The 228,397-nt window shown below is 62.7% G+C and carries 212 protein-coding genes and 1 tRNA gene (2 of these 213 only partly in view); 117 read left to right on the forward strand and 96 right to left on the reverse strand.

The features are described 5' to 3' along the window. Positions 1–723: the 3' end of a response regulator gene (locus JM946_RS05720; protein WP_203166166.1), read on the forward strand. It extends 1,290 nt beyond the left edge of the window; only the last 723 of its 2,013 coding nucleotides appear in the window; its start codon lies beyond the left edge, outside the window; the stop codon is at positions 721–723. A gap of 335 nt (positions 724–1,058) precedes the next feature. Here JM946_RS05720 and JM946_RS05725 read toward each other — a convergent pair whose 3' ends face one another. After that, positions 1,059–3,392, reverse strand: coding sequence for an acylase (locus tag JM946_RS05725; RefSeq protein ID WP_203166167.1), 2,334 nt, complete (start codon positions 3,390–3,392; stop codon positions 1,059–1,061). Between the two features lie 300 nt (positions 3,393–3,692). Here JM946_RS05725 and JM946_RS05730 point away from each other — a divergent pair, with 300 nt between their 5' ends. Next, positions 3,693–5,156: a DEAD/DEAH box helicase gene (locus JM946_RS05730; protein ID WP_203166168.1), complete on the forward strand. Its 1,464-nt coding sequence runs from the start codon at positions 3,693–3,695 to the stop codon at positions 5,154–5,156. Positions 5,157–5,163: 7 nt separating this feature from the next. Here the strand turns inward: JM946_RS05730 and JM946_RS05735 are convergent, their stop codons facing one another. Genes JM946_RS05735 through JM946_RS05745 form a run of 3 tightly spaced genes read right to left on the reverse strand, consistent with a single transcriptional unit; the run spans position 5,164 to position 8,503 of the window. Beyond that, complete coding sequence (locus tag JM946_RS05735; protein WP_203166169.1) at positions 5,164–6,342, reverse strand: ABC transporter permease; 1,179 nt, start codon at positions 6,340–6,342, stop codon at positions 5,164–5,166. After that, positions 6,342–7,070: an ABC transporter ATP-binding protein gene (locus JM946_RS05740; protein WP_203166170.1), complete on the reverse strand. Its 729-nt coding sequence runs from the start codon at positions 7,068–7,070 to the stop codon at positions 6,342–6,344. The genes JM946_RS05735 and JM946_RS05740 overlap by 1 nt, the downstream gene beginning before the upstream one ends. Continuing rightward, complete coding sequence (locus JM946_RS05745) at positions 7,067–8,503, reverse strand: alpha/beta hydrolase (RefSeq protein ID WP_203166171.1); 1,437 nt, start codon at positions 8,501–8,503, stop codon at positions 7,067–7,069. The genes JM946_RS05740 and JM946_RS05745 overlap by 4 nt, the downstream gene beginning before the upstream one ends. Positions 8,504–8,680: 177 nt before the next feature. Here JM946_RS05745 and JM946_RS05750 point away from each other — a divergent pair, with 177 nt between their 5' ends. The 4 genes from JM946_RS05750 to JM946_RS05765 are packed head-to-tail and all read left to right on the forward strand — an operon-like array spanning position 8,681 to position 11,933. Next, a complete protein-coding gene (locus tag JM946_RS05750) occupies positions 8,681–9,454 on the forward strand; it encodes a class I SAM-dependent methyltransferase (protein WP_203166172.1) in 774 nt (257 codons plus the stop codon). Between the two features lie 43 nt (positions 9,455–9,497). Continuing rightward, positions 9,498–10,304 carry a DUF3014 domain-containing protein gene (locus JM946_RS30215; protein WP_203166173.1) on the forward strand — a complete coding sequence of 269 codons (807 nt, stop codon included), beginning with the start codon at positions 9,498–9,500 and terminating at the stop codon, positions 10,302–10,304. 53 nt (positions 10,305–10,357) lie between these two features. Next, complete coding sequence (locus JM946_RS05760; RefSeq protein ID WP_203166174.1) at positions 10,358–11,479, forward strand: hypothetical protein; 1,122 nt, start codon at positions 10,358–10,360, stop codon at positions 11,477–11,479. A gap of 13 nt (positions 11,480–11,492) precedes the next feature. Then, positions 11,493–11,933: a hypothetical protein gene (locus JM946_RS05765; RefSeq protein ID WP_203166175.1), complete on the forward strand. Its 441-nt coding sequence runs from the start codon at positions 11,493–11,495 to the stop codon at positions 11,931–11,933. Positions 11,934–11,942: 9 nt separating this feature from the next. Here JM946_RS05765 and JM946_RS05770 read toward each other — a convergent pair whose 3' ends face one another. After that, positions 11,943–13,103 (reverse strand): DUF3089 domain-containing protein, encoded by a 1,161-nt coding sequence (locus JM946_RS05770; RefSeq protein ID WP_203166176.1) that lies wholly within the window; start codon positions 13,101–13,103, stop codon positions 11,943–11,945. A 263-nt stretch (positions 13,104–13,366) separates the two neighbouring features. On the opposite strand from JM946_RS05770, the gene JM946_RS05775 reads away from it, so the two are divergent. Beyond that, on the forward strand, positions 13,367–14,308 hold the full coding sequence (locus JM946_RS05775; protein WP_203166177.1) for a putative Ig domain-containing protein: 942 nt from the start codon (positions 13,367–13,369) through the stop codon (positions 14,306–14,308). A 50-nt stretch (positions 14,309–14,358) separates the two neighbouring features. Here the strand turns inward: JM946_RS05775 and JM946_RS05780 are convergent, their stop codons facing one another. Next, positions 14,359–15,225 (reverse strand): alpha/beta fold hydrolase, encoded by an 867-nt coding sequence (locus JM946_RS05780; protein ID WP_203166178.1) that lies wholly within the window; start codon positions 15,223–15,225, stop codon positions 14,359–14,361. 156 nt (positions 15,226–15,381) lie between these two features. Here JM946_RS05780 and JM946_RS05785 point away from each other — a divergent pair, with 156 nt between their 5' ends. Both JM946_RS05785 and JM946_RS05790 read left to right on the forward strand, forming a co-directional pair. After that, positions 15,382–16,212 carry an SDR family oxidoreductase gene (locus JM946_RS05785; RefSeq protein WP_203166179.1) on the forward strand — a complete coding sequence of 277 codons (831 nt, stop codon included), beginning with the start codon at positions 15,382–15,384 and terminating at the stop codon, positions 16,210–16,212. Between the two features lie 11 nt (positions 16,213–16,223). Further along, positions 16,224–17,312: a glycerophosphodiester phosphodiesterase gene (locus JM946_RS05790; RefSeq protein ID WP_203166180.1), complete on the forward strand. Its 1,089-nt coding sequence runs from the start codon at positions 16,224–16,226 to the stop codon at positions 17,310–17,312. Here JM946_RS05790 and JM946_RS05795 read toward each other — a convergent pair. Next, positions 17,281–18,114, reverse strand: a complete 834-nt coding sequence (locus tag JM946_RS05795) for an alpha/beta fold hydrolase (protein ID WP_203166181.1) — start codon at positions 18,112–18,114, stop codon at positions 17,281–17,283. The genes JM946_RS05790 and JM946_RS05795 overlap by 32 nt on opposite strands. A 200-nt stretch (positions 18,115–18,314) precedes the next feature. Here JM946_RS05795 and JM946_RS05800 point away from each other — a divergent pair, with 200 nt between their 5' ends. Next, positions 18,315–20,690, forward strand: a complete 2,376-nt coding sequence (locus JM946_RS05800) for an autotransporter outer membrane beta-barrel domain-containing protein (RefSeq protein WP_203166186.1) — start codon at positions 18,315–18,317, stop codon at positions 20,688–20,690. A 1-nt stretch (position 20,691) separates the two neighbouring features. Beyond that, positions 20,692–22,323, forward strand: coding sequence for a caspase family protein (locus tag JM946_RS05805; RefSeq protein ID WP_203166188.1), 1,632 nt, complete (start codon positions 20,692–20,694; stop codon positions 22,321–22,323). Between the two features lie 5 nt (positions 22,324–22,328). Here JM946_RS05805 and JM946_RS05810 read toward each other — a convergent pair whose 3' ends face one another. Beyond that, positions 22,329–23,102 carry an SDR family NAD(P)-dependent oxidoreductase gene (locus tag JM946_RS05810; RefSeq protein ID WP_203166189.1) on the reverse strand — a complete coding sequence of 258 codons (774 nt, stop codon included), beginning with the start codon at positions 23,100–23,102 and terminating at the stop codon, positions 22,329–22,331. A 150-nt stretch (positions 23,103–23,252) separates the two neighbouring features. Here JM946_RS05810 and JM946_RS05815 point away from each other — a divergent pair, with 150 nt between their 5' ends. The 3 genes from JM946_RS05815 (at position 23,253) to JM946_RS05825 (ending at position 24,996) form a co-directional block, all read left to right on the forward strand. Further along, positions 23,253–23,597: a hypothetical protein gene (locus JM946_RS05815; protein ID WP_203166190.1), complete on the forward strand. Its 345-nt coding sequence runs from the start codon at positions 23,253–23,255 to the stop codon at positions 23,595–23,597. 317 nt (positions 23,598–23,914) lie between these two features. Then, positions 23,915–24,313: an MbcA/ParS/Xre antitoxin family protein gene (locus tag JM946_RS05820; RefSeq protein WP_203166191.1), complete on the forward strand. Its 399-nt coding sequence runs from the start codon at positions 23,915–23,917 to the stop codon at positions 24,311–24,313. Then, positions 24,310–24,996, forward strand: coding sequence for an RES family NAD+ phosphorylase (locus tag JM946_RS05825; protein ID WP_203166192.1), 687 nt, complete (start codon positions 24,310–24,312; stop codon positions 24,994–24,996). Before JM946_RS05820 ends, JM946_RS05825 begins: the two co-directional genes overlap by 4 nt. 23 nt (positions 24,997–25,019) lie before the next feature. On the opposite strand, the gene JM946_RS05830 is transcribed toward JM946_RS05825, so the two are convergent. From JM946_RS05830 to JM946_RS05855, 6 genes are all read right to left on the reverse strand, one after another. Next, positions 25,020–26,075 carry a 2-oxoacid:ferredoxin oxidoreductase subunit beta gene (locus JM946_RS05830; RefSeq protein WP_203166194.1) on the reverse strand — a complete coding sequence of 352 codons (1,056 nt, stop codon included), beginning with the start codon at positions 26,073–26,075 and terminating at the stop codon, positions 25,020–25,022. A 1-nt stretch (position 26,076) separates the two neighbouring features. Further along, the gene (locus tag JM946_RS05835; protein WP_203166196.1) at positions 26,077–27,930 is read right to left on the reverse strand and encodes a 2-oxoacid:acceptor oxidoreductase subunit alpha; all 1,854 of its coding nucleotides are present in this window, start codon (positions 27,928–27,930) and stop codon (positions 26,077–26,079) included. Continuing rightward, on the reverse strand, positions 27,876–29,744 hold the full coding sequence (locus tag JM946_RS05840; RefSeq protein ID WP_203166198.1) for an FAD-dependent oxidoreductase: 1,869 nt from the start codon (positions 29,742–29,744) through the stop codon (positions 27,876–27,878). Before JM946_RS05840 ends, JM946_RS05835 begins: the two co-directional genes overlap by 55 nt. A gap of 137 nt (positions 29,745–29,881) precedes the next feature. Continuing rightward, positions 29,882–31,132 carry an alpha/beta fold hydrolase gene (locus JM946_RS05845; protein WP_203166200.1) on the reverse strand — a complete coding sequence of 417 codons (1,251 nt, stop codon included), beginning with the start codon at positions 31,130–31,132 and terminating at the stop codon, positions 29,882–29,884. A gap of 16 nt (positions 31,133–31,148) precedes the next feature. Then, positions 31,149–31,589, reverse strand: a complete 441-nt coding sequence (locus JM946_RS05850; RefSeq protein ID WP_203166201.1) for a copper chaperone PCu(A)C — start codon at positions 31,587–31,589, stop codon at positions 31,149–31,151. 10 nt (positions 31,590–31,599) lie between these two features. Beyond that, positions 31,600–32,496 carry a LysR substrate-binding domain-containing protein gene (locus JM946_RS05855; RefSeq protein ID WP_203166202.1) on the reverse strand — a complete coding sequence of 299 codons (897 nt, stop codon included), beginning with the start codon at positions 32,494–32,496 and terminating at the stop codon, positions 31,600–31,602. A gap of 209 nt (positions 32,497–32,705) precedes the next feature. Here JM946_RS05855 and JM946_RS05860 point away from each other — a divergent pair, with 209 nt between their 5' ends. From JM946_RS05860 to JM946_RS05875, 4 genes are all read left to right on the forward strand, one after another. Further along, positions 32,706–33,245 carry a peroxiredoxin gene (locus JM946_RS05860; RefSeq protein WP_203166203.1) on the forward strand — a complete coding sequence of 180 codons (540 nt, stop codon included), beginning with the start codon at positions 32,706–32,708 and terminating at the stop codon, positions 33,243–33,245. 94 nt (positions 33,246–33,339) lie between these two features. Beyond that, positions 33,340–33,897: a carboxymuconolactone decarboxylase family protein gene (locus JM946_RS05865; RefSeq protein ID WP_203166204.1), complete on the forward strand. Its 558-nt coding sequence runs from the start codon at positions 33,340–33,342 to the stop codon at positions 33,895–33,897. A 30-nt stretch (positions 33,898–33,927) separates the two neighbouring features. Next, entirely contained in the window at positions 33,928–34,386 is a 459-nt protein-coding gene (locus JM946_RS05870) for an NUDIX domain-containing protein (protein ID WP_218042606.1), read from the forward strand. Then, complete coding sequence (locus JM946_RS05875; RefSeq protein ID WP_203166206.1) at positions 34,387–35,709, forward strand: NAD(P)/FAD-dependent oxidoreductase; 1,323 nt, start codon at positions 34,387–34,389, stop codon at positions 35,707–35,709. Here the strand turns inward: JM946_RS05875 and JM946_RS05880 are convergent. From JM946_RS05880 to JM946_RS05895, 4 genes are read right to left on the reverse strand one after another with little or no spacing between them, the layout of a single operon-like run. Beyond that, complete coding sequence (locus JM946_RS05880) at positions 35,690–36,172, reverse strand: YajQ family cyclic di-GMP-binding protein (RefSeq protein ID WP_203166207.1); 483 nt, start codon at positions 36,170–36,172, stop codon at positions 35,690–35,692. The genes JM946_RS05875 and JM946_RS05880 overlap by 20 nt on opposite strands. A gap of 9 nt (positions 36,173–36,181) precedes the next feature. Then, a complete protein-coding gene (locus JM946_RS05885) occupies positions 36,182–37,237 on the reverse strand; it encodes a Gfo/Idh/MocA family oxidoreductase (RefSeq protein ID WP_203166208.1) in 1,056 nt (351 codons plus the stop codon). 30 nt (positions 37,238–37,267) lie between these two features. Continuing rightward, positions 37,268–38,056, reverse strand: coding sequence for an SRPBCC family protein (locus tag JM946_RS05890; RefSeq protein WP_203166209.1), 789 nt, complete (start codon positions 38,054–38,056; stop codon positions 37,268–37,270). Positions 38,057–38,060: 4 nt separating this feature from the next. Further along, entirely contained in the window at positions 38,061–38,651 is a 591-nt protein-coding gene (locus tag JM946_RS05895; protein WP_203166210.1) for an ArsR/SmtB family transcription factor, read from the reverse strand. Positions 38,652–38,948: 297 nt separating this feature from the next. Between JM946_RS05895 and JM946_RS05900 the strand changes: the two genes are divergently transcribed. Next, complete coding sequence (locus tag JM946_RS05900; RefSeq protein ID WP_203166212.1) at positions 38,949–39,857, forward strand: alpha/beta hydrolase; 909 nt, start codon at positions 38,949–38,951, stop codon at positions 39,855–39,857. A gap of 6 nt (positions 39,858–39,863) precedes the next feature. On the opposite strand, the gene JM946_RS05905 is transcribed toward JM946_RS05900, so the two are convergent. After that, positions 39,864–40,745, reverse strand: a complete 882-nt coding sequence (locus JM946_RS05905) for an AraC family transcriptional regulator (RefSeq protein ID WP_203166213.1) — start codon at positions 40,743–40,745, stop codon at positions 39,864–39,866. Positions 40,746–40,898: 153 nt separating this feature from the next. On the opposite strand from JM946_RS05905, the gene JM946_RS05910 reads away from it, so the two are divergent. From JM946_RS05910 to JM946_RS05925, 4 genes are read left to right on the forward strand one after another with little or no spacing between them, the layout of a single operon-like run. Continuing rightward, positions 40,899–41,975 carry an aldo/keto reductase gene (locus JM946_RS05910; RefSeq protein ID WP_203166214.1) on the forward strand — a complete coding sequence of 359 codons (1,077 nt, stop codon included), beginning with the start codon at positions 40,899–40,901 and terminating at the stop codon, positions 41,973–41,975. Continuing rightward, entirely contained in the window at positions 41,972–42,550 is a 579-nt protein-coding gene (locus JM946_RS05915) for a (2Fe-2S)-binding protein (RefSeq protein WP_203166216.1), read from the forward strand. The genes JM946_RS05910 and JM946_RS05915 overlap by 4 nt, the downstream gene beginning before the upstream one ends. Positions 42,551–42,564: 14 nt before the next feature. Then, a complete protein-coding gene (locus tag JM946_RS05920; protein WP_203166217.1) occupies positions 42,565–43,599 on the forward strand; it encodes an FAD binding domain-containing protein in 1,035 nt (344 codons plus the stop codon). Further along, the gene (locus JM946_RS05925; RefSeq protein WP_203166219.1) at positions 43,596–45,728 is read left to right on the forward strand and encodes a xanthine dehydrogenase family protein molybdopterin-binding subunit; all 2,133 of its coding nucleotides are present in this window, start codon (positions 43,596–43,598) and stop codon (positions 45,726–45,728) included. The genes JM946_RS05920 and JM946_RS05925 overlap by 4 nt, the downstream gene beginning before the upstream one ends. Before the next feature lie 2 nt (positions 45,729–45,730). Here the strand turns inward: JM946_RS05925 and JM946_RS05930 are convergent, their stop codons facing one another. From JM946_RS05930 to JM946_RS05940, 3 genes are read right to left on the reverse strand one after another with little or no spacing between them, the layout of a single operon-like run. Beyond that, the gene (locus tag JM946_RS05930) at positions 45,731–46,990 is read right to left on the reverse strand and encodes a DUF3667 domain-containing protein (protein WP_203166220.1); all 1,260 of its coding nucleotides are present in this window, start codon (positions 46,988–46,990) and stop codon (positions 45,731–45,733) included. 40 nt (positions 46,991–47,030) lie between these two features. After that, positions 47,031–48,701 (reverse strand): amidohydrolase, encoded by a 1,671-nt coding sequence (locus JM946_RS05935; protein WP_203166222.1) that lies wholly within the window; start codon positions 48,699–48,701, stop codon positions 47,031–47,033. Further along, positions 48,698–49,657 carry a LysR family transcriptional regulator gene (locus tag JM946_RS05940; RefSeq protein ID WP_203166223.1) on the reverse strand — a complete coding sequence of 320 codons (960 nt, stop codon included), beginning with the start codon at positions 49,655–49,657 and terminating at the stop codon, positions 48,698–48,700. Before JM946_RS05940 ends, JM946_RS05935 begins: the two co-directional genes overlap by 4 nt. Positions 49,658–49,756: 99 nt before the next feature. On the opposite strand from JM946_RS05940, the gene JM946_RS05945 reads away from it, so the two are divergent. From JM946_RS05945 to JM946_RS05955, 3 genes are all read left to right on the forward strand, one after another. Beyond that, entirely contained in the window at positions 49,757–50,968 is a 1,212-nt protein-coding gene (locus JM946_RS05945) for a CaiB/BaiF CoA transferase family protein (protein WP_203166225.1), read from the forward strand. Then, on the forward strand, positions 50,965–52,236 hold the full coding sequence (locus JM946_RS05950; protein WP_322110899.1) for an MFS family transporter: 1,272 nt from the start codon (positions 50,965–50,967) through the stop codon (positions 52,234–52,236). The genes JM946_RS05945 and JM946_RS05950 overlap by 4 nt, the downstream gene beginning before the upstream one ends. A 143-nt stretch (positions 52,237–52,379) precedes the next feature. Next, positions 52,380–54,398 carry a PQQ-dependent dehydrogenase, methanol/ethanol family gene (locus JM946_RS05955; RefSeq protein WP_407700506.1) on the forward strand — a complete coding sequence of 673 codons (2,019 nt, stop codon included), beginning with the start codon at positions 52,380–52,382 and terminating at the stop codon, positions 54,396–54,398. On the opposite strand, the gene JM946_RS05960 is transcribed toward JM946_RS05955, so the two are convergent. Beyond that, a complete protein-coding gene (locus tag JM946_RS05960) occupies positions 54,395–55,672 on the reverse strand; it encodes a peroxiredoxin family protein (protein ID WP_203166227.1) in 1,278 nt (425 codons plus the stop codon). The genes JM946_RS05955 and JM946_RS05960 overlap by 4 nt on opposite strands. A gap of 190 nt (positions 55,673–55,862) precedes the next feature. Between JM946_RS05960 and JM946_RS05965 the strand changes: the two genes are divergently transcribed. From JM946_RS05965 to JM946_RS05975, 3 genes are all read left to right on the forward strand, one after another. Beyond that, entirely contained in the window at positions 55,863–56,258 is a 396-nt protein-coding gene (locus JM946_RS05965) for a DUF4398 domain-containing protein (RefSeq protein ID WP_203166229.1), read from the forward strand. 34 nt (positions 56,259–56,292) lie between these two features. Beyond that, positions 56,293–57,144, forward strand: a complete 852-nt coding sequence (locus tag JM946_RS05970; protein WP_203166230.1) for an OmpA family protein — start codon at positions 56,293–56,295, stop codon at positions 57,142–57,144. A gap of 102 nt (positions 57,145–57,246) precedes the next feature. Then, positions 57,247–57,732, forward strand: coding sequence for a host attachment protein (locus tag JM946_RS05975; protein ID WP_203166231.1), 486 nt, complete (start codon positions 57,247–57,249; stop codon positions 57,730–57,732). A gap of 787 nt (positions 57,733–58,519) precedes the next feature. On the opposite strand, the gene JM946_RS05980 is transcribed toward JM946_RS05975, so the two are convergent. Next, positions 58,520–60,904 carry an ATP-binding protein gene (locus JM946_RS05980; RefSeq protein WP_203166232.1) on the reverse strand — a complete coding sequence of 795 codons (2,385 nt, stop codon included), beginning with the start codon at positions 60,902–60,904 and terminating at the stop codon, positions 58,520–58,522. 138 nt (positions 60,905–61,042) lie between these two features. On the opposite strand from JM946_RS05980, the gene JM946_RS05985 reads away from it, so the two are divergent. The 10 genes from JM946_RS05985 (at position 61,043) to ygiD (ending at position 72,335) form a co-directional block, all read left to right on the forward strand. Beyond that, positions 61,043–62,833, forward strand: a complete 1,791-nt coding sequence (locus JM946_RS05985) for an ABC transporter ATP-binding protein (protein ID WP_203166233.1) — start codon at positions 61,043–61,045, stop codon at positions 62,831–62,833. Then, positions 62,830–63,930, forward strand: a complete 1,101-nt coding sequence (locus tag JM946_RS05990; protein WP_322110900.1) for a sulfate ABC transporter substrate-binding protein — start codon at positions 62,830–62,832, stop codon at positions 63,928–63,930. The genes JM946_RS05985 and JM946_RS05990 overlap by 4 nt, the downstream gene beginning before the upstream one ends. Further along, entirely contained in the window at positions 63,927–64,763 is an 837-nt protein-coding gene (gene cysT / locus JM946_RS05995; RefSeq protein ID WP_203166234.1) for a sulfate ABC transporter permease subunit CysT, read from the forward strand. The genes JM946_RS05990 and cysT overlap by 4 nt, the downstream gene beginning before the upstream one ends. Beyond that, entirely contained in the window at positions 64,763–65,623 is an 861-nt protein-coding gene (cysW, locus tag JM946_RS06000) for a sulfate ABC transporter permease subunit CysW (protein ID WP_203166236.1), read from the forward strand. Before cysT ends, cysW begins: the two co-directional genes overlap by 1 nt. Continuing rightward, positions 65,620–67,755 carry a sensor histidine kinase gene (locus tag JM946_RS06005; RefSeq protein ID WP_203166238.1) on the forward strand — a complete coding sequence of 712 codons (2,136 nt, stop codon included), beginning with the start codon at positions 65,620–65,622 and terminating at the stop codon, positions 67,753–67,755. The genes cysW and JM946_RS06005 overlap by 4 nt, the downstream gene beginning before the upstream one ends. 6 nt (positions 67,756–67,761) lie before the next feature. Continuing rightward, the gene (locus tag JM946_RS06010; protein WP_203166240.1) at positions 67,762–68,436 is read left to right on the forward strand and encodes a response regulator transcription factor; all 675 of its coding nucleotides are present in this window, start codon (positions 67,762–67,764) and stop codon (positions 68,434–68,436) included. Positions 68,437–68,586: 150 nt separating this feature from the next. Beyond that, positions 68,587–69,969 carry an FAD/NAD(P)-binding protein gene (locus JM946_RS06015; protein WP_203166242.1) on the forward strand — a complete coding sequence of 461 codons (1,383 nt, stop codon included), beginning with the start codon at positions 68,587–68,589 and terminating at the stop codon, positions 69,967–69,969. Between the two features lie 4 nt (positions 69,970–69,973). Further along, positions 69,974–70,648, forward strand: a complete 675-nt coding sequence (locus JM946_RS06020) for a response regulator transcription factor (protein WP_203166244.1) — start codon at positions 69,974–69,976, stop codon at positions 70,646–70,648. A 628-nt stretch (positions 70,649–71,276) separates the two neighbouring features. After that, positions 71,277–71,474, forward strand: a complete 198-nt coding sequence (locus tag JM946_RS06025) for a hypothetical protein (protein WP_203166245.1) — start codon at positions 71,277–71,279, stop codon at positions 71,472–71,474. A gap of 78 nt (positions 71,475–71,552) precedes the next feature. Further along, positions 71,553–72,335, forward strand: coding sequence for a 4,5-DOPA-extradiol-dioxygenase (gene ygiD / locus JM946_RS06030; RefSeq protein ID WP_203166247.1), 783 nt, complete (start codon positions 71,553–71,555; stop codon positions 72,333–72,335). 244 nt (positions 72,336–72,579) lie between these two features. Here the strand turns inward: ygiD and JM946_RS06035 are convergent, their stop codons facing one another. From JM946_RS06035 to JM946_RS06050, 4 genes are all read right to left on the reverse strand, one after another. Beyond that, a complete protein-coding gene (locus JM946_RS06035; protein ID WP_203166249.1) occupies positions 72,580–73,050 on the reverse strand; it encodes a DUF4168 domain-containing protein in 471 nt (156 codons plus the stop codon). Positions 73,051–73,213: 163 nt separating this feature from the next. Continuing rightward, positions 73,214–74,191 carry a YcjF family protein gene (locus JM946_RS06040; RefSeq protein WP_203166250.1) on the reverse strand — a complete coding sequence of 326 codons (978 nt, stop codon included), beginning with the start codon at positions 74,189–74,191 and terminating at the stop codon, positions 73,214–73,216. Positions 74,192–74,224: 33 nt separating this feature from the next. Beyond that, entirely contained in the window at positions 74,225–75,148 is a 924-nt protein-coding gene (locus tag JM946_RS06045) for a DMT family transporter (protein ID WP_203166252.1), read from the reverse strand. Between the two features lie 209 nt (positions 75,149–75,357). Continuing rightward, positions 75,358–77,202 (reverse strand): ABC transporter ATP-binding protein, encoded by a 1,845-nt coding sequence (locus JM946_RS06050; RefSeq protein ID WP_203166254.1) that lies wholly within the window; start codon positions 77,200–77,202, stop codon positions 75,358–75,360. Between the two features lie 108 nt (positions 77,203–77,310). Here JM946_RS06050 and JM946_RS06055 point away from each other — a divergent pair, with 108 nt between their 5' ends. From JM946_RS06055 to JM946_RS06095, 9 genes are all read left to right on the forward strand, one after another. Further along, positions 77,311–77,652 (forward strand): hypothetical protein, encoded by a 342-nt coding sequence (locus JM946_RS06055; RefSeq protein WP_203166256.1) that lies wholly within the window; start codon positions 77,311–77,313, stop codon positions 77,650–77,652. Positions 77,653–78,003: 351 nt separating this feature from the next. Beyond that, the gene (locus tag JM946_RS06060) at positions 78,004–79,389 is read left to right on the forward strand and encodes an anthranilate synthase component I family protein (protein ID WP_203166257.1); all 1,386 of its coding nucleotides are present in this window, start codon (positions 78,004–78,006) and stop codon (positions 79,387–79,389) included. Then, positions 79,386–79,991, forward strand: coding sequence for an anthranilate synthase component II (locus JM946_RS06065; protein WP_322110901.1), 606 nt, complete (start codon positions 79,386–79,388; stop codon positions 79,989–79,991). The genes JM946_RS06060 and JM946_RS06065 overlap by 4 nt, the downstream gene beginning before the upstream one ends. A 2-nt stretch (positions 79,992–79,993) precedes the next feature. Continuing rightward, positions 79,994–81,031 (forward strand): anthranilate phosphoribosyltransferase, encoded by a 1,038-nt coding sequence (gene trpD / locus JM946_RS06070; protein ID WP_218042610.1) that lies wholly within the window; start codon positions 79,994–79,996, stop codon positions 81,029–81,031. A 2-nt stretch (positions 81,032–81,033) separates the two neighbouring features. Then, entirely contained in the window at positions 81,034–81,912 is an 879-nt protein-coding gene (locus tag JM946_RS06075) for an indole-3-glycerol phosphate synthase TrpC (RefSeq protein ID WP_203166259.1), read from the forward strand. After that, positions 81,909–82,508, forward strand: coding sequence for a phosphoribosylanthranilate isomerase (locus JM946_RS06080; protein WP_203166260.1), 600 nt, complete (start codon positions 81,909–81,911; stop codon positions 82,506–82,508). Before JM946_RS06075 ends, JM946_RS06080 begins: the two co-directional genes overlap by 4 nt. Beyond that, entirely contained in the window at positions 82,505–83,749 is a 1,245-nt protein-coding gene (gene trpB / locus JM946_RS06085; protein WP_203166261.1) for a tryptophan synthase subunit beta, read from the forward strand. The genes JM946_RS06080 and trpB overlap by 4 nt, the downstream gene beginning before the upstream one ends. Continuing rightward, the gene (trpA, locus tag JM946_RS06090; protein WP_203166262.1) at positions 83,749–84,519 is read left to right on the forward strand and encodes a tryptophan synthase subunit alpha; all 771 of its coding nucleotides are present in this window, start codon (positions 83,749–83,751) and stop codon (positions 84,517–84,519) included. The genes trpB and trpA overlap by 1 nt, the downstream gene beginning before the upstream one ends. 148 nt (positions 84,520–84,667) lie before the next feature. After that, positions 84,668–85,012, forward strand: a complete 345-nt coding sequence (locus tag JM946_RS06095; protein ID WP_203166263.1) for a hypothetical protein — start codon at positions 84,668–84,670, stop codon at positions 85,010–85,012. 9 nt (positions 85,013–85,021) lie between these two features. On the opposite strand, the gene JM946_RS06100 is transcribed toward JM946_RS06095, so the two are convergent. Further along, entirely contained in the window at positions 85,022–86,509 is a 1,488-nt protein-coding gene (locus tag JM946_RS06100) for a putative bifunctional diguanylate cyclase/phosphodiesterase (protein ID WP_203166264.1), read from the reverse strand. Between the two features lie 185 nt (positions 86,510–86,694). On the opposite strand from JM946_RS06100, the gene JM946_RS06105 reads away from it, so the two are divergent. The 3 genes from JM946_RS06105 (at position 86,695) to JM946_RS06115 (ending at position 88,392) form a co-directional block, all read left to right on the forward strand. Continuing rightward, positions 86,695–87,258, forward strand: a complete 564-nt coding sequence (locus JM946_RS06105) for an LOG family protein (RefSeq protein WP_203166265.1) — start codon at positions 86,695–86,697, stop codon at positions 87,256–87,258. Between the two features lie 104 nt (positions 87,259–87,362). Beyond that, entirely contained in the window at positions 87,363–87,734 is a 372-nt protein-coding gene (panD, locus tag JM946_RS06110; protein ID WP_203166266.1) for an aspartate 1-decarboxylase, read from the forward strand. Positions 87,735–87,744: 10 nt separating this feature from the next. Beyond that, positions 87,745–88,392, forward strand: a complete 648-nt coding sequence (locus tag JM946_RS06115; RefSeq protein WP_203166267.1) for a DedA family protein — start codon at positions 87,745–87,747, stop codon at positions 88,390–88,392. Between the two features lie 115 nt (positions 88,393–88,507). Here JM946_RS06115 and ubiB read toward each other — a convergent pair whose 3' ends face one another. The 9 genes from ubiB to dapF form a co-directional block, all read right to left on the reverse strand. After that, positions 88,508–90,145 (reverse strand): ubiquinone biosynthesis regulatory protein kinase UbiB, encoded by a 1,638-nt coding sequence (gene ubiB, locus JM946_RS06120; RefSeq protein ID WP_203166268.1) that lies wholly within the window; start codon positions 90,143–90,145, stop codon positions 88,508–88,510. Between the two features lie 3 nt (positions 90,146–90,148). Further along, complete coding sequence (locus tag JM946_RS06125) at positions 90,149–90,742, reverse strand: ubiquinone biosynthesis accessory factor UbiJ (protein ID WP_203166269.1); 594 nt, start codon at positions 90,740–90,742, stop codon at positions 90,149–90,151. A gap of 1 nt (position 90,743) precedes the next feature. Continuing rightward, on the reverse strand, positions 90,744–91,508 hold the full coding sequence (gene ubiE, locus JM946_RS06130; protein ID WP_203166270.1) for a bifunctional demethylmenaquinone methyltransferase/2-methoxy-6-polyprenyl-1,4-benzoquinol methylase UbiE: 765 nt from the start codon (positions 91,506–91,508) through the stop codon (positions 90,744–90,746). Positions 91,509–91,596: 88 nt separating this feature from the next. Continuing rightward, positions 91,597–91,995 (reverse strand): gamma-butyrobetaine hydroxylase-like domain-containing protein, encoded by a 399-nt coding sequence (locus JM946_RS06135; protein WP_203166271.1) that lies wholly within the window; start codon positions 91,993–91,995, stop codon positions 91,597–91,599. 20 nt (positions 91,996–92,015) lie between these two features. After that, complete coding sequence (hslU, locus tag JM946_RS06140) at positions 92,016–93,344, reverse strand: ATP-dependent protease ATPase subunit HslU (RefSeq protein WP_203166272.1); 1,329 nt, start codon at positions 93,342–93,344, stop codon at positions 92,016–92,018. Positions 93,345–93,449: 105 nt separating this feature from the next. Then, positions 93,450–93,989: an ATP-dependent protease subunit HslV gene (hslV, locus tag JM946_RS06145; protein WP_203166273.1), complete on the reverse strand. Its 540-nt coding sequence runs from the start codon at positions 93,987–93,989 to the stop codon at positions 93,450–93,452. A 244-nt stretch (positions 93,990–94,233) separates the two neighbouring features. Beyond that, positions 94,234–95,136: a tyrosine recombinase XerC gene (gene xerC, locus JM946_RS06150; RefSeq protein WP_203166274.1), complete on the reverse strand. Its 903-nt coding sequence runs from the start codon at positions 95,134–95,136 to the stop codon at positions 94,234–94,236. A gap of 27 nt (positions 95,137–95,163) precedes the next feature. Next, complete coding sequence (locus tag JM946_RS06155) at positions 95,164–95,928, reverse strand: DUF484 family protein (RefSeq protein WP_203166275.1); 765 nt, start codon at positions 95,926–95,928, stop codon at positions 95,164–95,166. Between the two features lie 22 nt (positions 95,929–95,950). Beyond that, entirely contained in the window at positions 95,951–96,775 is an 825-nt protein-coding gene (gene dapF / locus JM946_RS06160; RefSeq protein ID WP_322110902.1) for a diaminopimelate epimerase, read from the reverse strand. Positions 96,776–96,946: 171 nt separating this feature from the next. Here dapF and JM946_RS06165 point away from each other — a divergent pair, with 171 nt between their 5' ends. Continuing rightward, on the forward strand, positions 96,947–97,588 hold the full coding sequence (locus JM946_RS06165) for a nucleotide-binding protein (RefSeq protein ID WP_203166276.1): 642 nt from the start codon (positions 96,947–96,949) through the stop codon (positions 97,586–97,588). Positions 97,589–97,595: 7 nt separating this feature from the next. On the opposite strand, the gene JM946_RS06170 is transcribed toward JM946_RS06165, so the two are convergent. After that, entirely contained in the window at positions 97,596–98,477 is an 882-nt protein-coding gene (locus JM946_RS06170; protein WP_203166277.1) for an NAD-dependent epimerase/dehydratase family protein, read from the reverse strand. Between the two features lie 91 nt (positions 98,478–98,568). Here JM946_RS06170 and JM946_RS06175 point away from each other — a divergent pair, with 91 nt between their 5' ends. Then, positions 98,569–99,090 (forward strand): GbsR/MarR family transcriptional regulator, encoded by a 522-nt coding sequence (locus tag JM946_RS06175; RefSeq protein WP_203166278.1) that lies wholly within the window; start codon positions 98,569–98,571, stop codon positions 99,088–99,090. Positions 99,091–99,131: 41 nt separating this feature from the next. On the opposite strand, the gene JM946_RS06180 is transcribed toward JM946_RS06175, so the two are convergent. From JM946_RS06180 to JM946_RS06205, 6 genes are all read right to left on the reverse strand, one after another. Then, entirely contained in the window at positions 99,132–100,205 is a 1,074-nt protein-coding gene (locus JM946_RS06180) for a 2Fe-2S iron-sulfur cluster-binding protein (RefSeq protein ID WP_203166279.1), read from the reverse strand. A gap of 175 nt (positions 100,206–100,380) precedes the next feature. Beyond that, positions 100,381–101,622: a heme biosynthesis HemY N-terminal domain-containing protein gene (locus tag JM946_RS06185; RefSeq protein WP_203166280.1), complete on the reverse strand. Its 1,242-nt coding sequence runs from the start codon at positions 101,620–101,622 to the stop codon at positions 100,381–100,383. A 5-nt stretch (positions 101,623–101,627) separates the two neighbouring features. After that, positions 101,628–102,686: a uroporphyrinogen-III C-methyltransferase gene (locus tag JM946_RS06190; RefSeq protein WP_203166281.1), complete on the reverse strand. Its 1,059-nt coding sequence runs from the start codon at positions 102,684–102,686 to the stop codon at positions 101,628–101,630. 94 nt (positions 102,687–102,780) lie between these two features. Then, positions 102,781–103,551, reverse strand: coding sequence for a uroporphyrinogen-III synthase (locus JM946_RS06195; protein WP_203166282.1), 771 nt, complete (start codon positions 103,549–103,551; stop codon positions 102,781–102,783). Continuing rightward, positions 103,548–104,483 carry a hydroxymethylbilane synthase gene (hemC, locus tag JM946_RS06200; RefSeq protein ID WP_203166566.1) on the reverse strand — a complete coding sequence of 312 codons (936 nt, stop codon included), beginning with the start codon at positions 104,481–104,483 and terminating at the stop codon, positions 103,548–103,550. The genes JM946_RS06195 and hemC overlap by 4 nt, the downstream gene beginning before the upstream one ends. Positions 104,484–104,503: 20 nt before the next feature. After that, positions 104,504–105,637, reverse strand: a complete 1,134-nt coding sequence (locus tag JM946_RS06205; protein WP_203166283.1) for an AI-2E family transporter — start codon at positions 105,635–105,637, stop codon at positions 104,504–104,506. Positions 105,638–105,765: 128 nt separating this feature from the next. Here JM946_RS06205 and JM946_RS06210 point away from each other — a divergent pair, with 128 nt between their 5' ends. Genes JM946_RS06210 through JM946_RS06220 form a run of 3 tightly spaced genes read left to right on the forward strand, consistent with a single transcriptional unit; the run spans position 105,766 to position 106,832 of the window. Beyond that, entirely contained in the window at positions 105,766–106,077 is a 312-nt protein-coding gene (locus tag JM946_RS06210; protein WP_203166284.1) for a DUF883 family protein, read from the forward strand. Between the two features lie 31 nt (positions 106,078–106,108). Beyond that, positions 106,109–106,534, forward strand: coding sequence for a phage holin family protein (locus JM946_RS06215; protein ID WP_218042614.1), 426 nt, complete (start codon positions 106,109–106,111; stop codon positions 106,532–106,534). A 7-nt stretch (positions 106,535–106,541) separates the two neighbouring features. Then, complete coding sequence (locus JM946_RS06220) at positions 106,542–106,832, forward strand: YqjK family protein (protein WP_203166286.1); 291 nt, start codon at positions 106,542–106,544, stop codon at positions 106,830–106,832. 10 nt (positions 106,833–106,842) lie between these two features. On the opposite strand, the gene JM946_RS06225 is transcribed toward JM946_RS06220, so the two are convergent. From JM946_RS06225 to JM946_RS06255, 7 genes are all read right to left on the reverse strand, one after another. Beyond that, positions 106,843–107,583, reverse strand: a complete 741-nt coding sequence (locus JM946_RS06225) for a LytR/AlgR family response regulator transcription factor (protein WP_203166287.1) — start codon at positions 107,581–107,583, stop codon at positions 106,843–106,845. Between the two features lie 75 nt (positions 107,584–107,658). Then, positions 107,659–108,771, reverse strand: coding sequence for a sensor histidine kinase (locus tag JM946_RS06230; RefSeq protein WP_203166288.1), 1,113 nt, complete (start codon positions 108,769–108,771; stop codon positions 107,659–107,661). An 11-nt stretch (positions 108,772–108,782) separates the two neighbouring features. Next, entirely contained in the window at positions 108,783–109,694 is a 912-nt protein-coding gene (locus JM946_RS31190) for an NAD(P)-dependent oxidoreductase (protein ID WP_218042615.1), read from the reverse strand. Further along, positions 109,685–110,143: a DUF4124 domain-containing protein gene (locus JM946_RS06240; protein ID WP_203166290.1), complete on the reverse strand. Its 459-nt coding sequence runs from the start codon at positions 110,141–110,143 to the stop codon at positions 109,685–109,687. The genes JM946_RS31190 and JM946_RS06240 overlap by 10 nt, the downstream gene beginning before the upstream one ends. Positions 110,144–110,173: 30 nt before the next feature. Next, a complete protein-coding gene (locus JM946_RS06245) occupies positions 110,174–110,512 on the reverse strand; it encodes a P-II family nitrogen regulator (RefSeq protein WP_203166291.1) in 339 nt (112 codons plus the stop codon). A gap of 189 nt (positions 110,513–110,701) precedes the next feature. Continuing rightward, positions 110,702–111,925, reverse strand: a complete 1,224-nt coding sequence (locus tag JM946_RS06250; RefSeq protein WP_407700507.1) for an ammonium transporter — start codon at positions 111,923–111,925, stop codon at positions 110,702–110,704. A 273-nt stretch (positions 111,926–112,198) separates the two neighbouring features. Next, positions 112,199–112,537, reverse strand: a complete 339-nt coding sequence (locus tag JM946_RS06255) for a P-II family nitrogen regulator (RefSeq protein WP_203166292.1) — start codon at positions 112,535–112,537, stop codon at positions 112,199–112,201. 309 nt (positions 112,538–112,846) lie between these two features. Here JM946_RS06255 and ubiK point away from each other — a divergent pair, with 309 nt between their 5' ends. Further along, a complete protein-coding gene (ubiK, locus tag JM946_RS06260; protein WP_203166293.1) occupies positions 112,847–113,089 on the forward strand; it encodes a ubiquinone biosynthesis accessory factor UbiK in 243 nt (80 codons plus the stop codon). Positions 113,090–113,272: 183 nt separating this feature from the next. Beyond that, positions 113,273–114,808, forward strand: a complete 1,536-nt coding sequence (locus JM946_RS06265; RefSeq protein ID WP_203166294.1) for a YifB family Mg chelatase-like AAA ATPase — start codon at positions 113,273–113,275, stop codon at positions 114,806–114,808. Between the two features lie 113 nt (positions 114,809–114,921). Here JM946_RS06265 and JM946_RS30915 read toward each other — a convergent pair whose 3' ends face one another. Next, positions 114,922–115,431 (reverse strand): c-type cytochrome, encoded by a 510-nt coding sequence (locus tag JM946_RS30915; protein WP_218042617.1) that lies wholly within the window; start codon positions 115,429–115,431, stop codon positions 114,922–114,924. A 261-nt stretch (positions 115,432–115,692) separates the two neighbouring features. Here JM946_RS30915 and JM946_RS06275 point away from each other — a divergent pair. Together JM946_RS06275 and JM946_RS06280 are read left to right on the forward strand one after the other, a co-directional pair. Further along, positions 115,693–115,769 (forward strand) — tRNA-Arg (locus JM946_RS06275). A gap of 228 nt (positions 115,770–115,997) precedes the next feature. After that, positions 115,998–117,578, forward strand: coding sequence for a pectate lyase family protein (locus JM946_RS06280; protein WP_203166295.1), 1,581 nt, complete (start codon positions 115,998–116,000; stop codon positions 117,576–117,578). A 48-nt stretch (positions 117,579–117,626) separates the two neighbouring features. Here the strand turns inward: JM946_RS06280 and JM946_RS06285 are convergent, their stop codons facing one another. The 3 genes from JM946_RS06285 to JM946_RS06295 form a co-directional block, all read right to left on the reverse strand. After that, the gene (locus JM946_RS06285; RefSeq protein ID WP_203166296.1) at positions 117,627–118,331 is read right to left on the reverse strand and encodes a PEP-CTERM sorting domain-containing protein; all 705 of its coding nucleotides are present in this window, start codon (positions 118,329–118,331) and stop codon (positions 117,627–117,629) included. A 368-nt stretch (positions 118,332–118,699) separates the two neighbouring features. Then, complete coding sequence (locus JM946_RS06290; RefSeq protein ID WP_203166297.1) at positions 118,700–119,452, reverse strand: sulfite exporter TauE/SafE family protein; 753 nt, start codon at positions 119,450–119,452, stop codon at positions 118,700–118,702. Positions 119,453–119,638: 186 nt separating this feature from the next. Continuing rightward, positions 119,639–120,004 (reverse strand): Lrp/AsnC family transcriptional regulator, encoded by a 366-nt coding sequence (locus JM946_RS06295; protein ID WP_230979455.1) that lies wholly within the window; start codon positions 120,002–120,004, stop codon positions 119,639–119,641. 34 nt (positions 120,005–120,038) lie between these two features. Here JM946_RS06295 and JM946_RS06300 point away from each other — a divergent pair, with 34 nt between their 5' ends. The 3 genes from JM946_RS06300 (at position 120,039) to JM946_RS06310 (ending at position 125,082) form a co-directional block, all read left to right on the forward strand. Then, positions 120,039–120,929 carry a TolB family protein gene (locus tag JM946_RS06300; protein WP_203166299.1) on the forward strand — a complete coding sequence of 297 codons (891 nt, stop codon included), beginning with the start codon at positions 120,039–120,041 and terminating at the stop codon, positions 120,927–120,929. Positions 120,930–120,945: 16 nt separating this feature from the next. Continuing rightward, a complete protein-coding gene (locus tag JM946_RS06305) occupies positions 120,946–121,764 on the forward strand; it encodes a uroporphyrinogen-III synthase (RefSeq protein ID WP_203166300.1) in 819 nt (272 codons plus the stop codon). Positions 121,765–122,124: 360 nt separating this feature from the next. Continuing rightward, positions 122,125–125,082 (forward strand): TonB-dependent receptor domain-containing protein, encoded by a 2,958-nt coding sequence (locus tag JM946_RS06310; protein WP_218042618.1) that lies wholly within the window; start codon positions 122,125–122,127, stop codon positions 125,080–125,082. 20 nt (positions 125,083–125,102) lie between these two features. On the opposite strand, the gene JM946_RS06315 is transcribed toward JM946_RS06310, so the two are convergent. After that, complete coding sequence (locus JM946_RS06315; protein ID WP_203166302.1) at positions 125,103–126,026, reverse strand: LysR family transcriptional regulator; 924 nt, start codon at positions 126,024–126,026, stop codon at positions 125,103–125,105. A 118-nt stretch (positions 126,027–126,144) separates the two neighbouring features. Here JM946_RS06315 and JM946_RS06320 point away from each other — a divergent pair, with 118 nt between their 5' ends. After that, on the forward strand, positions 126,145–126,510 hold the full coding sequence (locus tag JM946_RS06320; RefSeq protein ID WP_203166303.1) for a rhodanese-like domain-containing protein: 366 nt from the start codon (positions 126,145–126,147) through the stop codon (positions 126,508–126,510). Positions 126,511–126,523: 13 nt separating this feature from the next. Here the strand turns inward: JM946_RS06320 and gcvA are convergent, their stop codons facing one another. Further along, entirely contained in the window at positions 126,524–127,444 is a 921-nt protein-coding gene (gcvA, locus tag JM946_RS06325; protein WP_203166304.1) for a transcriptional regulator GcvA, read from the reverse strand. Between the two features lie 138 nt (positions 127,445–127,582). Here gcvA and JM946_RS06330 point away from each other — a divergent pair, with 138 nt between their 5' ends. From JM946_RS06330 to JM946_RS06355, 6 genes are all read left to right on the forward strand, one after another. Beyond that, positions 127,583–128,101: a GNAT family N-acetyltransferase gene (locus JM946_RS06330; RefSeq protein WP_203166305.1), complete on the forward strand. Its 519-nt coding sequence runs from the start codon at positions 127,583–127,585 to the stop codon at positions 128,099–128,101. A gap of 204 nt (positions 128,102–128,305) precedes the next feature. Beyond that, on the forward strand, positions 128,306–128,620 hold the full coding sequence (locus JM946_RS06335) for a LysR family transcriptional regulator (protein WP_203166306.1): 315 nt from the start codon (positions 128,306–128,308) through the stop codon (positions 128,618–128,620). 63 nt (positions 128,621–128,683) lie between these two features. Then, entirely contained in the window at positions 128,684–129,913 is a 1,230-nt protein-coding gene (locus tag JM946_RS06340; protein WP_203166307.1) for a cytochrome-c peroxidase, read from the forward strand. Positions 129,914–129,915: 2 nt separating this feature from the next. Continuing rightward, on the forward strand, positions 129,916–130,989 hold the full coding sequence (locus tag JM946_RS06345; RefSeq protein ID WP_203166308.1) for a metallophosphoesterase family protein: 1,074 nt from the start codon (positions 129,916–129,918) through the stop codon (positions 130,987–130,989). 37 nt (positions 130,990–131,026) lie between these two features. Further along, positions 131,027–131,428, forward strand: a complete 402-nt coding sequence (locus JM946_RS06350; protein ID WP_203166309.1) for a c-type cytochrome — start codon at positions 131,027–131,029, stop codon at positions 131,426–131,428. Then, positions 131,428–131,820, forward strand: coding sequence for a rhodanese-like domain-containing protein (locus tag JM946_RS06355; RefSeq protein ID WP_203166310.1), 393 nt, complete (start codon positions 131,428–131,430; stop codon positions 131,818–131,820). The genes JM946_RS06350 and JM946_RS06355 overlap by 1 nt, the downstream gene beginning before the upstream one ends. A 29-nt stretch (positions 131,821–131,849) precedes the next feature. Here JM946_RS06355 and JM946_RS06360 read toward each other — a convergent pair whose 3' ends face one another. From JM946_RS06360 to JM946_RS06390, 7 genes are all read right to left on the reverse strand, one after another. Further along, positions 131,850–134,954 carry an efflux RND transporter permease subunit gene (locus JM946_RS06360; RefSeq protein ID WP_203166311.1) on the reverse strand — a complete coding sequence of 1,035 codons (3,105 nt, stop codon included), beginning with the start codon at positions 134,952–134,954 and terminating at the stop codon, positions 131,850–131,852. 3 nt (positions 134,955–134,957) lie between these two features. Next, positions 134,958–136,031, reverse strand: a complete 1,074-nt coding sequence (locus tag JM946_RS06365) for an efflux RND transporter periplasmic adaptor subunit (RefSeq protein WP_203166312.1) — start codon at positions 136,029–136,031, stop codon at positions 134,958–134,960. A gap of 2 nt (positions 136,032–136,033) precedes the next feature. Beyond that, entirely contained in the window at positions 136,034–137,446 is a 1,413-nt protein-coding gene (locus tag JM946_RS06370; RefSeq protein WP_203166313.1) for a TolC family protein, read from the reverse strand. A 120-nt stretch (positions 137,447–137,566) separates the two neighbouring features. Then, complete coding sequence (locus tag JM946_RS06375) at positions 137,567–138,226, reverse strand: TetR/AcrR family transcriptional regulator (protein WP_203166314.1); 660 nt, start codon at positions 138,224–138,226, stop codon at positions 137,567–137,569. Between the two features lie 138 nt (positions 138,227–138,364). Further along, entirely contained in the window at positions 138,365–140,170 is a 1,806-nt protein-coding gene (locus JM946_RS06380) for a DegV family protein (protein WP_203166315.1), read from the reverse strand. Positions 140,171–140,293: 123 nt separating this feature from the next. Further along, complete coding sequence (locus JM946_RS06385; protein WP_203166316.1) at positions 140,294–141,121, reverse strand: general secretion pathway protein GspB; 828 nt, start codon at positions 141,119–141,121, stop codon at positions 140,294–140,296. After that, positions 141,121–142,770, reverse strand: a complete 1,650-nt coding sequence (locus JM946_RS06390) for an ExeA family protein (protein ID WP_203166317.1) — start codon at positions 142,768–142,770, stop codon at positions 141,121–141,123. Before JM946_RS06390 ends, JM946_RS06385 begins: the two co-directional genes overlap by 1 nt. Positions 142,771–143,046: 276 nt before the next feature. Here JM946_RS06390 and JM946_RS06395 point away from each other — a divergent pair, with 276 nt between their 5' ends. Beyond that, positions 143,047–143,979 (forward strand): ABC transporter ATP-binding protein, encoded by a 933-nt coding sequence (locus JM946_RS06395; protein WP_203166318.1) that lies wholly within the window; start codon positions 143,047–143,049, stop codon positions 143,977–143,979. Between the two features lie 46 nt (positions 143,980–144,025). Further along, the gene (locus JM946_RS06400; protein ID WP_203166569.1) at positions 144,026–144,799 is read left to right on the forward strand and encodes an ABC transporter permease; all 774 of its coding nucleotides are present in this window, start codon (positions 144,026–144,028) and stop codon (positions 144,797–144,799) included. Positions 144,800–144,925: 126 nt separating this feature from the next. Here the strand turns inward: JM946_RS06400 and JM946_RS06405 are convergent, their stop codons facing one another. Genes JM946_RS06405 through JM946_RS06415 form a run of 3 tightly spaced genes read right to left on the reverse strand, consistent with a single transcriptional unit; the run spans position 144,926 to position 146,243 of the window. Further along, complete coding sequence (locus tag JM946_RS06405; protein WP_203166319.1) at positions 144,926–145,279, reverse strand: nuclear transport factor 2 family protein; 354 nt, start codon at positions 145,277–145,279, stop codon at positions 144,926–144,928. Between the two features lie 9 nt (positions 145,280–145,288). Further along, the gene (locus JM946_RS06410; protein ID WP_203166320.1) at positions 145,289–145,657 is read right to left on the reverse strand and encodes a VOC family protein; all 369 of its coding nucleotides are present in this window, start codon (positions 145,655–145,657) and stop codon (positions 145,289–145,291) included. Positions 145,658–145,688: 31 nt separating this feature from the next. Then, entirely contained in the window at positions 145,689–146,243 is a 555-nt protein-coding gene (locus JM946_RS06415) for a hypothetical protein (protein WP_203166321.1), read from the reverse strand. 270 nt (positions 146,244–146,513) lie between these two features. On the opposite strand from JM946_RS06415, the gene JM946_RS06420 reads away from it, so the two are divergent. Then, a complete protein-coding gene (locus JM946_RS06420) occupies positions 146,514–149,795 on the forward strand; it encodes a S41 family peptidase (protein ID WP_203166322.1) in 3,282 nt (1,093 codons plus the stop codon). A gap of 21 nt (positions 149,796–149,816) precedes the next feature. Here the strand turns inward: JM946_RS06420 and JM946_RS06425 are convergent, their stop codons facing one another. Further along, a complete protein-coding gene (locus JM946_RS06425; protein ID WP_203166323.1) occupies positions 149,817–150,332 on the reverse strand; it encodes a DUF1697 domain-containing protein in 516 nt (171 codons plus the stop codon). Positions 150,333–150,485: 153 nt separating this feature from the next. Here JM946_RS06425 and JM946_RS06430 point away from each other — a divergent pair, with 153 nt between their 5' ends. After that, on the forward strand, positions 150,486–150,863 hold the full coding sequence (locus JM946_RS06430) for an SAM-dependent methyltransferase (RefSeq protein ID WP_203166324.1): 378 nt from the start codon (positions 150,486–150,488) through the stop codon (positions 150,861–150,863). A 43-nt stretch (positions 150,864–150,906) separates the two neighbouring features. Here JM946_RS06430 and JM946_RS06435 read toward each other — a convergent pair whose 3' ends face one another. Then, positions 150,907–151,392 carry a DUF2938 domain-containing protein gene (locus JM946_RS06435; RefSeq protein WP_230979457.1) on the reverse strand — a complete coding sequence of 162 codons (486 nt, stop codon included), beginning with the start codon at positions 151,390–151,392 and terminating at the stop codon, positions 150,907–150,909. Positions 151,393–151,417: 25 nt separating this feature from the next. Here JM946_RS06435 and JM946_RS06440 point away from each other — a divergent pair, with 25 nt between their 5' ends. After that, complete coding sequence (locus tag JM946_RS06440) at positions 151,418–151,921, forward strand: helix-turn-helix domain-containing protein (RefSeq protein ID WP_407700495.1); 504 nt, start codon at positions 151,418–151,420, stop codon at positions 151,919–151,921. A gap of 221 nt (positions 151,922–152,142) precedes the next feature. Here the strand turns inward: JM946_RS06440 and JM946_RS06445 are convergent, their stop codons facing one another. From JM946_RS06445 to JM946_RS06455, 3 genes are all read right to left on the reverse strand, one after another. Further along, complete coding sequence (locus JM946_RS06445; protein WP_203166326.1) at positions 152,143–153,627, reverse strand: glutamate synthase subunit beta; 1,485 nt, start codon at positions 153,625–153,627, stop codon at positions 152,143–152,145. A gap of 115 nt (positions 153,628–153,742) precedes the next feature. Further along, on the reverse strand, positions 153,743–158,401 hold the full coding sequence (gene gltB, locus JM946_RS06450) for a glutamate synthase large subunit (protein ID WP_203166327.1): 4,659 nt from the start codon (positions 158,399–158,401) through the stop codon (positions 153,743–153,745). Between the two features lie 370 nt (positions 158,402–158,771). Next, positions 158,772–159,236, reverse strand: a complete 465-nt coding sequence (locus JM946_RS06455) for a Cif family virulence factor (RefSeq protein ID WP_203166328.1) — start codon at positions 159,234–159,236, stop codon at positions 158,772–158,774. Between the two features lie 245 nt (positions 159,237–159,481). Between JM946_RS06455 and JM946_RS06460 the strand changes: the two genes are divergently transcribed. From JM946_RS06460 to JM946_RS06470, 3 genes are all read left to right on the forward strand, one after another. After that, the gene (locus JM946_RS06460; RefSeq protein WP_203166329.1) at positions 159,482–160,537 is read left to right on the forward strand and encodes an SH3 domain-containing protein; all 1,056 of its coding nucleotides are present in this window, start codon (positions 159,482–159,484) and stop codon (positions 160,535–160,537) included. 412 nt (positions 160,538–160,949) lie between these two features. Beyond that, positions 160,950–161,264 (forward strand): DUF7079 family protein, encoded by a 315-nt coding sequence (locus JM946_RS06465; RefSeq protein WP_456115327.1) that lies wholly within the window; start codon positions 160,950–160,952, stop codon positions 161,262–161,264. Positions 161,265–161,321: 57 nt separating this feature from the next. Beyond that, entirely contained in the window at positions 161,322–161,873 is a 552-nt protein-coding gene (locus JM946_RS06470) for a prolyl hydroxylase family protein (RefSeq protein ID WP_203166331.1), read from the forward strand. Between the two features lie 3 nt (positions 161,874–161,876). Here JM946_RS06470 and JM946_RS06475 read toward each other — a convergent pair whose 3' ends face one another. The 4 genes from JM946_RS06475 to JM946_RS06490 form a co-directional block, all read right to left on the reverse strand. Further along, positions 161,877–162,218 carry a YciI family protein gene (locus JM946_RS06475; RefSeq protein ID WP_407700508.1) on the reverse strand — a complete coding sequence of 114 codons (342 nt, stop codon included), beginning with the start codon at positions 162,216–162,218 and terminating at the stop codon, positions 161,877–161,879. Between the two features lie 32 nt (positions 162,219–162,250). Beyond that, positions 162,251–162,712 (reverse strand): hypothetical protein, encoded by a 462-nt coding sequence (locus tag JM946_RS06480; RefSeq protein WP_203166333.1) that lies wholly within the window; start codon positions 162,710–162,712, stop codon positions 162,251–162,253. Between the two features lie 26 nt (positions 162,713–162,738). Continuing rightward, a complete protein-coding gene (locus JM946_RS06485; protein WP_203166334.1) occupies positions 162,739–163,131 on the reverse strand; it encodes a VOC family protein in 393 nt (130 codons plus the stop codon). 195 nt (positions 163,132–163,326) lie between these two features. Then, positions 163,327–165,210: a tannase/feruloyl esterase family alpha/beta hydrolase gene (locus JM946_RS06490; protein ID WP_203166335.1), complete on the reverse strand. Its 1,884-nt coding sequence runs from the start codon at positions 165,208–165,210 to the stop codon at positions 163,327–163,329. Positions 165,211–165,230: 20 nt separating this feature from the next. Here JM946_RS06490 and JM946_RS06495 point away from each other — a divergent pair, with 20 nt between their 5' ends. Continuing rightward, positions 165,231–167,501 carry a TonB-dependent receptor gene (locus JM946_RS06495; RefSeq protein ID WP_203166336.1) on the forward strand — a complete coding sequence of 757 codons (2,271 nt, stop codon included), beginning with the start codon at positions 165,231–165,233 and terminating at the stop codon, positions 167,499–167,501. Between the two features lie 132 nt (positions 167,502–167,633). Continuing rightward, positions 167,634–168,887, forward strand: a complete 1,254-nt coding sequence (locus JM946_RS06500; protein ID WP_203166337.1) for an MFS transporter — start codon at positions 167,634–167,636, stop codon at positions 168,885–168,887. Positions 168,888–168,954: 67 nt separating this feature from the next. On the opposite strand, the gene JM946_RS06505 is transcribed toward JM946_RS06500, so the two are convergent. Genes JM946_RS06505 through JM946_RS06515 form a run of 3 tightly spaced genes read right to left on the reverse strand, consistent with a single transcriptional unit; the run spans position 168,955 to position 171,863 of the window. Further along, complete coding sequence (locus JM946_RS06505; RefSeq protein WP_203166338.1) at positions 168,955–169,806, reverse strand: TauD/TfdA dioxygenase family protein; 852 nt, start codon at positions 169,804–169,806, stop codon at positions 168,955–168,957. A gap of 45 nt (positions 169,807–169,851) precedes the next feature. After that, a complete protein-coding gene (gene dmpG / locus JM946_RS06510; protein WP_203166339.1) occupies positions 169,852–170,916 on the reverse strand; it encodes a 4-hydroxy-2-oxovalerate aldolase in 1,065 nt (354 codons plus the stop codon). Beyond that, complete coding sequence (locus JM946_RS06515; RefSeq protein WP_203166340.1) at positions 170,913–171,863, reverse strand: acetaldehyde dehydrogenase (acetylating); 951 nt, start codon at positions 171,861–171,863, stop codon at positions 170,913–170,915. The genes dmpG and JM946_RS06515 overlap by 4 nt, the downstream gene beginning before the upstream one ends. 113 nt (positions 171,864–171,976) lie before the next feature. On the opposite strand from JM946_RS06515, the gene JM946_RS06520 reads away from it, so the two are divergent. The 5 genes from JM946_RS06520 to JM946_RS06540 all read left to right on the forward strand — a co-directional run bounded on the left by JM946_RS06520 (position 171,977) and on the right by JM946_RS06540 (position 177,622). Then, a complete protein-coding gene (locus JM946_RS06520) occupies positions 171,977–172,750 on the forward strand; it encodes an aspartate dehydrogenase (RefSeq protein ID WP_203166341.1) in 774 nt (257 codons plus the stop codon). A gap of 110 nt (positions 172,751–172,860) precedes the next feature. Continuing rightward, the gene (locus tag JM946_RS06525) at positions 172,861–173,598 is read left to right on the forward strand and encodes a GntR family transcriptional regulator (RefSeq protein WP_203166342.1); all 738 of its coding nucleotides are present in this window, start codon (positions 172,861–172,863) and stop codon (positions 173,596–173,598) included. Positions 173,599–174,057: 459 nt separating this feature from the next. Then, the gene (locus tag JM946_RS06530) at positions 174,058–175,290 is read left to right on the forward strand and encodes an FAD-dependent oxidoreductase (protein ID WP_203166343.1); all 1,233 of its coding nucleotides are present in this window, start codon (positions 174,058–174,060) and stop codon (positions 175,288–175,290) included. Between the two features lie 11 nt (positions 175,291–175,301). Next, positions 175,302–175,832 (forward strand): cupin domain-containing protein, encoded by a 531-nt coding sequence (locus tag JM946_RS06535; protein WP_203166344.1) that lies wholly within the window; start codon positions 175,302–175,304, stop codon positions 175,830–175,832. Then, complete coding sequence (locus tag JM946_RS06540) at positions 175,832–177,622, forward strand: gamma-glutamyltransferase family protein (RefSeq protein ID WP_203166345.1); 1,791 nt, start codon at positions 175,832–175,834, stop codon at positions 177,620–177,622. Before JM946_RS06535 ends, JM946_RS06540 begins: the two co-directional genes overlap by 1 nt. Before the next feature lie 218 nt (positions 177,623–177,840). Here the strand turns inward: JM946_RS06540 and JM946_RS06545 are convergent, their stop codons facing one another. Both JM946_RS06545 and JM946_RS06550 read right to left on the reverse strand, forming a co-directional pair. Then, on the reverse strand, positions 177,841–178,161 hold the full coding sequence (locus JM946_RS06545; RefSeq protein ID WP_203166346.1) for a non-heme iron oxygenase ferredoxin subunit: 321 nt from the start codon (positions 178,159–178,161) through the stop codon (positions 177,841–177,843). 101 nt (positions 178,162–178,262) lie between these two features. Continuing rightward, complete coding sequence (locus tag JM946_RS06550; protein WP_203166347.1) at positions 178,263–179,303, reverse strand: 2Fe-2S iron-sulfur cluster binding domain-containing protein; 1,041 nt, start codon at positions 179,301–179,303, stop codon at positions 178,263–178,265. 47 nt (positions 179,304–179,350) lie between these two features. Here JM946_RS06550 and JM946_RS06555 point away from each other — a divergent pair, with 47 nt between their 5' ends. The 8 genes from JM946_RS06555 to JM946_RS06590 all read left to right on the forward strand — a co-directional run bounded on the left by JM946_RS06555 (position 179,351) and on the right by JM946_RS06590 (position 186,960). Beyond that, positions 179,351–180,127, forward strand: coding sequence for a 2-keto-4-pentenoate hydratase (locus tag JM946_RS06555; RefSeq protein WP_203166348.1), 777 nt, complete (start codon positions 179,351–179,353; stop codon positions 180,125–180,127). A gap of 40 nt (positions 180,128–180,167) precedes the next feature. Beyond that, positions 180,168–181,340 (forward strand): Rieske 2Fe-2S domain-containing protein, encoded by a 1,173-nt coding sequence (locus JM946_RS06560; protein ID WP_203166349.1) that lies wholly within the window; start codon positions 180,168–180,170, stop codon positions 181,338–181,340. Positions 181,341–181,359: 19 nt separating this feature from the next. After that, positions 181,360–182,196 carry an alpha/beta fold hydrolase gene (locus JM946_RS06565; RefSeq protein ID WP_203166350.1) on the forward strand — a complete coding sequence of 279 codons (837 nt, stop codon included), beginning with the start codon at positions 181,360–181,362 and terminating at the stop codon, positions 182,194–182,196. Between the two features lies 1 nt (position 182,197). Beyond that, on the forward strand, positions 182,198–182,464 hold the full coding sequence (locus JM946_RS06570) for a hypothetical protein (RefSeq protein ID WP_203166351.1): 267 nt from the start codon (positions 182,198–182,200) through the stop codon (positions 182,462–182,464). 2 nt (positions 182,465–182,466) lie between these two features. After that, a complete protein-coding gene (locus JM946_RS06575) occupies positions 182,467–183,279 on the forward strand; it encodes a DODA-type extradiol aromatic ring-opening family dioxygenase (protein ID WP_203166352.1) in 813 nt (270 codons plus the stop codon). 157 nt (positions 183,280–183,436) lie between these two features. Further along, complete coding sequence (locus tag JM946_RS06580; RefSeq protein ID WP_203166353.1) at positions 183,437–184,204, forward strand: sulfite exporter TauE/SafE family protein; 768 nt, start codon at positions 183,437–183,439, stop codon at positions 184,202–184,204. Between the two features lie 129 nt (positions 184,205–184,333). Continuing rightward, the gene (locus JM946_RS06585; RefSeq protein ID WP_203166354.1) at positions 184,334–186,367 is read left to right on the forward strand and encodes a M3 family metallopeptidase; all 2,034 of its coding nucleotides are present in this window, start codon (positions 184,334–184,336) and stop codon (positions 186,365–186,367) included. A gap of 65 nt (positions 186,368–186,432) precedes the next feature. Beyond that, the gene (locus JM946_RS06590) at positions 186,433–186,960 is read left to right on the forward strand and encodes a gamma carbonic anhydrase family protein (RefSeq protein ID WP_203166355.1); all 528 of its coding nucleotides are present in this window, start codon (positions 186,433–186,435) and stop codon (positions 186,958–186,960) included. Between the two features lie 76 nt (positions 186,961–187,036). Here the strand turns inward: JM946_RS06590 and aroE are convergent, their stop codons facing one another. Both aroE and hemB read right to left on the reverse strand, forming a co-directional pair. Then, complete coding sequence (gene aroE, locus JM946_RS06595) at positions 187,037–187,867, reverse strand: shikimate dehydrogenase (protein WP_203166356.1); 831 nt, start codon at positions 187,865–187,867, stop codon at positions 187,037–187,039. 4 nt (positions 187,868–187,871) lie between these two features. Beyond that, positions 187,872–188,885: a porphobilinogen synthase gene (gene hemB, locus JM946_RS06600; RefSeq protein ID WP_203166357.1), complete on the reverse strand. Its 1,014-nt coding sequence runs from the start codon at positions 188,883–188,885 to the stop codon at positions 187,872–187,874. A 70-nt stretch (positions 188,886–188,955) separates the two neighbouring features. On the opposite strand from hemB, the gene JM946_RS06605 reads away from it, so the two are divergent. Continuing rightward, complete coding sequence (locus JM946_RS06605) at positions 188,956–189,558, forward strand: DNA-3-methyladenine glycosylase I (RefSeq protein WP_203166571.1); 603 nt, start codon at positions 188,956–188,958, stop codon at positions 189,556–189,558. A gap of 4 nt (positions 189,559–189,562) precedes the next feature. On the opposite strand, the gene JM946_RS06610 is transcribed toward JM946_RS06605, so the two are convergent. Then, positions 189,563–190,408, reverse strand: coding sequence for a 23S rRNA (adenine(2030)-N(6))-methyltransferase RlmJ (locus JM946_RS06610; protein ID WP_203166358.1), 846 nt, complete (start codon positions 190,406–190,408; stop codon positions 189,563–189,565). A gap of 173 nt (positions 190,409–190,581) precedes the next feature. Between JM946_RS06610 and JM946_RS06615 the strand changes: the two genes are divergently transcribed. Then, the gene (locus tag JM946_RS06615; RefSeq protein WP_203166359.1) at positions 190,582–190,962 is read left to right on the forward strand and encodes a hypothetical protein; all 381 of its coding nucleotides are present in this window, start codon (positions 190,582–190,584) and stop codon (positions 190,960–190,962) included. A gap of 69 nt (positions 190,963–191,031) precedes the next feature. Here the strand turns inward: JM946_RS06615 and JM946_RS06620 are convergent, their stop codons facing one another. From JM946_RS06620 to JM946_RS06645, 6 genes are all read right to left on the reverse strand, one after another. After that, positions 191,032–194,187 (reverse strand): S8 family serine peptidase, encoded by a 3,156-nt coding sequence (locus tag JM946_RS06620; RefSeq protein ID WP_203166360.1) that lies wholly within the window; start codon positions 194,185–194,187, stop codon positions 191,032–191,034. A gap of 348 nt (positions 194,188–194,535) precedes the next feature. Then, positions 194,536–195,471 carry an oxygen-dependent coproporphyrinogen oxidase gene (gene hemF / locus JM946_RS06625; protein ID WP_230979459.1) on the reverse strand — a complete coding sequence of 312 codons (936 nt, stop codon included), beginning with the start codon at positions 195,469–195,471 and terminating at the stop codon, positions 194,536–194,538. A gap of 107 nt (positions 195,472–195,578) precedes the next feature. Next, complete coding sequence (locus tag JM946_RS06630) at positions 195,579–198,161, reverse strand: DNA topoisomerase I (RefSeq protein ID WP_203166362.1); 2,583 nt, start codon at positions 198,159–198,161, stop codon at positions 195,579–195,581. Between the two features lie 62 nt (positions 198,162–198,223). Beyond that, positions 198,224–198,703 carry a DUF494 family protein gene (locus JM946_RS06635; protein WP_203166363.1) on the reverse strand — a complete coding sequence of 160 codons (480 nt, stop codon included), beginning with the start codon at positions 198,701–198,703 and terminating at the stop codon, positions 198,224–198,226. Next, the gene (gene dprA / locus JM946_RS06640) at positions 198,700–199,737 is read right to left on the reverse strand and encodes a DNA-processing protein DprA (RefSeq protein ID WP_203166364.1); all 1,038 of its coding nucleotides are present in this window, start codon (positions 199,735–199,737) and stop codon (positions 198,700–198,702) included. Before dprA ends, JM946_RS06635 begins: the two co-directional genes overlap by 4 nt. A 33-nt stretch (positions 199,738–199,770) precedes the next feature. Further along, entirely contained in the window at positions 199,771–200,931 is a 1,161-nt protein-coding gene (locus JM946_RS06645; protein ID WP_203166365.1) for a LysM peptidoglycan-binding domain-containing protein, read from the reverse strand. Between the two features lie 296 nt (positions 200,932–201,227). Here JM946_RS06645 and def point away from each other — a divergent pair, with 296 nt between their 5' ends. The 6 genes from def to JM946_RS06675 all read left to right on the forward strand — a co-directional run bounded on the left by def (position 201,228) and on the right by JM946_RS06675 (position 208,529). Next, a complete protein-coding gene (gene def / locus JM946_RS06650) occupies positions 201,228–201,764 on the forward strand; it encodes a peptide deformylase (RefSeq protein WP_203166366.1) in 537 nt (178 codons plus the stop codon). A 218-nt stretch (positions 201,765–201,982) separates the two neighbouring features. Then, positions 201,983–202,924, forward strand: coding sequence for a methionyl-tRNA formyltransferase (gene fmt, locus JM946_RS06655; protein WP_230979460.1), 942 nt, complete (start codon positions 201,983–201,985; stop codon positions 202,922–202,924). Then, a complete protein-coding gene (gene rsmB / locus JM946_RS06660) occupies positions 202,921–204,270 on the forward strand; it encodes a 16S rRNA (cytosine(967)-C(5))-methyltransferase RsmB (protein ID WP_203166367.1) in 1,350 nt (449 codons plus the stop codon). Before fmt ends, rsmB begins: the two co-directional genes overlap by 4 nt. A gap of 139 nt (positions 204,271–204,409) precedes the next feature. After that, a complete protein-coding gene (locus JM946_RS06665; protein WP_203166368.1) occupies positions 204,410–204,961 on the forward strand; it encodes a DUF4390 domain-containing protein in 552 nt (183 codons plus the stop codon). Then, the gene (locus JM946_RS06670) at positions 204,943–207,171 is read left to right on the forward strand and encodes a sensor histidine kinase (protein WP_203166369.1); all 2,229 of its coding nucleotides are present in this window, start codon (positions 204,943–204,945) and stop codon (positions 207,169–207,171) included. The genes JM946_RS06665 and JM946_RS06670 overlap by 19 nt, the downstream gene beginning before the upstream one ends. Then, positions 207,168–208,529, forward strand: coding sequence for a sigma-54-dependent transcriptional regulator (locus JM946_RS06675; protein ID WP_203166370.1), 1,362 nt, complete (start codon positions 207,168–207,170; stop codon positions 208,527–208,529). Before JM946_RS06670 ends, JM946_RS06675 begins: the two co-directional genes overlap by 4 nt. 517 nt (positions 208,530–209,046) lie before the next feature. Here the strand turns inward: JM946_RS06675 and JM946_RS06680 are convergent. From JM946_RS06680 to JM946_RS06690, 3 genes are all read right to left on the reverse strand, one after another. Continuing rightward, positions 209,047–209,628 carry an SPOR domain-containing protein gene (locus JM946_RS06680; RefSeq protein ID WP_203166371.1) on the reverse strand — a complete coding sequence of 194 codons (582 nt, stop codon included), beginning with the start codon at positions 209,626–209,628 and terminating at the stop codon, positions 209,047–209,049. Positions 209,629–209,745: 117 nt separating this feature from the next. After that, entirely contained in the window at positions 209,746–211,464 is a 1,719-nt protein-coding gene (gene argS / locus JM946_RS06685; RefSeq protein WP_322110904.1) for an arginine--tRNA ligase, read from the reverse strand. 36 nt (positions 211,465–211,500) lie between these two features. Then, entirely contained in the window at positions 211,501–213,696 is a 2,196-nt protein-coding gene (locus JM946_RS06690; RefSeq protein WP_456115328.1) for a primosomal protein N', read from the reverse strand. Positions 213,697–213,922: 226 nt separating this feature from the next. On the opposite strand from JM946_RS06690, the gene JM946_RS06695 reads away from it, so the two are divergent. From JM946_RS06695 to JM946_RS06705, 3 genes are read left to right on the forward strand one after another with little or no spacing between them, the layout of a single operon-like run. Further along, the gene (locus JM946_RS06695) at positions 213,923–214,558 is read left to right on the forward strand and encodes an RNA polymerase sigma factor (RefSeq protein ID WP_203166372.1); all 636 of its coding nucleotides are present in this window, start codon (positions 213,923–213,925) and stop codon (positions 214,556–214,558) included. Further along, positions 214,552–214,920 carry a hypothetical protein gene (locus tag JM946_RS06700; protein ID WP_203166373.1) on the forward strand — a complete coding sequence of 123 codons (369 nt, stop codon included), beginning with the start codon at positions 214,552–214,554 and terminating at the stop codon, positions 214,918–214,920. Before JM946_RS06695 ends, JM946_RS06700 begins: the two co-directional genes overlap by 7 nt. Positions 214,921–214,923: 3 nt before the next feature. Beyond that, positions 214,924–215,403 (forward strand): DUF3106 domain-containing protein, encoded by a 480-nt coding sequence (locus JM946_RS06705; RefSeq protein WP_203166374.1) that lies wholly within the window; start codon positions 214,924–214,926, stop codon positions 215,401–215,403. Here JM946_RS06705 and JM946_RS06710 read toward each other — a convergent pair. Continuing rightward, positions 215,354–216,073 (reverse strand): 4'-phosphopantetheinyl transferase family protein, encoded by a 720-nt coding sequence (locus tag JM946_RS06710; RefSeq protein WP_203166375.1) that lies wholly within the window; start codon positions 216,071–216,073, stop codon positions 215,354–215,356. The two genes, JM946_RS06705 and JM946_RS06710, sit on opposite strands and share 50 nt — an antisense overlap. Positions 216,074–216,099: 26 nt before the next feature. Here JM946_RS06710 and JM946_RS06715 point away from each other — a divergent pair, with 26 nt between their 5' ends. The 8 genes from JM946_RS06715 to JM946_RS06750 all read left to right on the forward strand — a co-directional run bounded on the left by JM946_RS06715 (position 216,100) and on the right by JM946_RS06750 (position 223,261). Beyond that, positions 216,100–216,921, forward strand: coding sequence for a lysophospholipid acyltransferase family protein (locus JM946_RS06715; RefSeq protein ID WP_203166376.1), 822 nt, complete (start codon positions 216,100–216,102; stop codon positions 216,919–216,921). A gap of 124 nt (positions 216,922–217,045) precedes the next feature. Further along, positions 217,046–217,294, forward strand: a complete 249-nt coding sequence (locus JM946_RS06720) for an acyl carrier protein (protein ID WP_203166377.1) — start codon at positions 217,046–217,048, stop codon at positions 217,292–217,294. A gap of 23 nt (positions 217,295–217,317) precedes the next feature. Next, on the forward strand, positions 217,318–218,106 hold the full coding sequence (locus JM946_RS06725; RefSeq protein WP_203166575.1) for a glycosyltransferase family 2 protein: 789 nt from the start codon (positions 217,318–217,320) through the stop codon (positions 218,104–218,106). A gap of 36 nt (positions 218,107–218,142) precedes the next feature. Further along, positions 218,143–218,595, forward strand: a complete 453-nt coding sequence (locus tag JM946_RS06730; protein ID WP_203166378.1) for an acyl-CoA thioesterase — start codon at positions 218,143–218,145, stop codon at positions 218,593–218,595. Then, a complete protein-coding gene (locus JM946_RS06735) occupies positions 218,592–219,821 on the forward strand; it encodes an NAD(P)/FAD-dependent oxidoreductase (protein ID WP_203166379.1) in 1,230 nt (409 codons plus the stop codon). The genes JM946_RS06730 and JM946_RS06735 overlap by 4 nt, the downstream gene beginning before the upstream one ends. Next, entirely contained in the window at positions 219,818–220,546 is a 729-nt protein-coding gene (fabG, locus tag JM946_RS06740; protein WP_203166380.1) for a 3-oxoacyl-ACP reductase FabG, read from the forward strand. The genes JM946_RS06735 and fabG overlap by 4 nt, the downstream gene beginning before the upstream one ends. Further along, on the forward strand, positions 220,546–221,769 hold the full coding sequence (locus JM946_RS06745; protein ID WP_230979463.1) for a beta-ketoacyl-ACP synthase: 1,224 nt from the start codon (positions 220,546–220,548) through the stop codon (positions 221,767–221,769). The genes fabG and JM946_RS06745 overlap by 1 nt, the downstream gene beginning before the upstream one ends. Positions 221,770–221,938: 169 nt before the next feature. After that, positions 221,939–223,261 (forward strand): AMP-binding protein, encoded by a 1,323-nt coding sequence (locus JM946_RS06750; protein WP_203166381.1) that lies wholly within the window; start codon positions 221,939–221,941, stop codon positions 223,259–223,261. Positions 223,262–223,294: 33 nt separating this feature from the next. On the opposite strand, the gene JM946_RS06755 is transcribed toward JM946_RS06750, so the two are convergent. Then, a complete protein-coding gene (locus JM946_RS06755) occupies positions 223,295–224,317 on the reverse strand; it encodes a chorismate transformation enzyme, FkbO/Hyg5 family (RefSeq protein ID WP_203166382.1) in 1,023 nt (340 codons plus the stop codon). A gap of 144 nt (positions 224,318–224,461) precedes the next feature. Between JM946_RS06755 and JM946_RS06760 the strand changes: the two genes are divergently transcribed. The 5 genes from JM946_RS06760 to JM946_RS06780 form a co-directional block, all read left to right on the forward strand. Then, the gene (locus JM946_RS06760) at positions 224,462–224,761 is read left to right on the forward strand and encodes a phosphopantetheine-binding protein (protein WP_203166383.1); all 300 of its coding nucleotides are present in this window, start codon (positions 224,462–224,464) and stop codon (positions 224,759–224,761) included. A gap of 87 nt (positions 224,762–224,848) precedes the next feature. Further along, positions 224,849–225,262 (forward strand): hypothetical protein, encoded by a 414-nt coding sequence (locus JM946_RS06765; RefSeq protein ID WP_203166384.1) that lies wholly within the window; start codon positions 224,849–224,851, stop codon positions 225,260–225,262. A gap of 19 nt (positions 225,263–225,281) precedes the next feature. Then, a complete protein-coding gene (locus JM946_RS06770; RefSeq protein WP_230979464.1) occupies positions 225,282–226,466 on the forward strand; it encodes a beta-ketoacyl-[acyl-carrier-protein] synthase family protein in 1,185 nt (394 codons plus the stop codon). Next, positions 226,463–227,257, forward strand: coding sequence for a beta-ketoacyl synthase chain length factor (locus JM946_RS06775; RefSeq protein ID WP_203166385.1), 795 nt, complete (start codon positions 226,463–226,465; stop codon positions 227,255–227,257). The genes JM946_RS06770 and JM946_RS06775 overlap by 4 nt, the downstream gene beginning before the upstream one ends. A gap of 21 nt (positions 227,258–227,278) precedes the next feature. Then, positions 227,279–228,397, forward strand: the 5' portion of a protein-coding gene (locus JM946_RS06780) for an NAD(P)/FAD-dependent oxidoreductase (protein ID WP_203166386.1). The gene runs 501 nt beyond the window's last position; only the first 1,119 of its 1,620 coding nucleotides appear in the window; its start codon is at positions 227,279–227,281; the stop codon falls past the right edge of the window.

Consider the following 228,397-nt stretch of genomic DNA (forward strand, 5'->3'; position numbering starts at 1 on the left):
GCCATGCCGGAAGGCGGCACGCTGACCATCGAAGCCCGCAATGTCGGCCGCGACGAGCGCGACGCCGATCTGCCGGAGGGCGAGTTTGTTTTGCTGTGTGTGACCGACACTGGCGCGGGCATGACGCCAGAGGTGCTCGAGCGTGCGCTCGAACCGTTCTTCACCACCAAGCGGATGGGCCACGGCACCGGCCTGGGCCTGAGCATGGTGTATGGCTTCGTCAAACAATCGGGCGGCCATGTGAAGATCATCAGCACGCCGGGCCATGGCACCAGCGTTCGAATCTATCTGCCTCGCACTGACGCTGCGCCATCGGCTGGCGCCGTGGCTGGAGAGGACTTGTCATTGTCCGGGCGGGATCGGACGATTCTTCTGGTGGAAGATGATGCCGGGGTGCGTGCAGTGACTGCAGCGATGCTCAAGGAACTGCAGTTCAATGTCATCGAAGCGGATAACGGCGCGCGAGCTCTGGATATCGTCGATCGGGAGTCGGACATCGATTTGTTGTTCACCGACATCGTCATGCCCGGCGGCATGAATGGCTTCGAACTCGGCCGCCTCGCCCGCGAACGCCGCCCTGAACTCCCCGTCCTCTACGCCACCGGTTACTCCGGCTCCTACGCCGCCCCCGAAAAAGGCGCCGACATGCTGGCCAAGCCCTACCGCGAAGCCGACCTCCGCAGCAAACTCCGCGGCCTGCTCCCTTCTTGCGCTGGCGCTTGAACGCCGGAGAGGTTTGGCGAGGAGATGGGATAGAGAGTTCTCCGGTGCCGCTCTTCAACCGTCACGTGCGCTGAGCTTTGCTCTTTGCTCCGATGTTGCTGGCCGTGACGTTGAAGTGACCTTTCGGCGGCGTCGGGAGTGACCTACCTCCTTCCGGCAGCGTCGAAAAAGAGGGACCTTTTCGTCGCAGTGCGCCCAGGGACGGGACCCTCGGGCGCGCTTGGGCGACCGAGGGGCACGGTGCCGGAAGGAGGTAGGACGCTCCCGGCGACGCGAACCACCGAGCCTCTTCTCTCCGGCCCCGCAGACACCGAGCCGCCGCTCAGCACGCGAAGTCAGCTTCCTTTCAAATCGATACTCCGCGCGGTATCGGCAGCGATTTCAGCCTGGGTGAAGGGCAGGTGCAGCCATTGGCCGGTGGAGTACAGCCGAGTTTGATCGACCGCGAAGGGCGAATCGGCTTCCTCCGATTGGGAATAGGTGAGCAGGCCGCGGGCGTCGAGCTCGCCGGCGTCGGTCCAGGTGACGACCTGGATCCAGCTGTTTCCGGTGATGATGGGCGTGTAGCCCTTCCCGGGCTGGAGTTGCGCTCCGATCATGCTGAACATGCCAGTGGCGTGTGCGCCGCCCGGGATGCCGATCTTTTCACCGTTGCGCTCCGTGTACTGAACCTCACCCCACGGCGCATCCAACGGAATCTGCGCATCTGTGAGCTTCTTCGTGGCCGTGGCCAACGCCTTCATCACGGCCTTGCGCACCTTGGCATCGTCGACGTTGATCTGCCTCGGCGTGCCCACCGGATCCTTCACATCGAACGGCACCTTCCAAAGATCGGGCGTCGCGCTCATCAGCGGCCACGCCTCCGTCCACACCTGCGCGCCGCGGCTTGTGACATTCTGCCTGCGATCCCAGCCGGCCAGCACCTCGCAGGTCTTTCTCACATCCACGTTGCTCGCTTCAACAGAGACCGTCTTCGATTCCCGCCGACACACAGTGAGCACATCATCGAGCACCAGCTCGGCGCTGAAGTTGCGATGACTGAATAGCAGGTCCTGCAAGCGCTGGGCATCGAAGCGGTTCGACTGCTTCGCCTGCAACACCTCGTTCACCATCACCAACCCTGCCCGAGTTCGCAGCGATCGCTCGGTTCTCTCCGGCCCGATGATGGGCGAATAACCTTCCAACGGCTGTTGCGGATTCGACAGCCAGTAACTGTCATTGGAATTGGTCACGTAATCATCGCGCAGCAAATGCGGCTGCAGTTCCGGCGTGAGAATTCCTTTCTGCTGGGCCCGCTCATCGTTGCGCCATTCACAATCGGGCTCTCCTCGCAGCACCACCACGCGCCACGGGCCCCAGCGCTGGACGTTGGCACTGGAGCACGCCTTGATCATCGCCTCATCGACATTCGGCACGACCGACAGATCGGCGTAGAGCGCTTTGCCATGCCGATCCGCCGCGATGGTGTTCACCCATGCCGTGCCCTGGCTGGTCTGCAGAGCCTCGAGCAACTCATCGACGTTCCTGGCCTTCGCGAACTTCAGATACTGCTCGGACGAACGATTGTTATCGAGGTTCGAATCGCGAATCGCATAGGCGCGCTCACGCGTCCAAGGCAAATCAGGATCCTCCAGCACCGGTCCGAAGTGACTGTGATAAGTGGTGCGCTCTGCGGTCTCGATCGAACCGTCCGGCTGGCGCACTTCGACGCTGACCGTGCGAGGCGTGAGCTTGCGAGTGCCATCGCCATAGCGATACGACAGCGGATCCTTGGGATCGAGCTTCAATTCATACAAAGTGAACCGCAGCCCGGTGGATACAGTGTGAGTCCATGCCACATCCTGGTTGAACCCGATGCCGATGAACGGCGTGGTGATCAAGCCCACGCCCATTACGTCCACCTGGTCCGGGATGGTGAGATGCGCCATGTGGAAGCGACTGCCGCCCGACCAGGGATAATGCGGGTTGCCGAGCATCAGTCCCTTGCCGTTGGTAGTGGCGCCCTTGCCGAACGCGATGGCGTTCGAGCCCATCATGGTCACATCTAAAGGCAGCGCTGGCGGCGCCAACGTGACCTGCTGATTCTTATCGGGAGGCGCAGCGTTGGCGATCGCGGCGGGCGACCGACCGACGCCATAGCGGATGCCAACACCGATGCCCATGCGCGCCATGTCCGATGCGTCGATGGGCCTCACCCACGGTTGATTGCGACAGCTCGCTGGCAGCTGTTCACCGCCGTGATCCGTCAGATACCGGTTGTAGCCCGCGATGTAACCCTGCTGCAGAGCCGCCATTTCTGAAGGAATGCGTGCATCCGCGTGCGCGAGCGCTTCATCGGTGATCACGGACTTGTGAAAGATGTCCGCCTCGAGCCGACCTTCCTCCGGGCCGAAGAACTTGGATTGTTCGCCTCGCACGTTCACGAACTCGCGCGCCAGCGTGCACACGGCATCCGTGGCTACTGCATAAGCCAAGCCGTAACCAAGACTGCCCCAGTCTTCCGCCTTGATATGAGGCACGCCGTGCGCGGTCCAGCGTATGTTGACGTTGTAGCGTTCGTTGCTCGCCGTTGCCTCATTCGAAGCGGGCTTGTGACAGCCAACCAGCGCAGCGGTGACGGCGCAGGCCAACAGATACTTGAGCGCCGCAGGACGAATTCCAATTGTCATGAGCAGCTCCTCCCGGTGTATCCGCCATCCTCGCAAATGGGCCGGCGTCGTGCATCTTGAGTTCCGGCAAAGCGACCCCACCCTGGCAGCTCCCCTAGGGAAAAAGCGTCGCCCTGCAGAATTACCTCGTCAACGCGGGCCATTCCAGGTAGAGTGCGCGTCCATCGTCAGCCGCCGTCCGGTCGGCTTCACTCCTCGCGGTCCGTCGGCTCCTCGTTTCGTGTAGCCCGCCTCGATTTGTCTCCCGCCTCACTGGATCCGAAACGCAGGTTTCGGCAGGCTGGTTGAGGAAATGTCTCAATGCCTTTTGCCTCCCTCGGGCTCATCCCCGAACTGACCCGTGCGCTCGCCGATCGTGGCTACACCGCGCCCACTCCCGTTCAGGCGCGAGTGATCCCTGAAATTCTCGCAGGTCGCGACGTGCTTGCCGGCGCCCAGACCGGCACCGGCAAAACCGCCGGTTTCACGCTGCCGTTGTTACAACGTTTGCAATCCGGCACGCCTTCGAAGGCGCCGCGCGTGCTCATCCTGGTGCCGACCCGTGAGCTGGCGACCCAGGTGAACGAGAGCGTTTCCAGCTACGGCAAGTACCTTCGTCACCGCAGCCTGGTGATCTTCGGCGGCGTCAGCATCAATCCGCAGATCGACGCCCTGCGTCGTGGCGCCGACATCCTGGTTGCCACGCCCGGACGTTTGCTCGACCACGCACAACAGCGCACGGTCGATCTGTCTCGCGTCGAGATCTTCGTGCTCGACGAGGCCGATCGCATGCTCGACATGGGCTTCATCGCCGACATTCGCCGCGTCATCAAGCTGCTGCCCAGGCAGCGCCAGAACCTGCTGTTCTCGGCCACTTATTCGGACGACATTCGCGGCCTGGCGCAGAGCCTGTTGCAGAATCCAGCTGAAATCGAAGTGGCTCGCCGGAATACCGCCGTCGACACGGTGGAGCAGCGGGCCTACTCGGTGGCGAAGGATCAGAAGCGGGCGTTGCTGTCGCATCTGATCCACGATGGCGACTGGTCGCAGGTGCTGGTGTTTACTCGCACCAAGCACGGCGCCAATCGGCTCGCGAAACAATTGCAGCAGGACGGCATCGAAGCGGCCGCCATTCATGGCAACAAGAGTCAGAACGCGCGCACGGCGGCGCTCACCGACTTCAAGAACTATCGGATTCGCGCGCTGGTCGCGACCGAAGTGGCGTCGCGCGGTCTGGATATCAAAGAACTGCCGCACGTCGTGAACTACGAACTGCCCAACGTTCCCGAGGACTACGTGCACCGAATCGGTCGTACCGGTCGTGCGGGTGCGACGGGTCTCGCGGTGTCGTTGGTGTCGCCGGATGAATCAGGCCTGCTCAAAGACATCGAGAGGATGTTGCGCAAGCCTGTGCCGAAGGCGGCGCTGCCTACGTTCAAAGCGGCTCCGCCGCCGGCTCGCGGCGAGTCGCGAGATGAGCGCGATGAACGCGAGCCTTCGTCACAACAGCGTCAGCCGCGGCGTGAACAGCGTCCGCAGTCGGCTCAGGGCCAGCAAGCCCGGCCGCAACATCAGCAGCAGAGCGGCGCGCCTCGTCCGGCCGGCGAGGGTCGCCGCCGTCGTCGCAAACGCAACGGCGGCGGTGGTGGCGGGCAGCAAGCTCAGCAAACCCATCAGTCGCAGCAACAGCGTCACTCGCATGGCCAGCGCCCCCAAGGACACGGCCAAGCTCGACCGGCGCAGCAGCGACATCAGCGCGGCTCGAATCGGAGCCGGACGGTTTAGCACTGTCCTATCCCAGGATCGCCTCGCGCTGATACAGCTTGATCGCGAGCGCCACGAGCAGTCCACCCAGGACCAGCGTGGTGCTCGCGCAGATCAAAACATGCAGCGGTGGGATGGTGTCCCCGCGCATCAGGCTTGTAGCCAGCAGATGCTGACTCAAGCTGGGCACCGCCATGAGCGTCGCGCTCGGCTTGGTTCCGCTCACGACAGCAAACATGATGGGTGCGATCGGTAGCATCATCACCACCGACAACCACGACTGCGCCTCACGATTGCTGCGTGTGAATGACGCGACCACCGTCATCAACCCTGCGCCCATTGGAACAAACGTGACCATCACGGCGAAGATCGCCAGAATCACGCGCGGGCCGAAGTTGGCGGACATGCCGAGCGCTTCCAACGGAATGAAGTTGAGCACGACGCCGAAAGTCGCGAGCGTGAGCAGCAGCGAGACCGACATGAACGCCGCCGTCGCCAGCATCTTGCCGACGATCAGCTGAGACCGGCGCACCGGCAACGACAGCAATGGTTCGAGTGAGCCGCGTTCGCGCTCGCCGGCGGTGGTGTCGATGGCGAGATAGAAACCGCCCACCAGCATCGACATGAAACAAAAGTAAGTCATCATGCCGAGCACCAGCAGTGCGCGGCCGGCCGGAGTCGCAACGTCGAGAGTGTGCACCCCGACAGGCTGGATGACCTCCGGATTGATCCCTCGAACCATCAAGCGCAGCGCCGCCAGCTGACGGCCGTACGCTTCGAGCAGTTGCCGGGCCCGGTCGGCGCTCGGTGAAGTCCGACTGTTGGATGTATCCACGACCAATGACAACGGCGCGGATTCGCCGGCGGCCAGCCCTTTGCCATAGTCCTTGCCGATCAGCAGCACCATGTCGTGCTGCCCGGAGCGCACCACATCCATGGCTTGATCGCTGGTGAGTTGCACCTCTTGGACCTGTACGCCGTTCTCGCGCAGGAAACCCACCAGATTGGGCGCGTGATCGACCCCGACGATGGGCAGATCCAGCGGCCGGTCCTGGTTCTCGACCGCGCGCTTCGACACCATGGTCGTGGTCAAACCGAAAATGACCGGCGCGAGCAGCACGCCGAAAAAGAATGCGGAAACGATCACGCGACGGTCGCGCAGATTCTCCAGCACTTCCTTGCGGAACACCGTCCAGATCGCACCCATCACGCCACCTCGTCTTGATCGGCAGCGCGCACGAATGCTTCTTCCAGGTCCGGAGCGCCGGTGGCCTTGAGGATTTCCGCCGGCGTGCCACGCACCACCACACGGCCGTGCGAAATGATCACGATGTCGTCGCACAAGGCCGCGACTTCCTGCATCACATGACTCGAGAACAGGACGCAGCGGCCCGACTCGCGCAACCCTCGAATCAACTCGCGCAACATGCGCACGGCATTCACATCGAGGCCGTTGGTGGGTTCATCGAGGATGATGGTCTGCGGCCGGTGAACCAGTGCGCGCGCCAGACCGACCTTGAGCCGCTCGCCTTGTGAATATCCTTTGGCGCGTCGCTCGGCGACCGCGCCGAGGCCGAGGCGCTCGATCAACTCGTCGATGGAACGCTTGAGCTCGGGGCCGCGCAGACCATGGAGCTCGGCGTAATAGCGAATGTTCTCCCGACCACTGAGATGCGCATACAAACCGCTGGCGTGAGGCAGCACGCCCAGAGAGCGGCGCACGCCCAAGGCGTCGGTGGCGCAGTCATGGCCATCGATGAGCGCGCGTCCCTGATCGGCTCGAATGACCGTGCTCAGGATGCGCAGTGTGGTCGACTTGCCCGCGCCGTTGTGGCCCAGCAAGCCGGTGATGCGGCCGTCGCCGGCCGAAAAAGAAACGTCGTGCAACGCTTGCACCGCGCCGAAGCGCTTTCTCAAACTTTCGACTTGAATCATGGCGCCGGCGCCGAGCGGGACAGCATGAAAGGAGCGGGGCCGACGGTTTTCAGACAGGAGTCGTCGAGTGACTCCACCGCCCCCGCATTGATGAATTGGGCCACCACGCGCGGCATGCAACCGATCGCGATCTGTCCGTGACCTTGGCCCTCGAGCACCAGATGTTTCGATTTCGCCAATCCAGGCAGGATCTGTTCGCCGTAGCGCGCCGGCGTCACCGGATCGTTGCCGCCGGAGAGCACCAGCGTCGGGATGGCGCTGGTCAGCGGCTTGCCAAAGTCCTCATCCACCGGGCCGCGCGGCCACTGTTCGCAAATGATGCGCATCGAAGCCATGAAGCTCTCACCGATATAGGTTTTGGCCAGTTCGGACTGAGACACCGGCCGCTCGCCCCAGCGTGGCGCGTCTTCGCTGCAGACCACGGCGAAGTGCATGCCATACGCGAACTGAGCATCCAGGCTGCGCTTGATCATCAGGTACTGCGCGGCCAGCGCTTGCGGTTGCCCAGCCTGCGCTTCCTGAATGAGCAGAGGCAGCGCCGACATCGTTTCGTCCGAGTAGCTCAGCAAGCGAACGGCCGCGGTGAGCTCGGGCGCGCCAAGTCGTGCTTGTATAGGCTCCGCGCTGAGCGGATCCGGAATGGAAAGCGTCAGCGGATGTTGCTCCACTCGCGTCCGCAGCGAGGTGAAGGTGGTCGCGATGTCCGGGAACACTCGTTTGCAATCCGCGTCCGAGCCGCAGCGTGCGAAGGCGTTGTCGATGGCTGCCTGAGCGTCGAGCGCGATATCCGGTCCCAGCGCCATCTCTGGCGGCACGACGCCATCCAGAATCGCGACTCGCACGCGCTGCGGATAGCGTCGCATGTAGTGCTGAGCGACGCGCGTTCCATAGGACACGCCGTACAGATCCAGCTTCTGATAACCGAGCGCCGCGCGCACATCGTCGAGGTCACGCACGGCGACGCTGGTGGTGTAGTAGCGGGGATCACCCGGCAACTTGTCGAGGCAGGCGCGTGTGATCTCGCGTAGCTGCTTCGGATCGGTGAACGTGATTTCGCTTTCGTCCGGGAACGTGCAATCGAGTCGATTCGATCGACCGGTGCCGCGCTGATCGACCAGCACGATGTCGCGATCGCGCCGGACGCGCGCCAACGCCGGAGCGATGGAGATATAGAAATCGCTGGCCGCCTGGCCGGGCCCGCCGCTGAGCACGAACAGCGGATCGCCAACCGGCTCGAGCCGCAGCGAGGGAATCACCGCCACGTGCAGCCGTACTTGCTTGCCCGCGGGCTGCTCGCGATTCTCCGGCACCGACAGCCAGCCGCAGCGAGCGGCCACGCTGCCGCCCACGATCTCGCTGTGCAGCCGGCAATCTTCGCGGGACAGGCCGCCCGCCTTGGTTTGGAATGCGCTGCAAAAGGCCAGTGTGCCCACCAGGGTCGCCCACGCGCCCAAATTCCGCTGAACTGCCCGGGGATGAGTTGCCGACATCGGGTTCCTGATGGCAAAGGCTCAAAAGCCCGCAATGGTAGACGAGCCGGGCGGGAACCTGTGTGCGCCGATGACGGTCTGTTACATTCGCACGCCCGACCTCATTCCAACGGTGACCTCATGCGCCCATCGTCGTTGCTCGTTGCCGCTGCCGCCGCGGCCTGCATGCTGCCCCTCGCGGGCGCCTTCGCCAAGGACGAAGCCCTGGCCAAGGCAGTCGCCTCCGAGCAGCGCTCGCCGAACTTCGTGGCGCGCGATCAATACCGCAAGCCGCAGCAAGTGCTGGAGTTCATTGGCGTGAAGCCGAACATGACGGTGGTCGAGATCTCGCCGGGCGGCGGTTACTGGACCGAAATTCTCGCGCCTTATCTGCACGACAAGGGCACTTATTACACGGCGGTCAGCTCGCGCGCGGCGGAGAAGTGGCAGCAGAAGCTCGCCAGCGACCCGGCCCGCTACGGCAAGGTGAAGGTCAGCGACGCCAGCGAGCCCGCGCCAGCCGGCTCGGCCGACGTGGTCGTGACTTTCCGGAATGTGCACAACTGGATGAGCCAGGGCACCGCCGACGAGGTGTTCGCCTCGTTCTACAAGGCGCTCAAGCCGGGCGGCATTCTGGGCGTCGAGGAACATCGTGCGCCGGACGATAAGCCGCAGGATCCGAAGGCGGCCAACGGCTACGTGCGCGAGGATTACACCATTCAGCTGGCCGAGAAGGCCGGCTTCAAGCTGGTCGGCCGCTCCGATCTGCTGAACAATCCCAAGGACACCAAGGATCATCCCAAGGGCGTGTGGACGCTGCCACCGACCCTGGCCCTGGGCGAGCAGGATCGCGCCAAGTACCAGGCCATCGGCGAGGCCGACAACTTCCTGCTGAAGTTTCAGAAGCCGCGCTGAGCCCGGCCGCGAATTGACCGGCTGAGCCGGCGAGGAGCCACGAGTGGAAGAAGAAACCAAGAAATGGCTGTATTACGCGATTCCCGTCGTGGTCGCGGTGGGCATCGGCGCAGCCCTGTGGTACGGGCGCTCGCAGCGACAGGCGGAGCAGCAGGCCAGTCAGCCGCCTGCCGTCACACAACCGGAGGAAACGACGCCGGCGACTGAGCCGCCGGTACGCAATCCTTTGGAACAAGCACCGCCGCCGGAGCCATTGCCCTCGCTGGCCGAGAGCGATCCGCCAGTGCAAGAGTCGCTGAGCGGAGTGTTCGGCCGCGCCCTGGATCCGTTCCTGGTGCCGAAGAACATCGTGCGTCACACAGTCGTGACCATCGACAATCTGCCGCGCAAGAAAACGTCGGTGCAGATGTGGCCGGTGAAGCCGATCGGCGGCGAGCTCACGGCAACTCGCGATGGCGAGGAGCTCACCTTGAGCCCCGAGAACTACGCGCGTTACGAGCCGGTGATCAAGATCGTGCAGAACACCGACACGGCGCAGCTGGTGGCCATGTACAAACAGTACTACCCGTTGTTCCAGGAGGCGTACGTCTCGCTGGGCTATCCCGACGGCTATTTCAACGACCGCCTGGTCGAGGTGATCGATCACCTGCTCGCCACGCCGGAGGTCCCCGGGCCGATCAAGCTGAGCCGTCCGAGCGTGAATTTCCAGTTCGTCGATCCGCAACTGGAAAACCTTTCTTCCGGTCAGAAACTGCTGATCCGCATGGGCAGCGCCAATGCCGAGGTGGTCAAGGACAAATTGCGCCAGCTGCGCGACGCCATCGCCAAGCAGGCGCCGCCGCCCGGTTGATCTCGTCCGGCTGGCGCCGTTGAACAAGCGTCATCGAAGACAGGAGCGTCGTCATGAGCAAAGTCGTTCTGATCCTTGGCGCCACCACGGTGGGGCTCGGGCTGGCCAGTCTGCATCTGGTCAATCAGTTGCGCGAGGGCAACGCGACGATTGCCGAGCTGCAGGAGAAAGTGGCTGCGCTTGAAAAGCAGGAGCCGGTCGCGACGACCCCGATCTTCTCGGTGATGCCGACGGATTCGATTGCCGCCGCAGCCGTGGTGCAGTCGGCGCCGCGGAAGGAAGAGCCGAAAGTCGCAACCCGAGCGGCGGGGCAGGCCAGCGTCGCTTCTCCAGTCCCGACGCACTTGCCAGGGCGGGAAGATGCGATGCGCGCCATGCGCGAACATCGCGAGCGTGAGCGCCAACTGATGCAGGATCCCGAGTATCGTGAAGCGATGCGCCTGCAGACGCGAAACAATCTGGCGCGTCAGTATCCCGGCGTGGCCGAAGAGCTGGGGCTGGATCGGCGCCAGGCCGACGAATTCTTCGGCATGCTCGCCGACCAGCAGATGCGCACCAACGAAACGATGAACCCGTTCTGGGAGATGCAGCCGCCGGGCGAGAATCCCGATCCAGCCGCCATGCAGGAGCGGCAGCGCAACTTCCAGCAGACCGCCGCCGAGATGCAGCGGAAAAACGAAGCCGAGCTCGTGGCGCGCTTCGGGCAGGAAAAGGCGCAGGCCTGGAAAGAATATCAGTCGACCATGGGCATGCGCTTCCATCTGGACGACATGCGCAGCACCCTGGCGGCGCAGGGCGTGCCGCTGAACGAAGAGTTGAGCAAGCCGGTGCTCAAGGCGCTGGCCGAAGCGCAAAAGGCCGAGCTCGAGGCCTATAACGCCACAGCCAGGCAGAATGCGGCGGGCTCGCAGCGGCTCGCGGCCGGCGTGGCTTTCGAGTCCACCAACATGGACTGGCATATCGAGCACACCAAGAAGCGCAATCAGCGCATGCTCGACGCGATCGCGCCGTATCTCACCTACGAACAGCGCACGGCCATCGAGAAACAGCAGCAGGCGCAAGTGAAGTTGCAGGAGGCCCAGATGCGCCTCATGCGTGAGCGCGGCGATAGCAATCAGATTCGAGGTTTCTTCAGCGGCAGCGGCAGCGTCCAGCTCACGCCTGTGCAGCCGTAGCGGTAAAACTTCCATGCGTAATCCATTTCTGGCTTTGATGACGGTGACGCTGCTGACCTCGGCAGCCTGCAGTAAACCCGAGCCGACGGCGCAGGCTGCGCCGCCTCCGCCGCCTGCACAGTCATCGGATACCGAACAGCTGGGTCAGCCGGCCGATCCTCGTTTCATCGGCAAGATCTGGGTCTCGACCACGCCAGGGCACTCGCGCGGCTCGCTGTTGATCTTCTTGCCGGATCGCTCGCTGCTGATGGATTCCTGTTTCGACACCTACCGCATCTCGAAGTGGGGCGCGGACGGCGATCGCATCCGCTGGATCGAAGACACCATTCCGATCCAGGCCACGATCTCCATGCCCGATGAAAACAATCTGAGCCTGCAGCTCGCCGGACAGGACCGGGTGCAGACGTATGTCACGGCGAGCGTGCCATACGTCTGCCCGGACATGCCGCGCTGATTTGCGCCGCTAATTCGCCAACTTCGGCCGCGTGATCTCCCGCTTCGGCGGGTTGGCCAGATACTGCGCGACCCGCAGCTCGGCGTTCTGGCGCAGGTTCATGGCGAACAGGTGGTAATCGTAGATGTGATAGTTGTCGCGCCCCATGGGCCGTGACGAGTAGTGCGCCGAATGGATCTCGCGCACCAGTAACATTCCATTTTCGCATCGCGCGTCGGCGACGCGCGGTTCGACGATCGGTTGGGCGTCGATGAAGTCCTGCGGCAGCGCCTGCAGATCCGCGAGCGTCCCCTTGAACGTGCCGGGATAACTCACGCCGCCCAAATTCAAATCCGCCGCAGCCGGCGCACCGTCGGTCTTCCACGTAAGCGGATTCACACAGATGTTCTTGCTCGTGTCCGCGTACTGTTTGGCGTCCGGGCCTACCGCGTTCCACGACACCATGCAGCCGGTTTGTTCGGCGGACTCGCACACTGGCACATCGGGCGCCGACCTGGCCAGAGCTTCGGCATCCAGACTGAAGCCGATGGGATAGGCGGCCACCAGCCGGTTGCGCAGATGCGTGCCGGTGATGCGCCTCTCCAGCAGCTTGCTCAGATGCGCCGAGCCCTGGCTGTGCGCGGCCAGCACGAAGGGGCGATCGCGGCTGTAGTTTTGCAAGAAATAGTCGAAGGCGCGCTCCACATCGTTGTAGGCGAGCTGCAGCGCCGAGGCGCCGCTGCCGGATCGATCCAGAAAAGAATAAATCGTGGCCTGGCGGTAGCGCGGCGCGTAAATGCGGCAGCAGCTGTTGAACACCGAGGCCTGGCCACGCATCACGAACATGTCGGTGAGCTGATTGACTCGTGCGTCGTCCACCGATTGATTCCAGTTGTCCGTGCCGAAGTAAGTGGTCGGATGGATGAAAAACACATCGACCGCAGCGCTTGCCTGCTGATCCATAACACCAATTGCGGGTAAGGCATCTGCTGAGTCGACGCGATTCGGCAGCGCTGCCCAACTCTGCTCGCGCGAGTAATCGGGCGAGGCGGGGCTACTGGCATGCCTGAAAGGCACGGCGGGTTTGAGCTTATTGAAAGCCATCATCATGCGGATTTCGTCGCGATAGATATAACTTGCCGCGCTCGCGAGCAGCGCGATCGTGAGCGCGCCGATCAGTATTTTTTTCATGTTTCATCTCTGCGATTTGTTTTGTGACATTGCAGTGAATGCATTTGCAGACACTGTCTGAACGTTACGACATTTTGCACAAGCTGAATTCTCATCGTTAACTGCGCCCGCCCACAGAGCGACACTCCGGCGCATCGACAAGCTCCATGCATGCGATGGCCGACCAGGACGAGTCAGGCAGAACGGCAGATCGCAGCTGTGGGTGAGCGCTGCATCGCATGCGTAGCGGTGCAGCTCCCGTGTCATACCCGCGAGGATTGTCCATGCGCATTTCATCCCTGCGCGCACCCATGTTGGGTGCGTTCGCACTTTTTTTTGCCGCCATTTGCGCGCTCACTTTGCTCAGCAGTGTGGTCGAGGCGGCGCCTACTATTTCCGGCACGCCGAAGACGCGGTTCGGCGTCAATGGCTGGTATAGCTTCCAACCCGCCGCCAGCGATCCAGCCTCGAGGTCGCCGCTGCGTTATTCGATCGTCAACAAGCCGTCGTGGGCCAAGTTCTCGGTGCAAACGGGACGTCTCGAAGGTGCCACGCCAGCGCGCGCCGGCACGTACTCTAACATCCGTATCTCGGTGAGAAGCAGCACTGGCACGGCCAGCCTGCCGCCGTTCTCGATTCAAGTGTATTCCCCCACCGGTGGTGACAGCGGCAGCGGCTCCAACCGTCCTCCGGTCGTGAGCGGCACGCCGGCGACTTCGATCACCGCCGGCAGCGCCTACAGCTTCCGCCCCACGGGCTCCGATCCGGAAGGCCGCACGCTCACCTGGTCGATCTCCAATCGTCCGAGCTGGGCCGCTTTCAACACCAGCACCGGCGCTCTGACCGGCACGCCGAGCGCCTCGAACGTCGGCACCTTCTCCAACATCGTGATCTCGGCGAGCGACGGCGCCAATCGCACCTCGCTGCGGGCCTTCAACATCGCCGTGACCGCCGCGGGCAGCAACAGCGGCTCCGCGTCGCTGAGCTGGACCCCTCCGACCACCAACACCAATGGCACGCAGCTGAGCAATCTGGCTGGCTACCGCATCTACTACGGCACCAGCCCGACCAATCTGTCGCGCACCGTGCAGCTCAGCAATGCTGGTCTGACGCGTTACGTGATCAGCGATCTGTCGCCCGCGACTTATTACTTCTCGATTCGCGCCTACAACTCGTCGGGCACCGAGAGCTCAGGCTCGAATGTGGTGACCAAGGTGGTTCGATAATACGAGGTACTCGCCCTGGCGCCTCCGGCGGGAGAGCAGCTTCACGCGGGTCAGGGTTTGCGGCGGGACAGCCAGTCGATCATGGTATTGCTGACTGTCTCCGCCGCATCCTGCTGGACGAAATGATTCGCGCCAGGGAGGGTCATGATGGTCAGATCCTTCTCGACCCATCGCCACGTGCCATCCAGCGCGCCGGGCAGCAAGGCCTGGTCGTCCAGGCCATGGAACATCAACACCGGCGCCTGCACCTTGGGAAAGGTGAAGTTCGCCGGCGGCGGTGGCGCGTCGGGCTTGGGATAATTCGCTTTGTAATAATTGAGCATGGCCTCCACGTCCGATTGCTGGAAGGCCTGCAGATAACGCGGCCGCGCTTGCAGATCGGTCACCCACTGCGTCAGCCGCTCCAATGAGATCGATTGGTGCGCGTCCGGCTGCTGGAAGTTGAACGCGTACTGGCTGTTCTTTTTCTGCTCGGGATTGGCGGCGATCTCGCGGGCGATGCCGGCGGGATGCGGCAGATTGCAAATGATCAGCAGGCGCGTGATATCCGGTCGGCGCATCGCGACGTTCCACGCCACCGAGCCGCCCCAGTCGTGACCGACGATGACTGCCTGGTCGACTTTCTCAGCCTTGATCACCGCGGCGATGTCGCCGACCAGCGCAGGCATGGCGTAGTTCTCCACGCCCTTGGGCTTGTCGGATAAGTTGTAACCGCGCAGGTCCACGGCCGCCGTGCGATAACCATGGTCGGCCAGTGCGCGCATCTGTTTGCGCCAGGAATACCAGAAGTCGGGAAAGCCGTGGATCATCACCACCAGCGGACCCTGGCCGAGTGCCGCATAGTGGATCCTGACGCCGTCGGCATCGGCGTATCGGTGCTCGACCTGATCCCAAATATCCGTGCTGTCCGTGGCCATCGCGGTTCCCCCGTTTTGTTCGGGCCGACTATATAACGGCGCAGCGCAAGTTACTGCCCGACAGTTGGACCGTGTCCGATACGCCTCGCGGCGCCGCTATGCTCGCTGTGCGGATCGGGCCTATGATGGCGCATCGTCTCACTCGTCGGAGCTCGTATGTCACTTCGCGGCAAGACTCTTTTCATTTCGGGCGCCTCACGCGGCATCGGCCTGGCCATCGCCTTACGCGCCGCGAAGGATGGCGCCAACATCGCGATCGCGGCCAAGAGCGATCAACCGAATCCGAAATTGCCCGGCACGATTCACACCGCAGCCGAGGCCATCGAGGCTGCCGGCGGCAAGGCGTTGCCCATGCAGGTGGATATTCGCGACGAGAACGCGGTCGCCGCCGCGGCTAAGAAATGCGCCGAGCGTTTCGGCGGCCTGGACATCCTGGTGAACAACGCCAGCGCCATCTCGCTCACCGGCACGCTCGAAACGCCGATGAAGCGTTTCGATCTGATGTTCGGCGTCAACGTGCGCGGCACGTTCGTATGCTCGCAGGCGTGCCTCCCATATCTGCAGGAGTCCGCCAAGGCGGGGCGCAATCCTCACATTCTCAACCTGTCGCCGCCGTTGAGCATGAAGCCGCGTTGGTTCGCGCCGCATGTGGCATACACCATGGCGAAGTACGGCATGAGCATGTGCGTGCTCGGCATGGCGGAAGAATTTCGTCGCGACGGCATCGGTGTCAACGCACTCTGGCCGCGCACTGTCATCGCGACCGCCGCTCTGAATGTGATTGCGCTTGCCGATCCCAAGCGCGCTCGCAAGCCCGAGATCATGGCGGACGCGGCGCATGCGATTCTGACGCGCGACCCACGCAACTGCACTGGCAACTTCTTCATCGATGACGAAGTGCTCGCCAGCGCGGGCGTCACCGATCTCGATCCGTACGCCGTTACGCCGGGCAACAAACAGTTTCAGCCGGACTTTTTCGTCGACTGATCGATTCAACGATGACGGCACTCGGCTTTGTACTGGCGATGGTATTGACGATGGGCGACTCGACGCACGCGCAAGCTTCGGCGGACAAGAAATGGGGGACGTTGGACGGCGCGCCGCCGCTGGTCATCGCTCATCGTGGCGCCTCGGGTTATCGGCCCGAGCACACGCTCGCGTCTTACCTGCTGGCCATCGAATTCGGCGCCGATTATATCGAGCCGGATCTGGTCGCGACGCGCGACGGTCATTTGATCGCGCGCCATGAGCCATTGCTCGACGACACGACGGATGTGAAATCACGACCGGAGTTCGCTGCGCGCCGGAGCACGAAGACGCTGGACGGAAAGCAAGTCGCCGGGTTCTACGCCAGCGACTTCACGCTCGCCGAGATCCGCGAACTGCGAGCGGTGCAGGCCAATCCGGCGCGCTCCAAGGAGTACGACGGCATGTACACCGTGCCAACCTTCGAGGAGATCCTCGATCTGGTGGAACGGGAGTCGACGCGTCGCGGGCGGCCGATCGGCATCTATCCGGAAACCAAACATCCGGCCTTTCATCTGGCCCTGCAGTTGCCGTTGGAAGATCGCTTGATCGATGCCCTGAATCGGCGCAACTTGAATCGGGCCGGCACACCGATTTTCATTCAGTCGTTCGAAAGCGCCAACCTCCAGTATCTGCGGAGCAAAACCGAGCTGCCGCTGGTGCAGCTGATGGACGAAGGCTCGCTGATCTACGATGCCAGCGGCAAGCGAGTGGTGGGCGTTCACATTCCGGATTACGGCGATCCTCGTGGTGGGGAGCGTCCCAGCAGCTTGACCGAGGTGGCGAGCTATGCGTACGCGATCGGTCCGTGGAAGCGGCAAATTCTGCGGGATGTCGGGCAGCCCAAGCTGCTGACCACGACGGCAATCGAACAAGCGCACGCGGCCGGCTTGCGTGTGCATACTTATACATTCAGAGATGAGCCTGCCACGCTCGCGCCGGAATATGAGAACGACCCGCTGAACGAGTACCGTCGCTTTTTCGAGCTGGGCGTCGACGGCGTGTTTTCTGACTTCTCGGATACCGCGCTCAAGGCGCGCGCGCAGTGGCAATCTCGCTGATGCCGGGCCACTCACGCACCCAACAGCAAACGTGATCGAACCCTTCGACGGTTCGCTGTCGTGCTTCGGGATAACGCGAGAAATACCTGGCAGTGGTCGCCGCGGGCACCACCGAATCATTCGCGCCCCGCAAATGAAACTCCGGCCAGGGATGCGGGCGCTCGCTCAATGCGGGATTCAGGGACTGTGACATCGGCAGATACCCGTGATGCTCGGTCCAAGCGTCGGTATCGAGATTGGCGGCGACAGTCACCACGGATGTGACATTCTCCAGACGCTCTGCAATCAGCACCGCTAGCGCGCCCCCACCGCTGTAGCCGACGAGTGAAACATTCGCAGCGCCGATCTGGCGCTGAGCTTCCCGCGCCGTGGCCGCCATGCTCTCGACGATCTGGGGCGAATATCTCGCGCCCGTCCAGAGTTCCACTGTGCACTTCTCTGGACGAAGGCCGTGATAGCACGGGCGCGTTATGTATGCTGCCGGTCCCGGCGAGCGGATCATCAGTTCCAATGCAAGCGGCTGTCGCGTAGTGGGATCGGCGCTGGGCGTGCGACCGTCACTCCAGGGAAGGCCGTCGCTCTCCAGAAAAATCGTCAGCGCCGTGGCAGAGGCGAGCCGGTCATTGCGTTTGAGATAAACAAGACTTGGGAACTCGCCCGAGGAAACATGAACGATCTCGAGGCCGGCAGCGCGGGCTCGCCGGTCGAGCAGTTCCCCGGGCGAGGCGCAGCCGCCGATGATCGCCGCGCCGGCGATGACCAGCGGGGCGAGCACGTGCTTAAGGGCAATGCCGAGGCTCATGACATGCGATTGCGACGGACATCACAACGGAAGTCAACTTCCCGGAGCAGAGTGGCCCCGGGCACTCCTGCCGAACGCGATTCGTAGTCGGGCTAAAGGTCCATTGTCGCCGCGCGATTCTGGCTGATAAATACGCGCGGCACGGAGTGCAGCGTTTCCGCTGGCCATCGAATACCAATACCAAATCGGGAGAGCTTGCGATGAAGGTGAGGGCGCTCGGGCGAGCGGGAGGCTCGTTGGCGGCTTGGATGAGCGGTGCGGCGTTGCTGGCCATGGCGCCACTGGCACACGCGGTGCCGCCGACGTTCAGCAGCTCGGTGAATATTCCGATTCCCGCGATGGGCGATGCGGTGATCGTGAACCTGCGCCAGGCCGGCGCGGTCAGCGGCTCGGCGCCAATCTCCATCGACACCGGTCAAGGCGTGGTGCTGCTCAATGGCGAGCCGACCGCGCTGGCCATTCAGCCATACGATCCCCTCGGCGGCGATACTGGCTCGGTCTGCGTGATCGTTTTCAACGTCGAATACTCGCCATCGGCCGGAGACACATTGACGGCGCCGTTGACCGCGGCCAACGGTCAACAGGAAACCGGTTCGACCGGCTTTCCGGGCATCCAGATCGTCAACGCTCCGGGGCCCGGGATCGTGACTCCCGGCAACGAACAACAAGAGGCTGCCTGCGAGGATCCAAATCAACCGCCGGTCGTCGCCATCAACGGCGGTAGTCGCGCCGTAAGCGACACGGACGGCGCGCCGGGTGAAAACGTGACATTCGCTGCGACCGCCAGCGATCCCGAAGGCGAGTTGCTCCAGTTCGCTTGGTATGTCGATGAGTCGGATGAGCCCATCTCGACGGCCCCGAATCCGACTATTGCGCTTCCCGACGGTGTTTCGCGCGTGCGCGTGGTGGTCACCGACCAGAGCGATGGCGCGGGCGAAGATGAAGTCACAATCACGGTCGGCAACGCGACCGGGCCGACGGCGAACGCAGGTGGCGATCGCACTGTCGCGGATACCGACGGTGAGAACGGAGAAGACGTAACCCTCGATGCGAGTCTGTCCACCGATGCGGACGGCGCGATCGTTTCATATCGCTGGTCGCGCATCACCGATGGCGAGAACGAAGAGTTGCTCGGCACGAGTGCGTCGCCGACGCTGCAGGTCCGCTTGCCGGACGGCGACAACCTGATCCGCCTGCTGATCACCGACAACTCGGGTCTGCAGAGCGCCGACAGCGTCACTATCACCATCGGGGCAGGCACGATCACCAGACTTTCGGAGCTCCCCAACCTGTCGCCGAATCAGCGGCGCGTGGCGGTCGCGTTGGATCGTATCTGCGGTGAGCTGCGAGATCTGTCGAGCGACGAGGGGGCGGCGCTGACCGCCGATCAGCAGGACCTGCTGGTTCGCTGCAATGGCCTGCAGATCGCCAACACCACTTCGAATCAGGTCGCGGCGCTCGAAGAGTTGGTCGCGGACGATTTCGCCGTCGCTCGCACTCAAACTTTGTTGTTCGCCAACACCCAATACGCAAGCGTGATGGATCGTTTGATGGCATTGCGAGGTGGCGCGCGCGGGCTGAGTCTTGCGGGCCTCAACATCATCGTCGACGGTAAACCTGTGCCGCTGGCGCAGTTGCAGGACATGGTGAAGGGTCTGCTGGGCGGCGGCGCCAGCGCCGACGAGCCAGGTGGCTTGCTCAGCGACAAGTGGGGCATGTGGGCGCGCGGCAACTTCAGCTTCGGCGATAAGGATCGCAGCGCCAATGCGCCGGCCTTCGATGCCGATCAATGGGCGCTGGTCGGCGGCCTGGACTACCGCTTCAACGACAAGTGGGTCGGCGGACTGTCGCTCGCGTATGGCCAATCGACCATCGAGTTCGACCCGCGCGAGGAGGGCGGGCTCGATACGGACACCTGGGCCGCCTCGCTGTATGGCTCCGTGTACGCGGCGCGTGACTTCTATTTCGACGCCATCGTGAATGTCGCCAACGCCAAATACGGCGCCGATCGCAATATCACCTATGTGGATGGCACAGGCCTGGTGAACGTCGATGCACACGGCGATACCGATGGCATGACGTATAGCGCGGGAGTTTCTGGCGGCTATGACTTCCTGATCGGCGGGCTAACCCTCTCGCCGAACCTGGGCGTGTTCTACATCGACGCCACTATCGACAGTTTCACCGAGAGGGGCGCGGGCGGCCTGAACCTGATCTACGACGAGCAAAGCTTCCAGTCGTTCACGGGCAATGTCGGTTTCCGCGCCACCTATGCCTGGAATCTGAGTTGGGGCGTGCTACTACCTCACCTGCGTGTCGACTACGTTCGCGAATTCAAGGACGATGTCGACGTCTTCGGCGTGCGCTTCGCTGCCGATCCGAATGCCACCAGCACTCCGCCCATCCTGGTGGAAACCGACAATCCAGACCAATCGTACTGGCGCCTGGCCACTGGCATGTCGGCGCAGTTCATCCACGGAATCTCGGCGTACGTCGAGTATCAGCGCCTGGAGAGCTTCGAGTTCATCAGCTTCCAGGACGTGAGCCTGGGCCTGCGACTGCAGAGAAGCTTCTGATATGAAAATGCATCATCTGCCGAAGACTCTGGGCCGCGTCGCCGCGTTGCTGGCGCCCGGTCTGCTGGTCATGGCGTCAGCTGCGGCGCCCACGGACAGGGCGACCCACGGCATGGTGAAGCGCTCCGAGCTCGAAATCGTCGATTGCCTGTTGCCCGGCCAGGTGCGCCAGCTGGGCAACCGCAGCTTCCTGTCACAACGCCGACCGATCCGAACCACCGCGTCCGAATGTTCGATCCGCGGCGGGGAATACGTCGCATACGATCGTGCCGACTTGCAATCCGCGCTGCGCATCTGGCTGCAAGCTGCCGAATCGGGCGACGTCGAAGCGCAGACCAACGTGGGTGAAATCTACGAACGCGGCATGGGCGTGGAGCCTGACTACGAAGCGGCCGCGATGTGGTATCAAAAAGCCGCCGATAAAAACTACGCTCGCGCGCTGTTCAACCTGGGGACGATGTATGAGCAGGGCCTGGGCGTGCCGCAAGACGGGCTCAAAGCATTGAACCTGTATCGACAGGCGTGGGGCGTGCCCGAAGACAACATCATCTACGCCTCCGCCGCGCAACGCGAACAGGACGAGTTGCGCAAAGAACTCGAAGGCGCCATCGCCGAAAAGGACGGGCAGCTCGAGCTGCTGCAAAGGCAATTGAAAGAGCTGCAGGCGCAACTCGCCAGGCAAGCTTCCGCGGATCACGCCGTCGAGGACAGCAACAAGGAGATTCAGGCGCTGAAGAAATGGATCGAGCAACTGCAAGCCGAGCGCCGCAAGAACACTGAACGACTGGCCGGCATTCCGAGGACGCGGACTCCGCGAGGCACGACTGAGCTCGCGCAGCTGCCGCCGACCGCGGACGAGCGAACCCTGGCGGGCATGAACTTCGGTCGCTACTACGCCATCGTCATCGGCAATCAGAATTATCAGAGCATCGAAAGCCTGGCCACGCCGAAAGCGGACGCGGAGCGCGCCGCCCGCATCCTGGCCGATCGTTACGGCTTCACCGTATCGATTCTCGAGGACGCCAACGACATCACCATGTTGAAGGCCATCAACGATCTCAACGCGGTGCTCAAACCGGACGACAATTTGCTCATCTATTACGCCGGCCACGGCGCACGTCTGCAGAGCGGCAGGAGCGAGGCGGGCTACTGGCTGCCGGTGAATGCCGAGGCGCCGCCCAAAGATACGTTCTGGGTGCCAAACGAGCAGATCACCGGCCATCTCGGCCGTTTGCCGGCCCGGCGAGTGCTGGTCGTGGCCGACTCCTGTTATGCGGGTTTGTTGTCCACCGATCCCAGTTATCTGTTCCTGAACGACAAGGTGAGTTACTCGCAGGAGTACATCAAGTTCAAGCTGCCCAAGCGCGCGCGGCTGCTGCTTTCATCGGGCGGCGACAAGCCGGTGCTGGACGAGGGCAGTGGCGGCAATTCGGTGTTCGCGCGTGCGTTCCTGGACGAACTGGAGAGTAACCAAGGCATTCTCTCCAGCCCCGAGCTGTTCAGCCGGATTCGCAAGCGGGTCGAGGTCGCTGCGCAAAACAACAAGTTCGTGCAGCGGCCGGAGTTCAAATCCATCAAAGGCGCGGGTCACGAAGTGGGCGACTTCTTCTTCGTGCCGCGCTCGCGGAGCTGACCGGTTCAGCCTCGGCCCACCACGCCGCCGCCGTCGATGACGATGGTCTGGCCGGTCATGAACGAGCCGCTCGGCCCGGCAAGGAACACCGCGGCGCCGGCGATCTCGTCCGGCTCGCCGATACGACGCAGCGGATACGCCTTGACGGTGTGCTGATACACCTTTGGATCTTCCCACAGCGCTTTGGCGAAATCGGTGCGGATCAGGCCGGGCGCGATGCAATTGGCGCGAATGTTTTTCGGGCCCCACTCGGCGCACAAATTGCGGGCCAACGCCATGTCGGCGGCCTTGGACAAACCGTAGACACCGAGCGTGGGCGAGCCGATCAGACCCGCGATGGAAGAAATGATGATGATGGAGCCGCCGCCCCGCTGCGCCATCTGCGGCAGCACCATGTTGCACAACCAGAAGTTGCTGCGCACGTTGCTGTTCATGACTTTGTCGTACGCATCGTCCGGCATGTCGATGGACGGACCGTAGTAGGGATTCACCGCGGCGTTACACACCAGCACGTCGATGCCGCCCCAATGTTGGCACGTGTCGTCGACCAGCTTCTGCAATTCTTCTTTGCGACTGATGTTACAAGCGAGCGCGATGGCTTCGCCGCCCTTGTCCTTGATGGCTTTGACCACTTCCTCGCACGCATCGAGCTTGCGACTGGTGACGACCACCTTGCCGCCATGTTCCGCCATGCGTTCGGCGATGGCGCGGCCGATGCCGCGACTGGAGCCGGTGATCACCGCGACCTTGCCAGTGAGATCGAACAGAGATGAAGTCATGACGTTCCCCAACGGTGCTTATCGAGTGTGTCTGTTGTGAGCACGATCATAACGAAGCGCCCGCGCAGCTCCTACCGCGAAGCTGAACAGACCACCGTTAAATGACAGATTGATGTGAGTTAATGCGTCAAGTTTCGTCGAGCGCACTGCATGCCGGAAATTGCGCAGCAATTGCGTGGAACTGTGCGCCCTGTCGCTAAACGGCGGCAGCCTCGTGCCGATGTCTTGTACGACCACTGCGGAACTGCCTACGCGAGCGGAACGTTCTTGGATCGGAAAGACGTAGAGGTTGTTATGAAATCCACGCAGCAATGGGGCAAGCATCTCCGCGATCTGGTGAACGCCAGCCTGGATCCGATGGTCTACGCTTTACAGTGGGCGCACGATCCGCGCTGCCTGCAACAGGTGGGCGCCAAACATCGGCGCGTCGGCGCACCGATTGAACGTAATGCTGCGGTCTGCCGCTTGTGGTTGACTGCTCGCGACAGAAGCTGAAAATCGTGCCGGTCGGTCACGCCATTGCTGGGCGAACCGGCCGTTAACTGAACGATCGTTCGCGAAGCGCGGCAGGCAGGCTGCGCTTCGACACCTCCCCAAACAGTCAGCCTTCAAGGATCGAAGCTTTCTCTGTCGTCCCGACTCGACCCATGAAATAGCCATGCGCGGCTGCGCCTGGTCTCGCGGTCTAATCGCGATCTAATTGCGCCCACCGAACCGACGCCCAACAGGAGTGGATCATGTCGGAAACCTTGCTATGGAAATCAGTCCATCAATGGAGTAATTTATCATTCACTCCATTAGAGGACTGCGATATGTACCAGCCACGTAGTCTCGAGCGCTCCGGCTTCGATCCGGACGAGTTGGGAGCCACCGCGCTGACGGCGTTTTTCAATATCACCGCGGCATGGCGCCTGGGAGCGGAGGAAGAGCGGGTTTTGCTGGGCTCACCGCCTCGGTCCACCTTCTTCAAATGGAAAAGCGATCGAGCGGCGCGCCTGTCGGCCGATACGCTCGAGCGCATCAGCTATGTCATGGGCATCTACAAGGCTCTGCACATCCTGCTGCCGACGCAGGAAATGGCCGATGCCTGGGTGAAAAAGCCCAACACCGCGCCCGGCTTCGGCGGCAAGCCCGCGCTGGAGCGCATGCTTGGCGGTCGGGTAGTGGACCTGGCGGATGTGCGCCGCTATCTGGACGCGCAGCGCGGATGACGGCCGGGCCACGCGCGGTCACGCTCCGCTGGCAAAAGATTTACCGCATCGTCGCGACCCGGCATCCGCCGGTAAACGTGTTCGAAAGGATTCTGCCGGCCCGACAAATGGAACTGGGCTGGTTCATCGAGGGCCTCACCAACGATCGTCTGCGCGACGAGAGCGGTGAAGCGCCCGTGATGCCGGATTCGGATCGGGTTTACGGTCCGGGCGCGAGCATCGTGATGGCCACGTTCACTCACATCGGGTTTCCAAGCCGCTTCAGCGACGGCAGCTACGGCGTCTACTACGCCGCCCATTCCTTGGAAACTGCCATCCGCGAAACGGCGCATCATCGCGGGAAATTCCTGGCGGCCACGAATGAGCCGCCGTGCGAAGTCGACATGCGCGCTTACGTCGGCCGCCCGTTGCAACCGTTCCTGGATGTTCGCGGCCCGCGCTTCGATCATTTACATCACCCCGACGACTACGCCACGTCGCAGGCTTTCGCGAAACCACTGCGCGATGAAGGTCACTGGGGGTTGGTGTACAGGAGCGTGCGTCACGAAGGCGGCGAGTGCATCGGCGCCTTCAAGCCTCAAGCTGTCAGCATTCCCGTGGCAGGCGCGGCGCTCGCTTATGTGTGGGATGGCGAGCGCATCACCAAGATCTACGAAAAGTCAGAAGTGTTGTTCGAGCTCTGAAGGGCCGCCCGGCCAGGGGCGGCTCAGCGATATCGTGCCAAGATCTTTTCCAGCCCCTTCGACCCCGGGCTCAGTTGCTGGTACGACAGCTGATTCACCGGCGTCGTCGTGGTGCCGTTCATGTCGTGAAACTCGGGGCTGCTCTCGTCGATGTAGATCAGCCCGGTGACGAACTCGTTCTGCGCCAACTTGTCGCGCAGATAGTTGAAAGCCTTGCCCCGATGCGTCGGGTCGTAGGAGGGATCGAGCTTTCTCAGCAGCACGCGGCTGCCATCATGCAAGGCGATCGGCATCGCATCGCCTTCCGCATACTCCGCGGTGATCTCGCGCGCCGGCGGAATGAAATCGGCGTGCACCACCTCTTCGTAGTTGTCACGCACGAACTCGTAACTCTTGGTGGAGCCTTCATGATCGTTGAAGGTCACGCACGGTGACAGCACGTCGATCAAGGCGAAGCCGCGGTGCTTCAAGCCAGCGATGATCAGCGGCACCAATTGTTCCTTGTCGCCAGAGAAGCTGCGCGCCACGAACGTGCCGCCGAGCGTCAGCGCCGCCAGCACCGGATCGATCGGTGGCTGCAGATTCGCCTCGCCCTTCTTGGCCTTGGAGCCGATGTCGGCGGACGCGGAAAACTGTCCCTTGGTCAGCCCGTACACACCGTTGTTCTCGATGAGGTAGAGCATGTTCAGATTGCGGCGCATGGCGTGCGCGAACTGACCGAAGCCGATGGACAACGTATCGCCGTCGCCCGACACGCCGATGTAGTAAAGATCCTTGTTGGCGGCGATCGCGCCGGTGGCGATCGACGGCATGCGCCCATGCACCGAGTTGAAACCGTGGCCGCCGCTGACGAAATACGCCGTGGTCTTGGACGAACAGCCGATGCCCGACAACTTCACCAATTGTTCCGGCCGCATCGACATCTGCCAGCAGGCTTCGATGACGGCCGCCGTGATCGAATCGTGGCCGCAACCGGCGCACAAGGTGGACATGCCGCCTTCGTAGTCCCGCCGCGTGAGCCCCAGCTCGTTTCGCGGCAGACCGGGGTGCGCGACCTTTGGCTTGGCAATGAAACTCATATCAAACTCCCACGGCCAATCGCTGTTCGGGGGCGGAGGCCAGCACGCCAGCGACGATCGCGGTCGACGAGATCGGCAGGCCGCTGTAATGCAGGATGGAATGCAGTTTGGATTTCTCGACCGCTGTCTCCAGCGTGAGCAGAGCGCGCAGCTGAGCGTCCCGATTCTGCTCGACTATGAAGATCTGGGAGTGAGCGGCGAGGAAATCTTCGACCTCCTGGCCGAAAGGAAAGGCACGCACTCGCATGTAGTCGATCTGCACGCCGCGATGTCGCAGCAGATCCAGGGCCTCGCGGACCGCGCCGTCACAGCTGCCGAGTGACACGATGGCGAGACTGGTTGAACCCCGACTGTCGATCACCGCTTTGGGCACCAGCGTTTTCGCGGTCTCGAACTTGCGTTTCAGGCGATCGAGAACGATCTGATATTCAGTCGAATCTTCGGTGTAGCCGCCGTACTGCGTGTGACCCGAGCCGCGCGTGAAATACGCGCCCTTCGGATGCGTGCCGGGAAGCGTGCGGTAGGGAATGGCGTCGCCATCTTTGTCCAGGTAGCGATAGAACTTCTCGATCTGTTCGAGCTGCTCGGCGCTCAACACCTTGCCGCGATCGGGTCGATACTCGTCGTCCCATTTCAAAGTCGGGCACATCCAGTCGTTCATGCCGATGTCCAGATCGGATAGCACGAACACCGGCGTCTGCAGCCGCTCCGCGAGATCGAAGGACTGGGCGGCCATGTAAAAACATTCCTCCGGGCTGTTCGGGAACAGCAGCACGTGGCGGGTATCGCCATGAGAGGCATAGGCCGCGAGCATCAGATCGCATTGTTGAGTGCGCGTCGGCATGCCTGTCGACGGGCCCACGCGCTGAATGTCGAAGATGACCGCGGGCACCTCGGCGTAGTAAGCCAGCCCGATGAACTCGTTCATCAACGAAATGCCCGGGCCGCTGGTTGGCGTGAACGAACGCGCGCCGTTCCAAGCCGCGCCGATGACGGCGCCGATTGCGGCGAGCTCGTCCTCACATTGCACGATCACGTAATTGCGCTTGCCGGTCTCCGGATCGATGCGCCACTTCTGACAAAAACCTTTGAAAGCATCCATCAGCGAAGTCGAAGGCGTGATGGGATACCACGCGCCGACCGTTGCGCCGGCATACATGCAACCCAGCGCCGCCGCGGTATTGCCGTCGATCATGATGTGATCGGCCGTCTTATCCATGCGCCGCACCTTGAGCGGCAGCGGACAGGCAAAACGTTCCTTGGCGTAGTTGTAGCCGAGCTCCAGCGCCTTGAGGTTCGAATCCAGCAGCGACTTCTTGTTCGCGTAGCTCTCGCCGAGCAGTGTACGCATCACGTCCAGCTCGATGTCCAGCAGCGCACCCAGCACACCGGCGTACACGATATTCTTGAGCAGGATGCGAGCGCGGACGCCCTGGAATGTTTCGTTACAGATGCGGGCCAGAGGCACGCCGAAAATGGTGATGTCGTCGCGCTTGAGCAGTGCGGGCCGCGGCCAGGTGGAGTCGTAGAGCAGGTAGCCGCCAGGGCTCACTTCCCTCACGTCTTTCGCATACGTTTCGGCATTCATCGCCACCATGAAGTCGATGCGACCGGAACGGGCGACGTAGCCGTCACGCGAGATGCGGATCTCGTACCAGGTGGGCAGGCCCTGGATGTTGGAAGGAAAGTAGTTCTTGCCCATCACCGGAATGCCCATCCGGAATATGGATTTCATCAACAGCGTGTTGGCGCTGGCCGAGCCAGTGCCGTTCACGTTGGCGAGCTTGATGACAAAATCGTTCAGGCGATCCGGCGTGTCGGTGCTGGCCGAGTTGCTGGCTGGGGCGTGCTGCATGGAGAGGTCTCGTCGCTCGCATAAGGAATGCGGATTTTGGATTTCTGCATATCCCACGCCGCTGTCGGGCAGCGCTCGGCGCACAGTCCGCAATGTACGCAGACGTCTTCATCTTTGACCATCACCCGCGCCGTATGTTGCAACGGACCGGAAACGAACAGCGGCTGCGTCGCGCGCAGCGTCGGCGCTTTCAAGCGCTGGCGAATCTCCGCCTCCGTGCCGTTGACGGTCATGGTCAGACAATCGACGGGACAAATATCGATGCACGCATCGCATTCGATACAAAGCCGGGCATCGAATACGGTCTGCACATCGCAATTGAGGCAGCGTTGCACCTCGGCGGCGGCCTGTTCGGCGGTGAAGCCCAGCTCCACTTCGATGTTGATCTTCTTGAAACGCTCCTTGAGGTCGACGTGCGGCATCAGCCGCCGCTCCAGCGGGTCATAGTCGTTCTTGTAGGCCCACTCGTGCAGGCCCATCTTGCGGCTGGACAGCTTCAGGCCGCGCGGCGGCCGCTGGTTCACATCCAGCCCCTGACAATATTTATGCAGCGAAATCGCCGCCTGATGCCCGTGCTCCACCGCCCAGATGATGTTCTTGGGACCGAACGCCGCATCGCCGCCGAAGAACACGTTGGGCCGGGTCGACTGCAACGTGGTCGCGTCCACCTTGGGCACGTGCCACCGATCGAACTCGATGCCCAGATCGTTTTCGATCCACGGAAAGGCATTCTCCTGACCGATGGCCAGGATCACGTCGTCGCACGGGATGAATCTTTCGCCGCGCACGCGCTCGCCGACAATCCGGCCCCCTTTGTCGAGTGGGGCGTCGAGATCGTAGTCCATGAGATCGAACAGCATGCCGGCGAGCTTGCCGTGCTCGATCACGAACGCCTTGGGCGCGTGATTGATCACGATCTCGACGTTCTCGGCTTCGGCGTCTTCCAGTTCCCACTCGGACGCTTTGAAGAAGGCGCGCGGCTTGCGGGCCATGACTTTCACGTCGCTCGCGCCGAGGCGCAGCGATGTGCGGCAGCAATCCATCGCGGTGTTGCCGACGCCGATGATCAGCACGCGTCGACCGATGGCTTTGATGTGATCGAACGCCACCGACTCGAGCCAGTCGATGCCGATGTGAATGTTGGCGGCGGCGGCCGGGTCGGTGCGACCCGGCAGCTTCAGATCCTTGCCCTTGGGCGCGCCACTGCCCACGAAGACGGCGTCGAACTCACCGGTGGCGAGCAGTTGTTTCATGCTCGTCACCGGTGAGCCCAGACGCAGATCCACCCCCAAATCGATGATGTAGCCGATTTCCTCGGCCAGCACCTGCTCCGGCAAACGGAATGACGGAATATTAGTGCGCATCAGTCCGCCCGGCGTGCGCCACTTCTCGAAAATGGTCACGTCGTAGCCAAGCGGCATCAGATCGTTGGCGACCGTCAGCGAGGCCGGCCCCGCGCCGATGCAGGCGATGCGACGGCCGTTTTTCTGGGCCGGCGCTTTGGGTAGGAACGGACGCACGTCGTCGCGATGATCGGCAGCGACGCGTTTCAGACGACAGATGGCGACCGGCTCGTTATTCGGCGCGGGTTCGACGCGGCCGCGCCGGCAGGCGGGCTCGCACGGACGATCGCACACCCGTCCGAGAATGCCCGGGAATACATTGGATTCGCGATTGACGAGATACGCCTGCGTGAACTGCCCCTGGGCAATCAGGCGGATGTATTCGGGAACGTCAGTATGGGCCGGGCAGGCCCACTGGCAATCGACGACGCGATGATAATAGTCAGGATTTCCAGTATCGGTCGGTTGCACCGCTACTCTTAGCCCCCTATCACGACGACACTGCGCCGAAACGTTGCCGGCGCCGTGGAAATTCGATCGGTAAGCTAGGGTATACCTATGAGAACCAAACCGCCACCGAACGAGTGACCCGCAACGGACTAGGTTGGCTAGGTCATGAACTCCGGCGTCATGACGGGATCGAGAATGCGTCGTCGGCTGTCGAGCGACAGACCCTCCCAATGCACTTTGTGAACGGCTGCCGCCCGCAGCTGCGCATCGGTGACGTGGCGGACGATTTCAGTGGCGGCCGGCGGTCGATCGGTCGAGAGTTGGCGGGTTCGGCCTTGCTTCAGGATTTCGTTCACGGCGGCCAGCACCTGGTTGTTGTTGGTGAGCGCGCCGTGATTTTCCTGAACGAACCAGGTCGCCGCGCCATCCCAGAGCGCGCGCGCCAACGGCACGGTGCCATCGCCGTCGCGTCGGATCGAATATTCGAATCCCCCATCGCGCAGACGCAATGAAGTGACGGTTTCCTGATGTGTGCCGACGATGACCGCGCAGCGTTCATCCGGCGGCGGCATGCGCCTGCGCACTTCGGCCGCGTGCGTCAGCATGGTCGCGTCCGGCACCAGATCGTCCTGTGGCCATTGTGCAGGATCGAACAAATCGGGATCGTCGGGCGCCAGCGCCGACGGCAACATCTGATAGAGGCCGGGCAACGTTAGAAACACCGCGCGAGCCAATGCTTCGGCGCTGTTGTGATGATCCAGAGCGGCGATCTTGCGCACGGTCGGATATGCAGCGCGCAGCGCTTGCGCCGGCGCGAACGAACCTTGATTCGGCGCGCCCAGCTGCACCACTTTGCGGATGCGTCGTTGGCGATCGAGAGTCAGGGCCATGCGGGCGACCAGGCCGCCCATGCTGTGCGCCACGATATGAACTTCGGGCGCGTCCGCAGCTTCGACGGCGCTCAGCAGCGCCTTGGCCAATGTTTCCAGATCGGCGCGCCAGTCGAATGGATGAAACACCGGACGGAAGCCGGCGATCTCCAGCGACAGGCGCAGCTTCAGATAGCCGGGCAGCATGACGCCGACGGCGCTCAGTGATGCGCCGTTCGGCAAGGCCAATTGCGACAGCCCGCCCTCGGCAATGGCAGTCGGATGCAACCAGAGCAGCGACGTGGTTTCGCCCTGCAATGAACCGAGCCTGGAGCCCATGATTCCAGGCAGCACGAAAACCACTTCGCCGCGCTCGTTGCCGCGAGTGGCGGCGAGTTTCGCCAGTTGCGCCAGCTCGCGATACTGGAGCTCGCCAAAGTACGCGCTCAGCAGCGCTGCGTGCGCGCCCGATCGCAGCAGCGCAACGATCTGGTCTTCATGCAAATCGGCCGGGCTGGGCAGGGTGGGGGCGTGGGTCATGTGTGGCTAAACGCCGCTAGCGTGTGCCGGGTTCGACGACCAGCACTTGTACCGTGCGCGTTCCGGCCTTTTCGAACTGCAGCACCATGGGAAAGCGCAAACCGGCGGGCAGCGGTTGCCGCAAGCCCATCAGCATGAAGTGCGCCCCGCCCGGAGCGAACTTGAACGGCTGGCCGGCCTCGAGCGGCGCCGTCGCGAGAGGGCGCATCCTCATCATGCCGTTCTCTTCGCTGCTGGTGTGCATCTCGATGTGATCGGCCACCGTCGTGGTTGCCGAGAGCAACGTGTCCGCCTCGGCGGCGGTGATCTCCATGTATGCAGCCGCGACCGTCGCGCCGGCCGGTGTCGCATTCGACCACGCGTCGCTCACCACGATCGGCTCACGTACGGTTTGGCCGCAAGCCGTCGCCACGAGCGCGAATAATGTGACAATGAGCTTGCGTCGCAGTTCGATCATTCATCCGTCCTTATGCTCGTTCCGCCATGGTCGTCTTGATGACGTCGCACATGGCGTCGATCGCCTGAATACGCGAGGTGCTCTTGCGCCAGACCGCGCCCACGGTGCGCGTCGGCACCGGCCTTGCGAATTCCTTCACCGCCAACCCCTGTCCCGAGCCGAAAGGCCCGCGCGTCGCAAGCTCCGGCAGCAGCGTGACGCCGAGACCAGCCGCGACCATCTGTCGCAACGTTTCCAGACTGGTGGCGCGATAGTCCTCGTTCTCCTTCACATCGATACGGCTGCAAACGTCCAGCGCCTGATCGCGCAGGCAGTGTCCGTCTTCGAGCAGCAGCAAGGTCTCGCCCGTCAGATCGTCGAGCTTGATGTGAGCTCGCTTCGCCAGCGGATGAGTAGTGGGCGCCGCGACCTTGAAGTCCTCGTGGTACAGCTCGCGCGAATCCAATCCATCCATGGGCACGGGCAGTGCAAGGATGGCGACTTCGATTTCGCCGTCGCGCAGCTTTTCCAGCAGCTGCTGGGTCTGATACTCGTACAACATCAGCTTCAATTGCGGCAATTGCTTGCGCAGCCGGCGCGCCACCAGCGGCAGCAGATAGGGCCCGATGGTGGGGATCAGGCCGAGCTTGAGTTTTCCGGATAAGGGGTCATGTTCGTTGCGGGCCAGCGAAATGATCTCGTCGCTCTCCTGCAGGATGCGACGCGCCAGCGGTAGGATCTTGGCGCCGGTCTCGGTGAGCGTTACCCGTCGCGGCTGTCGCTCGATCAATTGCACGCCCAGGTAGTTCTCCAGCTTTTTCAGCTGCGCCGACAGGGTCGGCTGGCTCACAAATGAGCGCTCGGCGGCCTTGCCGAAGTGCTTGGTGTCGGCGAGGGCCACGAAGTAACGCAAGTCGCGCAGGTTCATGGCGACGCAACCTGTGGTGTGTAAAATAGGCTCATAGGTTTAGTCTATCAAAAATACTCAAACAATCGATTGGCGATTGCGGCCCCAGTCCGCATAATTGCATCCGTCGCCTTGAGGGTGCTCGCCAACGAGCGCCTTGGGGGCACATTGTTGTCAACCGCGCCCAGCTTCGTTGCCAGCGCTAAATTTTGTTGATGGAGGAGTGATACATGTTAGGTGTCGGACAAAAATTCCCGCAGTTCTCGCTGACCGGCGTGGTGTCGAACGATCTGAACAACGCGTTCCAGCCGTTCGATTCGAACAGCTCGGCCGGCAAGTGGAAGATCGTGTTCTTCTGGCCGAAGGACTTCACCTTCGTCTGCCCGACCGAAATTGCCGCGTTCGGCAAGTTGAACAAAGAGTTCGCCGATCGTGACGCCGTGGTGTACGGCGTGAGCACCGATTCCGAGTTCGTGCACCTCGCGTGGCGCAAGGACAAGGAAGAGCTGCGCGATCTGCCGTTCCCGATGCTCTCGGACATCAAGCGCGAGCTGACCTCGGCGCTTGGCGTGCTGGATGCGGAGGCAGGTGTGGCGCAACGTGCCACGTACATCGTCGACCCGCAGGGCGTGATCCGCTTCGCGTACGTCACCGACTTGAACGTCGGCCGCAGCCCTGAGGAAGTGTTGCGCGTGCTCGATGCTCTGCAGACCGACGAGCTGTGCCCCTGCAACTGGAAGAAGGGCGAGGACACGCTGAAGGCTGCCTGATGGCCTGAAGCGAGTTTCGCTATGACTCGTTGATCGAAATGGGCGCCGGCGCGGAGATCTTCTGCGCCGGCGCCTCACCCACCGGAGGATTGGTATGTCTCTCGAAACGATCCGCGATCAGCTGCCGGATTACGCGCGTGATCTGAAGCTCAACATCGGCAGCGTGCTGACCCCGCAGGGCGCCCCTGGCCTGAGCGAAAAACAGATTGCCGCTGTCGCGCTGTCGACGGCGATCGCCGCCCGCAACCCGCATCTCACCGAAGCCATCGAAAGCTGGGCCAGAACCCACCTGGACGATGCGCACGTGAACGGTGCGCGTGCCGCGGCTGCCATCATGGGCATGAACAACATTTATTACCGTTTCCTCCATCTGGTGGAAGACGGCGAGTATTCGACCATGCCGGCCCGGCTGCGCATGAACATTATTGGCAACCCGGGTATCGACAAGCTCGATTTCGAGTTGCTGTCGCTGGCCGTATCCGCGGTGAACGGCTGCGGAATGTGCATCACCTCGCACGAAAAGAAGCTGCGCGAAGGCGGCATCAGCCGCGAACAGATCCAGAGCGCGGTCCGTATCGCGTCGGTCATTCACGCCGTCGCGGGCGTGCTGGAATATCACGCGGCCTCGGCCGCCGCCGCTGCCAGCGTGTGAGAATCCGGACTGGCGGCTATACTTGCCGCCATGTCCCCCCGCCCCACGAGATTGTCCGCTGGCGTGGTCGTCGTTCGCGAAACCCGCGAGGGGTGGCTCTACCTGTTATTGCGCGCTTACAACCATTGGGATTTTCCCAAAGGCATGGTCGAGCCGGGCGAGGAGCCGCTGGCCGCCGCGATCCGCGAAGTCCGTGAAGAAACCCTGATCGAGGATCTGGAGTTCGCCTGGGGCGAGGTTTACACCCAGACCAATCCCTACAGCCGCGGCAAAGTGGCTCGTTATTACATAGCCAAAACTCGCACGAGCGAGGTCTCCTTGCCGGTGATCGAAGCACTGGGCCGCGCCGAACACAACGAGTTCCGTTGGGTGGATCAAAGTGCTGCGCTCCGACTGGTTTCGCCGCGCGTCGCCCCCATTATCGAATGGGCGGCCGGCTACATAGAGCCACGCCAGAGCACGTTGGATGTTGGTGAGGCTTCCGCATAAATGGCCAGCAAGCAGGTCGTCATCGTCGGCGCCGGATTTGCCGGACTGAATGCCGCGAAGCGGCTGGGGAACGTGGAGGGCGTCGCGGTCACGGTCATCGACCGTGAAAATCATCACCTGTTTCAGCCGCTGTTGTACCAAGTCGCGATGGCCGCGCTCAGCCCGGCAGACATCGCCGTGCCAATCCGCAGTCTGCTGGCCCGCTATCGGAACATCCGGGTTCTGAAGGCCACGGCGCAAACCATCGATGTCGCCCACCGCAAAGTCGTCACCGACGCGGGCGAAATTCCATACGACTATCTGCTGTTGGGCTGTGGCGCCCAGCACGCTTATTTCGGTCACGAGGAATGGGAGGCGCACGCCCCCGGACTCAAGACGCTGCCGCAGGCCACCGAGATCCGACGCCGCGTGCTCGAGGCATTCGAGACGGCTGAGCGAGAAACGCGTGCGGAAGAGCGTCGTCGCCATCTCACATTCATCGTCATCGGCGGTGGTCCGACGGGCGTGGAGCTGGCCGGTGCCATCGGCGAGATGAGTCGCTACACGTTGGCGCGTGACTTTCGCAGCATCGATCCGCGACAGACGCGTGTGATCCTGGTCGAAGCGGGTCCAAGAATTCTCACGAGCTTCGATGACAGGCTCGCCGCGCGCGCCATGCGCGATCTGGAATCGTTGGGCGTGCAGGTCTGGACGAGTGCGCGCGTCACTGATGTAACCGATGAGGGCGTCGTGGTTGGCAGCGAGAAAATCGCCGCTGCCACTGTGCTGTGGGCTGCCGGTGTGCGAGCGGCCGATATCGGCCGATCATTGGGCGCGCCGGTCGATCCAGCTGGCCGCGTCATCACCGGCCCCGATCTCACCATCGAAGGACATCCCGAAGTCTTCGTGCTCGGCGACATGTCGAGCCGCGCCGGCCCGAACGGACGATCTTTGCCCGGCGTGGCTTTGGTCGCCATGCAGGAGGGCGTCTACGCGGCGGACATCATCAGAAAAGAAATCCGCAAAGGGGCGCAAATATCGCGGCCCGCATTCAAGTACGTGGACCTGGGTCAGATGGCGACCATCGGCCGCAGCCGCGCCATCAGCGAGTTCCGTGGCCTGAAGCTGACCGGCGTGCCCGCGTGGTGGTTCTGGCTGCTGGTCCACATCTACCGACTGAGCGGCTTTCGCAATCGCTTGTCGGTGCTGGTGCAGTGGGCCTGGTCTTTCATGACGTTCGGCCGCGGCGCGCGTTTGATCGTCGCCAAGGACTGGCAGTCGTATCCTGAAGTAGCCGCGGCGCCGCCGGCCTTCGAAGCCAAGGTCAATCGCGGAAATTCTTGAACTGCAGCGGCAGCTCCAGCTTGGCGTTGCGCGCCAGGCGGATCACTTCCTGCAAATCGTCGCGACTCTTGCCGGTGACGCGCACCTGCTTGTCCTGAATCGCGGCCTGCACTTTCAGTTTGGAATCCTTGATCAGGCGCTGCAGCTTCTTGCCCAGCTCCGCATCGATGCCTTCGCGCAAGGTGACAACCTGGCGCGCCGTCTGGCCGAGCACCACCGGATCTTCCACCTTGGTGCAGGCTACGTCGATGCCGCGTTTGGACAACTTGAGCATCAGGATGTCCAGCATCTGCTTGAGCTGGAACTCAGCCTTGGCCGTCATGGTCACGACCAGATCCTGCAGTTCGAACCTGGCGTCCGTGCCTTTGAAATCGAAGCGCGTGCCGACTTCCCGATTGGCCTGGTCGACGGCATTGCTCACTTCGTGGGCATTGAGCTCGGAGACGATATCGAAGGAGGGCATGAGATCACTTCAACGGCTGACGAGAGGCGCGGCGGGCTGCAGGTCGATGCGGCAACCCATGGCGCTGCTGGTGAGCGCGGCCTCGATGATGCGAATTGTGTCATAGGCGTCCGCGGCTGACACCGGGACGGGCCGGTCATGTTCCATCGCCTCGCGCACGCCTTCGTAGAACGAAACCCAGCGGCCGGTCTCGGGTGTGACTACCTGGCGCTGCCCGGTTTCGCCATACACCAGCGTGCCCCATTGTTCGGCCGGCTCGACGCCGAAGAAATGCTCGTTGGGTTCGGCGCCGGCGCGCAGCTGCGCCTCTTGCTGATCGAGGCCGGCCTTCAGATACGAGGCGCGCGCGCCATTGACGCGATACCGATACCCGCCGTCCGCGGTGAGCAAACTGACGCCCAGTGTGATGCGCAACTTGCCCTTGCCCATCAGGATCTCGAAGCCATCGACGGTCACGCTTCTGTCACGCTGCGTGAACGCATTGGCGTACAACCATTCCGGCATGCCAAACAGCACCACGACCTGATCGATCAGATGCGTGCCGAGATCGTAGAGAATGCCGTGCCCGGGCTCGTCGCGATCGCGCCAGCGATCCGAAACTTCCGGCCGGAAGCGATCCCAGCGTGCGTGATATGAATTGATGGCGCCGAGCTGGTCCGCCTCGATCAGCTTCTTCAAGGTCAGGAAGTCGCTGTCCCAGCGCCGATTGTGAAACACCGCGAGCTTGCGTTTGCAGCGATCGGCCAGCTGCTCCAGGTCGGTGACTTCCAGAGTCGTTGCCGCCACGGGCTTATCGACCACCACGTGTTTGCCGGCGCGCAATGCCGCTGCAGCTTGGGGTGCATGCAGCGTGCTCGGTGACGAGATCACCACCAGATCGATGTCATCGCGCGCGAGCAACTCGTCGGCCGAGCCGAGCACGTCGACATCGCCCAGATATTCCTGTGCCGGCTCGGGCCGACTGGTGACCACCGCCGGAATGGAAAAGCCGGCGGCGCGCAACAGCGGGGCATGAAAATACCGACCCGCCACCCCGAAGCCGAGGATGCCTGCTCGTAGTGTCATGCGGTGAGTATATCGCCACCGCTCGGCGTGTCAGGCCTCCTGAATCCACTGCAGCCATTTCGGCTGGCTCGCGGCCACCTGCGCCTCGGCGCCGTCACCGTAATAAAAGGTGCAGACGCTGGTGTTGATGCCTTGGTCCGTGTCATAGGCGCCGATGATCGCGACTCCGGGAGCGGGCGAGTCCAAGCGCAACGTGACCGAGCGCATCTTTCGATCCTGCTGGATGCGTTCGACCACGCCTGAGAGTTTCTCCGGATGCGAGATCTCCCAGCGCTCGCCGACATGGGCGCGCCCGAGACCGAGCCGGTCCATCAACTTCGACCAGGCCCCGAGTTGATCGGTCTGCACGCTGTGCATGACCTGGAACGACGCCGCCTTGTTTCCAGAATAGTGGCCGAGATACAGGCGCAACACTTCGATGAAGCCCACCCAGCCCCTCTCGAAGCCCTCCATCTGATCGTCCCAATCGTCGTTGGAACTGAACAGCGAATGCACCATGCGCACCACGCATTGACCACCCGAGCGGCTCGTGATGGTGATCTCAGTGGCGAGCGGCGGCGCGCCTTCGCTCCAGTCGCGCTCTACATAGGAAAAGAAACGGGGCGGCTCCCATCGGGTGACTTCGCCGCTAGAGATCACTTCGGGACCGAACTGAAACTGCAGTGCGCCGCCGACTCGCTCTTCGATGCTGGCCTGGGAAAACCAGGCGGTGTAGCCGGGGCCGGTGGCCAGCGCCTGCCACACCTGCTCAGGCGTGCCCGGCACGGTGAAGTGCATTTCGACCCAATGTTTACCTGTCTCGTCTTTCTTGACGGGCATGGCGTCAACCTCCGGATTCCTTGGGTGCGGGATACGAGGCAACCACCAGACGATGGGGGCGGCCCTGAGGCGCCGACTCGTCGTGATAACGCGCGGCCAACGTAGTGATGGCATGTGCGAGATCGTTGGTGAACGCGGCGCGCTCCGCGGGTGACTTGAAACGGATGACTGTGTCGATCGAAAGCGTGGCCAGGCGTTTGTTACTTTTGCGCGCTCCACGCCATAAAGAACCGACCTCGCGCACGATGCGAGCCGCAAGTGCAATGAGATAAGTAGCCGATAGCCGATCGCTACTGCGCTCGGGATCGGCGGCGATCGGGCCCAGGGCCACGGGCGATACGACATACGACGCCGCGGTCGCGACCATGACGCGTTCTTTCAACCCGCCCCATTGGCGTTCTTCGGCCCATTCGACCAGATCGTGTTCTTCGAGCGCATGCAGGTGATAGTTCACCTTCTGGCGCGCGATGCCGATGCGCTGAGCCAGCGCCGCGGCCGAGGAAGGAGTCACCAGTTCCGCCAGCATGCGGCTCTTGATGGGATCCAAAGCTACGGCGGCAGCCGCCGGTGCTTCGATGACTTCGAGATCGAGCATGGGCCTAGCTTGCCGTGACAATTTTTTTTGTCAAGGGCGGCGGAATCGACGCAACGTCAGCATCGAGCCGGTTGGGTCAGGATCGGGCCGGCCTCGAGGAATGATCCCGGGTAGTCTGGTCCTCGAGCCATTCTGCCCCATCGCCGCTGCGGCGAATTTGACGCCACCATGACATTCACTGCCGATCGTGACGCTATATCGCGTCTAACATTCGCCGCCGTCTTCGCTGTTACTCCGGTGCTCGCCGGCATACCTCAAATTGCGCGGGCCGCGGAATCACCGGTCATCGAGGCCGCGGTGAATCGAGTCGCATTCGATAGCGACGGCATCGAGCTGATCGGCGACTTGTATATTCCCAAAAACGGTCGGGCCGGCCAGCGGCGCCCCGCCATCGTGATCGTCGGTTCGCTCACTTCAGTGAAGGAGCAGATGTCAGGACTGTATGCCCGGCGCCTCGCGGAGCAGGGCTTTGTCACGCTGGCGTTCGACTATCGCAACTTCGGCGAGTCGGGCGGCGAACCGCGACAGTACGAATCGCCCCGCCAGCACGTCGCGGATATTCGCAATGCCGTCTCATTCCTGAGCACGCATGCGACAGTCGATCCGGGGCGCATTGCTGGGCTCGGGATTTGCACTGGCGGCGCGTATATGGCTGTCGCGACGGCCACGGAATCCCGCATCAAGGCTTTTGCCGCGGTCGCCAGTCACCTTGCCAGCGAACAAACGAATTTAATGCTCTACGGCGGAGAGAGTGGTGTGGCAGCACGTCGACAAGCCGGCCGCCGCGCAATGTCCCGATACCGCTCCGACGGACACGTCGAGTATTTGCTGGCATACAGTAACAAGCCAGGCGACGCCACGGCCTCGCACTCGGGGCCGATGGAATACTACTTCGATGCCTCCCGCGGCTACATCTTGCCCTGGACCAACCGATTCGCGGTGATGTCGTGGGAGGAATGGCTGGACTTCGATGCGCTGAGCGCCGCGCCGAACATCCGTGTTCCCAGCCTCGTCATCCACGGCGACAACTCGGCGCTGCCGGGCAATGCAAAGACGTTCTTCGAAAAGCTTGGCACGGAGGCGAAGCAACTGGTGTGGAGCAACGAGCCGCATTTCGACTTCTACGACCGTGACGCCTCGAAGCGGGCCGCAGAAGCGGTTGCAAAACATTTCCACCAGGCGCTGGCGAGCGAGCCGCGCACGTAACCTCGATCAGCGCTGCCGATACATCGATGGATTCACGCCCACCAACTTGCGAAACACCCTTGTGAAGTAGTTTGGACTGGTGAAGCCGACGCGCAACGCCAGATCGATCACCGCAATGTCCGGTTCGTCGTTCAAGATTTGCACTGCGCGGTGGATACGGCGCTGATTGATGAACTCCAGCGGCGTCGATCCGCAGGCGGCGCGAAATGCCCGGTGAAGATAGCCTTCGGAGTAACCTAGCAGCGCCGCGATGTCGGCGATCCGGACCTGCAGGTGCAGCCGCGCTTCGACATAGTCGGTCACGCGCCGACGTTGCCATTTCGTCAACCCGTGCGCTTTCTCGTGTGTGCAGCTGGACGGTCTCAAGTATCGCCTGAGAATATGCTGGCCAGCCGCCGCCGCCATTGTCTGGCAGTAAACATCGTCGAGGCATCCATCCTGCGCACAGGTGCGCTCGAGCTCGCGCAGCAGTGCGAACAGGAAATCGTCGCGCACGTTGCTGATGCAACCGCCGCCAGTGGCGACTGCCGCCGACTCTCCCGAAAGCAAGCTAGCGACGATCGCCGGATCGATCGACAGCGAAGCCCATCTGGAGCGGACTTCCTGCATACGAAATCGTCGCTCGCAGTTCGCCGGCACCAGCGAAATCATCCCGGCACGATCCGCGCCGCTGTAGCGGTGCCCGCAGTCGCTGCGCACCTCGAGCCGCTGCGCACTGCCCTGTAGCGTTGCGAAGATCAGATACTCCGGGACCCGGATGGTGCCTTCCACGATGGGTGTGAGCGCCCGTTGCGCCATGTCGAAGGACCCGCCTTGCCACGAGAAATGTCGCCAGTCGCTCGCCAGCGGCTCCACCCGACGCACACGATTCATTTGATCGACACGCATGAAGGTCCTTTCGACGCCGAAGCAACGATCTGCCTCGGCCGCGGCGCTGAACGGTGAGTAACGGGTGGCTGAGGTCAGGATCGGGTGCGCCATCGCACACCGGCCATCTTACTGTAGGGCTCTTGCCACTGCATCGAGTGCCGGAGTTTGCCTGTGTCGAATGGCGCCAAGTCCACTGCCGATCGCACGTTCTCCACCGGAGCGCACGTGAGTCGTCGCGCTTTCCTCGGCGGAACACTTGCATCCGGCCTACTCTCCGCCGCGCCACTTACGGCGCTTGCGCAGGAGTCCAACACGGTTACCAAAACGGCTCGCCGCATCAATACGCCGCTGCCGGCGATCGGGCTCGGCACCTTTCTCACATTCGACGCTCTTCCAGGCCAGTCGCGCGCGCACCTGGCGGAAGTGATGCGACGATTCTGGGCCGCGGGCGGGCGCGTTATCGACACCTCGCCGCTCTACGGCATGGGTGAAGTGAACGTCGGCGACTTCGCCGCCGCACTCGGTATCGGCGATCGACTGTTCATCACCAACAAAGTCTGGTCCACCGGCGAGTTCCTGGGTGACGACAGCCACGCACGTCGCAGCCTCGACGTTTCAATGCAGCGTCTGTGGCGCGAGCGCATCGACGTCATGCAATGTCACAGCTTGGTGAACGCCGACGTGGTGGTGCCGCTGCTGAATGCGTGGAAAGCGGAAGGGAAGATCGGGCATGTCGGAGTATCCCACCACGAACCCGACTATTTCTCGGCACTCGCACGCTGGGTGCAGAGAGACGACATCGACGTCGTTCAGGTGCATTACTCGATCCACACGCGACAGGCCGAGGAACGCATCCTGCCCGCTGCCGCTGAACGCGGCATCGCAGTGCTAGTCAACATGCCGTTCGAGAAGGCCAGGCTGTTCAGCATCGTGGCTGGCAGAGCGCTGCCTGATTTCGCCAGGGAGATCGGTGCGGAGAACTGGGCCCAGTTCTTCTTGAAATGGGTGGTCTCTCATCCGGCAGTTACGTGCGCTTTGCCGGCTACGTCGAATCCGGAACATCTCAGTCAGAACATGGGTGCACTTCGCGGACCGCTACCGGATCGCGAGATGCGCGCCCGAATGGTCCGTTACATGGAATCCATGCCCGGCTTCGCCACGCTTGCAGCCATGCCACCCTATCCAAACAAGCAGTACACGGGCGTTATCACACGGGCGCAGCGGGCGCTCAGGAAACATCAACAATGACCGATTCACTCTCCAGACGAGAATTTCTCGGCGCATCTGGCGCGGCAGTCGGCGTCGCATTGACGCCAGCAGGCGCCACGGCGGCCCCCAAAGGACGCACGGCTGAGCGCATGGTCGACGTGACCTGCAACGTGAACGGCCGTCCTGTCTCGGCTCACGTTGAAGCGCGCACCACGCTGCTCGATCACCTTCGGGAAAGAATGGACCTGACCGGCACAAAGAAAGGTTGCAACGAAGGCGCCTGCGGCGCCTGCACGGTGCTGGTCGATGGCAAGCGTATGAATGCCTGCCTGATACTGCTCGCCCAATGCGAGGGGCGCGCGATCACGACTGTCGAAGGCATCGCGCAGCCCGACGGCAGCCTCCATCCCGTTCAACAAGCGTTCATCGATCACGATGCATTCCAATGCGGGTTCTGTACCCCGGGACAGGTCGTTTCAGCGGCCGCTTGCATCGCCGAGGGACACGCCACCAGCGAGGCGAGCGTGCGTGAATGGATGAGCGGCAATCTGTGCCGCTGCTCGGCGTATCCACAGATCACCGCGGCCGTGCTCGCCGCTGCTAGACGGGCGTGAACGAGGCAGCCAGCATGCAAAACTTTTCTTATGTTTCTGCCGCGCGACCCGAGGAAGCCGTGAAGGCGCTGGGCCGCGGCTGTGCATTCATCGCGGGCGGCACCGAGCTGCTGAATTGGATGCGCCTGGGTATTGCGACTCCGGACACGCTCATCGATATCGGCGGGATGGAAGGCCATTCGCGGATCGAACGCACAGGCGACCACTTGATCATCGGGGCGCTCGCGACCTTGAACGAAGTCGGCGAACATCCGCTGGTCCGCGCCCATGCGACCGTACTGGCCGATGCATGCTTGAAGGCGGCTTCTCCACAGATCAGGAATCGAGCGACCCTCGGCGGGAATGTTCTGCAAAAGACGCGATGCGCCTATTTCCGATCGGAGACTCCGCTGCCTTGGGGTTGCAACAAGCGCTCGCCAGGCTCGGGCTGCGCAGCCCGCGACGGCTTGAACGAACTTCACGCTGTGCTCGGTTGGGCCGATCATTGCGTGGCAACGCATCCATCGGATCCTGCCGTGGCGCTCGCATGCCTCGATGCGAGCGCCGAAGTGATGGGCAAGCGCCGACGCATGCTGCCGATGACCGATTTCCATGTGAGCCAGGTGGAAGCGCAGGCGATGTTCAAAGCGGCGGGCACGGGTTCGCTGTTACCTGCGCATGAAGCGCAGATCGAAACGCGGCTGGCTCGCGATGAACTGATCCTGGCCTATCACATTCCCATCCATGACGGCGAACGCTCCGCCTATTTGAAGGTGCGCGAACGAGAGAGTTATGAATACGCACTGGTTTCGGCTGCAGCCACGGTAGCTCTGGATGGTGGATTGATTACGCGCGCTCGCATCGCACTCGGCTCGGTCGCGCAGAAGCCATGGCGGCTGGTCGAAACGGAAGCGGCCTTGATCGGTCGGCGCCTGGTGCGGGAAGAAATATCGGCGGCGCTCCGGACGCTGTTCGAACAGGCTCGCCCGCTTGCACATAACGAGTACAAGGTGCAGCTCGCGGCGAACGCCGCGTTGCGGGCCGTGCTCGCAGCAGGAGGCGTATCATGATCGGCCGCTCGATCACCCGACTCGAGGGGCACGCGAAAGTCACCGGCAAGGCGCGTTACGCGGCCGACAACAACCTGGCTCGGGTACTGCATGCTGTGCTCGTCGGCGCACCCATTGCGAATGGCAGAGTGTTGTCGATCGACACCGAAGCGGCGCAGCGGGTGCGCGGTGTCGTACGAGTATTGACACATTCAGACATGCCGCGGTTCGGCGCGGTGTCATTTCCATCCGCCATTCTCAAGCTGCCCATGCAGGACGATGTGATCAGGCACGAGGGCACACCGGTCGCGATCGTGCTCGCCGAATCTCTGGAGAGCGCCGAAGAGGGTGCCGGCGCGGTCGTGGTCCGCGCTCGATCGGAGTCGCCCCTGGTGCCTCGCGACAGCGCAGGCGAAACGCCCGTTCGTATGGGTTTTGGAGAAGATCTGAACAGAGGTGACGTTCCAGGCGCGTTGCAACGGGCAGCGCACCGAGTCGAGCAGAGATTCATTCAGCCCGCCCGTCATCACAATCCGATGGAGCCCTCGGCGACGGTGGCGGAATGGTTCGGCGACACGCTGTTTCTTTACGACTCGGTCCAGGCAGGCTTCAATCTGCCGCCGGTGATGGCCGCCGTTTTCGGCATCGATGCAAAGAATGTGCGAGTCATCGCTCCTCATACCGGCGGTGGATTCGGTTGCAAGGGCTGGGTGTGGCCGCACGAGATTCTTGCGGCGGCGGCGGCGCGAGTCGCCGGGCGGCCGGTCAAGTTAGTGCTTACGCGTGCGCAGATGTATGCGAACGTCGGCTATCAGCCCCTGGTGCGACAGGACATCGCGCTCGGCTGCGATGCGGAAGGCAAGCTCGCCGCGCTTCGTCACGACGTGGTGAATACCACCTCCATCGTGGAGACCTGGACCGAAGCTGCGACCGAAATTTCCAGAGGCCTGTACGCGGTCCCGGCGTTGCAACTGACGCAGCGTGTGGAACGAGTGCATGCGAATCTGCCGACCGCGATGCGGGCACCCGCCGAAGGACCTGGCAGCTGGGCGCTGGAGAGCGCAATGGATGAGCTTGCACTGCTGCTGCGAATGGATCCTCTGGATCTGCGGCTCGCCAACTATGCGCAGACCGATCCGGTTCACGGCAAGCCCTGGTCCTCGAACAAACTGCGAGAAGCCTACGCCGAAGGTGCACGTCTGTTCGGCTGGCGCGAACGTGGGCAGCTGCCTCGTCACGATGGACCTTGGAGGATCGGGTTCGGAATGGCGGCGTGTACGATGACCACCTTTCGTCATCCGGCGGCGGCGCGCGTGCGGCTCCAGGATGACGGCGGGGCTGTGGTGGAAGCCGGCACTCACGATATCGGCACGGGAACGACAACCATCCTTCCGCAGATCTGCGCGGACACGCTCGGCATCGATGTCGCTCGCGTCTCGATCCAGCATGGCGATACCACGTTGCCCGACGCCGGTCCGGTGTACGGATCCTCGGCAACCATGGGGGTCGGCAGCGCAGTGATGCTGGCGGCGCGAGACGCGCTGGCCAAAGTCGCACGACTTGCGAGAGAGCCGGTGGAAACCCTCGACTTCGCAGCGGCCATGCGCAGGATCGGTGTGGCCGAGATCGTCGGTGACGGACGCTTCGCTCTGCCCGGCAATGCCTCATTCAATGCCGACGGGGCGGGTACGCCGGATGCGATGCGCACCTGGGGCGCCGTGTTTCTGGAGGTCGGCGTGGATCCCGACCTGGGCCTGGTGAGATTGCGTCGCGCAGTCGGCAGTTACTCGGCGGGCCGCATCGTCAATCCGCTCACCGCCCGCAGCCAGATCACCGGCGGCATCATCTGGGAATGGGGCAAGGCGACCATGGAGCAAAGCTTGCAGGAGCCGCGGCATGGGCGATGGCTGGCCAAAAACCTGTCCAATGTCGCGATCCCAGTGAATGCAGATATTCCTGCGGCGATCACCGTGCATTTCGTCGAAGAGCACGACGAACACGCCAGTCCCTTGGGCGCCAAGGGGATCGGAGAGCTCGGTGCGACCGGCGTCGCGGCGGCTGTTGCCAACGCGGTGTTCGACGCGGTCGGCATCCGGGTGCGCGAGCTGCCGATACTGCCTTCCAAGTTGATCCGCGACCTGTCGAGTTGAGGTCAGCCGGTCATGCCGAGTGCCAGCAACAGGATGCCGAACATGATCAGCACGAAAAAGATCATGATGCTCAGCAGGAACAGCCTCAGCCACGTGCCAAAGCGGGACAGGCGGTACGCGTAGCGCAGTTGCTTGTAAAGATGCAGAGGCGGAATGACGGCAAGTGCGGTGCCCCAGATGGCCGCGCTGATGCCGAGCGTTGCAGCCAGCGACAGCAGCACCACGAACAGCATCATGAAGCTGATCGAATACGTGATGAAGACGGCGTGGTCGTAGGCGTGAATGTCCCGTCGCCAGAAAAACAGCAGCCACATGAACGGTACGCTGAGCGGGATCAGCGCCCAGGAATATTTGTAACCGGCGGTCTTGAGTTTGTAGGCGACCAGCGCGGGATTGTCGCCAGCGTCTTTCAAGGCGTCTTCGATGCGCCCGAATGGGCTGGCGGTCGCGGCGGCTGAATTGTCCGCGGACGCTGGATCGTCAGCAGCTTCCCCAGACGGCGCCGACTCGACGGCCGGTGGCTCGATCGGTAACTCGTTACCCTCCGCGATGGCTTTGGCGCGCTCCACCTGTCGTTGCGGAAACTCGGCCATCCGGCTCATGTCGCCGGAGAGCATCGCGTCCATGACTTCACGCGCCGACAGCAATCCGTTGAGATCTTCCAGCGTCTTGGTGCGCTCCGCGGCGGACAAGGGCTGTTCCTGGAGTTTTTCCTGGAGCGCTTCGATCCTGTCGTCGAGGTCGTCGATATTGGTGACGATGTTCTCTCGATATTGCTCCTGAATGCCGAGCGGATCGTCCGGCACGGTCATGGTGTCGCTGGTGAAAGGGAACACCGCGAACATCACGAACACCGAGAACAGATACAGCGCCATGGGCGAGACGAACTTGGCGCGTTCGCCGTCGATGTACCGTCGCGTCAGCCGGCCGGGGCGCAGGAACAGTTCCGGAAGCGTGTTCCACACCTTGCCTTCGAAATGAAATACGCCATGCAGAATGTCATGGCCCAGTGACAGCAGGCTGCGATGAGGATGCGCGGTCTGTCCGCAGCTCGCGCAATATGCACCGGCGAGCTCGGCGCCGCAGTTTAAGCAGGCGGCATGTCCTTCTTTTTTGCGGCCTTCATTGTTGGGGCTCTCTTTGCCAGGGCCTTCCCCGCTGTGGCTTTCTTTGCTTTGGGCTTCGCCCGCGGCAGGTTCGACGGCGCGCGCCACAACGCCGCCGGTGATGACATCCGCCGCTGCTTCCCCATGTCCTTCCATGGACCGAAATCTACCACTTCGCGCAGCCCGAAGCCTGTGCTCAGGTTCGGTCGCTGCCGAACCGCACCTGTCCGTCCACCAGGGTGCTCAACACCTTGGCCCGCTCGATCTGTTCGGGGGCGCAGCGGGTGAGATCGGTATCCAGGATGACCAGGTCGGCCAAATAGCCGGGCGCGATCAGGCCGAGGCGATCTTCCTGAAAGCCGGCGTAAGCATTGGCGGTCGTATACGCGGTCAGCGATTCCTGCACGGTGATGCGCTCTTGCGGCACCCAGCCGCTGGGATTCGCACCGTCGATGGTTCGCCGAAGCACGGCGGCCGAAATGCCCAGCAATGGATCCATCGGCGCGACCGGCCAATCCGAACCGAACGTGACCTTGGCCTTGGCGTCGAGCAGCGAGCGGATCGCCCAAGCGCCGTGCAAACGCTCCGGCCCCAGCGGCTTGATGGCCCAGCGCCCATCGTCGATGACATGGTACGGCTGCATGGACGCAATCACGTTCAGCCTGGCAAAGCGGGGCACGTCGCTGGCCAGCAGATGCTGAGCGTGCTCGATGCGGAAGCGACGGTCGCGGGCGCCGTTCTTCCGCATGGCTGCCTCGAACATGCCGAGCACCTGATCGTTCCCTTCGTCGCCGATGGCGTGCACCGTGATGTGCAAGCCGGCTGCGTCCGCGCTCAGAATCAGTTCGCGTAACTTCTCCGGCGGCGTGCGATAGATACCGTGACTTGCCGGATCGTCCGCATATGGTTCGCGGAACACAGCAGTGCGGGATCCAAGCGAGCCGTCGACCAGACCTTTCAGCCCGCCCCAGCGCACCCAGTCGTCGCCGCGTCCTTCCGCCTTGACCAGCGCATCGAGCTCGCGCCAATCCTCCAGCGGCACGAAGGAATAAAACCGCATGCCGACTTTGTGCTGCTGGCGCAAACGGCGCAACGAATCGTGCGTGACCCAGTCGAGCTCGGTCACATGCACCTGTGTGACGCCCTTCGACAAAGCATGCGCTGTACCCACGCCAATCGCTGCGTCGATATCGGCGTGGCCAGGCCGAGGAATCACGCCATCCAAAAGATTCTTGGCTTTGTCCTTGATCAGCCCGGTGGGCTCGCCGTGCGCATCGCGCATGATCAAACCGCCTTCGGGATCGGGCGTGTTGCGATCGATGCGAGCCAGTTTCAGCGCCAGCGAATTCAACAACGCGACGTGCTGATCGAGTCTCACTACCGCCACCGGCGTGCCGGGCGTGACTGCATCGATCCATTGCTTCGAGGGCAGTTCGCCGCCCCACATCTGTTCGTCCCAATTGCCCCCTTGCAGCCACTGGCCGGGTCGGAGCGCCTTGGCAGCCTCCGCGATGCGCCCGACGAACTCCTCGCGTGTCTTGGCGGTGCGCAGCTCGGGCGAGCTCAGTCCGAAAGAAGCACGCAGGAAATGCGTGTGATTGTCGATGAATCCCGGCATGACGAACGCGCCACGCAAATCGACGAGGCGTGTGCTTTTGCTGGCGAGCTTGCGGACACGCTCAGAATCGCCGACGACTGCTACGCGATTGCCAGAGATGCCGATGGCGCCGGCGAGCGGAACATCGCGCTGACCGGTCCAGACCTTCGCGTTGATATAGGCGAGATCGAGTGGCCGGCCCGCCGCGACGAGCTGGCGCGTAGCGAGCAGCGCACCCGTGCCCAACAGCACGTCACGTCGATTGATCACAGCAGGTCTCCTGGCGTCGGCGTGCCGTTGATGCTCGGTGCGAGAAGCTTGGCTTGTGCGTCCAGCTCTTTTAGAAACAAACGCGCCGCCGGGGATAGCGAACGCGCGGCATGCGTGACGATGCCGATCGAGCGCGCCACCGTCGGATTGCGCAGCTTACGATACGCGAGTGTCGGCGAATCCAACTGCGCCAACGTGAGTCGACTGAGGGCGCTGATGCCCAGCCCGGCATTCACCAGGCTGCCGATGGTGGTCGGCTGTTTGCAATTGAATAGCGGCTCGGCGGCCACGCCGGCTTCTTCCATGGCCCGATCGATCATCGCGCGCAGGCCGGTTTCCGGGGAGAGAATCACAAAGGAGCGAGTCGCGAACACGGACCAGTCGTGCTCCTCACGATGCGAGAGCATGTCGTCGTTGCGACAGACCAGCACGACCTCATCGCGCAACAAGGGTCGATAGCGCAGGTCGCTGCTGATCGGCGGCGGTGTCGACAGTCCGATATCGGCGCGACAATCCAGCACCGCACGATGCACTGGCGTACCCACGTCCTCCCAGATTTGGATGCGCACGTCCGGGTGACGCTCGCGATAGCTCACGATCGTGCTTGGCAATAGCAAGGCGGCGACCGACGGGAACGCGGCGATTCGCACTACGCCCTGACGACCGGCGACGAAGTCGTCGAACTCCGCGAACACTTCCTGATATTCGTTGATGAGCCGGCGCGCCAGTGGTTCGAGCCGCTCGCCCGCTGGCGTCAGGCGCAGCTTGCGGGTGTCGCGATCGAACAGGCGGGTGCCCAGTTTGCTTTCGATCTGCTGGATGGTGCGGCTGAGCGCCGGCTGCGATACGCCGAGCGCCTCGGCGGCGTCGCCGAAGCTGCCGGTATCGGCCAGCGTCAAAAATGCCGAGAGTTGTTGCAGGTTCAGGCGCGATTGCATCGAGACGAACTGTTTCATGGTCCGTCACGGATCGGCAATACCTTTCAGCCCGGCTATGCATAAATAACCGCCGCTGCATTGCTGTCCCGGCGGGCAGCGGCCGTATGCTCAGCCGCTATGATTCCTCTATTGGCAGGCACCCGGATCCTGGAGCTGAGCGCGGTCGTCATGGGCCCGTTCGCCGGGCAGATCCTTGCCGATCTGGGCGCCGAAGTGATCAAGGTCGAGCCCATTGACGGCGATGTGGCTCGGGCTTCGCAGCCGCAAGGCAAGGACATGCCCGGGGGCATGGGCGCGCTGTACGTCAATAACAATCGTAACAAGCGCGCGCTCGCCGTCGACCTCAAGAGCGACAACGGCAAGGCCATCATCGGCAAGCTGCTCCGGCGCAGCGATGTCTTGCTGCACAACATGCGGCCGGACGCCGCCGATCGTCTCGGGCTGAGCTTCGATGCGGTCGCTGCCATCAATCCGCGGTTGATCTATTGCTCGGCCATCGGTTTCGGTCAGCGTGGCCGCTATCGAGGACGGCCTGCGTTCGACGATGTGATTCAGGCCGCGGCCGGGCTTGCCGGCATCGCCGAACACAACGGCGAAGATCCGCGCTTCATTCCCACTATTCTGGCGGACAAAGTCGGGGCGCTGCATGCCGTGTACGGTATCCTCGCCGCCCTGGTCGCCCGCGCGAACGGGAGACAGGACGCCTTGCGGGTCGAGGTGCCGATGTTCGAAGCGTTGACGTCTTTTGTTCTCAACGAGCATCTGGCCGGGGCCACGTTCCAGCAGGACGGCAAGGTGGGTTACTCGCGCGTGCTGTCGCGGGACCGACGACCTTATCGCACGCGGGATGGCTGGATCGCGGTGCTGCCGTACACCGGTGAACAATGGCGGCGCTTCCTGATCGAGGCGGGCCGTGAAGATGTGTTGAACCTGCCCTGGTTTCATCAGGCGGACGGCCGCCAGGCCAACATCGATTATCTGTACAGCGTGATCGCTTCAGTGTTGCCGCAGCGTTCGTCGGCGAGCTGGCTGGAGTCGCTGTCGCGGCTGGATATTCCGTGCTCGCAGGTCAATCGGCTGGACGACCTGCTGCAAGACCCGCATCTGCACGACGTCGGGTTCTTTCATGTGAGCGAACATTACCCGCCCGGCATCAAGCGCATGCTGCCGCAGCCGGTGGTGTTCGGCGGCGTAACTGCCGAAGCTGATATCCCGCCTCCAACGTTGGGCGCGGACACCTGGGACGTGCTGAGCGAATGCGGTTACTCGACAGCGGAGATCGATGACATGCTGACTCAAGGCATCGCCCGCGGACCGGCCCGATCGTGAGCTTCGTCCTCAGTCACCGGCAGCGGCTCGCCGCCATCGCCACGGGCTCGGCGGGCAATCTGATCGAGTGGTTCGATTTCTATATCTATGCGTTCACGGCCTTGTACTTCGCCGCGAGCTTCTTTCCTGAAGGAGATCGCACGGCGCAGCTGCTGAACGTGGCGGGCATTTATGCCGTGGGCTTCCTGATTCGCCCGGTGGGCGGCTGGTACTTCGGACGTTTTGCCGACCGTCACGGCCGGCGCGCCGCGCTGGTGGCCTCGGTCCTGATGATGGGCGCGGGCTCGTTGCTGATCGCGGGATTGCCAACCTACGAGAGCATCGGCGCTTGGGCGCCCGCATTGTTGTTGCTGGCGCGGCTGATACAAGGGTTCTCGACCGGCGGACAGTTCGGCGCCGCCGCCACTTATTTGAGCGAAGTGTCGGCCGATGCGCGTCGCGGCTTCTATGCTTCATTCTTATATGTCACTTTGATCGCGGGCCAGCTGTGCGCGTTGCTGACACTGGTCGCCCTGCAGCAGGTGCTTGAAGACGCCGAGCTGCGTGCTTGGGGCTGGCGCATCCCGTTCGCCATCGGGGCGGTCATGGCCTTCGCCGTGCTGTTGATGCGGAATCATTTGCACGAGACCACCGACGCCAAAGCGACCAAGTCGCCGGACGCGGGCAGCCTGCTCGCGCTGTTGCGTCACCCGAAGGCGCTGTTCATCGTCATGTCGTTGACCGCCGGTGGCGGCCTCTGCCTGTACACGTTCACGACCTATATGCAGAAGTTTCTGGTGAACACCGCCGGCATGGACATCAAGACCACCAGCAACGTGATGCTCGCGGCCATGCTGGGTTTCATGCTGTTGCAACCGGCCATGGGCGCCTTGTCCGATCGCATCGGGCGACGCAAATGTTTGTTGCTGTTCGCCGGCTTGATGACCTTGAGCGCCGTGCCATTGCTGACCGCCCTGTCGAACGTGCAGGACCCGGGCGTGGCGTTCCTCCTGGTGCTCGCGGCGCTGGCCATTCTGAGTCTGTACACGTCGATCAGCGGCTTGTTCAAGGCTGAGTTGTTTCCGCAGCACATTCGTGCACTCGGCGTGGGTTTCGCGCATAGTATTTCCATCGCCATCTTCGGTGGCTCGGCCGAGTACATCGCCTTGCTCTGCAAGCGAGCGGGACACGAGCAGGTCTATTTCTGGTATGTAGCGGCGATCTGCGGCGTGGCGTTCGTCACCGCCTTGTTCATGCGGGAGCCGCGTCGTGTCAGCATGATGGATTGACAGTGGAATCCACCCAGGGGCGCAGCGTGCGTTGGACGATTCAGGCTTTGCTGCTCGCGAGCGCACTGACTCTCGCCAGTTGCGGCAAGCGCGAAGAACAGCCAGCGCCGAACGCGGCTGCTCCAAAGGTTACCGCAGAAACCATCTATGGACGCGTCGATCAGGCGCGCGTCGTTGCGGCCGATGCCGAGCCGCAAAACTGGTTCACCACCGGGCGAACTTTCTCCGAAGAGCGTTACTCGCCGCTGGATCGAATCAACGTCGGCAACGTTCAGCAGCTGGGCTTTGCCTGGGAATACGACCTGGACACTCAGCGCGGCCTTGAAGCGACGCCCGTGGTGGTCGATGGCGTGCTGTTTACCAGCAGCAATTGGAGCAAGGTGTACGCGCTGGATGCGCGATCCGGCCGCGAGCTCTGGGCCTTCGATCCGAAAGTGGACGGTCAATGGGCGCGCAACGCCTGCTGCGACGTGGTGAATCGCGGCGTCGCCGTCTGGCAGGGCAAAGTCTATGTGGGCACGCTCGACGGCCGCTTGATCGCGCTCGATGCGAACACCGGCAAAGAGTTGTGGAGCCAGGATACCTTCATCGATCGCTCGCGTTCCTACACGATCACAGGTGCGCCGCGCATTGCGTCGGGCAAAGTGATCATCGGCAATGGTGGTAGCGAGATGGGCGTGCGCGGTTACATCACTGCGTACGATGCCGAGAGCGGTGAGATGGCATGGCGCTTCTTCACCGTGCCCGGCGATCCGAAGCTGCCGTTCGAACATCCGGAGCTCGAAGCAGCCGCCAAGACTTGGGATCCCAACAGCCGCTGGGAAGCAGGCGGTGGCGGCACGGCGTGGGATGCGATGGCTTACGATCCCGAGCTCAACCTGTTGTATGTGGGCACTGGCAACGCGAGCCCCTTCCCGCAGTCGATCCGCAGTCCGAAGGGCGGCGACAATCTTTATTTGAGCTCCATTCTCGCCATTCGTCCCGATACCGGTCGCCTGGCCTGGCATTATCAGACCACGCCGGGCGAATCGTGGGACTACACGGCCGTTCAGCACATGATCCTCACCGAGCTGCAGATCGGCGGGGCGACGCGTAAAGTGCTGATGCAAGCGCCGAAGAATGGTTTCTTCTATGTACTGGATCGCGCCACCGGCGAGCTGTTGTCGGCGGAGAAATATGTCGAGGTGAATTGGGCCAGCCACATCGATCTGAAGACCGGCCGGCCGGTGCTCACCGGCAAAGCCGATTATTCCAAGGGTCCCAAGCGCGTCGCGCCGGGTCCTTTCGGCGGTCACAACTGGCATCCGATGGCGTTCAGTCCGAAGACCGGGCTCGTCTATATCCCGACCCTGGAGCGCACGGCGTACTTCGCGGCCGATCCCGATTACAAATATATTCCGCGTCGTTCATTCAACACCGGCCGCTTGCCCGCCGCCGAGTACCTGGCGCAAGTGAACGATCGCGCGGTGATGACGCGCAGAGGCGCTTTGAAGGCGTGGGATCCCGTCGCGCAACGCGAAGTGTGGCGTGTGGACTATCCATGGTTTTACAACGGCGGCTTGCTGGCGACCGCCGGCAACCTGGTGTTCCAGGGGACCACGGATGGATATCTCAAAGCGTACGCCGCGGATACGGGCAAGCTCGCCGGCGAAGTGTTCGTGGGCACGAGCATCATGGCCGCGCCGGCGAGCTACGCAGTCGACAATGAGCAGTTCATCGTCGTTCTCGCCGGCTATGGCGGCGCGCAGCTCGATGAGTTTCTGGAAGGCTCGGCGGCGCGCAAGTATGGCAATGCCGGTCGCATCATCGCTTTCCGACTCGGTGGCGGCAAAGTGCCGGTGCCGCCGGAGAAAGACTGGGATGCAAACATTCCGCCGCTACCGCAGCGGCTGCCGGCCGACACCGCGAAGCTGGAGCACGGCGCGTTGTTATTCGCACAGCATTGCAGCGTTTGCCACGTGCTCGACGACGAGCCCAGCGGTTATCCCAACCTGCTGCGCTTGCCCGCTTCCAGGCACGCCATCTTCGATGAGATCGTGCTGCGAGGCGCGCTGGCCGGTCGAGGCATGGCCAGCTTCGCCGAACAGCTGGATGAGGCGGATGCGCACGCCATCCACGCATATCTGATCGACGAAGCCTACAAGATCCGTGGCGAACCTTAGCCCGAGACTGCGCTTGCGGCGGGCTCTGCCAGCAACTCATCGATGAGCGCGCGAAACTCCGACACGTACTCTTCGTAATGCTTGCCGGTGGCCGGGCCCGAAAAGCCAACGTGAATGTCACGTACGGTGCCGGCGCGGTCCACCACGATCGTGGTGGGATAACCGTAGATTCCGGTCAGCGCAGGCAGAGCTTTGCTGGCCTCATCGGTATCCGAGACACCCGCGATCAGCGTCGTGAACTCGATGCCAAGATCCTTGCGATAGTTGCCAACAGCGCTGGCCGCACGCTCGAACTCGCCATGCCGCTCGAACATGAGCGCGATGATCTCTACACCCTTGGGCTGATACTCACGATAGAAAGGCACGAGGAACTCGGCCTCGTCATGACAATTCGGACACCAGCTGCCGCCGAGCGTGACCACCACCACCTTGTCCCGAAACTTCGGGTCGTGCAGCGAGACTTCATTGCCGTTCAGGTCCTTGAAGGTGAAGTCGAAGCGGGATGACTGGTCCTGCAGCTCGGTGCTCGGTCCCTTGCCGTCCAGCGTGGCATCGTCGTTGCGGTGCGCCCTGACCTTCGAGTGCGAGGCCAGCCCCTGCCACATATCGCCTTCGAGTTCGCCGTTCGCGTCGACTTTCAGCTTATATAAATAAGCGAGGCCGCCCGCGAAGGTGGAGAGCTGCGCTTCGTCGCCGTGCGCCTGGCCTTCGAGAAAACGATGATCGCCGGTCGGCGTCATCACCGTGCCGGTGATTCGATCGTGCTGTTGCTCGAAGATGGCGACCGCCGGCGAGCTCTTGCCGTCGCTGGTCAATGTCATCTCCCAACGGCCGGCGAAATCGGCATTGTCGGTGACCGCATCTTTGTAGAAGCGATAGGTTTGATTGCGCTTCGCGCGAAAAGGAATCACCTGTTCCTTGCTGGCGTCCTTGATCAGTGTGACGTTTCCTTCCAGACGGTCGCGATACATCGTGGCGCGCAGGGTGTTTTCGTAACCTGGAAATACCGCGCTCAGCTCACCATCGGCGAGCGTCACATTGTCGACGCGTGTGCGTTCGGTCGCATTCACTAAGTACAAAGCGAAGCGACCGTTCTCTCGTGCGACCTCGAGCCGGAACGGCGCTTCGCCGCCCGGCAATTCCAACGAGGCGCGATACACGCCGGTTTGTGGTGCTTCCACCGGCTTACCACAAGCGCCGATCACGGCGAGGCCACCGGCCAGCAATACGCGTGAGCACACCGATCGGGCAGCTTCCCAAGCCACTGAGTTCATGGATCCTCCGCAGGGTTGGCGTCAGTGTCGGGCGTCTGCCTTCGAACTGCAACCTGCAGCGATGTCCGGTACGTGAGTTCCCGATGTGGGCTTGACACGATTTGAAACAGTGGATCTCGCAAGCGGAACCGCGCTGACGAATGGCGCGTTTTCGGACCACTAAACGGATCACGACGACGTGGAGGCGAATATGAGAACCCCGAATTTCCGGGCCGGACTGCCAATCCTCGGTGCACTGGCTCTGGGTGTGCTCGCGGGTTGCAGCAGCGTATCCGAGGTCACCAAGGAGCGCGTCGCTCGCAGCGAAACATCTGTGCAGCAGGCCGAGCAAACGGTGGGTCGCTCGGAAGCGGGCGCGATCGAGCTGCAACGAGCCAAGGATCATTTGGATCAGGCCAAGGCGGCGCTCGACAAGGAGAATGGCCGGCAAGCAGAACGTCATGCGCAGCTGGCGCAACTCGACGCGGAGCTGGCGCTGGCGAAATCACAAAGCGCGGCGGCGCGTAAGGCGGCCGACGAGGTGCTGGCCAGCATTCAACAGTTGCGTCAGGAAGCGGCCCGCGGCGCCGTGGCCAGCGATCAGTGATGGTTGACTGCAAGTTAACCAACGGAGAATCACGATGAAACGTTCATATAATGTGTTGATGACGGTCGCCGTTGCCGGCCTGCTGGGCGCCTGCAGCTCGACGCCGGATCGCATCGAGGACCTCGAAGTGGCGCGCGCGATCGTGCCGCAAGTCGAAGCCTCGCCACGCGCAGGCGTAGCGGCCACCAATGTTTCTGAAGCGCGCAAGTCGCTGGATCGAGCCAATGCGATGGCGGACAAGGGCGGCAAGCTGGCGGATATCGAGTACGAAGCACAGATCGCCGCCAGGAACGCGCAGATCGCCAATGAGAAGATTCTGGCTGCGCAGGCGCGTGAAGAGATCGAAAAGGGCGAGGCGGAACGGCAAGCTGTGCTCGCTCAGGCGCGCGATGCCGAAGCGCGGCGCAATGCGGCTGCGGCACAGTCTGCTCAACAGCAGGCGCAAATGGCTCAGCAGCGTGCGACGACGCTGGAGCAGGAGCTGTCCGAGTTACGTGCCAAGAAGACGGATCGCGGCATGGTGCTGACCTTGGGCGACGTGTTGTTCGACACCGGTCTGGCTACGTTGAAGCCGGGCGCGTATCTCACCATCGATCGCCTGGCGGATGTGCTCAAGGAAGCACCGGATCGTAAAGTGATGATCGAGGGTCACACCGACAGCGTGGGCACTGACGAATACAACCAGGGTCTGTCCGAGCGTCGCGCGGCGGCTGTGCAGACGGCGTTGCTCGAGCGAGGCGTGCGTTCGGAGCAGATCACGGCCTTGGGTAAAGGTGAATCGGTGCCGGTTGCAAGCAACGATAACGCCGCGGGTCGACAGCAGAACCGTCGCGTCGAAATGATTTTTACCGACAATCAATCCCAGGTCGCCTCTGACGTGGAGTAGTCGGTCTCCATGGCGAGGACATTCCCCGCCGTTCCAGTCACCTCCTCCCTCGGTCGAGGGAGGGGGTGTCGTTGTTTATTCGTCTTCTAAAAGGAAGCAGTCATGAATGTACGCATTGTCGTTGCCGATGAACGTCAGGCGAGCTTTTACGACGCCGTCACTCCCAAGGCGCCGCTGATGGAGCGCGGTTCGCTGCAAAACGAGCGGGGCGGCCGGCGAGACATCGATTTAGAAACCGACCGCGCGGGTCGTCGCTACGGCGGTACTTCTGGTGTCAGCCATGGCAGCGGCCAGGTGCAAGGCCACCATCACGGCGTCGATGGGGAGAAGAGCACTGTACAACATGAGCTGACTTTGTTTGCTAAAGAGGTGGCGAGGAAGATCGAGACCGATCGGGCGAGGAATGAGTTCGATAGGTTGGTGTTGGTGGCCGGGCCCAAGATGTTGGGTTTGCTGCGGCAGTCGTTGTCGAACCCTACGCAGTCGATGTTGGCGGGTGAGATTTCCAAGGACATCCTCCATCAGGGGCCGGAGGTCATCTTGAAAGCTGTTCCTATCGAGGCGTTCGAGACGTTTCGGATGCAATAGTCGTTTGTTGTTGTGCCGCCTTCGGCGGCGTGACAGAGGGCGCCTTCGGCGCGTTCTCGGAGCGCAGAGGCGTCGGTGGCTTGCGCCGTCCGAGGTGACCTTTCTCCTTCCGGCACCGTGCTCCCCTCGTCCGCGCAAGCGCGGTCGAGGGGTCCCATCCCTGGGCGCACTGCGACGAAAAGGTCCCTCTTTTTCGACGCTGCCGGAAGGAGAAAGGTCACCTCGAACGTCGCCTCTACGTGGGTGGCAGCTTCACGAGGCTCGGCTGCCCTAGCCAACGCCTGCTCAGCGGCTCGCCGCAGGCGAAAGAAAGTACATCTCGATCTTTCGAGTCACGTGCGGGCGAGCGTTCGAGGTCACCTCGAACATCGCCTCTACCTCGGTGGCAGTTTCAAGAGGCTCGGCTGCGCGAGCCAACGCCTGCTCAGCGGCTCGCCGCAGGCGAAAGAAAGTACATCTCGATCTTTCGCGTCACGTGCGGGCGAGCGTTCGAGGTCACCTCGAACATCGCCTCTACCTCCGTCGCAGTTTCAAGAGGCTCGGCTGCGCGAGCCAACGCCTGCTCAGCGGCTCGCCGCAGGCGAAAGGAAGTACATCTCGATCTTTTGCGTCACGTGCGGGCGAGCGTTCGGGGTCACCTCGAACATCGCCTCCACCTCGGTGGCAGTTTCACGAGGCTCGGCTGCGGGAGCCAACGCCTGCTCAGCAGGCTCGCGCGCGAAAGAACGTACATATGAATCTTTTGTCACGTGCGGGCGAGCGTTTGAGGGAGGCCTTTTTGCTTGGGTTAGCGGGGCACCCAGAGGAGGGCTAGGGTGCGGATGTCGATGTCGGTTTTGCGGGGTTTGAGGGAGATTTGTTCGATCGGCACGTTGGCGGGGTCGAGGTCGGCGCGGAGGCGGGTGACTTCTGATTCCAGTTCGGCTTGTAGATCAGCGAGACGCTGTTGCAAGACTTCGCGGTTCTCTTCGGCTCGGGTCACGTCGCTGTTCTCTTTGCCGAGGCGGCCGGCGCTGCGGGCGGCGCTGCCGATGCGCTGGGCGTTGCCGACGCTGATGGCTTTGCGGCCGAGCAGCGCGCCGAGGATGGAGGTGCCTACGGAGATGGCGGCTTGCATCTTGTGCTGTGACACATCGGCGCGTTCGCGTTCGACGCGTTCGTCGGCACGGCGCAGTTGATCCTGCAGGGACGCGAGCTTCGGCGCATATTTCTTACGCAGCTTCTCGATTTCACCATCGCGCTTCTCGCGCAGAGCAAGGCTGAGCTTGGCGCGGAAGTCGCCTTCGCTGGTCGCGGGCGCGACGGCCTGGCCGACGGTGGGGCAATGGAAGAGGGGCAACGTCACTGTGGAATAGAGATAGCTGACGAGCTCCTTCTGCCAGGAACGATAGTTCTGAGCTCTCAGGAACGCTGCGGGCGTCTTTGCGTAGTGAACGTTCTGCGTCGGCGCGGCGCTGGATAACTGACCTTGCAAGTCGGCGTGCGCATGGATGTCTGCCTGCGACCAATCGACGTCTGTTTCATTAGAAGCCAGTGGCGCGATCAGCGAGCGCGTTTCCCATACATCCAGACCGGCCGCCTTGTCGACGAAATGCAGCCGCGCGGTGCCGAGCACGCGAGGATAATAGGTGACGCCCGGCTCGTCGGATTCGAGATAGAGCTCGCTGACTCCAGCCGGAACGACGGGCTTCTCTTCCGAGCCGGCACGAGGTGTGTCCGAACGTGCGGAGACGGGCGCGGCGATGGTTGAGGAGGAAATGGCCGGCGCGCGAGACAGCTTGGCGATCTCCTGCAATGTCAGCGGCCCGCGAAGGTACGACAGCGTCCAGCGAGTCCGAAACAGCACCGGCGCGGCGTCGTGCACGTTGCGCATGAGGAACACGCGATTGCCCAGGTTCGCCAACAAACGTTCGAGCTGCGCTTTATCCAACCCTTCCCCAGCCGCCCCAAGCAAGCCTTCGATGACGCGCGCTTTATCACGCTCGGTCTGCAAGCGACCAATGAACCACGTGCCCGCGTTCGATAGGCCCTTATAGTCGAGGTCCACAGGATTCTGCGTCGCCAGCACCACGCCCAAGCCGAACGCGCGCGCCTGTTTCATCAACGTGAGCAGAGGCAACTTCGAGGGCGGCATCGCGCTCGGCGGGAAGTAGCCGAAGATCTCGTCCATGTAGAGCAGGGCACGCAGGCTCGACGTGCCCGACTGCCGCCGCATCCACGCGATGATTTCTCCAAGCAGCAGCGTGACGACGAACATGCGCTCGGCATCGCCGAGGTGTGCAATGGAGATGACTGAGATGCGCGGCTTGCCCTCGGCCGTGAATAACAAACGTTGCACATCCAGCGGCTCACCCTTCATCCACGGAGCGAAGCTGGGCGAGGCGATCAGGTTGTTGAGCGCCATCGCCAGCTGCATGCGCTGTTTCGCAGGATAGAAAGTTTCCAGGTCGAACACGCCCAGCTGCTCGAACGGCGGCTTCTGCACGCCTTGAATGAGCGCAGCCAGGGTGAGATCGCGACCCGAGCTCCAGGCCTGTTCGAACAAGCTGGTGAGCAGAATGTGTTCGCGACTCTGAATGGGATCGGCTTCGATGCCGGCCAATCCGAGCAATCCACCAACCGTTGCATTGACACGCTCGCGCAGCGCGCCGGCATCGAGTCGCTGCTCTTCCGAAGGTGCGGCGAAGGACTGGAGCACCGACAGCGGCCGGCCTGCTTCACTCCCCGGTGTGTAGATCGCGATGTCGACAGCGTCGCGGAAGCGAGCGATGCGTGCGCCGTCCTGTTCCCAATCGCCCAATCCCTTGCGCCAGGTTTCAGCCGTTTGCGCAGCCGCGGCTTCAGGCGACACGCCTTGACGGGCCGCCGCTGCCGTGTCGATCCAAGGCGCGAAGTCTTCGGTTCGCAGCGAGGGGAAGCTCAGCAGCAGATTGCCGAGGTCGCCCTTGGGATCGATGGCGATGGCCGGCACGCCGTCGATGGCCGCTTCCTCCAGCAATGACAGACACAGGCCGGTCTTGCCGCTACCAGTCATGCCGACACAGACCGCGTGCGTTGTCAGATCGCGTGAGTCGTACAGCAGCAGATCGGGCCGGTCCGCGCCGCGTTCGGCGTCGTACTCGCGGCCAAGATAGAAGGATCCGAGGGCTTCGTAAGAGGGCAAGGTCGCCATGAAGAAAATGCTCGATGAGGGGTCGGCGCTTCAGAACTTTCAGCGATGAGACTGCGTCGTTCGCGTCTGACGTTATAACCGCTTTGTAACCCGTCGATTACTGACCTTATCACTGCCGGCCGGTAAGCTCCGGCCGCTATGTCCATCACGCTCGATCAAGTCACCAAACGGTATCAGGGATCGCCGGTAGTCAACGATGTTTCGCTGGAAGTCGGCGAGGGCGAGTTCTACGTCCTGCTCGGTCCCAGCGGCAGCGGCAAGAGTACCTTGCTGCGCGCCATCGCGGGCCTGACCGGCGTCGATCACGGTCGCATCGCTCTGCACGGCAACGATGTCACGCACGTCTCGGCGCGGCAACGGGGCGTCGGTCTGGTGTTCCAGAATTATGCGCTGTTCCGTCATATGACGGTGGGCGAGAACATCGAGTTCGCGCTCAAGGTCCGTCGCATGAAGGCGGCCGAGCGCCGCGAGCGTCGCAAGGAGTTGCTGCGTCTGGTGGCGCTGGAAGGCATGGATGATCGCTTGCCGACGCAATTGTCGGGTGGTCAGCAACAGCGCGTTGCCGTCGCGCGCGCATTGGCGCACAAGCCGCCGGTGTTGCTGCTCGACGAGCCGTTCGGTGCACTCGACGCGAAGATCCGCGAAGAGCTGCGACGAACGATTCGCCAGGTGCAGCGTGAATTGAAGATCACCACGGTGCTGGTGACGCACGACCAGGAAGAAGCTTTCGCGCTGGCCGACCGCATCGGTGTGATGAATCTCGGCCGTCTGTTGGAGAGCGGCAAGCCCGATGAGTTGTACGCGCGACCGGCGACCCGCTTCGTAGCGACCTTCCTCGGCGCGGCCAATCTGTTGTTGGCGCGGCAGACCGAGCAGGGCATTCGTTTCGGCACGACGCCGGTCAATGCGCGTCGCGTCGAGAAGCTGGACGGCGGTCGCGAACAGGAAGTGGTCGCGGTGCTGCGTCCCGAAGAAGTCGAGCTGGCGCCGACGAGGGACAACCTGCGCACCAACTTCATCGCGAACGGCATCGTCGAAGAAGCGGTGTTCACCGGTGCGCTCGAGCGCATGCGGGTGCGCATGGCGGACGGCGCCGCGAACGCTCACATCGGAACTCACAGCTCGAACGGCCATCACTCGCCCACCGCGTTGCTGGATGTGACTCGCACTCAGCACGAACAGCGCCTGTTCCCAGTGACCATCGGCCAGACGGTGGCCATTGGCGTGCGTCGCATTCACGTGCTGCCGACGCCGCTCTCCAGTTACACCGCGTATGGCGCAGACGAGGCTGCCTGCGAACGGCTGGCTCAGCATCCTCTGCTGGTGGAGCTGGCGAATCGAATGAAGACGCGCATCATCAAGCGCGTCGAAAGCGCGCTTGCCGCGGGCGTCGCGACGGCCAGTGCGCCGGTGTCGGGCGTCGCCGTGATCTCGGGCGGCCCGAACTCGGCCGAGCAACTGCAGTGGTTGTTGCAAAACGGCGCAGGCGAAGTGCTGGTGCTGCCCACACATTCGGCGTCTCCGCAACGTGTGTTGATTCACTGGGCCGAGGATTCGGCGCGTCGTTCGACCCTGGCAGTGGCTGCCAGTCTCTTGCGTCACGTGGCTGCCGAGGCGGTATACGTCGGCATTCTGCCCGAGGGCAGTGGCGAAGCGCAGCGTCCTTTCGGTGTGCGCACGCTGCTCGATGCGCGCTCCGAAGCACAGGCCGTGCATGGCTTGGAAATGCGGACGGAGTTGCGCTTCGGCGCGGCGGCCGAAGAACTTCAACGTCAATTGTCGGACTCGGAGGCCCCCATGTTGATCCTCGGCGTCTCGGATCCGGCGCAGTTGCGTCACACGTTCGGCGCGTTGTTCGCCGCTGGCGCGCCCTATCCCTTGATGGTCGTGTATCGGCCCGGCAGGGACAGCGAAGGAGTGTCGGAATGATCGGCCCGATGATCAAAAAAGCAAAACTCCTGGCAGGTATCGGTCTGCTGGCCATGCTCGCCGGTTGCGGCGGCGGTGACGATGCCGGCCGCGTGACGCTGCTCAACGTCAGCTACGATCCGACGCGCGAGTTGTATCGAGAGATCAACGAAAGCTTCGCTCAGCAATGGGAGAAAGAACATCAGCAGCGCGTGACCATCAAACAATCGCACACCGGCTCCGGAAGTCAGGCGCGCGCCGTCATCGACGGACTCGACGCGGACGTGGTCACCCTGGCGCTGGCTTACGACATCGATTCGATCCAGACCAAGGGCAAGCGCCTCGGCGCCAACTGGCAGAAGCGGCTGCCGGACAACAGTTCGCCTTACACCTCCACCATCGTGTTCCTGGTGCGCGAGGGCAATCCCAAGCAGATCAAGGACTGGCCGGATCTGGTTCGCAACGGTGTCGCGGTGGTGACGCCGAATCCAAAAACTTCCGGAGGCGCACGTTGGAACTATCTGGCGGCGTGGGGCTCGGTGTTGCGCACCGAGCTGGGTGGCGACTGGTCCAAGCTCGACGATCCGTCGGCGGAACAGCAGGTCGCGGCCGCGGAGAAGAAAGCAGAACAGTACGTGAGCGCGTTGTACAAGAACGTGCCGGTGCTGGACAGCGGCGCGCGTGGAGCGACGAATACTTTCGTGCAGCGAGAGATCGGCGACGTGCTGCTCGCTTGGGAGAACGAAGCGCTGCTGGCGATCAAGGAGCTGGGCCCGGACAAAGTCGAGATCGTGGTCCCGAGTGTCAGCATTCTGGCCGAGCCGCCGGTGGCCGTGGTCGATACGGTGGTCGATCGTCGCGGCACACGGCAGATCGCGGAAGCGTATCTCAAATATCTGTACACGGAGCCCGGTCAGCAGGCCGCCGCCAGACATTACTTTCGGCCACGCAATGCCGCGGTTCTCGAACAGTACAAGGACCAGTTCCCAGCGCTCGAGTTGTTCACCATCAATCAGGTATTTGAGAGTTGGGCGACGGTGCATGAGCGGCACTTCGCCGACGGCGCGATGTTCGATCGCATTTACGGCATGGCCAGTGCCGGGAGCGATCGTCGATGACATTTCGGCAGCCGTCGATCCTGCCGGGTTTCGGCCTGACGCTCGGCTTCTCGACGTTCTTTCTGTGCGCGATCGTGCTGTTGCCGCTGGCGGCGCTGGTCATGAAGACCGCGACCATGGGCTGGGACGATTTCATTCGCGTGCTCACCGATCCGCGCGCGGTGGCGTCGTACCGGCTGAGCTTCGGCGCATCGCTGCTGGCCGCAACGTTGAACAGCGTGTTCGGATTCATCATCGCCTGGACCTTGGTGCGTTACGAGTTTCCCGGCCGCAAACTGATCGATGCGCTGATCGATATGCCGTTTGCTTTGCCGACCGCGGTGTCGGGCATCGCGTTGACGGCGGTGTTCGCCGAGAACGGCTGGATCGGCCAGTACCTCGCGCCGTTCGGGATCAAGGTCGCTTACACCTGGATCGGTGTGGTGGTGGCGTTGACGCTGATCGGGTTGCCCTTCGTAGTGCGCTCGGTGCAGCCGGCCATCGCGGAAGTACAGCGTGATCTGGAAGATGCGGCTGAAACACTCGGCGCCGGCCGGATCACGATCTTCCGTCGCATCGTTCTGCCAACCGTGATGCCCGCCCTCGCGACCGGATTCACATTGGCGTTCGCGCGTGCCGTGGGCGAATACGGCTCGGTGATCTTCATCGCTGGCAACCTGCCGATGCGCACGGAAATTACGCCGCTGCTCATCGTCATCAAGCTCGAGCAGTTCGACTACGCGGGCGCGGCGGCGCTCGGATTCATCATGCTGACCATGTCGTTCGCGATGTTGTTGTCCATCAACCTGCTGCAAGCCTGGGGCCGTCGGCGACTGGTCGCCGCGGGACGCTGATGGCCGGCGGTCCTTCCAAAGAAGTGTTGGCGGAAATCGCGAGCCGGCCGGGCCGCGACACCGTCGTCTCGTCCATCGTCAAGTATGTTTTAGTCTTGACGTCGCTGGGCTTCCTCGCCGCGCTGTTGTTCGCGCCGCTGGCCACTGTGTTCATCACGGCGCTGAGCAAGGGCTGGGAGATGTACCTGGAGGCGTTCAAGGACGAAGACACGCTCGCGGCGATCCGGTTGACCTTGACCGTGGCGGCCATCGTCGTGCCCATGAACACCATCTTCGGCATCGCCGCCGCCTGGGCCATCGCCAAGTTCGAGTTCCGGGGCAAGAGCTTTCTGATCACCTTGATCGACCTGCCCATCGCCGTGTCGCCGGTGGTATCGGGTCTGGTCTATGTGTTGCTGTTCGGCGCGCAGGGCTGGTTCGGCCTGTGGCTGCAGGAACGTGACATCAGCATCATCTTCGCCGTGCCGGGCATCGTGCTCGCCACCATGTTCGTAACCTTCCCGTACGTGGCGCGCGAGCTGATTCCGTTGATGCAGCAGCTGGGCAACGATGAGGAAGAAGCCGCAATCACGCTGGGCGCGGGCGGCTTGATGACATTCTTCCATGTCACTTTGCCGAAAATTCGCTGGGGCCTGGTGTACGGCGTGATCCTGTGTAATGCCCGCGCGATGGGCGAGTTCGGCGCCGTCTCGGTGGTTTCCGGCCACGTCCGCGGCCTGACCACGACCATGCCGCTGCATGTGGAGATCCTGTATCAAGAGTACAACTTCGTCGCGGCTTTCGCGGTAGCATCGCTGTTGACCTTGCTCGCGGTTCTGACGCTGGTAATCAAGTCCTTAGTGGAGTTGAAGAGGAAGTGATAGATCGCTTCTTCTCATATGTGATCGACCGCATTCAGCAGTTCATCGACGGGCTGCAGATCGATACCTCGCGCGCGAGTCTCGGGGTCTGGATTGCGGCCATCAATGTCGCCATCGTGCTGCTGCTGGTGGGTGGCATTTCGATCTCCGCGATCGGCTCGCTCCGCGACCTGGCCGATCAGCAGGGCAAATCGCGGGTGCAGCTGGCGGGCGCGATGGCGCGCGAAGATTTGCGCCGTTACGGCGAAGACGCGCTGACTCACGCCAAGGCGGTGGCGGATCGCCAGACCCTGCAACGACTGCTCGCCGATCGTCGGGCCGCCACCATCGGGCCGTATCTGCGGCGCTCGTGCAATTCGGACACCATCACTTCGTGCGCCGTGTTCGAACGGGACGCGCTGGTTGCACAGGCCGGTGTCGAGCTGCCGTGGGAATTGATCGCTTCTTCTGCCGCCGAGCAGGGCGAACGTTTCATGGCGGTGCCGTTGGGCTCGCCCTATGCGCTACTCGGCGCATCGGCACAGGTCGGCGGTGCCACCGAGCGTCGTCTTTACGTTGCACGCCTGCTGGATCAGAAGCTGGCACAAACGCTCACCGAACGCGTGGGCACGCAGATTCGCCTGATCAATTACCGGGTGTTCATCGAAGATCGCAAGGTCACCGATTTCAATCGGCTGCACTCGGCCGGCCTGTCCGACGGCCGCTCGGCGGTGGCGCGGCTCGAAGATCAGGATCTGTATGCCGCGAGCTTTCCGATTTTCGCGGTGTCGGGTGAAGCCATCGCGTTCCTCGAAGCCCGACTGCCCTCTTCGGAAATCGACGCGTCGGTCAGCGGGCTGGCCAAGCGTCTGCTCGGCACCGCCATCGTTCTCGCCGCCCTCGCGGTATTGGCCGGCGTCGTGCTCGGCCGTCAGGTAACCGGGCCGGTCTCGACCTTGACCGACGCGGTGGAAAAACTGGGTCACGGCGATTTCTCGACCTCCATTCCGGTGGGCGGCACCAAAGAAGTCGGCAAGCTCAGCCGCACCATCGAGGACATGCGCAACAACCTGATCGAGCTCACCGGCACCCTGCGCCGGCGCGAAGCCGAGGCGCAAGCTGTGCTGAGCGGCATCGTCGAAGGCGTGTACGCCGTCGACAAGTCTCGAGTCATTCGTTACTTGAATCCGCAGGCAGCGCAGTTGCTCGGCGTGCAAGCGCATGAAGCCATCGGACGCTTCTGCGGCGATGTGCTGAAGCCGTGCCGGGACGTGGATGGCGTGCGGCCGTGTGAAAACAATTGCCCCATCGTGCGCGCGCGGCTGGAAGGCAGTTCCCAGGCGACCGAACGTTTGCAGCTGAGCGAGGGCGCACCGCGCATCACCATCATCACCAGCTCCAGCCCGGTGGACGACTTGCAGGTGCAGGTGATTCGTGATGAAACCGAGCTCGAAGGAGTGCGTCGGGCACGGGATTCGGTGCTGGTGAATATTTCTCACGAGTTCCGAACGCCACTGGCGGCGCAACTCGCCTCGATCGAGCTGCTGCGCGAAGGCTTCGACACCATGACGACAGAACAGCAAAAAGAGCTGGTGCTGTCGTTGGAGCGGGGCGCGCTGCGCTTGACCCGCCTGATCGATAACCTGCTGGAAAGCGTCCGCATCGAATCGGGTCAGCTCAGCATCCGGCATCAGAGCGTGGCGCTGGCTGAAGTGATCGAAGATTCCGAGGCATTGATCGGCGCGTTGTTGACGCAGCGTCGCCAGCGACTGGCAGTGAACCTGCCCGAGGATTTGCCCAACGTCGATGGCGACGGTCCGCGTCTGACTCAGGTGTTCGTCAATCTGCTGGCCAACGCGAGCAAGTTCGCGCCCGAAGACAGTGTCGTACGCATCGGCGCGGAGCATACCGGCGAATTTGTGACCAGTTGGGTCGAGGACGAAGGGCCGGGCGTACCGGAGATCGAAAACAATTCGATCTTCGATCGCTTCTATCGCAGCGGCGGCGAGGAACCCGAGCCCGGCGGCCTGGGTCTGGGATTGTGGATCGTGAAATCCATCGTCGAGCGGCACGGTGGCAGCATCGCCGCCCGGCGCACTGCCGAAGGCCGAACGCGTTTCGAAGTAACACTGCGACTCAGTGGCGATCTCTAACAGTCTATGAAGATTCTATCCGCGGACGATGACAAGGACTTGCTGGCGCTGATCGCCTTCACGCTGTCGCAGGCGGGCTACCTGGTCATCAAGGCCGGCGATGGCGTGCAGGCGCTGCGAGCGTTCGAGAGCGAAGGGCCGGACCTGGTCATTCTGGACATCAATATGCCGGGCGCGTCGGGCTTCCAGGTGTGCGAGGCGATCCGCACCAAGTCGCGCGTGCCGGTGATGATGCTCACGGTGCGTGGCGAAGAGGAAGATCTGGTGCGTGCGCTCGAGTTGGGCGCGGACGATTATCTGACCAAGCCTTTCAGCCCGCGGACTTTGCTCGCGCGTGTCAAAGCGCTGCTGCGTAGGGCGGGGATGGAGAATACTGCTCCACTTGTCGCCGGCCGCATTCGACTGGATGTCGACGAGCACACGGTGCAGGTCGGCTCGAATGCGCCACTGCGCTTGACCAAGCTCGAATTGCGTTTGTTACAAATGCTGATTGCGAATGCCGGTCACACGGTGAGCTCCGATCGGTTGCTGATGCAGGTGTGGGGGCACAAAGGCTCGGGCGATCGGCAGTTGCTCAAGCAGCTGGTGCATCGCCTGCGACACAAAATAGAGATCGATCCGGCTGCGCCGCAGATGCTGCAGACCGCGCCGGGCGCGGGCTACAAGCTGGTTGTCGATTGAATACCGGCGTTGCGCCTCCGACCTGGTTATAAATGGGTTGCACACCGATAGCGTCAGTCACGCCATTTCGTGACTTCGACGTTACAGACTTGATACCGCCATTTTCCTAGTCTGAGCTCCCCGAAGCCGGGAGCAAAAGATTTGGCGGGATTGCTGAGAACCATAGTCATTGTCGGCGGCGGATTCAGCGGCACGGTGCTCGCTGCCAATCTGCTGCGTCGGCCACCGCCCGGGCCGACTCGACTCGTGCTGATCGAGCGCGCGGATGAAGTGGGGCGCGGCGCCGCCTACGCGAAGCGTGCCTTCCCCTATCTGCTCAACGTGCCGGCAAGCCGTATGTCGGCGAACTCGGCTGCGCCCAACGAATTCCTGGAGTTCGCCCGGCGTCGCATGCCCAAGGCGAGCGGCGAAGGTTTTCTGCCGCGACCGCTGTATGGCGAGTACTTGGGCGAGGTGTTGCTGGCCGCGCAGCTGAGTGCGCCAACAAACATCCGGCTGGAGATCGTCAAAGGCTCGGTCGTCAACCTGCGTCGACTCGAGCGCCATGTGCCGTTGCAAGTGGAGCTGGAAGATGGCCGCCGCTTCACGGCCGATGACGTCGTGCTTGCGCTTGGCAATCCCAAGCCCGCGTCGCTCGCCGCGGCCAGAGATGTTCTGACTCATCCGGCGTATGTCGCCGATCCGTGGGCCGTCGATCTGAAGTTCAATCGAGACCAGACCGTGCTGCTGATCGGCACCGGTCTTACAGCGGCGGATATCATCAATGTCGCTTCGGCGGATCCGCAGCGAGTGCCGACGCTACACGCGTTGTCTCGTCACGGCCTCGTGCCACCCAGGCAGACGCCGTTTCGGCCCGATGCATTCAACGGCGATGGCAATGCGCTGCTGCTGGCAGCTTCGACGTCGCTGCGTCGGCTGACCAGCTCGGTGCGCTTGCTTGCCCACGAGGCCGAACGGATGGGCGGCGATTGGCGCGAGGCGATCACGTTCGTAAGAAACATGGCGCCCACGATCTGGCAACGACTCCCGGAGCGCGATCGTGTGCGATTTCTACGGCACGTGCGCGCGCATTGGGATATCCATCGGCATCGCTTGCCGCCGGAGATGAACCAGAAGATCGAAACGCTGAGAAATGTACAGCGTCTCACCATCCACGCCGGCCACATCAAGGAAATCGTTCCGCGCGGGGATCGCATTGAACTGATCTGGCGGCCGCGTGGCCAGCAACGCATGCGAGCTCAGCAGTTCGATCGGGTGATCAATTGCACTGGTCCCGACTACGCCATCGCGCGTTCGTCCGATCCGCTGTGGCGCAGCCTGCTGCAGTGTGGATTGTGTGTGCCCGATTCCCTGGGCTTGGGATTGCGAACTGGGCCGAACGGCGCGGTGATCGATGTCGACGGCTGGCCCGGTCCGCACTTGTTCTATGTGGGGCCGATGTTGCGTGCGGATCATTGGGAAGCCACCGCCGCTCATGAGTTGCGCGGCCACGCTGAAAAACTGGCCGCGCTGCTAGCTATGGAGCGGCGTTGACGCCATGAGGATTCTGATTGCCGATGACGATGCCGATTTGCGTGCGCTGATTGGATTCACGCTCATGCAGGCCGGCTTCGATGTCAGCACCGCCGTGGACGGCGAGAGTGCTCTGCAGGCATTCCAGCGCGATTCGCCGGATCTGGTGCTATTGGCCGTCAACATGCCGGAACCGAATGGTTTGAAGGTGTGTCGCGAAATTCGTGGTCGCTCGCCTGTGCCCATCATGATGTTGACAGTGCGCGATGTCGAAGAAGAGCTGATCGAAGCGTTCGACTCGGGCGCGGATGACTACGTGTGCAAGCCGTTCAGTCCGCGCGCGTTGCTGGCTCGCGTGCGTGCGTTGATTCGACGTTCGGAACCGTTCGAAGGTGGAGCGATGTCGGTCGGCAATATCCGCCTCGATCCGGACCAGCGCACATTGCAACTCGGCATGGCGCCGCCACTGCGACTCACACCGCTGGAGTCGAAGGCGCTGCAACTCCTGATGGCGACGCCCGGCCGCACGGTCACCGCCGAGAAGTTACTGCTGCACCTGTGGGGCCGCGCTACTGCTCGCGAGCGCCGCACGCTGAAACAGCTGATCTACCGGTTACGCAACAAGATCGAAGTGGACACTTCGTCGCCGGAGTTGCTGCGGACCACGCCGGGCGCTGGCTACAAACTCATGGTCGACTGAGATCGGGGTCGACTGCCATCAAGTCGTTATTTGTTCATGCGCTGAACCGCGCAGCGGGCCGGATCGCCGGAAAGTTGACCGCGCCATGACCGTGCTTCGACTGACCGCATGACCGGCGCTGCGTAGATTGCCACTCAGCGGTGCCGCGATCGAAAGCGTCGCGTCCTGCGGGCTGCAAGCCAACTCCCCCCTGGGCGAGCAGTCATCCGTTCGCCCTCTCGTCTCGAACCCCACGGCGACGGGAGGGCATTTTTCCAGCATGGAGGTCCACGATGCTGTTCGATTTGCGCGATGTGACTCGTCGCACGACTGCAGTTGAGAATGGAAGGCGTTCGCGGAGGATCTGGCTATGGCGCGGATGAAACAGATTCTCCATGCGCCGCCGCCGCCGCGAAATCGCTATCAGCAGCGAGGTTTGACCGGCGGTGTCGCCTCGGCGGCAACTCTGCCCGCTGCCCTCGTTGCTCATGAGCCACATGCGCTGAAAAAGCGCGAGTGGTTGCCTGTAACATGCTTGTTGTACGCTGCGTCGACAGTTCCCAGTGACGGGAACTGGAGACACCCTGAAGCCGTTACTTTGCGCGCGCTCAGCGGCGCTTAACCGGACCGGGTCCGGGGAGCAGCAGTGATGAACAACAAAGCCGATACGCAGTCCTGGTTGGAGTGGCAACAGGCGGTCGTGAAGCTGATTCGTGAAGACTTCAGTGAAGTGCTGACACAGGTTGGCGAAGAAGACGTGGATTGGGACGCGTGGCGCCCACTCTACGATCAGGGATTGTCGCCGCGTGACGCGGTGGCGGACGCCTTCCTGTTATTGCCCGCTTGAAGTTGGCGTCGTTGGCGCCCGTAGCAACTTGGGTTGCCGCGTTCAATACTGCAAGCTCTGTTACGACGGAGCTGCCCAGTGAGTGCATTCCAACGTCTGCCCGCGATCTTTTTCGGGCACGGCAATCCGATGAATGCGCTGGCCGACAATGTATACACGCGCGGCTGGCGCCAAATCGGTGCTTCAATTCCCAAGCCGAGAGCGGTGCTTTGCATCTCTGCGCATTGGTATGTCCCGTATACAGGAGTGACGGCCATGCCGTCGCCGCCGACCATCCACGACTTCGGTGGCTTCCCGCGCGAGTTGTTCGAGGTCCAGTATGCAGCGCCGGGCAGCGCCGAGATTGCTGCCGAGATCCGAGACGTGATCGGACCGAGCGTGCGGCTCGACGAATCCTGGGGCTTGGACCACGGCACATGGAGCGTGCTGTGCCATGTGTATCCGGACCACGATGTGCCCGTCCTGCAGCTAAGCATCGATGAGATTCTGCCGGCGCGTGCGCACTATCGAATAGGCGGCCAACTGGCGGCCTTGCGAGAGCAGGGCATTCTGCTCATCGGCAGCGGCAACCTAGTTCACAACCTGCACGCTTACGGCTGGGGTCGGCGTGTGATCGAACCGTACGACTGGGCGGTTCGCTTCGAGCAGCAGGCGCGCGAATGGATGCTGGCCGGAAATCATCAGCCGCTGATCGATTACGAGAGTTTGGGTCAGGACGCGGCGCTTGCCGCGCCAACGCCCGATCACTATCTGCCGCTGCTGTATGTGCTTGGCGCGCAGTTGCCGGGAGACGAAGTCACGTTTCCGGTGGAAGGTGTCGATGGTGGATCGATCTCGATGCTCACAGTGCAACTAGGTTGAACAACGCCACCGCGCGTTTCAACAACGCCACCCCCGCTCACATGGAATGTGCCCCGCCGCCCTGGCGGCAGCTCGGCGAAAAAACCGCGCTTTTTTTTTGCACGAGCGCGGCTCGTCGCGACAGGGAAGTCCGATCAGCCGCCAGAAAAAAAGACAGCCCGATGTGAGATTTCACATCGGGCTGTCCGGTGCAGGAGCCGGGCGACGCTTCCAGTTCGCCGCCCTGACTGGGGCCGGGTGGCGCTTAGCCGCCGCCCTGACGTTCCTGCAACTTCGCAGCGACGCGCTCGCGCACGTCAGCGTTGGCCGTCATAGTTTCGACAATCTGGTTGAACTCATCGACGTTCAATCCCGACTTCTCCACCGCCGCAATCATGTCCGATTCGGCATTGGCCTTCACTTGATCCGCTTGGGCGGGATCCTCGGCGGTCTGCAGATCCGTAGCAGCCTTCTCTTGAATCGTCTGCACCGCTACATACGCGTCGGCGAACTTCTCGATTTTCTCATCGGTGATATTCGCAGCGGCGGCGCTGTCGCTGCCCGGCGCCGGAGTGGCGCGATCCATTTCGCTACCCGGAGGCATCTGCGATTCGGTGGCTGGCGACGGATATTCCTGAGCCGGCGGTGCAGGCTCCTGGACCTGCGCCCATGCCGCGGGGACTGCTGCGGTCGCGGCCAACAACGCGGCGTGAATCAGTTTGGAACGTAAAGTCATGAGACTCTCCTCATCTTGCGGCATCTCGCTTTCGGAATACCGCAAGCGCGAACGAGGTTCCGTGCGCGCGATTTTTTTAAAGATGTTTGTCGTCGGCTGCCGACGTGTCAGCAGCCACCGGACGCACGCATGAGCGATTCGGCCGCACTCGAATGTTGCGATATCAGGCGCTCTTCACCATCGCCATCACTTGACCGACATCGAGCGTGTTGGCTTTGTGCTGAATCTCGGGCGAATACTGACCTTGCAGTTGCTTCGCCTGACCAAGCAAGGACTGATACGTTTGTTGAATGAGCGCTGCGTTCATTTGGCGACCGCCCGAGTAATAACGCTTGGCGAGTTGTCCGAGCGCATACGTCGTCGCGAATGACATCGCTGCGCCCGCCGTGACACGACCAAGCCCGCGCCCCAGACCGCCGGCGACGCTGCCTAGTAAGCCGCCGAGCAACTTGCGCCCGAACTGTTCCACATACTGCGACGTGAGACCGACGCCGGCGGTGGCGATGAACTCACGAATGTGACCTTTGTCGAGCTGAAATCCGTAGGCCTGGCCGATGCGATACACCAGCTTGACCTGCAACGGAATGATGGCCATGGTCGCCAGCGATTGCGGCAGAAGCTCGATGGCGCCATTCACGATCGAATGATTGAGGATGTACTTATCGAGCTCGGCGTCGGACATCGTCGCTTGCCGCGCACCGCCGCTCGCTGACTGCGCCACCGACGTTGCGGCTGCGGCAGCGACGGGTGTGTTCGGCAATGGCGCATCGGCGAGCGCTGCAGCTTCTTTCTCGATCTCCATTGTTTGTTTGACGTCGAGACCGAGCGCCGCGCGCAGCTCTTGCAGGAACGTCTTCTCGGCGTCGCTGGCGACGGCGTCCGCATCGCAGACACACACCGCCATCTCATAGGCGAGCTGCTTGTGCGTCGGATCGGTGAGTGCCGCCGCCGCCTGGGATAAGTCCACGCGCTTCAACAAGACGCTCTGGTAGATCTGCGCCAGCTGCGGCGAACCTGCCTCGCCGGCGAGAGACTGGGCGATGCGCTTGATCTCCTCACGTTCGCGCTCGTCCTTGTCGCCGTCGCTGAATGCGGCCAGCAACGCAATGGTCAGAACGGCTTCTTGTTCACGTGCATTCATCGCGAATCACCTGTGCGTCGTTGAACGGTGGGCTTAACGCTTGGTGGTGCGAGCCTGCTGACTCAGCGCTACGCCGCCGAGAATCAACGCGCCGGCGACGGCCATGCTGAGCGTGAGTGGCTCGCCCAGGAACACCCACGCCCAGATTACGCCGAACAGCGGCACCAGATAAGTCACCGTCGACGTGCGAGGCGCACCGATCCGATAGAGCAGTCTGTAGAAAAGAAAATATGCGATGCCCGTGCACAGCACGCCTAACATGATCGCCGACAACCATGAGAGCGCCGGTATCGGCGTGCTCGGCCAAGTTGCCACAGCGAGAGGCGCGACCACGATCGATGCGCATAGCACTGTGGCGGCCGCGACCGCGCTGGGGGGCAGATCGTGAAGATAGCGCTTGGTGAAGTTGGCGCCAAAGCCATACAGGACGGAAGCGAATACGCCGGCGAGTGCGGCGGGCAATACGCTGCCGCCGGAAGTCTTGCCGCTTGCAAGCACGGCGACGCCGACGAAGCCCGCAAGCAAACCAAGCGCGCTACGCTTGCTGATTTTCTCGCCGAACAACATGAACGCTACGAGACTCGTGAACATCACGACGGTTGCGTTGCTGATCGCGACCACGCCTGCAGGCGCGCGTTGGGCGGCCCAAGCAAACAGCACGAACGGCGCGGCCGAGTTGATCACGCCAATGCCGAGCAATCGCAACCAATGCGATCGGGTCAGCTGGCTCCTGGCACGTAGCAGAAACGGCAACAGGATCAGTGCGCCCAACGCCAGGCGCACTTCCACCAGTGCGAACGAGCCAAAATCTTTCGCGGCGATGCGCATGAACAGGAACGAGCTGCCCCACACCGCGCCAAGCAGCAACAACTCGGCCGGCGTCAGCCAGGCGCTGACTGCAGGGGCAATGGGATCGACTGCGGTCGAGGACCGCACAGTGGGTTCGGAGCTGGCCATTGGATTGACTAAGAGATGATCCGGAACGCGACCGGGGACGTTGGCGACGCGCCCTCACTGGCGCACCGGGCGAGAGCGACTCGCCGCAAGTAGATAACATTTACCCTGGGTGCTGTCACGACGTTTGCCCGATATCGGCTCGCGCCGCGCCAGTCGAACAGTTTTTCTGATGCAGCGACTCCCATCTATTACTTTGAGCTAACGATACGTCATCGATAACCGGCCGCCTGCAACGAGAACAAATGCGAGTAATGGCCGTTCAAAGCCATCAGCTCGGTGTGGCTGCCGCGTTCGATGATGCTGCCGTTCTCGATTACCACGATCTGATCCGCCATGCGCACGGTGGAAAAACGATGCGAGATCAGGATCGCGATGCGCCCGCGCGTGAGTGTGCGGAAGTGCTCGAAGATCGTGGCTTCGGCGCTCGCGTCCATTGCTGAAGTCGGTTCGTCCAGCACCAGGATGTCGGCACGCGATCGCATGAATGCGCGTGACAATGCGATTTTCTGCCATTGACCGCCGGAGAGCTCGCGACCGTCGTTGAACCACTTGCCCAGCGGTGTGCGATAACCTTCGGGCAGCGTGGCCACGATTGCTGCAGCCATGCCTTTCTCGCCTGCGTCCCGCCAGCGCGCTTCATCTTCGAAGTGCTGTACGTCACCGGCGCCGATGTTCTCGCCGACGATCAGCTGGTAGCGCGTGAAGTCCTGGAAGATCACGCCGATGCGATCGCGCAGCGCCGCTTCATCCCATTCGCGCAAGTCCTGGCCGTCGAGCAGGATCCTTCCCGACGTCGGCGTATATAAGCGAGTCAGCAGTTTGATCAGCGTGGTCTTGCCGGAGCCGTTCTCACCGACCAGCGCCAGCGATTGTCCGGGTCGAATGTGCAAATCGACGTTCACCAGCGTGGCTTGCTCGGCGCCGGGATAGGTGAAGCTCACGTTCTCGAAACGAATGCCGTCGTCGGGCTTCGGGCCGCGCACCGCCGCGCCACGATAGTTATCGACCGGCGTCTCCAGATAGTCGTACAGCGTCGACAGATAAAGATTGTCTTCATACATGCCACCCACCGCCGACAGGATGGCCGAGACCGCCGACTGGCCCTGCCGGAACAGCATCAGATACATCGTCATCTGACCCAGCGTGATGCGAGTGGCAATGGCGGACAGCGCGATCCACGCGTAGGCGCCATAAAGCGTCGCGGTTGCGATCAGCCCGAGGAAGAAGCCCCAAGTGTCGCGCTGGATGGTGAGATTGCGATCTTCGCGGTACAGCTTGCTGAAGATGTCGCGATAGCGCTGCAAGAACAACGGACCCAGGCCGAACAGCTTCACTTCCTTGGCGTGGTCTTCGCGCGCCAGCACCGTTTCCAGGTACATCTGCATGCGCGTTTCCGGCGAGCGCCACAGGAACAGCCGGAACTTGTCGCCGGAAAATTTTGCTTCGGCCAGGAACGCCGGCAGGCCGGCGAGGATTAGCAGCACCACTGCCCAAGGCGAGAAGCGCAACAGCAGCGAGCCGAAGCTCAACAGCGAAATCGCGTTCTGCAGCAGGCCGAACGTGCGCGTCACCAGCGACAGCGGTCGGGTCGACGCTTCGCGCCGCGCGCGAGTGAGCTTGTCGTAGAAGTCGGAGTTTTCAAAATGCGACAGTTCGAGCGTCAACGCCTTTTCGAGGATCATGACGTTGACTCGCTGGCCGAGCTGGGCTCGTAGCAGCGACTGGCACAGGTTCAGTCCGCGCTGAGCGCCAGCGATGGCTGCGACCAGCGCGCCTTCGCCGGCGACCAGCAGCAGTGCCTGGTTTGTAAAGGTTTCACGCGCGGTGGGATCCGCTTGAATGGCGGCCACGACGGCATCGACGATGAGTGCACCGACATAGGCGACCGCCGCCGGCAACGCACCAGCAACGATCGTCAACAGCGCGAACGCTATCGTTAGCGGGCGACTGGTGGTCCATACCAGCTCCAACGCTCGAGTGCTGTACGCAAACACGCCCGCGAAACCGCGCGCCAGTTCAGGTTGAGTGTTGAGAGGTCGACGCAACGAGCTCATGAGCGCCTTTGTAATTGTCTTGTCATCTGCAGCAGCACAGAATCCGAATAGTCGTTGCGCGACTCGCCGCGCTCACCCATCCTCGCTTGTTCATCGAATGGTCATCTCATGAGTCATCCCGAGGATCGCTTTCAGCTGGAAACCGGCCTGTACAGCCGGGACGTCGATACGCAGCGCTTGAAGAAGCTGGACTTGAACGACCTGTCCATTGCCGAGACCGGTTCGTACCCGCGCCCGCCCGGCCTGACGGATCCTAACGACCATTCCTCGACAACCGACGGCAACGTTGGCAACTCCGTACATGGTGCCACCCCCGGCGCACTCAAGCCCGAGGACCTCCAGGCTCCGGAGGCCCTGCCGCCGCGCAAGCCCCTGGACCGCAAGCAACTCGAGGAGTGGCGGGCACTGCGCAAGCGTGTCGAGCCGGACTCGGGCCAGACCGGCGACTGACATGAAAGAAGCCCGCTTCGTCGCCGAAGCGGACGCTCGCGGTCGTACGAAACATTCAACAGATTTGCCTTGACAGCCTGCGCCGCCGGCTTCCGCGGACCAGATTGCATACAAGGAAGTTGACTCGCGCTTGGGCGGCCGGTAATACTCACCGGCATGATCGACGCGCTCGCAATTCATCGCTGGTGGTGGCGACCCTCACAGGAGAGGGCCGCTGGAGCTTGCCGGGCGTAACAAACACACACTAGCCAAGCATCCAAAGAAACCCATCTCCGCGCACCGATCCGGAGATGGGTTTTTTATCGCCCCTCGACGGACCGCAGAGCAGAGGTCAACGCCGAGGACAGTTCCGTGCAACCACCCTTCGACATCGCCGCAGACCTGGACACGCCAGTCTCGGCCTATCTGAAGCTCAAGCCGTTCAAGCCGCGCTTTTTGCTGGAAAGCGTCGAGGGCGGCGAGCGGCTGGCGCGTTACTCGTTCATTGGCTTTGGCGATTGTCTGGAGGTGCGGCTCGACGAGCGCGGGCTGAGCATCGACGGGCGACTGGGGCCTCCGCCGCAAACCCAGGCCGAACTCTTGAGTGCATTGCGCAGTGCGTTAGCGCGTGCCCCGCAGCCCAGTCCGCAGATTCCCGGCGTGCCGCTGCCCGGCGGTCTGGTCGGTGCGGCCAGTTACGATCTGGTGCGACGCTTCGAACGACTGCCGCCGCGCTCGCCACTCGCTGAACCCACCCCCGAAGCCCACTATCTCGCGCCTCGCTCGTTGCTGGTTTTTGACCACCTCACTCGCGGCGTTGCTCTGTTGCACGCGGGCAGCGAATCCGAACGCGTGGCGCTGCGCCGCGAAGTGGTCAAGGCGCTGCGCGGGGCGATCCCGTCCAGCGACAAGAAGATCAAGTACGCGCCCGCGGTCGGTAGCCTCACCGAGCAGCAGTACATCGAAGGCGTGCATCGGGTGAAGGAATATATTGCGGCCGGCGATGTATATCAGCTGGTGCTGTCGGTTCGCTTCTCCGGCCTGTGCGAGCTGGAGCCGTTCGAGGCTTATCGCGCTCTGCGTCTGCTGAATCCTTCTCCTTACATGTACTTCTGCGAGCTCGGGGATGCCACCATCGTCGGCTCTTCGCCCGAAGCGTTGGTGAAGTTGTCTCGCGGCCGTGGCTCGATGCGTCCTATCGCGGGCACGCGCCCGCGAGGTCGCGACTCGGTGGAAGACGCGCTGTTACAAAAAGAATTGCTCGCCGACCCGAAAGAAAATGCCGAGCACATCATGCTCGTCGATCTGGCGCGCAACGATCTGGGGCGGGTGGCCAAGGCCGGCTCGGTGAACGTCAATCCCTATCGCAGCATCGAGCGCTACAGCCATGTGATGCACATCGTCAGCGGTGTGAATGGCGAGCTCGCGCCCGGCAAGGACGCGTTCGATCTGTTTGCTGCCGCGTTTCCCGCGGGCACCCTGGTGGGAGCGCCGAAAGTCCGCGCCATGGAAATCATCGACGAGCTGGAGCCGGTGCGCCGTGGTTTCTACGGCGGCACCGTCGGGTACTTCGGCCATGGCGGAGACATGGATCACGCCATCACCATTCGTACCATGGTGTTTCGCGGCGATACCTATAGTTTTCAGGCTGGCGCCGGCGTGGTCGCGGACAGCGTGCCGGCTGCCGAATATCAAGAGGTCCTGGCCAAGAGCGCGATCGTGCGCCGGGCCCTGGCGCTCGCGGAGGAGGGGCTGTGAGCAATCAACCAACAGCGCGTCTGCTGCTGATCGACAACTACGATTCGTTCACTTACAACCTGGTGCAGGCCTTCATGGTGCTGGGCGCCCAGGTGCTGGTCCACCGCAACGACAGCATCACGGTGGATCACGCCAGGTCGCTCAAGCCCACGCATCTGTGTATTTCGCCCGGTCCCGGCACTCCGTATGACGCGGGTGTATCGATGCGCATGATCGAATCGTTCGCCGGCGAGATTCCGATATTCGGCGTCTGCCTCGGGCACCAGTCGCTGGTGGAAGTGTTCGGCGGCAAAGTAGTGCGCGCCGGGCGACTCATGCATGGCAAGACTTCACTCGTGCATCACGATGGTCAGAGCATCATGAAGAACATGCCCGAGCCGTTCGAAGCCGGCCGCTATCACTCGCTCATCGCGCAGCCAGAGACGTTGCCCGATACGCTGGAAGTCACGGCGCGCACCGACGAAGGCGAGATCATGGGCGTGCGCCACAAGTCTCTCAACATCGAAGGCGTGCAGTTCCATCCGGAAAGCGTGCTGACGCCGCAGGGCCCGGTGTTGATGGGTAACTTCCTGCAACAACGTTCCGGCCAGCGAGCGGCATGACCATGCGCCAGACCTTGGAGCGATTGCTCGATCGCAATCATCTGAGCGAACAGGAAGCCTCGGAGCTGCTGGTTGCATTGACCGATCCCACACTGGCGCCGGCGATGGGTGGCGCGGTGCTCGCAGCGTTGCGAGCCAAAGGCGTGACTGCCGATGAAGTGCGCGGTTTCGCCAAGAGCATGCGCAAGCTTGCGCGTCGCCCCGAGTTGCCCGAGGGTGGCCCGCTGGTCGACATGGTCGGCACCGGTGGCGATGGCTCGGGCAGTTTCAATCTTTCCACCGGCGCGGCGTTGCTGGTTGCGTCGATGGGCATTCGCGTGGCGAAGCATGGCACCAGCTCGGTGTCGAGCCGCAGCGGCAGCGCGGATGTGATTCGTGCACTCGGCTTGAACTTGCCGCTCGATGAAAAGGCCGCGGGGGAATGTCTCGGCGCGACCGGTTTCACGTTCTTCTTCGCGCCTCACTACCATCCCGCCATGAAAGCCGTGATGCCGATCCGGCAGGCGCTGGGCGTGCGCACGGTGTTCAACATTCTGGGTCCGCTGTCCAATCCGGCCGAGCCGGAGTTTCATTTGATCGGCGCGTATCACATCGATGTCGCCGCATTGATGGCCGAAACGATGGCGGGCATGCCATTGAAGCGGGCCTACGTCGTGCACGGCGCATCGGGCTGGGATGAAGCGACGCCGATCGGCCCCTTCACATTGTTCGACGTGACGCCCGGCAAGGTGGTGCGCACCACGCGCAGCGCCGAGGAATTCATGCTCCCCGCCTGCACGGTCGAGGAGCTCAAAGGCGGCGATGCGGCTTATAACGCCGAGCATCTGCGCGCCGTGTTGGAAGGCCGGGAACAGGGCGCCCATCGCAATGCGTTGATCTTGCAGGCGGCGCTGGTGCTCGAATTGCTCGGCAAAGCGGCTTCGGCGCAGGATGCCGCACAGATGGCGCAGGATGCGATCGAAAGCGGCGCCGGGCGGCGCCTGCTGGAAAAATTGACGGCTTTCGGCCGGCGCCAGAGCGCCGAAAGCCAGGGGCGCTGATCATGTCCGGGCTGCTGACTCAAATGACTCAATCGAGCCTCGACCGGCTCGAACAGGCGCGTGCACGCGAATCCGAAAAAGCGTTGTGGGCACGGGTTTCTGATATGCCGCCGGCGCCGGCGCTGCGCTTGTCGCCCGAAGGATTCGACATCATCGCCGAATGCAAGCTGCATTCGCCGTCGGCGGGTGACTTGTCCGCCAACACCAGCGATGTCGAGAGCCGGGTCACCGACTACGCATGCGGTGGCGCTTGTGCTGTATCGGTGCTCACCGAACCATTGCGCTTCGGTGGACAACTCGAACATTTGACGCGGGCCGCGCGGGTGCTGGCGCCGCACGACGTGCCGGTGATGCGCAAAGACTTTCTTGTCGATCCCTATCAAGTGATGGAAGGTCGCGCCGCGGGCGCGGGCGGTGTGCTCGTCATCGTGCGCATGCTCGACAAGAGTCGAATCACTGCGCTGCTCGATTGCGCGGCGATGTTGAAGATGTTCGTTCTGCTCGAGGCGTTCGACGCGGCGGATCTGGAAGTGGCCAGCGAAGTGTTGGCGCAGCGACGCGGGCATGACGAACAGATCCTGGTCGGGCTGAATTGCCGCGACCTCGACAAGCTCACGGTTGAATTCTCACGATTGTCCGAGCTCGCCGACAGCATGCCTTCCGGCTATCCGCCAGTGGCCGAGAGTGGCGTCCTCACACCAGATGACGTTGAAAATGCCGTGGGCCTGGGCTATCGGGTCGCGCTGATCGGCACCACGCTGATGAATTCGCCCAAGCCGCGCGAGCTGCTCGGCAAGATGTTGGCCACGGGTCGGCAGACGGCGATGAGCTTGACGACCCGCAAGCTGCGCATCGCCAAAGGCGAAGCGGTCGAGGAATGATTTGGGTCAAGGTTTGTGGGCTCACGACGCCTGACGCCGTCGCGGCGGCGGTCGATGCCGGCGTGAACGCGGTCGGCTTCGTGTTTGCCGAGTCGAAACGCAAGGTTACCGCTCAGCAGGCGGCTGAGCTCGCGCGCGATGTGCCACGTCACATCGCGCGTGTCGCCGTAATGTTACATCCGTCGCAGGCGGAGCTCGACGAAGTGTGGTCGCAGTTCCGGCCCGACGTACTGCAAACCGACATCGGGGATCTCGCCACCTTGCGAGTGCCGGCACAGTTGCAAGTGACGCCGGTCGTGCGCGCGGGGCGGGAGTTGCCCGGCGCCTTGCCGAACCGGTTGTTGTTCGAAGGGCCGGTCAGCGGCGCCGGAGCAACTGCGGATTGGTCGATTGCCGCCAGGTTGGCGACGCAGACGCAGTTGATATTGGCCGGTGGCCTGAAGCCATCGAACGTTGCTGAGGCCATCGCGACGGCGCGGCCGTTCGGCGTCGATGTGAGCAGTGGCGTGGAAGCAAGGCCCGGCATGAAGGATCCGACGAAGATTTATGAGTTTGTCCGCAAAGCGCGCGCGGCGGACGACGGAGCAACGCAATGAAACATTCCCTGAGCAAGACTGAGCAGCAGACTCTGCTCGCCAACGTCCAGCAGGACGCTTATCCCGACGAACGCGGCCGCTTCGGTCCGTTCGGCGGTCGTTACATTCCGGAAACCCTGGTGCCGGCGCTCAATCGTCTGCAGGAGGGCGTCGATCGCTACTTGCGCGATCCGGAGTTCCTGCGCGAGTTTCATGACGAGCTGAACAACTGGGTAGGTCGCGCAACGCCACTGACGTTTGCGCGAACCCTGTCGAAGCAGTGGGGCGCCGAGGTCTGGTTCAAGCGCGAGGACCTCGCCCACACCGGCGCACACAAGATCAACAACTCCATCGGCCAGGTGCTGCTGGCGAAGAAGCTCGGTGCGAAGCGCGTGATCGCGGAGACCGGCGCCGGCCAGCACGGCGTGGCTTCTGCCGCCGCGTGTGCACGACTTGGCATGCCTTGCACGGTTTATATGGGATCGATCGATATGGAGCGCCAGGCACCCAACGTCGGTCGTATGAAACTGCTCGGCGCCACCGTCGTGCCGGTGACCAGCGGCGATCAAACATTGCGTGCCGCCGTGGACGAGGCGCTACGCGACTGGGTGTCGGATCCCAACGGCACTTATTACTGCTTGGGCTCGGCCATCGGACCGCACCCGTATCCATACATCGTCCGTGAGCTCCAGTCGGTCATCGGCCGTGAAGCTCGCGTGCAGATTCTGGAGCGCACCGGCAAATTGCCCGACCTCGTGGTTGCGTGTGTCGGCGGCGGCTCCAACGCGATTGGCATGTTCCATCCGTTCGTCAAGGACAAGGAAGTGCAGATGCTGGGTCTGGAAGCCGGCGGCAACGGAGCCGGCCTCGGGCAGAACGCGGCGTCGATCGCTTACGGCACGCCGGGCGTCCTGCAAGGTTGTTTCTCTCTGCTGCTGCAGGATGAGAACGGCCAGATTCAAGAAACACATTCCGTGTCGGCGGGTCTGGACTACCCCGGCGTAGGTCCCGAGCATGCGTTGCTCGCGAGCATCGATCGCGTGAAGTATGAAGCAGTGAACGACGACGAATCGCTCGCGGCGCTGGCTGAATGCTGTGCGGCCGAAGGCATCCTGCCCGCCATCGAATCGGCGCACGCCCTGGCCGGCGCGAAGCGCTACGCGCTCGCCAATCCGGGCAAGCGAATCCTGATTTGTCTGTCCGGCCGCGGCGATAAAGACATGCCGACGCTGCAACGTACTCTTTTGAAGGATGTCCTCTGATGCCCGCCCGTGACTCTGTCAGTACTGCGATCCGCAACCGGCGAGCGACCGGTCAGCCGGCGTTGATTGCATACATCACCGCGGGCTTCCCCAAGCGGGAAGGCTTCATCGAGCAGCTGAACGCCGTCGCTGCCGTGGCCGACGTGGTCGAGATCGGCGTGCCGTTCACCGACCCGATGGCCGATGGCACCACCATCCAGCGCTCCAGCCGCGCGGCGCTCGAGCAGGGTGTGTCGTTGCGCTGGATTCTGCAGGAACTGTCGCGCGCCGAAACAAAGCCACAGGCTCCGCTGCTGTTGATGAGCTATCTGAATCCATTGCTGGCCTACGGCATGGACACGTTGCCCGAAGACGCCGCTCGCGCCGGCATCGCCGGTTTCATCGTTCCCGATCTGCCTTATGAAGAAAGCGACGAATTGCGCAATGCGCTGGACGCCCGGGGCCTCGCTCTTGTTCAGTTTGTGACTCCGGTGACTCCGACCGAGCGCATGCAGATGCTCTGCGAGGGCAGCGGCGGATTCATTTACGCGGTAACCATGACTGGCACCACTGGCAAGAACGTCGCCGTGCCCGAGGAAGTGCTGGAATATTTTCAGCGTGTCAAAAAGATCTCGCCGGTGCCGGTGTGCGCGGGCTTCGGCATTCGCAGTCGTGAACAAGTGCAACGGCTGACTCCATACATCGACGGCGCCATCGTCGGTTCGGCATTGGTCGAAGTGCTGGAGCGTGGCGAGGATCCCGCGAAGTTTCTGCGCTCGCTGCGAGACTGAAGTTTCCTGAACGCGTGGCGCGGCTGTCGCAGTCGCGCCACGGTAAATCGTCCAGTTGCGCTTCCGCGTTTGCTGTCGGAACAATCCGGCTCGCTGTTTCTTACGTAACGTCAGCGGGTTCAAGCCGCGCCCAGTGGAGGCAGGCGGGATGAGTTCCAAATCTTGGTTCGCGCGCTGGTTTCGAGGGAAACCGGAAAAAGCACCCCAGCGCCCTGCGGCCCCTACCAATCCCTATCACGCCGTGTCGGTCGTGCCGGGTACCGATGCATGCCCCGCGGCGTATCGATTTGCAGGTCAGCGGTATTTATCGCGACAGGCGCCGCGTCTGCCGCTGCCGAGTTGCGACGTCCAGAATTGCAACTGTCGTTTCAAACATCACAAGGATCGCCGCTCCGGGCCGCGTCGGCACAGCGATTGGGGCATGGTGATGGCGGGCTATTCGGGCCAGGAACGCCGGCACACGCGCGGGCGGCGCTCGACCGATGAGTATTAGTCGCCGCTCTCAGTTGCTGACTTGGCGAGAGAACGCCGACAGCCGACTTTGGGTGCGGAGCATGTCGGCCTCGGTCAGCTCGGGACGTTCAGCGCGCATCTTTTGCAACAACGCTTCGAATGCCGAGGCCGGCACCGCCGGACTGCAGTAATAACCTTGATATTGATCGCAGCTCAACTCGCGCAGGAAGCTGAGTTGCTCAGCGGTTTCGACACCTTCGGCAACCACGCGCAGGCGCAGGTTATGCGCCAGCGAAATGATGGCTTTGACGATGGAGGCGTCGTTCGGGTTCGACATCACGTCGCGCACGAAGCTGCGGTCGATCTTGAGCTTGTCGAGCGGGTAGCGGCGCAGATAGCTCAGGCTGGAATAACCGGTGCCGAAGTCGTCGATGGAGATGTGCACGCCCATCGTGCTGAGGATTTCCAGAATGGAGGCTGATTTTTCCGCGTCGTCCATGATGGCGCTTTCGGTCAGCTCCAGCTCGATGTAGCCGGGCTGCAGCTGCGCCTCTTCGATGGCCGAGCGCACCACCGCCACCAGGTCCACGTGCCGGAACTGCTTGGCCGAGAGATTCACGGCGACGCGCACCGGCGACATTCCCGAATCGATCCAGGAGCGCACCTGGCGGCAGGCCTGGCGCAGCACCCATTCGCCGATCGGCACGATCAGACCGGTGTCTTCGGCGATGGGTATGAAAACGCTCGGCGGCACCAGGCCGCGTGTCGGATGACGCCAGCGAAGCAACGCTTCGGCGCTACGAATGCGGTTGGTGGCGATGTCCACCTTGGGTTGATAGTGCAGCTCGAGCTGGCCCAGTTCGAGCCCGCGTCGCAGATCGTTCTCCAGCGACAGCCGCTCGTCCGCGGCGTTGGACATTTCCTGCGCATAGAAACGATAGCTGCCACGGCTGGCGGCTTTCGCACAGCGCAGCGCCATCTCCGCCCGTCGCAGCAGCAGCTCGAACGAATCGCCGTCGAGCGGATACATGCTGATGCCCATGGTCAGCGAGGTATGGATATCGAACGAGGCGATCACGAAGGGCAGACGCACGGCCTCGGTGATTTTCTGAACGAGCGCTTCGGCGTCGAGCGCTCCGCGCAGCCCTCGAGCGATGACCGTGAATTCATCGCCGGCCAGGCGGGCCAGGACGTTGTTGCTCCCGAGCACGCCGCGCAGCCGCTCGGACAAGGCCAGCAGCAATTCGTCGCCTGCCTGATGGCCGAGCGAGTCGTTGATGGGTTTGAGCCGGTCGACGTTGAGCACGATCAGCGCAAATTCCCGGTCGGTGCGCTGAGCTTCCACCATCGCCTGTGCGGCCACGCTGGCGGCGGCGCGTCGCGTCGGCAGGCCGGTGAGATAGTCGGCGCCGTCCCGCCGCCGTAACACTCGCTCGCGGTGTAGTTGGACCGCGAACCACGTGGCGATGATCGTGGGCGCCACGAGGACGGCGATGATCGGCAGGTACGCCAACCAGTGTTGAAGAGTCCCTTGCATGTAAGCCGAGAGTCCTGTCCCGCGGCCGCGGGACGTCAGTTGAACATATCGGGTTCGGCTCAGCGGGCTTGAGCACTGCTGCTCCAAAGAACACTGACGCCGGCCGTACAAGTGTCGAAGTGTGCGCTGGTTCGCACCGCTCGTCGTCTCGATTAACGTAATCGGGCCTCGGTTAGAATCGCCCGATGCGCTCAATCTGTGTGTTCTGTGGTTCCAGCCCGGGCAACCGCCCGGAGTATCTGCAAATGGCCCGCGCGACCGGTCGCCTGATTGCCGAACGTCAGCTCACGCTGGTGTACGGCGGCGGCAAGGTGGGGCTGATGGGGGCGATCGCGGATTCGGCGTTGGCGGCCGGCGGCCGTGTGATCGGGGTGATTCCCCAGATGCTGCTGGATCGGGAAGTCGGCCACCCCGGGCTGACCGAGCTGCACGTGGTCACGACCATGGCGGAGCGTAAGTTGCTGATGGGCGAGCTCTCCGACGGCTTTCTGACCTTGCCGGGCGGCATCGGCACCATGGACGAGCTGTTCGAGGCCTGGAGCTGGACGCAGCTGGGGCTGCACGGCAAGCCCAGCGGGCTGCTCAATTACCAGGGGTACTACGACGCGCTGGTCCAGTTCCTGGACCTGGCGGTCAGCGAGGGCTTTCAGCGGCCCCGGCATCGCGCGGCGCTGCTGGTGGATACCGAGATCGAGCCGCTGCTCGATCAGCTGCAGGCTGCGGCCAAAACGGCGCCTCCGGCGCAGTAATTCAGCTGACACCTGTCACCTTGACACTCGGGGGCCCAGACCTCAGCCTTCGGCCGCCGGTCGAACCCCGAAAATCCGGCCATTCGTCTACCGAGAGGGTCTAAATGCTTCGTACCATGCTCCAGGCCAAGCTGCACCGGGTGCGCGTGACCCAGGCCGATCTCGACTACGAGGGCTCCTGTGGCATCGACGAAACGCTGCTGGAAGCCTCCGGATTACGTGAGAATCAGTACATCGAGCTGTACAACGTCAACAACGGCGAGCGCTTCTCGACCTACATCATCAAGGCGCCCCGCGGCTCGGGCGCGATCGCGCTGAACGGCGCGGCGGCCCGCAAAGCCATGGTGGGCGACCTGCTGATCATCTGCGCCTACTCGCAGTACACCGAGGCCGAGCTCGAGAAGTACGAGCCGGTGGTAGTGCTGGTGGACGACCAGAACCGTCCGCGCATCAAATCGCTGCGCGCTGCGGTCTGAGGCGTCGAGCATGGAGCTGATCACCTGGTTCGTCGATTTCATCCTGCATCTCGACCAGCATCTCATCGATCTCATCGCCGACTATCACTACTGGGTCTACGCCATCCTGTTCGTGATCATTTTCTGCGAGACCGGCGTGGTGGTGACGCCGATTCTGCCGGGCGATTCACTACTGTTCGCGCTCGGCGCGCTCGCCGCCGTGGACGACACGGGCACCTTGAATGCGCCGGCGTTGTGGGTGCTGCTGATGATCGCCGCCTGGCTGGGCGACGCAACCAACTATCGCATCGGCAAAGCGGTGGGGCCGCGGGCCTTCAGCGGGAACATCCGCTGGCTCAAGAAGGAATATCTGGATCGCACGCATGCGTTCTACGAGAAGTATGGCGGCAAGACCATCGTGCTGGCTCGCTTCGTTCCCATCGTGCGCACGTTTGCACCGTTCGTCGCCGGCGTGGGCGCCATGAACCGGGCGAAGTTCTTCACCTACAACCTGCTCGGTGGCTTCCTGTGGGTGACGATTTTCATTTGGGGCGGTTACCTGTTCGGTAACGTGCCTTTGATCAAAGAGAACTTCGGCGTGGTGACGATTCTGATCATCGTGGTGTCGGTGATGCCGATCGTCTGGGAGATGCTGCGCCCCAAGCCGGCAGACGCATAACGCCTCCGCGGGTTTTTAACTGGTCTGTGCCCGACACGGACACGGAGAAGAGCCGAAGAACGCCGTTCTTCGGCTCGGGTTCGCGAGAGCGAATAAAAGAAAACTTGTGGCGGCGTTATTTGCGGAGGGTCAGCAGGCCCACCAGGCTGGCGCCCAGCATCGTATAGCCGAGCCACTCCGGCCCGGACCCGGTAGCGATCAGAATGATTCCGCTGAGCGCGCCGATGGCGGTCACCAGGGTGACATCGCGACGCCGCCCGTCCTCGCGAATCGTGATCTGCAGGCGCTCGATCTCTTTGTTGTCGACGGGAACGCTGAACCTGCCGTCCGAGGCGCGCTGAATCGCGTTCCCCACCAGCGGCGGCAACTGATGGATCGCCTGCAGCATATCCGGCAGCTGCTTGCGCACATCCCGCACCAGCGCCCGCACGCTCCAGCGTTCGGCCATCCACTGCCGCAACAGCGGCTGAGCGGTCTTCCACAGATCCAGGTCCGGATAGAGCTGCCGACCCACGCCCTCGATCTGCAACAACGTTTTCTGAATCAGCATCAGCTGCGGCTGCATCTGCGCATCGAAGCGCTGAGCCGCTTCGAACAGGCTGATCAGCACCTGGCCGAAAGAAATCTCTCGCAGCGGCTTGTTGGCGATCGGCTCGCACACGGTGCGCACCGCCGATTCCAGTTCGTCGACGCGAACGTGCGCCGGAATCCAGCCAGAATCGATGTGCAGCTGCGCGATGCGTCGGTAGTCGTGCTCGAAGAACGCCAGGAAATTCTCGGCCAGGTAGTGCTGGTCGCGCGGCGCCAACGTGCCGACGATGCCGAAATCGACCGCGGCGTAACGCGGCTGATCGGGATTGTCGAGCAGCACGAAGATGTTGCCCGGGTGCATGTCGGCGTGGAAGAAGTTGTGACGGAACGCCTGCGTGAAAAAGATCTCCACGCCGTTCTCGGCCAGCCGCTGAATGTTTGCGCCACGCCGCTGCAGTTCCTCCACGTCGTTGATGAGCACGCCTTGAACGCGCTCCATCACCATTACGTTGTGACGCGTGTAATCCCAATAGACCTCGGGCACATACAGCAGTCGTGAGCCGGCGAAGTTACGGCGCAACTGCGCCGCGTTCGCGGCTTCACGCTTCAGGTCCAGCTCGTCGATGATGGTCTTTTCATACTCGCGAACCAGCTCGACCGGGCGCAGCCGGGGAGCATCGCGCCAGTAGCGATTGGCCAGATCCGCCAGCGCATACAGCACTTCGACATCGCGCTGGATCAGCTGACGAATGCCAGGCCGTACGATCTTGACGACGACTTCCTTGCCGTCCTTGAGCTGCGCGCCATGAACTTGCGCGATGGTCGCGGCAGCCAAGGGTTCGGTATCGAAACGTGCGAACACGTCGCTCGTCGGCCGCTCATACGCGGCTTCGACGATGGCCCGCGCCGCTTCCTTCGAGAACGGCGGCACGCGATCCTGCAATTTCTCCAACTCGTCGGCGATGTCTCGCGGCAGCAGATCGCGCCGCGTCGATAACGTCTGACCGAACTTCATGAAGATCGGCCCGAGCTCCTCCAGCGCCAGGCGCAGCCGCTCGCCCCGCGTCAGCGAAGCTTTGCGACGAAACCAGGTGTTCGGGGAAAGATAAAACGCGAAGCGGACCGGCCGGAACAGATGCGTGGCCAGGATGATCTCATCCAGGCGATGACGCACCAGGACGCGTTGAATCTGCAGCAGCCGGGAAAGAACTCTCAGGCGCATGCTTCAGCCGCGCTTGCGTTCGAGCAGCGCCAGACGCGCTTCGAAACGGTCCACGTCGTCACGCAGCTTGTCGACGCCGGCGATGAATTCATCGGCTTCAGTCCGGCTCGGCGCGTCACGACCTTCTTCCTGTAAATATTCGGAGACGTTCTGCGCGAATGTATCGGCTGCCCGACGTGCGAAGCCGAGCGCCGAGCGCGCGGCATTGCCGACTTGATGAGCGGCAACGTCGCCGATGACGCGAGACAACTCTTCTTCCAGATCCGGCCGCGCCTGCTTGAGCAATTCACTGAACGTCTGCGCGACTTCGGCATCGCCGTGTATGTGCACCGAGCCGGTTCGCAGCGCCGTTTCCGGCGCTGGACCCGCCATGCGCAGCAGTGACAGCGGCGTTCCGGAGAGTGTCGCATTCGGTGTGCCTTCGTAGGTCGTATCGAGGCACATCTGCTCGCCTTGCGCTCGGAAGAAGATGCTCAGCGGCATGCCTTCGACGTGCAGCGCCAGCACTTTGGTGTCCAAGCGACGGCACAGCGCACGCGCCGCCGACGACGCAGCGATGTTTCTATTGAGCAGCGATTCGAGCGGCGTCAGGCGCATGTCAGAACCTATAGCCGCGGTGCAGGGCGACGATGCCGCCGGTGAGATTGTGATATTTGCAGTTCTCGAGGCCCGCCGCCTGCATCATCTCGATCAATTCCTGCTGCTTGGGGAAGCGGCGGATGGATTCGGCGAGATAGCGATAGCTGGCTTCGTCTCGCGCCACGACTTTGCCAAGCCACGGCAAGACCGAGAACGAATACGCGTCGTAGAGCGGTTTCAAGCCTGGCGCGACGGGATGCGAGAACTCGAGGATGAGCAACTGACCGCCGGGTTTGAGCACCCGTTGCATGGAGCGCAATGCTGCCGCCTTGTCGGTGACATTGCGTAGCCCGAAGCCGATGGTGACGCAATCGAAGCTGCTGTCGGGAAACGGCAGGCGCTCCGCGTTGGCGAGCGAATAGCGCACGTTATTCACGAAGCCGCGATCGGTCATCGCGTCTCGGCCTGCTGCCAGCATGGCGGCATTGATGTCCGTATGGATCACCAGGCCGGTTTCGCCCACCTGTTTGCACATGCCGGCGGCAAGGTCACCGGTGCCGCCGGCCACGTCGAGCGCCCGCTGCCCGGGACGCAGACCGGTCTGCGACAGGGTGAAATGCTTCCACAGCCGATGAGTGCCCGCCGACATCAGGTCGTTCATCAGGTCGTAGTTGCCCGCGACCGATTCGAACACGGCTCGAACCCGCGCCTGCTTTTCGGCCACCGGCACTTGCTGATAGCCGAAGTCGGTGGTCGAGGATGAGTTGGGTGGGGTGTCGCTCATGGTCGTCGCTAACGGTGACGACGCATTTTAGTCGAGTTTCGAGGCCGGCGCTTGAGTTGGACTCGAATCCGCGGCCCGCCGCCGCGCTTTATCGCTGCGGCGGTTTCAGAGAAAACGCCGGCTTTTTCGGCAGCACGGTCGGATAGGCGATGCCCAATTCCTGCAAACGCTCCAGGTAGCTCTGCCATTTCTGCGCGCGGTCCCGACCGAGCTCGTACAGATAGCCCCAGGTGTAGAGCCCGGTGTTGTGGCCGTCGTCGAAGACCAGCTTCACCGCGTAATTGCCCACCGGTTCGACCTGGGTGATCACGACGTCGTGCTTACCCAGCTGCAACTGTTCCTGGCCGGGGCCGTGCCCGCGCACCTCGGCCGAAGGCGAGAACACGCGCAGGTATTCGTACGGCAGCTCGAACACCGAGCCGTCGTCGAAGCTCACTTGCAGTACGCGCGACTTGGTGCGGGACTTGATGTTGGTCGGATGCGGCATGGCTTCTGAAACCGAGGGAGTTACAGAATGTACCGCGTCAGATCTTCGTCCTTCACCAGCTCGCCGAGGTGTTTGTCGACGTATTGCTGGTCGATGGTCAGGCTGTAGCCGTTGCGATCGGCGGCTTCGTACGAGAGCGCTTCGAGCAATCGCTCCAGCACGGTGTGCAGACGCCGTGCGCCGATGTTCTCGGTGCGCTCGTTGACCTGATACGCGACTTCGGCGATGCGCCGCACGCCGCTGGGATCGAACTCCAACGTCACGCCTTCGGTAGCCAGCAGCGCCTTGTACTGCGTGCACAGCGACGCGTCGGGCTCGGTCAGAATGCGAATGAAGTCTTCGACCTTGAGCGCGTCCAGTTCGACGCGAATCGGGAAGCGGCCCTGCAGCTCCGGAATCAGATCGGAAGGCTTGGACATGTGGAACGCGCCGGACGCGATGAACAGGATATGGTCGGTCTTCACCATGCCGTGCTTGGTGCTCACGGTGCTGCCTTCGACCAGCGGCAACAGGTCGCGCTGCACGCCTTCGCGCGACACGTCCGCGCCATGCGTTTCCTGGCGACGCGCGATCTTGTCGATCTCGTCGATGAAGACGATGCCGTTCTGCTCGGCGTTTTGCAGAGCGCGCAGCTTCAGGTCCTCCTCGTTGATCATCTTCGCGGCTTCTTCGTCCGTGAGCAGCTTGAAGGCTTCGCGAACCTTGACCTTGCGAGTCTTGGTGCGTGAGCCGCCCAGGTTCGAGAACATGCTCTGCAACTGCTGAGTGAGATCTTCCATGCCGGCCGGCGCCATGATTTCCACGCCGACCGGCAGGGCGCGCACTTCGACTTCGATTTCACGATCGTCGAGCTGGCCTTCACGCAGCATCTTGCGGAATTTCTGGCGCGTGTCGCCGTCGCGAGGATTGGGTTCGGGCTCGGGGGTGAAGCCGAGCGATTTGGGCCGCGGCAGCAGTGCGTCGAGCACGCGTTCCTCGGCGGCGTCCATGGCGCGGTGACGGACCTTTTCCATTTCTTCTTCGCGAGTCATCTTGACCGCGACGTCCATCAAATCCTTGATGATCGAATCCACTTCGCGGCCCACGTAGCCGACTTCGGTGAACTTGGTCGCTTCGACCTTGATGAACGGCGCGCGCGCCAGGCGCGCGAGGCGGCGCGCGATTTCGGTTTTGCCGACACCGGTTGGGCCGATCATCAGAATGTTTTTCGGCGTGATTTCCGCGCGCAGCGCTTCGACGACTTGCATGCGCCGCCAGCGGTTACGCAGCGCGATGGCGACGGCGCGTTTGGCGGCGCCCTGCCCGACGATATGTTTGTCGAGCTCTTGAACGATTTCTCTCGGGGTCATGGACATAAATGGAAGTGACTGGTGACTAGCGACGGGTGACTATGGCGCCGTGGCGGCGGCATGCGCCGAGCCATTTCTGACTGTTCATTAGTCATTAGTCACCAGTCACTTCAACTCCTCGATCGTGAGATTCCGATTGGTGTAAATACAAATATCGGCCGCGATGTTCAGCGCCTTTTCGACGATGCTGCGCGCGTCCAGCTCGGTGTTTTGTAATAACGCTCGCGCGGCGGACTGGGCGAATGCGCCGCCCGAGCCGATCGCCATGATATCGTCTTCGGGCTCGATGACGTCGCCGTTGCCGGAAATGATGAACGAGGTCTTGTTGTCGGCGACGCACAGCAGGGCCTCCAGGCGCCGCAGGCTGCGATCGCTGCGCCAGTCCTTGGCGAGCTCGATGGCGGCGCGGGTCAGGTTGCCATACTGCTGCAGCTTGGCTTCGAAGCGCTCGAACAGCGTGAAGGCGTCGGCGGTGCCGCCGGCGAAGCCTGCCAGCACTTTGCCGTCGTACAGGCGCCGCACTTTGCGAGCGTTGCTCTTCATCACGGTGTTGCCCAACGAGACCTGGCCGTCGCCGCCGATGCAGACAGTGCCGTCGCGGCGGACGGCCAGGATGGTGGTTGCGTGTGGTTGGTTGTCGCTCATTGCATCGCTTTCGAAAACTGTTTTGTATCGCCTGCGTTCGACGGGCCTCGGTGTCTGACGCGTCGACGGCTCGAGCCAAGAGGCGTCGGTGGCTTGCGTCGCCCCGGTGGGGATATCTCCTCCCGGACTGCGACGCCGATGCCTTCGCGGCGGAGTTGGCGCCAAGAGTTCGGCGTTGAGGGGCGAAGGATAACTCAGCGCGGCAGCCAGCGACCTTTTGTCTCGATTCCCCTGCCAAGCCTCTTCAGCCCTTCTTGCGAGCCCGAGGATGTGCCGCATCGTAAATCTTGGCGAGGTGGGCAAAATCAAGGTGGGTGTAAATCTGAGTGGTTGCTATGTTGGCGTGGCCCAGCAGTTCCTGGACGCCGCGAAGGTCCTGGCTGGATTCCAGCAGGTGCGTGGCGAAGGAATGGCGGAACATGTGGGGGTGAACGTGGACGCCCAGGCCCTGGCGGCGGGCCCACGCGGCGACTTGTTTCTGGACGGAACGCGGGTTGATGCGTTCACCCTGAGCGCCGACGAAGAGGGCGGTGTTGCCGATGCCGGCGACTTTGGTGCGCTCCTGCAGCCAGCGGGTGATGGCTTCGACGGCGTGGCGGCCGACGGGCACCACGCGGGTCTTGCTGCCCTTGCCGAGCACGCGCACGGTGCGATCGGCGAGGTCGATGTCGGTCAGATCGAGGCCGACCAGCTCCGACAAGCGCAGGCCCGAGGAATAAAACAATTCCATCATCGCCTTGTCGCGCACGCTCAGCTGTTCGTCGGTGCGAAAGCTGAGCAGCCGATTCATCTGATCGACGTCGATCGTGGCGGGCAATCGTTTTTTGGCTTTGGGGGCTTGTACGTCCGTCGCCGGATTCAACTTCACCGCATTCTCGCGCAGCAGGAAGTTATAGAAGCTTCGCAGAGCGCTCAGTCGGCGTTGGATCGAGCGGGGTGAGGCGCCCTGGCGATGCTCGGCGGCGGCGAACGATCGGACCAGTTTGTCGTCGACGCCCTGCCAGTCGGTGACGCCTTGGGCGTCGCAGTGGCTGACGAAACGTTTCAAGTCGCGGCGATAGTTGGAATCGGTGTGCGGCGACATGCGCCGCTCCACCGACAGGTGTTCGAAGAACTTGGGTAGCCAGGCGAGCGACGACTCGTCCATCCATCGATACTCGCTTGGCCCGGGCGGTCAGGCGGCCGCGACGGCCTCGCTCACCAGGTCGCCGATGCGAGCCAGGAAGTCGGTGCTCATGGCGGGATGGAAGCGCTGTTCGTCCGGGCTGCCGATGGCGAGCACGCCGAAGCCCATTTCGCGCCCCAGTGGCACCAGCGCCGCGGAGCCGATTTCGACGGTGCCCGCGCCAAACAGAAAGTCACGTTGACTATCGCGGATCTGGCCGCAACGGGGCCGCGCCGATTCGAACAACGTATCGAACATTTTCAGCTCGGGTGCGGCAGCATCGATCATGCGCAGGTGACGGCTGTCGATATTCGAAAAGCCTGTGGGACGAGTCGGCGCCAGCAGCAGCAACCATTCGGAAGCGCCGAAGTCTTCGCGCAGCGAGGTCTCCATGGAATCCAGCAGCGCAGAGGCGCTACGTGCGCGCACCAGTCTGCAGGCGAGGCGATGAATCTTCGCCGCCAGCACGTCGTTACCACGCGCCACATCGATCAGTTCGCGCAGCCGGGATTCCAGTGCTTGGTTCTTTTCTCGCAACGCCGACACCTGGCGCTCGACCAGCGACACGGTGGCGGTGCCACGACCGTGCGGCAGCTTCAGCTTGGTCAGCAGCGCGGCGTGACGTTCGAAAAAGTCGGCATTGTTCTGCAGATAATCCGCGATCTCGGTTTCGCTGGGCCCTTTGGCGGCGGCGGGGTGGCCGCTCGAGCCGGTGGCGCTCATCGGGGTCGCGAGATTTTCTGCGTCGACACCGCGGACCGGAGTCTTGCTCATACAGGGGCCTCGATTCTGATTTTCAAAGTTCCACCGTCCCTTCGAAGACGGTGACCGCCGGGCCGGTGAGCCAGAGCGCCTGATCGGGGCCAGGCCAGCGAACCACCATGCGCCCTCCCGGCGCGTCCACCTGCACTTGCTCCTGCAGCAGTCCCCAGCGGCGGCCAACCGCCACCGCCGCGCAGGCCCCGGTGCCGCAGGCCTGAGTTTCGCCCACGCCGCGCTCGAAAACTCGCAGCCGGATGTGAGTCGGGCTGACCACTTCCATGAAGCCGACGTTGGTCCGCTTGGCGAAGCGCGGATGATTTTCCACCGCGGGTCCGAGCGTGTCCACGGCGGCCTCACGGACCGACGGCACTTGCATGACTGCATGCGGATTGCCCATCGAGACCGTGCCGATCTGCAACTCTTTTTCGTCGACGCGCAGTGGATACACGTCCGCCTCACGGTTGGCGTCGAAGGGCAGCGACTCGGGCGCGAAATTCGGTACGCCCATGTCGACAGAGACCAGGCCGTCGTCGCCAAGTAAGCCATTGACCTCGCCACCGGGGCTGTCCATCCGGACACGCGCCTTGCCGATCCTGCGGGCGACCAGGCTGGCGATACAGCGTGCGCCATTGCCGCACTGTTCGACCTCCGAGCCGTCGGCGTTGAAGATGCGATAGAACACATCGAAATCGGCCCGGCTGGGCGGCATCAACACCAGCGCCTGATCGAAGCCGATGCCGGTGCGGCGGTCGGCGAGGCGGCGAAAAGCTTCGGCGGAGGGCAGCTCGGCGCCGGCCGGAGCATCGAACACGATGAAGTCGTTGCCCAGGCCGTGCATCTTGGTAAAAGACAGGCGCATGGGCCAAGCATACGTCACTTGACGCGTTTTCTGCAGCGTCGGGCCGTGACAATTGGCGAGGCTGCCTTTAAGTTACCCGCCATTTATTCACAACAACGCGAAATCCAGCACAGCCGGGCCGCAATCTCGGGCCCAAGATCCCGATTTGTTACCGGCAAAGCGAGGACGGTCATGCGCCACGTGATGGTAATGAACTCCAAGGGCGGCAGCGGCAAGAGCACGCTGGCGACCAACATCGCTTGTTACTTTGCGAGCCAGGACAGCAAGGTGACAATCGCCGACTACGATCCGCAGAGTTCCAGCCTCGACTGGCTAGCCACGCGCCCCGAAGATCTGCCGCGCATCTCGGGTGTGCCGGCGTTCGATGAGGGCATACGAAACGTGTCGCGTGACACCGACGTGCTGGTGATCGATGCGCCGGCGCGGACGCACGGCTCCGAGATGAATGAGCTGGTCCGGCGCGCCGAGACCATCGTCATCCCGGTGCTGCCTTCGCCCATCGACATGAAGGCCTCGCTGCGCTTCATGGAAGAATTGCTGGAGCTGGGCAAGGTGCAGCGTCAGCAGGCCCGTCTGGCCATGGTGGCGAATCGCGTGCGCGAGAACACGCTGCTGTTCGATGAGCTGGAGCAGTACCTCGAGAAGCTCAAGGTGCCGTATCTGGGTCAGCTGCGTCAGTCCACCAACTATCTGCGCGCCTATCAGCGCGGCATGGGCATTTTCGAGCTGCCGGAGTATCTGGCCAGCCCGGACTGGGAGCAGTGGAAGCCCATCACCAAGTGGCTCGACAGCAAGAAGAGCCAGCCGAGCTGAGCTCGACTCAGCCCTCCAGACTGGCGCGGATCCCGGCCACCGGGTCTGCGTACCGCAGCTTTACGCCCAGGTGTTTGAGCATGCGATCGTTGCCGACCCGGCGCGACTCGTTGAGGAACGACAGGCGCTCGGGGCTGAAGGTGAGCTGAGCTTCCTCCATGGTCACGCGCGGCGGCTTCGGCAAACCGGTCAGCTCCGCCACCATATCGATAAAGGTGGTCGCGCTGATCGAGGTGCCATCGGTCACGTTGTAAACCCCTCGCGCCTCTTTGTTCATGATCGCCGCCTCGCAGGCCGTGACCAGATCGTCCACATGGATGCGATTGCTGATGCCGGCATCTTCCGGGCGCACCACCGGTTCGGATTGGCGCAATCGTTCCAGCGGTAGCCGCTCCGGACCGTAAATCCCCGGCACTCTCAGCACCACACGCCGAACGCGGCGCTCGTGGCACCAGACGCGAGTCATCTCTTCGGCGCTGACCCGCCGACGAGCGCGATCGGTCCTCGGCATCACCGGAGTGCTTTCGTCCACGAAGCCGCCGCCTGCGTCGCCATACACACCCGTCGTGCTCATATAAACAAACGTTTTCGGCGGCACGATGGCCAGTTGCAGGAAGCGATCGAGCCTGAGGTCGCTTTCGCCGGTGGCTGGCGGGGGCGCGAGATACACGATGGCCTCCTGATCCAGCCGTTCGGGAATGCTGGCGCCGGCGCGCACGCGATCCAGATCGATCACCACGGGCTTCAGGCCCTGGCGCTGCAACGCCGCCGCCTTGTCGTTCGAGCGAACCAGCGCCGCGATTTCGAAGCGGTCGCGCAGGCGGGCGGCCAGGCGTTGGCCGACGTAGCCACACCCCGCAATCAACAGGTAGGGACGGGCCGGGCTCATGCCTGCCCTCGCAAGCCCACCCACGGCTTGACACGTCGTCGCTGCATACTTAGATTTCAGAAAAGACAGAAATAACGGATAGGTCGGACCGATGAAGCTTACTCCCACCATGCATCGCTGCGTGCTCCATTGGGGCGAGATGGCCAGTCGCTGGGGCGTCAGTCGCTCGGTGGCGCAGATTCATGCCTTGCTGTTCATGGCTCCTTCGCCGCTGACCGCGGACGAGATCGCGGCAACGCTCAATATCGCGCGCTCCAATGTCAGCGTCAGCATCAAGGAGCTGCAAGCCTGGGATCTGGTCGGCGTGACTCATCAACTGGGCGATCGGCGGGATTACTTCCAGGCGCGCAAGGATATATGGGAAGTGCTCACCATGATCATGGACGGCCGTAAGAAGCGCGAAATCGATCCGACGGTGCAGATGTTGCGTGAGTGCTCCGCCGACGCCAAGAAGGATCACGACACGCCGGAGCAGGTGAAGCAGCGCATCAGCGACATGCTCGAGTTTCTCGAGGAAGTGTCGGGATGGTACGACCAGATCCGCGCCATGCCTCGTCCCACCCTGCTGAAGCTGATGCGCATGGGCACCAAGGTGGCGAAGGTGGTGACCTGAACGAGCTGGATCCCCTCTGACCAGTCAGTAGTCACCAGTCATCAGTCACTTCTCGAGAGCGCGCTGCCGACTTTGGCGAGCACGTCGGGTGCGAAATCGAAGGAATCGAAGAACAGATGCTCGGCCGGCAACCCTCGCTGCGTGAACTCGTGACGGATGGTTTCGACCATCACCGGCGGCCCGCTGGCGTACACATCGAAGCGCGACAAGTCGGGATGATCCGCCAGCGCGGCGGCATGCACGTAACCAGTGCGACCGGTCCACTGATCCTCTACGCGAGGCGCTGACAGCACGGGCACGTAGCGAAGATTGGGATGTTCGACGCGCAGTTGTTCGATGTGCGCATCTTCGTAAAGATCTGAAGCGGCCTGCGCGCCCCAATAAAGATGCAGCGGCCGTCGGTCGCCCACTTCCAGCAGACTGTGCAACATCGAACGTAGCGGCGCATAGCCGGTGCCGCCGCCGATGAGCAAAGCGGGTCGAGGCGATTCCCGGCGGAACCAGAACTGCCCGAGCGGGCCTTCGATACGCAGCAACGATTTTTCCAGCGTGCCGTCGAACAGTTGCTGCGTGAACTCGCCGCTTGAAACACGACGGATGTGCAATTCCAGCATCTTGCCCTCGCCGGGCGTGCTCGCGATCGAGAAGCTGCGACGCCGGTTCTGCGGCAGCATGATGTCCAGGTACTGGCCCGGCGCGAAATGGAAATATTCGCTGGCCGGCAGGCGCAGGAACACGGCCATGATGTCGGGCGTCAGGCGCTGCAACCGTTCTACACGACAGGGCAGACTCTTGAGTACGATTTCCGGCGCGGGCGGCCGGATCTCGCGTACTTCGACGGTCAGATCTTCGCTGGCGGCGTGCGCCTGGCAAAGCAGGGCATAACCGTCGCGCTCTTCGTCTTCCATCAAGCCCACCGGTCGGCCCGAAGGATAGTTCACCTGTCCAGCGCGGATGCGCGCCCGGCACGACGAACAATGCCCGCCCTTGCAGCTGTGAGGCAGATTCAAACCGGCGCGCAAGGCGGCGTCCAGGATGGTTTCCCCGCGCTCAACGGTCAAAATCTGCTGTGACGGCAGCAGAGTGACACGCGCATAGGGACGAGCGACGGACATTATAAAACTCGGGATCGGGCATCCTGCCACGACCCTCGTGCGAGCAGGGCAAAAGGCGCGACTTTTGCCCGCTCGCTCGCCGCCTGCGGCGGCGGGGTACGTCCGTGTACCCGGGCGGTACTTGATGTGTAATGTTTCACGGTCTGGTCCGACGCGCCGATAGGCCTCAGTTAAGCTAGCTTCTCCGCCGGTCGGTGAGTCTGCGTTCCTGGAAGCGGCGGGCGCGGATTTTGGGAAGGTTGGCCTTGCGGCCGACTGCGAATGCGAGCGCGTCGTTGAGCGCTTTGAGCGAACGCTCGCGCTCACCGAGTTGATCCATCAGGTTGGCGAGCAGCTGATAAGCCTCCAGCCGCGGACGGATCGCAATGCTGGTTTCGAGGAAGCTGCGTGCCTTGCCGTACAGCTCCGCGCGAGTTGCGAGCTGCGCGCAAGTGAACAGCAGTGCGGCATCGTCACTGTGCTCCGGCAACCAGGCTTCGGCTCGATCCAGCGTCTTCAGCGGCTGATCTGTCTCCAGCTCGCCGTAGGCAAGCACGGCAGATTCATTCCATTGCTTGTTGATGCAATCGCGCAGCGCCGCTTCGGCCGCCTCGTGATCGCCACAAGCCATCGAGGCGCGCGCATAAGCCACCACGATCTCGGGATGCCTGGCCAGCGATTTGGATGTTTCTTTCCAGGCGGCGCGCAGTTCGGTGAGATCGCACTTGCTGCCCGCCTCCTGCAAGCGATCCAGATGCACTTGCGCCACGGTTTCGTCGACCATCGCGGCGGTGATGCCGCGAGTGCTGCGAAGACGCGGCTCCAGCGCCTGCAGCTTCTGCCAATCGCCGGTCTGTCGATACACCCGGGCGAGCAACAACAGGCCGCGCGCGTTTTGTTCCTTGGTCGCTTCGAGCTGCTCGAGCGTCGCCAGCGCGGCCTGCATCTGCTTGTGCTTCAGCAGAACTTCCGCTTGCATGATCAGCGCCGGCGCGCGGCGATCGCCGGAAACCTCCAGCGCACGGGCGAGCCATTCATCGCGTCGATCCGAGGCGCCCTGCAGATCGGCGGCACGCGCGGCGGTCAGATAATGTGCTGCGGGAGATTCCGCCTCACGCACATGACGAGTCAGCGTGTTCTCGGCAGTTTCCCAATTGCCTTCCGACAATTCCAGAATGCCCTGGGCGAAGCTGCGGCGAGCGCGCTCCTGGCGACGCGCTTCCTGAGCGGTTTTCCAGGAGCGCCGCGCGGTGAAGATTCTGATCAGCAGCCGGACCGCGAAATAGGCCGCCGCCAGCACCAGGACGAAGGTGACCGCGGACATTTCGATCAAACGTCCGGCGAAGCGCAGCGCCACGTAGCCCGGATCGCCCAGCACGATGTTGGCGAGCAGACCGGCGACGATCATGGCCGCAGCGATATACAGGCCGCTTTTCATCGCGGTTACTCCGGACCTCGACGTGACGGCATCATCCGGCGCAGCGCGTTGATCGAGTTGGTGACGTTGGGCAAGGTGGGATCGATGTTCACGGGCTCCAGCGCCTGCACTTCGGCAAGCAGAGCCTGCGCGCTCGGCTTGGAGAGATCGAAGAAATCGCCCAGCGAACGCCGCGCGGCGGCCAGCGCCGTGCGATAGGCCTGCTCATCGTGGCGAGCCACGGCATTGCGGGCCGCGAACAGCAACAGTTGCAGATGCTGGCGCCGGAGCACCGCTTCTTCCGCGGTGATCACCCGCCCGGACAGATCGTCCACCCGGCGCATGACGATCAGGTTCGCGAAAGTCTGGCCGATCATGGCGCGCGCCCGAGCAAACATTCCGTCCGGAAGCTGGCTGCGATCGAACGCGCTGCGTTCGGTAACCAGAATACCCTTCACCGGCGCTTCAGCGGCGCGCTCCTCGGCGCTGCTGAGCCGGGACAGAATGCCGGTCGTGTCGGGCCGTTGCACGGCGCGCAGCGCCTGCAATTCTTTCGCGATCTCCTGCCGGACCGAGGCGAACGAGGGATCGCGCAGCGCGGCCAGTCGCAGGTCGGCGGACTCCAATGCAACGATTGCGGTTTCGATGTCGCGGTCGAGCGTGAGCCGGCGTTGCGCCAGCTCCAGAAGAAACAATGCCTCGGCGCGGGACCAGGCGCGTTCCGGCCCTTCGGCGCGACCACGCAGCTCCTCGACCGACGACGCCAGCTCCTGCAACTGTTGAGGCGCGTCGTTGAGCGAATCGAGACGCCGATTCAGGTCCCGATGCGCCTGTCGCTCGCGGCTGGCCTGACTCTTCAACTCCGCACGCAACAGATCCCGATCGACGTTGGCGGCGGCAATCGCCGCATTTGCGGTATCCAGCCGGTCCCGCATCGAGTCGAGCCGTACCAGGGTATAGCCGGCGGTTGCCAGAGCGAGCACCGCGATAGCCGTGGTCAATCGGCTGTAAGTGTGCGCACGACGGGTCCTCGACGAATCGCCGGGAACAGACGAGCTGATGGTTTCCGGACCGGTCTCGGCCATAGAAGAATGCGCTGTGATCGACGTCGCTATCGTAACACGCAGCGCACTTGGACTTTCAGGAGGCCCTCATCGATGCTGACGTCGAAGCAGTACGTCAGGCCACCCGAGCACGCGTTCGCCAACGCGCCATTGCCCCGATCATGGACGCATCGTCGGCGCCGTTCGCGACCAGCATCATGCCGTTCAAGCCCGCAGCCTGCGCCGCTTCGGCGATCCGGCGGCTGGCGACCAGCAACGGGGTCTTGGCCAGCAGCGTGCGACCGCGGTCGGACAACATCCCGATCAGGTTATGCAAAGTTTCAATGCTGGTGGCGGTGACCACGTCGATACCTTCGCTGTCCCAGCGAACTTCGAGCGCATCCCGGGTGGCAGGGTCGATTGTGGGACGAACGCGCTGATACACCTCGCGAGTTTCCACGATCATGCCGCGCGCTGTGAACGTATCGCGCATCAGTTCGCGGCCGCCGATACCGCGCACGATCAACACCCGAGCGCCGCTTGCCAATGTGAGATCGGGATGGGCCAGCAAGGCCTCGCTGTCGAAGCCGGCTTCCGGAACGATGTCGGCGCGCAGCGAGGTTTGGGCGAGGGCGGCCGCGGTTGCTCTGCCAATCGCCGCCACGCGAGCGGTCGGACTTTTCTCGATCAGATGCACGCCGTGAGCAACGGCGTTCACGCTCGCGAAAATGATCAAGTCGTGTCCGCTCGCGATCTCGGCGGTCTGAGCCACGATCTCCACGGCGGGGAAGGCGATGGCAGTGCCGCCTTGGCGGCCGATCTCTTCACACAGTACAGCGGCTTGTGGCGCCGGCCGCGTGACCAACACGGTGAGATCGGCAAGCGGTGGCATGACTTTGGGAATCATGGCGACTCCTGCCGCAGTCGTTCGAGCAATTGCCCGGCGCCGTCTTTCAACAATTCTTCCGCGAGCCGCACGCCGATGGCCTCGGCATCGTCGATTTTGCCGAGGTGCGAGCCGCGATACATTTCGCTGCCGTCAGGTGAACCGATCACACCGTGCAGTTGCAAATGATCGCCGTCGAGGGTGGCGAAGCCCGCGATCGGCGACTGGCAGCTGCCTTCCAGACGTTGCGCGAACGAGCGCTCGGCGACACAGCATTGCCACGCCTGTGTGTCGTTCAATGCGCGCACATAAGCGATGTTGCGTGCATCGTCGGAGCGACACTCGATGCCGATGATGCCCTGACCAACCGCCGGCACCGAGCGGTCGGCAGCGAAATATTCGGTGATACGGCTTTGCAGCCCGAGGCGAATCAAACCGGCGGCGGCCAGAATGATCGCGTCATAGTGCTGTTCATCGAGCTTGCGCAATCGTGTGTCGACATTGCCGCGCAGAGTGATCAGCTCCAGATCCGGGCGGGCATGTTTCAACTGGCACTGACGACGCAGGCTCGAGGTGCCGACGCGCGCGCCTTGCGGCAGGCTCTCGAAACTCCCGTAGCGAGAAGAAACAAACGCATCGCGCGGATCGGCGCGAGGCAGCATCGCAGCCAGCACGAATCCTGGTGGCATCTCGCTGGGTACGTCTTTCATGGAATGCACGGCGATGTCGGCCCGATGCTCCGACATGGCCAGTTCCAGCTCCTTGATGAACAGACCTTTGCCCCCGATGTCGGCCAGTGGGCGGTCGAGGATGCGGTCGCCCTGCGTGGTCATGGGCACCAGCTCGACATTGAGGCCGGGGTGTTTGTTCCTGAGCAGGCCGGCCACGTGCTCGGCCTGCCACAGCGCGAGGCGGCTCTGTCGCGTGGCGATGCGCAATGTATGTTCGGCCACGTGTTCGGATGGATGTGTACTCATGAGCTCGATTGGGGCGAAGATTCCGCCGACAGGGCCATGGCTTTTTCCGTGCGCCGCATTTCGAGCCTGAAACGAATCAGCGCGATGATCAGCGCGAGCACCACCGGCCCGAGGAACAGGCCGATGGCGCCGAAGCCGGCCAGCCCGCCCAGCACGCCGATGAACACGGTCAGCGTGCCCACGTTGGCGCGGCCTGACACCAGCAGCGGCCGGACCACATTGTCGACCAACGACACCAGCAGCGCACCCCAAATCAACAAGAAGATGGCCGCGCCCCAACGCCCTTGCGCGGCCAGCACCAGCACCGCCGGGCCCCAGACCAACGCCGTGCCGCCAACGGGCAAAAGCGACAGCAGGGCGGCGATCACCGCGAACACCAGGGGGGAGGGGAAGTTGATGATGAGGAAGGCGATGCCGACCAGCCCGCCCTGTATCAACGCCGTGAGACCCGTGCCATACACCATGGCGCGAGTGACGGCGGCGAGGTGGTCGAACAGCTTGGCCTTGTGCGCCTCGGCCATCGGGATCAGCTCGCGCAGCGTGCCGATCATCTCGGCGCCGTCGCGCACGAAGAAGAACAGCATGAATTCCATCATCACGAAGCCGACCACCGTGCCGACCGCGCCCATGAACGCGCGCCCACCGAGAGATGCGAGCGATTGCAGCGTCTCGCGGGAGCCTTGCGCGATCCAGCCCTGGATCTGCGCCAGATCGACATCGAGCGTGTCGTTGAGCCAGGCCAGCCGGTCGCGCACCCAGGGAACATTCGCCAGATTCAGCACGTTCCCCTGGGTCTGGTCGGCGACCGTGGTCTGCACGATCTGCAGCAGATCGCCGACCTGCGCCGCGAACGCCGCGCTCAGCGCGGTCAGCGGGCCGATGATGACGACGAACGTGAGCACCGTCAGCAGCGCCGCCGACAATTGGGAACGACCTCGTAACCGGGCGGCCAGCCGCACATGCAGCGGGAACAGCAGAAACGCGATGAATATCGCCCACAACAGCGGACCCAGGAAGGGCTGGACGATTTCGAACAAGGCCAGGCCCAGCACCAGGCACGTCGCCAATGCGAATGTGCGCGCGTAGAACCGATCGCCTGCCGGTACGATGCGTGGCGGCGGTTGAGTCATGTGACGGTCCGTTCCGTGTGGCCGCAAGGCTGCGGCAAAGGCCGCCATGCTAGCACCGCCGACCGCTCGCCGGTTTGTCGCTGGTTTGTTTATCCCCTACCATCGAAGCTCGAGAAGAGGAACGACTCATGAATGCCCAACCCGAAGTGTCGACCGACCAGCTGGTCGCGGATCTGAAAACCGTCGTGGAGGATGCCGAGGCGTTGCTCAAGGCCACCTCGACGTTGACCGGGGAGAAGATCCAGGAAGTGCGCGCGCGCGCTGAAGAGTCGCTGCGCCAGGCGCGGGTGCGGCTGACCGAGGTCGAAGAAGAGGCCATGCGTCGGGCGCGCGAGGTTGCCGAAGCAGCCGATGAGTATGTGCGCGAGAACCCGTGGCAGTCGGTCGGCATCGCCGCCGGTGTCGGCTTGGTGTTGGGGCTGTTGCTGGCCCGTCGCTAACCGAGCGCTCGCTCTCACCAGCGCCATGGCCGTGCAAACACACGATCCGCGCGTCGAGCCCCGAGGTTCGCACGAAGCGCCGCGACCGGTCGCCGGTCTGTTTCAGTCGCTGAACCAGTTCGTGGCGACCCTGGTCGCCATCGTGCACACCCGGCTGGAGCTGCTGACCACCGAGCTGCAGGAAGAAGTGCGGCAGGTCGGCGGCATCCTGCTGTGGGCCTTCATAGCGGCGTTCGCCGCCATGATGGGGCTGTTCCTGGCGGCGCTGGCGGTGATCTTCGTGTTCTGGGACACGCACCGGCTGGCGGCGTCGCTGGCCATGATCGGCCTGTTTGTCGCGGTGGCGGTGGTCAGCGGCTTGATCCTGCGGCACAAGCTGAGCACCAAGCCGCCGCTGCTCGACGATACGTTGGCCGAGCTGGCCAAGGATCGCGATCAACTTCGGGCGCGCCTGTGAGGCGTTTGTGAGCAGCGAACGTTTCAATCAGCTGGTCGCCAAACATTCCAACCTGCGGCTGCGCGCAGCCATGCAGCGTCGCGAGCTGGGCGCGACGATGCACGACATCGAACATCATCTCAGCGGTTTGGATCGAGGCATCGGGGCCGCGCAACGCCTCATCAAGAACCCGGCGGTGATCGTCGGCGGTGTGGCGCTGGTTGCGCTGATCGGCCCGAAGCGACTGATGCGATGGGCGACGCGCGGTGCATTGGTTTATTCCACGGCGCGACGTCTCATGCGTATGCGCCAGGGGTGATCCGCGAGGCCTAGTGGCTTTCGCCCCGAATGCGCCTGAGCAATTCGGAGGCGTGACGGCGGCTCACTTCCAGCACATCGCCGCATTCGCGAACTCTGACGACGTACTGTCCCGAGTCGGTGCGCTCTACGGCGGAAATGTATTTCTCCGCGATCAAGGCATTGCGGTGGATGCGCAGAAAGTCCGGCGCGAACTCCTCGGCCAACGATTTGAGCGATTCGTCGATCAGACTTTCACCGCCCTTGTGGCGCACCGTCACGTACTTCTGATCGGCGACAAAATAATAAATATCCGGCAGCGGAATCAGCTTCAGGGTCTCGCCCAGCCGGGCGCAGATCTGTTCGCGACGATGTTCGAGGCGGGCCGTCTCGGCCACCTTCACCAGACGATTCGGTGAAATGCGAGCGGCGTGCCGCAGGGCGTGCGCCAGCTTCTCTTTGCGCACGGGTTTGAGCAGGTAACCGACGGCTTCGGTTTCGAACGCCTCCACGGCGTATTGATCGTAGGCAGTGGTGAAGATCACGGCCGGCGGATCTTCCAGCGAGTCGATGTGGCGGGCGATCTGGATGCCGGACAGTCCGGGCATGCGCACGTCGAGCAGCACCACGTCGGGACGCAGCTCGCCGCAAGTGGCCAGCGCCACTTCGCCGTTGTCGGCTTCGCCGACGACCTCGCAGTCCTCGATTTCGTCCAGCAGGCGTCGCAGGCGCTCACGCGCGGGCGCCTCGTCATCGACAATTAACAGACGCATCTGTCTAAGTTACCGCCCCACTAAAACGGCAAGTCTCCGAGGGCCTGCCTTCATATGACATTCTCGTCGACCCGTCTAGCCGTGCACCAGTTCGTCGCCAGCATACGGAAAGATCAGCCGGGCGCAAAATTCCCCCTCCCGCTGTTCGGTCTCCACCCTGGCGCGGCCGGGCCAGGCCAGCTCCAGGCGCTGACGGATGTTTTCCAGCGCCATGCGATTGCCCTCGCGATTGGCGTAGCCGGACTGGCTCAGGATGGGATTGCGCACTTCGATGTGCACCTGGTCGTTCTGGCGCCGGCCCACGATCGATACCTCGCCGCCTCGCGGCAGCGTTTCGACGCCGTGATAGACCGCGTTCTCCAGCAACGGCTGCACGATCAGGCTCGGCACCATGGCGCGCATCGGCAGATCGTCGACGTCCCAATGCACCGTCAGTCGATCGCCCAGACGCAGTTGCTCGATGCGCTGGTGCGTGCGCGCGATCTCCAGTTCATCTTTCAAAGAGATGCGTGCGCTGGCGTCGCTCAGGCTGGCGCGAAACAGATCGGCGAGGTCTTCGACCGCTTGCTCCGCGCGTTCCGGAGAGGAGCGCGTCAACGCGGCGATCGTGTTCATGCTGTTGAACAAGAAGTGCGGTCGAATGCGCGCTTGCAGGGCGCGAATGCGAGCCAGCGCTTCCTGCTCGATGCTGCGTTTCCATTCGGCGCTGACATAGAAATATCGCAAAGCGAGCGCGCTCACGATGAAGCCGACGCCGATGTTTCTGAGCACGAAGCCGGCATGCTGACGCGGGAAAAAGCCGGGCCCGTCCTCGCCCAGATTGCCGGTGACGAACTGACCGACCTGGAACACGACTTCCGAAACCAGGCCGATGGTGGCGACCAGCAACGCGACGGCGATCATGGCCGCGCGCGACGCCCGCATGGTTTGCAGCCACGGGCGCGCACGGCACAGCACGGCGGCGCAGGTCAGTCCGATCCACAAAAGAAACAACGAGCTGCCGGCCAGATCGGCCCAGAAATTCTCGTGCAGCGCCTGGCGTGCGAGCGCAATCACCAGCGCCACCAGTTCAGCGATCAGCACCACCGCGAACACCGCGGGCGAGGCGCAGAAATCCGGCAGGAAAAAGGTAGGCGCCTTGGTGGCGGGCGGCGACGGGACGCGGTTGTCGGAGGCGGAGGCCGCCATGGCGCGGACGGTTATGGCTTTTGTCTCGGCACGCCGCCGTCGCGGGCCGCGGCGAACAGCGCGTCCTTCAGACGGAACAACGTGGAGATATCCTCATCGCCATGACCTTGCTCGATCAGGCGTCGGTAATGCACCAACGTCATTTCGATCAAGGGCAACTGCACGCCGTGGCGGGCGGCCATGGCGCGGCAGATCTTCAGATCCTTCTCGTGCAGCTTCACGCGGAAGCCGGCGGGATAGCTGTCCTTGAGAATGTTCGGCGCGCGATTTACGAAATACCAGCTGGAGCCCGCGCCTTTACCGAGCGTGTCGATCAGCCGATCGAGCGGCAGGTCTTCGGACTTGGCGAACGCCATCGCTTCGGCGACCGCCTGAATCACGCCCGCACACATGATTTGATTGGTGGCCTTGGCAGCCTGGCCGGAGCCGCTCGCCCCGAAATGCGTGACGGCCTTGCCCATCGCTTGCAGTACGGGCTGCGCACGTTCGAAAGCTTTTTCATCGCCGCCGACCATGACGGCCAACGTGCCGTCGCGGGCGCCTTCGGTGCCGCCGCTCACTGGAGCGTCCAGGAAATACGCGCCGGCGGCATTCAATCGGTGAGCGGCCGTGCGCGCCGTATCGGCACTCACGGTGGAACAATCGATGACGATGGTGTCGCGCTTGATAGCCGGCAGCAGCTCGTCGATCACCGCAAGCACATCGGCATCGGCCGACACGCAGGTGACGATCACGTCGCACAGCTCGGCGAGCTCGGCGGGCTTATCGACAGATTTGCAGCCGGTTTCCTGGGCGAGGGCAGTGGCTTTTTCAGCCGTGCGGTTCCACACCGCGCTCAACAAGCCGTGCTTGTGGAGATTGCGCGCCATGCCCAGGCCCATGGCGCCCAGGCCGACGAATCCTGCGCGAAGGGTCACTGGCACATCACATCCATAGAAGCTTTAGCGGAGGCGCGGGCGGCGTCGAGCTCGGTGTCGCTCAGGTAGCGACGCTCGCCGTCCTTGCCTTCTTCATACAGCCGCTGCGAGGTCATGTATTTATCGTAACGCTCGCGCGCCTTGATGCAACGCTCGGCCTTGTCCTTGGCGCTCAGCTCATTGGCGGCGCGCTGCTCGGCGCTGGCGTTGGCTTGGGCTCGCGAGCTCGAGGCGGACTGGGCTCGTGCGGCCTGCTCGGCTTCCTGGCGCTCCTGCACGGCCACGATATCGGTCCTCTGAGACTGCACATTGAGCCGTTCGGCCGGCAGTGAGGGCGGCTTGTCGGTGTACTGCACGTTGCCCTTCTCATCGATGTACTTGTACACATCGGCATAGGCCGTGCCGGCGGCCAGCGGCGCCGCGGCCACACTCAGCAGCAACAACAGTCTGATCATGGCTGTCTCCACAAACTCAAATCGCCCGGCTCAAATGGCGCGCGCGTCCGTCTCGCCGGTGCGAATCCGTACTGCATGGCCCAGAGGAATCACGAAAATCTTGCCGTCGCCGATGCGGCCGGTGTTGGCCACCGAGACGATGGTCTCCAGCACCTGGTCGACCCGGTCGTCGTCGATCGCCACTTCAATCTTGCACTTGGGCAGGAAGTCGACCACGTACTCGGCGCCACGGTACAGCTCAGTGTGCCCGCGCTGACGGCCGAAACCTTTGACCTCCGTCACTGTTACGCCAGCCACGCCGGCCTCCGACAGCGCCTCTCGTACCTCGTCCACTTTGAACGGTTTGATGATGGCGACGACCAGTTTCACGCCGGAGGGCCCACGGACCTATGTAAAGAACGGCGGCAGTGTAACAGGACGGCTCCGGAGCAGGGATTCAGACAGTCCCTGGCATGCCCCAGGACTGAGGACTGGATCACGTTGTAGGACGCGCCTTATCGGCCTCGCAAAAGAAAACGGGCGCCGTAGCGCCCGTTCTCCTCCCATGCCGGAACCGCTCTATTGCAGGTTGTAGCCGCGCTCGTCGTGCAGCGACAGGTCGAGGCCTTCCTCTTCCTGCTCCTGGCTGACCCGCAGGCCGACCAGCGCGTCCACGATCTTCAGGATGATGGCCGTCGCGACGGTGGTGTACACCAGCGTGAACAGCACGCCCTTGGTCTGCACCCACAGCTGGCTGGCGATGGTGGCGCCCTCGGCCGGCTCCCACACGCCGCCCATGCTCGGGAAGGCGAAGATGCCGGTCAGGATGGCGCCGACGATGCCGCCCACGCAGTGAACGCCGAACACATCCAGCGAGTCGTCGTAGCCGAGAGTGCGCTTCAGCTTGGTCGAAGCGAGGAAGCAGAGCACGCCCGCCGCCACACCGATGATCAGCGCTCCCGCCGGACCGACCGTGCCCGCCGCCGGAGTAATGCCGACCAGGCCCGCGACCGCGCCCGAGACGATGCCGAGCAACGAAGGTTTACCGTGAGAAATCCACTCGGCGAACATCCAGGCCAGCGCCGCCGTGCCGGTGCAGATCTGGGTGACGAGCATCGCCATGCCGGCGCTCGAACCCGCGGCCACTGCGCTGCCGGCGTTGAAGCCGAACCAACCCACCCACAGGATGGCGGCGCCGATCATGGTCAGGCCGAGGTTGTGTGGGGCCATGCTGACCGTGCCGTAGCCTTTGCGCTTGCCGAGCAACAGCGCGGCGACCAGGCCGGCGATACCCGCATTGATGTGCACCACCGTGCCGCCGGCGAAGTCGAGCACGCCCCAGTCCCACATCAGCGCGCCGTCGCCGCTCCACACCATGTGCACCATCGGCGCGTAGCAAACGGTGAACCACAGCACCATGAAGATCATCATCGCGGAGAACTTCATGCGCTCGGCGAACGCGCCGACGATCAGCGCCGGCGTGATGATGGCGAAGGTCATCTGAAAGGTGACGAACACCGACTCGGGAATCGTGCCGGTAAGCGCGTCCAGCGTGAGCCCCGACAACATCACTTTGTCGAAGCCACCGACGAACGAGGAGAAGTTGGTGACGCCTGCCTCCATGCCGGTGGTGTCGAACGCGAGGCTGTAGCCGTACACCGTCCATAACACCGTCATCAGGCCGGTGATGGCGAAACATTGCATCAGCACCGACAGAATGTTTTTCGAGCGCACCATGCCGCCGTAGAACAGCGCCAGGCCCGGGATGGTCATGAACAACACCAGCACTGTGGCGGTGAGCATCCAGGCTGTGTCGCCGGAATCCAGCGTCGGCGTCTCCTCGGCGGCGGGTTCGGCTGCTTCAGCGGGCGCGGCAGCTTCGGCAGCCGCGGCTTCGGCGAGCGGAGCGTCTTGTGCCAGCGCCATGTCGGGCGTAGCGACTATCGCGAACGCGATAAGCGCGAGGCTCCACAGGTAAGTGAGCACGCGGCTCGTTGCCAAGGGTTTTTTCACTGTCGTTCTCCTACGGAAGAGATAGATCGTTGTTGCGCCAGGTGCTGCTGTTGGGAAACGAGCTCAAACTGCCTCGACGCCGATTTCGCCGGTGCGGATGCGCACCGCTTGCGCCAGGTCGATGACGAAGATCTTGCCGTCGCCGATTTTTCCGGTGCGGGCGACGTTGGTGATGGCCTCGACCACTTGCTCCGCAATCGAATCGTCCACCGCCAGCTCGATCTTGGTCTTGGGCAGGAAATCCACGCGGTACTCGGCTCCGCGATACAGCTCGGTGTGGCCGCGCTGACGTCCGAAGCCCTGCACCTCCGTCACCGTGATGCCTTGAACCCCGATATCCGCGACGGCCTGTCGGACGTCATCGAGCTTGAAGGGCTTGATGATCGCGGTGATCAACTTCATTGCATTGCGGCTCCGAGTTCATGGGCGCGTGCTCGGGGCAAGTCGTGACATCGTCGTAGTAGGCTCCCCGCTCCCCGAGCGCGCCGCATCGGAAATGCATCTTCTGTGCCACGAATTTGTGCAAGCAAACGAACGCGGCTGTCGCCGCCAACCGACCCGAGGCGCACTCCGCTGGTGCGAAAAATCCGGCGCTTTGCTTCAACTCGGAGCAAAATGCGTCCCGGGCCGGGCCGTCCTCGTGCACAGTCGCCACGAACGGGCGATTTTGAGGCTTAATGGCCCCCTCGATTTCCTGCTTGGAGACTCTGCGTGGATCCGCGCTCACTCGATGAACTTGCCCGTCGCCTGTCGTCCGTCGTGCCTCCTGGCGTGACAGCGTTGCGCCGTGACCTGGAAGAGAACTTCAAAGCCATATTGCAGGCCGGGCTGAGCAAGCTCGATCTGGTGTCACGGCAGGAATTCGACGTGCAGGCGGCGGTGCTGCGTCGGACGCGCGAAAAGCTCGAAGCGCTCGAGGCCCGACTCGCGGCGCTGGAAAAGAACAATCCCTAACGCATCTGCGCTGTCCGCGGATGTTCGGTTAGGCGGCGATTCGCTCGCTTAACGCGCCTGCCATTCCCTCGCCATGTGATCCAATCGCTCGGGCCGCGAATGTTCGCGGCCCGAGTGAATCGCGTCCACGTCGCGCCGAGTTGCCGGTTGGCGATGTGGGATGAATGTCGAGGAGAGCCAAGGATGGCGATGGCGACTGTATTGAGTCGCGCGCAGCACGGTATGGAAGCGCCGTTGGTGCGCGTCGAATGCGATCTTGGCGTCGGTTTGCCGCGGGTCTCCATCGTGGGCCTGGCCGAAGCGGTGGTTAAAGAAAGTCGCGATCGCGTTCGGGCCGCCATCGAGAACTGCAGGTTCGTTTGGCCCGAGGGGCGCGTCACTGTGAATCTCTCGCCGGCCGACTTGCCCAAGGACGGTGGCCGCTACGATCTTCCCATCGCGCTCGCCATTCTGCTGGCCTCGGGTCAGCTGCCTGCGGAATCGCTGCGCGATTGCGAGTTTTATGGCGAGCTCTCGCTGAGCGGCGAGGTGCAGTCGATGCAGGGCACTTTGCTCGCGGCCGTCGCCGCTGCGCGAGTCAATCATTCCGTGATCGTGCCTCGTGCGAATGTCGCCGAGGCAGCCTTGGTGACGGGATGTCGAATCGCGATCGCATCCAATCTTCCCGACATGGTCAATCACGCCACCGGGAAGGCGCCGCTACATTTCATCATCGGTGCGGCTCCTCCGTGTGCTCGTGTTCTCGAGGCCGATCTGTGCGAGGTGCGCGGCCAGCAAATTGCCAAGCGAGCTTTGGAGGTTGCGGCGGCCGGTGCGCATTCGTTGCTCTTCATCGGGCCGCCCGGCACGGGGAAAAGCATGCTCGCGCAGCGCCTGCCTGGCTTGCTGCCGCCGATGAGTGAAGACGAAGCGCTGGAAGTTGCCGCCGTGCGCAGCGTGGCGCGGCTTCCCATCGACACGGCGCGGTGGCGAACGCGGCCATTTCGATCTCCGCATCACTCTGCGTCGTCCGTGGCTCTGGTTGGCGGCGGCTCCCGGCCGCGGCCTGGTGAGATTTCACTCGCGCATCATGGCGTTTTGTTTCTTGACGAGTTGCCCGAGTACGAGCGGACCGCGCTCGAGGTGCTACGCGAGCCGCTCGAAACGGGAGTGATCACGATCTCGCGTGCGGCTCATCAAGCCGAGTTCCCGGCTTCATTCCAATTCGTCGCTGCGATGAATCCCTGCCCATGCGGTTACCTCGGCGACGAACGCGGCCTGTGTCATTGCACCGCCGAGCAAGTGCGGCGCTATCGGACTCGTTTGTCCGGGCCCTTGATCGATCGACTCGATCTGCACGTCGAGGTGCTTCGGATTCCTCATCAACTATTGCGGGCGGAGGACGCGACGGCCGAAACGAGCGCCACGATCGCGGCTCGTGTTGCTCGTGTTCGCGAGCTGCAGCTGACTCGTCAGGGCTGCACGAATGCGCGGCTGAAAGGGCGAGATATCGACCGCGTCTGCCATCCGACGAGTCGCGGTCGACAGTTCCTGGACCGTGCCTCGAACAAACTGGGGTTCTCGGCGCGCGCCTATCATCGAGTGCTGAAAGTCGCGCGAACGATTGCGGATCTCGCAGGGGCTTCTGACATCGATACGCCGCACATCAGTGAAGCGCTGTCGTTGCGAAAACTGGATCGAACTGTGCCGGCGATGACCGGGGATTCTTCGCGCGTTTGAACTGCGTCATCGGTGCGCTCGAGCGAGCATTCGCTCTAGCGCTGTCGAGGCGGAGACTGGCGGGTCGACGCGAGGTCGCCGCGGCAGTCGCGGCGACCTCGCAAGAGGCGGGATTACTTCGAGCCGGCGATCATGTAGTCGACGGCATTGATGATGGACTTATCCGACAGATCGGCGCGGCCACCCTTCGGCGGCATGAAGCCGGCGCTGCCCTGGAAGCCTTCGATGGCGTGCTTGTGCAAGGTTTCGGCGCCCTTGGCAATGCGCGGGCCCCAGGCAGCCTTGTCGCCCATCTTCGGCGCACCGGCCACGCCGGCCCCGTGACAGGCCAGGCAGGCCATGTTGAACACTTCCTCGCCGCCCAGATCCTCGGCCGGAGCCGCGGATGCCGCCGGCGTCGGCGCGAGCGCCGAGTTGTCCTGGCCCGCGATCGCCACTTTCGCCACTGGCTGAATGCGTTCAGCCACCACGGCCTGATTGGCCGGATCGGAAACGACGTGCTTCTCCTGGGTATTGGCGGCGACGATGCGCGCCAACACATATAGAAGGACCGCAATGCCGACCAGGACACCGAGAACCAGCATGAAGGTGTCAAAGAACTTTCTATCGTGCTCGGCGCTCACTTCGGCTCCAACAACAGGCTACAGGGCGAATTCAAGCCACATGGCAAAACGGCGCGCAGTATAGCGGCGTCGCCCTTGCCGATAAACTCAGCAGCTTAACTCCCTGAAAGTTAGCCACTTCCCGTGCCGCGCTTGGGCCTAGCCGCGAGGCCAGCTATGATGCGCGCCCCACTCGCCGCCGCCAGCCACCTGTCACGGTGTCGGCCCCGGCCTGCCTCGCAGGCCCCAAGCTCGGGTGGTGACTGCTACACTCCTCGCAACGCGCCCGTAGCTCAGCTGGATAGAGTACTGCCCTCCGAAGGCAGGGGTCACTGGTTCGAATCCAGTCGGGCGCGCCATTCCCTCGATCACGCCTCAGAGGTCGGTCGGCCGATGGACGAGCGGCCGTTACGAGCATCGAAGATCCTTCCTGCTTCATCGCCCATTCCGTTGGCCACAGGTCTTTAGGATTCTGGCCTTGGCTTGCGGTCCACGCGGCCTGAGTATCGGATCGATCGACCACCTCATGAGTGCCGATCGAGATTGACTCATCCATTTGCAGGGAAATGCTTCGCACGGAGTGAACGATGCAACGTAGGGATCTATCCAAAATTCTGATAGCGTCCGCGGCCGGTTCCGCACTGTTGTCTGCAGAGGCGAAGGCTCAAACTTGCACCCCGGCGTGCTATCCGAGGACGCAGTCAGAAATCGATGCGATGGTGGTGCCAACGGATTTGTCGTATCCACCTGGAGACGTCAGGCGGTACGGCGCCGTTGCGTATCAAGGTCCGCCCGCTGCCATCACCAACCAAACGGTAGCTTTCAACCGGGCGATCGCGGCGCATCCGGCTGAGGTGTCCGTGCCAGCTGGTGAGTTCTACGTCAATCTCACCATCACGACTTACGGGGTGCAGATTCGCGGTATGGGACGCGAGCAGACCACGCTCCGAAATTTCGCGAACGCGGCGATCATCACGATAGACAACAGCGTCAGCGACATTCGAGGCTTCGTCCTCGAAGGCGTGTATCTCCGCAATCGGGACAAGAACTCCTACACCTCTGCCGACGGTATTCACGTGCGCGGCGTTTCGGCGGAACGGCTATGCGACTTCCTCTCGTTCAAGGACGTCTACATCTTTCAGATGCGTCATGGCATCCATCTGGAAGGTCGAACCATCTGGAACACCTTCGATCGAGTGGTCGCGGTGGAATCGATCGAGAATGGCCTGTATCTGAACGGGACGAACAATTGCTCCGTGCAGAAGTTCGTCAACTGTCGATTCGCCGCCAACGGCCAGAACGGCGTGCTGGTCAACCACGCATTCAGTGACCTCGCAACCGCGTGGTCGTTCGATACCTGCAACTTCGAGCTGAATCTCAAAAACGCTATTCGAATCACCGGTACCCACGGCATCCAGTCGTGGTCGTTCACGAACTGCTATCTCGAAGAGAACGCGAGCGCACTCGCAAGCGGCTCCCTCGCACCGAGAAAGTCTCATGTGTTCATCGACTGCGAGTACGCAATGGGCGTGCAGTTTCAGGCGTGCACCATGTATGGCAATGCAGGCCTCGTGGGCCCGGACTGGGCCATATACGTCGATGCGGGCGTTCAGTTCGTGGGCGGGTCGGTTCAAGACTGTCGGTTTGGCGTGACCGCGCAAGGTGCGATTCATTGGCCAAAGAATTGCCTGATCGGCGCCAATCACTACGAAACCGGCACGCTGAGCTTCCGGCGGACACAAGGATCGGTCGATCTCCGAGAGTTGGGGCTGGTCCACAGCTGGACGCCTACAATCGCTTTCGGCGGCTACGCCGGTGCGCTGGCCTACACGAACCAGAGCGGCTGCTATTCAATCCATGGTGGCGTGCTGAACGCGACGTGTTATGTGTCCATGAGTGGGAAAACTTCGGCTGTCGGCCAGGCACGGATCGTCGGCCTGCCCCTTGCTGCACGAAGCAGCATCCCGAACCTCATCGTCACCGCGGCACTGTCTGGCGACGGCTTTGCCGTCGGTCCCGGTGTGCAAATCGTTGGTAGGGTCCACCCAGGTCAATCAGCCATCGACCTTCTCAAATTCGAGAACGGAACGCTGTCACCGCTGACCGATGCGGAATTCGGCCCATTTGCCGCCCTGTCTGTCACGGTTCAGTATCATTTGGGCGACTAGCGGGACTGGCGTCGCTGGTATTCGACCAGCGACGCCAGTAACCAACATTCAGGCCGCGAGTTTCTTACGGCGGCGGCCGGCGAGCAGCAGACCCGAAAGGCCGGTGAGCATGAGGAGCAGGGTCTCGGGCTCGGGGATGTTGTAGCTGTTGTATGAGATGCGACCGGCGGCGATGGCGCCGGCATCGAGGCTGGCGCCATAGACCACGCGAGTGATGGCGGCCTGGGCCAGGGTGAGCGAGCTGGCGAACTGACCCTCGCCAATGATGGAGCCGACGCCGGCGGTGCCAAGGAGTTGGCCGGCGGCATCGAAGGCGTAGAGCGTGCCGCCGAGGCTGTCGCCGAACCCGCCGACGATCTCGACGAAATCGGTGGCGACATCGAAGGTCAGCTCCAGGAAGGAGAAGCCTTCATCGCAGAATGAGCTCATCGGCTGCCCTGATACAGACGCCGCGTAGCATCCATAACCGGTGCTGATCTCGGTCAAAGCGCCGCCGAACGGAGAGCCGATGCCGGCGAAGTAGCCGGGCGGGGTCATGCCGCCGGGATTGTGAGCCGAGCGCACGTCGTAGCTGCCGATCTGCACCGGACCGCCAGGGGGCGAGGCGATCATTTGCAGATGCAGCCCTGGCGACAAGTCGGTGAGATTGGTGCCCGCCGCGTAGTCGTATGCGTCGAAAGTGACCAGCGTTGCGTTGGCAACGCCACATACGAACATGAAAGGGATGAGTGCGAGCACTCTCAGATTGGCCATGCTGTTCCTCCTGGTCCTCATGCGGGGTTTGCTGGCGGCCGTCCGCGTTGTAGGTGGAAGTCGTAAGCCCCGCGAATCAATGCTTCCAGTCGTTTCCGATTGCAGTTTTCGCGCCGCACCCACGCGATTATGTTACCGAACAATCGGCTAGCGGACAGCAAGATCGATGACCCCGGCTCCACCTGTAAAACCCTTCGACGTCCAGCCTGTTTAATGCACCCGACGATGCGGGTCAATTGCCCACATATTCGTAATGGTCGGCCTTATTCGATTCAGCTTCGGCGTCGCCTGGAGTGAATTCCGGCGCAACTGTTCGGCCCGATCGGCGCTCGTGATGAGCCTCAGGAAATGAAAGGCCGAGCTAACCCTTATGAGCGGAAGGCGCCCCGCGCGATCAGGTGCACGGCCAAAGCGCACAGCCCGAGAAAGAACCAGCGGCGGAATCGCTCAGGCGAGACACGACGGCGGATCTGACCGCCGAGCATCATTCCGAGTAGCGCGGGAACGATCGCGACCATCGAACTGGAGACGGATTTCATCTCGAATGCGCCGTGCCAGAGCAGACCGAGCGCCAGAGCTACAGTCGACACGGTGAACGACAGCCCGAGCGCCTGTATCAGTTCGTCACGAGCCAAACCCAGGCCAGCAAGGTAAGGAACCGCAGGCACCACGAAGGTGCCGGTCGCGCCAGTGATGAATCCGGTGATGACGCCCACCAGCGGACCAGCCCATCTTTGCGTTGCGGCCGACACATGGATGTGAAAGTTGCAGAGTCCCGCCGAAGCGTAGAGCAACAACGCGCCACCGAGCGCGACACTCGCCTCGGCTGACCCGGTCGATGCGATGACGTCTGAGGCAATGACCGTGCTGATGAAAATCGCGAGCAGCAGCGGCCATAGGCGTCGAATGAGATCGTCCAGACGTGGGCCTTCGGCGAGTTGCCATACATTCGTGATGAACGAAGGCAACAACAGGATGGCCGCAGCCTCGGCCGGCGGCATCGCCAAACTGAGCAGGCCCATCGCAACCGTCGGCAGTCCCAGGCCGACCACGCCCTTCACCGCGCCGGCCAACAGAAAGATCAGCGCGACGTATGCTGTGGAGGACGTGAGAACGCTCATCTCTCGAGTGTCACGCGTCTGCCCGCGGACTCACAATGTGAATCTCCCAAAGTCTGGCGTCGGCAAATACGAAAGCCATCGCATCGGTTGCCGCCGAAGTGGCGGCGCGCCCGGCAATTGGTCGGCGTGCAAGTCGGTCGGTCCGGGCACACTCTGGCTGCTCGACATCGAAGCCGTCGCGGTGGCTCAACTGTCCTTGTCGCGCTTCAGGATCAGCGAAGTGGTGACGTCGATCACGTCGGGCAGCGTGGCGATACGGTCGCGGGTGGCGTTGAGCTGCGACGTGGTGCGCGACTCGATCTCGACGGCCAGGTCGATATCGCCGCTCAACGAATAGCAACGACAGACTTCGGGCAAGGCAGTGATGGCGGCGACAGTGCGAGGCGCGGGTGTTTTGGCCAGCTTGAGCAGAAGCAGGGCGGACAGCCGATCGGCATCGGCGACGCGCGCGTGATAACCGAGAATGACACCGGACTCCTCCAGCTTCATCAAGCGTTCGCGCACCGTGCTGCGCGCCAGTTTCACCTTGCCGGCGATGGTCTTCAGCGGCATCCGAGCATTCGTACGCACTAGCGAAACTATTTGCATGTCAATCGCATCCATCGTCGCACTCCGCTGCCTGCAGTTGGCGGCCGGCATTCTCGTGATCCACAGTGCATCGGCGCAACAGGCGAACCAGCCGCGTCGCTGGACGCCGGCGGCGATTGCGTCGTCCGGCTATGAATCTTCGCCGACCTTCACGCCGGACGGAAAAGAGATGTACTTCCTCAGCGCGGACGCCAGCTTCAGCAAGTACCGCATCATGAGGTCTCGATGCGAGAACGGTGCGTGGACCAAGCCCGAGACGCCGTCGTTCGCACAGTCGCTGCCGGTGATCGAGGCGGACCCATTCGTGACGTATGACGGCAAGCGGCTGTACTTCATTTCGTCTCGCCAGGATCCGAAGCACGAGGACTTCGACATCTGGTACGTGGAGCGCAACGCCGGTGGCGATTGGAGCGAACCGCAGCGCCTGCCGGAACCGGTGAATTCTTCAGCCTCCGAGCTGTTGCCGAGACAGGATCTGCAAGGTCGTCTCTATTTCGGATCGGCGCGCGAGGGTGGGCTCGGCCAGGGCGACATCTACATGGCCACGGCCGCCGCCGACGGCCGTTGGCAGGTTGAGAACCTCGGTCCACCGGTGAACACGCCGGCTTTCGAGTACGAAGCGGAAGTGTCACGCGATGGCGGCACCATGGTGGTGGTCGCGAACCGAACCGAGCGTTCGCATCTCTATCAGTACAAGTGGCGCGGCGGACACTGGGTAGAGATCGGCGAGATTCCCGCGCTGGCAGAGCATTTTCAGGTCGGCCCTTTACTGTCACCCAGTGGTGACCGCCTGCTGTTCGCCCAACGCGATGGCGAGCGCTCCGGAGAGATCTTCCTGATGGACCTCGCGCCCAATGCCGGCGAGGTCTGGCCTCCGCGATGCCGTTGATGGTATAGCAGGAGGAATGGCAACACTCACCGGTCGCACTATTGCAGTCCCCGAAACCCGGGAACTGGACGTCTTCTCTTCCATGCTGGAACGTCGCGGGGCGACAGTCTTGCGCTGTCCCTTGGTGGCGATCCTCGATGCACCGGATCCGCAACCGGTTCTCGAATGGCTGCGCGCTTTCAATGCAGGCTCGTGCGACGACCTGATTTTGCTGACCGGCGAAGGCTTGCGTCGACTGCTCAGCTGCATCGACAAGAACGAGCCCGCATTGCGCGAACCCTTCGTGCAACGGCTGGGCGCCATAAGAAAGATCACCCGGGGCCCCAAACCGGCACGCGCGCTGCGAGAGCTGGGCTTGAAGTCCGACGTCGCGGCGGCATCGCCCACCACGCAGGGAGTGATCGAGTCGTTGCGAGCGGAGAACCTGCAAGGTCGCCAAGTCGGAGTGCAGTTGTATGGCACCGAGCCCAATCGGCCGTTGATCGAGTTCCTGCAATCGGCCGGCGCACAGGTTCTCTCTGTCGCGCCTTATGTTTACGCCGACAAAGTTGCCGATGACGCTGTTCGGGATCTCATGCAGCGAATGGCTGCCGGCCAGGTCGACATCATTGCCTTCACCAGCACCCCGCAAGTGGAACGTTTGTTTTCGGTCGCGCCGCTCGAGCTGGTGAAGGCGGCATTCGAAAAAACCGAGGTGGCAGCGATCGGTCCGGTCGTGGCCGATGCGCTGAAACGACACGATATCCCGGTGCGCCTGATGCCCGAGGATTCGTTCTTCATGAAGCCGCTCACCACCGCCATCGAACAAAGCATCGGCACACGCACCGAGAGTTGAAAAGAAAAGTCAACGCGCTCGCGTGAGCGCCTCATGCGAGCTGATCGCTATTTCACACGTGACATTGTGAGATCGCCGCCGCTCGTTCCGAAGTACAGAAATAAAAATAGAAACGTGCGCGGCTTTGCAATGATTTCTTAAGCGCGTTGACCCTCGCTGACACAGTCACGTACAACACCCCGAGTGCTTCACACAACTTGGCCGTGACAGCGGCCAGGGAAGACACACGAAAAAAGTTCGCGGCGACCACGAGCCAACGCAATGAGTGCGTGGCGTGGATCCTGCGAACGCCTGAAGACGGAAACATTCCGAGCGGTGTTCGTCGAGCGGCGGGCACAGCTGCTTCTAGTGGGGGACAATATGATTCCGAGTCGCAGTCCGTGGATCCGGCGCGTTCGCACGCCCCGCAATCCAGTCGCCATCGAAAACAAGCTACGCGCCAGCGTACGCAACGTGCTCGCAGGTTCGCTTCTGCTGAGCAGTTTCGCAGTGCCTGCCCAGCAGTCCGGCGCGGTGGAAGAGCTGGAAGTCGTGGTGGTCACCGGTTCTTACATCGAAGGCACGGCCGAGGATGCGGCGCTGCCCGTCGATGTTTTCACCGCCGCAGATCTGCAGATGCAAGGTTCGCCGTCGATGGTGGATCTGGTGAAATCGATTCCGGCCGTGCAGGGCGTGCTCGGCGAATCGAATCAGTTCGGATCGGCGCAATCGACCGGCAGCAGCAATATCAATCTCCGTGGTATCGGCGCTGTGCGAACCCTGGTGTTGATGAACGGCCGACGTTTGGCGGGATCGCCCACCGGCAACGGAGTGGACACCAACCTGTTGCCCATGGCAGCGATCGGTCGAATCGAAGTGCTCAAGGACGGCGCCGCTGCGACCTACGGCTCCGACGCCGTCGCCGGTGTCGTCAACTTCATCACCAAAACCAACGTCGAAGGTCTGTCGTTGGACGCTTCGTACAGTTACATCGACGGTTCCGACGGCGACTACAGCGCCAACGTGCTGTGGGGCCATCGTGCGGACACGTGGAACTTCATGGTCGCGGGTGGCTATCGGCATCGTTCCGAATTGAACACCACCGACCGCGATTGGGCCGTGCGCAGCTTCGATGAGAATCCGCAAGGCGGCTACTCATCTTTCGGTAACCCTGGCAAATACAACGTCACCGCCGGTCCGACCACGGACGCACAGATCTTTCGCGATCCGGGTTGCGCCGCGTTGGGCGGATTCGGGATCGATGACGAAGGCTGCCGCTTTCAGTACGTCACCTTCGACAATCTGACCGAGCGCGAAGAGCATTATCAGCTCTACACCGAGTTCAACATGGATATCGGCGAAAAGACCGGTCTGCACATCGAGGCGCTGTACGCTGTGCACGATGCGCCGGAAGAAAATTCCTCGCCTTCCTACGGTCCGCAGCAAGGCGCGAATCTGACAGCGACGCCGACCCGCAATCTTGTTTCACCGAACTACATCGTGCCGCTCAGCAATCCTGGCTTGCGGGCCATCCTGCCGCTGCTCGACGCTACCGATCGCGCGGCGGTGGAAGCTCGGCGTTTCGTGGTCGCCAGCGGCCTGCAGTGGCGCCCATTGGGTAACGGCGGCAATCCGCTCACTGGAGAAGGCAAGAAGGATGAGCGACTGTTCGACGGCTTCCGCGTCTCGGCCAGCCTCGACGGTGAGTTCGGCCCCAACATCGGCTGGAACACCGCGGTGACTTACAGCGAGAACACTCGCGAGACCAATACACCCGACATTCTTGCGTATCGTTTACAGCTCGCGCTGAACGGCCTGGGCGGACCGGACTGTCCGGCCGGCGCCACGGCGGGCTCGGCGGGATGTTTGTTCTTCAATCCATTCTCGAACGCGTTCGCGGGCAACCCTTCCACCGGCCGGGTCAACGATTTCAACTACGATCCGTCGCTGGCCAACAATCCGGCCGTGATCGATTGGATGTTCGAGGACAACGGCTGGGAAGACACCGCCTCGACCCTGGCGGTGGACCTGGTGTTCAACGGCGAGCTGTCATGGTCGTTGCCGGGCGGCGCCGTCGGCTGGGCGGCCGGCGGTCAGTATCGCGACGAAGGTTTCGAGCGCAAGGTGAATTTCTGGACCGACATCGACCAGAATCCGTGCGTCGACACGCCCATCAACGGCAACACCGGCTGCGACACGCAATTCGGCGTGTTCACGTTCTTCGGTCCGTTGCGCAATCAGGACTTGAGCCGCGACGTGTACGGCGTGTTCGGCGAAGTGAATCTGCCGTTGTTCGAATCGTTACAGGCGCAACTGGCGGTGCGTTACGAAGATTACGGCGGCCTGGTCGGTTCGACCACCAATCCAAAGATCTCGTTGCGTTGGCAGGCGCTCGACTGGCTGGCGCTGCGTGGTTCGGCGGGCAGCACCTTCCGCGGTCCGCAACAGACCCAGTTGCTGGATGGCTTCAGCACCACGCTGGTTTATACGGGCGTGAATCGCGGCTACAAACCTTACGACAACTACGGCGATCCGGATCTCGATCCGGAAGAGGCGGACACTTTCAACGTCGGCGCCATCGTGCAGGCCGGTGACTTCAAGGCCTCGCTGGATTACTGGAATTTCAAGTTCAAGAATCCGATCGGCACCGAGGGCGGCACGGAGCTGGTGGCGGCGTTCTTCGGCGTGGATCCGGGCGATCCGAATTTCTGCGACGACCCGGCCTACGACAACCTGCAGCAGCGCTTTACGTTCACGCAGGATGCGTCCGGCAATCCGATCTGCAGCGCCAGCACGTTGACGCGCACTCGAGTCAATGTGATCAACGGACCGGAGGAGCGCATTTCCGGCCTCGATGCGAGCCTGTCGTATCTGTTCGATGGCTGGTTCGGCGGCGAGCTGCTGGTCGGCGTAGACGGTTCGTACACTTTGAAGTACGAGCGCGATGCGCTGTTCGTGGAAGGCATCTTGATCAACGATGCCGACGACTACGCCGGCACTCGCGGCGGCGCCGGCCTGGGTTCGTTGCCTGAGTTGCGCGGCTCGTGGTACTTGGATTTCAGCTCGGGCAATCACGCCGTGCGCTGGACTTCACGCTACATCGACGGTGTTACCGATGTGCGCTCGAGCGTGCCGGACGGCTTTCGAGAAATCGGCTCGTTCCTGACGCACGATCTGGTCTATCGCTTGCAGTTGCCAGGCGAGACCACCTTGAGCGCGGCGGTCATCAATCTGACCGATCGCGATCCGCCGCTGGCGCGTCTGGACCTGAGCTACGACCCGTTCATCGGCAATCCATTGGGTCGTTACTTCAAGGTGTCCGCGATCAAACAATTCTGATGGGGCAAGTCGCTGGTCGCTCAATCCTCGAGCGTCCAGCCCTTTTCCCAAGGCGGCTCGGGCCCGAACGTGCTGGCGACGAAGTCCACGAAGGCGCGCACCTTCGGCATGAGATTGCGCCGCTCGGGATACACGGCATGCACGGCGATCTCGGGCGGGCGGAACTTGCACAACACCGGCTTCAACTCGCCCGAGCGCAGCTGATCGCCAAGATAGAAGGTCGGTAGTTGAATGATGCCGCCGCCGGCGATCGCGGCCGCGCGATTCACCAAGCCATTGTTCGAGTGGAGAGTGCCGTTGACCGGCACCACGTGCTCGCCGCCTTCACTGTCCGTGAAGCGCCACTCGCGTGGTGCGCTGAGTAATGAGTAAAGAATGCAGTTGTGTTCGAGCAGATCTTCGGGCCGCTCCGGCGTACCGTGCTTGGCGAGATACGAAGGCGATGCGCAGATGACCTGCCGCGTGGGTGCGATCTTGCGAGCGATGAGATTCGAATCGCGCAAGCGTCCGATGCGAATCGCCACGTCGAAGCCTTCTTCCACCAGATCCACCTGCCGATCGTCCATGTTCAGCTCCACGGTCACGCCCGGATAGCGCTCCATGAATGTTTGTATGGCGGGGCCGAGTTGCAGGATGCTGAAGCTCATCGGCGCCGATACTCGCAACGTGCCGCGTGGCTCGGTTTGAAAGCGCGCTACTTCCAGTTCGGCGTTTTCGATCTCACGAAGCGCACTGCCGCTGCGGCGGTACAGCTCCGAGCCTGCTTCGGTGAGACTGAGGCGGCGCGTGGTTCGATTCAGCAGACGCGCACCGAGCTTTTCTTCCAGGCGAGTCACTGCCTTGCTGACCACGGGCTGTGACATTTCCAGAGCCTCCGCGGCCGCCGTGAAACTGGACAGCTCGACCACTTTGACGAATACGGCGATGTCGGTGAGATTTTGCATTTGGGGCGATTCGCGGAATAAATCCCATGCCGCCAGGGCCGATGATCCGGCACCGGGGCATGACTAACGTAGCACTCCTCCGGTCGGGCGTCGCCCGGCTGACTCCAAAGGTGCTGCCATGTCTACCCAGGATACTCGCCAGGCGCGCGACTTTTTTGCTCAGCGGCTGGCCTTTCTCACCGGCCCGTACGAGCTCAATGGACAGATCCGTCGCAACGAGCCGATCACCATCGTCGATGTGCGGCTGCCCAGCGATTATCAGGCCGGACACATTCCGGGCGCCATCAATCTGCCGCAGGGCAAGTGGCACACGCTGGCCGGCATTCGCAAAGATAGAACGGCGGTGCTGTATTGCTACAGCCAGACCTGCAAGCTGGCCTCGGCCGCTGCCGTCGAGCTGGCATCCGCCGGCATTCCCGTCGTCGAGATGGAAGGTGGCTTCGAAGCCTGGGTGAAGAACGAGTTGCCAGTGGAGCGTGCCTGAGCACCCAGTCCACTCATTGCGGTTCGAGCCGCTCGCCCTCGGGCGGCGGAAACTGGCTGCACACTTCGCGAAGCCAGTTGCGGAACCGAATGACCTTGGGCACTTCGAAGTTGTGGGCCGGCGCGACGAAGTAATAAGAGTTGTGTTGGCGCACGCTTTGGCCGGACGGCCGCACCAGGCGGCCGGAGGCAAGGTCGCCTGCCACGAGCGACCATCGAGCCAGTGCCAGGCCGTGGCCTTGTTCGGCCGCCGCCAGCACCGAAGCGGAGTCGTCGAGAATCGGACCACGCTCAACACGGGTCGTGTCGCCGCCCACGCGGCGTAACCAGTCGATCCACGGCTCGCTCGCACTGTGCAGCAGCGGGTACTTGTTGAGATCTGCCAGCGTATTGATGGCGCCGAGCTTGGCGAATAGCGCGGGACTCGCGACTGGAAACACCCAATCGTCGAGCATCTTCTCCGATTGAATCTGCGGCCAGCTGCCCGAGCCGTAACGGACGGCGGCGTGGAAGTCGGTCTGCATGAAATCCACCAGCTCGCGGCTGGCGCTGAAGCGCAGGTCCACTTCCGGATGCTTCTGGTAGAAATCGCCGAGTCGCGGCAACAGCCACTTCTGCAAAAACGAGCCGAGCAGACTGATGTTGAGCAACCCGCTGCTGCGATCCAGGCGCAGTTGATCGACCGCGCGCGTCAGCTCACCCATGCCTCGTTGCACGCCGGGCAGCAAGCGAGCACCCTGTGGCGTCAGTCGAACCGAGCGGCTGTGGCGCACGAACAGGGGAGTTTCGAGAAACTCTTCGAGCGCTTTGATGTGGGAGCTGACCGCCGCCGTGGTGACGTTCAGGGACTGAGCCGCCCCGGTGAAACTCAAATGCGCGGCCACGGCCTCGAAGGCGCGCAGCGCATTGAGAGGCAGTTTGGTGTCAGCGCTCATCGGTCGGCCGCTTTGTTCAAAATTCTTTTAATCCATGAACCCGAACGCCACGGGAATGCTTGGATACGGCTCGAAAATATATCGATTCACTTAATGATGCAAGGTACGATGCCCAGGCTGTGAAGTAGGGAGACCGTCATGACCGACCTGCACATTGCGCCCGCCACGCCGGCCGACGTGCCCATGATCCTGCAGCTGATTCGCGAGCTGGCCGAGTTCGAGCGCCTGCTGCACGAAGTGACCGCCACCGAGGAGCAATTGCGCAAGGTGCTGTTCGGCCCGAAGCCGAGCGCGGAGGTGATCATGGGCCGGCTGCAGCCGGGCGGCGAAGTGGCCGGCTTCGCGCTGTTCTTCCACAACTTCTCGACCTTCCTGGCCAGGCCCGGCATTTATCTCGAAGACTTATATGTACGGCAGCAGTTTCGCGGCCGCGGTTTCGGCGAGCAACTGCTGCGCCACCTGGCGCGGCTCGCGGTGGAGCGCGATTGCGGTCGGCTCGAGTGGTCGGTGCTCGATTGGAATCAGCGGGCCATCGACTTCTATAAAAGCCTCGGCGCCGTGCCGATGAATGAATGGACCATGTATCGCGTGACCGGCCCGGCCCTGCAAAAGCTCGGCGCTGCAATCGCTGCTGTCGATGACGGCGATCGGAAATAACTAACGATAAACGATCGCCGGTGCATTTACCGTGCTGGCGGCCGACACGGGCGGGGTGTATTTTCTGGCGCGAATCGGGGCGGAGCGTCGACCGGAAGTCGGCGTCGTTCCGATCGAAGGGGTTTACTAATAATTCGCGCCACGTTCGCGCGCTTCGACTCAAGGTCGGAACGAGGTCGAGCGTGCTGGACCAATGAGGCTCGCATGTCCATTCGCGCCTTACGCTACCTGCTCGCCCTGGCCGAATGTTTGAACTTCACGCGCGCGGCCGAGCGTTGCTCCGTGACTCAATCGACACTCAGCATTCAGCTGCGCAAGCTCGAGGAATATCTCGGCGTGCGTTTGTTCGAACGCGATCGTGCTCATGTCGCGCTCACCGAAGACGGTCGCAAAGTGTTGCGCTTCGCTCGCGTCGCCGTGCGCGCGGCCGATCGCATCGTGGCTGTCGGCCGCAATGGCCGCTCTCGTTCGGGGGCTCTTATTGACGAGATCAATTGTCAGCGCTCGCCCATTGATTAGACTTTGTCTAAGTTAACCATAGGGTTCGGCTGCTTCAGAACCGAACGAGCAGGGGAGACCAGCATGGGACCGCCGATTCAGACCGTGCGCGTGGCGACGTGCGCCAGTTTCTTGTCTGGCCTTTTGATGGCGAGCGCCGCGATGGCGCAGCCATTGGGTTTGCCGCCGGTGCCCATTCCGCCCGATAACCCGCAGACGCCCGAGAAGATCGCGCTCGGCGACAAGTTGTTCAACGACAAACGCTTCAGCAGCACCGGCGAGGTGAGCTGCGCGACCTGCCACGATCCCAACAAAGCCTTCACCGATAGTCCGCTGACGGTGTCGGAAGGCATCAACAAACTCACCGGCACGCGCAACTCGCCGACGGTGATCAATGCCGCTTACTCCAAGCTGTTCTTCTGGGACGGCCGCTCGCTGGACATGGAAGACCAGGCCCAGCATCCCATCGTCAATCCGGTGGAGATGGGCCTGGTCAACCACGATCCGGTGTTACAGATCGTGCGCACCGATCCCGACTACGTGGCGCGATTCAAGAAAGTCTTCGACAAGCAAGGCGAGCAGATCACGATGAAGGAAGTGCAGCAGGCGATCGCCAGCTTCGAGCGCACCATCATCGCAGGCGATTCGCCGTGGGATCGCTGGTACTACGGCGGCGACGAGAACGCCGTGAACGAGCAGGTGAAGCGCGGCTTCAACGTGTTCCTGACCAAGGGGCGTTGCGTGTCGTGTCACGCCATCGAACAGGATTACGCGCTGTTCACCGACAATCGCTTCCATAACATCGGCGTGGGCGTGAATCGCATTCAGAACGAGATCCCGCAGTTCGCGCCGCAATTCCTGACCGCGAAAGCCGCGGGCACCGACGTCGACAAGGCCGTGCTGACCAATCCGAAGGTGTCGGAGTTGGGTCGCTTCGCGGTGACCGAGACGCTCGACGAGATCGGCGCCTTCAAGACTTCGACTTTGCGCAACGTTGCGGTGACCGCGCCGTTCATGCACGACGGCAGCCTGAAGACGCTGCGCGACGTGGTCGAGCACTACAACAACGGCGGCGTCACCAAGAAAGACGATCCGGTGAACGACTTCCTGAGCGGCGGCATCCGTCCATTGAACCTGACCGACGACGAGATCAGCGATCTGGTGGCGTTCATGGAAGCGCTGACCAGCCCGCAGTTCGCCGCGCAGAAGGCGGCCTCGGCCAATCCCGTGTCGTGCAACGTGAAGACCGCGACGGTCGCGGCCAGCCCGGCAGTTGAGACCGCACGCGCTGTAAGCGGCGGAGAGGGGATGTAATCATGGACATCAAATACGATCGCCGCAGCTTTCTCAAAACCTCCACGGTGAGTCTCGGCGCGACCGTGCTGCCGCTGACCATGGTGGAGCTGGCATTCGCGAAGCCGAGCGAGAACTTCACGTTCGCGTACATCTCGGACTCACACATTCAGCACATCAAGGGCACGCAGTTCGTGCGCAACTGGGATCGCGGCCTGATTCGCGCGGTCGCCGAAACCAACCTGCTCACGCCCAAGCCGGACTTCATCATGTACGGCGGCGATCTGGCGCAGATGGGCACCAAGGCCGAGCTCGATCACGGCGCGGAGATCCTGTCCAAGCTCAACGGCAAGGTCTATCACGTGATGGGCGAGCACGACTATTACCTCGACCTGGGCGCGTACTGGTCGAAGCTGTTCGGTAAGCAGTACTACAGCTTCGACCACAAGGGCGTGCACTTCGTGGTGTTGAACAGCATCCTCACTTACGACGACTGGACGTTCAATCGCTGGCCCACCGCCGAGCAGCGCATGGCCGAGATGGCCGGTCTCGACAATCCGAATGGCTCGCCGTTCATGGTGGGCGAAAAGCAGCGCGCCTGGTTGAAGAAAGACCTGGCGAAAGTGAAGAAAGACACGCCGATCGTGGTGTTCTCGCACTCGCCGCTGCAGAAAATCTACAAGGGCTGGAATTTCTGGACCGAGGACGCGGAGCAGGTTCAGGCATTGCTCGCGCCTTTCGACAAGGTCACGGTGTTCTACGGGCACGTGCACCAGATTCAGTACAACCAGGTCGGCAACATCGCGTTCACGTCTGCGATGGCGACCGCATGGCCTTGGCCGTATCCGCAGAGCTACGCGCAGGCCGAGCAGCTGTTGCCCAAGCTCACGGTGCAAATGAATCGCGCCGATCCGTTCTTCGAGCGCGACGCGACCGGCTGGCAGTTCATCGACGTGCACAGCGGCCGCGCCAATGCGACGTTCAATCTGTACAACAACACCACGCGCACCGTGGCGTTCGATGCGCAGGCCGGACATCCGAAGGACAAGACCTATCAGGATCCCGACAGCCGCATCCCGCCCCAGACCCATTACTGATCGGCACCGCTGCAGCTAACGACGCCAAGGTACCAACATGAAAATCGCATCCGTCATTGCTTGTGGAGTGCTGGCTTTGGGCGCGGCCGGTGCGGCCCACGCCGACGAATTCACCAAGGAAGATCTGGCTCGCTGGCAGGAACAGTTCGACGGCGTGGTGAAGGAAGGCCGCAATCTGTGGACCAGCCCGGACATCGGCAAGAACGGCGTGGTGTGCGCGCAGTGCCATCCGAACGCCGCCAACACGCATCCGGAAACGTACCCCAAGTTCCAGAAGCAGTTGGGTAAGGTCGCCAACCTGTGGGAGATGGTGAACTGGTGCCTGCGCAATCCTCTGGAAGGCGACCCGATGGCGGCCGACGATCCACGGATGACGGCCATGCTGGCCTACATCGCATGGGAACGTCGCGGCGTGAAGCTCGAACCGGGCAAGCATTGATGTTTACTTCGCGCTCACTTCTGGCAACCGCGGCGTTAGCAATCGCCGCGGTCTGCCACGCTGGTGAGACGACGCCTCGGATCGATCAAGCCTCGCTGCTAAAGCGCATCGACAAGAACGACGCCTCGACCGTCATTCTCGACGTGCGCACGCCTGAAGAGTTCGCCAAAGGGCATGTGCCTGGGGCCATCAACATTCCTCATACGCACCTGCCCGCACGTATCTCCGAAGTCGCCGACGCGGCCGACAAGGACATCGTTCTCTACTGCGCGACCGGCATCCGCTCTGAGCAGGCCGCTTCACGTCTGCGTGAGAACGGCTTCACTCGCCTGCTGCACCTGGACGGCGATATGGAAGCCTGGGAGAAGCAGAAGCGTCCGCTAGTCAAGTAGTTACTCCGCCAGCGGGCACCTGCCCATGATCATGGCGTCTCTGGGGAGATCTGACCGGGCGCATCGCTCCTAGCCGGTTCGACAGCGGGCTTCTTGGCCTCGATGGTCGGCGGAATCAGTTTGTACATCACCGGCGTGACGATACGGGCGATCAGCGTCGATGAGATCAATCCACCGATGATCACCCACGCGAGCGGCGAATACATACCCGCATTCTGCAGGGCCAGCGGCAGCAGGCCGCCGATGGCGGTAGCGCTGGTCAATAGAATAGGCAGGAAGCGAATCTCGCCGGCGCGCTCGATGGCTTCATCCAGGGGCATGCCTTCGGCTCGCAATTGATTGGTGAAGTCGACCAGCAGGATCGAGTTCTTGGTCTCGATGCCGATGAGCGCGATGAAGCCGATGGTGGCTGTGAACGAGATGCTGTAGCCAGCGAGTCCCAGCGCCAGGATGCCGCCGGCGATACCAAACGGCACCACGCTCAACACGATGAGCGTGCTCTTGAAGCTGCCGAACTCCAGCACCAGTACCGCGACGATGCCTAGCAGCGCGACGATAGTGGCTGCCTGCAGGCCGCCGAAACTTTCGTTGCGACTCTCCAGTTCGCCACCGGGAACATATGAATAGCCGCGCGGCCACTGCATCTCATCGAGCCGGCGCAACACTTCGCTGGTCACTCGATCGGTGTTGTAGCCGTTCTGAACCTCGGCGTTGATCGTAACGGCGCGAGAACGGTTGTAACGATCGATCTGCGTCGGCGCCGTGGCGAACTCGACCTGCGCCAGCTGGCTCAGCGGCAACGTCGCGCCGCTCAGCGTTGTCACGCGCACCTGATCGAGCGCCTGGATGTCAGCCCGCTCGGCGATCGGAGTGCGCACCATGATGTCGTACTGCTCGCCGTCGGTTTCTTTGTAACGGCTCGCCGGAATGCCGGCCACCGCGAGTCGCACGGCGCGATCGAACTCGATGGCCGGTACACCGAACAGCGCGGCCTTTTGCGAATCGATCTTCAACTGCAGGTTGGTGCGTTTGATGCGCACCGGGTTCTCGACATCGCGCGTGCCCGGAGTTTCCTTGATGATCTGCTCGACGCGCGTCGCAAGCCGATCCAATTCGTCCAGCTCCGGTCCGACCACACGGATCGCGATGGGCGCGGTGATGGGCGGGCCATTCTGGAATTCCCGCACGTAGATCTGCGCGTTCGGATAACGTTTCAGCTCGCGGCGCAGCTCTTCGAGCTTCTGTGGCGTCTCGGTGGTGTCGTATTCCTTGAGCTTGACGAAAATGTCGCCGTAGTTGCTGGCGCCCTCGTTGCCGAACTCGTTGTAATAGATCTTGGGGTTGCCGCGCCCCAGGTTGGTGAAATACGACGCCACCTCCGGCATTTCCGTCAGCCGACCTTCGACGAACTTCAGCGCCCGATCGGTCTCGGCCAGGCTGCTGCCGTCCGGCGTCTCGACCGTGATGATGAAGTTCGGCGTATCGGCCTTCGGAAACAGGCTGAAGCCGATCAAGCCGCCGACGCCGATCATGATGACCAGGCAAGCCGCCAGCGATCCCCACACCGTGAGCCTCGGCTTGGCCAGCGCCCGATGCAGCAAAGGCTGATAGAAACGATGAATGCTCCGCTGCACCCACTGCAGCAGTCGATTGCCTTCGGGCTTCTCGTGCTTGCTGAGAATGCGGCTCGCAAGGAACGGAATGATGGTGAGTGCAATGAGTAGCGACGCCAGCACGGTGGACAGCACCGCCGTCGGCAGCACGCGAATGAACTTACCCGACGCTCCCGACAACATCATCAGAGGCAGGAAGGCGAAAATAATGGTCGCCGTGCAGCCGAGGATCGCGAGGAAGATCTGGCGGGTCGCGAGAATCGCCGCCTGCGTGCGGGAATGTCCCTCACGCAGGAAGCGTGCGATGTTCTCGACCACCACGATGGAATCGTCCACGAGCAGGCCCAGCGCCACGACGAAGCCCGCGATGGAAATCTGATTCAGCGAGTAGCCGACCATGTGCAAGGTCGATACGCCGATCGCCAGCGACAGGGGAATCGAGATCATCACGATGCTCGCGGCGCGCAGCCCGAGCGGCAGCAGCGTGATCGCCACCAGGCCGATGGCGATGGCGAAGTCCGTGGTCAGCCGATTCAAGCGCGTGGCGACGTTCTCGGACTGATCGAAGCCAAGCTCGAGCTTGATGCGCTTGGGCAGTTGCTGCTCGAACTTCTCGGCAGCGGCGAGAATGCGCTCGCGCACCTCGAAAATGTTGTAACCGTCTTTCTGGTTGGCTGTGACAAACACCGCGCGCTTGCCGTTGAACCTCCCGATATACGTGTGCTCCTGCGTGTCCCAGTTCACTTCGGCGATATCACGGATGCGCACGGTCTGGCCGTCGACCGCGGCGACCACCGTGTCGCGTACTTCGTCCAACGATTCGTAGCTGCCAGAGGTCTTCACGCTGAAGCTGCGGCTGCCGATATCGATGGCGCCGCCGGGCACCGTTGTGTTCTCGCTTTGCAACGCCTCGATGACGCGGCTTGGCGCCAGCTTCAGCTCGGCCATGCGAGGCAGATCGAGAGCGACACGCAACTCACGCGCGGGATAGGCCCATGTTTCAGACGTGCGCACTCCGTCCACTGCTTTGAGGACGTCCTTCAGATCGCGCGCCTGATCTTCGAGCTCGCGATACGGAGCATCCTCCGACACCAGCGCGAACTGCACGATGTTCACCAGGCCGGGGTTGCTCTTGCGAATCTCCAGGCGCGTCAGCTCGGCCGGCAGAGAAGGGCGCAGTGCGTTGATCTCTCGCACCACCTCGTCATATTTCTTCTCGGCGTCGGCGGAGCTGTAGAACTCGGTGAGCAGCATCGCCAGGCCGTCGTTGCTGAACGACTCGATCTTCTTGATGTCGTCCAGCTCGCTGATGCGATCCTCGATGGGCTTGACCACCAGCCGCTCCACGTCGCGCGGCTCGGCGCCGGGATAACCGACGATGATCTGATAGATCGGAATCGGAAAGTAAGGATCTTCCTGCCGGGGGATGCTCAGGAACGAAGAGACGCCGAGCGCCACCAGCATGGCGAACGCCACCAGCGTGAATTGGTAGCGCTTGATGGGAAATTCCAGGAAGCTCATGGGCTACTCCCGGTTGGCGGCCACGGGGGCATCGACCAGAGTGACCTCTTCCCCGTCTTCCAGATATTGAGCGCCGTCGGTGACGACGTGCTCGCCGGCCTGCAGTCCTTCGTTCAACGCCACGGCCTCGCCTTCGATGAAGGCAACTTGCACCTCGCGCCGCCGGGCATGTTTCTGATCGAGCACGAACACGCGCGCGGTACGACCGTCACCTTCGACGATTGCGCCAATGGGCACATAGACACGCTCGCCGGATTTAGCGGTGGACGGTGTGATGGTGAGCTTCGCGACCAGACCGCTCTTGAGCGGCAGATCGGTGGGATCGAGCGAGACTTCGATGCCGAACATGCCGCTGCCCGAATCGGCCGCGCCCGACACCTCCGTGACTTTGCCGGTCAGAATCTTTCCGGGGAGGGCGTCGAGGCGGATCTGCGCTTCGTCGCCCAGCTTCACTTGCACGATCTCGCGATCCGCCAGTCCGGTGCGCACCACAAATCCTTTGTCCTTCGCGCCGAGCACCAGAATGGGATTGCCCGCCTGCACCAGCTCGCGTTCTTCGGCGAGCCGACGCAGGATCGTACCGTCATGGGGCGCGACGATAGTTGCGTAACTCCAGTTGAACTTGGCGGAGTTCAACGCTGCTTCGTTGACCGCCAGCTGCGTGCGCAGATCTTGCAACTGCTCCAGGCTGATCACCTTGTCGGCATACAGTCGCTCTCCGCGTTCCAGATCGCGACGCGCTTTCTCATAAGCCTGCGATGCCTGCTCGACCTCTGCATCGATTTCCGCCTGTTCGATCTCGGCCAGCTTCTGGCCTTTGCGCACTTGATCGCCCTCGGAGACCGACAGGCGGCGAATGACGCCGCCGACCTTGAACGAAAGCCGGATCTCGTCTTCGTTGGCGAGCAGGCCGTTGGTGCGAATGGATGGCGCGGCGGGGCCAGTGACGGCGGGCGAGGTGCGAACGCGAGCCAGCTCGACGGGTTGCTGATCTTTCGCGGTGCTGTTGCAGCCGGCGATCGCAAGCAGGCTCGCGGACAGCATCAGCGGTGGGAGGATGCTAAACAGGCGCGGCATGATCAAACTCCTGGATCGAGCGGGATGTCTCCCGTCGAGGTCGCATATTCCAGCTCGGCGCGGCGTGCGAGCACGTTGAAACGGGTGAGGTTGTGATTCAGTTCGGCGCTGGTGAGCGCACTGCGCGCGTCGATGAACTCGACCTGGCTGATCACGCCTTCGTCGCGCTTGCGGCTCGCGATTCGGAACGCGGCGCGAGCCGCATCCGCACGCGCGGCAGCGGTCGCAAGCGAATCTCGCGCCGTGATCAGCCGATCGTATGACTGTTGCACTTCGAGCCGGATCTGCTGCGCGATCTCTTCCTGTCGCAACACGAGCTGTCTCTCGGCAGAGCGGGCCTGATGAACGCGAGCGGTGTCGCCGCCGCCATCGAAGATGCGCCAGGTGAAAATCAGCGACGCCGTGCCGAAGTTATAACCTTCGCCGAAACGATACTCTTCGCCCTGCGTGCCGGCATCGACACCCAGCGACAGGGTTGGCCATTTTTGCTTGCGAGCAATGCGAATCTGCTCCTCGCTGGCGCGGCGCAGCTGTTCTACTTGCGCGATTTCCGGGCGCCGGTCGAGCGCCATGGACCACAGTTGCTCGAGTGCGGCCTCGCTCGCGCCAGCATTGTTGGGCGGAGATGTCGGCTCGATCGGCGATTGCAGCTGTCGGTTGAGCAGGAAATTGAAATAGCTTTGGGCCTGAGTGGCCAGGTTCTGGGCTTCGCGCTTCTGTTGTTCGACGTCGAGCAGCTCGGCTTTGGCTCGCAGCACCAGGTCCTCGGTGATCTTGCCGTTGCTGAACAACGATTCGTTGACGCGCAGGTTTTCACGGAGCAGCGCTTCGCTGGCAGCAACGATCTCGACGGAGCTGCGCGCCGTCAACCAATCCACGTAAGCGACTGTGATATCGCGACGTAGCGCGCGAGCCAAGGCCATGCGATTGAAGCTGCTCGCATCCAACAAGGCGCGCTGTGCACGAACGGCGGCAGGAATGGCCGGAGCATACAAAGGCTGACGCAGCACCAGCCGGGTGTCTTGCTCTTCTTCTCGCAGGAAGGGAACGGATTGATCGGAGATCTGCGGGAAGCGCGCCGGCTGGCCTTGCGCCACCAGCATTTCATTCAGCGTCGAGTAAACGGGGTTGAGCGCCGTGCCGATGGGAATGTCGATCACACGACCGCCGTCGGCGCGCGTATATCGGGCCTCCAACGAAAGTTGGGGAAAGAAACGGGCGCGCGCCTCGGCGAGCGCCTGCGCCGTTTTGTCCACTTCCAGCGTCTGGCTTTGCAAGGCGAGGTTGCTTCGTAGCCCCTCGGCCACGTAGCTCGACACCACGGTGTCGAAGTCGCTTGCCACCGGCGCCTGCGCGTTCGCCGCGCAAGCGTTCAGGCCAACGCCGAGTATCGCCAGGTATCGCGCCGCTCGCATGATTCAGCCGTCCAGCGCTGTGGACGAGGTTGCGAGGGTCCGTGCTGCGCGATTCATGCGGTCTCCACAGTTGTTCAGTAGTTAGACAAGTGTCAAAAATTGCCCAAATAAAAACCAGGGCTAACCGGCCAGATCCGGCTGCTTGCCGGCGAGCGTGTAACGGATCATTGCGATCGCCTGCTGCGTCAGCTGAGTCACACTGATCCCCGCCTCGGCCAGCGGCAGAGCCTTGGTGATCGCGATCTGAGTCAGCCCATGAGTGAAGCCCCACAGCACTCGCGAAGTGACCGCGAGGTCGCCGATATCGGCGCGAATGCTCCCGTCGCGCTGGCCCGCTTCGAGGGAGGCGACCACCACTGCATGGACTTTGTGGCCCATATTCAGCACCGCGGCTTCGGTCGAGCCTTGCTCGGGAGTTTCGGTGGCGCGGTATTCGAGGCGCGCGCAAGCATCGAAATAATGAGGAAATTCCAGACCAAAGGCCATATAGGCCCGACCCATCGACTCGATCTGGTCGATGCCGATCCGGGCCCGCGAACTGGCCTCTTCGAAGCGACTGCGCAGCACTTCCATGGCGCGCTCGGTGATCGCCAGCAGCAGCTCGTTCTTGTCCTTGAAATAGACGTATACCAGCGCGCGGCTCAGCCGCGCCTTGCGGGCGACGCTGTCCATGGTCACCGCATCCCAGCCCAGATCGCGATACAAAGTCTCGGCGGCGTCGACGATTTCAGTGCGTCGGCGGTCTTTTTCTTCCTGGCGGCGATCGGCGATGTAGGACATGGAGGGTATGGTGAGCCTGCGTTGACACAGTGTCAATAACTAAATCGATGTCTTGAAGTGTGCGCCGGCATGATGACCAGCCCCATCGAGATGGGATGCCTTATGTGCAGCTCAACCTGCGCGACGGGAATACGCAGATTACGACGATGGAGCAGGCTGCACGCCAACGACGAGCGTACCCGGCCCGCCGTGCACGCTGAGCGTGCTGCCGAGAGGCATGACGTACGCGCTCTCGATCTTCGAATGCGCACGCCGCAACTGCTCCAATAGATCATGAGCTCCGGCTTCAGCATCCGCATGGCCGATGCCGACTCGATACGACTCGCCCCGCTTCATCCTTGAAACGATGAATCGAACGAGCTTATCGGGCCGATTGCGACGACCGAACAACATGCCGGCCGGAGCGATGCGACCGTCTGGGTGGGTCGCCAGCACCGGCGAAAGGCTCAGCGCATTCGCGATAGATCTGACTGCAGGCTTCACGCGCCCACCACGAACTGCGTATTCCATGGAGCCGATCAGCGCGTACGTACGAGTGAGCGGAATCAATTTCCGAATCGTTGCCATGATCTGATCCGCATTCAAGCCTTGCGAGGCTAGCTCGGCAGCGCGAATCGCAAGCAATCCTTGTCCGATGGAAACATTGAATGAATCGAGCACCTCGATACTGTTCGAGCGCTGCACCCAACCCGCCGCGGACTGCGCGGCATTGTGGGTGCCACTGACTTTTCCCGTGACGTGGATGGAAATCACCGAGTCGAAGTGCGAGGCGAGGATCTCGAACTGTCGACGGAAATCGCCAGGCGGCGGCTGAGAAGTCTTGGGATGTTGGGGATTACGCACCAGTTCGGCAAGAAACTCCTGCGCCGACAAGCCGACCTTGTCCAGGTAGCTCTGCTCGCCGAACTGAATCCGCAGCGGCACGATGTGAATGCCCAGTTCATCCAGCAGCTCGTCGGGGATGTCGGCCACCGAGTCGGTGACGATAGCGACACGCCGTCGCCGATCATGCGCCGCCTGCTGCTGGCGCTGCATATCGTCGGCCTTCTGCGCCGTCAGCACGCCGAACTGACTCGCCACGAAGAAGACTTCGGCAGGGTCGTTGACGTGAATGTGAATCTTCGCTTTGCGCGCGGTTCCAGCGAGCACCAATGACGAGCCCAGCGTGGCGAGTTGTTCGCGTAACCGGCGACGATCGATGTTGTCGCCGGTGATGGTGCACTCGGTACAGAAGCGATGCGACAGATCGTGCACTTCGCCGGCTGTCACTTCGTTATCCGCAGAGTGAATGAGAGCTTCGGCAGGTTCCGCGTCCACGTCCTTGTGCAGATGTTCCAACATGCCTTCGAGCAGATCCACGAAGCCTTGCGCGCCGGCATCGACGACACGCGCCGCGCGCAGCTCTTCCAGCTGCTCGGCCGTTCTTTGCAACGATGTGCGGGCTTTGTGGAGTGCTTGCGAGAACAAGCTCAGATAGTCGTGCAGACCGGTGGCGGCAAGACGAGCCGTCTCGGCGGCGAAGTCGGTGATGACGGTGAGGACTGTTCCTTCTCTGGGCTCGGACAGACTCTCGCGTGCGTAACTCGCGCCGTTTGTCACTGCGGTCGCGAACTGAGCTGTCGATAGCGCTGCATGAGAAGCGGCGCTGTCGCCCATGCCTAGAAGGAACTGCGCCAGGATCGCGCCGGAGTTGCCACGAGCGCCGTCGAGTGCAGCGTCGGCTGCGCGAGCCAACGTGGTTCCAGCGTGATCGTCGGCGGCGCGCCGCAGGCTGGTCAGCACGGCGCTCATGGTGAGCGCCATGTTGGTTCCCGTGTCGCCATCGGCCACGGGAAATACATTGATGCGATTCAGATGCTCCCGATCGGCGAGCAGGCGTTGGATGCCGGCTCGCAACAGGCGGCTCAAGCGGGCGCCGTTCAGTTCCAGAACAGGTTGGGACATGCCACGCCGGTTCGTGGCGTAAGGCTGCCAGGATTCATTTCGTAAGGCCCACCCCTAGCCCCTGCCGTTGGGAGGGGCAACCAGAGAAGGGGAACAGCTCCGGTTCCCCGCCGCGGGGTAGGGCTATTGTCTTGGCAGCAGGAAGCGCAGGCCGCGCTGATTCAGCACCACGCCCTCGGCGATGATGCGTTCCACGGTCGGGCCTTCCTTGAGCGTCTCGCCCTCCACGTACTTGCGCATGTTCACGAACACGAAACGTTCGCTCGGGTTCGCAGCATTCACGTGGATATCCAGGTGCAAGTCGGGCAGGGTGGTGCCGCTTGCGGTCAGATCGTTGAGCGTGGGCAACATCTCATTCCCAGCCAGGGCCCCGGCAGCCGGCGCATTCGCAGGCGTGCGTGCTTCGAAGGCTGCACCTGAAGGCGCCGGCGAAACCGCGGGTGGCTGGATCTGCCGAACCATGGGCGAACGGTCGGGCACCATCGCCGCACCGGCCAGATTCGGATTGGTCGATGGATCGGCGTAGGGATCTACCAGTCCTGCTTCGTCCGCCAGAGAGCGGACCGACGGATCGGTCGGCACCAGTTCGGGCTGATAGTGCCGCGAGGCTTGCGGCTGCTGATATTGATACTGCTGAGCGGGCGCGGGCGGCGCAGGATTATAACTTTGCTGAGGCGCGACCTGCGCAGGCGGCGGTGCGACGTTATAACTTTGCTGAGGTGCGGGCGCCTGAGCCTGCTGTGGCCGCGCTGGGGCCGGCATCGCATCGCCATCCCGGATCAAAACAAACAACAGGATACCGAGATTGACGACCAGCAGCGCCGCCAGGCCCACGGCCCACCAGGGCCGCTCGGTGCGACGGCGCACGATTCTCACGTCCGCAAGCGAAGGCCCGAGCTGCCGTTGCCGCTCGTTCTCGGACTTTTTCAAGGCGTCGAGGATGAAGCTCATCAGCTCGTTCCCCGCGCCGCCGCCACCAGCAAGGGCGAGCCCGGCGTGTTGCCGAGTGCGTCCAGCACGATTTGCGTCTGCACGCCGGCGATGCCGTCGACGTTCAGGCGATACTGACGCTGAAAGTCCTCGACCATTTTCACCAGATCCTCATCGAAATAATCGCTGGCCGGCTCCACGTCCTCTTTACCGGCCACGGTATTCAGTTGCGTGCGCAGCCAGCGCACGCCGTCACCCCGCATGCCCGCGGATAACGTGGACGCTTTCACTTGCGGTCGCCACAACACCAGGTATTCGCCCGACCATAGTCGCGACACCGAGGAGATCGACACCATCTCGGTCTCGTCCGGCAAGTTGATCTTGGCCGTGTCGCCCACCAGGCCGGACACCACCACTTGATGCGCATTGCCCTCATCGTCGAACAAGGTCAGGATCGCGGGTCGATTCAACGTGCGCAGCTCCGCCCAGGAGCCTTCCTGATACACGCACGACAGCCCCTGCTTCTTGGCCTGATCGCAAGGCCGGCCGCCTTTGGGCATGAACTTGCCGCCCCACAAGGCGAATAGTTGCCCGAAAGCGCTCTCCGTGTTGGTCATGCCGCGCTTTTCCAGCAACACTTGCGCGACATCCTGCGGGCGAGACACGACCGGCAACTGCACCACCGGCGGTGTGACTTGCGCGACCTGCACAGGAGCAGGTTCGGCCGACGCGGCCTCCGCCACCGACGGCGCCTCGAGCTCGACATTGCGAGTGAGCTGCCACACGCCAAGCGCCAGACCCAAGACTGCAACACTGCCGGCTGAACCGGCCAGCAGTTTCATCCACGGCGGACTGAACGACCGGCCATACACCTCGCCGGCCGCTTCTCGGATCATGCCGGGGCCGATTCGAGGTTGTTCCTGCGTGAACGCGCCGAGCAGCGCACGGTCGCAAATCACATTGATGATGCGGGGAATGCCGCCGCTCAGGCGATGCACTTCGCGCAGCGCGGCGTTGCTGAAGATCTCGCCGTTGGCGCCCGCCACCTTGAGTCGGTGATTCACATACGCTGCCGTCTCGTTACGAGACAAAGGCGCGAGGTGATAGCGCCCGGTGATGCGTTGAGCCAGCTGACGCAGCTCGACCCGATCCAGAACTTCACGCAGCTCCGGCTGGCCGATGAGGATGATCTGCAGCAGCTTCTGCGAGGCCGTCTCCAGATTGGTGAGCAGGCGCACCTGTTCGAGCGTGGCGGGCGTCAGGTTCTGCGCCTCGTCGACGATCACCACGATGCGGCGGCCCTTGGCGTGCGCCTCGAGCAGGCGGCGATTGAGCAGATCCACCAGGTCCTTGATGCTGGTGGCGTCTTCATCGCGCATGAAGATGCCCAGCTCTTCGCAGATCGTCAGTACAAACTCAACCGGCGTTAATTGTGGATTGAGGATCACCGCCACGTCGGCGTGGCCGGGCATGCGCTCCAGCAGCGAGCGCACGATGGTGGTCTTGCCGGTGCCCACTTCACCGGTGAGCTGAATGAAGCCGCCGGCCTCGGTGATGCCGTACAAAAGATGCGCGAGCGCCTCCGCATGCCGCTCGCTCATGAAGAGGTAACGCGGGTCCGGCGTAATCGCGAAGGGCTTCTCGCCCAGGCCAAAAAAGCTTGTGTACATGCTGGGTTGCGTTATCGCAAGGCCGTCATGATGCGCCCTGGAATGGTACCGTCAAGCGAATCGAGGGCCAAAAGCCGTCGCCGCTCCCCAAGGCCCCATTCGCTCGAGCGGCCGCTCCGGTGACAGTATGCCGATCAGCGGCCGGCAGGTCGCCGCGGGCACGACTCTGGTGACCGCCCGCGCCTTGCTGGCCCGCCCCTGGACCGATACCCTTCGCAGCCACTTTTTCCATTCCGATCAAGGTCGTCGCCGCCACCTTCCAGCGGCGCCCAAGCCATGCAAGCACTGACGTTCCAGCAGCTGACCAAGACCTACAAGAACGGCGTTCAGGCGCTCAAAGGCATCGATCTGGCGGTGGAGGAGGGTGACTTTTTCGCACTGCTCGGCCCCAACGGGGCCGGCAAGACCACCGCCATCGGCATCGTCACCTCATTGGTCAACAAGACTGGCGGCAAAGTTCACGTGTTCGGCCATGACATCGACACCCAGCTCGCGGCGGCCAAGTCGTGCATCGGTCTGGTACCGCAGGAAATCAATTTCAACCAATTCGAAACCGTCACCACCATCCTGTTGAACCAGGCCGGGTTCTACGGCATCCCGCGGCAGGTCGCCTCCAAGCGCCTGGAGAAATACCTGACCGCTCTGCAGTTGTGGGAGAAGCGGAACGCGGTGTCACGCACGTTGTCCGGCGGCATGAAGCGCCGTTTGATGATCGCTCGCGCGTTGATGCACGAGCCGCGATTGCTGATTCTGGACGAGCCCACCGCGGGCGTGGACATCGAAGTCCGCCGCACCATGTGGACGTTCATGCGGGACATCAACGAAGCCGGCACCACCATCATCCTGACCACGCATTATCTCGAAGAGGCGGAAAATCTGTGCCGGCACGTGGCCATCATCGACAAGGGCCGCATCATCGAGAACGATCGCATGAGCCGGGTGCTGCGCAAACTGCAGACCGAAGTGTTCGTCTTCAACCTGCGCAACCCGATCGCGGCGCCGCCGGTGTTGCCCGGCTATGCGGTGAGCATGCCCGACGATCATTCGCTCGAGATCGAAGTCTCCAAGGACCAGAGCCTGAACGACATTTTCTCGCAGCTGTCGGCCTCGGGCGTGGACGTGCTGTCGATGCGCAACAAGACCAACCGACTGGAAGAACTGTTCATGCGGCTGGTGAATCAGAAAGAAGGTCAAGCCGCTCATGGATAAAGCCGTGAACTCCCCGACCAGTCTCGCGCCTGCCACGCAGGAGCCGATGCTGTTGAAGACCAACATCGTCGGTTTCAACACCATCGTGATTCGCGAGTTCAGCCGCATCATTCGCATCTGGGGTCAGACCATCGTCCCGCCGGCGATCACCGCGACCCTGTATTTCGTGATCTTCGGCAGCCTCATCGGCAGGCGCATCGGGGACATGGGCGGCTACACGTACATTCAGTACATTGCGCCCGGCCTGATCATGATGTCCGTGATCACCAACTCGTATGGCAACGTCGTATCCTCGTTCTTCGGCGCGAAGTTCGGCAAGCACATCGAGGAGCTGCTGGTGTCGCCGTTGCCCGGCTGGTTGATCGTGGGCGGCTACATGATGGGCGGCATCATGCGCGGCCTGATCGTCGGCGGCGTGGTGACCATCATCACTCTGCTGTTCACGCACATGAAGATATACAACGTGGGCGTGGTGATCTCCGCGGTGCTGCTGAGCTCGATCGTGTTCTCGCTGGCCGGCATGATCAACGCGGTGTTCGCCAAGAACTTCGATCAAATCTCGTTTATTCCGACCTTCGTGCTGACCCCGCTGACCTACCTGGGCGGCGTGTTCTACACCATCACGCTGCTGCCGCAGTGGGCGCAGCACATTTCTTATGCCAACCCGATTCTGTATATGGTGAACGCCTTCCGTTACGGCTTCCTCGGCGTCTCGGATGTGAACGTCGGGCTGGCGTACAGCATCATGATCGGGGCCGCGGTCGTCCTATATGTAAGCTGCGTCTGGCTGTTGCATCGAGGGGTCGGCACGCGCGAGTGACCGCTGCAGCTCTTCTCATTCCGGATCTTCGTAGAACTCGATCTGTTGTCACCGTCGTATTTCCAGGTGATGACAGCGAGCCACGGCAGGCGCGTTCGTCCGGCGGGCGTCACACTTGAGAGAAGTTCAGACCGGGGTCTGTTGATGAGCGACCAGCTGCCAGGTCGTTCGACGAACATACGTGCTGCTGATCAGCGCGGTATAGGGCGCAGTGCCTTTGCGTCGGGCTGCCACTTTATAAACAACGGTAGCAGCGTCCTCGCTGAGTTGAATCACCTTCGGATCGTCGATCTCGAATGACTCCCACGGCTGCGCGCCCAAAGATTCCAATATCCGCTCTCGCCCTTCGATTCGCATGCCGCCAGGAAATAGCATCACCGCATCCTCGCGGAGTACGCTTGCATAGAACTTCCGGCCCGCGTCGCCGGCGGTGGCGAGGGCGCGCCAGCCTTGCTGCTCGAGTTCTATGAGCTCATGCATGTGACTGACTCAGCTGGTGCTGATGACGATTCCGTTGCCTTCGCTATCGCATAGCTGCGCGAAGGTCTGGCCAGGGTTCCAGGGAGCCTTGCTCGGTTCTTTGGTGAAGACCACGCCACGCGCGCTGAGCTTCCGGTAGGCGGCCTCGACGTCGTCGGCGATGAATACTAGACGCGGCATGTCCGATTTGACTTCGCCGGTCTGCTGCGTCAACAGGATGCGAGTCTCGGCGCCGGGCACGGCGAGCTCGATCCAGCGCCAGTCGTCCTTGTACGGCGCGTCCTGGGCCACTTGCAGGCCCAGCTTCTCGGTGTAGAAATTCAACGCGCGATCCTGATCGGCAACGGGCAGTTCGGCAAACTTCACGCACTTCAACATGCGACGGCTCCCGAGCGGTTGACGAGCGCAGTTATAGACCGTCTGACCGTTGCGATCCAGCCGGACGCTCGCGCCCGCGACTTCCTGTAGGCGGCTGCTGATCGCGCTTTCGCTGCGGCGCTTGCTCGGAGGAACAATCCGCAGAACGATCGATCTCGCGGGCCAGCTGGTGCGCCGTCATCATCCCCTGGCCGCTGAGGATGCAAAGATAGGTGATGACCATGGCCGGCATCAGCGCGAACGCAACGGCCTGCCAGCCTCGCTTCACTTTCACGCGCCTGAACACTTTGTGCCCTGGCGGCGGATAACGACGTGTCGCGATCGCATGGATGGACGTGCGGGCGGTCAACATGACCAACAGGACCGCGCCCGCCAGCGGCGCGCCGACCAGCGCCGCATACAGCAATATCGTGGAAGCAGGCACACCGAAAACCGCTTCGCAGGGCGCCTCGGGCACGAACGCTTTGAAGCCAGGCACGACCCACCAATACAGCGCTGCAAGCAGCAGCACACAGAGCACACCATGCACGAGCACGCGTCGGCGGCGCTCCTCGGGCGAGTAGCGGGGGGCGAACTCTGGTTCCATGATGGCAGCCATTCTCCGTCGACGCGGGATCGGTCGACCTGCCGATCATAAACACTCCCATGCGGCCCTTATATCCCGACCATCCCTCGACCGGTTGCAACCTTTCGCCCGGCGCCACCGTCCAACCGGCTCTGGCGCGATAACGAATGGCGAGCCTCGATCTGGACCATGGATGCGACCCTTCGGCAGCAGCGCCGGCTGTCGGGCGGTTGTGCCGCGTCGTTATCATGCGGACCAGGCGGATCACGGAATGGGTAAATCGGAGATTTCATGAAACATACCACGCTGCTTGCGGTGCTCGGTCTAGCCCTGGCGCCGCAAAGCTACGCAGTAGATGCAAGCAATACACGAATGCTGTCCAGTCCGGCTGTCCACGGACGGAACCTGGCTTTTGTTTGCGATAGCGACATCTGGTTGACCTCGGTGACCGGCGGTAGCGCGAGACGTTTGACGCACGCGCCCGGGCAGGAGTCGGCGCTGCGCTTCTCTCCGGATGGTCAATGGCTGGCATTCAGCGCCAACTATGGAGAGAACACCGATGTTTACGTGATGCCGGCGCAAGGCGGAGAGGTGCGGCGCCTTACCTGGCATCCGGGGCGCGATGTCGTGGTCGGGTTCACGCCGGACGCGCGGGTCATGTTTTATTCCGAACGCGGACGATTCGTGCCGCAGACCACCCAACTCTATTCGGTCGCAGTGAGCGGCGGCGTCCCGGCGCGCCTGCCAGTGCCGGTGGGGACCAAGGCGGCGCTGTCCGCCGACGGGCGCACCCTGGCATACACGCCGGCTCGTGAGGTGTTCCGCCAGTGGAAAAACTATCGCGGCGGCACGCAGAGCCGCCTCTGGCTGATGAACATGGCCGATTATTCCGTGCAGGAAGTACCCAAGCCGGCGGGCGGGAGCAACGATACCGATCCGATGTGGATCGGCGGCACGTTGTACTTCAATTCGGATCGCAACGGCGAATTCAATCTGTTTCGCAACGATGCCGGCGGCGCGACTCAGCTCACGCAGCTGAAGGACTTCCCCGTGACCGAGCCGACCACCGATGGCTCGGGTGTCATCGTGTTCGAGCACGGCGGATATCTGCATCGGCTGGACACGCGTGACAACAGCGTGCAGCCCATCCGTATCTCGGCGATCTCCGATCTGATCGAAACGCGCCCGCGTCTGGCGAGCGACTTGAAGTGGGTGCGGGAGGCGGCGGCATCGCCGGATCTCAAGCGCATGGCCTTCAACTATCGCGGCGAGATCGTCACGGTGCCGGCAGAGAAGGGCGATGCTCGGCAGCTCACCCGCTCGACCGGTGCGAACGATCACTCGCCGGCGTGGTCCGCTGACGGCAAGCTGATCGCCTGGTTCTCCGACGAGAGCGGCGAATACGAGTTGCTGGTGGGCGAGCAGGACGGCAAGGGCAAGCCGCGGCGCTACCGGCTGTCGGGCGCGGGCTTTTACGATCAGCCGTTGTTCTCCCCCGATGGCGCACGCATTGCCTATCGGGACAACAGTCAGTCGCTGTGGGTGATCGAACTGGCCAGCGGCAAGAACATCAAGATCGCTTCGGAGCCGGTGTACTCGCCGCTCAATCCGATGCGCGCCAACTGGTCGCCGGATTCGCGCTGGCTGGCTTATACCGTCCAGGCGGCGGGGCTGATTCAGACAGTGAATGTTTGGTCGGTGGAGTCGGGCCGCTCGATCCAGGTGACCGATGGCATGTCGGAAATGCTCCAGCCCGTGTTCGATCCGAACGGCGAATTCATGTATGTGCTGGCGTCCACCGATGCGGGCCCGGTGAAGGATTGGTTCTCGCAGATCAACATCGACAGCCCGGTGCGCTTCGGTCTGTATGCCATCACGCTGCGGCAGGAGGGCCCCAGCGCGGTGCCGCCGCAAAGTGACGAAGTCGATCTCACGGCGCTGGCGCCTGCTGCGCCGGAATCTGCGGATAAAGCCAAAGAGCCCGCGAAGAACGACAAAGCCAAGGACGCCAAGAAGCCGCCGGTCGTGCGTATCGATGCCGTTGGCATCGAAGATCGCATCATTGCGTTGCCTGTGGGCGTCGGTGCGCGGCACAGCCTGCGCGTCGGTGCGAGCGGTGAAATCTATTTCATCGAAGGCACGGGAGCGACGGCGCAGGAAGCCATGAGCAATCCTGGCGAGCTGAAGCGCTACACGCTCGAGAAGCGCGAGATGAAAACCCTCGCTCGAGGGGTGGTGGATTTCCATCTGTCGCGCGATGGCAAGCGCATCGGGTATCGCGTCGGTCAGGACTGGTTCGTCACCGACGTTGCGGACGAATTGCCTCAGGGCAAGGGCAAGCTGGCATTGGACAAGGTCAGTGTCGCCGTGGAGCCGCGCGCCGAATGGGCGCAGATCCTCGACGAGGCATGGCGGATCAATCGCGATTACTTCTATGCGGACAACTTCCACGGCGCCGATTGGCCGGCCATGCGGGAGAAATATCGCGCGTTCCTGCCGCACCTGACCACGCGCGCCGATCTCGAGCGGGTGATCCAGATGATGCTCAGCGAGCTGTCGGTGGGTCACAGCTATCAGACGCCCGGCGATCATCCTTTCAAGCCGGCCAAGATCAGTGTGGGTTTGCTCGGCGCCGATTATGAGATCGAGCGTGGCCGTTATCGCTTCAGCAAGATCCTTGGCGGTCTGAACTGGAATCCGGATCTGCGCTCGCCGCTGCGGGCCCCCGGCGTGTATGTGAAACCCGGCGAGTATCTGTTGGCGGTGGATGGCGTCGAGCTGCGCGCGCCGACCAGTGTGTACTCGCTCTTCGAGAACCGGGCAGATCGACAGGTCCGGCTCACCGTCGGCCCGACCCCGGACGGGAAGAACGCTCGTGATGTTGTTGTCGTGCCTGTCGCCGATGAAACCACGCTGCGTTACATGGACTGGGTGGAAGGAAACATCCGGTATGTGTCCGAGAAGAGCGGTGGTCGGCTCGCTTACGTGCACGTGCCGGATACCGCCAACGGCGGGCACACGATGTTCAAGCGTTATTTCTATCCGCAGTCGCAGCGGGCAGGCCTGATTCTCGATGAGCGCTTCAACCGCGGCGGCCAGATCGCGGATTACTACATCGACGTGTTGCGCCGACCGCTCATCGCACATTGGAAGATGCGCTACGGCGGCGACTTGATCAGCCCTCGCGGCGCTTTGCTCGGTCCGAAGGTGCTGCTCGCCGAGGAGAATGCAGGTTCAGGCGGCGATCTGCTGCCGTGGATGTTCAAACGCTTCGAGCTCGGGCCCATCGTGGGCAAGCGGACTTGGGGCGGTCTGGTCGGCATTCTCGGCTTCCCGACGCTGATGGACGGTGGCAGCGTAACCGCGCCGAATATCGCGTTCTGGAACGAAGAGGGCTATCGGGTAGAGAACGAAGGCGTGGCGCCCGACGTGGAAGTGGAACAGTGGCCCCACGAAGTCAACGCCGGCCGCGACCCGCAGCTCGACCGTGCCATTGAGATCGCTCTGGCGGAGCTGGAGAAGAATCCGCCGCCGCCCGTGAAGGCGCCGCCGTTGCCGGTGCGGGTTAGATAGAGCAGGGAGTGCGCGGCTGAGTCAGGCAGTCGCGCACTTCTTTACTGTGTCCAGCGTTCGCGTGGTGATGTCTTTGCCGAACGTCTTCTCGAGCAGGCGCATGAACTCGGGCGATCCTGGGTGGGGCACATAGGATGTGAGCACTTCCTGGCCGCGAATGGCCAGAATCCTGGCATCGCCCGATTTGATCGGCAGTGACAATGTCGACGTGTAAGGCTGGCGCAGAAACGTGATGACGTGTTTCGATTTCGGCGGCAGTTTGAACGCACTGTACGGGTCGGCGTCGATCAGCGCTCGGAGAGATTCGACCGAGCGCACGATCGTCATGAAGGTGCGATCCAGGTTTTCCTGCATGGCGTTCTCGGCCTGTCGCGCCAACGTCGCCTCCGCCTTTGCGGAAGCATCGAAAACTACGTTGCCGCTGGCCAGCACGGTCTTCACATTCGTGAAGCCCGCGCCTTCGAATGTTCGCTTCAGCTCGGGCATCTTCGCGTTCATCGGGCTCACACCCCGGAGGAAGGCAACGTAGCGCGGCATGTGGATCTGTTCCTGATCAGCGGTCGCTTATCTTAGTATGAGAGGCGCCATCCGGCATTCCGGCGCACGGATCGTTTGTGCGACAACGAGCTCGCGGCTTCAGGTGCGTTTCTTCTGTGCGGACAAGGTGTGGGGCATCGCTGGGAAGGAAGTATGAGCGAACGGCTGCGAGCGATTGTTGACGATCTGGATATCCAGGCGAGCGATCGGGTGCTCGAGATAGGTTGCGGCCACGGGTTGGCGGCGGGGATGGTCTGCGAGCGGCTGCGCTCCGGCTGTTTGGTAGCTATCGATAAGTCGAAGAAGATGATCGATGCTGCCGTACGTCGGAACCACGCGCATGTGGCTTCCGGTAGGGCGCAGTTTCACGTGACCGACGTGGTGGATTACAAACCCGGTCGCCGCAAGTTCAACAAGATCTTCGCCGTGCGCGTCGGTTTGTTCCATCGCGATCCTTCCCTGGCTCGTTCCTTACTCGAGCCATGGCTCGCTCCCGGTGGCAAGATCGTGCTCGTCTACGACGAGCCGTGAGTCGAGGTACTCAGCGCGTCCCTTGCTGAGCTGTCGACAAGCTCTAGCCAAAGTAGCTCGTCATGCACCCGGTGGCCCATAAACCCAGGCCGAACACCGCATGAGTGATCAAACTCTGCAGTCGTGCGGAAGTGGGATTCGGCGTGCGTGACGCCGCGATGCCCGCGCCCATGGCGGGCTGCATCACCAGGAACGGCACGAGCACCGTGGCGAGACCGAACGTCAGTGCTGGCATCAACGTCGGGTGGCTCAGCCATTCGGATCCCCCGATCCACACGAGCGCCGCTGCAAACACGACACCTGTGAGGTAATGAACAACCCATCCGAGTACTCGCTCGCCAGGCACCGGCGAGGCCGTCGCGATCCGATCATGTCGAAACTTGCCGTGCGTCATGTGACCTACCCATCGTCCGACCAGTGCATAGTCGAGCGGCGGCATGCCTAGCAGCCGCTTGCGGACCAGGCCCCAGAGATCCATGACGATCGTGGCGCCGACGCCTATCGAAACCACTGACAGCAGGTTGCTCAATGTATAGCTCTTCAAAAGCTTCGCGATGCTTGGCAGAGTGCCACTTCAAGTCAACTTGAGGTCAAGAGGAATGGATATCGCTGAGGTGGCCAGGAAGTCTGGCGTTGCCGCGTCGACGCTGCGGTACTACGAAGAAAAAGGCCTGATCGCCTCGATCGGCCGTCACGGGCTGCGCCGTCTGTTCGCGGATTCGGTGCTGGAGCGACTGGCGTTTATCTCACTGGGCCAGTCCGCCGGCCTGTCCCTGGACGAGATCGCCCGAATGTTCGCTCCCGACGGCAATCTGCGCATCGATCGCAAACTGCTTGCTCTCAAAGCCGACGAACTCGACGCGACGATTCGAAAACTAAGCGCCATGCGCGACGGCCTCCGCCACGCCGCCGCCTGCCCCGCCCCAACTCACATGGAATGCCCAACCTTCCGCCGCCTGCTCAGCGCTGCCATCTCCGGCGCCGCTTCGAAACGGAAGCTGAAAGCACCTTCGAAGAAACACCCGCCCAGCCGTTCACGGCGAACGCGTCGGCTTTGAGGCCGCGCAGGATCCGTGGCGGCAGTGCAGTCAGGCGGAGGCTCAGCTGGCGATCACGTAGCCTGGCAAGCGGACATCGAAGCGGACATAGATGCCGTCCTCGATGAGGACGCTACAGCCAACCCAGCTCCGCAATCGCCATCTTGCACCTCCACGTCCGCTTTGGAGTCTACAAGCGGAGGAGGGGGCTGGTAAGAGCCCCCTCTTCTTGTCAGCGAAATTCAGGGAAGCTCCGTCGTTCCCATCAAATATCGATCGCACTCACGCGCGGCGCCGCGGCCTTCGTTGATGGCCCACACGATCAAGCTCTGGCCGCGACGGCAGTCGCCGGCGGCGAAGACGCCTTTGAGGCTGGTGTTGAACTTGCCGTGGTCGGCTTTGACGTTGCTGCGAGCGTCGGTCTCTATGGCGAGATCTTTCAGGAGCATCTGCTCCGGGCCGAGGAAGCCCATGGCCAGCAATACCAGCTGAGCCGGATAAACCTTCTCCGTGCCCGGCACTTCGACCGGAACGAATCCGCCCTTGTCATTCTTCTGCCACTCGATCTGCACGGTGACCACTTCCTTCACCGCGCCTTGATCGTCGGCATTGAAGCGCTTCACGGTCGTGAGATAAGTGCGCGGGTCGGAGCCGAACTTGGCGGCGGCTTCTTCCTGACCGTAGTCCATCTTGTAGACCTTGGGCCACTCCGGCCAGGGATTGTCAGCAGCGCGATCCACCGGCGGCTGGGCCATGATTTCGATCTGAGTGACGGATTTGCACCCGTGGCGCATGGCGGTGCCGACGCAGTCGGTGCCCGTGTCGCCGCCACCGATGACGATGACGTCCTTGCCGCGAGCATGGATCGACGCGTGGTCCGCGCCGCCGTTCAACAAGGCCTGCGTGCTGCCGGTGAGATATTCCATCGCGAAATGGATGCCCTTCGACGATCGGCCTTCGACAGGCAGATCGCGAGGCTGAGTGGCGCCGGTGCAGATCACGATCGCATCGAAGTCGCGCAACAGCAACTGCGGCTCGACGTTGTCGCCCACGTTGGCGTTGCAAATGAACTTGATGCCTTCCTTTTCCATCAGCTTCAAACGCCGTTCGACCACTTCACGCTTGTCCAGCTTCATGTTCGGAATGCCGTACATCAGCAGACCACCCGGGCGGTCGGCGCGCTCGAGCACGGTCACGCTGTGACCGGCCTTGTTCAGCTGTGCGGCGGCGGCGAGGCCCGCGGGGCCGGAACCGATAACGGCCACCTTCTTGCCGGTGCGAGTCTTGGGCGGCTCGGGCAGCACCCAGCCTTCTTCCCAACCCCGATCGACGATGGCGTTCTCGATGGTCTTGATGGTGACGGGAGGATTGTTGATGCCCAGCACGCACGACCCCTCGCAAGGCGCCGGGCACACGCGACCGGTGAATTCCGGGAAGTTGTTGGTCATGTGCAGGCGGTCGAGCGCTTCGCGCCACAGCCCGCGATAGACCAGATCGTTCCACTCCGGAATCACGTTGTTCACCGGACAACCCGAGGCCATGCCGCTGATCAATTTGCCGGTGTGACAGAACGGCACACCGCAATCCATACAACGCGCGGCCTGGTGGCGCAGCCGCTTGTCTTCCATGTGGTGATGAAATTCCTTCCAGTCCTTGACGCGCTCCTGCGGCGTGCGATCGACCGGCAGCTCGCGCAGATATTCGATGAACCCTGTTGGCTTACCCATGACGAGATTGGCTCTTAGCTAAATGATGAATGCGACGGTCAGACTGCGAGTGCGCGCGCGTCGCCGCGTTTGAGCGGGACACGCACGCAGGCAGTCGCAATGGCCTGGCTCTTCATCAGTTACCTCCCACGCGCGCCGTGTCCTTGGCGTTCTCTTCGAACGCCACCATGATGGCGTCGTCACCGGTGAGGCCTTGTTCGTGGGCGCGCTGGATACAAGCCAGCATGCGCTTGTAGTCTCGCGGCAGCACGCGCACGAATTTCTTTACCATGTCATTCCAGTTGTCGAGCACCTGTCGGGCGCGGCCGCTCTTGGTGTAGCCATAATGGCGCTCGATCATCGCGCCGACGGCCGCGATTTCCTCCGGCTCTTCCAGCGGGCCGACATCGACCATTTCCTTGTTGACCTTGGTGTGGAAGTCGCCGTGCTCGTCGAGCACATACGCGACGCCACCGGACATGCCCGCGCCGAAGTTACGACCGGCGGGGCCGAGCACGATGACGCGTCCACCGGTCATGTACTCGCAGCCGTGATCGCCAACTGCTTCGACGACAGCGTGCACGCCGCTGTTACGAACGCAGAAGCGCTCGCCCGCCATGCCGCCGATGTACGCCTCACCGCTGGTCGCACCGTACAGCGCGACGTTGCCGATGATGATGTTCTCGTACGACTTGAAGGTCGAACCGGCCGGCGGGAACAGGATCAGCTTGCCGCCCGACAAGCCCTTGCCGAGATAGTCGTTGGCGTCGCCTTCCAGATAGAAGGTCATGCCACGCGGCAGGAACGCGCCGAAGCTTTGGCCCGCCGAACCCTTGAAGCGAATCTGGATCTTGTCCTCGGGCAGCCCGGCCGAGCCGTACTTGCGAGTGACTTCGCTGCCCGTGATGGTGCCGACCACGCGATTCACGTTGCGAATCGGCAACTCGGCCACGACCTTCTCGCCACGCTCGATCGCCGGCTTGCAGAGCTCCAGCAGGTGAGTCATGTCGAGCGACTTTTCCAGCCCGTGATCCTGCTCCATCTGCTTGAACCGCGGCGTGTTCTCGCCCGACTCCGGCTGATACAGCAGGTTGCTGAAGTCCAGGCCCTTGGCCTTCCAGTGATTCACAGCCTTGCGTGGCTCAAGACGATCGACGCGGCCGATCATCTCGTCGACGGTGCGGAAGCCGAGCTGTGCCATGAGCTCGCGCATTTCCATGGCGATGAAGCGCATGAAATTCACGACGTGCTCCGGCTTGCCCGCGAACTTCTCGCGCAGACGCGGATCCTGAGTCGCGATGCCGGCGGGGCAGGTGTTCAAGTGACACACCCGCATCATGATGCAACCCGTCGCCACCAGCGGCGCCGTGGCGAAGCCGAATTCTTCAGCGCCCAGCAGAGCGGCGACGATGACGTCGCGACCCGTCTTCAGCTGACCGTCAGTCTCGACAGCGATACGGCTGCGCAGATTGTTCATCACCAGCGTCTGGTGAGTCTCGGCGAGACCGAGTTCCCACGGCAGACCGGCATGAGCAAGTGACGTTACCGGCGACGCGCCGGTGCCACCATCGTGACCGCTGACCAGCACGACATCGGCGTGCGCTTTGGCGACGCCAGCCGCAACGGTGCCAACGCCCACTTCCGCCACCAGCTTGACGCTGATGCGGGCGTGACGGTTCGCGTTCTTCAGGTCATGAATCAGCTCGGCCAGATCTTCGATCGAGTAGATGTCATGATGCGGCGGCGGCGAAATCAAACCGACGCCGGCAGTGGTGTGACGGGTCTTGGCGATCCACGGATACACCTTGGTGCCAGGCAGCTGGCCGCCTTCACCGGGCTTCGCGCCCTGCGCCATCTTGATCTGAATCTCGTTGGCGCTGACCAGATATTCGCTGGTCACGCCGAAGCGGCCCGACGCGACCTGCTTGATCGCCGAGTTCTTCGAATCGCCGTTGGGCAGCGGCTTGAAGCGCGCCGGGTCCTCGCCGCCTTCGCCGGTGTTGCTCTTGCCACCGATACGATTCATGGCAATCGCCAGTGTCTCGTGCGCTTCCTGGCTGATCGAGCCGTAAGACATCGCGCCGGTCTTGAAGCGCTTCATGATGTTCTCGATCGGCTCGACTTCCTCGAGCGGAATGGCGTCGCCGAACTTGAAGTCCAGCAGGCCGCGCAAGGTGCACAGGTTGGTGGCCTGCTCGTTGACCAGCCGCGAGTATTCCTTGAACTGGTTGAAGTTGTCGTTGCGGACCGACTTCTGCAGCCGATGGATCGACTCGGGATTGAACAGGTGATATTCGCCATCCGCGCGCCACTGATACTGGCCGCCGACCGGCAGCGTGTGACGATCGGTGGGGCGCTCGGGGAACGCGGCGCGGTGACGCACCAGCACTTCCTGCGCGATCACGTCCATGCCGATGCCGCCGACGCGCGAGGCCGTCCAGGTGAAGTACTCGTCGATCACATCCTGACGCAGACCGACGGCTTCGAACACCTGCGCGCCGCGATAGCTCTGGATGGCGGAAATGCCCATCTTCGCCATCACCTTGATGATGCCCTTGGTCGCGGCCTTCACCAGGTTCTTGCAGGCGGTCTTGTGATCGATGTTGGTCAGGCGCTCGTCGCGGATCATGCTGTCGATGGTCTCGAACGCGACGTATGGATTGATCGCGCTCACGCCATAGCCGATCAGCAACGCGAAGTGATGCACTTCGCGCGCTTCACCGGTTTCGATCACGAGGCTGACGCGCGTGCGCAGGCCTTCGCGAATCAAGTAGTGATGCAGGCCGGCGACCGCGAGCAGCGCCGGAATGGGCGCGAACTCTTTGTTCACACCGCGATCGCTGAGGATCAGGACGTTCACTTCCTCTTCCTCGATCATGCGGCGGGCCATCAGCCGGATTTCTTCCATCGACTTCACCAGGCCCTTTTCGCCGCGAGTCACGCGGAACAGGCTTGGCAGCACGCCAACGCGCAGATTCGGCAGATCCATCCGGCGCACCTTGGCGAATTCCTCGTTGGTGAGAATCGGCCACTTCAGTTCCAGGCGACGACAGTCGGCCGGCTGCGGGTTCAGCAGGTTGCCTTCCGAGCCCAGGCGCGTTTCCGCCGAAGTGATGATCTCTTCACGGATGCTGTCGATGGGGGGGTTGGTGACTTGCGCGAACAGCTGCTTGAAATAGTCGTACAGCAGGCGCGGCTTGTTGGACAGCACCGCCAGCGGCGTGTCGTTGCCCATGGAACCGACGGCTTCCACACCATTCTGTGCCATCGGCGCGAGGATGATGCGCTCGTCTTCGAACGTGTAGCCGAACGCGACCTGACGTTGCAGCAGCGTATCGTGATCCGGCGCCGGCACTTCCGGCGCGGGCGGCAGATCGTTGATGTGCACCAGATGATCGTTCAGCCACTGGCGATACGGACGCTCGGTGGTGATGGTCTTCTTGATCTCATCGTCTTCGATGATGCGACCCTGCTCGGTGTCCACCAGGAACATGCGACCGGGCTGCAGCCGGCCCTTGATCAGCACGTTCTCGGGCGCGATCTCGAGCACGCCGGCTTCGGACGCCATCACCACCAGGCCATCCTTGGTCACGTAATAACGCGACGGACGCAGCCCGTTGCGATCGAGCAGCGCGCCGATCTGCTTGCCGTCGGTGAACGCGATCGCGGCCGGGCCGTCCCACGGCTCCATCAGCGACGAGTGATATTGATAGAACGCGCGCTTGGCGTCGTCCATGGTCTGGTGATTCGACCAGGGCTCGGGAATCATCATCATCATGGCGTGCGGCAGCGAGCGGCCGGCCAGCACCAGCAGCTCCAGCGTGTTGTCGAACATCGCCGAGTCGCTGCCGTTCGGATTGATGATGGGCAGGATCTGCGGCATGTCTTCGCCGAACGCTTCGGACTGGAACAGCGCTTCGCGAGCGTGCATCCAGTTGGCGTTGCCGCGCACGGTGTTGATCTCGCCGTTGTGAGCGACATAGCGATACGGGTGCGCCCGATCCCAGCTCGGGAACGTGTTGGTGCTGAAACGCGAATGCACCAGCGCGATCGCAGTCTCCATGCTCGGATCCTGCAGATCCGGGAAGTAGGGTCCGAGCTGCTCGGTCAGCAGCATGCCTTTGTAGACGAGCGTCTTATAAGAAAGGCTCGCGACATACCACGAGGCTGCGCCCTCCATGGTCGAAGTGCGGATCTCGCTGTAGGCGCGCTTGCGAATCACATACAGCTTGCGCTCGAACGCGAGCGCATCCGGCAATGCCGGATTGCGGCCGATGAACACCTGCCGCATATACGGCTCGCACGACTTCGCCGTATCGCCGAGCGAGGAGTTGTTGGTCGGCACCGTGCGCCAGCCGAGGACAGTCTGACCTTCGGACTGCACGATCTGCTCGAAGCGCTCTTCGATGCGCCGACGCAGCGTCGGATTGCGCGGCAGGAACACGATGCCGCAGCCGTAGTGCTCGGGCTCGGGCAACTCGATGCGCGATTTCTTTGCCGCCGCCACCAGGAACTGATGGGGCATCTGAATCAGCACACCGGCACCGTCGCCAGTATTGGTTTCCGCGCCGCAGGCGCCGCGGTGATCCAGATTGGTCAGGACCTGCAGGCCCTGTTGCAAAATCTTGTGCGATTTTCGGCCTTTAATGTCTACGACGAAGCCGACGCCGCAAGCGTCATGCTCGTAAGCGGGATCGTACAGACCCTGCTTGCCTGGACGGGTGGTGCGCCCCTTCGTCAGGGCAACCTCATTCACAGCCTCTTCCTTGGAGGCCCCTTCAGTGCCGTTTCTCATGTTGGCCTACCGTTAACCATCGTCGGGAAAATCGCACCTGTCCATGCCTGTCGACGTGAGCGACGCGCATGGTCAGGGCCGCACTTCGGATCCCTCCAGGAATCTGGCAGCGACAGCACTGCATCCCAAGAGGCGCTCCGGCGCGGGACCGTCGCCGCGGCGCGCGGCGTCAGATCCTCGGTGTCGAGCACCGCGATCACGGTCTAAGTCTTTGATTCAGTAGGGCTGATTCGCGAAGGTTGGCAGCGCGTAAGGCCGGCCAGGGCCTCGACGCGGACAAGCGCGTTGAATACAACCCGAAGGAATGCCAGCCATATTACAGAGTGAGGTCCCTGCGTCAATGCGGCGCGAAAGGCAAGTACCGTGGCGGTTATTTGCGCATGACCTGGACGAAGGTCACTTTCCAGTCGCCGGCCTCGCGGCGCAGGGCGATCCTGAAGGTATGCAGGTCGGCCGCGAGGTCCCATTGCCTGGTGGCGGCCGCGTCGCGACCGACCATTCCGACCAGCACCTGCGCACGCGCTTCGCCTTCGCTCGGGAAGGTCAGATCCTCGATGCGCGTGAGCAAATGAATCGACTGATTGGCGATGAAGTAGCCGCGCAGGTAACGGGCCACCTCTTCGGGCCCCATCCCGTCGGCGCCGCGATAGTCCTCGGACACATGCTCCATCACGTCGCCGACATCCCGGTTCTCCGCGGCCAGCTCCATCTGTTCGATGACCGCCCGCACCTGCTGCTCGGGTGAATCTGCGTCCCCGCATGCAGCGAGCAGGCCTAGTGACATGAACAGCAACGCAAATACGTTGATCTGGGAAACGGTTCGCTGAATGCGCATGCAGGCCTGGGGCAGTGTACTGAAGTTGCATTTACCAGCCGCGAAGCGGGCTGGAACATTCGATGACTATGCTGGACCGCCACGACTGCAGGCAACGCCGCGCGTCAGGATCTGTGCGCTTGACCCGCTTCCGGGTGCATGCTCAGATCGATCGACGCCCGACAGCTGCAACTGGCCATGAATAAAGCATTACGTAGCGTCGGTGCGGCGCGCGCGCCTGTGTGCACATCCGTTGGGAGGATTTTATGAAGTCGGTATCTGCCCATGTTTCAGGGGTGAAATCGTCGGGCGTGCGCGTGGCCGCCGCGTTGTTGCTGAGTCTGCCGCTCGCGGCGGGCGCGCAAGGCTTGTTGGGCCAGAAGAAAGGCCAGGGCGGCAGCGAGATTCAGGGTTCGGCCGGTCCCGGCGGCTCGCAGGGCGCCAACGGCCTGGAACATTGCGATAAGCCGATGGGCGCGATCGCTGTGGTCGAGCCGCAGGACTACGTGTCGCAGTCGCTGTCGCGTTACGGCCTGCAGTCGCCCACCGGTTTGATCCGCATGATGGTGCAGCAGTCGAACTGTTTCATCGTCGTGGAGCGCGGCATCGGCATGCAGAACATGATGCAGGAACGAGCGCTGCAGGAGTCGGGCGAGCTGCGCCAGAATTCGAACATGGGCGGCGGCCAGATGGTCAGCGCCGACTTCGTGCTCACACCTGCTGTGGTGTTTTCGGAGAACGATGCCGGCGGCATGGGTGGCGCGCTCGGCGGCTTGCTTCCCGGTTCCAGCGGGCGCGTGCTCGGCGCGGTCGCCGGCGGTTTGAAGTTCAAGGAAGCTCAGACCAGCATGCTGGTCACCGATTCGCGCACCGGCGTTCAGGTCGCGTCCGCTGAAGGCAGCTCGAAAAAAGCCGACCTGAAGCTCGGCGGATTGGCCTTCGGCGGCGGCGCAGCCGGCGCGCTCGGCGGCTACACCAAGACCAACGAAGGCAAAGTGATCGCCGCCAGCCTCATGGACAACTACAACAACATCGTGCGCTCGGTTCGCAGCCAGCCGAGCCTGCAGCGCGATGTGGGCACGCTCGCCGAAGAGGCGGGCAGGAAGACCAAGGGCGGCGCCGTCTTCAACGAAGGCGATACCATCGTGCCGAAGCTCGGCAACCTGAAGGTCTACGCCTCCGCCAGCGATTCGTCACCCACCGTCGCGACCCTCGCCAAGGGTGAAGAGATGATCTTCATGGGCGAGGAACAAGACGGCTACCTGAAGATCGAATCCAGCAACGGCGGCGGCTGGGTCAAAAAGGTTTTGGTGACGCGCTGACGCGCGCTACGGAGCGAAGCCGGGCGGGATAAGATTCCGCCCGGCTTTTTTATTTCTGCTCTGTGGTTGATTTGCTCCTTGGCTACTGTTGGAACAGCGACAGATCGTTGATACGAACGGAACCGTCCTGCTTGGTCGCCACCAATGGGAGAGGGGAGCTACAGTGAACCCCGCCAGCGGAACCAGAGAGTTCGCGTTGCGCGATCCGGACGGTTACGACGTCATGGTCAGTGCGCTTAGCTGAGCGTGAGTATGCGTAATTTGCTGGCACGGATCTGGAGCTCACGGAGCGATGGTTCTGCTCCGTCATCGCTCTTGAGCGATCCAACCTCCAGGCACGAGCTGAGTCGTCGACGAGAAGCGTGGGTGCTTCTATCGGATCTCTGGCTCGACACGGAAATCAACCGAATACCTGGCGCGCTCACTCGCGCAACTTCCGTACTCGGTGGAACAACTGGACGAGATCTGTGTGTTCGAGGTCGGTCCTGTCTTGTTCTCGAACCTGGAAAGCGTTGCAGGCGAGTGGGCGGGATTCGATCCGAGCTGGCTGGAGCAGGAAATATTGAAAGCCATGGCCCATGTCGAGTCCAGAGACAGGGCGTGGCGGCGCAGAAAGCGAACCATGCATATCGCCGGCGGCACATGGCAGGAAGTGCGGACCAAGATCGAGCAGATCCGCAACCAGGCGGCCCTCAATATATCTCTCGATCGGCCGCGCCCGGGCTGACTCGACGCGTATGCTGGGCCGACCCCCAGACGTTCATCGACATATCAGGTGGCCGCGATGGAAAAGCAGGCCCTTGCACCCGGCATCTTCACAATCAGTGACGTCCTCGGCGCGGATGAATGCCGCCAGCTGATCGCGCGTGCCGAACGGCGAGGTTTTCATGCCGCCACCGTGGACGCGATCGATGGGCCGCGGCTGGACAAAGACATGCGGAACAACGATCGAGCGATCGAGGATGACTTCGATCTCGCGCGACGGCTTTGGAGTCGAGTGCGAAAATTCGTGCCTCGCACGCTAGGCACGCGCGTGCGAGGGCTCAACGAGCGCTTTCGGTACTATCGATACACTCCCGGCCAGCGGTTCGACTGGCACTTCGATGGCTCCTTCATCCGCCCGAACGGGGAGCTGAGCAGGCTCACGTTCATGATCTATCTGAACCAGGAGTACCAAGGAGGCGAGACGCGTTTCGAGTCCGTATCGGTCGTCGGCAAACCGGGCATGGCGCTGCTGTTCGAGCACGAGCTCCTGCACCAGGGCGCCGAGGTCACCAGCGGAATCAAATACGTGCTTCGCTCCGATGTCATGTACAGCGGCTGGAAGCAGATTTGAGCATCACGACGCCGGGTCGTATTGGAAGACGCGCAGTTCCTGGGCGCAACGGCATGCCTTTGCGATCCGCGCAGCCCATGCGACTGCCTCGTCGCGCGAGGGCACTTCGAGGATGGTGAAGCCGCCATTCAGCTGGGGCGCCCATGGATAGCCGCCCTCGGCGAACGAGCCGTCAGCCGAGACGAGCACGGGCGCCACGCTTTCGTCGATGCCGCCGCCGAAGACGTAGACACCAGCGACCTTCGCTTCTTCGATCACGGCATGGGCGTCGTGGACTACCGCATCCCACTCGCCGTCGGGCACGACCATGGCGGCGCTGGGAAAGGAGATCAGGTATTTGGCCATGATGATATTTCCTTGAGAATCGATGACGGTTGTCACGCGAGCATCGATGCTTTGTCGTTGCGTGTCGGAACCCGCCGTGTGTTGGCCTCTGGCGGTGGTACTGGCGGCGGCGGTGTCCACATTGCGCAACTTCCGTCCGCCGCTTCGAACTGCCGCAGCTCGACGATGGCGCCGATGGCGATTTCCCGGCTACCCATTCCAAGATGACCGTAGCGGCCCTCGGGGCCAACCGTGGCGTACACGCGAGCAAACATGACTCGGCTATGACCGTCGCCCGGTATTCCGGTCATCATCTCTGCAAAATCATCGGGAACAGCCGTAATCCACCATTTCTCATACGAAGTGTTGGGTAACGGCACGAAGAACGCCTCTTCGAAACCCCACCTGATGCAGCCGCTGTATTCGATGGGGTCATCGGGAATCGCCGTGGCGCTCCAAGCCACACCCGCGCAGCACGCAACGACCGCGCCGGCCAGCAGGAGATGGCGTTTCATGGCGCGGGCTCCCGAGCTCAACGATCCTATTTCACGCGATAGATCGCGCAGAGCTTGTGCCCGTCGGGATCGCGAACATAGGCCAGATGCATGGGGCCCAAGCTGCCCTCGCGCAGTCCCGGCGGGTCTTCGATGGAAGTGCCGCCGTGGGCGAGTGCTGTGTCGTGGAATTCTTTGACTTGCTCCGGCGAGTTGCACTTGAAGCCGATGGTTCCGCCGTTTGCAAACGTCGCCGGCTCATCGTTGATCGGCTGGCTGATACAAAAGGTGCTGCCGTCGTGTCGATAGAAAAGTCGGATGTGACCGGTAGTTGAGACGTTTCGCAGCGGTTCACGCGCCCCCAGCAATCCGAGCACAGCGTCGTAGAAGCGCTTCGAGCGCTCGATGTCATTCGACCCGATCATGACGTGATTGAACATGTCTTCGCCCCTCGAAGGTCCCGATGTCGGGCTCTGGTTCGCCCTGTTGTGATGAGCGGGATGATAGCACTCGAGGCGGCCGAACATGGACCGTGCTGGCGGGGCGATCCTTCCCTGAACTTCCCATGGTGCTTCGCTGAAGCCGCCGAGGCGACGTGCGATTGCACGCGCCTGGGCAGATGAAAAGCGCGGCTACTACCTCGGCGCCCGAATCCAATCCAACCGGTCATCCGGCTCCTTCTTCGGCGACGCGCTCACCCAATTCGCCGCATCGTTCACATCACCCTTGCCCGTGTACTTCGCGTAAGCGGGGTAGGGGAACAAAGGCCGGGTGCGAACCACCCCTTGCGGGCCGTTCTGTGTGGCGACGACACGATCGGGCGCCTGGCCCTTTTCGACCCACTTCACGATCTCCGGCAGCAAGTCGAATGTATTCGGCGCGTCGCCGCCGCGGCAATGGAACATGCCTGGCACCATGAACACGCGGAACCACTCGCGCACTTTCTCGCCGCCGCCCTGCCGCGATGTCACGTGAGCGTAGTAATCGAGCAGCGCCATCGGCGACACGCCGGCGTCGGCCCAGCCGTGATAAACGATGAGTTTGCCGCCGCGCTGCTCGAACTTACGCAGATCGGGCGCTTCGAACGGAGCGACGGGATCATACAAACGCGCCATCTGTTCGGTCTTGGCTACGTCGGTGTCGAAGTCGAAAGTGCGATAGTTGTAATCGGCCGGCGGATTGGTCGGGAACGCGAGATAACGCAAATAGCCTTCGGCGAGCGAACGGCGGCCCGCGCCACTCCAGGAGAGCTCGCTGCCATAGGGCGTGGCGCCAGGCATCAGTTTCTCGCCGCGACTGTTGACCGGTCCACTGTACAGAGCCTTGGCGCTTGCGACCTGTTCGGCCGTCAAGCAATCGGGGCCATCGTCTTTCTTGCACTGAAGCCTGACCGGATCGAACTTGCATGCGCGCGGATCGGTGAGAATCCCATCGACGAGCCCGTCGAGTTTGTCACACGCCTTCATCACGCCTGCGTTCAGCACGGCGAGCTTTGCGGGCGTGAACACTTCGGAGCCATCGTCGCGCAGCAGCTTCTGAGCATCCCAATTGTTGGCGATCGCCCCCAAGCGGCCAGGGAAGGCGGGATCGCCCGCGATGATGCCGTCGAAATCCTCGGGATAGCGCTGCGCCTCTGTAAGACCTTCACGACCGCCGGTGGAACAGCCGCGAAAATATGAGCGCGCCGGCCGCTTGCCATAGTAACGTTCGGCCAGTGCCTTACCGGCAACGGACATCAAATGCGTGGAACGGCCAGCGTAATCTTCGCGAAGCGCAGGATCGCTTCCCCAGATGGGATCTTTGATCGCGTGCCCGACGTGCCCCATGTTGTGAGCGGCGACGACGAAGTTGGCCGCGAGCGCGTCGGCGCAGTTGTTGATGTTGATCACGCCGCAGAAACCGCCGCAGCCCACCTGAAAATAGCGGCCGTTCCAGCTCTTGCTCGGCAGTCGCACCTCGAACTGAATCTGCGGCTGGATATATCCGTTGACCGCGCAATACTCTCCGGTTCCGTCGCCGGCCGGCACCATCCTTGCCGAAAGCACGGACAGCGGCGCTTCGAAACTGTTCTTAAAATCTTCCTCGACCAGCCGCTCGCATTGCATCGCGCCGCCGATCTGAGCATCGAGCGCCGCCACCGGAGCAGCTGGCTGCGATGCGTACGCGCCACCGCTCGCAGCAAGTGGCGCCACGGAGAACAGGACATGGACAAGGATTTTCATCGTGGACTGCACGGGCTTTCCTCTCGACGGGCAAAGTTGAGAATTCTTTTCGCCGGGCCGGCGTAAGCGCGATGACGGTGCATGAACTGTGCGCCTGTGCACCATCTTCGCCGCGTTCCCGGCGTGAATCAGGCTTGAATTATTACGGCCTGCCTCTCTATGATCGTCATACATCATACAAAAATACCATCGTATTATCGGTTCGAATGGTGGTATGCAAGTTGCATTGCCCAGGTTGCCTGGGACGCAGTATCGGAAGTTGACGCGTGTGGGGATCGTGATGCCGCAAGGGATCACTTAACTTTTGAGGAGCTTGCATGAGATTCAGCACTACCCGGTCGGTTGGCGGGTTCGCCCTGCGGATGAGCCAGGCCGTGGCGCTGGCAGCGGCCGCGACGGTGCCGGCCGTCAATGCGCAGGAGCCGGTCGTGGAGGAGATCGTCGTTACCGCCACCAAGCGCGAAACGACCATGAAGGACACCCCGGCCGCCATCGCGGCGGTGAGCGGCGATGCGATTCGCGAAAGCCAGGCGTTCTCGTTGGAGAGCTTCACGCGCTTGGATCCGTCCATCCAGGTCAACAACCGCGGCGTGGGTGACAACCAGATCATCGTCCGCGGCATCTCCTCGTCCGGCAAGCCCACCGTGGGCCTGTATTTCGACGAAGCCGTGATCACCGGCCTCGGTCTCGACGGCGGCAGCGACAATCAGCCCAACATTCAACTGCACGACATGGAGCGCGTCGAAGTGCTCAAGGGTCCGCAGGGCACGCTGTTCGGCGCGGGCTCGATGAGCGGCACGGTGCGCTTCATCACCAACAAACCAGATCTGTCACGGAGCTCGTTTGGGTTCAGCGGCTCGGCCGCCAGCGTCAAGGACGGCAACGAGCTGTATCAAGGCGAGTTCATGGCCAACGTGCCGCTGATCCAGGACAAACTGGGCGCGCGCGCGGTGGTGTGGGGCGATTCCGGCGGCGGTTACATCGACCAGACCAGCTCGGCCGGCTACGCCGAGAACGTGAACGATCACAGCATCTGGGGCGGCCGGCTGATCCTGGCCTCGCAAGTGACCGATGCGCTCAAGGTCACGGCCACCGGTTTGTATCAGGAGAGCGAGGCCGACGGCTCGCAATATTTCGAGTTCGGCCAGCCCGATTATCAGAATATTTCTCCCACGCTCGAGCCGTTCGAGGACGAGACCCGGCTGTTCAGCCTGGTGGCGGATTACACCACCGGCTTCGGTGTGTTCACCGCGACCACCTCGTACATGGATCGCGAGCTGTACTTCTCTCGTGACAGCACGCCGACCGCGCGCTTCTTCGGCGTGCCGTTCGATCTCGCGTATCACCAGGGCCAGGAGATATCCAACTGGTCCTCGGAAGTGCGTTTCGCCTCGACTTTCGATGGGCCGCTGCAGTTCGTGGCGGGTGCGTTCTATGCGGAGCTCGAAGCCGATAGTCAGAATGCCGCGCTGCTGGTGTTCGACGATAGCGGTGTCGCTACCTGCCGCTTTCACAACGACTGCGTCGCCAACGGCTTCGCCTCCACCGACATCAATTCGGCGCTCGTCGAGACCAACATCGATCAGCTCGCGCTGTTCTCCGAAGTCGAGTACAAGTTCTCGGAAAAGTGGACGGGCACGCTCGGCGTTCGCTACTACGACGCAGACATCTTCGAAGGCAAGATCGAGACGCAGGAGCTGGCTCGGCCGCCGCAGGCGGAGCCACGAGTGCTGCTGGCTGAAACGGTCAGCGAGGACGAAATCAGCTACAACTTCGCATTGTCGTATGCGGCCACCGACGATACGACCTTCTACGCGCGTATCGCTTCGGGCTTCCGTCCTGGCGGCGTGAACGATTGGCGCTCGGCCGCCGCGCGCGGCGTGTCCGTACCGGCGAAGTACGATTCGGACACGCTGTGGAACTACGAGTTGGGCGTGAAGAGCTACATGTTCGATCGCGCGCTGTACACCGAATTGTCGGTGTATCGCATCGACTGGTCGGATCAGCAGATCTCATTGCAGGATCCGAACGCCATCTTTGCGTACATCGGCAACGCGGGTAAGAGCTTCGTCAACGGTGTGGAGCTGCAGATCAATGCGCAGCCCACGGACACGCTCACTCTGAGCATCGGCGCGACGTACACCGATTCTCGTCTGTCCGAAGACATGCCCGTGCCGCCGATTCCGCCGCCGACGGAACAGGACCCGAATCCGACACAACCGCCATACGGCTTCGAAGGCGACCGCATTCCGTATAGCCCGAAGTGGGCATTCGCAGGCTCGGCGCAGTACGAGATTCCTTTCTCGTCCGACGTGACCGGCTATGCGAGCACCAACTTCAACTACCGCAGCGTCTCGTACACCGCGTTCAACCGCTCGTTCGGCGCGACCAACTATCAGGAGCTGGACAACTACTTCCTGATGGGCGTGCGCTTCGGCGTGCGTTACGGCGCATGGGACACCAGCGTCTTCGTCGAGAACGTCACCGACGAAGTGCCGGATCTCGGCTTGCGCGTGACGGGTGACGGTTATCGCGTGTACACCGCACGGCCCATGACCGCAGGTGTGCGAGTCTCGACTCGTTTCTAATCCGACGGGAAAATGCGGCGGCCACTCCCACGAGGGGTGGCCGCCGTTCGTTTATCTATTGCCAGCCGCGTTACAACCGATGAACGTGGCGCTGTGGCGATCCAGCATCGGGCCGTGCCTGCGTCTTCGTGCATGACTGAGCAGAAAATCTTCTTGCGAGGCTGGCTGACCGTGGTGGTATGCCTGCTGGGCATTTCTACCGGGCCGGCAGCCTTCGGGCTGGCGTCGTTGTTTCTGCTGGGCGGGCCGCTCGGCGAGGAATTTGGCTGGAGCCGCACGGCCATCAGCACTGCCGTGTCGGTGATGATGCTGTGTACGGCCTTTTCCCTGCCGTTCATGGGCCGGCTGGTGGATCGCTTCGGCGTGAAGAAGGTGCTGGTGCCGTCCATCGTGGTGTTCGGCCTGTGTTTCCTGGCGGCGTCGATGATTTCAAATTACTGGCAGTTCATCGCGCTGTATGTGGCGATGGGCACGATCGCCGTGGGGACCAACAGCGTGCCTTACATGCGAGTGTTGACGGCGTGGTTCGACCGTCGGCGCGGATTGGCGATCGGTATTGCCGGCAGCGGCACAGGCCTGGGCTTCGGTTACGTGCCGCTCGTCACCGAACAGTTGGTTTCACACTTCGGCTGGCGGGGCGGTTACTTCGGGCTCGGTTTGATCATGCTGTTGTTCACGCTGCCGATGGTCGTGTTTCTGTTGCATGAGAGGCCGCAGACGGTCGGCTTGCACCCGGATGGAGCAGCGTCCGACGAGGCCGCCGCGCATCCAGCCGCGACTGGCGATTCGCTGAATCAAGCCATGCAGCGACGTGACTTCTGGAGCTTGATCGTGATCTTCGCCGGGCTCGCGTTCGTGCTGTACGGCTTGATCCCGCACATGGTGCCGATGCTCCAGGATCGCGGCGTGCCGGTGAATCAGGCGTCGTGGCTGGCGTCGGCATTCGGCTGGGCCGCGTTCGGCGGGCGTCTGCTGATTGGATTTCTGGTCGATCGCTACGACGCGCGACGCATCGCCTTCGTATTCTTTTCCTTGTCGGCTATAGGCCTGGGGCTATTGTCGGTGCCGATGCCGATCTGGGCGTTCACGGTCGCGGCGATCATGCTGGGCCTGAGCCTGGGCGCGGAAGTCGACATGCTGGCGTATCTGACGAGCCGGTACTTCGGCCTGGCGAATTTCGCCCAGATCTTCGGCGTGATGTTCTCGGCTGTGATGGTGGCCATGAGCCTGAGCCCGCTGGCGTTCGGCGCCGTGTACGACTACACCGGCTCATATAAATCCATTCTGGGTCTGGGCGTGCCGCTGTGCCTGCTCGCAATCGTGTTGGTGCTGATGCTGCGGCCGTACGGCGAACGCGCTCGCGGCGGACCGATCTCGGTGACTTGAGCTCGACACAAAAAAGAGGCCCGGGGTTCGCCCGGGCCAGCCTCAAGCAAACATTTGATTTCGGGCGTTACGCCGATTCTTTCGGACCGCCCTTGTCGGCGATCTGCACGCGGAAGCCCGAGCGCAGCTGCGGGTAGTAATCCCAGATCGCCAGGTGCTGCGTGCAGCGGTTGTCCCAGAACGCTACCGAATGCGGCTCCCAGCGGAAGCGCACCTGGAAGTACGCATTCTCGCAATGATGGAACAGAAACTGCAGGATCGCGGCGCTCTCCGCCTCCGGCACTTCGTTGATGCGCGCAGTGAAACCTTTGTTCACGAACAGGACCTTGCGGCCCGTCACCGGATGAGTGCGAATCACGGGATGCACGGCTACGGGGAACTTGCCGTCCGGGTTGAAGCGACCGAACGCGAGCTTGCCGTCGTGAGTCGCGGTGAGGCCTTCGAGATAAGCCTTCATGCGATCCGAAAGCGCATCGTAGGCGGCGTACATGCTGGCAAAGACTGTGTCGCCGCCCATGGTCGGCAGCGTGTGCAAATACAGGATGCTGCCCATCGGCGGAATCGTGGCGCAGGACATGTCGGTGTGCCATTCCTCGCCCGCGACGTGCTTGGAATTCGCGTCCGCCTGCAGCTTGCGAACTTCCGGATGATCCGGCAGCCCCTGCAGTGCGTGGATCTGCAACTCGCCGAAATACTGGCCGACGCGCTTCAACGACGGCGGATCGAGCTGCTGGTCGCGGAAGAAAATCACCTGATGATCGGCCAGCGCCTGGTTCAGGTCTGCGATCTGTTGAGCGGTGAGCGGCTGCGACAGATCGATGCCCGAAAGCACGGCGCCGATGGTCGGCGTGAGCCGGTCGGCCCTCAAGGTCTGATAACTCTGGCTGGGCGGGACGGCGGGCTTCGGATTGGCGGCCATAGGCATCTCGGACTTCAAAAGAACTGAATTGATCTACGACTCGAGTTACGACGCTAGTTTGTTGGCGCGGATGGCAGTGTCTTCGACGGCGGCGTCACGGGCTCGCACCAGATCGAGCGCGACGTCGGTGATCATGTCCTCCTGACCGCCGACCATGCGACGGCGGCCGAGCTCGACCAGGATCGTGCGCGTGTCGAGCCCATACATGGCCGCGGCTTTTTCCGCATGGCGCAGGAACGAGGAATAAACGCCGGCATAGCCGAGCGTCAATGTTTCCCGGTCGACGCGCACCGGTCGATCCTGCAACGGTCGAACCAGATCTTCGGCCGCGTCCATCAGCTTGAACAGATCGCAGCCATGCTGCCATCCGTAAACATCGGCAGCGGCAATAAAGACTTCCAAGGGCGCGTTCCCGGCGCCTGCGCCCATGCCGGCGAGGCTCGCGTCGACACGGATCGCGCCGTTCTTCACGGCCAGAATGGAGTTAGCGACGCCCAGGCTGAGATTGTGATGTGCGTGGATGCCGCGCTCTGTCTCAGGCTTCAACACGCGATCGTATGCCTGGAAGCGCGCGGCGGTGTCATCCATCGTCATCGCGCCGCCTGAGTCGGTGACATACACACAGTGCGCACCGTAGCTTTCCATCAGCTTGGCCTGCGCGGCGAGCTGCTCGGGCGGAATCATGTGGCTCATCATCAAGAAGCCGGAGACGTCCATGCCGAGCTTGCGTGCGTATTCGATGTGCTGCTGAGAAACATCCGCTTCGGTGCAGTGAGTGGCGATGCGCACGGAACGGACGCCCAGATCGAACGCGTGTCGCAGATCGTGCACGGTACCGATGCCGGGCAGGAGCAGGGTCGTGAGCCTGGCGTGTTGAATCACGCTGGCCACGGCTTCGATCCATTCCCAGTCGGTGTGCTTGCCGAAACCGTAGTTGAACGACGATCCGGCGAGGCCGTCGCCGTGTGCGACTTCGATCGCGTCGACGCGCGCTTCGTCCAGCGCTTTGGCAATCGCTTTGACGTGATCGATGCCGTACTGATGACGGATGGCATGCATGCCATCGCGCAATGTCACATCTTGAATGTACAGTTTGCTAGTCGGGCTCATGCAGCGATCTCCGCAGGGAGATTGAGCGCCACGCGCTCGGCGGTGCGCAGCGCGGCGGAGGTCATGATATCGAGATTCCCTGCGTAGGCCGGCAGATAGTGAGCCGCGCCCTCGACTTCGAGGAACACGCTGACTTTGAGACCGACGAAGGCGGCGTCCACGTCTTTGAACGGCAGCTTGACGCCGGGGCCGACGCGTTCGAACTGCACGCGTTGTTTCAAGCGATAGCCGGGAACGTAGCTCTGGACTTCGGCGACCATCTTCTGCACCTCGGCTTCGATGGCGCTCTCATCGGCGAGTGGCGTCAGGCAATACACGGTGTCGCGCATGACCAGCGGAGGCTCGGCGGGGTTCAACACGATAATGGCCTTACCGTGCCGCGCCCCGCCTACCTGTTCGATGGCTCGTGCCGTGGTCTCAGTGAACTCGTCAATGTTTGCTCGGGTACCCGGGCCGGCGGAACGGCTGGCGATCGACGCGACGATCTCCGCGTACAACACCGGCGTGACTTTACCGACCGCTGCGACGACGGGAATCGTCGCCTGCCCGCCGCAGGTCACCATGTTCAGATTGGGCGCGCCCAGATGTTGCTCGCCGTTGACCGGCGGAATCACGAAAGGACCGATGGCGGCGGGCGTCAGATCGATGAGTGTCTTGCCATGCGCACGGAGCACGCTGTCGTGATGTTTGTGCGCGCCGGCGGAAGTGGCGTCGAACACGATGCGCACGTCCTGAAATTCCGGCATGGCCAGGAAACCGTCGATGCCTGCCGAGGTGGTCGCAACACCCAATCGCTGGGCGCGCGCCAGGCCTTCCGATTGCGGATCCACGCCGACCATCGCCGCCATGTGTAGCGTGCGACTGGTGCGCAGGACCTTGATCATCAGGTCCGTGCCGATATTGCCGGAGCCGATGATCGCTACTGGGACGCGCTCTGTACTCGCCATGCCGGGTGTCCGGGTGAAGGAAGGCCATTAAGGTAGTATGATCATACAATATTATCAAATACGACTTGGTGGTCGGGCGGAGGCGGCGGATGCGACCTAATGTTCAGCTCGGGATGATCGGCTTCGGCGCCATCGGGCGCGAGATCATGACGACGCTTTCCAGGCTCGGCGAGACCGGGACCATGAAAGCAGTGCTGGTCCGGCCCGGGCGCGAAGCGCCTGGCGCCGTTCACGAGCTGCCGGCCCTGATCGCCGCTCGTCCGCAGGTCGTCTTGGAATGCGCGGGGCATTCGGCGGTGAAGCAATTTGCCGGGCCCCTGCTGCGTGCGGGCATCGATGTGATCATCTCGTCTGTCGGGGTGCTGGCCGACGACGAGGTCAGGCGAGAGCTGCTGGATGCGGAACAAGGTGGCGGGCGGGCCTTGCTGCCGGCCGGGGCGATCGCTGGCCTGGACGGGTTGTTGGCCGCGCGGCTGGCCGGCCTGGAGGAGGTGACCTACACCTCTTTCAAGCCGCCGCATGCCTGGCGAGGCACGGCGGCCGAGCAGGTGCTGGATCTAAACCATTCCGAGGCCGAGCGCGAATTCTTTGCCGGTTCGGCGCGGGAGGCGGCGCTGGCCTATCCCAAGAACGTCAACGTGGGCGTGGCCATCGCTCTGGTCGGCTTGGGAATGGACGCGACGCACGTGCGTTTGGTGTCGTCACGGAACGTCACCGATCCGCTCGGCCGTATCGAAGCGAGCGGCGCGTTCGGGAATTTCCGTTTCGATATTTTCGCGCGCGCGGCCGCGGATAATCCGAAAACTTCGGCGCTGACAGCGTACAGTATCCTGCAATGTGCCCGCCTCGGCGGCGCCTTGCCCATTGCCGGGCTATGCAGCCAGTGACGCCAGCATTCCCAGCATTTTTTTGCCGCCGGGTCCGCTCGCGCGCGGTGTTTCTTTTCGCGCCGCGCAGCTGGCGTAAAATCAGCGGCCAGCAAGCTTGAGGAAAGGCCTTGGAATACCAGGATCTAAGAATCGTTGAAAATCCGACGCTGGTGCGCGAGCACGCGCTGGACAAACTTCGCAACGCCATCAGTCGCGGCTTGTATCCGCCCGGCATGAGGCTGGTCGAGCGCGAGCTGTGCGAGGCGCTGGGTGTCAGCCGTACGTCGGTGCGCGAGGCGTTGCGTCAGCTGCAGGCCGAGAATCTCATCGAGGTCGGCAAGCGGCGCAATATCACAGTCGCGGTGGTCTCGGCGAAGGACGCCGAAGACATCTATCTCATGCGCGAGATGCTCGAGACGCTGGCGATCAAGCGTTTCGTGGCGCTGGCGGATGACAATGCCATCAAGAAGCTGGTGCGCATTCACAAGGACCTGCGCAAGGTGCTCAACAAGGGCGACGTGCGCGAGCTGGCCATCATGGCCGGCGAGTTCTACGAGACCATTCTCAATGGCTCCGGCAGCAAGGTGATTGCCGACATGGCGCGGCAGCTGCTGACGCGCGTGAACTATCTGCGCATGCGGGCGATGGCGGAGCCGCATCGGCTCGAGGATGGCATGCATGAGTGGGATCGGTTGATCGAGGCCATCGTCGAGCGCAATCCCACGGCTGCGGCGAAGGCCATGGGTGAGCATCTTGCCAATGCTCGGCGGGCGATTGTCGCCAAGCTTCAGCAGGAGGAAGAGGCTGCCGCTTCTGCTGCTGCCGTTCCCGAACGCGCTGCCGCGGCGACTCGCCGCTCCGGCTAAAGAGGGCCTCGGTGGCTTGCAGCGCCAAGGCGGGATATTCCTCCCCGGCACCGCTGCACCCGCCGCGCCTGCGCTGTCGCGCGGCGCGTTGCTTGTACATCCGTGTAGCGCTAATGGGCCGACATCCCTGTCGGTCCCATTTGCCGGGGAGGAGATACCCCGCCCTGCCGCTGCCGACACCGCCGCTGCGTATTCACGCGCGCCCCGGACGGTGCGATACCGTCGCGACGGATTGAGGCTTTCCCAACGCTGGCGATACAGCAGCGGCGATGCCGCTGGTCCTGGATCAGGCGACGAAGCACGTTTCCGCGGAAACGTGCGGGCGGCGGCCGCAAACTCTGGCCTCCGCCTCTTCGGCCCGCAAACTCCGAGGACACGGTGCGAGACGTATGATTCTATGTTTGTCATACAAAGTCCGCTTGGCTACACTCGGGGCCAACATCAGCGGAAGCTTGATTCATGGCCAAAGAGCGGGGCGGAGAGCGGGTCATCATTGTCGGTGCGGGGCCCATCGGCGCCATCCTGGCGTATGCGCTCAGGCAGCGAGATATCCCGGTTCTGCTGATCGAGGCGCTGCCGGCGCCGGAGATTGATTGCCGCGCGGCCTCGTGTCATCCGCCGACCGTGGCGATGCTCGACGAGTTGGGCTTGCTCGAGGACGGTCTCGATCAAGGGCTTGTCTCCCCAGTATTCAACTATCTCGACCGCGTCACCGGCGAACTGATCGGCCGCTTTGACATCGGCGCCATGCGCGACCGGCCGGCGCATCCGTATGTACTGCAGTGGGAGCAGTACAAAATCGTGGGCACCGTCCTGAAGCGCCTGGAGAACGACCCCGACGCCGAGATCCGCATGTCGACCCGCGTCATCGCGATCTCCCAGGACGCAAACAAAGTCGAAGTGACAGTGACACTGCCCGACGGCAGCAGCGACGTCTTCTCCGGCAGATATCTCGTCGGCTGCGACGGCGGCCGAAGCACCGTTCGCAAGCTCGCGGACATCGAGTTCGAAGGCTTCACCTGGCCGGAGCGCTTCCTGAAGATCGATACGCGCTTCGACTTCTTCGGGCTGCGCCCCGAGCTCACCAATCGCAATTACTTCTCCGACCCCGACGAGTGGCTCAACTTGTTCAAAGCGCGCGGCGCGAGCGGAGAAGGCATGTGGCGCGCCGTGAGCCCGACGCTGCCGGAACAAACCGACGAAGAGCTGCTAGCCCCAGACGCCGTGGAAGCGCGATTGCAGAAGTTCTGCCCGAAGCAAGGCCGATATGAAATCGCCACCATCGCGCTCTACAAAGTCCATCAGCGAGTCGCCGCGACATTCAACAGAGGTCGCGTACTGCTCGCCGGCGATTCGGCGCATGTGAACAATCCGGTCGGCGGCATGGGCATGAACGGCGGCATTCACGACGCCATGAATCTGGCCGACAAGTTGCAACAAATCTGGTTCGGACGCGCCGATGCGCAGCCGCTGCTCGATCGCTACACGCGCCAGCGTCGCAAGGCGCAGGTCGACTACGTGCAGGCGCAGAGCATTCAGAACAAGCAAACACTCGGCGAAAAGGATCCCGCCGAGCGCAAGCGCAAGCTGGACAGCATCCGCCGCCAGTCCGCCGAGCCCGAATTGCACGATGCCTTTATTCGCCGCGCCTGTCTGATCGACAGTCTGCGCGACGCCAACGCTACTCTTTGAAGGACCGCGCCATGGCCATCGCACGCCATCCTCGTCCGCCCGAACTGGTCGGAGTTCCGCTGGAGCAGATCATGGAGCGCTACGTCGCGCGCTTCGCCGATCGAGTGCCGGACTGGAATGCGTTTTCGGATGCAAACATTGAAGGCTATCGACGCGCGCAACATCGTTTCGTCGGCGCTGGCGCGTCCGGCAAGCACGACGACAGCAAGGTGGTGCCCGCGGGCAATTTCACTTTGTCCATCATGTTGGTGCCACCAGGGCAGGGCAATGCGCCGCATACCCACGAAGTCGAGGAAGTATTTTTCGTCCTTCAGGGTCGCTGCGTAGTGTTCATCGAAGACGAGGACGGTCGGCGCGTCAGCAAAGAGCTGCAGCCGTGGGAAATGATCTCCTGTCCGCCCGGCGTCATCCATGGCTATGTGAATGAAACCGACGAGCCGGTGTATCTGCAGGTGGTGTTGGGTCGCGGGCGGCCCGAGACCGCGGGCTTCGTCGATCAGGCGCTATTCGAGAATCGCGACGCGCATTTGACGCGCAAGTGATGTTCACGACACGGCCGGAAATCCGCGGCACGTTCGGCGTCGTTGCCTCGACGCATTGGATTGCCTCCGGCGTTGGCATGTCGATGCTCGAGCGAGGGGGCAATGCCTTCGATGCGGCGGTGGCCATTGGCTTCGTGCTGCAAATCGTCGAGCCGCATCTGTGCGGGCCCGCGGGCGAAGTGCCGATCATTTTCAGATCGGCTCGCGATGACAAACCCACCGTGTTGTGCGGCCAGGGAGTGGCGCCCGCCGCAGCGACCATCGAGCGCATGCGCTCAATGAATCTCCAAATGGTGCCCGGATCGGGGTTGATCGCGGCCGTCGTGCCAGGATCGTTCGACGCTTGGATGACGTTATTGCGCGATCACGGGAGCATGCGGCTCTCCGATGTACTGGAGCCTGCGATCCATTACGCAGAGGCCGGGCACCCATTGTTGCCCGGAGTGTCCCGCGCGCTGGCGGATGTTGCCGATGCATTCCGAAAGGAATGGCCGACGTCCGCACCGGTCTGGCTGCCGAACAACGAGGTGCCCGCGCCGAATCAGTTGTTTCGCAATCCGATGCTGGCTGCGACGTGGCGACGGATTCTCGACGCAGCCGGCGATGGTACGCGCGAACAACAAATCGAGCGCGCTCGAGCGGCTTGGTCGAGCGGTTTCGTCGCTGAGGCGATCGATCGTTTTTGTCGCACGCAGGAGTTGATGGATGCGAGCGGTCAGCGCCACAAAGGTTTGCTGACCGGCGATGACATGGCGCGCTGGCAGGCGACATATGAGCCGCCACAGACATTCCGCTATGGCGAATGGACCTTCAGCAAGACCGGCCCGTGGGGGCAGGGGCCGGTGTTGTTGCAAGCACTCTCGCTCCTTGCCGGCTTCGATCTCGAGAAGATGCCAGCGAGCGAGCCGGAGTTTGTGCACGTGGTGTTGGAGGCGCTCAAGCTCGCGTTTGCCGATCGCGAGGCGTACTACGGCGATCCAGATTTCACGCGTGTGCCACTCGATATCTTGTTGAGCCAAAGCTACGCGGCGGAGCGTCGCAAGCTGATCGGCGACCGAGCCTCGCTCGAGTTGCGGCCGGGTGTGGTGCCTGGGTTCGAAGCTCAGATCGAGAAGTGCTTGAGCACGGTGCGTATCGCTACGAACGAGAGCGCCGGGCTCGGCATTGGTGAGCCTACGATGATGCATCTGAAGCCCACGTTGAAGCCGGGCGACACCGTGCACTTCGATGTCATCGATCGCTTTGGCAACATGGTTTCGGCCACGCCATCCGGCGGCTGGCCACAATCTTCGCCGACCATTCCCGAGTTGGGGTTTGCGCTGAATACGCGCGCGCAGATGTTTTGGTTGGAGCCCGGCTTGCCGGGCAGCCTCGCGCCGGGGAAGCGCCCTCGCACGACGCTGACACCCACATTGGCGGTGCGCGACGACGGGATGTCACTCATTTGTGGCACGCCCGGCGGCGATCAGCAGGATCAGTGGCAGCTCATCCTGCTGCTTCGGTACATTCATCACGGGCTGGGGTTGCAGCAGGCGATCGATGCGCCTTTGTTTCATAGCGTGCACTTCCCGGCGTCGTTCTATCCCCGCGAAGCTTTGCTCGGGACAGCTGTGTTTGAAGAGAGCTGCGGGGAGAAGGTAATCGCCGAGCTACGTCGCCGCGGTCACAAAGTGAAGATCGCGCCAGAATGGTCTGCCGGCAGGCTCACTGCCGCCGCCCGAGGCCCCGATGGAATTCTGCACGCCGCCGCCACACCACGTCTGATGCAAGCCTACGCCTTAGGCCGCTAGACAACTTGGCCGCGGCCCAACGCCGCCACACCAGTTGAGCAAGCCTACGCCTTAAGCCACGAGCCGACCCGGTTACGGTCGCACGCCGCCACACCACCTCGTTGCAAGCCTCGCCTTCTGCCGCGGGCGGCCCGGCTACGGCTCCACGCCGCAGTCTCTTTGCCGGCGCAACAACTTTGAAGAATCATTCGCGGCGGCGTTATGAGTCGCGCTGCCTCTCACTTCAGCAGCAAATAAACTTTGCCGTCAGCAACTTCGATCGGCCAGGTGCGCAGCGCCTGCTTGCACGGCAGGCTCTTCGCCTTACCCGAGCAAACATCGAAGCTGCCACCGTGCAGCGGACAGAACACGATGTTCCCTTGCAGCCGCCCTTCGGACAGCGATGCGATCGCATGGGTGCACTCGTCATCGACCGCATACAGCTTGCCGTCGACATTGCACACCAGAATGGGGTCGAGTCCCTCGGGCTGGATTTTCAGCATGCCGCCGGGCGCAACGTCACCCGCCTCACACAAAAGGCGTCGATCGACAAGAGTCATGGCGGCTCGTTCGCAGCTCACTGCAGCACCCTACAACCGGGAATGGTTGTAGTATTGTCATACAAAGTCTGCGCAGTCAACCCGACCTGGCCGGGAACCGCTTAGCCTCCGGGCTGGAACCGCTCAGCGCGAATCGCTCCGGCCGGAACTCCGTGCGCGCTCAGTGTTTTGCGCGCGGCGTCGACCATCGGGGGAGGGCCGCAAAGGTAGCAGACAGTGTCGGATTCAAAGTCGGTGGGATCTAGAAGCGAAACGGCAGTGCCGCTGCGTAGAGCGCCTTCTGCACCCTCCATAACGGCGATGCGCACTTCCAACTCAGGCATGGACGCGGCCAGGGCCGCCAGCTCTTCCACGTAGAACAAATCCTGCCGCCTAGTGCAGCCGAAACACAAAAGCGCCGACGCCCCGCGACCGCGCAGCGAACGAATCATCGACAACACAGGCGCGAGCCCAGTGCCGCCGGCAACGAATACGTGACGGTGCGCGCGATCATCGAGCCCGAAGGAACCGAGCGGCGCCTGTAGTCGAACACGATCGCCGACTTTCGCAGTGTCCTGCACCCAACGTGACATTTTCCCGTCCGGCACCAGCCGGATCATCAACTCGATCAGCGGCAGTTCTGCAGCTGTACTCGCAATGGAGTAAGCGCGCGCCTCGCCCACGCCGGGCGCCGCCAAGCGCACGTACTGGCCGCTCTGAAAAGTGAGCCCCTCAGCACGATCCAGCTTCAACGTAAGTAACGCCACTGACGGCGCGGCCAGCCGCAAGTTGAAGATCACTCCCGAATGCTTGGCGGGCAGGGAAGGCGCCGCGTTCAGGGGATACGGCATCTCGAACGTCGCATCTGAGCTCAACCTGGTAAGGCACGCGGGCCGCAAACCCTCCGCCAGCTCGTCCGCATTCACCGGGACTTTGCCCGTCGAATCGACGACCGTCGTTCCGTCCACGCACTGGACCACGCAGCTGCCACAGCTCCCGGTGCAGCAGTCATAACGCAGCGGCGCATCCACGGCGAGCGCGCCCTCCAACACGGTTTGCCCGGCTTCGACGGGGACCGACAACTCCGCGCCGTCCTGAAAAATCAATCGCGCCCGATGCATTAAGTAACCGCCGCGCTTCCGGCCGACATGGCCGTGTTGCATGATTATCATACAATCATATAACGTTGCTGCAGCAAGAGGGCGAACCAATGGATTCGAGAGTCGGCGAAACCGCGCAGGCTTTGCTGGATGCGTACAGCGGCGCGCTGCTGCCTCCGATCCGCAGTCGATTCGATGCGGGCGACACGCGCGCAGCCTATGCCGTTCAGCAGGCGCAGGTGTCGCACTGGATCGAGCAAGGCCGCCGGCCCGTAGGTCGCAAGATCGGCCTCACCTCGCCGGCGGTTCAGAAGCAGCTCGGCGTGTCCGAGCCGGACTTCGGTCAACTGTTCGCCGACATGGTGTACGGCACGGGCGAGACGATTCCCGTAACCCGCCTGCAGCAGCCGCGCGTGGAAGCTGAGATCGTTCTGATCTTGTCGCGTGACCTGGATATGGCGCACGCCACCGTGGCGGATGTCATCGCGTCCGTGGGTTGCGTGTTGCCCGCGCTCGAAGTCGTCGGCAGTCGCATCGCCGATTGGAAGATCGACATCGTCGACACCATCGCCGACAACGCGTCATCGGGCGTGCTCGTGCTCGGCGGGCCGGCGCGACGCCTGGAAGGTCTGGACCTGGTGAACTGCGCGATGACGATGACATTGAACGGCAAGACCGTGTCGAGCGGTTTCGGCCGTGATTGTTTGGGTGGTCCGCTCAACGCAGCCGTGTGGCTCGCACGCCGCTCGCGTGAATTGGGCCGGCCGTTGAAACAAGGCGAGCTGGTGATGACGGGCGCGCTCGGGCCGATGGTGTCGATCCAGGCGGGCGACGTCGTGCACGCGACCATCGAGGGCATCGGCCAGGTTGGCGTGCAGTTTGCTTGATTGGAATCGCAGCAGTTTTCGTTCGAGGATGCAGTAGATCATGAGTGATGACGCGCAAACCCCGGAAGGCGTCCGCCCCGAAGTTGCCGCAGCGGTGGGCGACTGGCGCGCCTACGTGGAAGCCAAGATAGGCTTCCGCAATCACTGGTATCCGGTGCGCTTTTCCAACGAGCTGGTGGAAGGCCAGCTCATCACCGTGCAGGTGCTTGGCGAGAAGCTGCTGTTGAAGCGCATCGATGGCAAGGTGTATGCGATCCGCGATCGTTGTCTGCATCGTGGCGTGCCGCTGTCGCGCAAGCCCGATTGCTACACCAAGGACACGATCACCTGCTGGTATCACGGCTACACCTATCGTTTCCAAACGGGCGAGCTGGTGAACATTCTCGCCGTGCCCGACAGCCGTCTCATCGGCCGTCGCAAGATTCAGAGCTTCCCGGTACAGGAAGCCAAAGGCCTGATCTTCGTCTTCATCGGCGATCTCGACCCGGTGCCGCCGCTCAATCAGGACGTGCCGCCCGGGTTCCTCGATGACGACGTCATGATTCTCGGCAAGCATCGCGTCGTGAACTCGAACTGGCGGCTGGGTGCGGAGAACGGCTTCGACGCGCTCCACATCTTTATTCACAAAGACACCACGCTGCGTCACTTCCGCACGTTCAACTTCCCCATCGGCCACACGCCGCTGCCCGGCGCGGTGAAAACCGTTGAAGACGCCGACGGTCCGAAAGGTGTCATCGACGACTTCGCTCAACACAAGCCGATCTGGGATGGCGAGATCGATGGTCGCGTGGTGGTGCGAGGTCCGCGTTCCCAGCAGGTGCAGGGCACCTCCGCGTCGGTTGGCACGTCGATCTGGTTGCCGGGAGTGTTGAAAGTCGAATCGTTCCCGATGCCGGGGCTGACTCAGTTCGAGTGGTATGTGCCGCTCGACGCCAAGACTCATCTGTACGTGCAAACCATCGGTCAGCAGGTGCAGACCGACGAGGAGCGCACCGAGTTCGCCAACAACTTCGAATCCATCTACAAGCCGCACGGTCTGGACGGCTTCAATGCCGACGACATCTGGGCACGCGAAGTCACCGAGCCGTTCTATGCCGACGACTATGGCTGGGTGGATGAAATGTTGTGCGAGCCCGATACCACGATTCTCGCCTGGCGCAAGCTGGCGAGCCGCGCCAATCGCGGCATTCAGACTCCCCAGGATCTGCGCTGATCGAGCCCCCCATCGGACCATGAGCAGAATGACCGAATTCACTTCGCGCTTCGTCGATACCAACGGCATCCGAACTCACTACCTGGAAGCCGGCAGCGGCCCGACGTTGCTGCTCATGCACGGTGGTGGCGCTGGCGCCGACGCTTATGGCAACTGGCGTGAATGCATCCCGATCTTGGCCAGAAAATTTCGGGTCATCGCGCCGGACATGGTCGGTTTCGGACGCAGCGACAAACCCTCTCCGGACAGCTACACCTACGATCAGCCGGGGCGCAATCGTCAGCTGGTGTCTTTGCTCCAGGCGCTCGACATCGACAAAGCATTTCTGGTCGGCAATTCCATGGGCGGGGCGACTTGCATCGGTGCGACCCTGCAATGTCCCGAGCGCGTGGCGCGGTTGGTATTGATGGGCAGCGCCGGTCTGCCCATCCCGGAAAAACCATCACCGCAGTTGCTCCACAACTTGAACTACGATTTCACGGTGGACGGCATGCGTCGTGTGATCGCAGGTCTCACGTCGCCGAGTTACACGCCGCCGGAAGAGCTGGTGCAGTATCGTTACAACCTGACTCATGAGCCGGGCGCCAAGGCGGCGCTCGCCGCCGTGAACGCGGAAACGCGCAAAGGCACGTTGAATTATCCGGAAGACGAGCTGCGCAAAATCAAACAACCCGTGCTGGTCGTCAACGGCAAGCAGGACGGCGTGTCGACGCTGGCGCGCGCCTATCGATTCCTGGAGCTGTTCGAGAACAGCTGGGGTTACATCGTGCCTCACTGCGGTCACTGGGCCATGATCGAACGCACTGCGGATTTCTGTGGCGCCGTCGAACGCTTCCTGACCCAGCCGGTGAACTGACGTGGCAACCGCGCCGCAGGGTGTGCATGAGCTCATCGAGCATTTGATCGAGACGCCCGGCGATCGCGGCTTGATTCGGACCTCGCCGGACGTGTTGTTCGAGCGCTTCGGCATCTCTGCCGACGTGCGCGAAGTGCTGCGAACCGGCGGGCGCGATGACCTGGCACGCCTCGGGATTCATCCCAACCTGGTGATCAAATGGCTGATCTGGTCGGGCCGGCCGACCATGCCGTTCTTCCCCATCGACTATTACTTCGCGAGGCGCTGACCATGGGCAAGATCGTGGGCGCCTTCGCCATGTCGCACGTGCTGGGCTCGCCATTTGGATTGGAAGAGCAGGCCGAGCGCGTGTTCGTCGGCATGAAGGAATTGGGTCAGCAGCTGTGCCAGACGCATCCGACCTTGCTGGTGATCATCACCAGCGATCATTTGAACAACTTCCGTCTCGATCAGCCCATGCCGTTCGCCATCGGTACGGCCGACAGTTATACGCCCTATGGCGACATGGGTTTGCCGACCGAGCCCATTCGCGGTGACGCGGCGTTCTCGACTGGCTTCGCGATGTTTGCTGTCAATCACGGCTTCGAGTTGGCCAAGCCGCCGCGCTTGCGGCCGGATCATGGCGTGATGATTCCACTCGGCATGGTGGATCCGAAACGCGAGTTGCCGGTGGTGCCGCTGTATGTGAATACGGTTTACACGCCCGCGCCGACGCCGCAAGAGAGCTGGCGTCTCGGCGAGTTGTTGCGCGCGTATGTCGCCGAGCACTGCAAGTCCGAAGAACGAGTCGCCTTGCTGGCCGGCGGTGGATTGTCACATTGGCTGGGTGTGCCGGAGGAAGGTCAGGTCAACGAAGCCTGGGATCGCTGGTTCATGGACATGCTGGCCTCGGGTCAGGGGGCTGGATTGTCCAAGCTCACCAATGAGCAGATCCTCGCGGATGCTGGCAATGGCGGCTTGGAAGTAAACTCCTGGATCGCCCTGGCGGGCGCCATTGCGGGCGCGCCCGGCGAATGTTTGTTTTACGAGGCGATTCCAGCGTGGGCGAGTGGCATGGCGGGCATGGCGTTTCGGGTGCAGTGAAGGCGCACAACGCCGCCACAATGTTTTCAAAAAATTTCTTCTCAAGAACAACATCCGTTCGCGCACGACCGGCACTTTTTAGGATGCAAGACACACCCTCCACCTGCCTTTCGTTCAAAAAGCGAGGTCGCGCCGTCATGGCGCGAGCAGGTAAGCAATGACGTCCTTCGACTTGTTGATCGCCGCGCTGGCGGCGGTCGGCGCTGGCGCCATCAATGCGCTGGCGGGCGGCGGCACGTTGATCAGCTTTCCGGTGCTGGTGGCGCTCGGGGTGCCGCCGGTGGCGGCCAATATCACCAATGCGGTGGCGCTGTGCCCAGGCTACTTCGGCGCGACCATCGCGCAATTGCCCAATCTCAAGGGACAACGGCGCCAGCTGCTGTTGCTGGTGCCGGTCGCCGTGCTGGGCGGTCTCGCCGGCGGCATGATCCTCGTGCACACCGGCGAGCGGACCTTCACCGCGCTGGTGCCGTGGATGATTCTGGCGGCAGCGCTGCTGCTCGCCATCCAAGAGCCGGTGAAGAAGTTCGTCGTCAAACGCCTGTCGAATCCCGAACACAAGCATCACACCATGGCGCTGTCGGCCCTGCCCATCGCCGCTGCGGCAATCTATGGCGGCTTTTTCAGCGCGGGCATGAGTGTGCTGCTGCTCGCAGTGCTCGGTCTGACGCTCGATGATTCGCTCACCCGCCTGAACGCGCTCAAGCAAGTGCTGGCGTTCAGCGTCAACATCGCGGCGGCGGTGTTCTTCCTGTTCTCGGATCAGGTGGTCTGGATCGCCGCGGCAGTCATGGCCGTCGGTGCGCTGATCGGCGGCGCCCTGGGTGGCAAGCTGGCGGGCAAACTGCCGCCGGCGGTGCTGCGCTGGGTGGTCGTTGTCGCAGGCGTCGCGATTGCCATCGCTTACTGGGTGAAATCCGCGTAATCATCCCCACACTCGCGGCAGGCCGCCCTCGGAAGGGGGCGGGTGTCATTGGACTGCCAAGCTCCTTAAACTCGGCAGTCCGCTGTCCCGCATCGGGACAGGTCCCAGCCTGTTGGATCCGGGGTCCCTATGACTGCTGCCCATGTGACTGCTGCTCACGACCATCGGCAAGATCTGCCGGTATTTTCTTCGATCAAGCCCGCCGAGGTGGAGGGCAAGCTGCGCGCCTTGCTCGACAGCCACCGGGCGGAGCTGGAGCGCTTGCTGACCACCGAGACGCCCACTTGGGATTCGGTCATCGTGCCGCTGGAAGAAATGCACCACCGGCTGTCACGGACCTGGTCCCCAGTCGGGCACATGAACGGCGTGGTGAACACCGACGAGCTGCGCGCTGCCTATAACGCTTGCTTGCCGTTACTTACGGCCTGGAACACCGACCTCGCGCAGGACGAGCGTCTGTATCGTGCTTACGAAACCGTGCTGAAGAACGAAGGCGCGCGACTCACTCCGGGACAACGCAAGCTGCTAGAGAATGGGCTGCGCGATTTCCGCCTCGCCGGCGTGGCGTTGCCAGCGGACAAGAAGCAGCGATACAAGGAGCTGGTCGAACAGCTGGCCACCCTGCAATCGAAGTTCGACGAGAACGTGCTGGACGCCACCAATGCGTGGTCACGACACGTCACGGATCAGAAAGAGCTCGAAGGATTGCCTGCTCCCATCGTCGAGCGCGCTCGCGCCGCCGCCGAAGCGAAACAGCTGAGCGGCTGGCTGTTCCCGTTGGACGCGCCGAACTATCAGGCCGTGATGATGCACGCCGCGCACGAGCCGCTGCGTCGTGACTTCTATCATGGCTGGACCACTCGTGCCTCGGATCAAGATGGCAACGAGGGCAAATGGGACAACACCGCGCTGATGGATCGAATCCTCGGGGTCCGTCACGAGATCGCCAACATCGTGGGGTTCCCGAACTACGCCGAATATTCCCTCGCCACCAAGATGGCGTCGTCCGTGCCCGAAGTTCGCAGCTTCCTGGAACAGCTCGCCGACAAGAGCCGTCCGGTGGCGCAGCAGGAGTTCGACGAGCTGACCAGGTTCGCGGGCCACGAGCTGCAGGCCTGGGACGTCGCCTACTACTCCGAGAAGCTCAAACGCGAGCGCTTCGATCTGTCCGAAGAAGCGCTGCGGCCCTACTTCCCGCTCCCGCGGGTGTTGTCCGGGATGTTCTCGGTCGCCGAACAGCTGTACGGCGTGACGATTGCCGAGCGCACTGGCGTGGACCTTTATCATCCAGACGTTCGTTTCTACGACATACTCGATGCCGACGGTTCGCGTCGCGGCAGCTTCTACGTCGATTTGTATGCTCGCGCCAAGAAGCGCGGCGGCGCGTGGATGGATGAATGTGTCGGCCGCAAGCAATTGGCGGGCGCCACTTCGCTGCCGGTCGCCTACCTGGTCTGCAATTTCATGCCGCCGGTGGGCTCGCAGCCCTCGTTGCTGACGCACTACGAAGTCGTGACCATGTTCCATGAGTTCGGCCATGGCCTGCATCACATGCTGACGCGGGTCGACTACCCGAGCATCGCGGGTATCAATGGAGTCGCTTGGGATGCGGTGGAGTTGCCGAGCCAGTTCATGGAGAACTTCGCCTGGCGTGCCGAAGTGATTCCGATGATCTCCGCGCACGTCGAAACTGGCGAGCCATTGCCGGAAGCGGAGCTGAATCGGTTGCTGGGCACCCGCACGTTCCAGGCTGGCATGCAGAATGTGCGTCAGCTCGAGTTCGCGCTGTTCGACCTGCGTATTCACAGCGAATTCGTGCCGGGCGCGCCGAGCAAAGTCTCGCAGACACTGAATGAAGTGCGTGAGCAAGTGGCGGTCGTGAAGCCGCCGGCGTTCAATCGTTTCGCGCACAGCTTCCAGCACATCTTTTCAGGCGGGTACGCGGCCGGGTACTACAGCTACAAGTGGGCGGAAGTGCTTGCGGCCGATGCATTCAGCGCCTTCGAGGAAGGCGGCATCTTCAACCGCTCGGTCTCGTCCAAGTTCCTGTCGTCGATTCTGGAGCAGGGCGGCAGCCGGGATGCGATGGAGGCGTTCGTGGAGTTTCGTGGGCGCAAGCCGACCATCGAGCCGTTGCTGAAGCAGTTGGGGCTCGCTGCCTGACGCCGCCGTTGTTTCATTTTTCTTCCTGAGGAACATGCGGCGCGTTCAGCGCGCCGCGGTGAGTCGTGAGTATCGAAACCTATAAAGGCGTTGCGCCGACGTTGGGCGCGAGAGTGTTCGTCCATCCGTCGGCGGTGGTCATCGGCAAGGTGACGATCGGTGACGACTCGTCAGTGTGGCCGACAGCGGTCGTTCGCGGCGACGTGCATTCGATTCAGATCGGCGCGCGGACCAGTATTCAGGATGGCTCGGTGCTGCATGTCACGCACGATGGTCCGTATGCGCCGGGTGGCCGTGCTTTGATCGTCGGCTCCGACGTGACGGTGGGTCATCGAGTCACATTGCATGCGTGCACCATCGGCAACAGGTGCTTGATCGGCATGGGCGCGATCCTGCTCGACAACGTGGTGATAGAGGACCTGGTGATGATCGGCGCCGGCAGCCTGGTCCCGCCGAACAAGGTGCTCAAGAGTGGCGGTTTATATGTTGGCAGTCCCGCCCGCCGCGTGCGCGAGCTGACCTCGAAAGAGATCGAATTCCTGACCTATTCGGCCGCGCACTACGTCAAGGTGAAAGACGAGTATCTGAAGTGACTGCTGGCGCCGCAGCTATGCGACGCCACTGCGGAAGCGGCGTTGATGATCTATCTGATCAGCAGCGTCAGGCACATCAAGCCTGCGCCTTGATGGCTTCGAGCACGGGCTTGGTATCCGGCTTCACGCCGCGCCAGAGCTGAAAGGCTTCGGCGGCCTGCTCGACCAGCATGCCCCAACCGGTCTCGGCGCGGCCGGCGCCTATGGTCTTGGACCAGCGAGTGAAGGCAGTGTCGCCTTTACCGTAAGCCATGTCGTAACAAAGCGTGGCGGGGCCGATAGCGCCGCGAGGAATGGGCGGGATGTCGTCCTGGAGGCTGGCGGAGGTTGCATTCAGGACCAGGTCGAACGTGCCGTCGCTGATTTCTTCAAACGCGCAGCCGCGCACTGTGCCGAGCAGCTCGAACTCTTCAGCCAACTCGATAGCGCGGCCTTTGTGACGATTCGCGATCTCGATGCACTCCGGTGCGGCTTGCAGCAGCGGGCCTAATACGCCGCGAGCGGCGCCGCCTGCACCAAGTAACAAAATGCGCGTGCCTGCGATGTCGAATCCGAGATTGCGGGTGAGATCGGTCACGAGCCCGGCGCCATCGGTGTTGTCGCCGAGCAAACCATCGCTTCTCCATGCCAGCGTGTTCACCGCACGCGCAATCTCCGCGCGCGGTGTGCGATAGCGAGTGACGATGTTCGCGGCCTGCTTGTGAGGCACGGTGATGTTCAAACCTTTGCCACCCGTGGCGAAGAACGCGCCAACGTCCCGTTCGAAATTCTCCGGCGTGACCGCGAGGCGCGTGTAGCTCATGGCCTGGCCGGTCTGCTTGGCAAACAGCCCGTGAATGAAGGGCGACCAGCTGTGCTGGACCGGGTAGCCCACCACTGCGTAGCGATCGACGCTGATGTCGTTCATGGGACTATCTCGCTTCTTTGAGCCAGGCCGCCGCCTTCTTGGCGAAATAAGTGAGAATCCCGTCCGCACCGGCGCGGCGAATGGACATCAATGTTTCCAACACGATGGCGCGCTCGTCCAGCCAGCCGTTGCGAAACGCGGCCATCTGCATGGCGTATTCGCCGCTCACCTGGTAGACGAACGTGGGCGCGCCGAACGTGTCTTTGATCCGGCGCACGATATCCAGATAGGGTAGGCCGGGCTTCACCATCACCATGTCCGCGCCTTCCTGCAGATCGAGCGCCACTTCACGGAGCGCTTCGTCTGAGTTGGCCGGATCCATCTGATAGTTGTATTTGTTGCCCTTGCCCAGATTGCCGGCGGAGCCGACCGCTTCACGGAACGGACTGTAGAAACTGGACGCATATTTCGCCGCGTAGGCGAGGATGCGCGTGTTGGTATGGCCGCCCAGTTCCAGCGCTTCGCGAATCGCGCCGATGCGGCCATCCATCATGTCGCTGGGGGCAACCACGTCTGCTCCGGCTTCGGCATGCGACAACGCCTGTTTCACCAACGCCTCGACGGTGATGTCGTTTACCACGTAACCAGTAGCATCCGTGATGCCGTCCTGGCCATGCGAGGTATACGGATCGAGCGCCACGTCGGTGATCACGCCCAGCTGCGGCACCGCTTTCTTGACGGCGCGCACGGCACGTTGCGCCAGCCCTTCGGGATTCCAGGCTTCCTTGCCGTCATTGCTCTTGGCCGCAGGATCGGTCACCGGAAACAGCGCCAGCGCCGGAATGCCGAGCTCCACCAGCGATTCGGCTTCGCGCACCAGCTCATCGACGCTGACCCGCTCGATGCCGGGCATGCTGTCGACCGCCTGGCGACGGGACTGGCCCTCGATCACGAACATGGGATAGATCAGGTTGTCGGCGCTCAGCGAGGTCTCACGCATCAGGCGGCGTGAGAAGTCGTTGAAGCGCATGCGTCGCATGCGCGTGCGGGGGAATTCTCCTGACTGCAAATTGAACATGACAGATTCCGGCCGGGGTGGCTGCCAAACTATGGACCATCCAAGTCTACACCCGTTGCATACTATCCCCATGGCCGCCAGAGAACCGATCAGAGAACCCACCCGCTGCACCTGGCCGCTCGGCGGCAACGACCTGTATATCGAGTATCACGACAAGGAATGGGGGGTGCCGGCCTGGGACGAGCGCACTCAGTTCGAGTTCCTGATCCTGGAAGGGGCGCAGGCCGGGCTGTCCTGGTCGACGATTCTCAACAAGCGCGAGGGCTACCGCGCGGCCTTCGCCGGTTTCGACCCTGAACGCATCGCCAAATTCGGCAAACGCGACGTGGCGCGGCTGATGAAGGATCCGGGCATCGTACGCAATCGGCTCAAGATCGAAGCCACCATCGGCAATGCCAAGGCCTTTCTGGCCTTCCAGGGCGACTTCGCCAAGCATCTGTGGAGCTTTGTCGGCGGCCAGCCCATCCAGAACAACATCGCCGAGCACGGCAAGGTGCCCGCCACCAGCCCGGAGTCCGACGCGCTCAGCAAAGACTTGAAAAAGCGCGGTTTCCGCTTCGTGGGCAGCACCATCATCTATGCCCACATGCAGGCCACCGGCATGGTGAACGATCACCTCACCAGCTGCTTCCGCCACAAACAATGCAAGGCGTTGGGGAAAGCGCCGCGTTAGTCGTTCATTCCGGAACGAGCCAGCAGATATTCACTCCGCCGGCGCCATCCTCGGCCAGGGCGGCGTGCGCTTCACGCAATGCGGGCGCGATCTCTTCATCGAACTGCCACGGTGGATTCGCGATGATCAGGCCCGAACCGTTCAGCCCGAGTGGCGAATCGGCGGGCCGTACGTTGAGCTCCACCAGCAGCAATTTACGCAGACCGGAGTTTTGCAGCGACAGGTGCAAGCGCTGCGTTTCGCGGCCCAGCTTGATCGGATACCACAGCGCGAATGTTCCGTTCGGCCAGCGGCTCAGGCCGAACAGCAGCGCCCGTTCGACCTGAGTGAATTCATTCTCCGATTCATAAGGTGGGTCGATCAGCACGAGCCCGCGATTCTCGCGCGGCGGCAGATAGGTTTTGAGAGCCGCGTAGCCATCGCCGCACACGACGGACACGCCTCGTCGGCCACGCATGGCTTGATCCAGCGCCTGCGCTTCCGCGATCTGCTTCTCCACGAACACGACTCGATCGCCAGTCCGCAGCTCGCGCGCCGCAAGCACCGGCGAGCCGGGATAACGTTGCGTGGTGATCGCCGAAATTTCTTCCGGGGAACTTACTGCATCCAGATAGCGCCGAAGATCAGGACTGGCGCGGTTGATGCGCAGTACGCGTCCCACGCCGTCCTGCCATTCCCTGCCACGTAATGCATCGTGGGACAACAGGTCGTACCAGCCGCGTCCGGCATGAGTGTCCAGATAGAACAACGGCTTGGGCTTGCGCTTGAGTCGTTCGAGCAGGGCCAGCAGCACGATGTGCTTGTGGACATCGGCGAAGTTGCCGGCATGGAACGCGTGGCGATAATTCACGGCAGAACTTTAACGGGAGACGACCGATGATCGTACTGAATTCTCCAGCGCGGGGCTGCTCGTTCCGTGGCGTATCCGCACTGGCGATGCTGGCGTTGGCCAGTGGGCTCGGGGCATGCGCCAGCGGCTCTGGCGCCACGGAGCCTGCATCAGTCGATGAGAGGAGGGCAGTCGTGGACCAGGCAGCTAAACAGAATCCACCACAACGCGCACCGAGCACCGATGCCGCGCCCACTCAAGGCAGCGGTGAAGTGCCACCGCAGATCATCGCGATCTTTCAGGACGATCTCGCGCGCCGTGCGCTGGTGAAACCGGAGACCATCACGGTTGCGAGCGCGACCGAGCAGCAATGGTCGGATGGCGCGATGGGGTGTCCGCAACCGGGGCAGATGTATACCCAGATGATCGTGCCCGGCTATCGCGTGGTGCTGCAGGCTGCGGGCGACAAATACAGTTATCACTCCGACCGTCGCGGCAACTTCGTGGTGTGCTCCAACGGCCTGGCGTTTCGGCCGGTGAAAGAACAGGACAAGGAACCGCGGCCAGTCAAATAACCCGCCACCAACGAAAAGGGCCTCGGACGTTGCCGCCCGAGGCCCAGCATCAACTGAACACCACTCGAATCAGAACGTGATGTCACCGCCCGGCGGGGCGACAAGCAGCACTTCGGTGCTCTGCGTAGCGCCACCGCAGTTGCCCGCGGACACGCAACGATCGCCGTCGGTCTGGATCATGACGCCAAGCTCCTTGGTCGTGCCTGGGATCTGACCGAAGTCACGCACCGTGACATCGCCGCTCGCCCCAGCCGGCAGATCGCCAGCCGGCGCGGCGAAGTAACGTTCGCCGAACGGCACGATGGTGAGACCTTCGATAGCGTCGCCGGGACCGCCGAAGTAGAAGTCATCGGCGTACACGGAGACATCGATCAGGCGGCGCGCATCGACATCGGCCGAGGTCAGGCCGAACTGCTCCAGGCAGGCGTTCAGCACCGTCGTGGCGGAGTTGGTCGGATGCTCGACGAACCAGAACGCTTCGGCGTCACCCGTGGCGAGATTCACCGACCACGCCAGCTGCCGACCGTCGCTGAGATCGTTCAGCGACACGTCGCGATTGAGCAGCCAGTAGTCGTCTTGACCGTCGCGATCGATGTCCAGCGCGATGCGATGATCGACCGCGACCGGCAGCGTCTCACGCTCCCACATGTTCACCGCGAACGACCACAGATAACCGGAGGTGCAAACTTCCGCCGGCACTGGGAACGTCGTGACACCTACCGCACGCAGGTCTGGGGTCGGCTCTTCTTCGCCACGTCCGCCTTCCGGGAGGTTCGGGCTGGTCGCCAGCAGCGAATATGTATTCAGCTGCGCAGCGCCGACGCCGCGGTTCTTCAGGCTGATGGTGCCCACGCCGCCGCTGCCGTTCTTCCAGTTCGGCCCGCTCGCGAGCACGGTGTTGGCAACTTTACGCGGCAACACGTGCCAGGGCAGCGAGAATCTTTCCGACGAGCCTTGTTTCTCGAACACCAGGTAGCCGTCATACTCCTGCAATGTCAGCGGCACCGGATTCGGACCATCCGGACCCGCGTTCATCAGGTTGTTACGCAGCCTGTCGCCGCTGATCGCCATCGTCACATCGAAGGTGCGATCGCCTTTCGCCGGCACTGTCACGGTTTCCGCGGTATAGATCTTCACCGCGCCATTCGCGACGTCGTTGGCGTAGCGATGAACCACTCGAACCTTGAAGGTCGCCGCCTTCTTGTCGCGATTGAAGACGCGCACGCGACGTTTCAGCACCGCGTCCCGTTCCACATCGACGAAGCCGAAGCTGACGCCGCCGCTGCGAGTGCCTGTTTTCACGAGGTCGAAGCCGTAGGCGCCGGCTGTCGCCCTGGCTGCGCGATCGACGCGAACTTCACCACCACCGATGCGAGAGATCGGCGCGAGCGAATCCGGAATCACGCTGGAAGCACTAGCCGGCTGCTCGATGCCGGTCTCGGCGTTGTTGATCAGCAGTTGTTTCAGGCGCTGCGGGGCGATCGACGGATACAACTCTTTCAACAATGCCGCCGCGCCCGACACCATGGGCGCCGCGCCCGACGTGCCGCCGAAGGCATCCGATTGATTGCCCGTGCCGGACATCGCCGATACCGACGCACCCGGCGCGCCGATTTCAGGCTTGATGCGGTGGTCTTCGAACATCGGACCGCGCGAAGACGTCGACACCACCGAGCTGATCAGCGGGAACACGTTGTCGGGATCGAACCGGACGGTCGCGCCGCTGCGGATCGCATTGGCGTCGGCGAGGCTGATCATGTAACCCGGGATGGTGATCGGCGGTCCGTCCTGATACGCGCCGTCGAAGGGCGCCGTGCCGTCCACCATGCCGATCACGCCGATCAGTGCGCCGCCGGCCTGGATGTTACGAATCTTGTCGGCGAACGCGCACGTGCCGCGATTCACCAACGCGATCACTCCAGTGAGCGAGCCCGCCGGAAATGGCGTGCAGCCCAGAGCATTCGACGGCGTGAACACGACCGGAGCCGTCACCGCTTCGGTCAGTTCCGGCGACCACGACTGATGAATCGCGCCACGCTCCGCCGGAGTGACTGCCGGAGAAACAATCGTCATCAGGTCGACCACCGCCGAAGGCACTGCGGTCTGTGCGACGGACAAAGCAGTGACAGCGGCTGCAGGCGAACCGGTAACGAAAGGTTTATCGGAACCGTTGCCCGCGGAGGCAACGGTGAACGCGCCGAGCTTGGTGGCTCGATCGACCGCGGCGGACAGATCGTCATCGAACGGCTGGCCATAATTGGCGCCGAGCGACATGTTGATGATGTCGGCGCGATCGGAGGGATCGCCGTCCTGGTTCGGATCGACGGCCCATTCGAAGCCCATCATCAGTGCCTGGCCGCTGCACGCCGAAGTGGGTACGGCGCAGGCCTTGATGGCATACAGCTTCACATCCGGCGCGACGCCGTCCTTGCCGGCGATGATGTCGGCAACGTGCGTGCCGTGGCCACCGAAGGTGCTTTGATCGGGCGCGGCGATCGGATCCGGGTCCGGCGCGAGCGGCGGACTGTCATCGCCGCCCGTCCACGCTTCACCGACGAAGTCGAAACCGCCGATGACCTTGGCAGTGGGGAACAAGCCGTCGGTCGTTGTGTTGCGCGGGTCGGTCGCAGATGTACCCCAAGCAGCTGCGTAAGCAGCCGCAGTGCCTTCACCGCCCAACGACGCGTGTGTGTAGTCGATGCCGCTGTCGATCACAGCAACGCGCACGCCCTTGCCGGTAAGCCCCAGACCTTGCAGCGTTTCAGCGCCGATGTAAGGAACGGTCTCGGTGAGATTGCGCTTGTAGTTGCCGGTCGGAGCGACGCGCGTGACGGCGCGATCGTTGTGGAGTGCGGCCACTTCGTCGGCGTCGAGCTCCAGGAACACAGTGTTGGCAACCAACTGCACCGCGCCGAGCACGGTGGCGCTCGGCGCCGACTGCGCGAGCCGACCGATGAATGCGGTTTGCTCGATCTGCACATCGGCTTTGGATGTTCCCTTGCCGTCGCCCACCGCGGCGGTGTTCAGCGAGACAGCCACTTGCACTCGATTGGGCAGCCCGGAGTTGCGCAGCAGTCGAGAGACGTCGTCGAGCTGAGCGCGTGCCGGCGCTGGCATGCGTGTCTCCAAACGTTTGGAGCTTGCCGCCGCAGCACGCTGAGCGGCGCTGGCGTCGGCGGCCACGACCGTCAGCACGGCAGTGGCGACGAGCGACAATGGACCCACTGCCGCCCTCCTGCGAATGTTTCTTAGCATAGTGATCCCCTTGGTCTTGACTATCGTCGCTGGTGACGATTGAAGAGCAGAGAAATAGAAACGATCGCACGCGCGCACGCCCCATCGAGGCGCGACAGCAGTTGCAGGTCCGTGGCCAGACGGTGTTACGTCGCATGCGCAATCGCTGCGACGACGCTACTCCTGCGGCGCGTCTAATTCAATTGTGCAATTCGTGCCAGCGACGGCTGCGCGTCGCTCGTTACTGACGAAAGTTAGTCTGTATACAGGTGAAAGTGTCAATGACATCGACACCCTCACAGCAGGCGCAATTTTTGTTTTGTTTGCGAAAGATATTTTCTATCGCAGCTCGCGCAGCCAGTCGCGCGGTCGCAGGAAGTCTGAATAGAGCCGCGCTTCGGCGGAGCCGGATTCCGGCGTCCAGTTGTACTCCCAGCGCACCAGCGGCGGCAGCGACATGAGAATGGACTCGGTTCGCCCGCCGGATTGCAGGCCGAACGAAGTGCCGCGGTCATACACCAGATTGAATTCCACGTAGCGTCCGCGCCGATACAGTTGGAACTGTCGCTCGCGTTCGCCGTAGGGATGATCTTTGCGGCGTGTGACGATCGGCAGGTAGGCTTCCAGGAAATGATCGCCGACGCTGCGCTGATAAGCGAAGCAGCGTTCGAAGCCCCAGTCGTTCAAGTCGTCGAAGAACAGACCGCCGACGCCGCGGGTCTCGTTGCGATGTTTGAGAAAGAAATATCGATCGCACCAGTCTTTGTGCCGGGAATAAACATCATCGCCGAAGGGCTTGCATGCCTGCTGCGCGACTCGATGCCAATGCAGCACATCTTCGTCGAATGGATAGTAGGGCGTGAGATCGAAACCTCCGCCGAACCACCAGGCGCCGGGCGCGCCGTGCTTGGGAGTGGCGGAGAAGAAGCGCACGTTGGCGTGCGTGGTGGGGATGTACGGATTGCTGGGATGAATGACCAGCGACACGCCGGTCGCCATCCAGTCGGCATCGGCGAGCTCGGGTCGTTGCGCCGTCGCGCTCGGAGGCAGGCGCGTGCCCATCACATGTGAGAAGTTGACGCCGGCCTGCTCGAACACCGCGCCATTGCGCAGCACGCGACTTTCGCCGCCACCGCCTTCGGCTCGCTCCCAGCGATCGCGAATGAACTGCGCGCCGCCGTCCGCCTGCTCGAGCGCCGAGCAGATGCGATCCTGCAGTCCACGCAGGTAGGCGAGCACGGCATCGGCGTCGACGGCCATCAGATCATTCTCCATTGAGTGAGCGCGGCCATGATGCGGCCAGGGAACGGCTCAGGGAAGCCTGTCACGGCAGCGCCACCGCTCGGCCTTGTCGGCCGAGCAGGGTGCGTTGCTGCTATGGGTTACTTCGATTTGGCGGGCGACTTGCTCGCGCTCTTCGCCGCCGTCTTCTTCGCTGCAGTCTTGGCGGCGGCCCGCGGCGCGGCTGATTTGGCAGGCGACTTGGACGCATTCGCGCCGTCTGCCTTGCTGGCTGAAGCAGGAGCCTTGGCGGTCTTGGCCGGTGTGGTCTTGCTCTTCGCCGCAGCCTTCAAGGGCTTTTCGGCCGGTGCGGCCGCGGTTGGTGCATCGGCCTTGGCGGCGGTCTTCTTGGCGAACCGACCGAAACGGCCTTTGCCTCGTTCCGGCGCGGCAGCGAGCAGCTCGCGGCATTCGTCCAAGGTCAGCGTCTTCGGATCCCGCTCCTTGGGGATCTTCGCGTTCTTCACCTTGTCGGTGATGTACGGGCCGAAGCGGCCGTTCAGCACCTGAATGCCGGCGTCTTCGAAGTTCAGGATGGTGCGATTGGCGTCGGCCTCTTCCTTGGCCTTGATCAGCTCCAGCGCACGCGGCAGCTCGATGGTGTACGGATCGTCGTCCTTGATGGACACGAACTTCTTCGCGCCATATTGAATGTAGGGCCCGAAGCGACCGATGGCGACGCGGATCGAATGGCCGTCCGCGGTCTGACCGATAGTTCTCGGCAGCGTGAACAATTCCAGCGCCTCGGCCAGCGTGATGGTGTCCATGCGCTGCGTCGCCTTGAGGCTGGCGAACTTGGGCTTTTCCTCGTCGTCCTTGGTGCCCATCTGCACGAACGGACCATACTTGCCGTAGCGGACCGAGATCGGCTTGCCGGTGACCGGATCGTTGCCCAGCTCGCGCGCTTCCGACACGTCCTCACGCGTGACCGTCTCGTCGACCACGTCGACGCGCTCTTTGAATTCGCTCCAGAAGCGCTCCAGCACCGGCACCCAGGCTTCGCGGCCGTCGGCGATCTCGTCGAGGTCGTCCTCCATCTTGGCGGTGAACCCGTACTCGACGTAGTGATGGAAATTGCGCGTCAGGAACTTGTTGACGATCTTGCCCAGATCGGTAGGCACGAAGCGGCGATTGACCAGCTCCGTATATTTTTTGTTGACCAAGGTCGAGATGATGCTGGCATAGGTCGAAGGCCGGCCGATGCCGTGCTCTTCGAGTGCCTTCACCAGGCTCGCTTCGGAGAAGCGGGGCGGCGGTTCGGTGAAGTGCTGTTCGCCACGCAGGGCGACCAGCGCCACTTCGTCGCCGACTTCCATGGCGGGCAGGATGCGATCGTTGTCGTCGTCGACCGTATCGTCCTGACCTTCCTTATAAACGGCGATGTAGCCCGGCTTCACCAGCGTGGAGCCATTGGCTCGCAACACTGCAGTCGAGCCTTCGCGCTTGGCGCTCGTTCCAGGCACCAGGTCGACGGCCACGGTGTCGTACACCGCCGCTTCCATCTGGCTCGCGACCGCGCGCTTCCAGATCAGGCTGTAGAGCTTGAACTGATCGTTGTCGATCTTGCCGGCGAGACGCTCGGGCGTGACCGCCGCTGAAGTCGGACGAATGGCTTCGTGCGCTTCCTGCGCGTTCTTCGACTTCGTTTTATAGGTGCGCGGCGACTCGGGCAGCGCATCGGCGCCGTACATGCTGCCGATCACCTGCCGAATCTCGGCGACGGCTTCGTTCGCCAGGTTCAGCGAGTCGGTACGCATATAAGTAATGAGACCGACCGCGCCTTCGCCGAAGTCCACGCCTTCATACAACTGCTGCGCCAGGCGCATGGTGCGCTGAGCGCCGAAGCCGAGCTTGCGAGCGGCTTCCTGTTGCAGGGTGGAGGTGGTGAACGGCGGCGACGGATTGCGCCGGCGCTGCTTCTTGTCGATGTTGGCGACGCTGAGCCTGCCCTTGGCGGCGTTCTCGATGGCGGTGCGCACATCGGTCGCCTGGCCTTCGGTGGTCACCGTGAACTGTTCGACCTTCTCGCCGCGATACTCGATCAGCCGCGCCGGGAATGTTTGTTTCGACTTTTCGGCGTCGGCATCGATGGTCCAGTACTCGCGCGGCTTGAAGGCGAGGATCTCTTCCTCGCGCTCGCAGATCATGCGCAACGCCGGGCTCTGCACGCGGCCCGCCGAGGCGCCCGGCAAACCGGCTTTTTTCCAGAGCAGCGGCGAGATGTTGAAGCCGACCAGATAGTCGAGCGCGCGGCGCGCCTGCTGCGCGTTCACCAGATCCTGCGAAATGTCGCGCGGCTGGCCGATCGCTTCCCTGATGGCGTTCTTGGTGATCTCGTAGAACACCACGCGATGCACGTCCTTGCCGTCGAGCACGCCTTGTTCCTTGAGCAGCTCGGTGAGATGCCAGGAAATGGCTTCGCCCTCGCGGTCAGGGTCGGTCGCCAGATACAGCGCGTCGGATTTTTTCAGCGCCTTGGCGATCGCCTGCACGTGCTTTTCGTTCTTCTCCAGGATCTGATAGCGCATCGCGAATTTGCGCTTCGGATCGACCGCGCCTTCCTTGGGCACCAGATCGCGCACGTGGCCATACGACGCCAGCACCTCGAAATTTTTTCCGAGGTACTTCTTGATGGTCTTCGCCTTTGCAGGCGATTCCACGATGACTAGATTCTTCTGCTCCATAAAAAAAGAAACCGCGGTGGCCGCGGTGCTGCTGAAGGCTGCGTTGTCTTGGCCCGCGCTCTTCAGTGCACCACTTGCAGACGGTTATCGAATACCAAGTCCTCCATCCGCAGGTAAGCGCTCTGTTGGCCCGGCTGGCTGAACAGCACCATGAGCACCACCCACTTCACCTGTTCAATGTCGATCTGTTGCACATCGAGCGCCAGCAGGCGGTCGATGACCAATTCGCGCTGCGCCGGGCTGATGATGCCGATGTTCTCCAGGTACAGGATGTACCCGCGGCAGTCGGTGTCGAGCCGCGCCTGTTCGTGCGCGTCGAAAATACGAATCGCTCGCGATCCGGGAATGCCGCCCGCACGGTTGGGATCGGCAGACAGCTGCTCGAGCCATTCCAGCGCGCGGCCAACTTCTCGTTCGGAAAAACCGGCTCGTTCCAGTTCGTCCCGGAGTGTGTCGCGGTCGGGTTCGGGGGCGCAGTCCAGATCGGCGTCGAAGTAATTCTCGAAGAGATAGATCAGGATATCGAGAACGCTTTCCTTCATTTCGCTGCCTTAGTGTCGACAGGGCCCGCGCGCCGCACATAAAGCCCGCCAGGGCAGGCGTCGATGCGCGCCTCCAGTTCGAGGATCAGCAGCATGGACGCTACCTCGTCGGCCTTGAGTCCGGTGCGTGCGATCAAAACGTCGACACTGGTCGGCTCGAAGCCGAGCGCATCTAACAGGATTTCATACCCTTTGTCCAATGCCGGGGATAAAAGTGCTGTGCTTTCAGCGGTTTTCACACCGCTTCTGCCCGGGTCGCGGATTTGCTCGCCGAACAGCCCGGTCAACGCGCGCAGCTCCTCGAATATATCGTCGGCGGTCTCCACCAGCTTGGCGCCCTGCCGAATCAGCCGGTGACATCCGCGCGCCAGTGCGTTGTGGATGGAGCCCGGGATGGCGAAGACTTCGCGGCCCTGCTCGGTGGCCAGTCGGGCGGTGATCAACGAGCCGCTCTGCAATGCCGCCTCCACCACCAGTGTGCCCAGTGACAGTCCACTGATTATGCGATTGCGCCGAGGGAAATGACTTCGACCCGCCGGCGTGCCCAGAGGAAATTCGCTGACCAGCGCGCCGCTGGATGCAATTCGCTCCGCTAACCCTGCATTGGCGCGCGGGTAGGCAATATCAAGGCCTGTGCCGCACACGGCGATGGTGCGGCCATCAACCGCCAGAGCGGCAAGATGCGCGGCTGCGTCGATGCCGATGGCCAGGCCGCTGGTGATCACGAATCCAGATCGCGCCAGATGCGCAGCGAATTCGCGTGCGTTGTCGAGCCCGGTGTGAGTGGGATTACGCGAGCCGACGATGGCCAGCTGCGGCAGACTCAACAGGTCGGGGTCGCCGCGCACTAACAATCCAGGCGGCGGATCGGGCAACTGGGCAAGCAGCGCGGGATAGCGGGGCGAGCCGGATGGAATGAAGTGATGCATCGGCCGCTCGAGCCAGCGGCGATGTCGTGCGATCAGTGCGTCGAGCGACTCCGCGTCACAGCCGGGGAGTCGCGCCTTGCTCAGCCAGGTTTCGAGCTCGTCCATGAGCTCGTCAACATAGGCGCAATCGAAACGCGCTCAGGGGTTTTTAGCGCGGTCTCCCTGACGGATTTCGTGCGTGGTTTCCATCACCAGCGCGTAGCTCAGGTTGTCGAAGGCTTTGAACACCATGATCACGCCGGCACGCTCGTCGGGCAGCTGCACCTGCTTGCCGAAGTTCGAGCTGCGGCTGGTGCGACGCGCTGCGAGACCACCTTCAGCGAAGGTGTCGCGCACCACGGCGCCGCGCTGATACGCGGCGAGGATGTGTCCGGGTTCGAGGCCGTCGTTGCTGCCTTTGTTGAGCGCGACGACCTGGTACTGACCCATCACGGTGTGGCTGCGCACCGCGATGATGCTTGCGTCGATCTCGTCGGCAGGCGCGTGCGGCACGAAGTCCACATTTACATCCACCGACTCCGGGAACAGCTTGTCGCCTTGCAGGACTTCGCGCGCCGAATCCGTCATCAGGAGCTTGGCGGGATCGCCTTCGGTGGCCACCGGACCGGAGCCGACGTAGATGCCCGAGTAGCCGAGCAGCTTGTTGTTGTCCGGATCGCGCAGCTCCTCCTCGATGTGCACGACGCTGTAGCGAGTCTCGGCCGCCGCCTCGCCGATGCCACGCGCATACACTTCATTGCCGATCGCGCCGATCATGTGCGAGTCGCGCATCGCGACTACGTACGGGGCGCTCTTGACCTGCTCCTTGGTCAGCAAGGTCGGCCGGCCCATGAAGCTGGCGACGATGTCATAAGGAATCGCGGTGACTGCCTGGCTCAGCGGCTGACGCCGCACTTCGGGCGACAGGCGCTTGCCGCCGCGGCCGCCTTCGACGTTCTCGCCGCCGCGCTGAGCCACGGTCAGGCGGGGCTGGCCGTCCACATACACCAGCTTCAGCACGTCGCCCGGGTAGATCAGGTGCGGATTGGCGATCTGCGGGTTCACGTACCAGATTTCGGGCCAGTACCACGGCTCGCGCAGGAACACCTTGGAGATGTCCCAAAGCGTGTCGCCGGTCTTGACCACGTATTGATCGGGAGCGTCGGCGGACAACGGAATGTTGCTGCCGGAGCCGACGGTTTGAGCCGGTCCTTCCTGGGCAAGGATGCTCGGGGGCGCCAGCACGCCCGCGGTGACGGTCAGGCCAGCGACCAGGCTGAGCAAAATCGCCGGACGAAGTGCCAGATTCGCAGTTTTCATGCGCTCAACGAGCTCCCATTTGTATCCCTGCCGGGCGGGTCCTGGCGTCGCGTAAGCCTCTGAGCGTACGCACAAAAACCCACTCCGTGCCGACATTAAGTTCAACCGTGGCGGAACTTTAGCAGCAACATTGCAACGAGTGCAGAAATGGGCCTCCAGCCCGAGACGTGGTTCTCATTCCTGCTCCCGGAGCGCCGCCGCCATTCATCTATGGCCGACATAGGCACGAAACACTTGTTTCTGGCCAAATCGGCTGCAGACTAGGCGTCAGTCTCCACCTTCTGACGTTTTCGAACATGGCACTACTTCCGATTCTCGAATTCCCAGACCCGCGCCTGCGCACCAAGGCCCAGCCCGTGGAACAGGTGGATGCGGGGCTGCGGAAACTCATCGACGACATGTTCGAGACCATGTACGCCGCGCCCGGCATTGGCCTCGCGGCCACCCAGGTGAACGTTCATAAACGGGTGCTGGTCATCGACATCAGCGAAAAGCGCAATGAGCGCCTGGCGCTGATCAATCCGGAGATCGTCAGCCATAGCGGCATGGAGGAGACCGAGGAGGGCTGCCTGTCGGTCCCCGGCATCTACGAGAAGGTCAAACGCGCCGACCAGATCCGGGTGCGGGCGCTGGACCGCGATGGCAAGCAGATCGAGTTCGATGCCGATGGGCTGCTGGCGGTGTGCATTCAGCACGAGATGGATCACCTGGAAGGCAAGCTGTTCGTCGACTATCTCTCCGACCTGAAGCGGACGCGGATCCGCAAGAAGCTCGAGAAGGAGCGGAAAGAGAAGGCGGATGCGGCGGCTCGGGCCCGGTCCAGAGCGCTCTAAGAATCTGCATCGAGATCGCGCCCGCGCCGATGCGCGGGCGGTCGCAGAGTCTCCGTCCCGGAGGTAGCCCGTTGGCTCCCTGATCGTTCGGGGGCTTGCTCTCCCGTCTCCCTCCCTGGAAAACCTCCGTCTCCAGGCGCGTACAATCAGCGGCCGGTGCGCAAGTCGAAGACCAACTAGAATGCGCGCCACAGTCGAGTAAGTGAACCGAGCTTTCGATGTCCCCGCCGTTGTCTCTTGTTTTCGCCGGCACGCCGGAGTTCTCCGTGCCTGCGCTCGAAGCGCTGGTCGCGTCGCGCCACCGCGTGCTCGCGGTTTATACGCAGCCGGACCGGCCGGCGGGGCGAGGGCAGCAGGTGACGATGAGTGCGGTGAAGCAATGCGCGCTCCGGCATCAGTTGCCGGTGGAGCAACCGCAGACGCTGAAAGATCCGGCCGCTGTCGAACGGCTCGCGCAGTATTCGGCCGATTTGATGATCGTGGTCGCGTATGGACTGCTGTTGCCGAAGACCGTGCTCGACACACCGCGCTATGGCTGCGTGAACATTCATGCGTCGTTGCTGCCGAGATGGCGTGGCGCTGCGCCGATTCAGCGTGCGATCCAGGCGGGCGATCAAGAGAGTGGCGTGACCATCATGCAAATGGACGTCGGTCTGGACACAGGTCCGATGTTGCTCGAGCGAGTGACGCCCATCGCTCCGCGCGAGACCGCAGAAACGTTGCACGATCGTCTGGCGACATTGGGCGCCGATGCTGTGGTGGAAGCGATTGAAGCGATCGCAACTGGCGAGGCCAAGCCGCGCGAGCAGCCAAAGGAGGGCGCTACCTATGCAGCCAAGATTCGTAAGGAAGAAGCGTTGATCGATTGGTCCAGGCCGGCCATCGAAATCGATCGACAGGTGCGTGCATTCAATCCATGGCCGATCGCGGAGACGCGCTGGAACGGTCAGCAATTGCGCGTGTGGGAAGCGACGCCCGCCGATAAGAAAACGTCGGCGACGCCAGGCACCGTTATCGCAACGAGCGGCGCAGGAATCGAAGTTGCAACTGGCGATGGAACGTTGCAACTCACTCGTGTGCAAGCCGCGGGTCGCAAGGCCATGGCGGCGGCGGATTTCCTCAAAGCGCATCGCCCCGAGGGCGCGGTTCTTGGCTCGTGAGCGCGTCAGCTGCAGTCAGAGCGAAGGCCGCGAGAATCGTCGCGGATGTCGCCGAGCACGGCCGCTCGTTGGATGCCGTGCTGAGCCACGAGAGCTCGGCGACTAAACAAGAACGCGGGCTGTTGCGCTCACTGAGCTACGACAGCATTCGCTGGTATGTGCGGCTCGACGCGTTGCTCAGCCGTCTGCTGAGTCGTCCCAATCAAACGCTCGATCCGGAGATCCGGGCGCTCGCCATCGTCGGCTTGTGCCAATTGATATACACGGATATTCCCGAGCATGCGGCGGTCGCTGAAACAGTCGCTGCTACCCGACTCTTGAAACAACCGCGCGCGTCGGGATTCGTCAATGCCGTTTTGCGCCGCTGTCAGCGCGAGCATGCCAGGCTGTTGCCGGAGATCGATCGCGATCTCGCCGTGCGCACGGCGCATCCGCGCTGGCTGGTGGAGAAGTTGCGGAAGGATTGGGGCGAGCGCGCCAACGACATCCTGGACGCCAATAACCAACGCCCGCCGTTTTGGATACGCGTGAATCGGCTGCGCGTCACGCCTGCGAATTATCGTGAGCAACTGCAGGCCAGTCAGATCGGCGTGGCCGCCAGCATGTTCGAGGACACGGCGTTATTGCTGGACCGTGCCATGGATGTCGGTGAGTTGCCAGGCTTCAACGAGGGCCTGGTGTCGGTGCAGGACGCAGCCGCGCAGCTCGCCGGGCATATGCTCGATCCGCAGCGAGGCGAGCGCATCCTCGATGCGTGTGCCGCGCCGGGCGGCAAGACTGGCCATCTGCTGGAGCTCCAGCCCGAGCCGGGCGTGCTGACTGCGGTGGATGTTTCTCCCGAGCGGCTGACCCGCGTCACGCAGAACTTGCAGCGGTTGCAGATGTCTGCGCAGGTGCTTGCCGGCGACGCGGCCGCGCCCGCCGGCTGGTGGGACGGCAAAACATTCAACCGCATTCTGTTGGATGTGCCGTGCTCGGCGACCGGTGTGATCCGCCGTCACCCGGACATCAAGCTACTGCGTAGGGGCGATGACATCGCGGCGCTGGCTGCGCGCCAGTCGCAGCTGTTGCGGACCTCGTGGTCGCTGTTGCAGCCGGGTGGCCGACTGCTTTATGCGAGTTGCTCCGCCTTACAAACGGAGACCACCGCTGTGATCGAGGATTTTCTGCGCACCGAACCGAGCGCGCGCGACGTGACCGAGCAAAGGCTGCAAGATCTGCCAGCCTCGGAGGCGCTCGGTCAGGCGCATGTGGGAACGGCTTCGGGCGTTCATGGCTTAAGAATCGCGGCGGGCTCCGCCGGCATGGATGGTTTTTATTATGCTCTGCTCGAGAAGCCGTGCTGAAGCATGGCCCAGCACCTGGCCTGAGCCAAACATGACCCCAATCGCATCACCCTCTCGCAATCCCGGTTAAGGACGCTTCGTGGCGGTAAGCCCAACCTGTCGCGACGTGCTTGGCCTCCGCCGCAGGCCGCTCCGCCTCATGGCGCTGCTGCTGCTCGGCTGCATGCTGGCGGCGACCGGCGCGTTCGCCCAGGCGCCGCCGGCGCGCTTCGAAGTGCGTTCCGCCTATGTGGAGCCGGCCGAGGGCGTCTACGAGCTGAACGCCACGCTCAACTTCGACCTGCAGGAGGGGGCGCGGGCGGCGATCCGTGAAGGCGTGCCGCTCAGCCTGCACCTGGAAATCGTCGTGAAGCGTCAGCGCAGCTACTGGCTGGACGAAACCGTCGCAACCCTGGATCAGTACTACGAGCTGGCGTACCGTGCGCTGAGCGAGCGCTATCTGGTGCGCAATTTGAATAGCGGCGAACAAGCGTCCTATGCGACGCTGGACGCCGCGCTCGACGCGCTACGCGTGATCAGCCGCCTGCCCATCCTGGACCAGGCGCTGGTGTCGCCCAAGCGGCGGCACGAGATCAGCGTGCGTGGCAATCTCGATGTGCGCACGATGCCGGATGCCTTGCGCTTCGTGCTGTTCTGGTCGGATGACTGGCGGCAGCGCAGCGAGTGGTACACATGGTCGCCGCAACTCTGAAACGCACGCTGGTCTCGATCCTGGTGCTCATCGGATCGGGGCTGTGGGTGGCTGCGCTACTCATCATGGCGCAGACGGTTCAGCAATCGGCGCACTTCAGCGATCTGCATCCCTTCATCGTCGGCGTCAACGTCGCGGGCCTGCTGGTCCTGCTGATCTTGATTGGCGGCCGGCTCGCGCAGCTGGTGCGCGACTGGCGCAAACGAGTGGTCGGCTCGCGGCTCGAAGCGCGCATGGTGTGGATGTCGGCGACGCTCGCCATGGCGCCGCTGTTGCTGGTGTTCTATTTCTCCGTCGTGTTCTTGAACCGCGGTATCGACAGCTGGTTCCACGTCGAGATCCGGCAGGGCCTCGAAGACGCCTTGAAACTGTCGCGCGCGGCGCTCGATCTGCGCATGCGCGAGTATCTGGAGCGGACTCGTTCGGTCGCTGCCCAAATCGCTCCCGTGCGCGCCGGCGCGTTCCAGGTGCTCGATGAGTTGCGGCGGGAGAACGAGGCAGTGGAGTTGACGCTGCTGGCTTCGAACAGCCGCATTCTCGCCACCAGCTCGGATCGGCTGGGCGAGATCGTGCCCGCACCGCTCAGCGACGAGATGACCATGCAGGTCCGACAAGGGCGCGATTACGTCGCGCTCGATCCCGCCGCGGGCGGCGGCTATCTGGTGCGCACGGCGGTGCGTGTGCCGCAGGTGTTGCCCGGTGACGAACTGCGGGTGTTGCAGGCGATATATCCGATCGAGCGGCGGCTCGGCGAGCTGGCCGATACGGTCGAGTCTTCCTATCAGCGCTATGGCGAAAAGGCGCGCCTGCGCGAGCCGCTGAAGACCAGCTTCACGCTGACGCTGACGTTGGTGTTGCTGCTGTCGTTGTTCGGCGCGCTGTACGGCGCCTTCTGGGCCGCGCGACGGCTGGTGCGTCCCATTCAAGATCTGGTCGCGGGCACGCGCGCGGTAGCCAAGGGCGATTTCGATCTGCGCTTGCCGCTGACCTCCCACGACGAGATGGGCATCCTGGTCCATTCGTTCAACGACATGACCAAGCGGCTGGCGCGCTCTCGCGAAGAGACGCGCCGCGTGCAGCAGGCCGTGGAGGCCGAGCGCGCCAATCTGGCGGTGATCCTGGCGCGACTGTCCACGGGCGTGATTTCGTTGGAAGCCGATCAGACCATCCGCACGGCCAACCAGGCGGCCTGCTCCATTCTCGGGGTGGACGTCGACGTGATCGGCAAGCCACTGTCCCAGACCGGCAGTGACAGTGTGCTGTTCGAGCAGTTCCAGTCCACCTGCAGCGCGCATCTGGCCGCGGGCATGAGCGAGTGGCGCGAGCAGCTGGTTCTACAGGGCGAATCGACCCGTCGCATCCTGATGTGCGCCTGTACCACGCTCTCCGGCGAAGATCAGACCCCCAGTGGTTATGTCATCGTGTTCGACGACATTACCGCCTTGCTGCAGGCCCAGCGCGACGCGGCGTGGGGCGAGGTGGCGCGCCGTCTGGCGCACGAAATCAAGAACCCGCTGACGCCAATCCAGCTGTCCGCGGAGCGGCTGCGCCGTAAGCTGCTGGGGCACATCGACGAGACGCAGGGGCAGGTGCTGGACCGCGCCACCCACACCATCGTCCAGCAGGTCGAGGCCATGAAGGAGATGGTCAACGCCTTCAGCGAATACGCGCGCGCGCCGGAGATGGATGTGTCACGCTTCGACCTGAACCAGCTGATTGGCGAAGTGGCGGAGCTGTATCGCGCGCCGGGCCGGCCGGGCGTGAGCCTGCAGTTGCAAGCGGGCCTGCCCGAGATCCAGGCCGACCGTGGCCGCATGCGGCAGATCATCCATAATCTGCTGGCCAACGCCTGGGAAGCGCTCGAGGGGGTGGCGAACCCTTCAGTGCGCGTGGACACGCGGCTGATGGACAAGGGCAGTCGCGGGGTCGCGGGCCGGGCGGTGGAGATCGTGGTCGAGGACAATGGCCCGGGCTTCCGACCCGACGTGATCGGCCAGGTGTTCGACCCTTATGTAACGACCAAACCGAAGGGTACGGGACTGGGGCTCGCGATCGTGAAAAAGATAGTCGAAGAGCACGGCGGCGCCATAGATGCAGATAATGTACGCACAGGAGGTGCGCGGGTGTTTATCGAGTTGCCGTTGACTGCGGTCCGCGGCGGCGGTCCGATTCGCGAACGGCGCACCGGACCGAGGAGGGAGCGGGCATGAGTGCAGCGCGCATACTAGTCGTCGATGACGAAAGCGAGATCCGCGGGCTTCTGAAAGAGATCCTGGCGGACGAAGGTTACGAGGTGGACGTCGCCGCGGACGCCGCTGAGGCGCGTGCCGCTCGTGCGGCCCACGATCCCGATCTGGTCCTGCTCGATATATGGATGCCCGATACGGACGGCATCACGCTGCTGCGTGAGTGGGTGCAGCCCAATGGCAGCTCGTGTCCTGTGGTCATGATGTCCGGTCACGGCACGGTCGAGACTGCGGTCGAAGCGACACGGCTCGGCGCGTTCGATTTCGTTGAGAAGCCGCTGTCGCTGGCGAAGCTGTTGCGCACTGTCGAGCGCGCGCTGGATTCCGGACGAAACAAGCGGCAGAGCGCGCGATCGCTGGTTCCGCCGCTGATCGCGCCGGTCGGCAAGAGCCGCGCGATGGCAGCGCTGCGTGAGCAGGTTCAGCAGGTCGCTCCGCACGAGACGCCGGTGCTCATCATTGGTGAGCCTGGCAGCGGGCGCGAAGCTTTCGCTCGCTATATTCATTCCCTGAGCCCGCGTGCTGCGGGCCCGTTCGTGCAACTCGTCGCGACTGGCGTCAGTGACGAAGGCGCGGCGGCCGCGCTACACGGCACGGAAGATTCGAACGGCGTTCACGCCGGTGTGTTCGAGCAGGCGGCCGGTGGTGTCTTGTTCATCAACGGCGTCGAGGATCTGCCGCCGAAGGCACAAGGCCTGTTGGTTGCCGCGCTCGAGACGCGCACCTTCACGCGCGTTGGCGGCGCGACTCCGGTGAATACAAACGTTCGGATCATCGGGTCGGCCACGTCTCGTTTTTTGAATGCCGAAGGCACGGGGGTGCGGCTCGAGCTGCTCTCACGGCTGAACGTCATTACTTTGAACGTGCCTCCGCTGCGTGACTATGCGCAGGACGTGCCGGATTTGTTACGTCACTATGTCGATCGTCTGGTCGACGAACAGCATCTGCCGTTCCGCCGCTTTGGCGTCGCGGCCCAGAACCGGCTGCGCAACTATCCCTGGCCGGGAAATGTTCGCGAGCTGCGCAACCTGGTTCAGCGGTTGTTGATCCTGGGCGGCGAAGAAGAGATCCGGCTCGACGAGATCGAGCGCGAGCTCGCGGCCCATGCGCCTACCACTGAACCTTTGGTGAAACAGGACTTGCTCGCCCTGCCGCTTCGCGAGGCTCGCGAACATTTCGAGCGGGCTTATTTGCAGCAGCAGCTGATCCTGTGCAACGGCAAGGTCGGCCAGCTGGCCAAGCGCGTCGGCATGGAGCGCACTCACCTGTACCGCAAGCTTCGCTCCCTCGGCGTCGACTTTCGCCAGCTCGCCGAAGACTGAGCGGCCTTGCCGCTCGCTACCGCTCGCGGCCGGCCCGGAAGGTTTTGTTTTGGTTCCCCCGCTAACGCGGGGGAGCCCGAACGACTCGCTCGCGCTGTCGCCGCTCCGAGCTAAAGCGGGCGTCCTCACTTACTGCGGATCTACCAACGCTGGGTCCCTTCCTGTCTCTTGCTCTTGCAAGCGGCGAAAATCGACTCAGCCCTTTTTCTGGCGAACGGCGAAAACCGACTCAGCTCTTTTGCTGGCGAAGCGGCGAAACTCAGCTCTTGCTCTGGCGAAGCGGCGGGAATTCGCTCGGCACGAGCCTTCGCGCATGTGGCGCGGCACGGCGCGCATCGCGTCTTCGCTCACCGACGCGACATATGGAACGAATTCCTCTCTCTAGCGGGGAGTTTCAGCTCGGTCGCCTTTCCCGCGAGGCGGGTGATTTCGACTCGGCTTCTCTTCCCCGCGAAGCGGGGAGAAATAAACAAATCATTCTTGGCCGGCCGCGAGCGATAGCGAAGCGGCAAGGCCGTCACTCGCCGACGCGAATGACCAGCGCGTCGATCTGGGCCTGGCGCAACTTGCTGCGCGTGTCTTCGAGTCTTTGCAGGTTGGTGATGGGCCCGATGCGAACGCGGTGCCAGGTGTCCTTGTCGATGGTCACTTTCTGGATCTTGGATTCGACGCCCTGCATGGCAATCAGCGCGCGCACGCGGTCAGCGTCCTTGTGATTCCGGAACGACCCCGCCTGCAGAATATAAGCGCCGGGCTTCTGCACCGGCCCAGCGACCACCGCGGGAGCCGACCCGCTGCGTGAATCCTGTTCGGGAATGACCACTTCGTACTTCGGCAGCATTTCGTAGAAGTCGAACTGCTGCGTCTCCGCTTCCTTCTGTGACGCGGGCCGCGGTTTGCTATCCGGTTCGGCCTCGTCGCGAATCATCGGCGCGGTGGTCTGTTGAGCGGCCAGGCGCGCCTCGGTGCGCCGGTCGAACAGATAGACGCCCAGCGCGACCGCCAGCCCCAGCGCCAGGCCGCAGACGAAGCCGGCTGTGCCAGACAAGCCGGACGAACCGCCGGAACGGCGTTTGGAATGTTTGTAGTCCTTGGCCATGAAGGAAAAATCAGCAATCGATCCGCAGGAAACCAAGCTCAGGTGGCAGCGGGTGCTGCGCGTCCATGCGCCCCCGGCATTCGGGCATCCTGCCCATCACAAGTTTGCGCGCCTGCGTCATTCCTCGCCAGCGGTTGCCGCCTTTTTCGATTCCATCTTCTCGGGCGCGGACACGCCCAGCAGTTTCAGGCCGTTTTCCAGCACCTGGCGCGTGGCCGCGACCAGGTTCAAGCGGGCGTTGCGCAGCTTCACGTCGTCGATGATGAACTTGTGCGCGTTGTAATAAGTGTGGAAATCGCCGGCCAGCTCACGCAGATAGTGCGCGAGCTGATGCGGCTCGAGATCGTGCGTGGCGTTCTCGAGCAGCTCGGGATAGTAGGTGAGGCGGCGGATCAGTGCCTTCTCGTGCGGCTCGCTCAGCAGCTGCACATGTGCCTCACCCACTTCGCGCTCGTGAGTGATTCCTTTCTCCTGCAGCTGACGGAACACGCTGCACACTCGCGCGTGCGCGTACTGCACGTAATAAACCGGGTTCTCTTCGCTCTGCGCCAGCGCGAGATCGATGTCGAAAACGAACTCCGAATCGGCCTTACGCGACACCAGGAAGAAACGAAACGCATCGCGCCCCACCCAATCCACCAGGTCACGCACCGTCACATACGACCCGGCGCGCTTGGAAATCTTCACTTCCTCGCCGCCGCGCATGACGCGCACCATCTTGTGGAGCACGTAGTCCGGATAGCCCTTGGGAATCCCGATGTTCAGCGCCTGCAGACCTGCGCGCACACGTGCGATGGTGCCGTGATGATCTGTGCCCTGCACGTTGATGGCGCGGAAGAAACCACGCTGCCACTTGGTGACGTGATATGCGACATCCGGCACGAAGTACGTGTAAGTGCCATCCGATTTACGCATGACACGATCTTTGTCGTCACCGAATTCCGTGGTCTTGAGCCACAGCGCGCCATCCTTCTCATAGGTATGGCCGCTCGCAATGAGCCCCTGCACCGTCGATTCGACCTTGCCGTCGCTATACAGACTGGACTCGAGATAGTAGGTATCGAAGCGCACTCCGAACTTCTGCAAGTCCGTGTCCTGCTCGTGTCGCAAGCAGGTGACGGCGAAGCGCCGGATTGCATCGAGATCGTCGACTTTGCCGCTCGCGCGAATCGGCTCGCCATCGAAGGCGTGAACCGTTTTGCGCGCGAGAAAGTCGTCGGCGATGTCCTGGATGTACTCGCCGTTGTAAGCAGCCTCGGGCCAGCCGGGATCGCCCGGCTTCAGCCCGCGCGCGCGAGCCTGCACGGACAGCGCCAGGTTTTGAATCTGCACGCCGGCATCGTTGTAGTAGAACTCACGGCTCACGGGATGGCCTTGCGACTGCAGCAGCGCTGCGAGCGCATCGCCGAGCGCGGCTTGCCGGCCATGGCCGACGTGCAACGGACCGGTTGGATTTGCGGAAACGAATTCCACGACCACGCTCTGACCGGCGCCGCGCTTGTTGTAACCGTAAGCCACGCCCAGATCGAAAATGCGCGACAGCTCCTGCTGATACGCCTGCGGCGACAGATGGAAATTGATGAAGCCGGGCCCGGCGATCTCGATCTTGTCGACCAGCTCGCTCGCCGGAATGCAATCGACGATAGCCTGGGCCAGTTGCCGCGGGTTCTTGCGCGCGGGCTTCGCCAGCTGCAACGCGATGTTGGTGGCGAAATCGCCGTGAGCGGCGTCGCGCGTACGCTCCACATCCACCGTCGGATGCAGGTCCGCGGGGACAATGTCGGCCGGTAAACAGGCCAATGCGGCCTGCACGAGGCGTTCGATCTGGTACTTCACAAAGAGCTGGGGAAAAGTGAGTTCGGGACAGTGTACTCAACTCAACTCGGCCGCATCCACATCGATCGACCACCGGACCTTTCTGGCCTCGGGCAGCATGGCCACGGCCGTCAGCCAGCCGCTCATGAATCGTTGCAACGGCGAGTGAGTAGGGGCATGGAGCAGCAGCTGAGCGCGGAACCGGCCGGCGCGGCGCTCCATGGGCGAAGGCGCCGGGCCGAGCAACCTTACGCCGCGCACCGGATAGTCATCGGCGAGGGCACGGGCCGAATGCAGGAATTGCAGCGGAGCTTGCTGATCCGTGGCTTCCGCGCGTAGCAGCGCAATGCGCGCGAATGGCGGCCAGTGGCTTTGTTCACGTTCTGTCAACGCGCCGTCGGCAAAGGCCGCGTAGCCGCCTGTGAGCAGCAATGTAAGTAACGGATGATCCGGATATTCCGTCTGGATCAGCACTTCGCCGGGCCGTTCGGCGCGCCCGGCGCGCCCGGCCACTTGCACGATGGTCTGTGCGAGGCGCTCCGGCGCGCGGAAATCCGTGCTGAACAGGCCCTGATCCGCATTCAGCACCACGACCAGCGTGACCTTCGGGAAGTCGTGGCCCTTGGTCAGCATCTGCGTGCCGACCAGAATGCGGATCTCGCCGCGATTTACGCGCTCCAGCGTCGCTTCCAGTTCGCCCTTGCGGCGCATGCTGTCGCGGTCGATGCGCGCGAGCGGAGCGCCGGTAAACAGGTTTTCCAGGGTTTCTTCGATGCGCTCGGTGCCCTGGCCGACCGGCTTCACATCGGCGAAACAGTTCGGGCAGCCGGCGATCAAAGGCTCCTGCGAGCCGCAGTGATGACAGATGAGATCACGGCCTCGCGCGTGCACGGTCAAGTGCGCGTCACACCGGCGGCAATGCGCGGACCAGCCACAGTTCGGGCAGAACAATACCGGCGCGTAGCCGCGGCGGTTGATGAACAGCATCACCTGTCCGCCTTCATCCAAGTGACGGCGGATTGCCATCACCGTGGGCGTGGCGATTCCCTGGGTCGCCGCGTTCTTGCGCAGGTCGACCAGGAACAGTTTGGGCGGTTTCGCGCTGCCAGCGCGCTCCGGCAGTCGGGACATTGTTTCCGGCTGTTTGCGAGCGCGGGCCAATGTTTCCAAGGAAGGCGTGGCGGAGCCGAGCACCACCGGAATGCCGAGCCGCTGTGCGCGAACCAACGCGAGGTCGCGCGCGGAATAACGGAAGCCATCTTGCTGCTTGAACGAGGGATCGTGCTCTTCGTCGATGATGATCAGGCCGGGTTGCGGCAGGGGACTGAAAACCGCGGAGCGAGTACCGATGACGATGCGGGCTGTGCCTTCGCGTGCATCCCGCCACGCGGCCATGCGCTCGGTGTCGTTCAAACCTGAGTGCAGGACTGCAAGTGGCGCGTCGAAGCGTCCACGGAAGCGCGCGATCAACTGCGGCGTCAGCGAGATCTCCGGCACGAGCACCAGTGCCTGATGCCCGCGCGCGAGCACCGCTGCAATGGCGTGCAGATACACCTCGGTCTTGCCGCTGCCCGTCACTCCGTAGAGCAGATGCGAGGCGAATGAGCCAAGCGTGTTCGTGATTCTCTCGACAGCGGCGGCTTGCGCTTCATTGAGCGGCGGGCCCGCGCGAACGATGGATACCGGCCCCGTCTCGGGCGCTTCGCGTGCAAATTGCTCGACGAAGCCGCGCGTTTCGAGGTTGCGGAGCGCTGAGAGCGGGCTCTCGGTGGCGCTGAGGATTTCAGATGCCGGCGCCTGCGCGTGGTTCAACAGGTACTCGGCGATCGCGCGCAGGCGCACGGAACGCGCCGGCAGCGTCGCGAGCGCTTGCTCACGGCCTTGATCCGTCAGCCGCCAGAGAATGGTTTCCTGCCGCAACGGCGCGCCGTTCCTCAAGTGAACCGGCATCGCCGAGCTCAACACTTCGCCGACCGGATGGCGGTAGTACTCGGCGGCCCAAGTCAACAATGCGAGCAGTTCGGCGCTGAAGGTTGGCTCATCGTCGATGACTTCGAAGGCTGCGCGCAATTTCTCCGAGGGGACTTCAGTGTCATCGCGGCCTTCGACGACAACGCCGACGACGCGCCGCCGGCCGAACGGCACCCACACGCGATAGCCCGGCCCCGCGGCAGTACCGGCGGGCGCCCGATAGTCGAACACCTGCCGCAATGGCGTGTCGATGGCGACCGCCAGATATGGCGTTCGCTCTATGCACAAAACCTGTGGAAAAGTCTGTGCATTGTTTGGGGTGAAACCACTCAAGTGCTCAATCCACGGACCGGTTTGCCGTTTGATCAATTTTTAGACGCAGTTGCCGTGCTGCGCATCCTTAGCGCCCCGGCATTCGGGCATCCCGCCCAGCACGCGTCAACCTGCAGACGTGTGCCGCGTTCTTGAAGGCATCACTCTGGCTCAACACAGCAGGTTCCTGGAACGCATGCGGCCCTCTGCTACTCTCCGCGCAGCCTCAACCCCGGCCTGGGCGCTGCTCAACCTCGGGCAGGGCGAAGTCCCGGCGACGGAGGAACAATCTCTGGATCAGGTGCGCACGCTGGACCGATTTCTCGTCAGCGTCGAGAAGCGTGCGTTTCGCATCGCCCGGATTGCCGTACGCCACGACGACGATGCGCTGGATATCGTACAGGACGCGATGCTGCAGCTGGCGCGCCACTATGCCCAGCGCCCTGCCGACGAGTGGCGACCGCTGTTCTACCGCATTCTGCAAAACCGGATCCGCGACTGTCAGCGTCGCCGTCTGGTTCGCACCCGGCTGTTGAGCTGGCTGCCCGGCTGGAAGGCCGACGGGGATGAAGCCGCGGATCCGTTCGAAGCGGTGCCCGACGGTCGGCCGCTGCCGCCGGATCTGCTCGCGACTGACCAAGCGATGGTCAAGCTCGAGCGTGCGCTGGCCGAATTGCCCCGCAGGCAACAGCAAGCATTCATGTTGCGCATTTTCGAGGGCATGGATGTCGCGCAAACCGCCGCGGCCATGGGCTGTAGCGAGGGAAGCGTCAAAACTCACTATTCTCGCGCCGTGCACGCTTTGCGCGAGCAGTTGGGGACTGCATGGTGAACACTCCCGATCCTTTCGAGGAGCGCAGCCGCGCGCTGTTCGAAGCCAGCGTCGAGCGCCTCGACGCGCGCACCCGTTCGCGGCTCAACCAGGCGCGGCAACGCGCACTCGATGAGCTGAAGAATGGGGCGTCGCGCCGCTACTGGTTGGGCTTGCCGTTGGGCGGCTTGGCTGCGGCCGCGCTCATTGCTGCGGTGATGTTTCGAGGCGGTGGCGAGCCTGCTGTTCCAGAAGCGGCCACTTTGCCGCTGGATGATTTCGATATCGTCGCCGATGCCGACAGTTTCGAGATGCTCCGCGACGTGGAGTTCTACGCTTGGCTGGCCGAGGCCAACGTGCAATCGGGCGACAACAGCGGCTGATCCATGCGCAGGGCTTTGTTCACGGCAATTCTGATGGTGGCGGGCGCGCTGGTCGTAGGCGTGACACCCGCTGCTCGAGCGGCTCAGCCCGAGAACGCGGGAGTGAGCTGGCAGGAGTTATCCCGCGAGCAGCAGAAGCTGCTCGCCACGTTCGAATCCCGCTGGGCCGAGCTGCCGCTGGCTCGACAGCAATCTCTCGCCAGGGGTGCGCAGCGCTGGCTGGACATGCCGCCCGAACAGCGTCAACAGGTCCGAGAGCACTTCCAGCGCTGGCTGGCGCTGGATCTAAAACAGCGGCGCGAGATGCGCCGAGCCTTCAACCAGTTCAAGCAGCTGCCGGCGCAGGAGCAGGAGCGGATCCGCGAGAACTATCGCCGCTTCCAGGGGCTGCCAGCGGAAGAGCGCAAGCAGTTGCGCGAGCAGTTCAGGCAGCTCACGCCCGAGCAGCGTCAGCAACTGCGGGACCGCTTGCGCTCGCAATGAGTGGCCAATCGGCGCGCTGCTTGGGTGGCCACTCCCACTGCTGAAGCCGCGCGGGACTGGATCCTCCGATCCAGGCTGCGGAGAGGAAGATGCCCGGCCGAGGCTGAAACACGGCCGCGCCCCATGTCGCGGTCGTAGGCACGCGGCCGTCCCATTTCCCGGCGTCATGCCAGAACACACACTGCTGAAGCGCGTCGACCAGGTCCAGGCCCAGTGCTTTGGCGAACGCTTCCTTCAGGGTCCAGAGCGTGTAGAACAGCGGTGATCTGGCCTCCGCGGACGCGGCTTCCATCAACTCAATCTCGCGTTCGGTGAACCCGAAGCGAGCGAGTCGAAGCACGTCGCGCGGCCTATCTAGTTCGAGATCGACGCCCACTCGCCAGTCCGTTGGCCCGAGCAGCAGCGCCGCGTGTTCGGTGCTGTGGCTATGGCTGAAGGCCGCTGTTCCCGCATCGACATACGCAAGCAAGGCCCGGCTGACCTCGAAGTCCGCCCGCCGATGCGCGCTGTGCTGAACGCTGGACCGCAACTGGTCCTCGGCTGACAGCTTCGCCCGGTCGAAATGCGCACGCGCGGCCGACAGCGCCAGCCACAGATTCAATTCCGTGTCCGCGGAGCCGCTCTCCAGGCCGGTGCGCGCGCCAGTTGTCGCTTGTGGGTTGCCGTGCATGACAGGGACATCATAATTCGCCCCCCATGAATGCCGAACCGCACCTCGCTGACGCTACCAACGACCGCCCCGAGCGGCGCGACTGGTGGTATTGGCGGCTGTTCATGACCGGGTTCAGCTTTTTCCTGTTCGGTTTGGGCGCGTTGGTGGTGGGCACGGTGTTGCTGCCCATCGTGAAGCTCATCCCCGCGGAACGGGATGTGAAGCGCAGACGCGCGCGCGTCGTGATGAGCGCGGCGCTCCGCCTGTTCATTGGCGTCATGCACCGAGGCCGAGCGCTGACGTACGAGTTCCATGGCCAAGAGCGCCTCGGTCAGCCTGGCCAGATGATTGTCGCGAATCATCCGACCTTGATCGATGTGGTGTTTCTGCTGGCATTCGTGCCCGGAGCCGGTTGCGTGGTCAAGCAGGGCCTGTGGCGCAACCCATTGACGCGCTGGGCCGTGACCTTGGTGGAATTCATTCCCAACGATCAGACCGCCAGCATGATCGAAGGCGCGACGGCCGCCCTGAGCGAGCGGCAGACCCTGATTTTCTTCCCCGAAGGCACGCGCACGCGGCCCAACCAGCCCATGGTGTTTCATCGCGGAGCGGCCAACATTTCGCTGCGAGCCGCGGCGTCGGTTACCCCGGTGTACATCCGCTGCCAGCCGACCACGCTCACCAAGGCCGAGCCGTGGTACCGGATTCCGGCTCGACGTCCGCACTTCAGCCTGATTGTTGGCGAGGACCTGGACTTAAGTCCCTACCGGAACGCGCCGTTACCGTTAGCATCACGGTCCTTGAACGAGGCCATGCATCGGCATTTTCAGCAGGAATTGGCCCGGCCCCGGGCCGGTCGGGCGTAACAGGGACCCACAGCCCACGCGGCTGTACGCTGTGTGCTCCTCGAATTAAACTGCGCGCCGAGTTCGCGGACTCGATGCAGCGCGCGCAGACGTGCTAACTCCCGATTCTCCAACAGAGCAGTTCATGCAGTCGCAAGATCAAATCCTCGAACGCATCCGCGGGACGCTGGTCGAGCTGTTCGAGATCGAGCCGGCGCGAATCACGCCGGAAGCGCGCCTGTATGAGGACCTCGAGATCGACAGCATCGACGTTGTCGACCTGATGGACGAAGTGCAGAAGCACACCGGCCGCAAGGTCACGCCCCAGGACTTCCGTTCCGTGCGCACCGTGGGCGATCTGGCGTCAGTGGTGCAACGGCTGATGAATGCGTGAGCGTGGCAGCTGAAATCGCGCCCATGTTCCCAGCCAAGTTTTCGGTCTGCGTGGTCATTCCGGTTTATAACCACGAGCATGCCATCGGCACCGTGGTGAGCAGCCTGCGTGCGCAGGGGTTGCCGGTGATCCTCGTCGATGACGGCTGCAGCCCGGCCTGCGCGCAGGAATTGGATCGCCTGAGCGTGCTGCCCGACGTGACAATGTTCCGTCATGACGCCAATCGCGGCAAAGGCGCGGCGGTGATCACGGGTTTTCGCGCGGCCGCCAAGCTTGGCTTCACTCACGCGATCCAGGTCGATGCCGATGGTCAGCACACGCTCACCGACGCGCGCCGCTTCGTCGAAGCCGCGCGCGAGCAGCCCGATGCGGTCATCTGCGGTCGACCGGTGTTCGACGCCAGCATCCCCAAAGCGCGCTACTACGGTCGCTATCTCACCCACGGCATGGTGTGGCTGCAGACGCTGTCGTTCGACATCATCGATTCGATGTGCGGCTTCCGCCTGTATCCGCTCGCGGCCACGCTCGATCTGATCGATCATCAGCACATCGGCGAGCGCATGGACTTCGATTCCGAAATCCTGGTGCGGATGCACTGGCGCCAGATTCCGATGCGCTGGCTGGACACGCGCGTGTCCTATCCGATCGACGGCGTCTCGCACTTCCGCATGTTCCTGGACAACGTGCGCATGACCACGCTGCACATCAGGCTGACCTGCGGCATGTTGATTCGCCTGCCGGTGCTGCTGTGGCGGAAGTTCGCGCGGACCAAGCCTGCCCGGCAGGTGCGCGAGCGCGATGCGAACGCCTGACGCGCCGGCGGCCCGATTCGAAGTGCCCTGACTGCCATGCGAAAGGAAGGCGCGATCAGCGCGAGCATCGACGTGACAGTGGCCTTCCATGACATCGACATCATCGGCGTCATGTGGCACGGGCATTATTTGAAATATTTCGAAAGCGCCCGCTGGGCGCTGATGGACCATCTCGACTTCGGCTACGACGCCATGGCGGCCTCCGGCTATGCATGGCCCATCGTGGAAATGCACGTGAAGTATCTGCACGCGGCGCGCATGGGAGATCGCCTCAGCGTGCGCGCATCTCTGGTCGAATGGCACAACCGAGTCGTGATGAATTATTTGATCACCCGCATCGCCGATAGCGAACGTCTGGCGCGTGCCCAGAGTGTGCAGGCAGCGGTGGACGCGAAGACCCACGCGCTGCAATTCGTAACTCCGCAACCGCTGTTGGAGCGCGTGGAACGGGCATTGCGGGCGCGAGCGACGGATCATCGTGAGGAATGACCTTGGAACAGCGTGATGTCATCGTGATCGGCGCGGGCCCCTCGGGCGCGATCGCCTCGGCATTGTTGAACAAGCAGGACTGGAACGTGCTAGTGCTGGAAGGCCAGCGCTTTCCGCGCTTCTCCATTGGCGAGAGTTTGCTGGCGCATTGTCTCGACTTCGTCGACGAAGCGGGCATGCTGCCGGCGGTGGAGCGCGCCGACTTTCAATTCAAAAACGGGGCGGCATTCGTGCGCGGCGACGAATACGGCGATTTCGACTTCGGGGACAAGTTCACGCCCGGCCGCAATTCGACGTATCAGGTGCAGCGCGCCGCGTTCGACAAGGTGCTGGCGGACGAGGCGCAGAAACAAGGCGTCGAGATTCGATATGAAACTCGCGTGACCGCCGTGGACAACAGTGGCGACATGCCGCGCGTACGCGCCGTCGACCCCACGGGCGCGGAGTACGAGGTGCAGGGCAAGTTCCTGCTGGACGCCAGCGGCTTCGGCCGCGTGCTGCCCAAGCTGCTCAATCTGGAAATGCCCTCGAACTTCCCGGTGCGCAACGCGGTGTTCACGCACGTGGCGGATGGCGCCGCGCCCGGTTCGTTCGATCGCAACAAGATCCAGGTCATCGTTCATCCACAGCATCGCGACGTATGGTTCTGGCTGATTCCGTTTGCCAATGGCCGCTGCTCCCTGGGCTGCGTGGCCCGCAAGGAATTTTTCGAGAACTATCCGGCGCCGCTGGATGAGCGTCTCAAAAAGCTGGCGAGCGAGGAGCCGTTCCTGACGCGGGTTCTGGCGAACGCTACCTGGGATACGCCCGCGCGCGAGTTGTCGGGCTACGCCGCAAACGTGAGGTCGATGCACGGCAAGGGGTTTGCGCTGCTCGGAAACGCCGCGGAATTCCTCGACCCGGTGTTCTCCTCAGGTGTGACGATTGCGATGCGCTCGGCCAGTATGGCAGCGGGCTTGCTGAATCGTCAGCTGCGCGGTGAAACGGTCGACTGGACCGGCGACTTCGAAATCCCGCTGCGCAAAGGCGTGGACACGTTCCGAGCCTATGTGAAAGCGTGGTACGACGGGCGCTTCCAGGACATCATGTTCGCGAAGAACCAGCCGGCCGGCATCCGCTCCATGATCTGCGCCATTCTCGCGGGTTACGCCTGGGACGAAAGCAATCCCTTCGTCGCTGAACCCGAGCGCCGCCTCGACATGGTTGCTAAGCTCTGCGCGGCATGAGCGACACCATTCTGGTTACTGGTTCGAGCCGCGGCATCGGTCGCGCCATCGCGTTGCGTGCCGCGAGCGATGGCTTCGACGTTGTCGTGCATTGCCGGTCACGGCGTGACGAAGCTGAAGCGGTGGTCGCCCAGATCAATGCCCTCGGCCGACAGGCCCGCATCCTGCAGTTCGATGTTTCCGACCGCGCTGCCTGCTCGCAAGCGCTCGCTGCCGACGTGAGCGCGCATGGCGCTTACTATGGCGTTGTTTGCAACGCTGGCATTCACTCCGACGCGGCGTTCCCGGCGATGACGGAAGATCAGTGGGACGGGGTGATTCGCACCAATCTCGACGCCTTCTACAACGTGCTGCAGCCTTTGATCATGCCGCTGGTGCGTCGGCGTGCGCCGGGCCGCATTGTCACGCTCGCCTCCGTCTCCGGGCTGATCGGCAATCGCGGCCAGGTGAATTACAGCGCGGCCAAGGCCGGCATCATCGGCGCCACCAAAGCGCTGGCCGTGGAGCTCGCCAAGCGACAGATCACCGTCAATTGCGTGGCGCCAGGGTTGATAAGCACCGATATGGTGGACGAGAACGTGCCGATGGAGGAAATCCTCAAGGCCATCCCCGCGCAGCGCGCCGGCACCGCCGAGGAAGTGGCCGCTGCGGTCTCGTTTCTTCTGTCGCGCGATGCTTCCTACATCACTCGTCAGGTCCTCGCGGTGAATGGAGGACTGTGCTGATGCGTCGTGTCGTGGTCACTGGCATGGGTGGCGTGTGTGGGCTCGGCGCGAGCTGGCCGGAAGTGCTCGCCGGTTTGCGCGCGCGCCGGAATGCGATTCGCACCATGCACGAGTGGGATCGCTACACCGACATGAACACGCGGCTCGCCGGGCCGATCGAATTCACGCCACCTTCGCATTGGACTCGCAAACAATTGCGGAGCATGGGCCGCGTGTCGCAGCTGGCGGTGCGCGCTGCCGAGCTGGCGATCGAGGACGCGGGTTTGACCGGCGATCCGGTCATCGCCAGCGGTGCGACGGGAGTTGCTTCGGGCTCCTCGACGGGCAGCACGCCCGACATCAAGGACTTCGCCAACATGGTGATCAACAACGACGCCAGCGGGCTGAACGCGAATTCGTATGTGCGCATGATGCCGCACACCACCGCGGCCAACATCGGCATTTTCTTTGGCGCCAAGGGCCGGATCATTCCCACCTCGAGCGCCTGCACTTCGAGCAGCCAGGGGATCGGCTACGCCTACGAAGCCATCAAGTTCGGGCGTCAGGATGTGATGATCGCCGGCGGCGCGGAGGAACTGTGCCCCACCGAGGCGATGGCCTTCGATACGTTGTACGCCACCAGTCGGCGCAACGATCGGCCGCACACGACGCCGCGGCCGTACGATCGCGATCGCGACGGACTGGTAGTCGGCGAGGGCGCGGGCATTTTGATTCTCGAAGAGCTGGAACATGCACAGCGACGCGGCGCGCGTATCCACGCCGAGCTGGTCGGGTTCGGCAGCAACTCCGACGGCGTGCATGTCACCAAGCCCGAAGAGGCCACGATGCGTGTGGTGATGGAACTGGCGCTGAAAGACGCCGGGATCTCTCCCGAGGTCATTGGCTACGTCAACGGTCACGGCACCGCCACCGAGCACGGCGATATCGCCGAGACGCGGGCCACCTCGTCGCTATTCGGATCGCGCATGCCGCTCAGCTCGCAGAAGAGTTATCTCGGCCATACGCTCGGCGCGTGTGGCGCGCTGGAAGCCTGGTTCAGCATCGAAATGATGAAGGCGGGCTGGTTCGCGCCGACCTTGAATCTCGACAACATCGATCCTCGGTGCGGCGATCTCGATTACATCACCGGCGAAGGCCGCGCGCTGCACACCGATTTCGTGATGAATAACAACTTCGCCTTCGGCGGCGTGAACACGTCGATGGTGTTCAAGCGCTTCGAATGAGTTTCGTTATGAAACAGCGACTCGGGCATCCTGCCCTCGCGCTGTGGCGCAGACGGGAAAAGGCGCGACTTTTCCCCCTGCGCTCGCCGCCTGTGGCGGCATCCTTGTGTCTGGGGCGGCACTTGTCGAGTTCCATGGTTCGAGGTCGGCCGGGGCCGATTGAAACGTTGTGAGCAGTTCCGAGGCAGCAACGCTGCCGTTGTTCGTCTCCGCCGATCCACAGCGGCCCATCGCATGGCGCCGTGGCGCGCCAGTGTTGCTCGCCGAATTCCGAAGTCACGTCGCCTCGGTTGTCGCTCAGCTGCCTGAACGGGCCGCGGCGATGATCAATCTTTGTGACGATCGTTATCGCTTCCTGGTCGCCTACGCTGCTGCGCTGAGCGTGGGGCACACGGTGCTCTTGCCTTCGTCGCGCGCCGAACAAGTCGTGGCCGATGTCGAGACGGCGAATGCCGGCAGCTATCGCATCGACGATGCCGCCATCGACGCCGCGCTGGAGCAAACATCTACGGCCGCCATCAACACGCGCATTGCCGCCGATATGACTGCGATGGTGGGTTACACCTCCGGCAGCACCGGCCAACCCAAAAGATTTCCCAAGCTCTGGCGCACCGTCCAGGGCAGCAACGAACGCAACGCCGCTTCCATACGAGCCGGCATTGCCGACAAGAACGCTGCTGTGTGGCTGCTGGCCACGGTTCCGCCGCAGCACATGTATGGAATGGAAATGAGCGTGCTGTTGCCGTTGATCGGCGACATGGCTGTGCATGCCGGTCGGCCGTTGTTTCCTGCCGATATCGCGGCGGCCCTGGCAGAGCTGCCACGCCCGCGCGTGCTGGTCAGTACGCCGGTCCATCTGCGGGCCATCGTCGCATCGGAGCAGGAATTCCCGCAGGTCGATGTCATCGTCAGCGCTACCGCGCCGCTGGATCAGCCGCTGGCTGCCGCGGTCACGGCCAAGCTCGGCGGCGAAATGGTGGAAATGTTTGGATCCACCGAAACGTGCGTGTTCGCCAGCCGACTCACCGCTCGAGAAGATCAATGGCAGTTGTATGAAGGCGTGCGACTCGAGCCGCGCAGCGAGGGCACCCTCGTGCACGCGCCATGGTTCGTCGAGCCCGTGCTGTTACAGGATGTGGTCGAGTTGCTTCCTGGCCAGCGCTTCGTGGTGCGCGGTCGCAGCTCGGACATGATCGAGGTGGCGGGCAAACGCGCGTCCCTGTCCGATATCACTAGAAGGCTGCTTGCGATCGAAGGAGTGCGGGAGGCGGCGGTGTTTCAACCGGAGCCCGACGCTGTCGGCGCGATCCGGCGGGTCGCCGCATTGGTGGTGGCGCCGAATCTCACGTCGCGTGAAGTCTTGGATCAGCTGGCGGCAGGCGTGGACAGCGCGTTTCTACCGCGCCCTTTGCTGATCGTCGATCAGTTGCCTCGTAACGAGGTCGGCAAACTGCCGCGCGAGAATCTCCTGCGCGCCCTGCGACGCGAGTGAAGCGCTGGCCGCCAGGGAAACCCTTCAGGCCACTCAGGCTTCCAGCACCGCCTCGATTTCCAACAACAGCTCGCGCCGGCAGATATCGGCCGCGACGAAAATGATGTCGCCGGTGGGATAGAGCTCGCGCAAGCGCGCGGCGATCGCGTCCGTCATTGCGGGATCCCGCACATACACCTTCAGCAAATCCTTGCTGTCGGCCGTCCGGCTACGGCTGATATGCGGTGCGAACGAGCTCAGGTTGCGTACTGTTTCCTCCAGCTGAGCCATGACGTCGTCGTGATGCTGGGAAACATGGCCGACGATGCTGGCGGTGCCCGAGATCAGCAAACAATCGTCCGGCGCGATCAGCGCCCTCGCAAAGGTCGGGCTCACCGGCCCGTGGATGCGGGGATAGTGATAGGCGCTGACTTGTCGAGGATTCTCCAGAGCCCGGCCTGGCACTTTGCTCGCCAGCCAGAACACCTGCAGGATATGGTCGGAGCGCTGACGACCCACTGCCGTGGCGGAGGGATAACCCTGCGGAACCTCACCCAGACCGCGCCCCCGACCGACGCAAAACTGGCGGTAGCGCTCCATGTCGCCAGCGCCTTCGTTGATTGCGTCCATGTAATTCCACATGCGCAGCAGGTGGGCAAAGCCCGACTGTTGCTGGAAACGTCGGACCGCGGCGTACGCGTGCTCGGCTGTCAGCAGGATCCCACCGTGCTCGCGCTCATCCAGTTCGATGACTGCAAACAGGTAGTGCTCATCGTGCGCATAACGGACCTGCGTCGGCACGCTGGCGCCATCGGACCATCGACCAGTGTGGACCGCTCCGGTCGCAAACCATAATTCCGCCAAGGCGGGCGCGGGGCCGTGCAGCGGGTCCAGTCCTACGTCTATGGTCAGTATCGGGGCCCCGGTAGTCACCGGTCCCGGATTCGAGCCGAAGCGAATCGCCGCCAGCACCGGCCCGGTCAGCGGAGCATGGCCGGAAACGCCGTGAAGCTGGTAGGCAACGCGGAGCGCGGCGGGAAGGGGCTGGGCTGGCTGCTCGCCGGAACTGCTGCGCATCACTGAATCGAATGACTTTGTAGGTTGAATAGAGAAAACGTGCGCGCCGTTCGAAGGCCGCGCGGGCCGGATGATACACTTCGCGCCCCGCGGTTCACCGCTCCAGCGCTCAATTCAGCCTTAAGTACAGGGCCTGTTCCGTTCATGTCAGCAACTCAATCATCACAGCATCCCGTTGCTCAGTCGCCGGCCGAGCTCGAGCTGGCCGAACTGATCGTCAACGCGCTCAACCTGGAAGGCGTGGCGCCGGCGGAGATCGATCCGGAAGCGCCGTTGTTCAAGACCGGGCTGGGACTCGACTCCATCGACGCCCTGGAGCTGGCGCTGGAAATCTCCAAGCGCTACGGTTTCCAGCTGCGCTCGGACGATGAGAACAATGTCCGCATTTTCAGCTCGCTGCGCTCGCTGGCCGCGCACATCCAGACGCATCGGGTCACTGGCTGAGGCGCCTCGCCGGCGCGTGGCCTGCTGACCTTGCTCCGGCCGGCGGCCCATTGGATTGATCACACAACCTAAAAAGGGAGTCTCGTCATGATTCGTTCTCAGCGTGCTCGATGGTGGTCCGGTCTGTTGCTGCTGCCGGTGCTCGCGCTTTTGATGGGCGCGCGCCAGGTGCCGCTGGTGGATCCGGAACCGATTGCCGTCCCGGCCGGCCTCACCGAGGCCAAAGTCAGCAAGGCCATCAAGGCGGCGCTGGTGGGCCGCACCTGGGTGGTTACCGAGGACCAGCCCGGCAAGATCACCGCCACGCTCAACCTGCGCACCCACATGGCCAAGATCGAAATTCCTTACGACACCTCCAAGGTGGCGGTCCGCTACCTCGATTCCAGCGAGCTGATGTACGCCGAGAAAAAGGGCGTCAAGGTCATTCACCGCAATTATCTGAGCTGGATCCAGAACCTGGTGACCGACATCAACCGCAATCTGCTGCTGGCGGGCGAATAGCCCGTCATCGAATCCGGCGATGCCATCCCGACCACTGAGAATTACTGCTTACACACTGTGCTCCGCGGTCGGGGAAGGACGTGCGGCGACGCTCGCGGCGCTTCGCGAGCGTCGCAGCGGCCTCACCCAGAACGACTTCGGCTCCTCGCCCATCCCGACCTGGATCGGGCGCGTGGCCGGGCTGGAACAACAGGCGCTGCCAACCGAGCTCGCCGATTGGGATTGTCGAAACAACCGTCTCGCCTGGCGCGGGCTGGTGGCGGATGGTTTCATCGAAGCTGCGCGCGAAGCGCGCAATCGTTACGGAGCTGGGCGCGTCGCTGTCGTGGTCGGCACGTCGACCTCCAGCATCGGCGCCAGCGAAGAAGCGTACGCACGGCTCGATGCCGACGGGCGCTATCCCGTGGATCTGCGCCGGCCCATCATTCATACCCCGCACTCCCTGGGTGATTTCGTTCAACACGCGCTCGGCCTGACGGGCGTCAGCGTGACCGTGGCGACGGCGTGCTCGTCGAGCGCCAAAGTATTCGCTCAGGCGGAACGTTTGATTCGCACCGGCATCGCGGACGCTGCCATCGTGGGCGGTGTGGATACCTTGTGTGGCAGTGTTCTGTTCGGCTTCAACTCGCTCGAGCTGGTGTCGCCGGAGCCTTGTCGTCCCTTCGATGTCCAGCGTCGTGGCATCAATCTAGGCGAGGCGGCCGGTTTTGCCTTGCTGGAGAAACAAGCGCCGAGCGGGGCGTGGCTGCTGGGCTACGGCGAATCCAACGATGCTCACCACATGTCGACGCCGCATCCCGAAGGCCTGGGGGCACGGCTGGCGCTCAGCGATGCTTTGCAGCGCGCCGAGCTGCAGCCGAGCGACATCGACTACATCAATCTGCACGGCACCGCGAGCCAGAAGAACGACGAGGTGGAAGCCAAGCTCGTGGCCGATCTGTTTCCGGCAACGACCTGCGCCAGCTCGACCAAAGGTTGGACGGGCCATACGCTCGGCGCGGCCGGCATCGTGGAGGCGGCCATCAGCCTGCTCGCGCTCGAGCATCAGCTGTTGCCGGGCACGTTGAACTTGAATATTCCCGATCTCGCCTGCGGTCCGCAGATCCGGCGCGACAACCTACAACGTGAGGCGAGCCATGCGTTGAGCTTCTCGTTCGGCTTCGGCGGCAGCAATTGCGTGCTGGTGTTCGGGAGAGATCGATGACATTGCAGGTCGCGATCGAAGGCGTCGCCTTCTGGGCCTCACGACTGCCGGGTTGGGACCTGGCGCGCGCCGTCATCCGCGGCGAACAGGCGCCGCCGGAAGCGGCCAGCGCTCGACCAGCACCGACGTTACTGGCTCCGACCGAGCGCCGCCGTGCCCCCGATACAGTGGCTGTAGCGCTCGAAGTGGCAGGTCGCGCCTGCGAGGCGGCGGGGCGCAAGCCTTCGGACCTGCCCTCGGTGTTCGCCTCGACTCACGGCGATCTCGCGATTAGCGATTACATGTGCTCGACCCTGGCGGCCACGCCTGCGTTGATTTCGCCGATCAAGTTTCACAACTCGGTCCACAATGCCGCGGCGGGCTACTGGAGTATCGGCACGGGCAGTCTCGCGCCGTACACCGCGATCAGCGCCTACGAGTACACGTTCGGTGCGGGGTTGATCGAAGCGGCGACTCAAGCGGCGTGTGAAGAGCGACCGGTGTTGTACGTCGCGTTCGACATCGAAGCTAAAGGCGCGCTCGCGAGTATGGCGCCGAGTCGCGGCCTGCTGGGTGCGGCTTTGGTGCTCGCGCCTGCCAGCGCCGCTCAGAAACAACGCAGCTTGATTCTTACCACCGAGTCTGTGGCCGAGTCTCGTCCGACAGCGCCGCGCTCAGCGGCTGCTCCACTGGTCGCAGACAATGCGTTGGCGCCCTGTTTGCCGTTCTTCGAAATCCTCGCCATGTCACAGCCTCGGACCTTGTGTCTGGCGTTGAGTAAACAAATGGCGTTGAACGTCCAAGTAAACTGATCGATTCACGCAGCGAAGCACATGAGTACACCGAGCGAAGGCGCTGCTGTCGACGTTGTGATCCTGGGCGGCGGGCTGGCAGGGCTGACGCTCGCGATTCAACTTCGCCGGCAGCTTCCCACCTTGTCGGTACGGATCATCGAGCGCCGCCGGCATCCGGTGCCGCCGGCCGCGCACAAGGTGGGCGAGTCGTCGGTTGAAATCGGTGCGCATTACTTCGACACCGTACTGGGTCTGAAGGAACATCTGACTGCTCACCAGCTGAAGAAATTCGGCTTCCGCTTTTTCTTTTCCGAAGGTCGCGAAGACCTGGACCAGGTCACCGAGCTGGGCGCGAGTCGCTATCTGTCCACGCCGAGTTATCAGCTGGATCGCGGCATATTCGAGAACTATCTGGGCGAGCATGTGCGCGAGCTCGGCGTCGAATTCATCGACGGCGCGGTGGTGCGCAGTTTCGACATGGGTTCACAAACCTCCGCACATTGCGTGCGTTATGAACTCGACGGCGTGCAGCATGAAGTGCGTTCGCGCTGGTTGATCGATGCCTCCGGCCGCGCGGGCTTGATCAAGCGCAAGCTGGGCTTGCAGCAGGACAATGCTCACAACGCCAACGCCGTGTGGTTTCGCATCGGCGCCAGGATCGACGTGGACGAGTGGTCCTCGGATTCGTCCTGGCTCGGGCGCTGCGATCCGCCGTATCGCTGGCTATCCACCAATCATCTGTGCGGCGCAGGCTACTGGGCCTGGTTGATTCCGCTCTCGTCGGGCTCGCATTCGGTAGGCATCGTCTGCGACGCCGTCGCGCATCCGCTGGAGACCATGAACACCTTCGAGAAAGCCCTCGAATGGTTTCGCGTGCATCAACCCCGACTGGCGCGCGAGTTGCAGGATAAACAGCACCTGCTGCAGGATTTTTGTTTCCTGCGCAATTTCTCCTACGGCTGCAAGCAGGTGTTCTCTGGCGATCGCTGGGCGTTGACCGGCGAGGCTGGCGTGTTTCTCGATCCGTTCTACTCGCCGGGCAGCGACTTCATCGGCATCAGCAACACCTACATCACCGATCTGATCGCGCGCGATCTCAAAGGCGAGTTGATCAACGGGCGCGCGCATGTGTATCAGCAGCTGTATTTCTCGTTTTAC

Origin of the sequence: Steroidobacter gossypii, assembly GCF_016801985.1 — a bacterium.
GTDB classification, from domain to species: domain Bacteria; phylum Pseudomonadota; class Gammaproteobacteria; order Steroidobacterales; family Steroidobacteraceae; genus Steroidobacter; species Steroidobacter gossypii.

Excerpts from the sequence above, each read along its gene's own strand:
- JM946_RS06550 (WP_203166347.1), bottom strand. The coding sequence starts at position 179,303 with ATGCAACACGGCCATGTCGGCCGGAAGCGCGGCGGTTACTTAATGCAT.
- JM946_RS05805 (WP_203166188.1), top strand. The coding sequence starts at position 20,692 with ATGAAAATGCATCATCTGCCGAAGACTCTGGGCCGCGTCGCCGCGTTG.
- JM946_RS06255 (WP_203166292.1), bottom strand. The coding sequence starts at position 112,537 with ATGAAGTTGATCACCGCGATCATCAAGCCCTTCAAGCTCGATGACGTC.
- JM946_RS06205 (WP_203166283.1), bottom strand. The coding sequence starts at position 105,637 with ATGACTCAACCGCCGCCACGCATCGTACCGGCAGGCGATCGGTTCTAC.
- JM946_RS06440 (WP_407700495.1), top strand. The coding sequence starts at position 151,418 with ATGCTTGGCAGAGTGCCACTTCAAGTCAACTTGAGGTCAAGAGGAATG.
- JM946_RS05790 (WP_203166180.1), top strand. The coding sequence starts at position 16,224 with ATGACGGCACTCGGCTTTGTACTGGCGATGGTATTGACGATGGGCGAC.
- JM946_RS06700 (WP_203166373.1), top strand. The coding sequence starts at position 214,552 with ATGGTGAACACTCCCGATCCTTTCGAGGAGCGCAGCCGCGCGCTGTTC.
- JM946_RS06045 (WP_203166252.1), bottom strand. The coding sequence starts at position 75,148 with ATGGCCAGCTCCGAACCCACTGTGCGGTCCTCGACCGCAGTCGATCCC.
- JM946_RS06055 (WP_203166256.1), top strand. The coding sequence starts at position 77,311 with ATGAGTCATCCCGAGGATCGCTTTCAGCTGGAAACCGGCCTGTACAGC.
- JM946_RS06445 (WP_203166326.1), bottom strand. The coding sequence starts at position 153,627 with ATGGGTAAGCCAACAGGGTTCATCGAATATCTGCGCGAGCTGCCGGTC.
- JM946_RS05920 (WP_203166217.1), top strand. The coding sequence starts at position 42,565 with ATGCAAAACTTTTCTTATGTTTCTGCCGCGCGACCCGAGGAAGCCGTG.
- JM946_RS06585 (WP_203166354.1), top strand. The coding sequence starts at position 184,334 with ATGACTGCTGCCCATGTGACTGCTGCTCACGACCATCGGCAAGATCTG.
- JM946_RS06335 (WP_203166306.1), top strand. The coding sequence starts at position 128,306 with ATGTCCATTCGCGCCTTACGCTACCTGCTCGCCCTGGCCGAATGTTTG.
- JM946_RS05795 (WP_203166181.1), bottom strand. The coding sequence starts at position 18,114 with ATGAGCCTCGGCATTGCCCTTAAGCACGTGCTCGCCCCGCTGGTCATC.
- JM946_RS06300 (WP_203166299.1), top strand. The coding sequence starts at position 120,039 with ATGTCAATCGCATCCATCGTCGCACTCCGCTGCCTGCAGTTGGCGGCC.
- JM946_RS05870 (WP_218042606.1), top strand. The coding sequence starts at position 33,928 with ATGTCCCCCCGCCCCACGAGATTGTCCGCTGGCGTGGTCGTCGTTCGC.
- JM946_RS05885 (WP_203166208.1), bottom strand. The coding sequence starts at position 37,237 with ATGACACTACGAGCAGGCATCCTCGGCTTCGGGGTGGCGGGTCGGTAT.
- trpB (WP_203166261.1), top strand. The coding sequence starts at position 82,505 with ATGAAACATTCCCTGAGCAAGACTGAGCAGCAGACTCTGCTCGCCAAC.
- JM946_RS06530 (WP_203166343.1), top strand. The coding sequence starts at position 174,058 with ATGGCCAAAGAGCGGGGCGGAGAGCGGGTCATCATTGTCGGTGCGGGG.
- fabG (WP_203166380.1), top strand. The coding sequence starts at position 219,818 with ATGAGCGACACCATTCTGGTTACTGGTTCGAGCCGCGGCATCGGTCGC.
- trpA (WP_203166262.1), top strand. The coding sequence starts at position 83,749 with ATGCCCGCCCGTGACTCTGTCAGTACTGCGATCCGCAACCGGCGAGCG.
- gltB (WP_203166327.1), bottom strand. The coding sequence starts at position 158,401 with ATGAGAAACGGCACTGAAGGGGCCTCCAAGGAAGAGGCTGTGAATGAG.
- JM946_RS05875 (WP_203166206.1), top strand. The coding sequence starts at position 34,387 with ATGGCCAGCAAGCAGGTCGTCATCGTCGGCGCCGGATTTGCCGGACTG.
- JM946_RS06420 (WP_203166322.1), top strand. The coding sequence starts at position 146,514 with ATGAAACATACCACGCTGCTTGCGGTGCTCGGTCTAGCCCTGGCGCCG.
- JM946_RS06605 (WP_203166571.1), top strand. The coding sequence starts at position 188,956 with ATGGCCGCCAGAGAACCGATCAGAGAACCCACCCGCTGCACCTGGCCG.
- JM946_RS06020 (WP_203166244.1), top strand. The coding sequence starts at position 69,974 with ATGAGGATTCTGATTGCCGATGACGATGCCGATTTGCGTGCGCTGATT.
- JM946_RS06115 (WP_203166267.1), top strand. The coding sequence starts at position 87,745 with ATGGAGCTGATCACCTGGTTCGTCGATTTCATCCTGCATCTCGACCAG.
- hemF (WP_230979459.1), bottom strand. The coding sequence starts at position 195,471 with ATGGAGAATGATCTGATGGCCGTCGACGCCGATGCCGTGCTCGCCTAC.
- JM946_RS06770 (WP_230979464.1), top strand. The coding sequence starts at position 225,282 with ATGCCATCCCGACCACTGAGAATTACTGCTTACACACTGTGCTCCGCG.
- JM946_RS06125 (WP_203166269.1), bottom strand. The coding sequence starts at position 90,742 with ATGCGCCTGACGCCGCTCGAATCGCTGCTCAATAGAAACATCGCTGCG.
- dprA (WP_203166364.1), bottom strand. The coding sequence starts at position 199,737 with ATGGACGAGCTCGAAACCTGGCTGAGCAAGGCGCGACTCCCCGGCTGT.
- gcvA (WP_203166304.1), bottom strand. The coding sequence starts at position 127,444 with ATGAGCGCTGACACCAAACTGCCTCTCAATGCGCTGCGCGCCTTCGAG.
- JM946_RS06100 (WP_203166264.1), bottom strand. The coding sequence starts at position 86,509 with ATGCAAGGGACTCTTCAACACTGGTTGGCGTACCTGCCGATCATCGCC.
- def (WP_203166366.1), top strand. The coding sequence starts at position 201,228 with ATGGCACTACTTCCGATTCTCGAATTCCCAGACCCGCGCCTGCGCACC.
- JM946_RS06455 (WP_203166328.1), bottom strand. The coding sequence starts at position 159,236 with ATGCGCATTCAGCGAACCGTTTCCCAGATCAACGTATTTGCGTTGCTG.
- JM946_RS06765 (WP_203166384.1), top strand. The coding sequence starts at position 224,849 with ATGATTCGTTCTCAGCGTGCTCGATGGTGGTCCGGTCTGTTGCTGCTG.
- JM946_RS06675 (WP_203166370.1), top strand. The coding sequence starts at position 207,168 with ATGAGTGCAGCGCGCATACTAGTCGTCGATGACGAAAGCGAGATCCGC.
- JM946_RS05940 (WP_203166223.1), bottom strand. The coding sequence starts at position 49,657 with ATGAAACAGTTCGTCTCGATGCAATCGCGCCTGAACCTGCAACAACTC.
- JM946_RS06635 (WP_203166363.1), bottom strand. The coding sequence starts at position 198,703 with ATGAAGGAAAGCGTTCTCGATATCCTGATCTATCTCTTCGAGAATTAC.
- JM946_RS05765 (WP_203166175.1), top strand. The coding sequence starts at position 11,493 with ATGCGTAATCCATTTCTGGCTTTGATGACGGTGACGCTGCTGACCTCG.
- JM946_RS05855 (WP_203166202.1), bottom strand. The coding sequence starts at position 32,496 with ATGAACCTGCGCGACTTGCGTTACTTCGTGGCCCTCGCCGACACCAAG.
- dmpG (WP_203166339.1), bottom strand. The coding sequence starts at position 170,916 with ATGAGCCCGACTAGCAAACTGTACATTCAAGATGTGACATTGCGCGAT.
- JM946_RS05850 (WP_203166201.1), bottom strand. The coding sequence starts at position 31,589 with ATGATCGAACTGCGACGCAAGCTCATTGTCACATTATTCGCGCTCGTG.
- JM946_RS06040 (WP_203166250.1), bottom strand. The coding sequence starts at position 74,191 with ATGAATGCACGTGAACAAGAAGCCGTTCTGACCATTGCGTTGCTGGCC.
- JM946_RS06710 (WP_203166375.1), bottom strand. The coding sequence starts at position 216,073 with ATGCACGGCAACCCACAAGCGACAACTGGCGCGCGCACCGGCCTGGAG.
- JM946_RS06320 (WP_203166303.1), top strand. The coding sequence starts at position 126,145 with ATGTCTACCCAGGATACTCGCCAGGCGCGCGACTTTTTTGCTCAGCGG.
- JM946_RS05980 (WP_203166232.1), bottom strand. The coding sequence starts at position 60,904 with ATGGCGACCTTGCCCTCTTACGAAGCCCTCGGATCCTTCTATCTTGGC.
- JM946_RS05890 (WP_203166209.1), bottom strand. The coding sequence starts at position 38,056 with ATGCCCGTCAAGAAAGACGAGACAGGTAAACATTGGGTCGAAATGCAC.
- JM946_RS05810 (WP_203166189.1), bottom strand. The coding sequence starts at position 23,102 with ATGACTTCATCTCTGTTCGATCTCACTGGCAAGGTCGCGGTGATCACC.
- JM946_RS05930 (WP_203166220.1), bottom strand. The coding sequence starts at position 46,990 with ATGGAAGGACATGGGGAAGCAGCGGCGGATGTCATCACCGGCGGCGTT.
- JM946_RS06630 (WP_203166362.1), bottom strand. The coding sequence starts at position 198,161 with ATGGAGCAGAAGAATCTAGTCATCGTGGAATCGCCTGCAAAGGCGAAG.
- JM946_RS05735 (WP_203166169.1), bottom strand. The coding sequence starts at position 6,342 with ATGGGTGCGATCTGGACGGTGTTCCGCAAGGAAGTGCTGGAGAATCTG.
- JM946_RS06170 (WP_203166277.1), bottom strand. The coding sequence starts at position 98,477 with ATGAGCCCGGCCCGTCCCTACCTGTTGATTGCGGGGTGTGGCTACGTC.
- aroE (WP_203166356.1), bottom strand. The coding sequence starts at position 187,867 with ATGAACGACATCAGCGTCGATCGCTACGCAGTGGTGGGCTACCCGGTC.
- JM946_RS06745 (WP_230979463.1), top strand. The coding sequence starts at position 220,546 with ATGCGTCGTGTCGTGGTCACTGGCATGGGTGGCGTGTGTGGGCTCGGC.
- JM946_RS06730 (WP_203166378.1), top strand. The coding sequence starts at position 218,143 with ATGCGAAAGGAAGGCGCGATCAGCGCGAGCATCGACGTGACAGTGGCC.
- JM946_RS06225 (WP_203166287.1), bottom strand. The coding sequence starts at position 107,583 with ATGCGTCTGTTAATTGTCGATGACGAGGCGCCCGCGCGTGAGCGCCTG.
- JM946_RS06250 (WP_407700507.1), bottom strand. The coding sequence starts at position 111,925 with ATGCTCACCGCCACAGTGCTGGTGTTGTTCATGACCATCCCGGGCCTG.
- JM946_RS06105 (WP_203166265.1), top strand. The coding sequence starts at position 86,695 with ATGCGCTCAATCTGTGTGTTCTGTGGTTCCAGCCCGGGCAACCGCCCG.
- JM946_RS06755 (WP_203166382.1), bottom strand. The coding sequence starts at position 224,317 with ATGCGCAGCAGTTCCGGCGAGCAGCCAGCCCAGCCCCTTCCCGCCGCG.
- JM946_RS06645 (WP_203166365.1), bottom strand. The coding sequence starts at position 200,931 with ATGAAAACTGCGAATCTGGCACTTCGTCCGGCGATTTTGCTCAGCCTG.
- JM946_RS06240 (WP_203166290.1), bottom strand. The coding sequence starts at position 110,143 with ATGATCAGACTGTTGTTGCTGCTGAGTGTGGCCGCGGCGCCGCTGGCC.
- JM946_RS06695 (WP_203166372.1), top strand. The coding sequence starts at position 213,923 with ATGCGGCCCTCTGCTACTCTCCGCGCAGCCTCAACCCCGGCCTGGGCG.
- JM946_RS05825 (WP_203166192.1), top strand. The coding sequence starts at position 24,310 with ATGACGGCCGGGCCACGCGCGGTCACGCTCCGCTGGCAAAAGATTTAC.
- JM946_RS06665 (WP_203166368.1), top strand. The coding sequence starts at position 204,410 with ATGGCGCTGCTGCTGCTCGGCTGCATGCTGGCGGCGACCGGCGCGTTC.
- JM946_RS06210 (WP_203166284.1), top strand. The coding sequence starts at position 105,766 with ATGAATGCCCAACCCGAAGTGTCGACCGACCAGCTGGTCGCGGATCTG.
- JM946_RS06410 (WP_203166320.1), bottom strand. The coding sequence starts at position 145,657 with ATGTTGAAGTGCGTGAAGTTTGCCGAACTGCCCGTTGCCGATCAGGAT.
- JM946_RS06155 (WP_203166275.1), bottom strand. The coding sequence starts at position 95,928 with ATGAGCAAGACTCCGGTCCGCGGTGTCGACGCAGAAAATCTCGCGACC.
- JM946_RS06135 (WP_203166271.1), bottom strand. The coding sequence starts at position 91,995 with ATGCCGCATCCGACCAACATCAAGTCCCGCACCAAGTCGCGCGTACTG.
- JM946_RS06285 (WP_203166296.1), bottom strand. The coding sequence starts at position 118,331 with ATGGCCAATCTGAGAGTGCTCGCACTCATCCCTTTCATGTTCGTATGT.
- JM946_RS06475 (WP_407700508.1), bottom strand. The coding sequence starts at position 162,218 with ATGGCCAAATACCTGATCTCCTTTCCCAGCGCCGCCATGGTCGTGCCC.
- JM946_RS06485 (WP_203166334.1), bottom strand. The coding sequence starts at position 163,131 with ATGTTCAATCACGTCATGATCGGGTCGAATGACATCGAGCGCTCGAAG.
- JM946_RS05945 (WP_203166225.1), top strand. The coding sequence starts at position 49,757 with ATGATTCCTCTATTGGCAGGCACCCGGATCCTGGAGCTGAGCGCGGTC.
- JM946_RS06370 (WP_203166313.1), bottom strand. The coding sequence starts at position 137,446 with ATGCGAGCGGCGCGATACCTGGCGATACTCGGCGTTGGCCTGAACGCT.
- JM946_RS06075 (WP_203166259.1), top strand. The coding sequence starts at position 81,034 with ATGTCCGGGCTGCTGACTCAAATGACTCAATCGAGCCTCGACCGGCTC.
- JM946_RS05725 (WP_203166167.1), bottom strand. The coding sequence starts at position 3,392 with ATGACAATTGGAATTCGTCCTGCGGCGCTCAAGTATCTGTTGGCCTGC.
- JM946_RS06500 (WP_203166337.1), top strand. The coding sequence starts at position 167,634 with ATGACTGAGCAGAAAATCTTCTTGCGAGGCTGGCTGACCGTGGTGGTA.
- JM946_RS06025 (WP_203166245.1), top strand. The coding sequence starts at position 71,277 with ATGAACAACAAAGCCGATACGCAGTCCTGGTTGGAGTGGCAACAGGCG.
- JM946_RS05845 (WP_203166200.1), bottom strand. The coding sequence starts at position 31,132 with ATGACCCACGCCCCCACCCTGCCCAGCCCGGCCGATTTGCATGAAGAC.
- JM946_RS06350 (WP_203166309.1), top strand. The coding sequence starts at position 131,027 with ATGAAAATCGCATCCGTCATTGCTTGTGGAGTGCTGGCTTTGGGCGCG.
- JM946_RS05775 (WP_203166177.1), top strand. The coding sequence starts at position 13,367 with ATGCGCATTTCATCCCTGCGCGCACCCATGTTGGGTGCGTTCGCACTT.
- JM946_RS06720 (WP_203166377.1), top strand. The coding sequence starts at position 217,046 with ATGCAGTCGCAAGATCAAATCCTCGAACGCATCCGCGGGACGCTGGTC.
- JM946_RS06290 (WP_203166297.1), bottom strand. The coding sequence starts at position 119,452 with ATGAGCGTTCTCACGTCCTCCACAGCATACGTCGCGCTGATCTTTCTG.
- panD (WP_203166266.1), top strand. The coding sequence starts at position 87,363 with ATGCTTCGTACCATGCTCCAGGCCAAGCTGCACCGGGTGCGCGTGACC.
- JM946_RS06580 (WP_203166353.1), top strand. The coding sequence starts at position 183,437 with ATGACGTCCTTCGACTTGTTGATCGCCGCGCTGGCGGCGGTCGGCGCT.
- JM946_RS05985 (WP_203166233.1), top strand. The coding sequence starts at position 61,043 with ATGTCCATCACGCTCGATCAAGTCACCAAACGGTATCAGGGATCGCCG.
- JM946_RS05815 (WP_203166190.1), top strand. The coding sequence starts at position 23,253 with ATGCCGGAAATTGCGCAGCAATTGCGTGGAACTGTGCGCCCTGTCGCT.
- hslU (WP_203166272.1), bottom strand. The coding sequence starts at position 93,344 with ATGACCCCGAGAGAAATCGTTCAAGAGCTCGACAAACATATCGTCGGG.
- JM946_RS05820 (WP_203166191.1), top strand. The coding sequence starts at position 23,915 with ATGTACCAGCCACGTAGTCTCGAGCGCTCCGGCTTCGATCCGGACGAG.
- JM946_RS05965 (WP_203166229.1), top strand. The coding sequence starts at position 55,863 with ATGAGAACCCCGAATTTCCGGGCCGGACTGCCAATCCTCGGTGCACTG.
- JM946_RS06775 (WP_203166385.1), top strand. The coding sequence starts at position 226,463 with ATGACATTGCAGGTCGCGATCGAAGGCGTCGCCTTCTGGGCCTCACGA.
- JM946_RS05905 (WP_203166213.1), bottom strand. The coding sequence starts at position 40,745 with ATGCGTGTCGATCAAATGAATCGTGTGCGTCGGGTGGAGCCGCTGGCG.
- hslV (WP_203166273.1), bottom strand. The coding sequence starts at position 93,989 with ATGAGCGACAACCAACCACACGCAACCACCATCCTGGCCGTCCGCCGC.
- JM946_RS06385 (WP_203166316.1), bottom strand. The coding sequence starts at position 141,121 with ATGAGCTTCATCCTCGACGCCTTGAAAAAGTCCGAGAACGAGCGGCAA.
- cysT (WP_203166234.1), top strand. The coding sequence starts at position 63,927 with ATGACATTTCGGCAGCCGTCGATCCTGCCGGGTTTCGGCCTGACGCTC.
- JM946_RS06535 (WP_203166344.1), top strand. The coding sequence starts at position 175,302 with ATGGCCATCGCACGCCATCCTCGTCCGCCCGAACTGGTCGGAGTTCCG.
- JM946_RS05780 (WP_203166178.1), bottom strand. The coding sequence starts at position 15,225 with ATGGCCACGGACAGCACGGATATTTGGGATCAGGTCGAGCACCGATAC.
- JM946_RS06515 (WP_203166340.1), bottom strand. The coding sequence starts at position 171,863 with ATGGCGAGTACAGAGCGCGTCCCAGTAGCGATCATCGGCTCCGGCAAT.
- JM946_RS06430 (WP_203166324.1), top strand. The coding sequence starts at position 150,486 with ATGAGCGAACGGCTGCGAGCGATTGTTGACGATCTGGATATCCAGGCG.
- JM946_RS05800 (WP_203166186.1), top strand. The coding sequence starts at position 18,315 with ATGAAGGTGAGGGCGCTCGGGCGAGCGGGAGGCTCGTTGGCGGCTTGG.
- JM946_RS06165 (WP_203166276.1), top strand. The coding sequence starts at position 96,947 with ATGCGCCACGTGATGGTAATGAACTCCAAGGGCGGCAGCGGCAAGAGC.
- JM946_RS06725 (WP_203166575.1), top strand. The coding sequence starts at position 217,318 with ATGTTCCCAGCCAAGTTTTCGGTCTGCGTGGTCATTCCGGTTTATAAC.
- JM946_RS06575 (WP_203166352.1), top strand. The coding sequence starts at position 182,467 with ATGGGCAAGATCGTGGGCGCCTTCGCCATGTCGCACGTGCTGGGCTCG.
- JM946_RS06315 (WP_203166302.1), bottom strand. The coding sequence starts at position 126,026 with ATGCAAAATCTCACCGACATCGCCGTATTCGTCAAAGTGGTCGAGCTG.
- JM946_RS06505 (WP_203166338.1), bottom strand. The coding sequence starts at position 169,806 with ATGGCCGCCAATCCGAAGCCCGCCGTCCCGCCCAGCCAGAGTTATCAG.
- JM946_RS06310 (WP_218042618.1), top strand. The coding sequence starts at position 122,125 with ATGATTCCGAGTCGCAGTCCGTGGATCCGGCGCGTTCGCACGCCCCGC.
- JM946_RS06395 (WP_203166318.1), top strand. The coding sequence starts at position 143,047 with ATGCAAGCACTGACGTTCCAGCAGCTGACCAAGACCTACAAGAACGGC.
- JM946_RS06415 (WP_203166321.1), bottom strand. The coding sequence starts at position 146,243 with ATGGAACCAGAGTTCGCCCCCCGCTACTCGCCCGAGGAGCGCCGCCGA.
- JM946_RS06355 (WP_203166310.1), top strand. The coding sequence starts at position 131,428 with ATGTTTACTTCGCGCTCACTTCTGGCAACCGCGGCGTTAGCAATCGCC.
- JM946_RS05990 (WP_322110900.1), top strand. The coding sequence starts at position 62,830 with ATGATCGGCCCGATGATCAAAAAAGCAAAACTCCTGGCAGGTATCGGT.
- JM946_RS06555 (WP_203166348.1), top strand. The coding sequence starts at position 179,351 with ATGGATTCGAGAGTCGGCGAAACCGCGCAGGCTTTGCTGGATGCGTAC.
- JM946_RS06050 (WP_203166254.1), bottom strand. The coding sequence starts at position 77,202 with ATGAGCTCGTTGCGTCGACCTCTCAACACTCAACCTGAACTGGCGCGC.
- JM946_RS06345 (WP_203166308.1), top strand. The coding sequence starts at position 129,916 with ATGGACATCAAATACGATCGCCGCAGCTTTCTCAAAACCTCCACGGTG.
- JM946_RS06185 (WP_203166280.1), bottom strand. The coding sequence starts at position 101,622 with ATGAAAAGCGGCCTGTATATCGCTGCGGCCATGATCGTCGCCGGTCTG.
- JM946_RS06080 (WP_203166260.1), top strand. The coding sequence starts at position 81,909 with ATGATTTGGGTCAAGGTTTGTGGGCTCACGACGCCTGACGCCGTCGCG.
- JM946_RS05970 (WP_203166230.1), top strand. The coding sequence starts at position 56,293 with ATGAAACGTTCATATAATGTGTTGATGACGGTCGCCGTTGCCGGCCTG.
- JM946_RS06670 (WP_203166369.1), top strand. The coding sequence starts at position 204,943 with ATGGTCGCCGCAACTCTGAAACGCACGCTGGTCTCGATCCTGGTGCTC.
- JM946_RS05760 (WP_203166174.1), top strand. The coding sequence starts at position 10,358 with ATGAGCAAAGTCGTTCTGATCCTTGGCGCCACCACGGTGGGGCTCGGG.
- JM946_RS06470 (WP_203166331.1), top strand. The coding sequence starts at position 161,322 with ATGGAAAAGCAGGCCCTTGCACCCGGCATCTTCACAATCAGTGACGTC.
- JM946_RS06230 (WP_203166288.1), bottom strand. The coding sequence starts at position 108,771 with ATGGCGGCCTCCGCCTCCGACAACCGCGTCCCGTCGCCGCCCGCCACC.
- JM946_RS05915 (WP_203166216.1), top strand. The coding sequence starts at position 41,972 with ATGACCGATTCACTCTCCAGACGAGAATTTCTCGGCGCATCTGGCGCG.
- JM946_RS05770 (WP_203166176.1), bottom strand. The coding sequence starts at position 13,103 with ATGAAAAAAATACTGATCGGCGCGCTCACGATCGCGCTGCTCGCGAGC.
- JM946_RS06180 (WP_203166279.1), bottom strand. The coding sequence starts at position 100,205 with ATGTCCGTCGCTCGTCCCTATGCGCGTGTCACTCTGCTGCCGTCACAG.
- JM946_RS05975 (WP_203166231.1), top strand. The coding sequence starts at position 57,247 with ATGAATGTACGCATTGTCGTTGCCGATGAACGTCAGGCGAGCTTTTAC.
- JM946_RS06175 (WP_203166278.1), top strand. The coding sequence starts at position 98,569 with ATGAAGCTTACTCCCACCATGCATCGCTGCGTGCTCCATTGGGGCGAG.
- JM946_RS06365 (WP_203166312.1), bottom strand. The coding sequence starts at position 136,031 with ATGCCGCGCCTGTTTAGCATCCTCCCACCGCTGATGCTGTCCGCGAGC.
- dapF (WP_322110902.1), bottom strand. The coding sequence starts at position 96,775 with ATGCGCCTGTCTTTTACCAAGATGCACGGCCTGGGCAACGACTTCATC.
- JM946_RS06280 (WP_203166295.1), top strand. The coding sequence starts at position 115,998 with ATGCAACGTAGGGATCTATCCAAAATTCTGATAGCGTCCGCGGCCGGT.
- cysW (WP_203166236.1), top strand. The coding sequence starts at position 64,763 with ATGGCCGGCGGTCCTTCCAAAGAAGTGTTGGCGGAAATCGCGAGCCGG.
- JM946_RS06460 (WP_203166329.1), top strand. The coding sequence starts at position 159,482 with ATGAAGTCGGTATCTGCCCATGTTTCAGGGGTGAAATCGTCGGGCGTG.
- JM946_RS06400 (WP_203166569.1), top strand. The coding sequence starts at position 144,026 with ATGCTGTTGAAGACCAACATCGTCGGTTTCAACACCATCGTGATTCGC.
- JM946_RS06495 (WP_203166336.1), top strand. The coding sequence starts at position 165,231 with ATGAGATTCAGCACTACCCGGTCGGTTGGCGGGTTCGCCCTGCGGATG.
- JM946_RS06545 (WP_203166346.1), bottom strand. The coding sequence starts at position 178,161 with ATGACTCTTGTCGATCGACGCCTTTTGTGTGAGGCGGGTGACGTTGCG.
- JM946_RS05730 (WP_203166168.1), top strand. The coding sequence starts at position 3,693 with ATGCCTTTTGCCTCCCTCGGGCTCATCCCCGAACTGACCCGTGCGCTC.
- JM946_RS05785 (WP_203166179.1), top strand. The coding sequence starts at position 15,382 with ATGTCACTTCGCGGCAAGACTCTTTTCATTTCGGGCGCCTCACGCGGC.
- JM946_RS06425 (WP_203166323.1), bottom strand. The coding sequence starts at position 150,332 with ATGCCGCGCTACGTTGCCTTCCTCCGGGGTGTGAGCCCGATGAACGCG.
- JM946_RS05835 (WP_203166196.1), bottom strand. The coding sequence starts at position 27,930 with ATGCAGCACGCCCCAGCCAGCAACTCGGCCAGCACCGACACGCCGGAT.
- JM946_RS06390 (WP_203166317.1), bottom strand. The coding sequence starts at position 142,770 with ATGTACACAAGCTTTTTTGGCCTGGGCGAGAAGCCCTTCGCGATTACG.
- JM946_RS06295 (WP_230979455.1), bottom strand. The coding sequence starts at position 120,004 with ATGCCGCTGAAGACCATCGCCGGCAAGGTGAAACTGGCGCGCAGCACG.
- JM946_RS06010 (WP_203166240.1), top strand. The coding sequence starts at position 67,762 with ATGAAGATTCTATCCGCGGACGATGACAAGGACTTGCTGGCGCTGATC.
- JM946_RS06340 (WP_203166307.1), top strand. The coding sequence starts at position 128,684 with ATGGGACCGCCGATTCAGACCGTGCGCGTGGCGACGTGCGCCAGTTTC.
- JM946_RS06190 (WP_203166281.1), bottom strand. The coding sequence starts at position 102,686 with ATGGCCGAGACCGGTCCGGAAACCATCAGCTCGTCTGTTCCCGGCGAT.
- JM946_RS05925 (WP_203166219.1), top strand. The coding sequence starts at position 43,596 with ATGATCGGCCGCTCGATCACCCGACTCGAGGGGCACGCGAAAGTCACC.
- JM946_RS06265 (WP_203166294.1), top strand. The coding sequence starts at position 113,273 with ATGGCGATGGCGACTGTATTGAGTCGCGCGCAGCACGGTATGGAAGCG.
- JM946_RS05895 (WP_203166210.1), bottom strand. The coding sequence starts at position 38,651 with ATGCTCGATCTCGAAGTCATCGAAGCACCGGCGGCTGCCGCCGTAGCT.
- JM946_RS06330 (WP_203166305.1), top strand. The coding sequence starts at position 127,583 with ATGACCGACCTGCACATTGCGCCCGCCACGCCGGCCGACGTGCCCATG.
- JM946_RS06705 (WP_203166374.1), top strand. The coding sequence starts at position 214,924 with ATGCGCAGGGCTTTGTTCACGGCAATTCTGATGGTGGCGGGCGCGCTG.
- fmt (WP_230979460.1), top strand. The coding sequence starts at position 201,983 with ATGTCCCCGCCGTTGTCTCTTGTTTTCGCCGGCACGCCGGAGTTCTCC.
- JM946_RS06375 (WP_203166314.1), bottom strand. The coding sequence starts at position 138,226 with ATGTCCTACATCGCCGATCGCCGCCAGGAAGAAAAAGACCGCCGACGC.
- hemB (WP_203166357.1), bottom strand. The coding sequence starts at position 188,885 with ATGTTCAATTTGCAGTCAGGAGAATTCCCCCGCACGCGCATGCGACGC.
- trpD (WP_218042610.1), top strand. The coding sequence starts at position 79,994 with ATGCGCCAGACCTTGGAGCGATTGCTCGATCGCAATCATCTGAGCGAA.
- JM946_RS06380 (WP_203166315.1), bottom strand. The coding sequence starts at position 140,170 with ATGTCCCAACCTGTTCTGGAACTGAACGGCGCCCGCTTGAGCCGCCTG.
- JM946_RS06540 (WP_203166345.1), top strand. The coding sequence starts at position 175,832 with ATGTTCACGACACGGCCGGAAATCCGCGGCACGTTCGGCGTCGTTGCC.
- JM946_RS05880 (WP_203166207.1), bottom strand. The coding sequence starts at position 36,172 with ATGCCCTCCTTCGATATCGTCTCCGAGCTCAATGCCCACGAAGTGAGC.
- JM946_RS06760 (WP_203166383.1), top strand. The coding sequence starts at position 224,462 with ATGTCAGCAACTCAATCATCACAGCATCCCGTTGCTCAGTCGCCGGCC.
- JM946_RS06360 (WP_203166311.1), bottom strand. The coding sequence starts at position 134,954 with ATGAGCTTCCTGGAATTTCCCATCAAGCGCTACCAATTCACGCTGGTG.
- JM946_RS05830 (WP_203166194.1), bottom strand. The coding sequence starts at position 26,075 with ATGAGTTTCATTGCCAAGCCAAAGGTCGCGCACCCCGGTCTGCCGCGA.
- JM946_RS06035 (WP_203166249.1), bottom strand. The coding sequence starts at position 73,050 with ATGACTTTACGTTCCAAACTGATTCACGCCGCGTTGTTGGCCGCGACC.
- JM946_RS05960 (WP_203166227.1), bottom strand. The coding sequence starts at position 55,672 with ATGAACTCAGTGGCTTGGGAAGCTGCCCGATCGGTGTGCTCACGCGTA.
- ubiB (WP_203166268.1), bottom strand. The coding sequence starts at position 90,145 with ATGCGCCTGAGAGTTCTTTCCCGGCTGCTGCAGATTCAACGCGTCCTG.
- JM946_RS06735 (WP_203166379.1), top strand. The coding sequence starts at position 218,592 with ATGACCTTGGAACAGCGTGATGTCATCGTGATCGGCGCGGGCCCCTCG.
- JM946_RS06715 (WP_203166376.1), top strand. The coding sequence starts at position 216,100 with ATGAATGCCGAACCGCACCTCGCTGACGCTACCAACGACCGCCCCGAG.
- JM946_RS05860 (WP_203166203.1), top strand. The coding sequence starts at position 32,706 with ATGTTAGGTGTCGGACAAAAATTCCCGCAGTTCTCGCTGACCGGCGTG.
- JM946_RS06680 (WP_203166371.1), bottom strand. The coding sequence starts at position 209,628 with ATGGCCAAGGACTACAAACATTCCAAACGCCGTTCCGGCGGTTCGTCC.
- JM946_RS06520 (WP_203166341.1), top strand. The coding sequence starts at position 171,977 with ATGATCGGCTTCGGCGCCATCGGGCGCGAGATCATGACGACGCTTTCC.
- JM946_RS06565 (WP_203166350.1), top strand. The coding sequence starts at position 181,360 with ATGAGCAGAATGACCGAATTCACTTCGCGCTTCGTCGATACCAACGGC.
- JM946_RS06480 (WP_203166333.1), bottom strand. The coding sequence starts at position 162,712 with ATGAAACGCCATCTCCTGCTGGCCGGCGCGGTCGTTGCGTGCTGCGCG.
- JM946_RS05750 (WP_203166172.1), top strand. The coding sequence starts at position 8,681 with ATGCGCCCATCGTCGTTGCTCGTTGCCGCTGCCGCCGCGGCCTGCATG.
- JM946_RS06405 (WP_203166319.1), bottom strand. The coding sequence starts at position 145,279 with ATGCATGAGCTCATAGAACTCGAGCAGCAAGGCTGGCGCGCCCTCGCC.
- xerC (WP_203166274.1), bottom strand. The coding sequence starts at position 95,136 with ATGGACGAGTCGTCGCTCGCCTGGCTACCCAAGTTCTTCGAACACCTG.
- JM946_RS06305 (WP_203166300.1), top strand. The coding sequence starts at position 120,946 with ATGGCAACACTCACCGGTCGCACTATTGCAGTCCCCGAAACCCGGGAA.
- JM946_RS06560 (WP_203166349.1), top strand. The coding sequence starts at position 180,168 with ATGAGTGATGACGCGCAAACCCCGGAAGGCGTCCGCCCCGAAGTTGCC.
- JM946_RS05865 (WP_203166204.1), top strand. The coding sequence starts at position 33,340 with ATGTCTCTCGAAACGATCCGCGATCAGCTGCCGGATTACGCGCGTGAT.
- JM946_RS06095 (WP_203166263.1), top strand. The coding sequence starts at position 84,668 with ATGAGTTCCAAATCTTGGTTCGCGCGCTGGTTTCGAGGGAAACCGGAA.
- JM946_RS06195 (WP_203166282.1), bottom strand. The coding sequence starts at position 103,551 with ATGATTCCCAAAGTCATGCCACCGCTTGCCGATCTCACCGTGTTGGTC.
- JM946_RS05740 (WP_203166170.1), bottom strand. The coding sequence starts at position 7,070 with ATGATTCAAGTCGAAAGTTTGAGAAAGCGCTTCGGCGCGGTGCAAGCG.
- ubiE (WP_203166270.1), bottom strand. The coding sequence starts at position 91,508 with ATGAGCGACACCCCACCCAACTCATCCTCGACCACCGACTTCGGCTAT.